The organism is Desulfovibrio sp. TomC (assembly GCF_000801335.2).
GTDB lineage: Bacteria > Desulfobacterota > Desulfovibrionia > Desulfovibrionales > Desulfovibrionaceae > Solidesulfovibrio.
The window spans coordinates 57672-237232 of record NZ_JSEH01000006.1; the positions used below are offsets into that span (position 1 = coordinate 57672).

Below are 179561 nucleotides of genomic sequence, written 5' to 3' on the forward strand. Positions count from 1 at the left end.
GAACTGTCGGTCAAGTCCGAGGGCGACAGCGATTTCCTGTCCCTGGAGGCCGTGGAGCGCGAACATATCGCCAAGGTGCTGGTCTGCTTCGCCAACAACCGCACGCTGGCCGCCACGGCCCTTGGCATCTCCCGAAAGACGCTCTACCGCAAAATTCGTGAATATAATCTGATGTGACGCACCGGCCGGGTCCGGCCCGGCCGGGTAAAAAAGCCACGTCGCCGCCAGCCCGGCCCGGTCCTCTGGGAACCGGCCGGGGCCAGTTCCGGCCAGCCGGGTCGTCCCATGTCGGCTGGCTACAATAAAATCCAATACTTCCAGTCGCTTCAAGCACCCAGCTGCCGTCGTCAAACCGCGTGTTACGCGGCCAGGCCGCATTCGCCTCCCCGGTATGTATCTTGCTGTTGGTCACGAAAACCCCCACGCCGGGTGTGACCGTCCCAACCGGGACAGTCCTCCCCTGGCGCGGCGACGATGCGCGGGCTTGCCTCCCCAAACGGACAGACCGCCCCGCTTCGCCCGACCAAAGGAGTACGTCATGGGAAGGCGAATCATCCAGCCCCTGCTGGCGGCGGCCGCCCTGGCCCTGGCCCTGCCCCTGGCCGCCAGGAGTGAAGAGCCAGCCGCCCGCTTTGTTGGCAGCGAAGTCTGCGCTCCCTGCCATGCCGCCCAGCACGAACGCTTCCTGCGCTATTCCAAAAAAGCCCATTCCTCCAAAAACCTGCGGCTTATGGCCAAGGGCCTCACCGACCAGGAACTGACCAGCTGCTATGGCTGCCACACCACCGGCTACGGCCGGCCGGGCGGTTTTACGAGCTTTGCGGCCACGCCGCAGTTGGCCGACGCCGGCTGCGAGGTCTGCCACGGCCCCGGATCGCTCCACGCCGCTTCGGGTGATCCGGCGGCCATCAAGGGCCGCCTCACCCTGGCCGACTGCGACCCCTGCCACAACGATTCCCGGGTCCGCTCCTTCGGCTATAAGCCCTTGCTCAATGCCGGCGCGCACTGACGCCCTGTCCCGAAACCGCCCACGGGCGCGTCGGGCCGGGGTTGCCAAGCCCTGCCGCGCCGCGCCGGAGAACCGCCATGGCTGTCCACCGCGTCCGATCCATCCGCGTCAAAGCCCTCGTCCTGGTCAGCCTGGTGGCTGCCGCCGCCCTGGCCGGGCTCTTTGCCGCCAACACCCTGTGGCAACGCGACATGACCCTGGCCCGCATCCGCCAGACCGGAGCCGGCGAGGCCGAACTGGTCAAGCTCATCGTCAGCGAACCGATGCTGATCGGCGACAACGCCGCCACCACAGCCCAGTTTCAGAAGATTGCCGCGGTCGGACAGCGGTTCAAGGCGTTTTTGACCGACTTTACCGGCCAGGTCACCTACGCCACCGACCCGGACAGCCTGCGCCGTCCCCTGGCCGCCTCCGCCCCGGGACCGGCCCTGGCCGCCATGCTCACCCGCGCCCTGGGACAAGCCGCAGACGGCGACGGCCTGGAAACGGCTCCTGACGGCACGGCCCGCTTTGCCACGGTCCGGGCCATCAAAAACGATCCCCAGTGCCACCATTGCCACGGCGCCTCCCGATCCATCCTCGGCGCGCTGGTCACCGTGGCCGACGTCAGCCCGGACATGGCCGCCCTGGCCGCCAACCAGCAGCGCACCGGCCTGCTCTCCCTGGCCGGGCTGGCCGTGCTGGTGGCCGGGCTGCTCCTTTTTATGAAACGCAGCATCATCGACCGGCTGGCCTTTCTGGCCGAGGCCAGCCAGCGCATGGCCACCGGTGACACCGCCCCCTGCCAGGCCGTGGCCAACCGCATCGCGGCCCGGCAACAGCGCGGGACCATGGATGAAATTTCCGTGCTCGGCTCGGCCCTGTGCACCCTGGTGGACAATCTGGGCCAGAAAATCGCCGAAGCCGACGAGAAAAGCCGCGAGGCGGCGGCCGAGGCCGACCGGGCCGGCGTCTGTCTGGCCGAGGCCGAAGCCGCCCGCGAGGCCGGGGCCCAGGCCCGGCATGAAGGCTCGGTCCAGGCCGCCCGCACCCTGGAAGGCGTGCTGGTCCATCTGGCCGAGGCCACCGACGCCCTGTCCGAAACCGTGGCCCAGGCCAGTTCCGGAGCCAGCGCCCAGAAGGATTCGGCCCAGGAAACAGCGGCCGCCATCAGCCAGATGAACGAAACCGTGCTTGACGTGGCCCGGACCGCCGCCGCCGCCGCCAAGACTTCGGCCGAGGCCAGGGACAAGGCCGACCAGGGGGCGGGCACCGTGCAGGAACTGGCCGGCTGCATTGACGGCGTGCAGCAGCTGGCCGAAGGCCTGCGCGGCGACATCATTGCCCTTGGCCGGGAAGCGCAAGGCATCGGCACCATCATCAACGTCATCTCGGACATCGCCGACCAGACCAATCTGCTGGCCTTAAACGCCGCCATCGAGGCGGCCCGGGCCGGCGATGCCGGGCGCGGCTTTGCCGTGGTGGCCGACGAGGTACGCAAGCTGGCCGAGAAGACCATGCTGGCCACCAAGGACGTGGAGCGGGCCATCACCGGCATCCAGGCCGGCACCCAGACCCATGTGGCCAGCGTGCAGGCCGCGGCGTCGGCCATCGAAAGCGCTTCGACGCTGGCCAGGCGCTCGGGCGAGGCGCTTTCCGGCATCGTGGACCTGGTCACCAAGGCCTCCCGGCAGGTGGCCAATATCGCCGCCTCCTGCGAAGACCAGTCGGCGGTCAGCGACGAGATCGGCCGGGCGGTCGACAGCATCAGCGCCATTTCCCAGGAAACGGCCCAGGCCATGGCCCAGGCCGACGCCGCCGTTGGCCGGTTGGCTGCCCAGGCCGAAAGCCTCAAGCAACTCACCGACGACATGCTGGCCCAGCCCGGCTGCCCGGCCCTGACCTGACCAGGCGGGCCTTTCCCTGCGGCCGGCGGTAGGCACGCCGCCGGCCGCCCCCTGCTCCGCGCCCCCTGCTCCGCGCCCCCTGCTCCGCGCCCCCTGCTCCGCGCCCCCTGCTCCGCGCCCTGACTGCCGGACCAGGCCAAGGTCGCCCGCCCGGAAAAGGAGATGCACTCCTTCCTAAAACGTGCTACGTTTGTCGTAATTTCCAGGCAATTTGCCCGCTATCCCAGGCAGGCCTTTTTCAGACGCAAAAGGGGTGACATTTTGACCCATTTTTTGCCGACGGCTAGCGCACTTTGTCTTTACGGCTGTAACATACAGCAACTATTACTATTTCTAAAAAGCTACCCGACCTGTCGCCCTTTTCTTCCTGCCGTGAATCCCCATCCCTGCCCACTGCCACAGCGGCCTGGGAAATCCCAAAAATACAACATACTGTTTTTAAACAATATTATTAAGTGGCCCGGTTCTTGCTCAATGGCCAGGGAACGCACTCGCGCCAGGCTGACTCCGGGAGGAAATACGGGCAGCCCAGCCGGGTGCAGGATACCCCCTTAATTTGTGAAAATAATCACAAATTCCAAAGGGGAAGGACAGGAACGTATAAGGCCCACGCCACTGCTACCGACCGGCACAAGGCCGCAGGTCTGCACGACGCGCCAAGGCCCAAGGTATTGGACCCTCAAAACCCACAAGGAGAGGTGCCTCCGTATGCAAACTTCAACTTGTCAAGCGATCGGTGAATGCCGGATGCCGGACCATGCCGTATTGCCGCAACCACTGTACCGGGAAGTCGTCCAGTTCATTGAGGCGCTTCCGCAGAAAGAAGGCCATCTGGTCACGGTGCTGCACAAAGCCCAAAGCGTCTTTGGCTATCTGCCCATCGAAGTGCAGCAGTTCGTCGCCGACCACATGGAAGTGCCCCTGGCCCAGGTCTACGGCGTCGTCAGTTTCTACACCTTTTTCACCATGGTCCCCAAGGGCAAGCATCCCATCTCCATCTGCATGGGCACGGCCTGCTTCGTCAAAGGCGCGGACAAGGTCGTCCATGCCTTCAAGGAGCAGCTCAAGATCGATATCGGCGACGTGACCCCTGATGGCAAGTTCTCCATCGACACCCTGCGTTGTGTCGGCGGCTGCGCCCTGGCCCCCATCGTCATGGTCGGCGAGAAGGTCTACGGCAACGTCACCCCCGGACAGGTCAAGAAGATCCTGGCCGATTTCTAACGGACCAGGCACGCGCATCCATCCATGCCCTGCCAGCCAAGGAGCGCCACATGAGCACCATCGCCACCCTCGATGCCCTGCGGGCCAAGCGCGAAGAGATTCTCGCCCGCCAGAAGGCTCGCCAGAACAAAGTCCTTATTAACGTATCCCTGGCCACCTGTTCCATCGCCGCCGGCGGCAAAGTCGCCATGGAGGCCATGCAGGACGAAGTGGCCCTAAACGGACTGACCAACGTGGAATTTATGCAGTCGGGCTGCATGACCTTCTGCTTCGCCGAGCCCACCGTGGAAATCACCCTGCCCGGGAAGGACCCGGTTGTTTTCGGCGGCGTGGACGAAGCCAAGGCCCGTGAGCTTGTCACCGAGTACGTCATGAAGGGCGAACCGGTCGAAGGCATCATCCCCGTCACCTACCAACGAGTGGTCCTGTAACGCCAATCGGGAGACGACACATGGCAGCGACGACGCAAATAAAGCAGCTTCGGATCGCCACCCGCAATTGCGGTTTCATCGATCCCGAAAGCCTCGACGATTATATCGCCCAGCGCGGCTACGAGGCCTTGGCCAAAGTCCTCACCATGACCCCGGCCGAGGTCGTGGAAGTCATCAAAACCGCCGGCCTGCGCGGCCGGGGCGGCGGCGGCTTCCCCACCGGCGTCAAATGGGGCATCGCGCTCTCCAACAAGGCCGACCAGAAATACATGGTCTGCAACGCCGACGAAGGCGATCCGGGCGCGTTCATGGACCGCGCCGTCCTGGAAGGCGACCCTCATTCCATCGTCGAGGCCATGGCCATTGGCGGCTACGCCATCGGGGCCACCCTGGGCGCGGTCTACATCCGGGCCGAATATCCCCTGGCCATCAAACGCCTGAGAAAGGCCATCGACGACGCCAGGGCCATGGGCCTTCTCGGCAAGAACATCTTTGGCTCGGGCTTTGATTTCGACATCGAGATCAAGTACGGGGCCGGCGCGTTCGTGTGCGGCGAAGAAACCGCGCTCATTCGCTCCATGGAAGGCCATCGCGGCGAACCCGTCAGCAAGCCGCCCTTCCCGGCCCAGTCCGGCTATTGGAAAAAGCCCACCATCGTCAACAACGTCGAGACCTTCGCCAATGTCCCGGCCATCATTTTAAAGGGCGCGGACTGGTTCTCGTCGATCGGCACCGCCACCTCCAAGGGCACCAAGGTGTTCGCCCTGGCCGGCAAGATCGTCAACGTGGGCCTCATCGAAGTGCCCATGGGCACCTCGCTGCGCGAAGTCATCTTCGACATCGGCGGCGGCTGCCCCGACGGCAAGGAATTCAAGGCCGTCCAGACCGGCGGTCCCTCCGGCGGCGCCCTGGCCCACAAAGACCTCGACGTGGCCATCGACTATGAGTCGCTTATTGCCCGCAAGTCCATGATGGGCTCCGGCGGCATGGTGGTCATGGACGAGGACGACTGCATGGTCTCGGTGGCCAAGTTCTTCCTCGACTTCACCATGGACGAGACCTGCGGCAAGTGCACCCCGTGCCGCATCGGCTCCAAGCGCCTGTTTGAAATACTCGACAAGATCACCAAGGGCCACGGCACCCAGGCCGATCTGTCCCGGATGAAGACCCTGTGCGAGTCCATCAAGGATACGGCCCTGTGCGGCCTGGGCCAGACCATGCCCAACCCCATCCTCTCCACCATGGACACCTTCGCCAACGAGTACGAAGCCCACGTCACCCAGAAAAAGTGCCCGGCCCATGTCTGCACGGCCATGCTGACCTACACCATTGATCCGGCCAAGTGCACCGGTTGCACCCTGTGCACCAAGGTCTGTCCGGTGGAATGCATCTCCGGCACGAAGAAGCAGCCGCACGTCATCGATGCCTCCAAGTGCATCAAGTGCGGCGCCTGCTACGACAAGTGCAAGTTTGACTCCGTCATCAAGCTGTAAGGCCGAAGGAGGTCTGCAATGTCCATGCTGACAGTAACTATAGACGGCAAAACAACCACCGTCCCGGCCGGCAGCACCATCTTGGATGCCGCCAAGAAGCTGGATGTCGATATTCCGACCCTGTGCTACCTGAACCTCGAAGACCTGCGGGTCAACAATAACGTCGCCTCCTGCCGCATCTGCGTGGTCGAGGTCGAAGGCCGCCGCAATCTGGCCCCGGCCTGCGCCACCCCGGCTGCCGACAAGATGGTGGTCAAGACCAACACCTTGCGCGTCTTAAACGCCCGCAAGACCGTCCTTGAGCTGCTGCTCTCCGACCACCCCAAGGACTGCCTCGTGTGCGCCAAATCCGGCGAATGCGAGCTGCAGACCCTGGCCGAGAAGTTCGGCATCCGCGAGTCCCCCTACGACGGCGGCGAAATGTCCCACTACCGCAAGGACGTCTCGGCCTCCATCATCCGCGACATGGACAAGTGCATCATGTGCCGCCGCTGCGAGACCATGTGCAACGACGTCCAGACCTGCGGCGTGCTCTCCGGCGTCAACCGCGGCTTCACCGCCGTGGTCGCCCCGGCCTTTGAAATGAATCTGGCCGACACCGTCTGCACCAACTGCGGCCAGTGCGTGGCCGTGTGTCCGGTCGGCGCGCTGGTCGAACACGACCACAGCTGGGCTGTCGTCGACGCCCTGGCCGATACCGACAAGGTGGTCATCGTCCAGACCGCCCCGGCTGTCCGGGCCGCCCTGGGCGAAGACCTCGGCATCGCCCCCGGCACCTCGGTCACCGGCAAGATGGCCGCAGCGCTTCGCCGCCTGGGCTTTGACCACATCTTCGACACCGACTTCGCCGCCGACCTCACCATCATGGAAGAAGGTTCGGAATTCCTCGACCGCCTGACCCGCCACTTAAACGGCGACCAGACGGCCAAGCTGCCCATCCTGACCTCCTGCTGCCCCGGCTGGGTCAAGTTCTTCGAGCACAACTTCCCCGATATGCTCGACGTGCCCTCCACCGCCAAGTCGCCGCAGCAGATGTTCGGGGCCATCGCCAAGAGCTACTACGCCGAACTGCTCGGCATCCCGCGCGAGAAGCTCGTGGTCGTCTCGGTCATGCCCTGTCTGGCCAAGAAGTACGAACGCGCCCGGCCGGAATTCTCCGTGGACGGCAACCCCGACGTGGATATCGTCATCTCCACCCGGGAACTGGCCCGCCTGATCAAGCGCATGAACATCGACTTCGCCGGCCTGCCCGACGAAGACTTCGACAATCCCCTGGGCGAGTCCACCGGCGCGGCCCCGATCTTCGGCGTCACCGGCGGCGTTATCGAAGCCGCCCTGCGCACCGCCTATGAACTGGCCACCGGCGAAACGCTCCAAAAGGTGGACTTCGAAGACGTGCGCGGCATGGAAGGCGTGAAGGTCGCCACCGTCCAGGTCGGTCCCCACGAACTGCGCATCGGCATCGCCCACGGCCTGGGCAACGCCAGAAAGCTCTTGAACCGCGTGCGTGAAGGCGAAGTGTTCCACGCCATCGAAGTCATGGCCTGCCCCGGCGGCTGCATCGGCGGCGGCGGACAGCCCTACCACCACGGCGATATCGAATTGCTGAAGCTCCGCACCAAGGTGCTCTACGAAGAAGACGCCGGCAAGCCGCTGCGTAAGTCGCACCAGAACCCGTACATCATCGAACTGTACGAAAAGTTCCTGGGCAAGCCGCTGTCCGAAAAATCGCACCACCTGCTGCACACCCACTACTTCAAGCGCCAGCGCCTGTAGTCGGTAAAGAAATAAAGCATTGGAGAGGCGCTGCCTCTCCAAACCTCTCCGCCGGGGGGGATGATCCCCCCCGGCCCCCCTCGATGGGGGGTGAGAAGGAACGAAGTACCGGATCATTGACCAAGCGCCCTGCTGCCACGGGACGCTCCCGCCTCCGCCGGAACGTCGGGGCCGCCTGCCAAAGCGGCCCCGGCCAACGGCCCTGCCTCCAGCGGGAGTCCGGGCAAAAGGCCATCGACGACCTTTCCACCCACTCCCTTCCGGGGGTCCGGGGGGGTGCCCCCCCGGCGGGTGCAGGGCAGAGCCCTGCCGGAGAGGTCCAGGAGTGGCGGAGCCTCTCCTGGTGATCTTTTACAGCGTTCGTGTTACCCAAGCCGCCGCAGCGGCGTTCAGGGGACGGATGGTCCGGCCCCCTGCTCGTCGCACTGGGTCGCCTATCGGGGAGTGTGCTCCATGCGACAGGAAACTGATGCCCTGGGAGTACGGTCACTCCCCGAGGGCGCCCTTTACGGCATTCATACAGCGCGCGCCGCTGAAAATTTCCCTGTTTCCGGCCAGCCGGTCGCCCCCGAGCTGATCCGGGCCTATGCCCTGGTCAAGGCTGCCTGCGCCCTGGCCAATCTGGACACCGGCCATCTCGACCCTGGCCGGGCCGAGGCCATCGTGGCCGCCTGCCGCGAAGTGGCCGAGGGCCGCCACGCCGACCAGTTCATCGTGGACGCCTTTCAGGGCGGAGCCGGCACCTCCACCAACATGAACCTCAACGAGGTGGTGGCCAACCGCGCCCTCGAACTGCTCGGCCGCGCCCCGGGCGACCACGGGTTTTGCTCGCCGCTGGACCACGTCAATCTCCACCAGTCCACCAACGACACCTATCCGACCGCCCTTCGCGTGGCCGCCTTGCAGCTGTTAAAAGAGCTGGAGGGAACCACGGCCCGGCTGCAAGAGGCCTTGCAGGCCAAGGAGGCCGAATTCGCCCAGGTGGTCAAGGTCGGGCGCACCGAACTGATGGACGCCGTGCCCATGACCCTCGGCATGACCTTTGGGGCCTATGCCGAGGCCGTCTCCCGCGACCGCTGGCGCATTTTCAAATGCCGCGAACGCATCAAACAGGTGCCGCTTGGCGGCACGGCCGTAGGCACGGGCCTTGGCGCGCCCCGGGCCTATATCTTCAAGGCGGCCGAACATCTGCGCCATCTGACCGGCCTGCCTGTCTCCCGGGCGGAAAATCTCGTGGACGCCACGGCCAATGCCGACGCCTTTGTGGAAGTCTCGGGCATCCTGTCGGCCTATGCCGCCAATCTGCTGAAAATCGCCTCGGATCTGCGCCTATTGGCCAGCGGCCCGGCCACGGGCCTCGGCGAGATCCGGCTGCCGGCCCTCCAGGCCGGATCGTCGATCATGCCCGGCAAGGTCAATCCGGTCATCCCCGAGTGCGTCGGCCAGACGGCCCTGCGGGTCATGGGCAACCACCAGACCGTGACGCTCACCGCCGGCCTGGGGCAGCTCGAAATCAACCAGTACATGCCGCTTCTCGCCCACAGCCTGCTCGAATCGCTCCACCTCCTGCGCGACGCCTCGACTGTCTTTGCCGACAAATGCATCACCGGCATCACGGCCGACGAGGGCCGCTGCCAGGAGCTGGTGGACAAGAGCCAGGCCCTGGCCACGGTGCTGGTGCCGGCCCTTGGCTACGACACCGTCTCCCGGCTCTTGGCCGCCTCCCGCCAGGCCGGCCGGACCCTGACCGCCCACATGGCCGCCACCGGCGTCCTGGCCGAAGCCGACGCCGCCGGACTGCTCACGCCCAAACGCATGCGGAAATTGGGGTTTGAGGAGGAGGATTACGAATGCCTCCGGCGGCCAGGAGAGGCTCTGCCTCTCCTGGACCTCTCCGCCGGGGGGGGCACCCCCCCGGACCCCCGGACAGATGCGATGGATGGAAAGGAGAAAAAGTGATGGAGATGGAGCGGGAAAAGCCTTGGGTGGCGGCGGGACTGGAAGAGGTCGGATTGCCCGGGCGCGTGGCCCGGTCGGATCGGCTGTTTTTCCACGCTGCCGTCTATTCCAACTTTGCCCGGGACCGGGCCATGGCCGACGCCCTGGAAGCGGCCCTTTGCCGCCCGGAGTTTGAGCGGCTCGATGTCGTGTCGCTTGATCCGGTGGCCCGGCCGCCTTACTGGGACGAGTTTCGGCAGGTGCTGCGCCAGGATATGACCGCCTCGGCCATGCAGCGCGAATTTTCCGTGTCCGCTTCCTTTCTCGACGCCCTGGCCTCGCGCCATCCCCACAAGGTGCGCCTGTTTGTCACCATCGCCCTGCCCCTGGTCCCGGTGCTGGTTCTAGGCGACGCCGTCATCGCCGGGCACTACGCCCATTCGCCGGTGGCCGCGCCGCTTGGGCTGTGGCTGGTCATCCCGACCGACGCCGGCCGGCTGCTGGAGTTGGCCGAGGAAGGCAGCCGGGGCGATGCCCTGGAGCCCGTGGACGCCGGGGCCTACCGGCTGGTCTGCGACTGCCTGGCCGCCCGGGCCGTATCCCGCCGTCTGGCCTAGAGTGTGCGAGAAGAGGAAGAAAAGAGTGCCTCCGGCGGCCAAAGGGCAGTGCCCTTTGGAAACCCACCTGGAGAGCGTGTGATTTGACCGGGTGCGCGGCCCAGTCGACGGACGGAAGCTGCGCAAGAAAAAAGGATGGTCGCTGTGCGACAGGCTGAAATCGCCCAATTGCTGGCCGGGGCTGATGATCCCGGACTATTTTCCGCAGCCGAGGCGCTCACCCGGGAAAATTTCGCCGGCAAGGTCTATCTGCGCGGGGTAGTGGAATTTTCCAACCACTGCCGCAACAACTGCCGCTACTGCGGCCTGCGCGCGGCCAACCAAAACGTCCACCGCTACCGCCTGGGCGTTCCCGACATCCTGGCCTGCGCCGCCCTGGCCCGGGAACTGTCCATCGGCACCATCGTGGTCCAGTCGGGCGACGACTTCAGCTACACGGCCGACGACATCGCCCAGGTCATTGTCGGGGCCAAGGCCGACTCGAACGTGGCCGTCACCCTGTCCCTGGGCGACCGGACCGAAGCCGAGCTGGCCCACTGGCGCAGCTGCGGCGCGGACCGCTATCTGCTTAAAATCGAGACCTTTGACGAGGCCCTCTACGCCCACTGCCGCCCGGGCCTGACCGTGGCCGACCGGCTGACCCGCCTGGCTGCCCTGCGCCGGGCCGGCTACGAGGTCGGTTCCGGGGTCATTACCGACCTGCCCGGCATGACGCCGGACATCCTGGCCGCCGATCTTTTGAAGCTGGCCGATCTCGACCTCGACATGATCGCCGTCGGTCCCTTCGTGCCCCATCCCGACACGCCCTTTGGCCGGGAGCGCCCCGGCTCGATCCTGACCGCCTTTCGGGCCATGGCCATCCTGCGCCTGCTGGCCCCCCTGGCCAACATCCCCTCCACGTCGGCCTTAAACGCCCTGCGCGACGGGGCCAGGGAACAGGGCCTGACCGTCGGAGCCAATGTCGTCATGCCCTCGCTCACCCCGGAAACCGTCAGCCCGGATTACGCCATCTATCCCGGCAAAAACGCCTTCCGGGCCGGCGCCCGGGAGCGGGTCGAAGCCGCCCGGGAAGCCGTCCGCCGCGTCGGACTGACGCCCTCCACCGCTGTCGGCGGTTCCAAAAGGAGACACCATGGCTGAGAACAATGCCGAAAAAGCCCCGCGCGGCGTGCGCCTTGTCATCACCTTTGTCGGCCGCCGCAACGCCGGCAAGTCTTCGCTCATTAACGCCGTCACCGGCCAGGACGTGGCCATCGTGTCCGATGTCGCCGGCACCACCACCGATCCCGTGGCCAAGGCCTACGAACTGTTGCCCCTTGGGCCGGTGACGCTCTACGACACGGCCGGGCTTGACGACACCGGCGAACTCGGGGCGCTGCGCATCGCCGCGACCAAGAAGGTGCTGTGGCGCACGGACATTGCCGTGGTGGTGGTGGATGCGGCCGCCGGCCTTGGCCAGGCGGAACGGGACATGATCGAGGACATCCGCCGGCTCGACATTGCCTTTCTCATTGTCTTTAACAAGACCGATCTGGCCGCCCCGGCGGCGGCCGATGCGGCCTGGTGCCGGGAGCACGGCATCCGCACGGTGTCGGCCAGCGCCGCCAGCGGCCAGGGGGCGATAGCGGTCAAGGAAGCGATCATGGCCCTGGCCCCGGCCGAGAACCTGCGCGAGCCGGTCCTTTGCGGCGATCTCTTTACCGAGGGCGACACGGTGGTGTGCGTCGTGCCCATTGATCTGGCCGCGCCCAAGGGCCGCCTCATCTTGCCGCAAGTCCAGGTCTTGCGCGAAATTCTTGACGGCGACGGCATTGCCGTCACGGTCAAGGACCGGGAACTGGAAGCGGCCCTGTCCAATCTGCGCCGGCCGCCGGCCCTGGTGGTCACCGATTCCCAGGTGATCCTCAAAGTCTCGGGCGACGTGCCCGACGCGGTGCCGCTGACCACTTTTTCCACGCTCTTTGCCCGCTACAAGGGCGATCTGCCGACCCTGGCCGCCGGGGCTGCGGCCATCGACCGCCTGCGCGACGGCGACACCGTGCTCATGGCCGAGGCCTGCTCCCACCATGCCCAGGCCGACGACATCGGCCGGGTGAAAATTCCCCGCTGGATTGCCCAGTACACGGGCCGGGACCTGCAATTTGAAATGTACACCGGCCATGATTTCCCGGACGATCTGGAGCGTTACGCTCTGGTCGTGCACTGCGGCTCGTGCATGCTCGGGCGCGTGGAAATGCTGCGGCGCATCCGCGAATGCGTGCGCCGGGGCGTGCCGGTGACCAACTACGGCGTGGCCATCTCCAAGGTCCAGGGCGTGCTTGACCGGGTACTGGCCCCGGTTCTGCGCTAGGCAAGAGAGAAAAAAAGAGTGCCTCCGGCGGCCAAAGGGCTGTGCCCTTTGGAAACCCACCTGGGGTTCGTCTTATTTGACCAGATCCGCAGGCAAGTCGACGGGCGGAAGTCGCGTAACAAAAAAAGGAAAAGGGATAAACGAGTGGTCTGCGCTCTTGGAAGAGGCAGTGTTGACGAGGCGACAAGCCCGTGGCAGGAATGCGGGATGGACCGGGAAGAAGTGATTCAGGCTGCGCTGCCGCTGTTGCAGCAAACAGATTTCGTCCTTCGGGCCGCACTGTTTGGTTCGTTCGCCCGCGCCCGGCAAACCAAAGCCAGCGATGTGGACGTCTTGGTGGATGTCCGGCCCGGGACAGGCCTTTTCGCCCTGGAGGAGTTGCGGCTGTCCCTGGAGCGCATTCTCGGCCGGCATGTGGATGTGGTCTCGCGCCAGGGGCTAAAGCCCCGCCTGCTGCAACACATCATGCCGGAACAGTTGATTTTCTATGAACAAAGATAGTCTGGTTCTTCTGGAAGAAAGGCTGGAGGCCGCCAGGGCCATCATTGAATATACGCAGCGATTGAACCAGGATGACTTCCTCGGCGACGCCCGCACAAAAGACGCCGTCTGTATGCGGCTTTTGACTCTTGGCGAATCGGCCGGGGTGCTGCTGCGCACCTTTCCCGATTTCGAGAGCCGCTTCCCAGACATTCCCTGGCGAGCCATGTCAGGGCTTCGCAATCATATCGCCCACGAATACTTCGGCTTGGATATTGCCATGGTCTGGGAAACAGCCACGGCGGATATCCCGGCCCTGTCCAGACAACTGGAGCGGCTGCTGCGCACGGTATCCTTGCCCGGCCCTGGCCCCTTCACACCGGAAAGATCAGGGTAAAACGCGCGCCGCCGGCATTTTCCGCCCGAACCTGACCCTGCAGCTGCCGGGTCAGGTTGGCCACAAGCTGCATCCCGAGACTCTCCGTGCCTTCGATGGAAAATCCCTCCGGCAACCCCTTGCCGTGGTCGCCAACCGTCACCCGGATCGTGTCGCCCTCCAGACGCGCCCCCACCTGCACCTCGCCGCTCTGGCCCGGCCCATAGGCATGTTTGATGGCATTGGTGATCAGTTCATTGAGCACCAGACCAAGCGGCGCAGCCTTTTCAATGGACACGAAAATCGGCTCCAGGCCCAATTTGCAGCAGACGCCGCCCCGTTGCCCGAGGCTGCTTTGGAGTTGTCCGGCCAGCCGGGTCACATAATCGGCCAGGTCGATGTGGCCGAAATCCCCGCTGCGGTAGAGTCCCTCGTGGACCAGGGCCATGGAGGCAATGCGGGTGCGGCTTTCCAGCAGCACCGCCCGGGCCTCGGCATTGGCCGTGACCTCGGCCTGGAGGAAAAACAGGCTGGAAATAACCTGCAAATTGTTCTTCACCCGATGGTGGACTTCCCGCAGGAGCAGTTCCTTGTCTTTGAGGGATTGGCGCAGGGCCTCCTCAGCCACCCGGCGCTCGGTGATGTCCTCGACCACGAACACAAAATAGTCCGGCCGGCCGGCATCATCGCGCACCAGGGACACGGTCAGGTTGACCTGGATCGACACCCCGTCCGGCCGGATACAGCGGCCTTGCCTGGCAAATGTTTCGAGCCGCCCGGCCAGACTTTCCTCGACCCGGGCTTCCACCGCCGCCATGTCTTCGGGGACGATGGCCTCGACCAGGGAATGGCCCAGGAGTTCCTGGCGGGAACAGCCAACCAATTGGCACAACCGGTCGTTGACCAGCAGCCACTGCCCATCCGTTGAAACATGGGCCATGCCCACGGCCGCCTGCTCAAAGGAAGAGCGGAACAGGCGTTCGTTTTTGACCAGCCCCTGGGCCATGTCGGCAAAGGCTCCTTCAAAGACGCACAGTTCGGCAAAGGCCCCGGAGTCGCCCGCCGCCGCGCTTGTACCCGCCGGCAGGCTGGCCGCAAACCGGGCCAACGGCTCTTCGACCTGCTGCCGCAAGGCCTTGCGCAACAGCACCCAGGCCAGCACAAACGCGCCGGCCATGAAGACGAACAGGACGGCGACCGTGTACAGGGCCGGGGCCACCAGCTCAGACACCGGCACTGTCGGCAACACAAACCAGCCGCAATCGTCCACCACTCCCACCGTGCCGAGCCAGAACCGCCCCCTGGCCCGATAGACCAGATGGTGTTTGCCGGCCTTGGCCGCCGCAAAAAGCGGCGTATCGCCAATATTGGCCTGTTCGGCCACCAACCGGGCTTCGGGATGGATAATGAGATTGCCGTAGGCGTCGCAGGCCAGAATGTACCCGCCGGCCAAGGGAGCCAATTGGGTCAGGCGGTCGCCCAGCCCGGCCAGATCGAGTTCACCGGCCAGGATGCCGCCCGTGGCTGTCCGCACCCCGATAGAAACCACCAGCCGGCCGTCTATGGGCGAGGGTTGGGGTCGTGACAACAGGAGGCGGCCGTTTTGCTGGTTGTCGAAATCGATGGGGAAAACCGCCCCCTGCAACCCCGACGGCACGGCCTGGGCCACGGTGCCGTCGGCTGTAATCCACAGCAGCCGGCGAAACGACGGCGAAACCGCCAGCAGATCGGACAACAACCCGGGCCGGACCGGTTCCCCATCCGGAGACGCCCGCCCGACAAAGGTTTCCAGGGTGTGAAAGGCCTCGTCGAGCGAGGTTGCGACGAAGGTGGCCAGGGTTGCGGCCAGCCGGGTGTTGTCCCGTTCCAAGGTCCGCCACTGCATGAAGATCATGGCCGCAGCCATAAGCGACAGCAAGGCCAGCCCCGGAGCCACCAGACGGACAAGCAGACTGCGGCTGACAATGCGGCTGACCGGCGAGGGGCGCATAGGGCTTATTCTCCGGCCACGGCCGTAAAGCGGCCGTCTTTTATGGTGACAAGAAAGGTATTGCGGGTCACGTCGCCATTGGCGTCCAGGGCAAAGGGGCTGGTGATTCCGGGTTGCGGACCGGTTGCGGCCAGGGCCTCGGCCAGCCCCTTGGCCCGCCCGCCGGTGCGCTTGAGGGCCGCGGCCAGTACGGCCACGGCCTCATAGGCGTAGGCAGCGGCAAAATTGGCCGGGCTGCCGAAGCGTTCCTGGTAACGCCGGATAAAATCCTGAAATTCTGGCCGATTATTGTCCTCAGTATAGCTGGCGGCAAAGACGATGCCGTCAACGCTTCGGCCGCCAATGGCCAGGATCTCGCGGGTGTACGGCCACGTGGGACACAGGATTGGCAGCCGGGTGTTTCGGGCGGTCATGGTCTGGGCCAGGGCGGCCACGTCCCGGGCCGAGGCCGTGACCACGAGGGCTGTTGCGCCGCTGGCGGCCGCCTGATCCAGCAGCGCTCCCCAGTCGGTCCCCTGGCTCGAGGAAAACGGATAGCGGCAGACCGTTTCGCCGTTGGCTTCTCTATAAGCCTGCTCAAAGGCGGCCTGAAAGCTGTCGGTGTAGGAAGCATTGTCCGTGTCCCCGGCCAGACAGACCCGGGACAGACCGTGCCGGGCGGCGTACCGGCCAAGGGCCACGCCCCAGGCTGTGTTGTCAGGGATCACCCGAAAAAAATTGTCTTTTATGCCGGAGAGGTTCGGAGTGGCCGTGGTTGGCGAAATCATGATTCCGCCAGCAGCGGCCACCGTCGGCAGGGCGGCCAGGGTCTGGGAGCTCGTCATGTGGCCGATGATGGCCACGACGCCGGCTTTGAGCAGGGCCGCGTCGGCATCGACGGCGCTTTGCGGCGTGTCGTCGTCGTCGCGGGCCAGCAGCCGAAGCGGCCGCCCGGCCACGCCGCCCCGGGCATTGATGTCTTCCACGGCCAGAGTGGCTCCGTTACGGCCCTGGACGCCGAGATCGGCGTGATCGCCCATGAGCTGGCCGGAAAACCCAATAAGGACGGGGTCCTCACCGACACATCCCGGTACGAGCCCAGCCCAGCACAGCAGAAGGAGGAGCAAACCCTTCACGGAACCCCCATTTACGGCCGCGCACGCCATTGACCGCCGCTGTCTCTTGAAAAATATCAATTCGATTCGTATGACAACAAATCGGCAACTGCAATGCCCTGGCCCCCACTTCTTGCCACAACCGCCGCCCTCCCGTACCGTGGCCCCATGGAACGACCGACACTGACGCTTAAAAACAACGAGGAACGCCGCCTGCGCGCCGGACACCTGTGGGTGTTCAGCAACGAGGTGGATACGAAAAAAACACCGCTGACCGCCTTCACTCCGGGGCAGGAGGCCGTGGTCACCGCCTCGCGCGGCCGCCCCATCGGCGTGGCCACGGTCAACCCCGGGTCGCTCATCAGCGCCCGGATCATGGACCAGGACCCCGAGGTGCGCCTGGACGCCGACTTTTTCCGCGCCCGGCTGCGCGAAGCCCTGGCCATCCGCAGCCGGCTCTACTCCACGCCGCACTATCGCCTGCTCTTTTCCGAAGGCGACCATGTGCCCGGGCTGATTCTCGACCGCTACGGCGACGTCATCGTGGGGCAGCTCAACACGGCCGGCATGGACAGCCGCAAGGAACTGCTCCTGGAAACGATTGTGGCCGAGCTGGCCCCGTCAACCGTTATCTGGCGAAACGACAGCCCCACGCGCGACTTCGAGGGCCTGCCCCGGGTCGTGGAAGTGGCCTACGGCACGGCCCCGGAGAACCTTGAGGTCAATGAGGACGGGGCGCTTTTTGCCGTGCCGGCCCTGGGCGGCCAAAAAACCGGCTGGTTTTACGACATGCGGGAAAACCGCTCGCGGCTGTGCCGGCTGGTGGGCGGGCGCACGGTGTTGGACCTTTTCGCCTATGCCGGGGCCTTTTCCGTGCGCGCGGCCCTGGCCGGGGCGGCTGCCGTGACCAGCCTGGACTCCTCGGAAACGGCTTGTTCCATGGCCGCCGACAATGCGGCCCGAAACGGCGTGGCCGAACGGGTCGAGGTGGTGCGGGCCGATGCCGCCGCCTTCCTGGAGGAGTGCGCCGCTGCCGGACGCACCTTTGACGTGGTGAGCCTGGACCCGCCGGCCCTGGTCAAACGCAAGAAGGACCTGGAAGCCGGGCTCAAGGTCTATGAGCGGCTCAACCGGCTGGCCATGGACGTCCTGGCCGAGGACGGACTGCTTCTCACCTGTTCGTGCTCCCAGCACGTGGACGCCTACGAACTGCGCCGGGCGGCCCTGCGGGCGGCCATGGCCCGGGGACGGCGCGGCCAGATTCTCGACCAGGGACGCCAAGGCCCGGACCACCCGGCCCATCCGGCCATGGCCGAGACAGACTACCTCAAGTCGTTTCTTATGCGATTGGTGCAGCAGTAAAGAAAACGGCCCGCAGCGGTTGCCGCGGGCCATGGTACGGTCTATACGGAAAGCATGGGAAACTCGTCTTCCCTGTCGTCCCCTAACCGGAGGCAACACCCATGCTTTCCTGGACCATCGCCTTCCTGGTTATCGCCCTGTTGTCCGGCGTTCTCGGTTTCACCGGCATCGCCCGCACCGCCACCGGCATCGCCAAAATCCTGTTTTACATCTTCCTGATCCTGTTCGCCCTGTCGCTGCTTGGCCGTTTGTTGTAAGGCCGCGTTTTCCGCCTTGCTGCTTCCCCCCTGTCAGGGAGGGTCCGGGAGGGGCTACCCCCCTCCCGGCCACCGGAGCAACGGTGGTTCTCGTCAAGGTCAAACGCCGCATGGTACGGCCTCGCCTCTTTTCCCAACTTCTCTTGCCGAACATCCGCCCGCCGATTTGGCAGCGTACCCGGTCAAATCAAATGAAGCCCAGGTGGAATTCCAATGGGCGCTGCCCTTTGGCCGCCGGAGGCCTCTCCTGCCTTTTCTTCCAGCCCCGCCCCCTGGATCAGGCCGGGTCCTGGCCTGCGCCAGGCCCGCCGTCCGGGCCGGCATCGGGCCAGCTCTCGACCGGGGCCTCGACCTTGACTTCAGGCGTGGACGCTTTCCAGATGGCCCGCAGCACGGCAGGAACGCCAAGTCCGGTCAGGGCCGACATGAAGTACACCTTCTGGCCCGAAGCAGCGGCAACAGCCCGGCGTTCGGCCAGTTCTTCGGGCGAAAGCAGGTCGATCTTGTTGATCACGCGGATCTGCGGCCGCAGGGCCAGGGCCGGATCAAACTGGCGCAGTTCCTCGTCCACCACGTCAAAGGCCTCGAAAATGCCCTCGGGCGAGGCGTCTTCGGCCGAGACCAGATGGAGCAGCACCCGGGTTCGCTCGACGTGGCGCAAAAAGCGGTGCCCCAGGCCCTGGCCCAGGTGCGCCCCTTCGATCAGGCCCGGAATGTCGGCCAGGACCAGCCGCCGCACGCCGTCGTCGTGGTCGATGACGCCCAGGTTGGGGGTGAGCGTGGTGAAGGGATAGGGCGCGATTTTCGGCTTGGCCCGGGACACGGCGGCAATAAACGTCGATTTGCCGGCATTGGGCAGACCGATGATGCCGACGTCGGCCAAGACCTTGAGGACCAGACGCACGCGGCGTTCCTCGCCGGGTTCGCCGGGCTGGGCAAAGCGCGGGGTGCGCATGGTGGACGAGGCAAAGTGCAGATTACCCTTGCCGCCGCGCCCGCCGTGGCAGGCCACGAAGGTCTGGCCCGGCTCGACCAGATCGGCCAGGAGCCTCAGCTGCTGCGGGGCCGCCTTGGAAGCCGCTTCCAGCAGCGCCGCCTCGGCGGCGGCATCGGCTTCGGGGTCGGTCTCCTCGGCCTCAGGGTCGGCCTCGTCCGCCAGCTCGGCATCTTCCGCCAGATCGGCCTCATCCGCCAGCTCTCCGTCGTCAGGGAGATCGGCCTCGTCAGCCAGTTCCGCCCCGTCCGCGTCGTCGTCCCCGGCCAGGACCGCTTCCAGGCCGGCCGACTCGGCCGCGGCAATATCGGCGACCCGGGCCGGCCCATCGCTGCCCAGGGGCGGCAGCTCGTAGAGCTCGGTGCCCACCGGCACGTCGATATACAAGTCCTCGGCCGCCTTGCCGCATTTCTGGCGGCCCATGCCGCCCTGGCCGTTTTTGGCCTCGTAAATCCGTTTGAGGCGCAGGTCGTACAGGGTCACCAGATCGGGATTGGCCCGAAAGATAAGGTCGCCGCCGTCGCCGCCGTCGCCGCCGTCCGGGCCGCCCCGGGGGATGAACTTTTCGCGTCGAAACGACACCGCGCCACGCCCGCCCTTGCCAGAGCGGACGACAATCCACGCTTCATCAACAAAACGCATGAAACCTCCGTATAATCAGGGACGCCGCCTGACCAGCCGATCTTTCCGACCAGCCGGCAGATGCTTGTCCCCCAGGCGCAATTCGTTGTCAGCCCTCGCAATGAAGGAAGAGTGGCCTTCGCCGGCGCACGTTTTGGCGAGACCTGGACCCAGGAGCGTGGGGGTCAGGTCACGCGGCCCGACCAAGCGCTTTGGGTCCATATGCTGCTGTAAATAACGCATGGCGCGGGGTTTCTCCAGGGGCTTTCGGCGCAAAAAAATGGGGGGCCCCGAAAGAGCCCCCGCGCAGGAGATGAAGGAGAGGTCAAAATGATAGGGAGGTATCATTCTGCTCTGCACTTTAAATCCAAGTTTCATGCCAGGATGGCTTGTCTGGAGACTAAAAATTTATCCTTATCTTTCGATAGGATAGCAAGCGCTTCAAATCGGTCGCCCGAAACCAGACCGCGTCTCGTCCAGTATTACGGTAAAACAGGAAGAAAGTACGAAAAAAACGCTCGCGTCTGGCCATTTCTCCGGGCGGGCGCTGCTTCTACGGGATTGTCCGGGGATTGCCAAGAAGAGAAGTCCGGCCGCTCCCCATTTGCCGCCCTCCTCTTTGTCCAGAGGCGGCCAGGCCGACGCCGGGCGCCCAAAAGCAGCTCGTGGCCCGGCCAAAAGCGCGAAACCGCCGGCTGGTCCAGCCGAAAGCTTACGGCCGGGTCGCCAGCCCGTACTTGCGAAACAGATCGTAGAGCCGCGACGGCGACAGGCCGCTTATGGCCGCAGCCCGGGTGACGTTGCCCCGGCTAACCCGCAACAGATCGGTCAGATAGTCTCGCTCCACGGTTTCCAGGGCCTGCCGGCGGTAGGCTTTCCAGGGAGCCAGGCTCCGGCCGCCCGTTTCGACCAACCCGGGTTCAAACGCCTCGGGCGACTCGCCCACTCCGGCCGCCCGCAAGACCTGAAGGCGTATTTCGTCGGGCAAATGCTTGGGATAGAGCACCGGCTCGTTTCGGTACTGGAGCAGCACCCGCTCCATGGTGCCAAACAGATCGCGCACGTTGCCGGGCCAGGAATAGGCGGCCAGGGCCTGGAAGAACTCCTCGGCAAAACCCTTGGTCGGCAGGCCGTAGCGTTCGCACAGCCGGTTCATATAGTGGCTGGCCAGGGCCTTTATGTCTTCGGGCCGCTCGCGCAGGGGAGGCAGGGTGATGACGATGGTGCGCAGCCGGTAGAGCAGATCCTCGCGGAAGGAGCCGATGCCGGCCATGACCGACAGATCGCGGTTGGTGGCGGCCACCAGCCGGAAATCACTGGACAGTTCGTGCTTGGACCCGACCGGCCGGAACCGGCCGTCCTGGAGCACGCGCAAAAAGGTCTTCTGGATGCCGGGCGAGAGTTCGCCGATTTCATCGAGAAAAAGGGTGCCGCCGTCGGCCAGCTTGAACAGCCCGTCGCGGTCGCGGTCGGCCCCGGTAAAGGCCCCTTTGACGTGGCCGAAAAGCACGCTCTCAACCAGGGTCTCGGGCAGGGCGGCGCAGTCCACCACCACGAAATTGCTGTGGGACCGGGCGGAGTTGACATGTATGGCCCGGGCAAAGAGTTCCTTGCCCGTGCCGGTCTCGCCGGTAATGAGCACCGAGGCGTCGGAATCGGCCGCCTGGGCCACCAGATCGAGGCAGGCTTCCATGGCCGGGCCGCCGCCGACAATGGCCTCGCGCTTGAGCACCGCCCGCGGCCGCCGGGCCGCCTTTTGCGCCCGGTATTCCAGGGCGCGGGTGAGTGGCAGGGTGACGCGGTTGGGGGTCAGCGGTTTTTGGATATAGTCCCAGGCCCCGGACTTGATGGCCAACGCCGCCCCTTCCGGGTCTTCCTGGCCGGTGATGATGATGACTTCCGGGCACTCCGGCGCAGCCTTGATCTCCTCCATCAGGTCCAGGCCATAGCCGTCGGGCAGGCGCAAATCGAGGAACACCACGTCCACCCGGTCGCGGCCAAGCGCCAGACGCCCTTCTTCCATGGACCCGGCCCAGATGAGCATATGCCCAAGCCGGCGCATGAGGCTGCCAAAGGTCTCGCGCAGGATGGCGTCGTCGTCGATGAGGAGAATGTGGGCCATGATTTCGTCTTTTCGCTGCTGCTTCCTGCGTTGCGGCCGCCAGACCTGACGGTGGGGCCGCGATCCGGCTGGATCGCGGCCCCACCTTTCGGGGGTCCGGGGGCATGATGCCCCCGGCGGGGTTCGGGGCAGCGCCCCGATCTTCTCCTACTCTTCCTTTTTCTTCCCTTCGGCCACGACCTTTTCGGCAATGGGCGGCGGGCATTCCTCGTAGTGGCCAAAGGCCATGGTAAAGGCTCCCTGGCCGCCGGTCATGGAACTGAGGGTCTTGGCGTATTCCTGCATCTCGGCCATGGGCACATGGGCCTGGATCTCCGTGATGCCGCCGGTCGAATCCGACCCCAGCACCTTGCCGCGCCGGCTGGACAGGTCGCCGATGATGTCGCCCATGTATTCGTCCGGGCAGCTCACCGACACCAGCACGATGGGTTCGAGCAGGGAAATCTTGAGCTTCTCGCAGGCCGCCTTGAAGCCGACGGACCCGGCGATCTTGAAGGCCATTTCCGAGGAATCGACGGTGTGAAACGACCCGTCGTAGAGCGTGACCCGGAAATCGACCAGGGGATAGCCGGCCAGGAAGCCGCGCACCGAGGATTCCTGCACGCCCTTGTCCACGGCCGGGATGTACTGGCGCGGAATGGCCCCGCCGACAATGGCGTCCACGAACTCGTAACCGGAGCCGCGCGGCAACCCTTCCATGCGAATCCAGCAGTCGCCGAACTGGCCGCGGCCGCCGGTCTGCTTCTTGTGGCGGCCCTGGACCTCGACCTTGCCCTTGACCGTCTCGCGGTAGGGGATTTTCGGGGCCTTGAGCACCGGCGACACCTTGTAGCGCCGCCGGGCTTTTTCCACCGCCGTCTCCAGGTGGGTCTGGCCCATGCCGGAAATAAGGATGTCGCCGGTTTCCTCGTCGCGGGTGATCGACAAGGTGATGTCCTCGTCCAGGAGCTTGGACATGGCCGCAAAGACCTTGTCCTCATCCCCCTTCTCGGCCGGGGCCAGGGCGTAGGAGATCATGGGCGGCGGCAGCACCGGGGCCGGGACGACCACCGGTTTTTTGGGGTCGCACAGGGTGTGGCCGGTGGCGGTGTCCTTGAGCTTGGCCAGGGCAATGACCGAACCCGGGCCGGCCGGTTCCTTGGAGATGGCCGCCTCCTTGCCGAGCGGCAAAAGGATCTGGCCGGCGCGTTCGGACGAACCGGTGGTCGGATTGAACAATTCCAGGTTGGTGGTCACGGTGCCGGACAGCACGCGCACGATGGAGAGTTGGCCGGCAAAGGGATCAAAGAGCGTCTTGACCACAAAGGCGACCACCGGGCCGGTCTCGGAGGCGGTCAGTTCCCCGCCTTCGATGGCGATGGTCTTGCCGCCGGCGGCCGATTCCAGGGGGCCGGGCAGATAGTTCTGGATGGCGGCCAGCAGGCGGTCGCCGGCCATGCCCTTGAGCGCCGAACCGCAGCACACCGGGCAAAGCGCCCCGGACAGCGTGGCCGCATGCACGGCGGCCAGCAGCTCCTCAACGGGAATCGCCTCGCCTTCGAGGTAGCGTTCCATGAGCTGTTCATCGGAAACGCACACTTCCTCGATCATGGTCTCATGCAGGGTCTCGACCTCGTCGGCCATATCGTCAGGGATGGGACCTTCGGTCACGCCGCCCTTGTCGTCGAAGAAATAGGCCTTGCCTTCCAGGACGTTGACCACGCCCTTGAAGGACTCTTTCGCGCCGATGGGCAGATTCTGAATAAAGGTCTTGGCCCCGAGCTTTTCCCGGATGCCGGTCAAGGCCAGGTCGAAATCGGCCCGGTCGCGGTCCATTTTATTGATAAAAAAGATGGTGGGCAGGCCGAGCTTGGCCACTTCGCCCCAGAGCTTTTTGGTCAGCGGCTTGACGCCGTCCACGGCGTCGACCACAAAGACCACGCCGTCCACGGCCCGCAGCAGATAGGGCAGATCCCCGTTGAAGCTGCCGTCGCCGGGGATGTCCAGAAGAAAATGCCGATTTTTGTTGTACTGGAAGGTGGCCAGGCCGGGCTGGGTGCTGCCCCGGCGCTTGATTTCCTCAGGCTCGTAATCAAGCGCGGTGGTGCCTTCTTCGATTTTGCCCAGGCGGGCCACGGCTCCGGTCGTAAACAGGAGCATTTCGGCCACTGAGGTCTTCCCGCATCCGCCGTGGCCGATCAGGGCGTAGGTGCGTTGGCTGGCGAGGTTATCCGACATTCCCTTCTCCCTTGTGCTAGGCGTTGTCACGTGGTCCAAACGCCGTGGGCGTTTTTCCTGTACCGTATCGCAAGCCGCCTGGGCGGCTGGGTGACGAAGCGAACCGAGCGAGAGATCGGCGCGGAAATCCGGGCATTTTCAGGCCCTTGGCTTTTCCACGAGTTTGAGCATATTGGATGAGGCGTCACCCCTTGTCAAGACGACAACGTCTTGGAATCACGAACTCTCCGGGAAAACCGTAAGAAAAACGACACCGTGCAGCCACTCTTTCTCCACCCGCGCGATCTCGACATCGCCGCCCCCCACCTGTTTTGGGCCGCTCCCCCGGACGAATCCCTGCTTACGTCCCTGGCCACTCTGGGCCAGACCACCCCGGCCCTGGTGGTGGAAACGGGCGGCCGGCCCATCCTGGCCGCCGGGTCGCGCCGGGCCGCCGCCTTGCGGGAACGCCGGGGGAGCGTCCTTAGCGCCCTGGCCGTTTCCCTGGACGGGCCGCAGGACCCAGACGGGCCAGAGGCGGCAGACGGCCAGGACGCGGCCATCAGCCCGGCCGTGCGCCTGGGCCTTTTGTACCTGGCCTCCAACCTCGGCCGGACCGTCACCGACGCCATGGCCGTGGCCGCCGGGCGCTATTTCGCGGCCCAGGGTCCCATCGACGACGCCCTGCGCCTGGCCGGGCCGTATCTCTTTGCCCCGGACGACCGCCGGGGCCGGCTGCTGGCCCAGTGGCTGACCCTGCCGCCGGCCCTGGACGCCCTGCTCGCCTCGGGCCATGTGCCGCTCGGGTCGGCCGGGCTGCTGGCCGCCCTGCCGGGCGAGACGCTTGACGCCCTCATGCCGCTGCTCGCAGCCGTGCGCTGGTCCCGAGGCAGCCTTTCCGGGGCGCTCACCTGGATTGCCGAGGCGGCGCGGCTGGCCGGCTGCCCGGCCGGCGTCCTGTTGGCCCGGTCCGGCGCAACCGATCTCCTTGGCCGGGGACTGTCGCCCAATGACCTGACGGCCGGGGTCCTGGCCGCCCTGCGGCGGCTGCGCTATCCCCTGCTCACCACCCTGGAGGCCCGGTTTGCCGCGCTTTCCCGGGAACTGGCCCGGGGCAGCCGGGTCAAGGTCAAGCCGAGCCAGGGTTTTGAGTCCGACGCCGTGACCCTGGAGATCTCGGTCAAAAATCCGGCCGAGCTGGCCAAGGCCGCCGCCGATATGGCGGCCATGGCTTTTTCGCCTGTCTTGCCGCGGCTGTTGACCGTTGCCCACGAGGATGAGCCAGACGATGGGCCAGACGGCGGAGCCGGGGCGTGAGCGCGCCCCTGTGGGACATCACCGCCCTGGCCGTGGACGCGGCCGTGGCCGACACGGCCATGGCCGCCCGGGCCAAGGCCGCCCTGCCGGCGGCCCGGGTGACGACCCTGGCCCCGGGCGACGCCCTGCCCCTGGCCCCGGCTGGCGGCCGGGCGCTCCACATCAAGGCCCACCTGGGCCGGTTTTTGCGCCCCTGCCCGGCCACCCGGCACTACCGCTGCTGCGGCTACCAGATCATCCACATCGGCGAAAACTGCCCCATGGACTGCTCCTATTGCATCCTGCGGGCCTATTTCCGCGACCGCACCCTGACCGCCTTTGCCAATACCGGGGCCATGTTCGCCGAGCTGGCCGGGACTTTTGGCCGCGACCCCAGCCGGGTCTTCCGGGTGGGCACCGGCCAGTTTGCCGATTCCATGGCCCTGGAGCCGATCACCGGCCACACCCGGGAGCTGCTCGGCTTTTTGGCCGACTACGACAACGTCAGCCTGGAACTCAAATCCAAGACCGCCGACCTCTCCTGGATGGCGGCCAGCCCCCGGCCAAACCGGGTGCTGCCGTCGTGGTCGCTCAATGCCCCGGCCATCGTGGCCGGGGAGGAGCGCGACACCGCCCCCCTGGAAGCCCGGCTGGCCGCGGCCCGCGCCTGCGCCCGGGAGGGCTTCCGGGTGTGCCTGCATTTCGACCCCATCTGCCATTTTGCCGGCTGGGAGCGGGAGTACGGCCACATCATCGACATGATTTTCGACTATCTTTCCCCGCAGCAAATCGCCTATATGAGTCTGGGTTCGTTTCGCTGCCTGCCGGAACTGCCCGGGCGGCTTGTGGCCGAGGGCCGGGCACTGCCGGACTACATGCTCGGGGAATTCGCCGTGGGGGCTGACGGCAAAAAGCGGCTCTTGCGGCCGCTTCGGGTGCGACAATTCCGGTTTATGGCCGCCCGGCTGGCCGGTCATGGCTTTTCGCGGGGCCTGTATTTTTGTATGGAGTCGGACGAGGTGTGGCGGGCGGTTTTCGGCCGCACCCCCAGGGACCTGGGCGGACTGGCCGCCTATCTGCTGGACTGCGCCCGAAATCCCGGAGGTTAGCGGCCATGCTCGTGGACTACGCCGACACCTTGTCGCGCCTGGAAAAAGGCCTGGGACGGCACTATGCCCAATCGCCTTCCATTTTAAACGTGCCGGGCGTGTCCGTGGCGCTTAAAATCGATCCGTTTTACTATCTGGTTCTGCGGCCGGCTTTTTTCGAGCTGCTGGGCAAATGGGCGGCCGTGCCGCCGGCGCGGGTGGAGGAGACCCTGGCCCGCACCGGCAATCTGGTGCTTGGCCCGGGGCGCCAAGGCTATGACAAGCCGGTTTTGGTCTATGAGGAAGGGACGCGCACGGTGCTCAAACTGCCGGCCGAATTCGTGCCGGCGGAACTCATTGACCGGGCCGTTGTCCTGTACGGCAACGAACCGGGACCGCTGTCCGTCTCCGGGCTGCGTCTGGTCGCGGACCAGCGCGAGGCCCTGGCCGGGCACTTTGCCGGCGTGACCGAGCTGGCCGCCCTGGCCTTTGGCACGCCGCAGCAAGCCTGACGAAAATCCGCCTTCCCTTGACATGGGCGGCGGTTGGAGTCATGTGGGCAACATCGAGAACATATGGCCGTCGGCCATGGGGGGATATTTGTGAAACGTCTGCTTGCGATTCTGCCGATTCTGTGTCTGTTGCTTGCTTCCTGCTCCTCGACCATGAATTTCTTCGGGTTGGGCGGCGGCGAACCCAAACCCCAGGAGCCGACCATCGTTATGGTGGATTTCGGCATCTATGAAAACGGAGCGCTGGCGCTTTCCACCACCAGTGTCCCGCGCAAGCTCGGCTCCACCTTCGGCATGCGGTTTCGCACGCTCAAGCCCGAAGGCGGCTCCTCCAAGGTCAAAATCGTCACCGCCAGCCCGGGCCTGATCGATCCGAGCAAAAACGCCGTGGTCTTTACCACCGAGTCGGTGGAGACGATTGTCACGGGCAAGGAATACCACTGCACGTTCACCTTCCAGAAGGAATGGGAAATGGCCTCGGGCGACTGGACGCTCACAGCCATTGCCGAAGACGGCACGCAGGTCAAAAAGACCTTCCAGGTCTTCAACCCGCAGCCGTAACCCCTCCTCGCCACGAAGCTGTAAACGGCCGCGACCGGCAGGCGTAAGCGCCCCGGTCGCGGCTGTTTTGCGTGGAGCGGCCGTTTTGCGCGGGGCAACGGCTCGGATGCTGGCCGCAGGCGTGGCGGCCGAGAGCGGCGGGTTGGGTTCCCTTCCCGCGCTGTGCATTTGTGCCTAATCCAAGCTATACGCCGTTTTTATTGACAAAATTACGAACAGGCAACGAACAGGCCGCGTAGGCGTCGCTCCAGTCCTCAACGCTGGCCCGTCAAGGGCAAAGGGAAGGACCTGCCCGAAACCTCTTCGGGGTCTTGAGGGTGGCAGCGACCGAGGGTATTGTACCAATCCAACCGTGCTCCCGAGAGGCCGGGAATGTCGCTTGCCGGCCGGGGCTATCCTACCCTGGCAGTAGAGGAGTCCCCCCGTGGAGTTTGCGCACCACCGGGGGCATGATCGTTAAGGAGTCCGGGGGCTACTCGCCCCAACCGTTGGAGCAACACTGGTTCCCGTCAAGGGCACGCACGGGCTGTCCCGGCCTCGGTCTCTTTCCGCCTTTTCTTGCGCAACGCCCGCCCGCCGCCTTGACAGCGCACCCGGTCACATCAAACGCCCCCCCTTTGGGTTTCCAAAGGGCACTGCCCTTTGGCCGCCGGAGGCACTCTTCCCGCATCATTCCAACTCGCTACTTCTTCGGCTTGGCGGCCTGCAGCAATTCCCAATTGATGCCGAGCACGGCCGCGACTTTTTTAAGCGTCGCCGCCCGGGGCCGGGCATTCCGGGCCTCGAGCTGGGTCACGGCGGCCGCGACCACGGACAAGCGCCGGCCGAGTTCTTCCCGGGTGACGCCCAGGTGTTCGCGCCAGGCCCGGATGGGGGAATGCCCTTCCCGCAAGAGCCAGACCACTTCGCTTGGCACAGCCGGTGTTGCCGGCGCGTCCGGCCCACCGGCCGCCTTGTTTTCATTCTCGTCTGTCGTCATATCCGCTCCTTGGCAGGAGAAGGCCGCTGTGCCCGGTCCTGCCCCGCCTGTCTCTTGTCTCAGACGCATTTCGTCATGGTCCGTTGCCGGCGTCACAATCCGCCCAGGGCCTGCATGGCCTGGGCGGCCTGACCGAATTTATCCGGGTCCAGACAGATGACCCCGGAAAACGGGGTGTCCAACTCGTAGAGCAAAAAGATGTTGCCGATGACCATGGCCAGCAGCATGACCATGAAATAGCGGTCCGCCGGCCGGTGCCCGGTCTCAATGAAATAAAAGCCGCCGATGGTAAAGGCCACGCCCATGTAGATGATGATCCAGATGGGCGTATAGAGACTGCCGTCAATGAGCAGCAAACGCTCGTGGCGCAGTTTGTTGAGGTCGATCATGCGGGACAGCATCAAGGCGTAGATGGCGTGGCCGTGGCTGTCGGCCGGGGGCTCGACGCGGCCCATCTCGTTCCAGACGGCGTCATAGAGCGCCCCGGCCCCGTCAGTCGGTTCGCCGTCGCGCATGTGGTTCCAGCCCGGGTCCTGCACCGCCTCGACATAACGCAGCAGCGACTGGCGCAGGGCCTGGGTTCCCGGCAAAGACAGGGACAGGCGGTACTCCACCACGAGCAGGTCGGTTTCGTTGGTAATGGCCGAATCCGCGCCGTTGTAGGTCTGCCACAGCGACACCACGGCAAAGCCCAGAAAAAAGGTGTAGAGGGTGGTGAAATAGCCGAAATTGGTGCCGAACAGGTTGCGCTGTTCCAGGCTGAGCGAACAGGCCGCCCGCCGCCGGACGACGCCCAGCAGCAGAAAGGCTGCCGCCACCGCGATGATGACAATTCCCAGATAGCGCAGATCGCTGTACATGCCCATTCCCCCGGATTGGCCCGATTCCGGCGTTTGCCCCTGTGTTGCCGCCTTTGCTGTCCGGCGTCAACGGCGCAAAAAAAGCCGTCCGCCATTGGCGGACGGCGAAAAGCCGGGGCTGCGTCCGGCCAGCCTACTCCGGATGCGCCCAGGTGGCAGCCACGAAGGGCGTGAAACTGTCGTCGGCCTGCCGGTACAGGTCGAGCGCGTCCCCCTCGGGACCGGACCAGCGCACGGCCAGTTCGAGGCCCTGGGGACCACGAAAGGCAAAGAGCGGCCGGTAGGCGTCCAGGGAAAATTCGCCGCCGTCATCCAGCCGCCAGGTACCGCCCGGATCGGCGCTGCCCGGATACTCCAGATAGGCCGGCTGGCCCCCGGGCGCACTGTAGGCCAGGACCACCAGCTCGTCGCGGCCGTGCGGGGCAAAGCGGGCCAGGGACAGCCGGCCGCCATCGGAGAGCGTGGCCACCTCGCGGCACCAGACGATCTCCCGCCCGGTACGCTGCAACAGCCCCTGGCGCGCCGCATCGTCGCAGGCCCTGTCTCCGGTTGCCGGCGTCACGGCCAGTACGTCGCGCTCGGCCAGGAAGGCCTCGGTGGCCACCAGCACGTCGCTGCCCGGTTCCATGCCCTGGCTGGCGGCAAAGACCGCCCCGGGCGTGCCGGCGAACCGGCCGGCGTCGGCTCCGGCATCGGCCCCATGCTGGGCCCCGGCATAGGTCAGATCGACCACCCGGCCGGGCACGGCCACGGCCTTGCGAAATCCCTTCATGCCCCGGGCCAGGGCCGTTTCCACCGGCACCAGCACTTGCCGGCCCGGCAGATCGGCATAGCCGAAGGCGCTGCCGGACAGCACCTGGTTGGCCTGCGGATCATCGGCGTGGTAATTGGCCTGGGCCATGGCGATCATTGTCAGGGTCAGGACCAGAACCGCTATGCCGCACGCAGCCCGCCAGGAAAGCCCCTGGCCGGACGTTGCCGCCTCACTCATGTCGTCTTTCTCCTGCGCAGTAAAAATCCATCAACGCGTCGTCACCGCTGCCGGTTTGGGAGTCCCCAGACCTCGGCCACGGCCGACGACACGGCCGCAATAAGCCGATCCGCCGCCCTCTCCCGACGGTAGACCAGCGCGAGTCCAAGCGTCATTCCCGCTTCGCGCCACAGGCAGACCTCGCCGGCCGCCCGGGCATCCAGGGCATCGTCGCGGCGCAAGAGGGTCAGCCCCACCCCGGCCGCCACGAGTGTTCGCAGCGTGGCGTCGTTGTCGCCCACCATGACCTTATTGAGCGGCAGGCCGCGGCAGGAAAACGACGCTTCAAGCAGATACTGGAACGGGCAGCGATCGGAAAACCAGACCCAGGGCAGCCCGGCCAGTTCGTCCCAGCCGGCCTCGCACACCCGCTCGGCCCAGGAGGTCGGCCCGACCACGGCCATGGGCACCTCTTCCAGGGGCACGGCCACCATGTCATGGCCCGGCTCGATGATGTTGTCGTAGACAAACCCGATATCGAGCTTGCCCAGGCGCATATTGTCGAGGATTCGCGGCGAACTGGAATTGACCAGATGCAGCTCCACCCCGGGATGCCGCCGGGTCATGACGGTCAAGAGCTCGGGCACACGCATCCGGACGGCTTCGTTGTTGAGGCCGATACGGACCACGCCGACGACGTCCTGGCGCAACGCCCCGGCCCGCTGCCGCACGGCCTCGACGCTCGAAAGGGCCGCCCGGGCCTCGCCGAGAAGCGCCCGGCCTTCGGCGGTCAGCCGCATTCCCTTGGGCGTGCGCGAAAAAAGGGCCACCCCAAGCTCGTCTTCCAGGCCGCGGATATGGGCGCTGACCGCCGGCAGGCTGGCGTTCAAGCGCTCGGCCGCCCGCGTCAGGTGCTCCTCCTCGGCCACAGCCACAAACGTGCGCAGGTGATAGTATTCCACAACGCCCCTCCGGCGTCGCCAGGGTCTTCAGCCAGGCAGAAGGGCCGCTTCAGACATTGCGATTGGATGGCAATGCCGGCGACGCGCTACAACCCGCCCATAGCTCCACTGGCCCTATGGCACAGCCCTGACCTGTCGTAAAGGCCGGGCCGGAAGAGAAAATGGAGGGAGAAATCATGCCTGAAGTCAAGAAAATCGTTGTGGCCGGCGTACTGGTTCTGGGCGTTTTGGCGGTCATCTTCCTGCAAACGCCGGCGGCCGGTCCGGCCTCGCCGGCTCCCCGGGGCGCGATGATACCGGCCCGGGCCGATCTGGCCGAGGCGGTCTTTGCCATGGTGCTGGAAAACGCCGCGAGCCAGGGGCTGGCCTTGTCCCAGCCGGTGACGCTGTGCGAGGCCTGTGTGGCCGCCCACCTGGGCCTGCCCGGCGAGGGCGTGCGGGAGCGCTGCGAGCGGGCCTGCGGGCTGCGGTAACAAGCTGAGATAATTATCTAAAATGCGCGAAAAGACTCTTCCTGTAATGAGGGTACGAAAAGAGCCAAGCCACTTTCTTTTCTTTACGGATTTGCACTAGATTTGAAATTTTATGAAAGGAAGTCAACCACTCGCCGGATGCCTGAAACTAAATGCTTAAAACTTGTCGACCGGGTGTTTTCAGGATCGAGCAAAAGTCCAATAGCTCTTGATCCTCCAACCTTTTGATACCGACCGCCTGTTAGTACATCCAATTCTTTTGATGGCGATAAGATGGTATCAGGCGCACGGAATTTTGCCTTTCCCTGCAGACGAACGAGTCCAGTCAGCCCAAGCCCCTTTTCAACGGCTTGTAAATCAGCAAGATAAAAACTCTCGAGTTCGCAGCAAGCAATTCGAATAAGGGCATCAGGCTTTCCTGCCTCTGAACAGAGGCTTTTGAATTCAGCTTTCAGAGCAATACAATCAGGATGCGAATCACGGTCTCGCATAACGACAAAAAAAGCATCCCTATTCTGATAGTATTTTATCTTTCTGACGAGTTGACGTTTCAGGTCTTGTTTCCCCTCAAAAGGGATGCACCTGCAGACAATTCCAGGAGGCACTATCCTTGGAAGCAAGCCTTCCAGCATTCCCTTGGCGGATTCCTCTTCTAACAAAAAGACCAATTCCCTCATTGCGGGTCGGCCCCTTCAAAAAACCCTTGTTTCCAGAGATAGCCCATGCTGTCGCCATCATTCATATAGGCAGCTATCTGTGGATCATCCTTTGCCCTCCGTAACTCTGCATACCCATCTTTTTTCACCAGCCAAAGAACTTCATCAAGCTCACAAGCATTCAAAAAATCTGGCGAATGCGTGGACACGATAACTTGCCCCCCCCGATTCGCATACAATCGAAATTCCTCAGCCAGTTCAGGCATAAGTTTTGGGTACAACTGGTTCTCGGGCTCTTCAACACAAAGCAGAGGGTGTGGCTTCGGGTCATAAAGCAAAACGAGGTAGGCGAACATTTTTATTGTTCCATCGGAAACATAACGATCGAGAAATGGCGTTTTGAATGATCCATCTTGAAAACGTAACGTAAGATAGCCATCGTCCAAAAGTTTCGGAGTTATATTTTGAACTCCTGGGACCCGGCGTGTCATCCCTAAAAGAATATTATCGAATACTTCTCGGTGCTGCTCGTACAGATAGAGAGCGACTCTGGGCAAATTGTCACCAGTCTCTGATAAATGCTCGGATTCGCCTGATGCTTCTTTGCGGCCACGTGCGGAATTAATGTGAAAATCAGAAACATGCCAAGCTTCCACAAGCCGGCGAAAAGCATTGGCAGCTTTAAACCTGTCAAATTGCCCCAACCCCTTAATCGCTAATATGTCTGGAGAATCAAGTTTCTGACTTTCTCTTTCCAAATCTTCATCCGGCTTATTAAAATCCTCTTCATTGCTAATTGCAAAACCTTCACCTTCTTTAAAATCTAGAAAATGAAATGGGGCACCATGTCTCCCTCGCTTGTAGCGAAGAATTTCTCTTTTAATAACCGGCCTTCCGTCTCGCTCGCAAATTTCAAGAAAATATGTAACAAGGCGATCAACTCCAACAATGTCCATTCGATACTGTATTTCAATCAATATTGTTTCATCAGGACCCGCACCACGACTAAGAACCTCCCTGAATCTTCCACGGCTATCAAGAGCCTTTCGGACATTGCCTTTTAATGCGTCATGCAAAAAACCAAAGACATCAAATAAGGTTGTTTTTCCTGAGCCGTTTGCGCCCACAACAACACAAAATCTCGGCAAATCCCGAATTGTAACGTCTTTAAAAATCTTAAAGTTTTTGAGGGTGATCGCTTCGATTTTCATTGAGATACCCACAATTCTGGGGTTGGGATTCTTTTGGATAAAGAATCCCACGCCTTGGTAGGCGGTCTGTAGCATATTGACTCTGTCACCAAGCAGGCCCGTTCCCCCATTTGAGGGGTCCGGGGGGATCATCCCCCCGGCCGCCGGAGGCTTCTTCTCTTTTCCCGTATCCCTATTCCTCGCCCTCGTCTTTCTTGCTGTCGGCGCTGCGCTTGTAGCGGCAGGTCTTGGCGGGGCAGCTGATCAGTTCGCCGTCGCGGGTCTTTTTGCGCACCAAAATCTTGGAATCGCACTGGGGGCACGGCTCGTTTATGGGCCAGTCCCAGACCGCGAAGTCGCACTGGGGATAGGCGTCGCAGGCGTAGAACACCTTGCCGCGCTTGGAGCTTTTCTCGACCAGCGTGCCGGAGCACCCTTCGCGGGGACAGGCCACGCCGGTGGACAGCGGCTTGGTGTATTTGCAGTCCGGCCAGCCGGTGCAGGCAATAAACCGGCTGCCGGTGCGGGATTTCTTGACCACCAGATCCTTGCCGCAGGTGGGGCAGGCCCCGACCGAGGCGATTTCCTCGGCCTTGCGCTCCCGGGGCATGACCGCGCCGTCGGCGGCCCGGTCGAACTCCTTGGTGTTCTTGCAGTCCGGATAGCCCGAGCAGCCCAAAAACTCGCCGGCCTTGCCAAAGCGGATGACCATGGGCTTGCCGCACAGTTCGCAGACGACGTCGGTTTCCTTGCCGGCCTTGACCTTGGCCATGTCTTTGCCGGCCTTGACCAGGGTGGGGTAGAAGTCCTCGGTAAAGTCCCTGAGCAACGTGACCCAGTCGGCCCGGCCCTCGGCCACGGCGTCAAGGGACGCTTCCATGCCGGCGGTGAAGCCCACGTCCATGATCTTGACGAAATGCTCGGCCAGGAGGTCGGACACGGTCTCGCCAAGCTCGGAGGGCACGAAGTGCTTTTCCTCCAGCCGGGCATACTCGCGGTCGATGAGCGTGGAGATGATGGCGGCATAGGTCGAAGGCCGGCCGATGCCCTTTTCTTCCAATTCACGCACGAGCGAGGCTTCGGAGTAGCGCGGCGGCGGCTGGGTGAACTTCTGCTCTTTTTTCAGCTCCAAGAGGGTCAGTTCCTGGTCTTTGACCAGCTTGGGCAGGGATTTGGCCTCATCGCCCACTTCCTGGCCGTACACCTTCAAATAGCCGGGGAAAATGAGGCGCTGGCCCTTGGCCTTGAAAATTCCGGGGCCGGCGGCAACGTCCACGGCCGTGTCCCAGAACCGCGCCTCGCTCATCTGGGAGGCGACAAAGCGTTCCCAGATGAGCTTGTAGAGCGTGAAAAGATCCTTGGGCAACAGCAGTTTGACGTCGGCCGGCGTCAGGGAGACGTCGATGGGCCGGATGGCTTCGTGGGCGTCCTGGGCCCCGGCCTTGGACTTGAAATGCCGCGCTTTTTCCGGATAGTAGTCCGGGCCAAGCGTCTCGGTGATAAATTCCTTGGCCGCGTCCCGGGCCTCGTCGGCAATGCGGGTCGAGTCGGTACGCATGTAGGTAATGAGGGCCACGGTGCCCTTCTCGCCGAGTTCCAGGCCCTCGTAGAGCTTCTGGGCCGCGCCCATGGTGCGCTTGGCGGAATAGCCCAGGCGCTGGTTGGCGGCCTGCTGCAGGGTCGAGGTGATAAAGGGCGGCGGCGGCGACTTCTTGCGTTCTTTCTCCGTCACGGACGCAACGACAAACGGCTGGCCGGCGATGGCCGCCTCGGCCTCGGCCGCAGCCTCGGCGCTGCCGATCTCGACTTTCTTGCCCTTGTACTTGGCCAGCTCCGCCTCAAATTCCGGCGGCGCGTCCCCGGCCAGCCTGGCCTTGAAATTCCAGTATTCCACCGGCACAAAGGCCCGACGCTCTTTTTCGCGGTCAACCACCAGCCGCAGGGCCACGGATTGGACCCGCCCGGCCGAGATGCCGCTTTTGACCTTCTGCCACAGGATGGGCGACACCTTGTAGCCGACCAACCGGTCGAGGATACGCCGCGCCTGTTGCGATAAAAAAAGCTTTTCGTTGATCTCGCGCGGATGGGAAATGGCTTCGCGCACAGCCTTGGCCGTGATCTCGTTAAACTGGATGCGGCATATAGGGACGTTCGCGTCCTTTAATATCTCGGCCACATGCCAGGCAATGGCTTCCCCTTCGCGGTCGGGGTCGGGTGCGAGATAGATCTTGGAGGCTGTGGCGGCTGCTTCCTTGAGCTTGGAAACAACTTTCTGCTTGCCTGGAATGATTTGATATTGCGGCGCGAAATCGTCTTTTTCATCTACCCCGAGTTTTTTGGAGGGCAGATCACGCACGTGACCAACCGAAGCTTCCACGGCATAGGCATTACCGAGGAACTTCTTGATGGTCTTTACCTTGGCCGGCGACTCGACGATGATAAGGTCCTTTCCCATGGCAGGCGTGCTATAGCCAGCCCCGGGGTACAAGGCAAGGGTTGCCGTTTGGCCCGCACCGGGATACTCCCCTACGAGGCTTTCCCATATGACTTTTTAATAATGATGAAATGCGGCCCACATCCTCGCCGCCTCGGAGCAATCTTTGGAAAACGTGCAGCGCTTCGGTCATGTGGTCATGCTCGGCCCCACCAATGCCGGCAAATCCACCCTGCTTAACCGCCTCATCGGCCAGAAAATTTCCATTGTCTCGCCCAAGCCGCAGACCACCCGCAACTCGATTAGCGGCATCATCACCCAGGGCGACATCCAGGCCGTGTTTCTCGATACCCCGGGCCTGCACCGCCAAAAGCGCGGCATCGCCCCGCTGCTCATGCGCTCGGCCTATGCCGCCCTGGCCCAGGCCGACGTGGTCATGCTCATGCTCGACGCGGCCCAGTATGCCCGGCGCATCGACGGGCTGGCCCCGGATCTCAAACCGGTCATCAAGGCCGTGGGCGACGGCCGGCTGCCGGTCCTGGTGGCCCTTAACAAAGTCGACGTGGTGCGCGAAAAGGCCCGGCTGCTGCCGGTGCTGGAGGCCATTGCCGAAGCCCTGCCCGCAGCCGAACTTTTTCCCATAAGCGCTCTGACCGGCGTTGGCGTGGACGAGTTGCTCAAGGCGCTCCTGTCGCACCTGCCCCAAGCGCCGCACCAGTACGACGCCGACGAAGTGTCCACCGCGCCCGTGCGCTTTCTGGCGGCCGAAGTCGTGCGCGAAAAACTCTTTTTGGCCCTGGGCGACGAACTGCCCTATTCCATGGCCGTGACCATCGAGGACTGGGACGAGAAATCCAAACCCGGGCTGGCCAAAATCCGCGCCGCCATCCATGTGGCCCGGGAAAGCCACAAGCCCATGGTCATCGGCAAGGGCGGCGAACGCTTGAAGGATGTGGGCCAAAAGGCCCGGGCCGACATCGAAGAAATGCTCGGCGTCAAAGTCTTTCTGGAACTCTGGGTCAAGGTGCGCCGGGACTGGGTCGACGACCCGTCCTTTCTCCGCGATCTCGGCCTTGGCCAGTAAGGCAAGAAGAAGGCCTCCGGCGGCCAAAGGGCAGTGCCCTTTGGAATCCCACCTGGGGTTCGTTTGATTTGACCGGGGCGCTGCCAAGTCGATAAACGAAAGTGAAGCGTGAAAAGACGTGGCTGCTTGCGGGGGTGATGGATTCGTGGATGAGAGAGCTTTCGAGCGACTGGCCTGGGTGAAAAAACGCATCGACGGGGCCTGCCGGGCGTGCGGCCGGGACCCGGCCGACGTCACGCTGGTTGCCGTATCGAAAAAACAGCCCCTGGCTGCCGTGGCCGAACTGGCCGGCTGCGGCCAGACGATTTTCGGAGAATCCTACATCCAGGAGGCCATGGCCAAAATCGAGGCCGCGCCGCCCGGGCTTTCCTGGCATTTCATCGGCCACCTGCAACGCAACAAGGCCAAGCTGGCCGTGGGCCTGTTTTCGCTCATCCACACCGTGGATAATCTGGAATTGGCTCGTATATTGCAAAAAAAAGCCGAGGCGTTAGACATCATCCAGGCCGTATGCATCCAGGTCAACGTCGCCGGCGAGGTCCAGAAGTCCGGCATCGATCCGGACGGACTGCCGGAACTGGCCGAGACCGTGGCCATGGCCCCCAATTTGTCCCTGGAAGGCCTGATGGTCATCCCCCCGGTCTTTGACGATCCGGTGCGGGCCAGACCGGCCTTTGCCCGCTTACGAGGCCTGCGCGAGCAATTACGCGCGCGTTTGACCCTGCCGCTGCCTGTGTTGTCCATGGGTATGAGCGGCGACATGGAAGCGGCCGTCATGGAAGGCGCGACCCACGTGCGGGTGGGCACCGACCTGTTCGGCCCAAGACATTGACCCCTGGAGACACGGATGGCTGACGTAGAAGAACCGGTTGAAGGCAAGAAGAAAAAATCCGGCCTGATCAAATATATCATCCTGGTGCTGTTGCTGCTGTTGCTCGGCGGCGGCGGCTATTTCGCCTACCTGAAATTTTTTGCGGCCAAACCGCCGGCAGCCGCCACGGCCGAAGGCGCCGCCCCGGCCGGAGAAGCGCCCAAGGCGGAAGCTGCACCCCACGAAGCCAAGCCTGAAGAGAAAAAGGCCGAAGGCGGCCACGGCGAGGCCAAGGGCGGCGAAGCCAAGGGCGGCCACGGCGGCAAGGACAAGGCTGCGTCCAACAACGTGCCCCTGCCCGCCTTTGTGGTCAATCTGGCCGACGCCAATGCCCGGCGCTACCTCAAGGTGGTGCTCGAGGTCGAGATGACGGGCAACCCGGAGCTGCTGGAAGGCAACCAGGCCAAAATCCGCGATGCCTTGCTGATGCTGCTGTCGTCCAAGACATCCCAGGATTTGAGCACCCTTGAAGGCAAGATCCTGTTGCGCAAGGAGATCGTGGACCGCCTCAACCAGGCCATCGGCCAACCCAAAGTGTCCCGGGTCTATTTCACGGATTTCGTCATCCAATAAGTAAGCAGCGCCCCGCGCGAGGTAGCCTCATGACTCCCGACGACATTGATCAGGACAAACTTGCCGCGGAATGGGCCGCCGCCCTGGATGACCAGGACGACAAGCCGGCATCGCAAAACGACATCGACGCCCTCTTCGACCAGCCTTCCGGCGGTGGCGGCGGCGGCGGCGGCGGAGACGACGCCCTGGCGGCCGAATGGGCCTCCGCCCTGGCCGACGAGGAAGAAACCTCGATCAAAAGCGAGCGCAATCAGGAAGCCCTGTCGCGTCAAAGCGCCAAGGCCAAGTTCAAGGATTTGACGCAGGAAGCCAAGGCCCAGCGGCCCGAGGCCATCCGCCGCGACTTGGACTTCATCCTGGACATCCCGCTTGACGTGTCGGCCGAACTGGGGCGCACCAAGCTTTTGATCAACGAACTGCTCCAGCTTGGCCAGGGTTCGGTCATCGAACTGAACAAACTGGCCGGCGAACCGCTGGAAATCTATGTCAACGGCAAGCTCGTGGCCCGGGGCGAGGCCGTTGTCATCAACGAAAAGTTCGGCGTGCGCTTAACCGACATCATAAGCCCCATCGAGCGGGTGAAACAGCTTGCCTGATCCGACTGGCGGGTCGTTTACCGCCACCGAGTACGGCCTGACCGGCGTGGCCCTCAAGATGGGGCTGACGCTGCTGATCATTTTGGCCTTTATTTTCGCTGCCTTCTGGCTGCTCAAACGCTACGGGCAAAAATTCGGCATTGGCCCGAAAGGCCGGGGCGGCAAGCTGCGCCTGCTCGACCACCTGCCGGTCGGACCGCGAAAGAGCATTGTGGTGGTTCGTTTCTTGAATAAAGATCTGGTGCTTGGAATCACCGAGCAATCCATTACGTTTCTGACCGAGACCGAGGTTGACGATGCTGCCGCAACCGATTTCGCCGACACCCTGGCCGCCAGAACCCAGGACCGGGATGCGCCGTAGCCGGGCCGGCTGGCTCGGGGGGCTGACCGCGCTGGCCCTTCTCCTCGTGCCGGCCCTGGTCCTGGCCCAGGATGCGCCGCAACTGACCCTGTCGCTGGCGGCCGGCCAGAATCAGCCCGAACACATTTCCACGCTGCTTGAAATCCTCTTCGCCCTGACCATCCTGTCGCTGGCCCCGTCGTTTATCCTGACGGTGACCTCGTTTACCCGGATCATCGTGGTGTTTTCGTTTCTGCGGCAGGCCATGGGCGTGCAGCAGGTGCCGCCGACCCAGATTCTGGCCAGTCTGGCCATCTTCATGACAGCCGTCATCATGTACCCGACCGGCAAGCAGATCAACGACAATGCCCTGCAACCCTATCTGGCCGAGCAGATCGGCTTTACCGAGGCCTTGCAGAAAGCCGAAATCCCCATGCGGGAGTTTTTGTTCAAGCACACCCGGGAAAAAGACCTGTCGGTCTTTTACACCATCACCAAGATGGAACGGCCCAAGGACAAAACCGAGGTCCCGACCACCATGCTGGCGGCCGGCTTCATGATCAGCGAACTCAAGACCGCGTTTACCATCGGCTTTCTCATCTACATCCCGTTTCTCATCCTCGACATGGTCATTTCCAGCATCCTGCTGGCCATGGGCATGATGATGCTGCCGCCGGCCACCATTGCCATGCCGTTTAAGCTGTTGTTGTTCGTTCTCGTGGATGGTTGGGGGCTGATCGTCGCCTCGTTGGTCAACTCGTTTTCAACCTGAGGAGGGGCTGGCCCATGACGACTGATATGGTTGTGGCCCTGGCGCGGCAAGCCATTGAACTGGCGCTCTTTCTGGCTATGCCCATGCTGGCGGTTAGCCTTGTGGTGGGCGTGTTCGTGTCGGTCTTGCAGGCGGCCACCCAGATTCAGGAAATGACCCTGACCTTTGTGCCCAAGATCCTGTCCATGTTCATTGCCCTGCTCATCGCCTTCCCCTGGATGATGGACAAGATGCTCAATTTCACCCGGGAGCTGTTCATGAACATCCCGATGTACCTGCGCTAACCCCTTCACAACTTCCCCATTGCAGGGGTCCGGGGGGATCATCCCCCCGGCCGCCGGAGGCATCTTTTGCCTTCACTTCTCCCCCTCTCGCGCCCTATTCGTTGTCGAAATACGCTGGCCGCGCCCGGGCAAAGGCCAAGGCGGCCTCGAAGGCCTCTGGCGTGTGCGGCTCGAAGGTGGCGGTGGGGGTCAGGTCGCGGGCGGCCAGACCGGCGAGGATGGCGTCAAAGGGAATCTCCCCCTGGCCGGGTCCCAGATGCTGGTCGAAAGTGCCGTCGTTGTCGTGGAGATGCAGGTGGAGCAGACAGGGGGCCAGGGCGTCGAGCCAGGCGTCGAGATTGCCGCGCGCCTTGCCCTCGGCAAAGCTGTACCAATGGCCCACGTCGAAGCAGGCCCCGACGCGCAAAGCGGCCTCTGGGGACAGTTTGCGGCGCAGGATGGCCACGGCCTCGGCCAGGGTGGCCGGGTCGGTCTCGAAGGTGTTTTCCAGGCACAGCGGCGCATGGTCGGGCCAGACCGAAAGCGCCTTGACCCAGGTATCGGCGGCACGCTCGGCCCAGTCGGCAAAGGAGCGGATGTAGAGGAAGCGGTTGTAGGCGGCGTGGCCGACCAGACGCCTGGGGGCGTACAGGGCGGCGATATCCAGGGCGCTGCGCAGCCGGTCGCAGCTGGCGGCCCGGATGCGGGCGTCGGCGCTGCCGGGCTGCAGATCGAAAAAGGGCAGGTGCACGGTGGCGGCCACGCCGGCATCGGCCAAACGCCGGGCGATCTCCCGGTGCCAGTCGGCGGTGGTGGCGTCCAGGAGCAGCGGATCGAGGCCGATTTCCACCGGCAGTCCGGTGGGGAGATGGCGGTCAAACAGCTCGGGATGGGCCTTGGCCACCCGGAGATTCAAATTGACGAAATAGCGGGGCATGGCGGGCCGGCTAGTCCTTTTGCAGCGGATAGACCTGGGCGAAGACCGGCTTGCCGGCCGAATCGACGATAATAAGGCGCAGGCCGTACATGTCGCGGGGTTCGGCCTTGGCCGGCAGGGACAGGCTGGTTGCGATCTGCTTGAAGCGCTGGATCTGGAAGGACAGCTCGTCCTTGTCGGCCCGAAGCGGCCAGACCGTGCCGTCGTTGCCCACAAGGGCCACTTCGACCTTGCCCGCCAATCCGGTCTGGGGGGTCACGTTGCTGAGGTCAAAGCCCAGATTCAGGCGGCGATTGTCGAATTTGAATTTGAGATTATCCACGCCGGCCTGATTGGCGTCCACCCGGGCCAGCACCTTGGACAGGTCCGGGCGCTCCTTGCCGGATTCGGCCGGACTCGTCGGGCTGGCCGGGCTGGTCGGAGCCGTATCCTTACGGGCTTCGACCCGGGGCTTCCACCAGCTGGGATTATCGGGATTATACGAGCCAAGGAGCGTTTCAAGCTCGGTGAGATCCTTGGAACGCAGGGTGCGTTCCAGGTTTTCCAGACGCAGGAGGCCCTCGCCGGCCGCGTCAATCTCCTGGCGTAGAGCGCCGGCCCGGTCGGTCAGCATCTTGTTGTCCTGATGCAGATGGTAGGCCACGGCCACGGCCGCGCCCAGGAGCAGCAAAAAGACGACAGGGGTGAACACGAGCAGACGCACAAGCCAGACAGGCAGGCGGTAGCGGCCAACGCTTGACGCATCACGCAAAATGAGGATGTCGATCCTGCCGCTTCCGGCCATTTACATACGGCTCCATTTTTCTTCGACAATGGAGAACCCATTTCCGGCCGGCGCGAGATACAGCGTCTTTTTCCCGCGATCCGCTCTGCCGTCGCGGCCCTCGTAGTCCTGGACGAGGGTGACCACATAGCCGCCGTTTCGCGGGGCTATGGTCACGTCGCTAAAGGCCACCTTGCGCGGGGCCTTGTCCTTCCAAAGATCAGCCTTCTGGCTGCGGATGGCCTCACGGCCGCGCCGGTCGCCCTGGACGGCCCCGTCGGCGTAGAATGAGGCGTATTCGGTAATCCGGCCGCGTTCCCAGGCCGACCGCCAGGACTCGACCATGGCGGCGACAGCGGCGTTGCGGTCGGCCTTGGCAGCCGGGGCCGCTTCAGCCGGACGCGCAGGAACCGGAGTCGGCTGGGCCGGAGACGGCAAAGCAGCCGCCGCCGGGGCTGGCGAAGCCGGTTGGGCCGGGGCGGACGCCGCCGCAATCGGCGCAGGCGCAGGCGACGCCGCGGCCAGGGCTGCAATCGGGGCGATCTCGGGCTTGTTCTTGGACCAGTGTTCCTTGGCAATGAGCAGATGGCCGCCGACAGCCGTCAATTCCAGAGTCTTAAAGCCCGTGCTCTCCTTGCCCGACCCCTTGCCCTGGTAGCGCATGGCGCACACCACGGTGTAGCCGTCGCCGTCAGCGGAAATCGCCACAACATCCATGGCCACACGGCCCGGCTCCCGGCCCTGCCACAGGCCGGATTTCTGGCGTCTGATGGCGTCTTTTCCCTTCAAATTCCCCTGGATGGCCCGGTCGGCGTAATGGGCCAGATAATTGTCGATATGCCCGCGTTCCCAGGCGCTTCTCCAGGCTTCCACCACGCCTTTGATTTCGCTGGCCCGATCAGCCGGCACCGGTTTGGCCGCCACGGCGACCGGAACCGGTTCCGGGGTCTTGGCCGGGGCGGTGGGCGCAACCGCCGCAGCAGCCGCAGGCGCAGTTGCAGTCGCGGCCGGCGCGGCAACCGACGGCACGGCCGGCACCGGAGCGGTCGGGGCAACCGGTGCAGCCTGGACAGCGACCTGGGCAGCCTGGGCCGGTGCAGCCGCAGCCGCAGGAACGGCCGGCGCTGCGGCAACCGGCGGGGCCGGGGGCGCGATCTGCATGGCGTCGGAGGCAAACGGCGAAACCCCGGGCTTGGCCGGGCCGGTCTGGGCCACTTCCAGGATGGCCTGGTCTTCAGGCGTGGGCTGGCGGCGCAGCGGCAGGGAGTGGAAGGCCTTCTGGGCCATCTTCTCCATGGCCGCCTGATGGGCGTCCACCAACAGCCGGCCCGGCCCTTCCTCTTCGCTGGGGGCATCGGGACGGGCGGTGGTGGTTTCGGCTTCATTGGCCAGGGCCACGGTCTTGGCCGCCTTGCCCTTCTCGGCCACGGTCAGCGGCGCTTCCTCGTATTCCATGCCGATGATGCGGAAACGGCCGTCCAGGCCGCGCTGCCAGTACAGGCGCTTGACGCCTTGGGAAATGAGCGTGGGCGAACGGTAGACCTGGACGAAATAGGTGACCCAGTAGTCGGGTCCGGGCAGGGCGCGGATGTCGGAAAGAGTCACCTGAATCCAGGGCAGCGACTTGAACAGGCGTTCCTTCTGGCCGCGAAAGGCGGCAAAAGGCTCACCTTCGGAAATGGCGAATTTTTCGGCGTCGTGGAAGCCGAAAAAGGCGTCGGAGCGGTCCTGCCAGGCCTTGGCCCAGCCTTGGGTGGCTTCCACCACTTCCCGGGCTTCGGCCTTGAGCCGGGCGGCGTCGCCTTCCAGGCGCAGTTCGTCGGCGATAATGACCGGCGTGCCCAGCGACAGTTCGCTGTCCAGACGGTGGAGATCGGGCGTATTGATGGCCACGCAGCCCTGGGTCTCGTAGGGGATGATGGCGTGGCCCCGGCCGTGAATCCAGATGCCGTGCCCGGTTTTGCGGCGCACCACATCGGCCGGGTTGGGGAAGTTGAGCGGAAAGGCCAGATCGCCGTAGAGCTCGTAATTGAGCCCCCCGGTCTTGCGCCGGGTGATGAAATAGACGCCTTCCGGGGTCCTCAGGTCGCCTTCCTTGCTCTTGTCGCCAAGCAACTGGCCGGTGGCGCAGGGGAGAAACTCGGCCACGCGCACCGGGCTTTGCCGCGACAGCAGAAAAAAGGACTGGGCCTTTTTATCCACGGCCACCGAACGTCTGGGAAACCACTCCGTGTCCACCACGTCCGCCGTCCATTCCCCTGCCGCCGGATGACCGGGCAGCAGCAGCAGGCAGGCAAGGACCAGGGCGTGGCCGAATCGTTTCATGCGGTCTCGCGTCAGGACGTCGGTTGCTGGTTGGCAGCGGAGAGCAGCGCTTCACGGGTGAAGACGGAGAGCAGCGGAAAGCCGCGCTTGGCCAGGGTTTCAGAACCGCCCTCGCCCCGATCCAGGACCGTGACCACGGCCCCGACCACCAGTCCGGCCGCTTCCACCCGGTCGATGACGGTCAAAAGCGTGCCGCCGGTGGTGACCACGTCTTCAAGCAGGGCCACCTTGTCGCCGGGCTTGAAGTTGGACAGGCCTTCCAGAAACTGGTTGGTGCCGTGCCCTTTGGAGGCCTTGCGCACGATAAAGGCCGGCATGGGGCGGCCGCGCAGCTGCGAGGCGATGGAGACCGCCGTGACCAGCGGATCGGCCCCGAGGGTCATGCCGCCGACGCCGACAATATCGGCCGGAAGCTGGTCAAACAGCAGGTTGCCGATGAGCCAGGCCCCTTCGGGGTGCAGCGCCGTCTGCTTGCAGTCGAAATAATAATCACTCTTGCGACCGGAAGTCAGCGTCACCTCGCCGGCGCGGTAGGACTTCTCAAGGAGCAGCCGGGCCAGACGGCCGCGCATGGCTCCGGCGTCCAGATCAAGGGAAGCACACGACATGAAAAACCCCGTTTCGCCCGTTTGGCTTTGGCATACAAAAGCCGGGCGTTTTTGGAAAGTGGTTCGTGATCGGCCGGGCTGGCCGCCTTCTGCCGGCGGGACCATTCGGCCTCGCGTTGCGTTTTCGAAACCAAACCCATTGATTTCGTCGCGCAGCCCTGAAATCTTTTTCCATCGGCAGCGACCATCCCCATGGCGGGATGCCTTGCCTGTCGGTCAAGGCCAAAATAGCCTTGCAACGTGCTGCCCGAGCCGGGATCCGGGGGTGATCATCCCCCGGCCGCCGGGGCAACAGCGGCTCCCGTCTGGCAAAAGCGGCGGCTGCCCAGTCTGCAACCGTCTGGATTGCCAATAAACTCCGCAATCCCTGGAAAAACTTCTCCCGGCGCAGGGGCCCGGGCAAGCTTGCACCGGACCGAGGAAATGTCTTTCCCCAGCTTCCGTCCAGGGGGGACGGCAACGCCGTCCCCCTTAAAACAGTCGGGGGGTCCGGGGGCCTCAGGCCCCCGGCCGCCGGAGGCATTCCCCCTCTTCCCTTCCCCTAACCAAACACCCGCTTAAAAATCAGGTCTTCGTGGGCCAGATAGTAGGCCGGGTCGAACAGGGCGTCGAGGGTGGCCGGCGACAGTTTGGCGGCGATGGCGGCATCGGCGCGAATGGCGTCGGGGAAGGAACTGCGGCCTTCCCAGCAGGCCATGGCCACCCGCTGCACCAGCACATAGGCTTCCTGGCGGTCCATGCCGGCCTCGATAAGGGCCAGGAGCACCCGCTGGGAATAAAACAACCCAAAGGAAGCCATGAGGTTGCGGGCCATGTTGTCCGGGTTGACCTTGAGATTTTTAAGCAGCGTGGTCAGCCGGGACAGGGTGTAGTCGGCCAGGATGGTGGAATCGGGCATGATGACCCGCTCAACCGAGGAGTGGGAGATGTCGCGTTCGTGCCAAAGCGGCATATTTTCCAGCGACGCCAGGGCATTGGTGCGAATGAGCCGGGAGAGGCCGCAGAGGTTCTCGGCGGAAATCGGATTTTTCTTGTGCGGCATGGCCGAGGAGCCTTTCTGGCCCTTGGCAAAGCCTTCCTCGGCTTCGAGCACTTCGGTGCGCTGGAGGTGGCGCAGTTCGGTGGAAAGCCGCTCCACGCCGCCGGCAATGAGAGCCAGACAGGTAAAGAAGGCGGCATGGCGGTCGCGCTGGATGATCTGGGTGGAGATGGGGTCCACTTCCAGGCCGAGAAGCCCCAGGGCAATGGCTTCGACCTGGGGATCGAGGTGGGCGTAGCCGCCGACGGCCCCGGAGATCTTGCCCACCCGCACGCCGGCCAGGGCAGCGACGAAACGCTCCCGGTGGCGGGAAAATTCAGCGTAAAAGGACGCCATCTTCATGCCAAAGCTCAGCGGCTCGGCGTGGATGCCGTGGGTGCGCCCGATCATGAGCTGGCCCTTAAAGCGCATGGCCAAGTCTTTGACGGCGGCGAGCAGTCCGTCGAGATCGGCCAGGATCAGGTCGCCGGCCCGGCCAAGGAGCAGCCCGTTGGCGGTATCGACGATATCCGACGAGGTGCAGCCGAGGTGAATGAACCGGGCCGAGGGGCCGACGCGCTCTTCCACCGCGGTTAAAAAGGCGATGACGTCGTGGCGGGTGACCTCTTCGATTTCAAGGATGCGGGCCACGTCGAAGCCGGCTTTTTCACGAATGACGGCCATGTCGGCGGCCGGAATGCGGCCAAGCTGCGTCCAGGCCTCGCACACGGCCACTTCGACCTCAAGCCAGGCGGCAAAGCGGCTTTCCAGGGACCACAGCGCGCCCATGGCCTTTCGGGTATAACGCTCGATCATGCGCCCTCCTTGGGCAGTGCCTCGTCATCGTCGTCGGGATCGGTTTCGGCGGCAAGCGGCACGGACGGGTCGCGGGCCAGTTGGGGAATGGGCACGGGAGTTCCCTTGACGGTATCGTTGCCGTCGCGCTTGAAGGATCCCGGCCGTCGCTTGACGTAATCGGTGGCGTAAAAGCCGGTGCCTTTGAGGGCAAAGGCGGAGAGGGAGACGATGCGCGGCGCGCCTGCGCCGCATTCGGGGCAGGCAGCCTCGGCTTCGTCGCCGCTGCGGCGCAGTTCCTCAAAAACCCGGCCGCAGGCGGGACACTGATACTCATACAAGGGCATATGGCCCTCCCGGAAAGTCGTGCGAAAAGCCGGGCAAGTCATCGCCTTGCCCGGTTTTCATCCATACCAGATACGTGTGCTGCATCAAAAAACCGACCACCGTACTGCCCGCCCGCCAAACCCAAGAGGTTTGTTTTTGGAAATAATTAAGTAATTTCAAATAATTACCCATCATTTCCAAAGCCTGTGGCTCTCGCCTGCGCGACACCGGAAACAGGTGGCGACGGTCGCGGTCAATGCTGTCCGGCCATTGGGAAGCCCCAAAGCCGCCAGCACTCAAAATCGAGAGAAACCGGAAGGCTTGAAACTACGCCTTCTTGGCGGCGGCAATGGCCTGGCGGACACGCTCTTTCAGGCGCTCCTTCCGGCGTTTGCGGCGACGATCCAGTTCCTTGTGACGCTCATGCTTTTTTTGCTTGGACATGGGGTATCCTCCTATCAGATGAAAGAACCCGATGCCGTAGCCCAAGGCGGGCTGTTTGTAAAGCTGCATTCCCTGGTCAGCCCGGCTGCCCGGACAGATTCACCAGATCGCCCATCACCTTCTTCATGGCCGTCATCTTGGTTCCCCAACGCGCCAGATAGTCCCGGTCAAGAACAAAGGCCACCCGGCCGTCGCCGCCCAGGCGGGGCACAAACCGGCGCTCCATGCAAAGAGGCCGGAGGCCGCCGCCGTAGAGCAGGCAATTCACCGTAAACGTCCCGGTATGATCCCTTTTGTGGTAGTCCTGGCGCGTCTGCTTGCGGGTCGTATAGGCGGCGATATTGGCGTCGTCGTGGCCGATATGGCTCCCCCAGGCAAAGTCCGGCACATAGGCCCGCAACAGGCCGGCCTGGTCCAGACGCCGCGACATGTCGCCGTCTTCGGGACCATAGGTGCCGTAATCCTCGCACCAGCAACCCATGGCCCGCCGCACCGCCGCAGTAAACAGCATGCAGCCTCCCGGCGAGGACCAGGGGTGGGAGGGCAGCAGCATGGCCGGACTGCCGTCGATGCTGGCCGGCAGATATTCTCCGGGCGTACGGTAAATGGGATAGGAAACGCAGCCGATACGGGGCGAGGCCGCGGCTATGGCCGCCATATCGGCCAGCCAGTCGGAGCGGGTGAAGACAATGTCGTTGTCCAGGCGCAGATAATATTCGGCCGCAACCAGGGACCAGCCCAGGTTGCAGGCCACGGCCGGCCCCATGTTGCGGGCCAGGGTCACGACGTTGTCCACGGTGCCCCGGGCCAGGGCCTCGGCCAGAAAGGCGGCCGTGCCGTCAGTGCTGGCGTTGTCCACAACCGTCAGGACATGGGGCCATCCGGCCAGGGCGCGCACGGCGGCCAGGGTGCGCCGGGTGCATTCCAGACGGTTAAAGGCCACCACCGTGACATTGACCCCGCCCGGCGGCGCTGCCGCAACAGGCGCATCCGGCGGGCGGGGGCCTTGATAGTCCATAGGGCGGCTCCAACAGGCGGATTATTCCGACGGGATGGCCTCCACCGGTTCGGTCAGCAGGAACTTGCCCTGCTCGATTTTTTCCTTGAGCTTCTCAGCCACTTCCAGGGACATGGTCAGGCTGGTCAGGGGCACGGCCTGGGTCTTTTTGCCGTTGACCAGGATTTCCCCGGTGCGGCACTCGGCATAGGTGACCAGTCCCAGCGACCGGCCGATGCCGTTGGGATAGTCGTGGCCGTAGTCCTTGATCGGCATCTGGATGTCGGCATCGGACACGCCGGTGAAAAAGGCCATATCCTCATTGAGGATCGGAATGGGGATGCCGATGCCCATGGCCAGGGACACGCCGTAGCCGAGAATGGACACGGCCCGGACATACCGGGCGTTCATGCCCTTGAGGTCGCCCTTGAGCATGAGGGTGCCGGAGGCGGAGATGGGGATGCCGCGTTCGTTGCGCTTGGGTTTGGGATCGTGCTGGGTGCCGGCCCCGATGACGTAGCCGGTGCCGCCGCCCATGAAAATGCGGGTGCCAAGGCCGATGGTCTTCAAATAGGGGTCGTTGAAAAGCGGCGACAGTTCGCCGGCGGTGGCGAAATTGGCGTTTCGCGCATTGGGCTTGAGCGGCCCCATATAGGTATAGATGATGCGGCTGGTGAGATTCACGGCCACATTGTAATTCTGATAGCAGTTGCGGGGATTGAAAAGCTGCGCATACTTGAGATCGGCCAGGGTGATGTCTTTTTCCAGCTCCCGGCGCGGATAGCAGTCCGTGCCGTAGGATTCGCAGAAAAGACGCACGGCCTTGCCGCGCAGCAGATCCTCGATCACATGGGCCCCGCCGTACTTGAACCGGCCCGGGTGGATCTTGTTGAGCGGATCTTCCTTGGGAAGTTCCGTGGCCCCGATATAGGCATCGACGGCCGCCAGGCCGGCATGGGCCGGCACATTGTTGAGCCGCACCTTCTGGGCCTTGAGCGTCGGCGGCTCCTGGCCGAAATTAAAGAGCATCCCCGAGGAGCACATGGGCGAGAAAGTACCCGTGGTTACCACGTCCACTTCCTTGGCCGCCCGGACCTTGCCCAACCGGCGCACGGTCTCGACCATTTCGGCGGCGGTCAAAACCACGGCCTTGCCCTTCTCGATCCGCCGATTGATTTCGGCAACAGTCTTTTTCACCTCGTGGGTCATGCCATCCCTCCCCTGTCCCGACGCATAGCGGCCGGCGGGGCCTTTTCTGGCCCATTTCAGCCAGCTTGGCAACCGGGCGTACCCCCCCCTTGGCTTCGGCTCCAAAATAGGCTAGGTTGGGCTTGTTCCGGCATCTTTGGCAAAAGACCGGGATGTCCAGCACAACATACCATTATGACTGAAAATATCGTTGCGGCCCGATGACGTCCGCGCCCCTTTCGGCATCCGGTGACGGCGTGCTAAAAAACGATTTTCGCCAACATCTGCTGCGCACCTGCCCCGAACAGGAACTGCGACGCTGGTTTGATCCCCTCGACATCACGACTGCCGAGGCCGACCGCTCTTTTTGCGTGGTTTTTCCCCATAGCTATTTTGCCGCCTGGTTTGACGCCTCGGTCAAGGAACTTTTCGAGCGCCAGCTGGCCCAGTACCTCGGACCCGGGCACACCCTGCGCTACCGGACCCGGGGCTGCCAGAACGCAGCCGGGGCCGGCGCGCCGCACCAGCCGACCGACGGGGCCGTGGTCACGGACTTTCCCTACGGCCACCGGTTCACCTTCGAAACCTTTCTGGCCAACGAGAAAAACACCTTTCCCCTGGCCCTGGCCCGGGAAGTGGCCCGCCAGACCGAGGTGCGCTACAATCCCTTTTTCGTTTGCGGCCCGTCAGGTTCGGGGAAAACCCATTTGCTGCGGGCCATGGCCAATGCCGTGGCCAAAGGCCAGTCCGGAATGAGCGTCTTTTTCGGCTCGGTGGCCGATATTCAGGGCCTCTACGCCGATCCCCGCCGGTCGCGTCCGGAAATCCGGGCCGATCTGGCCGGCCACGACTGGCTTTTTATCGACGAACTGACCGACATCGCCCGGGCTCCGGATATGGAACAGGAATTGATCGGCGTTTTCAACGCCTTTCACGACGCCGGCCGCCAGATGGTTTTTTCCAGCCGCGAGCGGGCCGCTTCCTGCGATTTTCTCGACCCCACCTTCCGCTCCCGCCTGGAATGGGGCCTTATGGTCCACCTCAAATCCCCGGACCTCTCGGTGCGCAGCCAGTTCGTCGAGCAGGTCAACAAGGACAAACGCCTGGGCCTGTCCCGGGAACAGACCCTGACCCTGGCCAGCCGGTTTGAGGGCTTCAGGCGCCTGGAAGGCGTGCTCCTGCGCATCGAGGCCTTTCGCCAGCACGTCGGCGGCGAACTCTCCGAAGCGGAGTTCTCGCGCCATATCCGGCTGTCCGAGGACAAGAAAGTCCCGGAACTGACCCCGGAGCGGGTGCTGGCCGTGTGCGCCGAGCATTTCGGCATCCCGGCCCGGGACATCACCGGCCCGGGCCGCAAAAAGGAACTGGTCTTTGCCAGGCAGGCGGCCATGGCCCTGTGCCGCACCCTTCTTGGCATCTCGTATCCGGCCCTGGGCAAGATTTTCGGCGGCAAGGACCACTCGACGGTCCTGTATTCGATCCGAAAATTCCAACAAATTCTGGATGATAACCAGGATACGAAACTTTTGTTCCGCCAATTGTCCAAAAAGTGTCGTCAGGGAGGCCCGGCATGAGCCTGAAGCCGGCCGCCTGTTCCCACCGCGCCTTGCCGGTCGCTTGCGGAATCGTTTTTTATCGCGTTATTTCAGGGCGTTGTCAGACAAACGAACGTAGCGACAGCCCCTACTACTCCTACAACTTTCAATCCTTCTTATCCTTGAAGACGAAAGGCGTCGCACCCCGCACGCCAAGGAGACGCCCATGCAACTGACGGTCTTTCGAAACGACATCATCGACGGACTGCAAAAATCCTCGAGCATCATCCCGGCCAAAACCGGAGCCGCCTTCCTGCGCACCATCTGGCTCGAAGCCGTGCCGGGAGCGCTTCGGATCCTGTCCACCGACTCGAGCCTGGAATTTACCGGCCACTATGCGGCCAAGGTCAGCCAGGAAGGACTGTGCGGCGTGCAGGGCAAAAGCTTTTTCGAGCTGGTCCGGAAACTGCCCCCGGGCGAGATCAGCCTGACCCTGGACGAGGCCTCGGGCAATCTGCTCATCAAGCAGGGATCGCGGCGCTACAAGCTGCCCGTGTCCGATCGCAACTGGTTCCAGCCCTTTTCGCCCTTTCCGGACGAGGGCGCGGTGACCTGGTCCGGCGACGTGCTCCAGGAGATCATCGAACGCGTGGCCTATTGCATCTCCGATGAAGACACCATGGAGGCCATGGCCTGCATGTATTTCAAGCCCGTGCCCAGTGAAGCCAAGATCGAGGTCTGCGGCCTAAACGGCCACCAGTTCTCCCTGGTGGGCTTTTTGGACGATGCCATCTCGGCCATGCTGCCGGCTGACGGCATTCTCATTCAGAAAAAGTACGTGGCCGAGCTCAAGCGCTGGCTGACCGCCGAGGAAGTGGAACTGGCCATGGGCCAGAAGCGGCTCTTTTTCCGGACCCAGAAACGCGACGAGGCCGCTCCCGAAGCCGCCCCCAGAATCGAGACCTTCAGCCTGCCGCTCAGTTTTTACCAGTACCCGGACTACAACGCCTTTGTCTCCAAGCTGGCCACCGAAGGCGTCTCCACCCTGACCATCGACCGCTCGGAGTGCATCGAGGCCCTGGAGCGGGTGGCCATTTTCAATACCGACAACAACCGCTGCGCCTATTTCCTGTTTGACGGGCCAGGCGAGTTGTCGCTCAAAAGCCAGGGCCAGGAAGCCGGCGAAGCCACGGAAACGCTCGAATGCGCCTTTACCGGGAGCCTGGACAAGGTGGCCTTCCCGACCAAAGACTTAACCGACATCCTGGGCCACTTTGAATCCCCCCGGGTCACCCTGACGCTGACCGGGGCCGAAGGCCCCTGCGGCATCGTCGGAGATGACGACAAGCAGTGTCTGGTCATCATCATGCCCATGAAAATCGTTGAAGAGACGTATTATAGCGAGGAAGACATCGCATGAGTCAGGATAAGACGCCCCAGTTGTACGACGCCAGTTCCATTACCGTTTTAGAGGGGCTTTCGGCCGTACGCAAACGCCCGGCCATGTATATCGGTTCCACGGACATCCGCGGCCTGCACCATCTCGTCTATGAAGTTGTGGACAACTCCATCGACGAATCCATGGCCGGCTACTGCGACCGCGTGAGCATCACCATTCATCTGGACAACTCGGTCACCGTCTCGGACAACGGCCGCGGCATCCCGGTGGACATGCACCCCAAGGAAGGCAAGCCGGCCGTCGAAGTGGTCATGACCGTGCTCCATGCCGGCGGCAAGTTCGACAACGACGCCTACAAGGTCTCCGGCGGCCTGCACGGTGTTGGCGTCTCGGTGGTCAACGCCCTGTCGGAATATCTCGAAGTGACCGTGCGTCGGGGCGGCAAGCGCCACCACATGCGCTTTGAGCGCGGCGCGCCGGTCACCCCGCTCACAGTCATCGGCGATGCCGAATCCACCGGCACCACCATTCGCTTTATGCCCGACGAGGAGATTTTCGAGACCAACCAGTTCAACCACGAGACCCTGGCCAAGCGGTTTGAGGAACTGGCCTATTTAAACCGCAAGCTCGAACTGGATTTCAAGGACGAACGGACCAACGAACGCACCACCTACCGGTTCGACGGCGGTCTCCACGAATTCGTGGCCGATCTCAATGCCGGCGAACAGACCATCCACGACATCATCGGCGGACTTGGCGAAGTGGACGGGCTGGTGGTGGATTTCGCCCTGCAGTACAACGCCAATTACAAAGAAGAAGTCCTGACCTTTGCCAACAACATCCGCACCCGGGAAGGCGGCACCCATCTGGCCGGATTCAAGACGGCGCTGACCCGGGCCATCAATACCTACATTGAAAAAGCCGACATCCCCAAGAAATTCAAACAGAAATTGACCGGCGACGATGTCCGCGAGGGCCTGACCGCCGTCATTTCCGTCAAGCTCCCCCAGCCCCAGTTCGAAGGCCAGACCAAGACCAAGCTTGGCAACTCCGAAGTGGCCGGACAGGTGGCCAAGATGGTCTTCGAGGCCATGAACGTCCACTTCGAGGAAAACCCCAAGGACGCCAAGGCCATTGTGGAAAAGGCCGTTGACGCCGCCCGGGCCCGCGAGGCCGCCCGCAAGGCCAAGGAGCTGGTGCGGCGCAAGGGCGCCCTGTCCGACCATTCCCTGCCCGGCAAGCTGGCTGACTGCCAGTCCAAGAAGCCCGAGGAGTCGGAACTGTTTATCGTCGAGGGCGACTCGGCCGGCGGCTCGGCCAAGCAGGGGCGCGACCCCCGCTTCCAGGCCATCTTGCCCCTTCGCGGCAAGATCCTGAATGTCGAGCGAACCCGAACGGATAAGATGCTTGGCAACAAGGAAATCCGAAATCTCATCACGGCCATCGGACCCACCCCGACCATGGGCGATGCCGAAAATGAGGAAAAAGACGCCGAGAACATGGCCCGGCTGCGCTACCACAAAATCGTCATCATGACCGATGCCGACGTGGACGGGGCGCACATCCGCACCCTGCTGCTCACGTTTTTCTATCGGCGCTACGAAAAACTCATCACCAGCGGCTATGTCTACATTGCCCAGCCGCCGCTCTATCGGGTCTTCAAGGGCGATTTCGAGCGGTTCATCAAGGACGAGGAAGAGCTTTCGAGCTTCCTTTTGGGACGCATCGGCGAGGACGTGGCCGTTGGTTCCGGCGAGATCACCTTTGCCGGCGAGACCCTGACCGCCCTGGTGGAGCGCATCCGTTTCCTGGAAGCCCGGGTCCATGAGGCGGCCAGCTACGGCCTGCCTGAAGACCTGATCCTGCCGCTATTAAGCCACCCGCGCCTGACCGCCTCGGACTTTGCCGGCATTGATCTGCCGGAAGGACTGGTCGCCCATCTGGGCCGCTGCAACTATAGTGTGAGTGTCGAGGCCGAGGAAACAGACGAGGAACGCCGGCTCTATGCCGTCTTTATTTCGCCCAACATGGCCCGCCACCGCATTGCCGTGGAGTTTTTTAGCTCCAAAATCTATCGCCGCGCCCATGAAACCTACGGCGAACTTTTGGCCGAATGTCCGGTGCTGCCCTTGACCATCACCCGCAAGGAAGAAGTCCGCGAAGTCAGCGGCTTTTTCGAACTCTACAAGACGCTTATGGACGATGCCCTAAAGGGCGTGAACATCCAGCGCTACAAGGGTCTGGGCGAAATGAACCCGGAGCAGCTGTGGGAAACCACCATGAACCCGGAAAAGCGCAGTTTCCTCCAGGTCAATATCGAGGATCTTGACGAGTGCGACACCATTTTCTCCCAGCTCATGGGCGAAAAGGTCGAGCATCGCAAGAACTTCATTGACCGAAACGCCCTGTCCATCAAGGAACTCGACATCTAAGGGCCACAAACGCGCCGCAACCGGCATATTGAAACCGAGCGGGTCCGGGGAACAGTCCCCCGGGGGCAGCACCGGCCTGGGAATACGCCTTCCGGCCGGACACCCGAAGACTCCCCGTTTGACTGGAGCATACTGTGAGCGATTCGATCCATATCGAGGAAGAGCTTAAGAAGTCCTATCTGGAATACTCCTTAAGCGTCATCATCGGCCGGGCCATCCCGGATGTGCGCGACGGACTCAAACCCGTGCACCGGCGCATTCTCTACGCCATGCACGACCTGTCCAACTCCTACAACCGGCCCTATAAAAAGTCCGCCCGCGTCGTCGGTGACGTCATCGGTAAATACCATCCCCACGGCGACCAGTCCGTGTACGATGCCCTGGTCCGCATGGCCCAGGATTTCTCCATGCGCGACGCCATTGTCGATGGCCAGGGCAACTTCGGCTCCATCGACGGCGACGCCGCAGCGGCCATGCGATACACCGAAGTGCGCATGTCGCGTCTGGCCGGCGAATTTCTGGCCGACATCGAAAAGGAAACCGTCGACTTCCGGCCCAACTACGACAACAGCCTGCAAGAGCCGGCCGTGCTGCCGACCAAGGTGCCAAACCTGCTCCTAAACGGCTCCTCGGGCATCGCCGTCGGCATGGCCACCAACATTCCGCCGCACAACCTGGGCGAGCTGTGCGACGGCCTGCTCCATCTGCTCGACGCCCCCCATTGTCCGGTCACCGACATCATCGGTCTGGTCAAAGGCCCGGACTTTCCCACGGCCGCCTCCATCTACGGCGGCAAGGGACTCATCGAGGCCTACACCACCGGCCGCGGCAGCATCAAAATCCGGGGCCGGGCCGAGGTTGAAGAGCGCAAAAAAGACTATGTCTCGGTGGTCATCCGCGAGATTCCCTATGCGCTCAACAAGTCTTCGCTGGTGGAAAAGATTGCGGCCCTTATTAACGACGGCCGCATCGAGGGCGTGTCCGACCTGCGCGACGAATCCGACCGCAAAGGCATCCGCATTGTCCTTGATCTCAAAAAAGGCACCATTCCGGACATTGTCATCAATGCCCTATACAAATACACTCCGCTGGAAACCTCCTTTGGCATCAACATGCTGGTCGTGGCCGACAACCGCCCGGCCCTTTTAAATATCAAGCAGATGCTTGAGCACTTCCTGACCCACCGTCGGGACGTCATTTTGCGGCGCACCAAGTTCGATTTGCGCAAGTCCGAGGAGCGGGCCCATATTCTCGAAGGCCTGCGCATCGCGCTGGACAACATCGACGAGGTCGTGGCCATCATCCGGGCCTCGAAAAACGCCGTGGAAGCCCGGGAACGGCTCATGGAACGCTTTGCCCTGTCCGAGCGCCAGTCCCAGGCCATCCTGGACATGCGCCTGCAGCGCCTGACCAACCTGGAGCGGCAAAAGCTCATTGACGAGTACAACGAGCTCATCAAGCTCATCGAATACCTGCGCTCGATCCTGGAAAACGACGAGGTCCTGCGCGGCGTCATCCGCGACGAGATCACCGAGATCCAAACCCGGTACGCCACGCCGCGAAAGACCGAAATCCTCGAAGACCTGGAAGGCATCAACATCCTCGATCTCATTCCCGACGAGGACGTGGTCATCACCCTGTCGCGGCGCGGGTATATCAAGCGCACCCGCATCGACAACTACCAGCAGCAAAAGCGCGGCGGCAAAGGCATTGCCGGCCTGTCCACCTCGGGAGACGACTTTGTCCAGTCCTTTTGCGCCACCACCAACCACCAGCAGCTTTTGCTGTTTACCAACCTTGGCCGCATGTTCATGCTGCCGGTGCACCAGATTCCCGAAGGCCAGCGTACGGCCAAGGGAGCGCATATCGCCAACCTGCTCCCCATGGACAAGGAAGAATTCGTGGCCACGGCCCTGGCCATCCGCGAGTTCTCCGAGGAACGCTATTTCCTCTTTGTCACCCGCAAGGGCATGGTCAAGCGCACCTGCACCGACCTCTACAAGAACTGCCGCTCGACCGGCATCATTGCCGTGGGTCTCAAGGAAAATGACGAGCTCTTGACGGTCAAGGAGATCGACGACGACACCGAAGTCCTGCTGGCCACCCAGCAAGGCCTGTCCAACCGCTTCCACATAAGCGGCGTGCGACCGACCGGCCGCGGCGCGGCCGGCGTCAAGGGCATTGCCCTCAAGGGCCAGGACCGGGTGGCCGCCGGCGTTGTGGTCACCGGGGAGAGCCGCTCCGAAGTGCTCACCATTTCGGCCAACGGCTACGGGAAACGCACCTCCATTGATCACTATCCCCTGCGCAATCGCGGTGGTTCCGGTGTGATCAACATGCGGGTGACCCCCAAGACCGGACAGGTCATTGGCGCGGTCATGGTCTCTGACGGCGACGAGATGCTCCTTTTGACCTCGGCCAACAAGATCATCCGCCTTTCGGTCAACGGCATTTCCACGGTGGGCCGGGCCACCCAGGGCGTCATGCTGGTGCGCATGGATGAAAACGACATGGTGGCCGGATTCGATCTGGTCGACCCCAGTGAACTCGAACGGTGCCCTGTTTCCGACGAATAGGCCGGGTGCTGCTGTCTGCCTGCCTGGCCTGTCTGCTGACAGGTCTGGCAGGCTGCGGCGCCCCTGCGCCCGATTCCGAGGCCCAGATCCTGGAAACAGCCCGCCGGGCCTTTCTGGACAGCCAGTTTCTGCGCGCCGAAACCGCCTACCAGGCCTATCTCCAGAGCTTTCCCCAGGGTACTTCCCGTCTTGAAGCCTGGAAACGGCTGGCCGACATCGACCTCGATGTCCGGGAATCGCCGGACAAGGCCGCAGCCCTTCTTGAGGCTGCGGTGCTGGAATACGCCGCCCAACCCGCTATTGCCGCCGATCTGTTGACCACCGCGGCCGAGCTCCGTTTTTCCCGCAAGGACTATCCCAAGGCCTTGGTCCTTTGCCAGGCCGTGCTGGACATGCCAAACGCCCCGCAAGCCAAGGTTCTCGCCTGTTATCTGCTGGCCGCCCGGATTGATCTGGCCCAGCACAATGACAAAGAGGCTTTGGGCCGATACGATGCCTGCCGCAAGACCTTCCTGCCGCAGGACAGCACAGCCCAATGCGCCCTGGCCCAGGCCGAACTGCTCGGCCGCCTGGAGCGTCCTGCCCAAGCGGAATCGCTTTTGCAGACAGTCTTTCAAACGGCAACAATTGCCCCGGCCCTGCGTGCCCAGGCCGGCTTTGCCCTGGGACAACTCTATGAAGGCCGCCAGGACAAGGCGGCAGCCCGGACAGTGTACGAAGCGGTGCGGCCGCTGCACCCCAATCCCTTGGTCGTGGACAAACGACTCGAATCCCTTCAAAATTGATTTGCGCCCACATCGCGCGCCAGAGACAACTTTATTGCCAGGGGAAATTGACGACGTTTGCACCCCCCTGATACCTTTGACCATCCTCAGTCTGGATTGGAAGCACATGGTCTTGGATTTGTTTCGAAAAGCAAAATCCTCCAAAGAGGATGAACAGGGCCGTCGGCGAACCGCCGCCGTCCTTGATCTGGCCCTGACCCAGCGGTCCAAGATCCACGTGCAGTTCGACGCCAAAGACAGCAATCTGACCGGGGTCACGGCCACGGTCATGGCTGTCAACGACGCCGGGCTGGTGTTGGAACTGGGTGGCGTGGCCAACCTCAAGGACCGTTTTCTGGGCCGGTCCATCACCTGCTTTTTTCGTATTGTAGAGCGCGAAGACCGGCACCGGGAAATATTTTATAATTTTTCCACCGATATTCTGCGTATCCGCAATTATGCCGATCGCCCTCCCCAGATTGCCGTGGCCTTTCCGGCGGCCCTAAACGGGGCGCAACGGCGAAAAAGCCTGCGCATGCGACCGGATTTCCAACAATTTTCCCATATCGCCATCTGGAAATACGAGGCCAGCGGCTTCGACATGGCTAAGCCGACCGTGGCCCACAGCCATTTTAAATCCGGTCAGGCCCAGGTCGACAATATTTCGGCCGGCGGCTTGCGGTTTCGCGTCAAACGCCAGCATGTCAAGGACAGCGCCCTGGAACCCAAAAAGGGCGACCGCTTCATTCTTTTTTTCACCTTTGAGGACAAAGTCCCAAAATTGCGGGAAGAATATTGGCTGGTGGCCAAGGTCAACAATATCCAGCCTGACCCGGTCACCGGGGAAATAGCCCTGGGCCTGGAATTTGTGGCCAACGGCGTGCGCCAGGAATCCGGCAAGGTCGAATGGTCCAAGATCGAAGACAACGTCATCGACGACATGGCCCAGCGCATCTACCTGTGGCATGTTTCCCTCTACCGCGACCGGGGTCTGGCCTGACCGCCAAACCCGGCCCCTCACCCGGCCTTGGCCGAGGAAGACCGACATGCAGACCAGTCATCTCGATTTTACCGGCTACAGCGGCCGACGCATCCATCTTGGCGTCACCGGTTCGGTGGCCGCCTATAAGGCTCTGGCCCTCGTGCGCCGCCTGCTCGCCACCGGGGCCGGCGTCGGCGTGACCCTGACCGAGGCGGCCCGGCAATTCGTCACCCCGCTCTCCTTTGAGGCCCTGGGGGCCGATCCGGTCTATACCGCCCTTTTCAATCACGATGCCGCCAATTTTGCCCATCTGGCCCCGGCCCAGTCGGCCGATCTTTTTGCCGTTGTGCCGGCCACGGCCAACACCCTGGCCAAGATGGCCCACGGGCTGGCCGATGACCTCCTGTCCTGCCAGGCCCTGGCCTTTGCCGGACCGCTGGTCTGCGCGCCGGCCATGAATCCCCGGTTGTGGCAGGCTGCGGCCACCCAGTCCAACTGGCGCACGCTCCTTGAGCGCGGCGTCATCGGCATTGCCCCGGAGTGCGGCTCCATGGCCTGCGGCGAGTCCGGCCAGGGGCGTCTGGCCGCGGACGAGGCCATTTTCGCCGCCCTGCTGCGGGCCATTACCCCCCAGGACATGGCCGGCAAACGGGTCCTGGTCAGTCTTGGCCCGACCCGCGAATATTTCGATGCCGCCCGTTTTTGGTCCAATCCCTCCACCGGGCGCATGGGAGCCTGCGTGGCCATGGCTGCCTGGTTGCGCGGGGCCTCGGTCACCGTGGTGTCCGGCCCGGTTTCCTGGTGGTTCCCGGAGGATGTGCGGGTCTTGCCGGTGGTCAGCGCCGCCCAGATGTACGAGGCCTGTCTCGACGCCTGGACCGGATCGGACTATGGCGTGATGGCGGCGGCGGTGGCTGATTTTTCGCCAAAACCCCATCCCGGCGGCGGCAAATTCAAAAAAGACGCTGCCGAGGCCGGCCCCCCCCTGGAATTTCTCCCCACCCGTGATATCCTGGCGGCAATGGGCGGCGTCAAAACCCCTGGCCAATACCTGATCGGCTTTTGCGCCGAGACCGAGAATCTGGGCGAAAACGCCCGGGGCAAGTTGACCCGCAAAAACTGCGACGCCATCATTGCCAACCCGATTGGGCGCAGCGACACGGGCTTTGCCAGTCCCTCCAACGAGGCCCTGGCCCTGGACGCCGAGGGTCGCCAGGAAACCTGGGGCAACATCCCCAAAACCGAAATGGCCATGAAAATATGGGACTTCTCGATTCGCTCCTAGAGGTGCCCGAACGCCTGCGCGTCTGGCAGATGGCCGGCGTGCGCCATTTCTACATCGACCCGGATGCTGCTTTTTCTGATGCTTCGCCGGCCCAGGAGCCGGCTGTCCCGGAAGAACCCGATAGGGCCATGGGTCTGCCTTCCGCAGTGGACATGCCCCCCCAGGAGGCCACGGCCCAAGTTGCGGCAACGACCCTGTCTGCGGCCGTGGACGCTGCGGCAGCGACCCTGACCGAAGCCGCACTGTCTGTTGCCCCGGCCGCTCCCTCGCCTTCGCTTCCCGAGGATCCGTCGCAGTGGCCCGATCCCTGGCCGGCCCTTTATGCCAAGGCCCCGGCCCGGCCACGGCTGGTCATCACCTACAGCGAACTGGGGTTTGACCTCACCGGCCAGGCCGATCCCCGGCGCGGCGGGCTGTGGCGCACCCTGCTTCGCGACCTGGATTTGGCCGGCAAAAATGCCGTGGCATTCTGGCCCTTTGCCCTGCCTACGCACACACTATTGACAGACTTCCCGGAGCACTTCGCAGCCGGCATCAGGCGAATGGCCCCGGCGGTGCTGGCCGTCTTCGGCCCCCTGCCCCCGGCAGTGGCTCTGGCGCTTGACCAGATCGGACAGCCGATGCCCGTAATCGAACGGCTTCCCCATCCCGAAACCCTGCTTGCAAGCGACCCGGAGGCATGGAACCATGTCTGTACGACGCTTTCACCCTTTGCCTAAGTTCTGCTGCCGCTTCTTTTTTCTTGTTCTCGCAACACTTCTGCTGGCCGGGCAAGCCCAGGCGACGACAGTTCTCGAAGCCCGGCTGGCTGCGGCCATCAGCCCGGCCCAGGCCGACATGCTGGATAACGCCCTGCGCGCCGCTTCCGGCAAACACGCCGACCTCCTGCTCCTCACCCTCGACACCCCGGGCGGCAGCATCGAAGTCATGCGGCGCATGGTCGGCTCCATCCTAAACGCCACGGTGCCAGTGGTGGTCTATGTGGCCCCAGGCGGGGCGCGGGCGGCCTCGGCCGGCGTCTTTCTGGCGGCGGCGGCCGATGTGGCCGTCATGGCCCCCCAGACCACCATCGGCGCGGCCTCGCCCATTGCCCCGGGCGGCGAGGATTTGCCCAAGACGGCTGACAAGAAAGTCCGAAACGACCTGCAAAGTCTGGTGCGCGGGCTGGCCGACAAACACGGCCGCAACGTCAACTGGTACAAGCGCTCGGTGGAAGAGGCCGCCAGCCTGACCGCCGCCGAGGCCGTGGCCGAACGGGTGGTGGACTTTATTGCCGTGGATGCGCGCGACCTGCTTGTCCAGCTGGGCAAGCGCGGCCTGCCGACCGCTGCCGGGCTGGTCCGCTTCGACGGCCAGAGCGCCGGTATCGAGGCCTACGACCCCGGTCCCTGGTATAGTCTGCTTTCCTGGCTGCTCGACCCCCAGATCGCCTATGTGCTGCTGCTTATTGGCGTGGCCGGCGTCTTTTTCGAGCTGATCACCCCTGGGGCCATTTTGCCCGGCGTGGTCGGCGGCCTGGCCCTTATTTTGGCCCTGTACGCCCTGTCGGTCCTGCCGACCAACGCAGCCGGCCTGCTGCTCTTGCTCGGAGCCGGCGTGCTGTTTCTGCTGGAACTGCATATCACCAGTTTTGGCCTGCTGAGCCTGTCTGGCGTGGCGGCCCTTCTTTTCGGGTCCCTGCTGCTGTTTCGCCTGGACGGCCAGACCGCCCTGCCGCTGCGCCTTATCCTGCCCACCGTGGCTGGCGTCTCGGCCTTGCTGCTCGGGGCTGGCTGGCTGTTGGCCAAAGCCCAACGGCAAAAGCCCAGGTCCGGGGTTGAAGCGCTCATCGGGCAAACGGCTCTGGTGCGCCGCTGGGAAGGCGACGCCGGGAAGGTGTTTGTACACGGGGAGATCTGGAACGCCCGGTTTTTCTCCAAGCAGCGTCCGGCTTCCCCCCTGGTTGCGGGCCAGGACGTGCGCATAGAAGCGGTCCAGGATTTCGTGTTGCTCGTAGCCGCCAACCCGTCGCCTCCAGGCGACGACCGGCAAGCGTAACCGCTTTTGCCAGGAGGTTTCCATGTTCGGTTTCATTCCGCTCATTGTCATCGTGGTCTTTTTGTTAATGGCCTCCCTGCGGGTGCTCAATGAATACGAGCGCGGGGTGGTTTTTCGCCTCGGCCGGATCATCGGGGCCAAGGGACCGGGATTGATCCTGCTTTTTCCGATCATCGACCGCATGACCAAGGTGTCGCTGCGCACCTTTGCCCTGGACGTGCCGCACCAGGACGTCATCACCAAGGACAACGTCAGCATCAAGGTCAATGCCGTGGTTTATTTCCGGGTGGCCGAGCCGATCAAGGCCATTTTGGAGGTGGAGGACTACATGTACGCCACCTCCCAGATTTGCCAGACCACGTTGCGCAGTGTCTGCGGCGGGGTGGAGCTCGACGAGATCCTGGCCCACCGCGACAAGGTCAATGAACAGGTGCAGACCATCCTCGATACCCACACCGGGCCTTGGGGCATCAAGGTGGCCAATGTGGAACTCAAATATATCGACCTGCCCCAGGAGATGCAGCGGGCCATGGCCAAACAGGCCGAAGCCGAGCGCGAACGCCGGGCCAAGATCATCAATGCCGAGGGAGAATTCCAGGCCTCAGCCAGACTTGCCGAAGCGGCCGAGATCATAAGCGCCCGTCCCGAAGCCATGCAGCTGCGCTACCTGCAAACCATCCGGGAGATGGCCTCGGAAAGTCAGGCCACGACAATTTTGCCCATCCCACTTGATTTTATCCGCTCTTTTTTTCATGGTCCGAGCCACGCCGCAGTGGCGACCGCATATGGCCAGTCCGCGGTCCCTTCGGCTAAGGCCCGGGACGTGCAACGCAATGACGACCCGGCATCACCCGGAGCAGTGGAGGCGTCCCGGAACGACGCATAGCGTCGCTCCTTCCCGAGCAGGCCATACCGGCCTTCGGGTCCGATTTACCGCTACCCAAAGGAATCATGAATATCCTTGTCACCGGCGCCGCCGGATTCATCGGCTTCCATCTGTGTCGCCGTTTCTTGTCCATGGGTTTTACCGTTACCGGACTGGACAACCTCAACCCCTATTATTCCGTGGCCCTCAAAAAGGACCGCATCGCCTTGCTCTCGGCGGACGCCAAGTTTCGGTTCGTCCAGGAGGACATGGTTGATCGGGCCGCCATGGACCGGCTCTTCGACGCCGGGGGCTTTAACTATGTGGTCAATCTGGCGGCCCAGGCCGGCGTGCGCCACAGCTTAAGCCACCCCGAAGACTATATAAATGCCAATATCATTGGCTATTTCAATATCTTGGAGAACTGCCGGCAGCACAAGGTGGACCATTTCGTCTTTGCCTCGTCCAGTTCGGTCTACGGACTCAACACCAAGATGCCTTTTTCGGTCCACGACAACGTGGACCACCCGATAAGCCTCTATGCCGCCTCAAAAAAGTCCAACGAGTTGATGGCCCATTCCTACAGCTATCTGTTCGGGCTTCCCTGCACCGGACTGCGCTTTTTTACCGTCTACGGTCCTTGGGGCCGGCCGGACATGGCCCTGTTCCTGTTTGCCAAGGCCATCATGGAAGGCAACCCGATCCAGGTCTTCAACCACGGCCAGATGGAGCGCGATTTCACCTACATTGACGACATCGTCGAAGGTGTAGTGCGGGTGACGCAAAACATTGCCGCGCCCAATCCGGCCTGGAATCCGGCTTCGCCTGATCCGAGCAGCAGTGTTGCGCCGTATCGCCTCTACAACATTGGCAACAACAACAGCGTCACTTTGCTTGAGTTCATAGAAGCCATCGAAGAGGCCTTGGGCAAGCAGGCTGTGAAAGAGTTTTTGCCCCTGCAACCGGGCGATGTTCCAGCCACCTGTGCCAACATTGACGACCTGATCAATGCCGTCGGCTTCAAGCCCGCAACGGACATCAAGACCGGGATTGCCAATTTTATTGCCTGGTATCGTGAGTATTATCATCAATAGGATTGACAGGAGTGGGAGGGTCCTCTAATCGGGCCTTTTAGGAAAAATCTGTAACCCGCCTCAAGGACGGACTGCGGTAATGGAATTCAAGACCACGAAACGTGATCTCGAAGAGGTTTTTGCCACCCTTCAGAGTCAGGTTGAAGACGCTGCCCTGCCAGATGAGGCGTTGGTGAATCGTCTGGCCCGTCTCGCCCGCAAACTGCACCAGATGGCCGACGAGGCCTGGATGGACGAGGCGGAGGATTTTTCCCACCTCGCCGGGCAGTTGCTCAATGCTGTTAAAAAGAACGATGTGGAAGGGTGTGTGATGATTATGGAATCACTCCGTGACGCCCAGACCTTTTGCCATCGGACCTTTCGCGATTAAGCCGCTGTCCCCCTGTTTCACGTGAAACATCGGGAGAGGCGCGTCTCGACCGTTGCGGGACGTATCCGGCCAAGGAGATGCGTCATGGCTCGTGTCATCGTGATCGCCAACCAGAAAGGCGGCGTGGGCAAAACCACGACAGCCGTTAATCTGGCCGCTTCACTGGCGGTGATGGAAAAAAAAACCCTGCTGATCGACTGTGATCCCCAGGCCAACGCCAGCAGCGGCCTGTCCATCTATCAGGACCAGATCACCGAAAATCTCTACTCGGTCCTGTTTGATCCCCAAAACGCCCGCAAGGCCTTTGTCGGCACGGAACTGCCGTTTTTGACCGTGCTGCCCTCAGCCCCGGATCTGGTGGCCGCCGATATCGAATTGGTGGGCAAGCCGGGTCGGGAATTTTATCTGCGCACTCTGATTGAAGGGGTCGCTGACGAGTTCGACTACATCCTGCTCGATTGTCCGCCCTCGCTCGGGCTGGTGACGCTCAACGCCTTGTGCGCGGCCACGGAAATGCTCGTGCCGCTCCAGTGCGAGTACTACGCCCTGGAAGGCATTGCCCAGTTGCTGCGGACCTACGATCAGGTGCGCAAACGCCTCAACCCCAGGCTCAAGCTCCTTGGCGTGGTCCTGACCATGTACGACGGCCGCAACAAGCTCAATCGCCACGTCAAACGGGAAGTCTGGAAATGCTTCCCCAAGCTCTATTTCCAGACGCTCATTCCCCGCAATATTCGTCTGTCCGAAGCCCCGAGCTACGGCAAGCCCGTGCTCACCCACGACGTCAAATCGCGCGGGGCCGAAGCCTATCTGTCCCTGGCCCAGGAAGTCGTGCGGCGGCAGACAGCGGCCTGATCGGTTGCTGCCCGGCCCGCGTCTTTCCCAAGGCTCGGCACCTTTCCCCCCGCACCATCAAAAAAGCCGCCGGCATCACTGCCGGCGGCTTTTTTGTCGGTGCAGGGGGAGATCAGCCCTTGTCAATGTAGGGCTTGCACTCGACGGTCAGATGCTTTTTGAAATGCTTCTTGAGCACCAGGGCCTTGCAGGCGGCGCATTGGAAGGTTACCAATCCACCGAGGTTGGCGTTTCGCAGGCGAAAAACCCGCGGCTCGTCGGCCCGCCAATCCTCGGTCTTGGCGCCGCAACAGTCGCAGTGCACGTCGTAGGCCGGGGGATAGGTGAAATCCCAATAGGCCAAAAGCGTTTCCCACTCGGCGATAGGTTCGGGCCGCTCCTCGGGTTCGGGCCGACAGGCCGGATCGAGAACATAGAGCGCTCGCAGCAGCTCCGGCAGCACGGCCTCGTGGCACTTGGCCCACAGTTCGGGGCTGATACGCACGCCGCGCGGCGTGCCGGCGGCGTCAAAGAGTTCCAGGAAATGGGGCGAAATGGGCGGCACGGATGGCTCCTTGGCTGGCGGCGGACACGACCGGATGGATCGCGGCGGCCATTGAAAAAGAATCGAAACAGGGTAACCCTCAAGACGGAAGCGCCACGGGCGTCGTCCGAAAACTACGATAAGAAGGAATGCATCCATGGCGCAAGCCCAAAAAGGATTGGGCCGGGGGCTTGAGGCCCTGCTCGGCGGTTTTGGGGAAGAGCGGGAGACCGACAACGCCGTCCTGGTCCTGCCCCTGGAGGGCGTCCGGGCCAATCCCGACCAACCCCGGCGCGCGTTTTCCGACGAGGCCTTGGCCGAACTGGCGGATTCCATCCGCGAGCAGGGGTTGCTGCAGCCGGTGTTGGTGCGACCGGTTTCGGGACACGGCCCGGCCAGCTACGAAATCGTGGCCGGCGAGCGGCGCTGGCGGGCCGCCCGGCTGGCCGGGTTGACGGAAATTCCGGTGCTGGTGCGCCAGGTGGATGAGGAAACCGGCTTTGCCCTGGCCCTGGTGGAGAACCTCCAGCGCGAAGACTTAAATCCCATGGAAGAGGCGGCCGGCTACCAACAGTTGGTCAACCGCTACGGCCTGAGTCAGGACGCCGTCGCCAAAAAAGTCGGCAAAAGTCGCTCCGCCGTGGCCAACGCCCTGCGGCTCAACGCCCTGTCCGAACCCATCCGGACCGATCTGGCCGAAGGCCGGCTGACGGCCGGCCATGCCCGGGCCTTGCTGGCCTTGCCCGAGGGCGATTTGCGCGAGGCCCTGTGGCGGCGCATCGTTGACGACGGACTCAGCGTCCGCGAGGCCGAGGCGGCTGCCGGCTATGCCAAGGCCCACGGCTGCCTGCCCGAGGCCGGGGCCGGGCCGGCGGCGGAAAACAGCCGCAAACCCGCAGCCAAACCGGCCGTGGACGGCCGTCTGGTCAGTCTCGAAGCCCTGCTGACCGAACGGGCCGGGGTGCTGGTCAAAACCGCCGGCACGGCCGAACACGGCCGATTGACCTTCCACTTCAGTTCCCGCCGCGAACTGGAGGGGCTGCTTGAGCGCTTCAATCTCCAGCCGGCCGCTCTGGGAGACGAGGTGTGAATGCCGCTTCGGACCTGCCCCGTTTGGCCGACGCCCTGACCCGGGCGGCCAAACGGCCCATCGTGGTCGTGGGCGACAGCATGCTCGACCACTATCTCATGGGCGAGGTGAGCCGTATTTCCCCGGAAGCGCCTGTACCGGTGGTGCGGGTGGGCAGCGAGCGCCATCTGGCCGGCGGGGCCGGCAACGTGGCCCGCAACATCGCTGCCCTGGGCGGGAAACCGGTTTTGGTGTCGGCCACGGGCGATGACGACGCCGGGAGTATGTTGGCTGCGCTTCTGGAGCACGAAGGCATCGAGGCTTTGCTCGTGCGCGACCGCACCAGGCCGACCACCATCAAGACGCGCATCATCGCCCAGAACCAGCAGGTGGTGCGGGTGGACCGCGAATCCGACGCCCAACTCTCCGATCGGGCGCGCCAGGGCCTGATCGACGGCTTGACCGGGCTGGTGCGCCAGGCCGGGGTGGTGGTGGTCTCGGACTATGCCAAGGGCGTCATTGGTCGCGAGCTCATGGACGCCCTGCGCCTGGCCATGGCTGATCTCGACCCCAAGCCCCTGGTGTTGGTTGATCCCAAACCAGCCAATGCCGCCTGCTACGGCGGGGTCGATCTGCTGACGCCAAACCTCAAGGAAACCCTGGAGATGGCCGGCCCCCGGGGGCTGGTCCGGGAATCGGGACCGCGCGGCGTGCTGCGGGCCGGGCTGGCCCTTTTCAAGTCCGTGCGCTGCAAACATCTGTGCGTGACGCTTGGACCGGATGGCATCGCGCTTTTTCGCACGCCCTCGGATGTGACGCATATTCCCACGGCCGCACGGCGCGTCTATGACGTCACCGGGGCCGGCGATTCGGTCATGGCCGCCCTGGCTTGCGGTCTGGCTGGCGGGCTTGATCTGCTCGACGCCTGTATCCTTTCCAATTATTGTGCCGGTATCGCCGTCTCCCAGGTGGGCGCCGTGGCGGTCGCGCGGCAGGAGCTGACGGCCGTGCTGGCGCGCGCGACGCCCCCGACCATGGAACGCTGGCTCTAGCTGGCGCAACTCCCAACGCAAGGCTGGAGCCGATTTTGACCAGTACCCCATCGGAAGCAAGCCAGAGCTGGACGCTGACGGCTGGCGATTCACCGGGACAGGTGATCCTGAGCGGCGAAATTGATTTCGCCTCGGCCCCGGCCGTGCGCGCGCGCCTGTTGGCGGCCATGGACTGCGACGCCAAGGAAATCGTGCTGCATCTGGCCGATCTGGCCTATATCGACAGCTCCGGGCTGGCCCTTTTCATTGAGGCCCGCAAACTGTTGGCCGAATCCGGGCGCACCATTCGTATTGCCGACATCTCGGGGCAGGTCCGCAAACTGTTTCGGCTGACTCAACTCGGCGAACTGTTCGGCCTGCCTGAGTAACGGCTTTCGGCGCACGACAGGGCAATGGGCAGGAAGCAAAACGAACTGGGCGCGTTGGTCGGGCTGGTGTCCGGCTTGCTGCGCTGCGGCGCGGCCGCGGTCAATCCCCTGCGCCGGTCCAAAACCTACCTCCGTTCCCGTACCGTCAGCCACCTCGCCTGGGTGGGGGCTGATTCCCTGGGCATCGTCAGCATCATCGCCGCCTGCGTGGGCATCATCCTGGCCTTGCAGGCCGCCATCCAGTTGGAAAAAGTCGGGGCCATGAGCTATGTGGCCAATCTGGTGGGCTTTTCCCTGGTCACCGAGCTCGGCCCGCTCCTCACCTGCCTGATCCTGTCCGGCCGGGCCGGGGCCGCGTTTACCGCGGAAATCGCCACCATGCAGATCAACGAGGAAATCGACGCCTTAAACGTCATGGGCATCGAGCCGGTGCGCTTTCTGGTGTGGCCCAAATTCGTGGCCATGGCCGTCATGGCCCCGCTGCTCACCTTGTGGGCCGACGCCGTGGGCATCACGGCCGGCGGGGTGTTCGCCTCCCTGGCCCTGGGGCTTTCGGGCAAGGTCTACTTCGAACAGACCGCGTATTTTCTCGGCTTTCGCGACCTGCTTTCCGGCCTGGTCAAAAGCGCCGGATTTGGGGTGGCCATCACGGTCATTTCCTGCTGGCAGGGTTTTTTGGCCCGGGAAGGCGCGGCGGACGTTGGCCGGCGCACCACCAGCGCCGTGGTCCAGTCCATCTTCGTCATGATTCTTTTGGATTTGTTTTTTACCGCGCTCAATTATATCTTCCGCTAAACGAGGAGACTTTGCGTGGCTGGCCGTCTGGAATCCCCTGCAATTGCGCTTTCCGACGTCAGTGTCGGCTACGGCGACCGGGTGGTGCTCTCGGGAGTGACCACGGTGCTGCCTGGCGGCCAGGTGAGCGTCATACTCGGCGGTTCGGGCTGCGGCAAATCCACCCTGCTTCGCAACATTATCGGCCTCGTCCCCATCAAGTCCGGGCGCATCGTGCTGGGCGGGCGGGACATGGAACACCTGTCCCCGGCCGACCGGCTCGACACCAGACGGCGCATGGGGGTGCTTTTTCAGGATGGGGCACTGCTCGGGTCCCTGCGTCTGGGCGAGAACATCGCCCTGCCCCTGCGCGAGCATACGGAACTGTCCAATTCGCTTATCGAGGAAATCGTCCATATGAAGCTCAAACTGGTCGGCTTGGACGACTTCATGGACTACTACCCCAGCGAACTGTCCGGCGGGATGCGCAAACGGGCCGGACTGGCCCGGGCCATGGCCCTGGACCCGGCCGTGCTGCTGTGCGACGAGCCGACGTCGGGACTTGATCCGATCACCGCCGCCGACATGGACCAGCTCATTCTCGAACTGCGGGCCACCTTTGACATGACCATCGTGGTCGTCTCCCATGACCTGGAAAGCCTCGCGGCCATTGCCGACCATGTCGTGGTCTTAAGCGCCGGCAAGATGTTGTTTGAAGGTCCGTTGCCAAAGCTTGCGACCTGCGACGACCCGTTCATCAAACAGTTTCTGGCCCGCCAACCCAGCCGCGAAAGTCGCATTCTTGGCCAGGATTGGGCCGCCATGAACGAGAAACGGCGTGCGTCTCTCGCCGGGAGGCCCTGATATGCTCTCTGCCAAAGCCAGCCGTTCGGAATATATCAAGGCCGCCGTGACCCTGGCCCTGGGACTGTGCATCCTGGGCGGGTTCATGGTGGTGCTCGGCGGCAACTGGTTTTGGGTCAAGTACGACATGTACGACATCCGGTTCACCTCCATCAAGGACCTGAACCGGGGCCGGCCGGTCAAATACGCCGGCCTGGATGTCGGGCGGGTCGAGGACATCAGCCTGGATATTCACGACCCCCGCTCCATCCTGGTGAAAATCGCCATCAAACAAGGCTTTCCGCTCTTTGCCGGCACCGTGGCCCGCATCGCCCAGAAGGGGCTGGTGGGGGATTATTATGTTCTGCTGGAACTGCGCGGCCAGCCCGGGGACAAACTCGTCCCGGGCGGGACCATTCCGGCCATCGTCACCATGGACATGCAGGAACTGGCGGCCAAGGCCGGCGAACTGCTGGATGACATCCGTCCGAAAATTAACGAGATCGCCGAAAACATCGCCAACCTGTTTACGCCGGAAAATACCGAATCCCTGAAAAAAGCCCTGGAAGGGACGCCGAAACTGGTGGAAGACCTGCGGCTGGCCGCGGGCGACTTCCGCCGCAATTGGGAGTCTTTGTCCACCAAGGGCGGCAAGGCGGCCGAAACCCTGGATGCGTCGCTCAGGCGCATGGACAAGGCCGTAACCACTGTCGAAGCCGAACTGACCAAGACCCTGGGCACGTTTCGCACCCAGGCCACCGGCGTTGGCGGCCTGGTCGCCGACGTGCGCCAGGGCTTTAACTACGATCAGGAACAGCTCGAGGACATCCTCAAGAACCTCAACCGTACGAGCCGGGAAGTCCGGGAACTCGCCGCAAGGCTGCGGGAGCGTCCCTGGGAACTCATCCGGCCGCCATCAGGACCAGCAAAATGAGCACGCTTCGTCTTTTCGCCCGCATGGCCCTGTGCGGCCTTTTCGCCGCCGCCCTGTCCGGTTGCTTCGGCAAACCGCCCCCGGAGCAGCGCTATTTGCGCGTGGCCATGGAATCGACCCCCTGCCCTGGAGCCGCCAGCCAGCAGCATCGCCTGCCGCTTGGCTTCAAGCCGCTCAAGTCGCTGGAAAATCTGGACCGGACCGCCGTCATGACCGCCCAGAATCAGGTGTTGACGGCAAGCCTGCAGTATTATTGGGAAGGCGCGCCCCAGGACGTGGTCGGCGGCATCCTGCGCCAGGGCATAGAATGCCAATCCACGGCGTTAACGCCGGTGGATTACCAGCCGCGCGTCGAGCACGATGCCGTGCTCACCGGCGAACTCACGGCCTTTAATGTCGATTACACCGACGGCGGCCGGTTCGTGGTCTCCCTGCACCTCGACCTGTGGACCAAGAACATGGGCGCCCGCATCTCCACCGGCGATTTTAACGCCTACGCCCCCCTGCCCGACTTCCAGGGCGATACCATTGCCAAGGCGGCCACCGATGCCCTGGGCCGGGTCACTCCCAAAGTCGTCGACTGGCTGGACCAGGGCATGCCCAAGCTGCAAAAGGCCCTGGAACATAAATAACCGCGAGGGACGGCCATGTTCGCCTTTACCTGGATTGCCGAACGCCGGATCGAGGAAGCCATGCGCCGGGGGGAATTTGAGAACCTGGAAAACCAGGGTCGCCGGATCGAATACGAGGACGATTCCATGGTTCCGGCCGACTTGCGCATGGCCTACAAGATTTTGAAGAACGCCGGGTATCTGCCGCCGGAGCTGCTGGAAGAAAAAGAGATCATCACTGCCGCCGAACTGCTGGCCGCCGCAACCGACGAGCAGGAACGTTACCGGCAGATGCAAAAGCTCAATCTCCTCGTCGCCAAGGCCAATGCCCGTCGCCGCAGTCCGCTCACTTTGGAAAAAGACGCGGCCTACTACCAGAAGGTGGTGGAACGGATATCGGTCAGGAAGCCGGGGAACGAGCCAGAATCCCGTTAAGGAGCAGGGTGCAGGCCGTTTGGCCCAACTGGGTCGTCTCCCCCTCGGTTTCGCCGCCCGGCGCAAGCCGGCCCGAAATACGCAACTCCGTCAGTCCGTGGACCATGGCCCAGGCGGCCATGGCCATGGACGCGACAGGTCCCTCCCGAAAAATCCCCGCTTCCTGGCCCCTGGTCAGGCTGGCCGCCAGGGCGTCATAGGCGGCGCTTTCGGATTCAGCCAGTTCCGGCTGCCCGCCAACGCCCGGCCGCTCTTGTCCGAACATCAGCCGGTACATGGCCGGATGGGCTTGGCCCAGGGCGATATAGCGCCGGCTGGCTTCCAGAAACCGGGCCTCATGGGCATCGGGGTATAGGTCCATGGTGGCGACAAGGCTCTGGGCCAGTCGACTAAAACCCCGGGCGGCCAAGGCGGCCAGGAGGTCGGCCTTGTCGGCAAAATGCCGATACGGGGCGCTGTGGCTGACCCCGATTTCCCGGGCCAGGGCGCGCAGGCTCAGGCCCTCGACGCCGACCGTTTCCAGCAGCCGTTCCCCGGCTGTAAGCAGTTCCTGACGCAAATTTCCGTGATGATAGGGGGCTGGCGACATAATGGATCCTTTGGTCGAGTGGTGGGGTGAGAGCAGCAAACAATGTTGACGCTGTCTACATAAAGTTTTCCCCGATGTTTCCATTGGCAACATTGGCAGCCGGGAGAGAAACGCAATGGCGGCAACGTGGTTGGTGCTCGATGCCCTGGGCGGGGAAGGAGGCGGCCGGGCCGCCATTGGTCTGGCGGTGCGGCAACAGGCAGCGCTGGTGGGGGTGCGCCTGGACGTGGCCTGTCTGCCGGAAACAGACGTCGCGCCCTGCCGGGGCTGGTTTGGCTGTGCTGCCTCCAAAGGGGCCACGGTTCACCTGGTGCATCTGGCCAGGATGTCCGGCGATGCCGAGGCCTTGGTTGAACTGGCGGACCAGCGGGACAGGGTGGACGGCGTGTGTCTGACCTACCCGCTCTACGCCGACCAGTTGCCCGGCCAGGTGCTTGAGGTCCTGGCCTGGCTGGCCGAACGGAGAAGGGAAATCCCGCCGGCCAAACCGCAACGTTTCTTTGCCGTGGCCAATTGCGGTTTCCCCGAAGCGGTCGATAACGATGGTTCCCTGGAGATGTGCCGGCTCTTTGCCGCTGAGGCGGGCTTCGCCTGGATGGGCGGTTGCGCCGTTGGCGGCGGCGGCCTGTACGAGGGGCGGGCGCTGGCGTCGCTGGGCTGGCTGGGACGCCGGGCGCGCACGGCGCTGGCGTAAAAGACCGCGCTGCTCCTGGCCCTGGAACAGCCTGATATCGCGGAAACAAAGACCATTGCGGTCCCCTGCCCGCTGCCTGCCCGGGCGTATCTGTTCATGGCCGATTGGGGCTGGAAAAAGGCTTTGCGCCGGCACAAAGGCGTAATTGACGGGTCTGCCCGGCCTGACGCACGCGGGGCGTTGTAAGAGGCCGGCGGCCGGGGACGAAGCCAGGAGGCAAGGAGATGCCTCCGGCGGCCAAAGGGGTGACCCCTTTGGAATCCCGACCGAAGGCAAGGGGTGATCCCTTGAAACTTGTTCCGTTGCCGGTGGCCGCAGGCGACGTTCCCCCAGTCCGTCGGGGCATCAGCCGCCTTTTCCTGCCGCCTGTTCCCTTCTATTGGTCTGACAGTGCATAATAAAATTTCCGTTCCTCCAAAGACAGCGGCAAATCATTGTCCGCAGCCAGAATGACGTAAGCCTTGCGCAGCAGCGGCTCCACGCGCTCCATGGCCGCCAATCGTCTGGTTGGCGCGCCGCTGGCGGCCAGCTCTACCGCAGTATCCAGAATCTGTCTGGCCCGGCTGACCACGGTATGGCGGGCCAGGGTCTTGCGTTTGGCGTTTGCGGCCATGGCCGCCAGCCGCTCGGGGTGGGCCAGGGCGGCCCGGGCCACGGCTGCGGCATGGCCGGCGTCGCCCCGGCGGTAGGTCAGCAGATCTTCACCGGGCGTGAAGAGGTCGCTAAGTCCGTTGGAGGTGTCTTCGGTCAGCAGACAGGCCCCGCAGGCCATGGCCTGGAAGAGGCGGTAATTGAGTTCCCCGGCAGCGCTTTGATTGAGCACGATCTGGCTGCGGGAAAAGATGGGCACGTAGCGCCCAGAGGTGGCAAAAAGGGGCGCATTTGCCCGGAAAGCGTCCAGGAAGGGTTTGCGCTGCGGGTTGGCCGGGCTTTGCAGCGTGCCGACAAAGGAGACCGGAATATCGCGGGAGACCTCCTGGTCGCGGTCGTAGGAGGCATCGCAGAAAAGCGGCATCCAGCGGGCCGGCCGATTGGTCGGGGAGGCGGCAAAAAGGGGGAGATAATCTTTCTGGGCCACGAAAAGCGTATCAAAGGCGGCACTGTAGGGAATGTGCCAGGGATTCATGTACTGGTCCACGGAAAAGCCGATGACCACCGAAGGCAGGGTATGGAATCCGAAGACCCAGGGCAGCTGGCAGGCGTCGCTCCACAAGATGAGGTCCGGGATCAGGGCTTTGGCGCGCAGCAGATCAAGGAATCGCATACAGGACAGGGGTTCGGTCAGGTGGACGTCGCAGTCCGGGGTGGTGCCGATGGAGAGCACGTCGTGGCCGAGTTTGCGAAAGGTGGCGACAAAGCCGGGGTGATGCAGGGTGACGATGCGCATGGCTGTTCCGGTTGGTTGCTCCTGTAACAAGGCGACACTGCCGGGCCGGCCTTGCCAGCCGGCCGGTGATTGTGGAAAACTAGTCGTTCCGGCGGCAGACCGGACAACCATCCCCCAAGGACACCGTCATGCGCAGTTCGCTTTTCAAATCCGGGCTGGAAAAAGCCCCGCATCGTTCATTGCTCTACGCTCTTGGCCTGACAAAAGAGGAAATGGAACGGCCGCTTATCGGCGTGGTCAATTCAGCCAACGAGGTCGTCCCCGGCCACATCCATTTGAACACCATTGCCGAAGCGGTCAAGGCCGGCATCCGTATGGCCGGCGGCACGCCCATGACCTTCCCGGTCATCGGCGTGTGCGATGGCCTGGCCATGAACCATGCCGGCATGCATTTTTCCCTGGTCAGCCGTGAGATCATCGCCGATTCCATCGAAATCATGGCCTCGGCCCATCCCTTTGACGCGCTGGTGTGCATTCCCAACTGCGACAAGGTGGTGCCGGGCATGCTCATGGCCATGCTGCGGCTCAACATCCCCTCGATCATCATAAGCGGCGGTCCCATGCTGGCCGGCACCACCGATGACGGCCAGTGCGACCTGATCGACGTGTTCGAGGCCGTGGGCAAGTTCAAGCGCGGCTCCATCGACGCGGACAAGCTCGACGAACTGGAGCAGAACGCCTGTCCCGGCTGCGGCTCGTGCTCGGGTATGTTCACGGCCAACTCCATGAACTGCCTGTCCGAGTCGGTCGGCCTGGGACTTCCCGGCAACGGCACCATCCCGGCGGTCACGGCCAAGCGGGTGCGTCTGGCCAAGACGGCCGGCATGCGGGTCATGGATCTCTTGGCCAAAAACATCCGGCCGCGCGACATCGTGACCGAAAAGAGCATTGAAAACGCCGTGACCATGGACATGGCCCTTGGCTGTTCCACCAACACGGTGCTGCATCTGCCGGCGGTCTTTGCCGAGGCCGGCTTGCCGCTGACGCTGGACATCTTCGACGCCATCTCGCGCAAGACCCCCAATCTGTGCAAGCTCTCGCCGGCCGGCAAGCATTATCTCGACGATCTGGAGCGGGCCGGCGGCATCCCGGCCGTCATGTCCGAGTTGGCCGCCCGGGGCCTTTTGCACCTCGACGTCCTGACCGCCACCGGCAAGACGCTGGGGGAAAACCTGACCGACCTTAAGGCGCGGGTGCGCAATTTCGACGTCATCCGGGCCAAGGAGCCCTATGCCAACGAGGGCGGCATCGCCATATTGCGCGGCAGCCTGGCCCCGGACGGGGCGGTGGTCAAACAGTCGGCCGTGGCCCCGGCCATGATGCGCCACGCCGGCCCGGCCCGGGTGTTTGACGATGAGGAAGCGGCCAACGTGGCCATCCTTGGCGGCCGGATCAATCCCGGCGACGTGGTGGTCATCCGCTACGAAGGCCCGCAAGGCGGGCCGGGCATGCGCGAAATGCTCTCCCCCACCTCCAACATCATGGGCATGGGCCTGGGCGAGTCGGTCGCGCTCATTACCGACGGCCGGTTTAGCGGCGGCACGCGCGGCGCGGCCATCGGCCATGTCTCGCCCGAGGCGGCCGACGGCGGTCCCATCGGGCTTGTCCGCGAGGGCGACCGCATCGAGATCGACATTCCGGCCCGCAAACTCGACGTGTGCGTGGACGCGGCCGAACTGGAAGCCCGCCGGGCCACCCTTGTGCATCCCGAAAAGGTCATCGAATCGCCACTGCTGCGTCGGTATGCTTCGTTGGTCAAATCAGCGGCCCAGGGCGCGGTGTACAAGGACCCCCGGGGACGATAGGATCAGGCAGCGGCCGGGAGCGAGAAACCTGGTTTGCAACGCAATCGGAGGGGGCCGGCCGGCCGGGGGACGCCATCCCGGACCGGTCGGCCCGTACGCAGCATGTGGGACAAGGAAACGGCCCGACGCTACGACGCCTGGTTTCAGACCCGGGCCGGCGCGTTTGCCCTCAAGCGGGAAATCCGCCTGTTGGAGCGCATGACGGCGGCCTGGCCCCGGCGCGGCCAGCGGCTGCTGGAAATCGGCTGCGGCACCGGCGTGTTTCTCGACGTGCTGCACCAGAGCGGTTTTGACGTCACTGGCCTTGACGCCTCGCCCGACATGCTCGAACAGGCCCGGGGCCGCCTGGGCAACCGGGCCGATCTGCACCTGGGCGACGCCGGGCACCTGCCCTTTGACGACAAGCACTACGATTTCGCCGTGCTGTTGACCGTACTGGAATTTTGTCCCGATCCGGCCTTGGTGCTGCGCGAGGCGGCCCGGGTGGCCCGTAAGGCCGTGCTGGTCGGGTTTTTGAACCGTTGTTCGCTCTACGGCCTGTCCTCGAAGCTCTGGCCCGGGACCACGGGCAAGCTGTTGCGAAACGCCTGCTGGTTCACCCCCTGGGGGCTGACCGGGCTGGTGCGCCAGAGCCTGGGGCCGCGACCCATGCGCCTGGGCTCGGTGCTTGTCGGGCCGAAGTCCACCTGGCGCGAGTCGCCGCCGTGGCGACAGCTCAATTCGCTCATGCTGCCTGTGCCGGTTGGGGCGGTGTGCGCCTGCGCCGTCAATCTGACGCGCGAACCGGTGGTGACGCCGCTGCCGGCCTTTGGGGCCAAGGCCTGCCCGGGGTAGATTCGGCCTTTTGACATTGGCGCTGCAGTCATCTAGGGTATTGCCTCTTTTTCAACGACGCCATCCCGCGTCCATCCCGGCGGATTCCATGGAAAAAATACAGAAAATCAAAGGCTTTGCCGATCTCTTTCCGCCTGACTCGACCGTGTTCTCGTTTATCGAGGCCACCGCCCGAAACGTCTTTTCCCGCTACGGCTACAAAGAACTGCGCGTTCCGGTCCTGGAACGCACCGAACTCTTTTGCCGTTCCATCGGCGAGGAAACCGACGTCGTCCAGAAGGAAATGTACACCTTCCCGGACCGCAAAGGCCGCTCGCTCACCCTGCGCCCCGAAGCCACGGCCGGGGTCATGCGGGCCTTGGTCGAAGAAGGCCGGGCCACCGACGGGCTGGCCAAATATTTCGCCTACGGGCCGATGTTTCGCTACGAACGGCCGCAAAAAGGCCGCATGCGCCAGTTCCACCAGATCGACGTCGAAGCCGTCGGCTCCCCGGACGCGCTGCTCGACGCCGAAGTGCTGCTCATGCTCGATCAGTACCTGCGGGCGCTTGGCCTGACCAACCTGACCATCGAACTCAATTCGCTGGGCTGCCGCGAATGCCGGCCGATTTTTCTCGACACCCTGCGCGAGTTTTTAAAGGGCATGCACAAGGAACACCTGTGCGAAGACTGCATGCGCCGAAAACTGACCAACCCGCTGCGCGTGCTCGACTGCAAGGTGCCGTCCTGCAAGGAATATACGGCCGATGCCCCGAAAATCACCGACCACCTCTGCCCGGACTGCGCCGACCACTTCGCCGTGGTGCGCCGCATTCTCGACGGGGCCGGGCTGGCCTATACGCTCAATCCCCGGCTGGTGCGCGGCCTGGATTACTACGTGCGCACCACCTTTGAGATCGTCTCCGGCGACATCGGCTCCCAGTCGTCGGTTGCCGGCGGCGGCCGCTACGACGGGCTGGTCCACTCCATCGGCGGCCCGGACGTCCCTGGCGTCGGCTTTGCCTGCGGCATGGAACGCCTGGCCCTTATAATCGACAAGGTGGCCGAACCCGCGCCTGATTTCGCCCTGGTCATCCTCGACGCCGCCGGCCTGGAGCGCGGCTTGCTCCTGGCCCAGGAACTGCGCGCCGCCGGCTTCGCCGGCGAAGCGCCCTACGCCGCCAAGAGCGCCAAAAGCCAGATGCGCGCGGCCGACAAGTCCAAAGCCGCCTTCTGTCTGGTGCTCGGCCCGGACGAATTGGCTGCCGGCACGGTCGTGGTCAAGAATATGCGGGCCGGCGGCCAGGAAACCATCAGCCAGGATCTCCTCGCCGCCCACCTGCGCGCCCGCCTGGAAGAGGGCGAACCGGAAGCATAAGACAGAGGGAAGAAAATCGGGGCGCTGCCCCGAGCCCTGCCGGGGCGCTGCCCCGGACCCCGCCGGGACGCTGTCCCGGACCCTGCCAGGGCGTTGCCCTGGACCCACCGGGGGGGTCACCCCCCCGGACCCCCGAAAGGGGGTAAGGGGGAATTGGAACGGGGGTGGGGCTGGGAAAAGAGCGCTTTGGCGCGACCCAGGCGGCCACGTATAACGGCGAGACGGCGCACGAACGTGCGTCACCACGATAAAAGTTTTTGAAAAGGGGCGTGGGGAAAAACTTTTTCCAAAAAGTTTTTCCCCACATGCTTGAAAAAAGGATCACACCACATGAGCGAGACCCTGGCCCTCGATATTCTGGGCGATTGGCGGCGCAGCCACGATTGCGGCGCGCTCACGGCTTCCGATGTCGGCAGCGAAGTCTGCCTGATGGGCTGGGCCCAGTTCCGCCGCGACCACGGCGGCCTTATTTTCATCGACCTGCGCGACCGGGGCGGTCTCACCCAGATCGTTTTTTGCCCCGAGGGCAGCGAAGACGCCCTGGAACGCGCCCATGTGCTGCGCACCGAGTTCGTGCTGGCCGTCAAAGGCCGGGTCCGCGCCCGGCCCGAGGGCATGGCCAATGCCGCCATGGCCACCGGAGCCATCGAGGTCGAGGTGGTGGAATTCAAGCTCTTAAATACCGCCGTCACCCCGCCCTTTCCCATCGAGGACCGCATCGATGCTTCGGAGATGCTCAGGCTCAAATACCGCTATCTTGATCTGCGTCGGCCAAAGCTCGCCGCCAACTTTCTGCTGCGACACCGGGCCGTGCAAAGCATCCGCCGCTACCTCGACGAACTGGGCTTTCTCGAAGTCGAGACCCCGGTCCTGACCAAGTCCACCCCCGAGGGCGCGCGCGATTTTCTGGTCCCCAGCCGGGTCAACAACGGGTCGTTTTACGCCCTGCCCCAGTCGCCCCAGCTTTTCAAGCAGCTGCTCATGATGTCCGGCTTTGACCGCTACTATCAGGTGGTCAAGTGCTTCCGCGACGAGGACCTGCGCGCCGACCGCCAGCCCGAATTCACCCAGGTCGATATCGAGATGAGCTTTGTCGACGAAGAGCAGGTCATGGGCATGGCCGAGACCATGGTCAAGACCATGTTCCGCGAGGCCGCCGACATTGCCCTGCCCGAGGTCTTCCCGCGCATGCCCTTTGCCGAGGCCATCCGCGACTACGGCCTGGACAAGCCCGACATCCGCTTTGGCCTGAAACTTGTGGACGTAACGCCCATCGTGCGCGGCTCCGGCTTCCAGGTCTTTGCCAAGGCCGAGCTGGTCAAGGGCATCCGCGTCCCCGGCGGTGGGGCGCTCTCGCGCAAGGAGATCGACGACCTGACCGAATTCGTCAAGATCTACGGGGCCAAGGGCCTGGCCTGGATCAAGATCAAGGAAGACGAATGGCAGTCGCCCTTTGCCAAGTTCTTAAGCGACGAGGAGCGCCAGGGCCTGACCGAGGCCTTCGGCCTTGAAGTCGGCGACATCGTCTTTTTCCAGGCCGGCGGGGCCGACATGGTCAACAACGCCCTGGGCTATCTGCGCCTCCAGCTCGGCGAACGCTTCAACCTGATCCCCGAAGGGAGCTTCGCCCCGGTCTGGATCACCGACTTCCCGCTCCTGGAGTACGATCCCGAGGCCAAGCGCTGGGTGGCCCGCCACCATCCCTTCACCTCGCCCCAGCCCGGCCAGATGGGCACCATCGAGTCCGCCCCGGGCGAAGCCCTGGCCCGGGCCTACGATCTGGTCTTAAACGGCAGCGAGATCGGCGGCGGCTCCATCCGCATCCATGACCGCGAAAGCCAGCGGGCCATGTTCGCCGTGCTTGGCATCGACGCCGAAGAGGCCGAGGAGAAGTTCGGCTTCCTGCTGCGCGCCCTGGAATACGGCGCGCCGCCCCATGGCGGCATTGCCTTTGGCCTGGACCGCCTTATCATGATCCTGGCCGGGGCCAAATCCATCCGCGACGTCATCGCCTTCCCCAAGACCCAGAAGGCCTTGTGCCCGCTCACCGAAGCCCCGGGCGAAGTCTCTGCCAACCAGTTGCGTGAGCTTGGCATCAAACTGCGGACACGCGAGAAGGATAAGGAATAAGCCTGCCGCTATGCCCCTTGAAATACTGAAATATCCGCATCCCGTCCTGGCCCGCAAGGCTGCGCCGATCCCTGCCGTCACCCCGGAAATCCGGGAGTTGGCGGCAGGCATGGCCGAAGCCATGTACGCCAACCAGGGCGTTGGTCTGGCCGCGCCGCAAGTGGGCGCGTCCATCCGCATGGTCGTGATTGATCTGTCCGGGCCGGACAAGCGCGAGGCGCTCATGACCCTGGTCAATCCCGTCATCACCGCCGCCTCGGGCGAGCAGGAGGACGAGGAAGGCTGCCTGTCCGTGCGCAATTATCGCACGATTGTGCGCCGGGCCGCCAACGTCACGGTCGAGGCCCAGGACCTTGAGGGCCAGCCCCTGGTCATCGAGGCCGACGAACTGCTGGCCGTGTGCCTGCAGCATGAGATAGACCACCTTGACGGCGTGCTTTTTATCGACCGCATCAGCCGGCTCAAACGCGCCATGTACGACAAGCGGGTGAAACGATGGACAGCAGAGACGACGGACCAGACAAACTCGTAGCCGTGTTCATGGGCACGCCCGAGTTCGCCGCCACCGTGCTCGAGCATGTGTTGGCCAGCGAGGACGTCACTGTGGCCGCCGTCTACACCCAGCCCGACCGGCCGTGCGGCCGGGGCAAGAAATGCCTGCTTGGACCGGTCAAAAAGCTGGCCCTGGAAAAGGGCTTGCCCGTCCATCAGCCCGAGACGTTCAAGGACCCAGCCGAGGTGGCCGCCCTGGCGGCCTATAAGCCCGACGTGCTGCTGGTGGCCGCCTACGGCATGATTTTGCCCCAGGCCGTGCTGGATGTGCCGACCAGGATGCCGCTCAACGTCCACGCCTCGCTGTTGCCGGCCTGGCGCGGCGCGGCCCCCATCGAGCGCTCCATCGCCGCCGGCGAGACCCTTACCGGCGTGACCATCATGCGCATGGCCCTGGCCCTGGATGCCGGACCCATGGTCATGCAGCGCACCCTGGGCATCGGCGTGAACGACACGGCCGGGGTGCTGCGGGCCGAGCTGGCCGATCTGGGCGGCCGGCTGCTCACCCACTGTCTCATGCGGCTGCGCATGGGCTCGGTGCCGCTCATTGACCAGGACCCGGCCCGGGTCACCTACGCCAAAAAGATCGACAAGGCCGAGGCGCTGATCGACTGGACAAAGCCGGCGGCCGAAGTCCACAATCTGATCCGGGCCATGACCCCAAACCCCGGGGCGTTTTTTTTCTGGAAGCCGTCGGCCGACAAGCCGGCCCTGCGCATCATTGCCCAGCCCGGCAAGGTAGGCTGTCCCCTGCCGCCCGGGGCCAAACCCGGCGACATCCTGGGCCTTATGGACTGCCATATCGGCATTGCCTGCGCCGATGCGGTCTATCTCGTCCCGGCCGTGATCCCGGCCGGCAAGCGGCCCATGAACGGGCAGGCCTTTTCCTGCGGCTATCTGGGCAAGTGCGACGAAGACGCCATGGCCGTGTGCGGACCGCCGGACGGGCTGTCCTAACGCGGTTGCAGGAGCAACGTGGAACGCAGCGAACCTTCGCGAAAGCGCCTTTTTATTGGCCTCTTGTGCGGCACCGGACTGGCCGTCTGCGCGCTTTTGATTTTCGTGTGGGCCGTGCCCTCCATCGGGCTGGCCAACATCCATCCCCTGGCTCCCCTGGTGCTCGGGCTGGTCTCGGCTGCGGCCATTGTCCTGGTCCTGTGGGCCACGCTCGGGCTGGCCGCCAGCGTGGCCCTTGGCCGGCCGTTTCTCGGGTCCGACCATTTGCGCGGGGTCATGGCCCGGGTGTTTTTGCCGCTCATGACCATTTTCGCCCGGCTCTTTCACATCTCCAAAAGCCGGGTGCGCTCCTCGTTTATCAAGGTCAACAATGAAATGGTGGCGGCCCGGGCCGGACGCTATGAGGCCGGGCAGGTGCTGGTGCTGTTGCCCCATTGCCTGCAATCGAGCCGCTGCAAGCACCGTCTCACCTACGACATCAACAACTGCAAACGCTGCGGCGAGTGCCCGGTGGACGGGCTGATCGCCCTGTCTGAGGCGTATGGCGTCCATATCGCCATTGCCACCGGCGGCACCATCGCCCGGCGCATCGTGGTCCAGAAACGGCCCAGGCTCATTGTGGCCGTGGCCTGCGAACGCGATCTGACCAGCGGCATTCAGGACACGTATCCCATTCCGGTTTTCGGCGTCTTAAACGACCGGCCAAACGGTCCCTGCCTGGACACCCAGGTGGCTCTGCCCCATCTGGAGGCTGCTCTGCGCTTTTTTCTCACTGGCGGCGAGGCCCGCGAACCTGTGTTCGGTCCCTTTCCCGGGCTGGCCCGCTTCACCCCGGCCGGCGGTGCCCGATGAATACCCCGACGCCCCCGACCCCGGCCGCGCCGCCTCCGGCCCGCCGCATCGCCCTGGCTGTTCTTGGCCGGGTGCTGCCCGGTCCCAAATCGGGCCTTGGCCAGGATGTGCAGGCCGCCCTGGACGCCGGGCTGGCCGATTCCACCCTGGACCCCCGGGACCGGGGCCTGGCCACCGAGCTGGTCTACGGCTATCTGCGCCTGTGCGGCCGCATTGATTTCATCCTCTCGGGGTTTTTAAAAAATCCCGAGGCCGTGCCCCTGCCCGTGCGCCGCATCCTGGGCCTGGCCACCTACGAGATTCTCTACTGCGGCAAGGTGCCGGTCTACGCTTCGGTCGATTGGGCCGTTTCGGCCGTGCGCCGGGCCGCCGGCAAGGGCCTGTCCGGCATGGCCAACGCCGTGCTGCGCCGGGTGGCGGCCGATCCCCAGGCCTTTGACGATCCGGCCTTTTACCGCCGCGATCGCCCAAGCGAGGCCGTCTATCTCAGCCGGGGCTTTTCCTGTCCGGAATGGATCGTGGAGCTGTGGCTGCGGGCCTACGGGCCTGAGGCCACCCGGGCCTATCTGGCCGCCCAGGCCGAACCGGCTCCGCTGGGGCTTCGCATCAACCGGGCCAGACCCGGGGCCCGGGCCCTTTTTGACGCCCTGGCCGCCCTGCCCGGGGCCTTGTGGGCGGATTATCCCACCCTGGCCGTGCCCACGGGCACGGATTTCACCCCGGCCGGGGTGAGCCTGCCCGACGCCCTGGCCGCCGGCGACCTGTCGCGCCAGTCGGCGGCCGCCCAGCGCATCCTCTACGAACTGGGGCTTCCCGACTGGCCGGAACCGATTTTCGACGCCTGCGCCGGGCGCGGGGGCAAGACCCTGCTGTTGGCCGAGGCCGGCAAGCGGGTCTATGCCGCCGACATGCACGCTGTGCGGCTGGCCGGCCTGCCCCGGGAGGCCGCCCGCCTGGGCCTGCCGCCGGTTGCCGCCTTTCGCGCCTCGGCCACGAAGATGCCGCTGGCTTCGCCGCCCGGGACGATTTTGCTCGACGCCCCCTGCTCCGGCCTGGGCGTGCTCTCGCGCCGGCCCGACTCGAAATGGCGGCGCAATCCCGAGGACATCGCGGGGCTGACCCGGCTGCAAGGCGCCATGCTGGAGTCGGCCTACGCCGCCCTGGCCCCGGGCGGCCGCATTGTCTACATCACCTGCACGGTCAATCCGGCGGAAAACGAGAAGGCCGTGGACCGCCTGGGCAGCCGCCATCGCGATCTGGTCCTCGAAGCCGAAATCCCGGCCGATCCGGAAACCATGCTCGGCGAGACCTTTTACGGCGTGGTGCTGCGCAAACCGGCCTGACCGCGTCTCCCCTCCCCTGCTCCTGGGCCTTGCTAACGCAAGGCCCGGATCGTTTAAAACAGGTTGCCTTGGCGGCTGTAGGCTGATTACAGTCTTTTTAGATGCCCCGGCCGCTTGGGTTGGTCTTGCTTTGCGTCCCATCACCGGAAAGTGCGCCGACGCGGCCTGCTCACAAGGTTTTCATACAGTGAAGGAGGGGTGATGAAACGGATCATTGCTTTTGGCGTTTCGCTGGCCGTCGTCCTGGCCTTGTTGGCGGCCAGCGTTTCCGCCGGCCCCATCGTGCCGGTTGGCGCGGCCATTGGCGCAGACAAACAGGGAAACAGCATCTACCGGGTCCGCGCCAATGGCATTGAAATTGCCTACAAGTTGATTGGCCAGGGTGATCCCCTGGTCATGCTCATGGGCCTTGGCGGCACCATGGAGCGTTGGCCGGAAGCTGTCGTCGCTCTCTTGTCCAAGCAGTATCAGCTGATTCTGCTGGATAATCGGGGCATGGGCCTGACCACCGTCAATGACGAGACATTCAGCTACAAACTGTTTGCGGATGATGTTGTCGGATTGCTCGATGCGCTTGGAGTGGCCAAGGCCAATGTGCTGGGCTTTTCACTCGGCAGTACCATGACGCAGGAATTGTTGTATGCATATCCACAGCGCGTCAATAAAGCAGTCATCTACGCCACGTCCGTCGATGGAAGCCGTGTCGCCAAGGTCCTGGGCGGTTTGAAAATTACCGATCCCATCATTTTGCGCTATTTGGAAGCGACGTCCCGGTGGAAAACGCCGATGGAGAAACTGCCGGGTATCACCAATCCGGTCCTGTTTCTTGTGGGCACGGCCGACGCCGTTGTCGGTCCGGAAAGCTCCAAGCTCCTGGCCGCAGCGTTGCCCGGGGCGTGGCTGGTGCAATTTACCAACGCGACCCACGAGCTGATGTTTGAAGCGCCAACAGCGTTTGCCCAAACGGTTCTGGCTTTTTTAACCATTGATGCGACGATATCGCCGCCGGCGGCCACAACAAATGCCAGCCCCAGTGGGCACCAGGAGCAACCATGATCGACTGCGCACCCACGACAACCGACACGGGTCCGACGCTCTTTTCACCCTTGACCGTGCGCGGGGTCACCCTGCGAAACCGCATCGGCGTCTCCCCCATGTGCCAGTATTGCTGCACGGACGGGTTGGCCGACGCGTGGCATCTGGTCCACCTGGGCAGCCGGGCGGTTGGCGGGGCCGGGCTGGTCATGGCCGAGGCCACGGCTGTGACGCCCGAAGGCCGCATCTCCCCGGCCGATCTGGGCCTGTGGAGCGAGGCCCACGCCGCCGCCCTGGCCCCGGTCGCCGCCTTTATCCGCCGCATGGGGGCCGTGCCCGGCATCCAGCTGGCCCATGCCGGGCGCAAGGCCAGCTGCCTGCCGCCCTGGGACGGCGGGGCCAGGATCGTGGACCGGCAAGACGGGGCCTGGGATGTCCTGGCCCCGAGCGCCATCCCGTTTTCCGAGGGCGAGCCGCTGCCCATAGCCCTGGACGCGGCCGGCATCGACGCCGTCAAAGAGGCCTTTGTCGCGGCCGCCCACCGGGCCGTGGCTGCCGGCTTTGCCGTCATCGAGCTGCACGCCGCCCACGGCTACCTGCTGCACCAGTTTCTCTCGCCCTTAAGCAACCACCGGGACGACGCCTACGGCGGCAGCCTGGAAAACCGGATGCGTCTGCCCCTGGAGATCATCGCCGCCCTGCGGGCCGTGATCCCTGGGGCCATGCCGCTTTTGGTCCGTATCTCGGCCACCGACTGGATGGAAGGCGGCTGGGACCTGGAGCAATCCGTGTGTTTCGCCCGGGAAATGGGCAAGCTCGGCGTCGATCTCGTCGATGTCAGTTCCGGCGCTCTGGTGCCCCACGCCCGCATTCCGGTGGCTCCCGGCTACCAGGTGCCCTTTGCCGCCGCCATCCGGGAGCAGGCCGGGATACGCACCAGCGCCGTCGGACTCATCACCGAACCAGCCCAGGCCGAGGCCATCGTGGCCACGGGACAAGCCGATATGGTGCTTCTGGCCCGGGAAATGCTCCGCTCGCCCTACTGGCCCATCCAGGCGGCGGCGGCCCTGGGCTGTGAGCAGCCCTGGCCGCAGCAGTACGGCTACGCCGTCAAACGACGCTGACGCGGCCTGGCCGCTAGATCGGCCGCACCGCCACTTCGGTCGCGCCGGCGAGGCCTTCGCGGTCGGCGGCGATGGTGATGAGGCCGTCGGCCATGAGCAGCGTTTTGAGCAGCCCGGACTTGCCGAGCACGGGATGGGCCAGGGGCAGCGCGCCGGGGCGCTCTTCCAGGCGCACGCGCACGTGGTCTTCGCGGCCCTGCTTGGAGGCGATGTTGCGGGACAGGACGGCCGGGAAGGTGCGCGGGGTGCGGGTGAAGGCGGCCGGGTCGCCGGCCAGATGGGCCAGGAGCGGCAGGGCAAAGATGAGGAGCACGATCTGGGCCGAGGTGACCTGTCCGGGCAGGCCGATGACCGGTTTGCCGCCAAGCGAGGCCAGGATGGTCGGTTTGCCGGGACTGATGGCCACGCCGTGGGCCAGGATGTCCGCGCCGAGGTTTCGCAGGGCATCGAGGGTGAAATCGCGCGCGCCCACCGAGCTGCCGCCGGAGAGCAGCGTCAGGTCGTGGCTGGCGGCCGCAGTAGCCAGGGCGGCCTGGATGCCGGCCAGATCGTCGGGGACCAGGGGGAAGGCGGCGGGGGCGGCCCCGGCCTGACGCAGCATGGCGGCCAGGGTGTGGCTGTTGACGTCGCGGATCTGGCCGGGCAACGGCGTGGCCTCGGCCGGGACCAGTTCGTCGCCGGTGGAAAGTAAGGCCACGGCGGGAATTTTGCCGACCGTTGCCCGGGTAATGCCGAGCGCCGCCAGCAGGCCGATCTCCTGGGGACGCAGCACGGTCCCCCTGGCCAGCACCTGCTGGCCGGCGGCGGCGTCTTCGGCCGCCAGCATGATGTTGTCGCCCGGGGCCACGGACCGGCGCATTTCGATGGCTCCGGCTCCCATGTCCTCGGTGTATTCGACCATGACCACGGCATCGGCTCCGGCCGGCAGGAACGCGCCGGTCACGATGCGGGCGCAGTGGCCGGCGGGGAGCGGTTTGTCCGGGATGACGCCGATGGGGATGTCCATGGCCAGATCGAGGTAGCCGGGGTTGGATTCGGTTGTGCCGAAGACCTCGGCGGCCCGCACGGCGTAACCGTCCATGGCGGCGCGGCTGGCCGCGGGCAGGTCCTCGGCGGCCACGATGTCGGTGGCCAGGATACGGCTGCAAGCGGCATCAAGACTGACGGTTTCGCTGGCCAGGGGAGCAAACGTCCGCAGCAGATCGCGGAATTCGGCCGTGGACACGGCCCGGAAAAAACCTTCGCGCATGGGGTGGCTATCCTTTGGACGGGTTGGAGACGAGCAGGTTTCGGGCAATGGCGGCCGCACCATAGAGGCCCACATTTTCATCGCGCACCAGCCGCACCGGGATGCGCTCCAAAAACGCGGCGTAGGTGGGCGAGGCGTGAAACTCCCGGGCGAATTCGGGATGGGCGACGAGGAGCGGATTTTTCGCGGCCACGCCGCCGCTTATAAACACCCCGCCGGCCGCCAGCACGGTCAGGGCAAAATCGCGGGCGGCCCGGCCGTAGAAACGGGCAAAAAAGGCGGTTGTCGGGCTGTCGGCGACGAGTTGGCGGCTGATCTGGGCCGGGGTCAGGTCCTCGCCGGTCACAAACCGGTGGAGGTGGGCCAGGCCCGAGCCGGACAGGACGCTGTCGCCGCGCACGTAGGCTTCGCCCGTGGCCCGGGCCAGGTAATCGGCAAAGGCGGTTTCCTCTGGCCCGAAAAAAGGGGCGGCGGTCTGGCCGGCTTCCGAAGGCAGGGCCAGACTGGTCCCGTCGGCCAGGGGGATCAGGGCGGCATGGCCAAGGCCGGTGCCGGCTCCGATGACGGCCTGAATCCGGGCCGGGTCCATCGCGCCCGGCAGGATCATGTCGGCGCTGTCGCCAAGCAGGCGGCAACCGTGGGCCTGGGCCAGGAAATCATTGACGCAGGCGGTGCATTCCAGGCCGTGGGTCCGCTCCAGATCGGCCAGATCGAGGCTCCAGGCGATATTGGCAAAATGCACCGTGCGTCCGACCATGGCTCCGGGCACGGCAAAGGCGGCGGCCTGGACCTGGCCGAGGGGCAGATCAAATCCGGCTGCCGGCAGGGCGTCCAGGAGTTCGAGGAACGAGCCGGCCGCCTGGGTGGAAAGGCGGATCTGCCGGTCAAGCGTCAGTGCGCCGTCCGGGGCCAGGGTGAAATGTCCGAAACGGCTGGTTGTACCGCCAATGTCGGCGGCCAGGATGTGCCGCAGCAAAGGCGTAGCCGGCTGGGACATGGCTGACTCCTTGAAAGCGAGAACGGTTTGAGGCAGGTATCTGCACGCGCCAATAGCCAGTGTAGCCGGGGCGCACAAGGAAACGCAAGCATGGCCGATGTCGCCGCCGCAGCCCTGGCCGGGGCAACCCTGGGCCTTTCCGCCGGTTTGGCCCCAGGGCCGCTGCTCACGCTCGTCTTGTCCCAGACCCTGGCCCATGGCCCGCGCGAGGGCGTCAAAGTGGCCCTGGCCCCGATCCTGACCGACGCGCCCATCATCCTGGCCGCCTGGCTGGTGCTGTCGCGTTTTGCCGGCACGCCGGGCATTCTGGGCGTTGTGGCCCTGGCCGGGGCGCTGCTCCTTTGCCGCTACGGCTGGGACTGCTTCAAGGCCCCGCCGCCAAACGCCGGCGACCCGCACACCGCCCCGCGCTCGATCCTGCGCGGCGTGGCCGCCAATTTCGCCAACCCGCACCCGTATCTGTTCTGGGCCGCGGTCGGCGTGCCGTTTCTCCTGGACACGGCCGCGTCCGGCGTCGTTCCCGTGGTTGTCTTCCTGACCGTGTTTTACGGATGCATCGTCGGAGCCAAAGTGGCGGCGGCGCTGTTGGCCGGCCGATTCCGGCAATTCCTGTCCAGCCGGGCCTACCGCCTGTTCATGGCCGGCCTTGGGCTGTCGCTGTTTTTTTTCGCCTACGGCTTTGCCCGCCAGGGCTTTTCCCTGCTCGCCGGGGCCTGATCGGGCGTTGTCCTTTGGCAAAATCGCCCGTATATCATGGCTGACGGCGCAGCCGTGCGCCGCTTCCTATCCCAGACAAGGAGTCTCCATGGCCGCGCCCTTTACCATCGGCCTTATCCAGATGGCCCCGGAAAAAACCGTGGCCGCCTCGCTTGAAAAGGCCGCCGGCCGCATCGAAGCCGCCGCCAAGGCCGGGGCCAATGTGGTCTGTCTGCCCGAACTGTTCGCCACGCCGTATTTCTGCCGCACCCAGGACCACGACGCCTTCGATCTGGCCGAACCCATCCCCGGCCCCACCACCACGGCCATGGCCGAAGCGGCCAAGGCGGCCGGCGTGGTGGTCGTGGCGCCGCTGTTTGAGCGGCGCGGCCCCGGCTGCTACCAGAATTCCCTGGCCGTGCTCGACCCGGACGGCAGCCAGGCCGGGGTCTACCGCAAAATGCACATTCCCCACGATCCGGGCTTTGAAGAGAAATTCTACTTCGCCCCGGGCGACCTGGGGTTTAAGACCTTTGCCACGCCCTTTGGCCCCATCGGCACGCTGATCTGCTGGGACCAGTGGTTCCCGGAAGCGGCCCGGGCCACGGCCCTTCTTGGCGCATCGGTCATCTTCTACCCCACGGCCATCGGCTGGCATCCCAGCGAAAAGGCCGAATACGGCGAACGCCAGCGCGATTCCTGGATCACCATCCAACGCAGCCACGCCATCGCCAACGGTCTCTACGTGGCCGCCGTCAACCGGGTGGGCACCGAAGGCTCGGGCGAAGGCTACGGCGAAACCCTGGAATTCTGGGGCTCCTCCTTCGTGGCCGACCCGTCCGGCCAGATCGTGGTCCAGGCCGGCATCACGGCCGAAGATATCCTGTTGGCCGAGATCAACCCCCAGACCATCGAAACCACCCGCCGCCACTGGCCCTTTTTGCGCGACCGCCGTATCGACGCGTACGGTGGTTTAGGCAAGCTGTACGGGGAGTAAGAGAGAAAGAGAGGAAAATCGGGGCGCTGCCCCGAACCCCGCCGGGGGGATCATCCCCCCGGACCCCCGGAAATGAGAATTTTAACGGGGGTAAATGGCATCGCAACACCCATCCCCGTTAAAAGTTTTTGGGGAAAGAGGGGGGCGCGGGGGGAGGAAACCCCTTTTTCCAAAAAGGGGTTTCCTCCCCCCGCATTCTCCCCCACACAACCGGAGGTCGCCGTGAGACGCAATATCTATCTGCGCACGATTCCTATTGAAGAAGCGCTGTCGCGGGTGATGGCCGAGCTTGATCGGGAGACGCTGGTGGGCGTGGAGCGCATCGGGGCCGAGCGCTCGGCCGGGCGCATCACGGCCGAGCCGGTCATGGCCCTGTACTCCTCGCCCACCTACCACAGCGCGGCCATGGACGGCATTGCCGTGCGCGCCGCCGAGACCTTTGCCGCCCGGGAAGGATCGCCGGTCCGGCTGGTTCAGGGCGAGAATTTCGTCTTCGTCAACACCGGCCATGCCATGCCGGCCTCCTATGACGCCGTGATCATGATCGAAAACGTGGTCATGGACGGCGAGGCGGCCACCATCGAGTCGCCGGTGGCCCCGTTTGCCCATGTCCGGCGCATCGGCGAGGACATTGTGGCCACGGAGATGATTTTGCCGGGCCATCGCCGCATTTCGCCCTACGATGTGGGGGCGCTGTTGTCGTGCGGGGCGTATGACGTTTCAGTTTACGAACAAATCCGCATCCGGGTCATCCCCACCGGCGATGAGGTCATGGATTTCACCACCCGCCCTGCTCCCGGGCCGGGCCAGGTGGTGGAGAGCAATTCCATGCTGCTGTGCGCCCTGGCCGACGAATGGGGCTTTGCCTGCCACCGGGTGCCGCCGGTGCCCGATGATCCCGAAGCCCTGGCCCAGGCGGTCAAAGAGGGTCTGGAATCGGACGCCCACATCGTGGTGACCGTGGCCGGGTCTTCGGCCGGCAGCAAGGATTTCGCCCGGGCCACCATGGAACGCTTCGGCCAGGTGCTGGTCCACGGCGTGGCTGCCATGCCGGGCAAGCCGTCGCTTCTGGGCGTGGCCAAGGGCGGCAAGCTGCTCGTTGGCGCACCGGGCTATCCGGTCAGCGCGGTGGTGTGTTTCGAGCGGCTGCTCTATCCCCTGGCCTGCTGGCTGACGCGCTCCGAGCCTCGTCGCCGTCAGACGGTGACGACGTCTCTGGCCCGCAGCGTCCCTTCGCGCCTGGGCATGGTGGATTTCGTGCGTCTGGCCGTGGGCCAGGTGGGAGATCGCTATGTGGCCCTGCCCCTGTCGCGTGGAGCGGGCAGCATCTCCACCATGACCAAGGCCCAGGCCGTGACCCAGCTGCCGGCCGAGGCCGAAGGCCTGGAGGCCGGAGCCGAGGTCACGGCCGAACTGCTCGTGGACGCCGGCGAACTGGAACGCACGCTGGTGTGCGTGGGCAGCCACGACAACACGCTGGACATCCTGGCCGATCTGCTCATGCGCCGGCTGCCCTCGATCCGGCTGGCTTCAAGCCATGTGGGCAGCATGGGCGGGCTTATCGCCCTGCGAAACGACGCGGCCATGATCGCCGGTTCCCACCTTTTTGACCCGGCCACCGGCGATTACAATTTCCCGTTCCTCACCAAGTACCTCTCCGGCCTGGACGTCACCGTCATCAATCTGGCCATCCGCCAGCAGGGCCTGATCGTGGCCCCGGGCAATCCGCTGGGCATTGCCGGCGTGGCCGATCTGGCCGACGGCGCGGTGCGCTATTTAAACCGCCAGCGCGGAGCCGGAACCCGGATACTGTTTGATTACCATCTGGCCCAGGCCGGCATCGAACCGGGCCGGGTGTCGGGCTACGACCGCGAGGAGCACACCCACATGGCCGTTGCCGTCAACATCCACACCGGAGCGGCCGACTGCGGCCTGGGCGTCTATGCCGCCGCCAAGGCCTTGGGCCTGGACTTCGTGCCGCTGGCCCGGGAACGCTACGATCTGGTTGTGCCCACGGCCTATCTGGACGATCCCAAGATCCGGGCGGTGTTCGAGGTGGTGGACAGTGCCGCCTTCAAGACCCGGGTCCATGAGCTTGGCGGTTACGAAACGGACTGGACCGGCCGGGTGATGCAGCCGGGCATGGGGTTGCCGGGCGGGAAGTGAGGTCTGGCCGGGGCGAATCCGTCCCGTGTGTGGTTGAATCCATTGGTTGTGAAGCGATGAGGGCTGCATGGACTGGAAACTGTTAGCAACGACGTTTGCCACGATTTTCGTGGCCGAGCTTGGCGACAAGACGCAGCTGGCCTGCATCTTGACCGCCGCCGACTCCAGGAACCCCTGGGTGGTGTTTGCCGGTTCTTCGCTGGCCCTGGTCGCCACGTCGCTTTTGGGCGTGATCTTCGCCCAGTTCATCTGTAATTTCGTGTCGCCTGACATCATCAAGAAGGTCGCTGCCGTGGCCTTCGTGGTCATGGGCGTGCTGATTTATTTCGACAAACTGTAGGAGTTCCCATGGCCGGCGAGCGCCTTTCCTTTGATCTGCGCCAGATGTGCTGAGGCCTGGGGCTGGAGATAGGTTGGTATCTCCGACTTTCCCGGGCCGGCGAACTGGAATTTCTGGTGCCCCCCAAGGCCAGGGCGGTGCTTGAGGATCAGTTGGCCACGGTTTCGGGCTGGTTGCTCACTGTGGCCCAGGAGGACGGGCATCTGCGCGCGCTTTTTTGCCGTGCCGCTCCCCAGGGCTGACCCAGCCGCGCTGAGGGCGGGGCGCTAGCCCGGAAGCTGGACAATTTAAGGGAATTGGTATTGAGGATAGGGATGAGAATCCCTCTCCAGGCGCTTTGGACGCGGCTCACAGGCGGGTCCATCACCACGATACTGGTCGGCGTCGTGCTCCTGGCGGCTCTGCCGGCCATGACGGCCATCGTCTGGACCAGCTTCGACGCCCGCAGCCGGGCCAAAGCCGAGGCCATCTACCAGCTCTCCATCGTCTCCCACAGCCTGGCCGTGGCCCAGCGCACCATTACCGCCCAGGCCATCAACCTGCTTGGCGTCCTGGCCGCCGCCGAACCGGTCAGAAGCCAGGACCGGCCGGCGGCAAGCGTCCTTTTTGCCTCCATCCTGCGCGAGCATTCGGAACTTTCCAATCTGTTTATGACCAATGCCGCCGGTCGCGTCACGGCTTCGGGCCTGCGGTCGTTTCTGGACATCGATCTTTCCGACCGCAAATATTTCCAGGATGTGGCGGCGACCAACGCCCCGAGCGTGGGCGATTTCATCCTGGGCCGTTCGAGCGGCAAGCCCATCATGGTCTTCGCCGTGCCGTTGCACGACGCCGACGGCGCCATGTCCGGCGTGCTTGGCCTGTCCTATTATCTCGACGGCTACGAACGGATGCTGCAAGGCTTGGTGATGCCCCCCCATGCCCGGGTCACCCTGCTCGACTACCAGGGGCGGCGCATGATCGCCTCTCCGGCCAACCCCGCCTACCCTCTGGGGCAACAGGCCCACCCTCCGGCCTGGGCCAGAATGCGCGACAGCGCGGCAGACGAGGGGGTTTTCATCGGCTCGCGGCCGACCGGCCAGGAAGCCATCTTCAGTTTTATCCGTCTGCGTCTGGCCCCAGACCAACCGCCCTACCTCACCATCGTGATCACCAGCGCCCTCTTTGAAGCCTATGCCAACGCCGACGCCTTGCTCTCCCGGGGACTGGCCCTGGCCGGTCTGGCCACGTTGCTGGCCCTGGTCATTGCCCGGTTGGCCGGACAGGCCGCCATCGGACGCGGCCTCGCCGCCCTGGGCGCTGCGGCTGCCCGGTTGGCCGGCGGCGACCTGTCGACCAGGGTCGACTCCTCCCTCGGAGCCCTGGAACTGGGGCAACTTGGCCGCAACTTCAATGCCATGGCCGACACCATTGAGATCAGGGAACAGCAACTGGCCCAGGCCGCCAGGGCCTTGGACAAGGTGCGCAACCAGTTAAGCAATATCCTCGAATCAATGCCCTCAGCCATCATCGGCGTGGACGCCGCCGGCCGCGTCAGCCATTTCAACGCCCAGGCCGTGGCCCTGTTCGCCCGAACCCGCGAAGCCGTCATCGGCAGCGACGCCGCAACCGCCGTGCCCTTTCTTGCCGAGCATAGGCGCACCATGGAAGCCGCCCTGCGGGAACGCCGCAGCATGGTCCTCGAACGCATGCCCCTGTGCCACAATGGCGACTGCGACCTCGTCACCATGCTGTTTTATCCGCTGGTGGCCAATGGCGTCGACGGCGTGGTTATCCGCATCGACGACATCACCGAACGCGAACGGCTGCGCGAACTCATGATCCAGACCGAAAAAATGATGAGCGTCGGCGGGCTGGCCGCCGGCATGGCCCATGAGATCAATAATCCGCTGGGCAGCATCCTCCAGGCCGCCCAGGTCGTGGAAATGCAGCTCGATCCGGCCATCCCGGCCAATCAGGCGGCCGCTGCCCAGGCCGGGATTACGGTTGAAGCCGTGCGCGCCTATCTGGAGGCCCGCAAGGTGCTTAAGTTCATTGCCGGCATCCGTGAGGCCGGGGTGCGCGCCGCCGGCATTGTGGCCAGTATGCTGGAATTTTCCCGGCAAAGCGATTCACGCCAGGCCCCGGCTGACGTCCGGACCATGGTGGACAAAAGCCTGGCCCTGGCCGAAAGTGACTATGATCTTAAAAAGAAATATGATTTCAGACATATAACCATAGTTCGCGACTATCCGGAACATCCGGTCGAGGTCGTCTGCGCGGCCACGGAAATCGAGCAGGTGCTGCTCAATCTCCTCAAGAATGCCGCCCATGCCCTGGCCGCGACCACCGACCCGACCCGGAAACCGACCATCACCGTCGGCATCCGTCCCCTGCCCGAGGCCGTGGAAATCACGGTGGCCGACAATGGTCCCGGCATGGACGAAGCCGTGCGGGCCAGAATCTTCGAGCCGTTTTACACCACCAAGCCCCAGGGCGAAGGCACGGGCCTGGGCCTGTCGGTGTCCTACTTCATCATTGTCAACAACCACGGCGGGGCCATTCGCATGGATTCCACTCCGGGCCAGGGAGCCGTCTGCACCGTCACCCTGCCCTGTTTGCCGCGCCCACCCCGAGGAGGAACGGCATGACGCCAGACCAACCTGTCGTGCTGGTCCTTGACGACGAGGAGCTGCTGCGCGAAAGCCTGTCTCTTTTCCTGGAAAACGAAGGCTTTATCGTATTTCAGGCGGTAAGCGCGGAAAACGCCCTGGCCTTGCTGCCCGGCCTGTCCTGCCAGGCCGTCGTGGTGGACATCCGCCTGCCCGGCCTGTCCGGCCTGCAATTTATTGAAAAAGCCCATGGCCTGTGGCCCCGGCTCAAATTTCTCATCTACACCGGCTCGCCCGGCGTTTTCCTCAGCCCGGAGGTCCTGGCGGCCGGCGTCACACCGGATTTCCTCTTTACCAAACCGGCCGCGGATCTCTCATACCTGGCCCAAGCCCTGCGCCGACTGCTCGCCGTTCCGTGAGGTTGATTATGCCCGAAACGAGGCCAGCCACCATTTTGACCATGGATGATGCCGAGATCCTGCGCGAAGCCATGGCCATGTACCTGGAGAGCCACGGCTACCGGGTGCTCCAGGCGGCAGACGGCCGGGAGGGACTGGCCCTTTTTGCCGCCGAACACCCGGATCTGGTGCTTATCGACCTGCGCATGCCGGTCATGGACGGCCTGGAGGTCCTGGCCAGCCTGCGCGAATCGGCCCCGGACGTTCCCGCCATCGTCGTCTCCGGCACAGGCCTGTTGCAGGACGCCCTGCAGGCCATCCGGTTGGGAGCCTGGGATTTTATCACCAAACCCCTGCCCGACATGGCCGTCCTCCTCCACGCCGTTCGTAAAGCTCTGGAACGCGCCCGGCTTCTGGCCGAAAACGCCCGCTACCAACAGGGGCTGGAAGAGGAAATCCGGCGGCGCACAAAGGACCTGGAAACGGCCGGCAGACGACTTGAGGAGCAAAACCTGTTTCTCAAGACCCTGATTGAATCCATCCCCAACCCGATTTTCTACAAAGACGCCGAAGGTCGGCTCATGGGCGTCAACGAGAGTTTCTGCCGGCTGGTGGGACGCGGCCGCGACGAACTGGCCGGTCGCAGGCCCGAGGAGGTCTTTCCCGACGATCAGACCGGGCTGTTCGGCTCCATCGACCTCGAAAGCCTGTCGCCGCGGGCAGCCTTCAGCCATGAAGCGGCCTTTGTCGATGCCGCCGGCCAGCCCCGCCATCTGGTCGTTGGCAAGTCGGCCTACCCCGACGCCGCCGGCCGTCCGGCCGGGCTGGTCGGCGTCATAAACGACCTGACCGCCCACAAGCGGCTGGAAGACCGGTTGCGCCAAAGCGAGGCCCGCTACCGCCTGCTCGTCGACACCCTGCCCACCGGCATTGTCGAGCTGGACAAAAACGGCATGTTCCGCTTTGCCAACCCCTCCTTCGACGCCATCTTCGGCTACGGCCCGCGCCAGCTTCTGGGCACCAATATATGCGGCCTGGCCGCCGACGAACTCGGCAAAAACCGTATCCGCAACCTGCTGCAGCCAGGGGAACCGGGCAGTCCGGCCAAGGGGATCTGCAACATCAAGAGCAAGACCCGGGACGGCCGCATCCTGGACGTGCGCATTGACTGGAGTGAAACCACTGCCGTTCATGATACCGGGACGGCCCCGGCACAGCGGACCGGTTTTATCGCCGCCATCACCGACATCACCGACCTGGAACGGGCCAAGGACGTGGTGCAGCGTTCCCTGGACGAAAAACAGGTGCTATTGGCCGAAATCCACCACCGGGTCAAAAACAACCTGCAAATCATCCTGGGGTTTATCAACATCCAGGCCGAAGAAGCAGCCAGCGACGGCGAACGCGACCGCTTCGCCCGCCTGGAGACGCGCATCCGCTCCATGGCGCTTATTCACCAGCAACTCTACAAGCACGGCGATCTCTCCACCATCGACATGGCCGAATACGCCCAGACCCTGACCCAGTCCCTGGCCTCGATTTTCCGCCACACCATGGCCACTGTCGCCGTGACCTGCGATTGCCAGACCTTCCATCTCCATCTCGACAAGGCCGTGCCCTGCGGCCTGCTCCTAAACGAATGCATCACCAACGCCTGCAAGCACGCCTTCCTCCCGGGCCAGCCCGGCCAACTCACCGTGCGCATGCGCCTGACTGACGGCCAGGCTACAATCCTGGTGGCCGATTCCGGCCGAGGACTGCCCCCGGAATTCGATCTGGAAACGACCCAATCCATGGGCATGACGCTCATCAAGGAACTGACCCGCCAGTTGGCCGGCGAACTTCACTTCGCCACGGGTCCGGGGCTGCGCGTGGAAGTGCGCTTCGCCACGGCCTAGACTTCCAATCCGGCCGCCCTGCGCCTGATTGCCGACCGCAGGGCTTCGTTCGCCCTGCCCCGGCGCATCCCTGGCCCGGCCGGTTTTCCATCGTCCGCCGCCTTTGCCCCCGCCCCGGCGACGTGGTAAGCCAAGCCATCCCATCCACCCGCCGAACGGGAGGCATTATGACCTTGGAATGGACCAGACACGACGACAGCACCCACTACATCAATCTCGGCAAAGCCCTGCTTGTGGCCGTCGTCCATGAAAAAATGGGCGCGCCAGGCTGGAAGATCACCGTGGGCAAGCGTTCGCTCAAAGACAAGATCCCCACCCTTGAAGACGCCAAGCGCGTGGCCATCGCCTTTGCCCAGCGCGTGCTCAAGGACGTTATAACCGACCTCGACGCCCTGGCCCCGGCCGCTCCGGCTGCCCCGGCCGCGCCCAAGGAGCCGTCATGATCGACCGCGCCGCCGCCCTGGCCCTGGTCAAGGCCCAGAACCCCAACCCGGGCCTGCTCGCCCATGGGCGCCAGACCGAGGCCGTCATGCGCGCCCTGGCCGCCCGCCTGGGCCAGGACCCCGAACTATGGGGCGTAACCGGCCTGCTCCACGATCTGGACTACCCGGCCACCGCCGCCACCCCCGAACGCCACGGCCTGGCCCTTCGCGACCACCTCCCCGCAAACGCCCTGCCGGCCGAGGCCCTGGACGCCATCGCCGCCCACAACGACGAATACACCGGCCACGCCCCGACCACCGCCTTTGACTTCGCCCTGCGTGCCGCCGAATCCGTCACCGGCATCATCAGCGCCGCCGCCCTGGTGCGGCCCGACAAGATGCAGGGCATGGCCGCCAAAAGCATCAAAAAGAAGATGAAGGACAAGGCCTTTGCCGCCAACGTCCGCCGGGCCAATATCCTCGAATGCGACAAGGCCGGCCTGCCGCTCGACGAATTCCTCACCCTGGCCATTGCCGCCATTGCCGACGTGGCCGCCGAAACCGGACTGGCCTAGACGCCCGCCCCATGGCCCGGACCGTTCTCCTCGGCGCACTGGCAGCGCTCTTTTTCAGCTCGACCTTCATCCTCAACCGGGCCATGAGCCTGGAAGGCGGCCACTGGCTCTGGGCCGCCAGCCTGCGCTACGCCTTTATGCTGCCGGTTTTGCTCCTGTGGACGTTGGCCGCCGGCGGTCCCAAAGCCGTGGCCGACGCCCTGCGCCTGTTCCTGCGAAACCCCCTGTTCTGGACCCTGGCCGGCTCCATCGGCTTTGGCGTCTTCTACGCCGGCGTCACCCTGGCCGCCGCCTACTCTCCCGGCTGGGTCACCGCCACCACCTGGCAGGCCACCATCCTGGCCACCCCGCTGGTGCTCGCCCTGCTCGGCCGGCGCGTGCCCAAAAAAGGGCTCGCCTTCACCGCCGCCATCTTTGCCGGCATCGTCATGGTCAACTACGAACAGGCCAGCGCCTCTGCCAGCGTCGGCAACCTCTGGGGCGTGGCCGCCGTCCTCGTCGCCGCCCTCGCCTATCCGCTGGGCAACCAGCTCGTCTGGGAAGCCCGCCACGGCGGCAAAGGACGCATCCCGCGCATCGACCAGCCCTGCCTCGATGCCGGACGCACCCCCACCCTGCTCCTGACCATCGGCTCCATCCCCTTCTGGCTCATCCTCATCGCCGTCATCCAGCCGCCGCCACCCAGCCACGGACAAATCACCCAGACCGCCCTGGTGGCCCTTTTCTCCGGCGTCATCGCCACCACACTCTTCCTGCGCGCCCGCAGTCGGGCCAAAAACGCCTACGAACTGGCCGCCACCGACGCCACCCAGGCCCTGGAAGTCGTCTTCTGCCTGCTCGGCGAAACCCTGCTCCTGGCCGCACCCTGGCCCGGTCCCCTGGGACTGGCCGGCATTACCCTTGCCGTCGTCGGCCTTGTCCTCTACGTCTGCCGACAGGTGTAGCAGCAGCTTGCTGCTGCTGGGGCTTTGCCCCAGACCCCACCAGGGCAGCGCCCTGGACCCACCAGGGCGCTGCCCTGGACCCGCCGGGGCGCTGCCCTGGACCCGCCGGGGGGATCATCCCCCCGGACCCCCGGATAGGGTGGGTGGGAAGGCGGGAAGCGGGTTGGAGGCGTGGTCGGGTGCGGGAACGTCCCAAGATGGGGTTGGAATGAGGGGCGATGCTGCCGCCGCTGGCGCGGCTGGCTCATCGCCCCCCATTCCAACCCCAACCGGCCCTCGGCCCCGAAGACGGGGCCGGCAGGTTCGAGGAAGAACGACCGGACAGGGTTGTCAGGTGCATGAAATAGTATTTTATTCCGGTCTGTTGACAGGTATTCTTGTAAATTATTGCCGTGGGGCCACAATGGTTCGGCGTCCTGCCTGACAGGCAAAACGGCTGGCTTTCCCCCTTTAAAAAGTTTTTGGGGAGGGTGGGGGTCTGGGGGAGGGAACCCCTTTTTTCCAAAAAGGGGTTCCCTCCCCCAGGTCTTCCTCTCCTCGCATCGCCCTCAGGAGTGCATATGACCGTACAATGGCCTGCGGAATTCGAGAAACAGACGGCGGTGTGGTTGGCTTGGCCGGGCAATGCCTCGGACTGGCCGGGCCGGTTTGCGCCGATTGCCTGGGTCTATGGCGAGATGGTGCGCAAGCTGACCGGGGCTGGCGAACGGGTGCGGCTGCTGGTGCGCGACGGGAAGCAGGAAGCGGCCGCCAAGCGGGTGCTGGCGTCCGTGGGGGCGGATACGGCGTTGGTGGAGTGGTTCACGGCTCCCATGGACCGGGGCTGGACCCGGGATTTCATGCCGTTTTTCGTGCGCCGGGCCGGGCAGATTGTGGCCGTCGATTTCGGGTTCACGGGCTGGGCCAAGTATCCGGACCATTTGCTCGATGACGCGGTCGGGCCGGCGGTGTGCCGGGAGCTGGGCCTTCCGGTCGTGCCGGCGATGCATGACGGCCGGCGGGTGGTCTTGGAGGGCGGCGGCATGGACGGCAACGGCCGGGGCGACGTGCTGACCACCGAGGAATGCCTGCTTGATCCCCTGGTCCAGGTGCGCAATCCCGGCTTTGGCCGGGCTGAGTACGAAGCGGTGTTCCGGGACTATCTGGGGACGCAGAACGTCATTTGGTTGGGCAAGGGCATTGCCGGCGACGACACTCATGGCCATGTGGACGATCTGTGCCGGTTCGTCGACCCGCAGACGGTGGTGTTGTGCCGGGAAGACGATCCGGCCGACGCCAATTATGCGCTGTTGGCCGAGAACCGGGAACGGTTGGAAGGCGTGCGGTTGGCCGATGGCGGCAGTTTGCAGGTGATCGACCTGCCCATGCCCCGGGCGCTGGTCTTTCGGGGCCAGCGGCTGCCGGCCAGTTACGCCAATTTTCTCATTGCCGACCGGGCGGTGCTGGTCCCGACCTTCAACGACGCCCGGGACCGGCTGGCCCTGGGCATTTTGGCCGAAGCCTTTCCGGGCCGCGAGGTGGTGGGCATTTCAGCCGTGGATCTGGTCTGGGGCCTGGGCACCATCCACTGTCTGAGCCACGAAGAACCGGCCGCCTGACCCGCCAGCGTCTCTTGAAAAACGTCCCGTTACAGGGGGCCGGGGGCCTCTCCCCCGGCCCCATCCCGTTATTTCCTGCACAACTTCCGCTCACCTGCTTGGCAGCGTACCCGGGCAAACCAACCGTCCCCCAAGTGGGTTTCCAAAGGGCACTGCCCTTTGGCCGCCGGAGGCACTCTTTCTCTTCTCCTAGAAAAACAGCCTCCTATCGACCACGTCCAGGCTGTGGGCGAGAAATGGTCCGTTGAGGAGTTGGGGTTTGTTGTAGAGGAAGGGCGACCCGTCCAGGGCGGTCATGGTCCCGCCGGCTCCGAGCACGATGGCGTGGCCGGCGGCGGTGTCCCATTCCGAAGTGGGTCCCAGGCGCGGATAGAGGTGGCAGGCCCCTTCGGCCAGGGCGCAGAATTTCAGCGCGCTGCCCCGGCTGATGCAGCGCAGGCCGGGGAAGCGTTCCAGGTAGGCGGCCAGTCCAGGCGAGGGATGGGAGCGGCTGGCCACGGCGATAAGCGGCTCGTCCGGGGCCGGACGGCGCACCCGGATGGCCTCGGACGGGCCGTCGGCCACGCGACGGGTGCTCGGGATGTCCGGGCCGCCGGCGTAGAGCGTGTCGGCCACCGGGGCGTGGATGACGCCGAAGACCGGCCGGCCGTGTTCGACCAGGGCGATATTGACGCAGAATTCACCGTTTTTGTGGAGAAATTCCTTGGTTCCGTCCAGGGGATCGACCACGAAGCACCGGGAATACCGCTGACGGACGGCGTAGGGGGCATTGGCGGTTTCCTCGCCCACCACCGGGATGTCGGGGAAGAGCTGGGCCAGCCCGGCCAGGATGATCTCGTTTGACCGGGTGTCGGCGGTGGTCAGCGGGGTCTGGTCATCTTTCATTTCCACGGCAACGCTGCCGTGGTAGAGTTCCAGGACCGCGTGTCCGGCCAGACGGGCCAGCCCCATGAGAGCGGTGCGGTCAAGTTCGCGCATGTGTTTCTTCCTTTACGGGCAAGTATCGGTGGGGCTTCGGATTTTGTCAAAATGCCGGCGGTTGCTTTTCCCCTGGCGCGCAGCTATGAAATGGGCACTTTTCCACGTCCAATCGGAGGAATACTTGTGAGCGAGTCCGTGCGGGTACTGCTGGTGGATGACGAAGAAAGCTATGTGGAAACGCTGCGCAAGCGTCTGATGCGTCGGGGGCTGGAGGTCGGCATGGCCCATAGTGGCGAACAGGCCTTGGAATCGTTGGCAGCCAACCCTGTGGACGTGGTGCTGCTGGACGTCAAAATGCCCGGCATGGACGGCATGGAGACGCTTTCGCGCATCAAACAGGCCCATCCCCGGACCGAGGTCATCATGCTCACCGGCCATGCCAACGTGGATGTGGCCATTCGCGGCATGGAGCAGGGGGCCTTTGACTATCTCATGAAGCCGGCGGAAATGGACGACCTGTACTACAAAATCCAGGACGCCCATAAAAAGATCCTGTTGGCCGGGAAAAGTTAGCGCGGCCCAGGGGAGGGCGGAGATGGAGGACACGGTCCGCAAATCACGTTCGGTGCTCATTGTCGAGGACGATACCCTTTCGGCCCGGGTGGCGGAGAAGATACTCGGACGTCTGGGCTATACCGTGCTCGATGTCATCGAGACCGGCGAGGCAGCCGTGGATGCGGCCAGGAGCCTCGGTCCCGACGTGGTGCTCATGGACATCAATCTGGCCGGTCCCATGGACGGCGTGACCGCAGCCAAGGGCATTATCGACAGTCTGGGCGTGCCGGTCATTTTTTTAACCGCCACCGTGGACCATGACATCATGGACCGGGTGGCCGGCACCGGCGCGGCCGGCTACATCCAAAAGCCCGTCAAACTGCTTGATCTCAAAGCCAATCTGGAAATGGCCATCACCCGCCGCAGTCGGCAGCAGCCCTGCGCCACGGACGCGGCCGTGAACTTGTACAAAGCCATTTTGGCCGCTGTGCTGACCGCCTGCGACCGGCCCTTGGCAGTGGCCGATCCCCACGGCCGCATTCTTTTGGCCCATCCCGACGAGCATCTGGCCGGCATGCCCTTTGCCGAGGCCTTTCCGGCCGAGCCGCCCCTGCCCGGGCCGGCCGATGTCCCGCTGGCCACTGGCGGCGCGTCGCTGGGCTGGCTGCGCCTGCTTTCCTGAGCCTTCCCGACGTCTTCCCACACCCCCTGGCCACCAGCCGGGCAACGCCCGCAGTCACAGCAAACTCCCCCAGGAGGGGATTCCAAAGGGACTCAGTCCCTTTGGCCGCCGGAGGCTCCCCCCCTCAAAACGCCTCGGCCACGGCCATGCCGGTTGCCGGGGGCGGCTGGCGCACGGGCCGGTCGGCCAGCCGGGCGGTGTGGGCGGCGTGGCGTTCGATATTGGCGGCGTAGTAGACGGCCACCTGCAAGGCGTGGCCGGTCCGGGTCACGGTGACCAGGCCTTTGTCCCTGGCCCAGGCCGAACCGTCCCGGCCCATGGGCGAGGGCGGGCCGAAGCGGTCGCTTAGGTGTTTGGCGAGGGTGGCGCCGTAGCCTTCGGCATTGTCGGAAAAGCGCAGATTGAGGGTTAAAAGGCCGCCGCCGACTTCGGAGAACACGGCAGCGCCGGAAATGGGGGCGGCTCCCTTGCCGGTGTCCTTGCCGGCGGGCTTCTCCTGGGTGCGGGTAAAGGCATAGGTGGCCAGCTGTCCGGGCAGAGCCTGGGCGGCGGCGCAGCAATCCCGGCCGAGATCGCGGATGTAGGCGGCCACGGCTTCCTTGTCGCCGGCCGGAGCGGTCAGGGGATAGGCGAAGTTGCAGGACTGGCCCTGGCCGCGGGTCACGCGAAAGCGTTTGTTGGCCAGCTTGTCGGCCAGGGACTGGGGTGTTTCCCGGTCGCTCAGATCGTAGAAGGAAAAACCCGTTTGGGCGTCGGCGTCGGCGGAAAATCGGGCCTGACGGCTGACCGGCGCGCGCAGGGCGTAGCCGGGTGTGTGGCCGGGCGGCGTCTCCCGGGCCAGGACGGCCCTGGCGGCCTCGGAAAGCCGGGGAGGGCGCTTTTGCAGTTGTTCGTAGCAAAAGGCTCCGGCAGTCAGGACAAAGGCCAGGACGGTAATCCCCGAAGCGAGCAGGTATTTAAGCAATCCCAGCCGGTCCAGGGTCTCAATGACGGACACTCGTTTGCGGCATGCCATGACGGCCTCCCAGGCGACGCACGGAAAAACCGCCGCCAGCATCCTATCGGACGGCGGCGGCCGGGCATTAGGGCGGGCCTGGAAGGGGGTTATTCGCTTTCGATGCAGTCGTGGGGACAAAAGGCCATGGCCCGCTCCACGTCTTCCACAGGCGCTTCCGTGAGCAGAAGCACGGGCTTTTCGCTGACCTCGTCCATGGCAAACAATTCCGGGGCCATGGCGGCGCACGCGCCGCAGCCGTTGCAGCATACCGGATTGACAGAGTAGCCGGTCAGGATCGTCTCCATGCGCCTTCCTCGGTTTTGGTGGCGGGTAGAACCTTTTCCATCTATGCTTCCCAATCATGTTGTCAACAAATCGACCGGACGAAAGACGCCATGCATTGCAATAAATGCGGCAGCGACAATCCCGACGACCGACGGGTCTGCGCCCTGTGCGGCCACAAGCTCCAGTCCGGCCGGGGCGGGGGCGAGGATGGCGACGGCGACGGCGTCGAGGCCCCGATCTCCGGGACCGGCTCGCCGGGGCAGTTGCCCCGGCCGACCGATCAGGCTGACGGGAGCCGGCCGGGTACGCCGGACTCCCGCACGGGCCATCCGGAAGTCGCCTCCGGGTCCGAAACCCAGCGGCAAAACTCCCGGCTCCTGGATTTCCAGGGCTGGACCAGTCCGTTGCGCGGCCTTGGCCCGTACGTCGAGGCCTGTCTGTATGCCGGCGTTCTGGCCGTGGCCGTGACCGCCTGCCTGCTGACCGGGGTCCTGTGGCCGCTCTATCCGCTGCTGGCCCTTCTGGCCGCGGCGGCCTGGCTGCGCCGGTTATAGCCCGCCGTTCGCCGGCACCCTGACGCCCCGGAGAAGGGTCTTGCCATATTTTCTACGAATGATGTAGTGTTTGCTTGACCTCACAGCCCCCCTTGGAGAGCGCCATGGATCTGATTCGCGCCGGCATCCTGCTTGTGGCAGTCCTTTTCCTCTTCCCGGCCGCCCCGGTCCGGGCCGGGGCGACTCCAGGCATCTTCACGGCCGCGCCAGCAGCCTCCGAGACCCAGTCCAAGGCCGTCCCGGCCCCGGGAAAAACCCTGCCGGCGCTGCGAAGCCGCACCGTGCTTGTCGATCAGGCCGCTCTGTTCCCGGCGGCAGCCGACGGCCGCAAGGCCGCCGTGCCCGATGCCGCGCTGACGCTCAATCTGTTTGACGACGTGACCATCGCCATGACGCCCCGGGAGTCCGAGCGGGCAGGCACGGCCGGGACCACGGTGCTCGTTGGCGACAACGACGCAGCCAGCGGCGGCCAGACGCGCTTTGCCAATACGGCCGGCACGCTGTACGGCATCGTGCGCACCAGCGGGAATCTGCTCTACGAAATCACGCCGACCGGGAGCGGGGAGGGAACCTACGTCATCCGGGAGATCGACCAGGGAAGCTATCCTGACGAAGAGGAAAAGCTGCCGCCCGATGCCGGCCCGGCCGCGTCCGATGCCGCAGGCGCTTCGGGCGGCGCTGCGGTTGCCGGCGACGACGGCTCGATCATCGACGTCATGGTGCTCTACACGCCCTCGGCCCGGGCCGCGGCCGGCGGCGAGGCGGCCATGCAGGCGCGCATTGCCCTGGCCTTCAGTGAAACCAACCAGGGGTATGCCCAAAGCGGCGTCATCCAACGCTTCCGGCTGGTCCATGCCCAGGAAGTGGCCTACGTGGAGGATACCGGGAGTTCCGGCTTCGACATCGCCCTGGGCAACCTCCAGAATCCATCCGACGGCGTCATCGACAACATCCACGCCCTGCGCAACCAGTATGGAGCCGACATCGTGTCGCTGCTCATCAACAACGGATGGTACTGCGGCCTGGGCTATCTCATGACCTCGACGAGTTCGAACTTTGCAGCCAACGCCTTCAACGTCGTGGATTATTCCTGCGCCACCGGCTATTATTCCTTTGCCCACGAATGCGGCCACAACCAGGGAGCGCACCACGACCGGGCCAATGCCGGCGGCTCGATCCTGTACAGCTACGCCTACGGTTTCCAGCAGACCGCCGCCTCGCCGGCTTTTCGCACCATCATGGCCTATAACTGCAGTCCGTCCTGCACCCGGGTCAATTACTGGTCCAACCCGGAAGTCAGCTACAAGGGCTACCCCACCGGCGTGCTGTATACTGCGGGCAATGCGGCGGATAATCGCCGGACACTCAACAATACCCGCACCATCGCGGCCAACTGGCGGCAGGCGATCAGGCAGGCCGTAGGGGTTGTGCCCCCGACCAGCCTGCTGCTTCAGGGCCAGTAGCCGTCCACGGCCCAGGCCGCAAAATACGGGCGCGCAACCGCAACAAGCGGTTGCGCGCCCGTATGGCGTTTGGGGCAGCAGCCAGTCGGCCGGACCCGCCGGCTATTCTCCCAGCGGGGCAATATTCCAGATGTTTGCGGCGTATTCCAGGACCGCCCGGTCGCTGGAAAAATACCCCATGGCGGCGGTGTTGCGGATTGAGGCCGCGGTCCAGGCTTCCGGATCGAGGTAGAGGGCACTCACCGCATCCTGGGCCTCGATGCAGGACCGGTAGTCGGCCGTGACCAGATAATAGTCGCCGTTATGAAGCAGGTTGTCGAGAATCGGCTGGAACAGGTCCGGTTCCTTGGGCGCGAAATACCCTCGGCCGATCATGTCCAGGGCCTCGGCCAGTTCGGCGTCGGCGGCGACCCGGCGGTTGGGGTCATACCCGGCAGCCCGGGTAGCCTCCACTTCCGGGGCGGTCAGGCCGAAAATAAAGATGTTCTCCCGGCCGACCGCCTCCATGATCTCGACATTGGCCCCGTCGAGCGTCCCAATGGTCAGCGCGCCGTTTAAGGCGAACTTCATGTTGCCCGTGCCCGAGGCCTCCATGCCGGCGGTGGAGATCTGCTGGGACAGGTCGGCGGCCGGAATGACCTTTTCGGCCTGGGACACGCAGTAGTTGGGCAAAAAGACCACCCGCAGGCGGCTTCGGATGGCGTCGTCGGCGTTGACCGTCTCGGCCACGGCGGTAATGAGCCGGATGATGCGCTTGGCCATGAAATAGCCGGGCGCGGCCTTGCCGCCGATCAGCACCGTGCGCGGCGGCACGGACAGGTCCGGGTTGCGGCGCAGGCGGTTATAGAGCGTCACGATGTGCAGGACGTTTAAGAACTGGCGCTTGTACTCGTGCATCCGCTTGACCTGGACGTCAAAGAGCGTGTCCGGGTTGATGCCGATGCCGGATTTGCGCAGGACATAGCGGGCCAGGCGTTTTTTGTTCTCGCGCTTGGCCAAGCGCCAGGCGGCGCGGAAATCGGCGTCCTCGGCCAGGGGCAGGAGCCGGGCCAGCTGGTCGAGGTCGGTCACCCAGTCCGGGCCGATGTGTTCGGTGATGAGCTTGGAAAGGGCCGGATTGGCCTGATTGAGCCAGCGCCTGGGCGTTATGCCGTTGGTGACGTTGGTGAATTTGCCGGGATACAAGGCGTCGAAGTCCGGAAAAACCTTTTCGCGCAGGATGTCGGAGTGGAGCTTGGCCACGCCGTTGACCTTGTGGCTGCCGACGATGGCCAGATGGGCCATGCGCACCCGGTGGCTTCCCCGGTCGATGATGGCCATACGGGCCAGCTTGCCGCCGTCGCCCGGATAGGCGGCGGCCACCTCTTCGAGAAAACGGCGGTCGATTTCGGCGATGATCTCCAGATGGCGCGGCAACACCCGGCCCAGCAGGTCGGCCGACCAGGTTTCCAGGGCTTCGGGCAGCACGGTGTGGTTGGTATAGGCAAAGGTGCGGCGGCAGATGTCCCAGGACTCGTCCCAGCCCATGAACTCCTCGTCAACCAGGATGCGCATGAGTTCGGCCACGGCAATGGTGGGGTGGGTGTCGTTGAGCTGGATGGCCACCTGATCGGGAAAATCCGCAAAGGACGGGCCGGATTTCTTGTGGCGGCGGATGATGTCGCGCAGCGTGGCGGCCACCAGGAAATACTGCTGGCGAAGGCGCAATTCCTTGCCCTGGATGGGTTCGTCGTTGGGGTAGAGCACCTTGGAGATGTTTTCCGACAGGATCTTGGACTGCATGGCTCCCAGGAAATCGCCCTGGTTGAAGTCGCGCAAGGAAAAGCCGGTGGACGAGGTGGCCGCCCACAGGCGCATGTTGGTGACGTGGCGGCCGCCGTGGGCCGGAATCAGGATGTCGCAGGGCATGGCCATGACCGTGTCGGCGTCCACCCACCGGTAGCGCAGCGCCCCCTTGGAGTCGGTATAGGCCTCGCTGCGGCCGAAAAAGCGCACCTCATAGAGATGTTCCACCCGGTTGATCACCCAGGGGCTGCCGTGGCGACGCCAGTTGTCGGCTTCCTCCTCCTGCCAGCCGTCCACGATGCGTTGGTGGAACAGGCCGTAGTCATAGAGAATGCCATAGCCGTAGCCCGGGATGCGCAGGGTTGCGACGGAGTCCATGTAGCAGGAGGCCAGCCGCCCCAGGCCGCCGTTGCCAAGGCCGGCGTCGCGTTCCTCCTCGGCCAGATCATCCAGGGAATAGCCGAGTTTGGTCGCCGCCTCGCGACAGCCGTCTTCCATGCCCATGTTGGTGATGTAATTCATGAGAAAGCGGCCGGGCAGGAATTCCATGGACAGGTAATAGACCCGTTTGGACATGGAGTCGTAATACGACTTCTGGGTGGCCAGCCACATCTTGATCAGCCGGTCGCGGATGGCATAGGCCAGCCCGCTGTAATAGCGAAAGGGATCGGGCGGGTAGAGGTCGTTGCCGAGAATGGAGAGAATGTGGCGGCGAATGTCTTCGCCAAGGCTGGCGATATCGTGGAAATCCTCGACGCTTGGCTGGCGCATGCTGGTCCCCCGGTGTGGTGGTGGTCGGGTGAGACTTCTTGCCATGCTCTACGGAAGAGGGGGCGCGCTGTCAAAGCGGCCGGGCGCAACAAAGGCCGGGAACCGATAGCGGCGGTCGGTTCCCGGCCTGTCCCGGACGCCCGCGTGGGACGGGTTGTGTCCGATGCTGGGGAGCGGGGTGCCTAGGCCGCTTCCCGGAGGCGGTAGTTGCGCAGGGCGATGCGCAGCGCCGCCACACACCAATTGTCGCAGCCGAGCTTTTCAATGACGCGGGTCATGAGCGGCTGAAAATCTTCGCTGGACACCGTCTGGGCGTCCATGGTGTTCATGCCCTTGATGGTGGCGATGAGTGCGGCCATGCATTCGCGGCTGTAGCCGCAGCTTTCCACCGTACCGCCGGCGTCGACGATGATGTCGTTCTCAATAAGCAGCTGCATCTTGACGGCGCGTCCGCAGGCGGAACATTCGCTTGTGCCTTCAACAGTGAAGTGTTCCAGGGGCTTAACGGAGAGACGGGTCTTGGTGGTGGTGGTGGTGGTGGCGGTCATGGCGGTCTCCTTTATAAAAAATGTGCAGTTGATTTGCAGTGTATCGCGCGCTCTTGCCTCTCTTTAAGCAATGGCCGTGCCATTTTTTTAACATACTCATTTCATTGACGAATAAAATAAAACATCAGATGAATCACCTGCTCCACTGCGGGGTGTTGCAATTTGGCATCATCTTTTTTTGTCTGATTTGGAGTAAAGCAAACGAAATCGGCAACTTGGCAGAAATGCAACATGTTGCACCTTTGCCACGAGTTGCGCTATTGCAGCAGGGAAATCCCGGTCGCTTGGGAAAATTGTGACAAACCAGTGCGTGAAAGGGGTCAGTTTTGAGAAAAAAGGTACAATCCCCCCTCGACCCCGTGGCCGGACACCTCGACGCCATCCTCGACAGCATCGAGGACGGCGTGTTCATTGCCGACCGCGACGGCTACGCCCTCAAGGCCAATGCCGCCTACGAACAGCTCACCGGCATGAGCAAGTCTGAACTCATCGGTAAGAACGTCGAGGAACTCAAAAAAGAGGGCCTGTTCAACATCGCCCCCATCACCCCGGAAATCGTGGCCACGGGCCGCCCGGCCTCCTCCATCCAGGTCACCCGGGACAACCGGTCCATGACCATCGACGGCAAGCCCATCCGCGACCCGGACGGCAAGGTCAGCCTGGTCGTGCTCTATGCCCGCGACATCACGCTCATGGCCCGGATGCGCGAGCGCATCTCCCGCCAGCAGGAGCTGATCGAGACCTATCAGCACCAGATGGATTTCTTTATCCGCGAGGGCGGCGGCATTACGAGCTTTATTGCCGAGAATTCGGCCATGAAGCGCCTCATGGACCTTTTGCGGCGCATCGCCGCCACCGACGCCGTGGCCCTGGTCCTGGGCGAGACCGGCGTTGGCAAGGAGCTTTTTGCCCGCATGATCCACGAGGCCAGCCCCCGGCGGGAGAAGCCCTTTGTCAAAGTGGACTGCGCCTCGATCCCGGAGAACCTGATCGAGGCCGAACTGTTCGGCTACGCCCCCGGGGCCTTCACCGGCGCCCATCCCAAGGGCCGGGTGGGCTTTTTCGAGATGGCCGACGGCGGCACCATCTTTCTCGACGAAATCGGCGAGATGCCGCTTGGGCTGCAATCCAAGCTCCTGCGCGTGCTCCAGGACCGGGAACTGACCCCGGTCGGGTCCAGCAAGTGCCGAAAGACCAACGTGCGGGTCATTGCCGCCACCAACCGCAATCTCGAAGCCGAAGCCCGGGTGGGCACCTTTCGCAGCGACCTTTTTTTCCGGTTGCGGGTGGCTGTCTTGGAGATTCCGCCGCTGCGCGACCGGCCCGACGACATCCTGCCCCTGGCCCGGATGTTTTTGCAGCGTTTCGGTTCGCGCTACCGCAAGCGCACCACCTTGTCGCTCGAATCCGAACGCATTCTGGCCCACTACAACTGGCCGGGCAACGTGCGCGAACTGGAAAATCTCATCGAGGGCCTGGTCATCACCTGCGACTCCGGCTGCATCGAATCCGACGATCTGCCGACGGCCATGCGGGTGACGGAATGCCTGCTGTCCGCTGCCGAAGCCGCTGCCCAGCAACCGGCTCTGTCCCTGGCCGCAAGCGCCCCGGCGGCCATCGAGCCGGACTGGGAGCGACCCTATAAGGACGTGATTTCGACCTTCGAGCGGGACTATCTCGAAGGAGCCATCAGCCATTTCGGTTCGATCGGCGAGGCGGCCAAGCGCCTGGGCCTGGACCGCACGACCATTTTCCGCAAGCTCAAGCGCGCCGCCGGGGAGTAGGGGCGGCCTGCGGAGGCCCGCCTGTTCCCCGGCGACGCCGGCCGCGCGGCCGGGTCGCAAGGCAGGCGGGCGGACGGCGTCGCTTGAAGCCGCCCAGGCTGCGCCGCCTCGGGCCGGCAGTCCTGCCGGCCCGACCAACGGCAGTGCGCCTGACAGGACTGCCGGCCAAATGTCCTTGCGGCCCGCCTCGTCCGCAATCGACCACTCCTGCCGGCCCGCACCCTCCAAAAAACAAAAAAAGGGCCGGGAACAAGTCCCGGCCCTTTCACTGGCGTTATGACGCCTGGAAAGCTTTTGGCCTACCAGCGACGGTCGCCGCGACCACCGCCGCCGCCACCGGAGCGGGGCTTGTCTTCGGCTTCGTTGACCTTCAGGTTACGACCGCCGAACTCCTGGCCGTCCATGCCGGCAATAGCGGCACGAGCGCCTTCCTCGTCCATCTCGACGAAGCCGAAGCCGCGCAGGCGGCCGGTTTCGCGGTCAGTGATGAGGTTGACGCTGATGACTTCACCGTAGGTGGAAAACTGGGTGCGGATATCGTCTTCGGTGGAATTGAACGAAAGGTTACCGACGTAGAGTTTCTTGGACATGGGGCTCTAGCTCCTGTTTTTGGCACTTATTTTCGTATCAATTGGAGCTGCACATCAGAAAAGCCCAAGATCCAAAAAATCAATGCTCGTTTGAATGACTCGACAGGAGACAGATACGCCCATTTGCCGGGATGTAAAGGGCGGGCCGGCTAAAATATTTTTTCCAGGCCATTATTTCATCTATGGCCTTTACGAACAGCCTTTTTCTTTGGTTTTAGAGAGTCCCTGCCAAATAATAAAGACGAATGAAATCCAGCTGACAGCCGCAACGTGACCCTTTTCAGGGCCGGTCGCCGGGCGGCGGTATTGCCGGGCTGGGCCTGGAGGGGGGGCGGCGGCGGGCCAGGGAGAACCGAAAGCGTCGCGTAGCCGTCGGACAGCCCGTCTGGAGCCGGCCCGGCCCGACCCAGGCCGGCCCGGACTGGCCCGGACTGGACCGGCGATAGCCGGACCGGACAGCCAAACGAACGTCTCCACGCCAAACTGGCCCGGCTCGGCCCGGGCTGGACCGGCGACAGGGCGGCGGGGCGGCAAGCCATCCCCGCCGGCTTGACGGCCACCGGCAAAACCGGGCAATTGGCTGTGAAACGGCCACTTTTTGTGACCCCGGCGTCGCGCCTGTCGCGTTGCCGATCATCTTTCCCTGCCTACGGAGCCTGCCGCCCATGAAAGATATCCCGCGCTTTCTGGCTGGTTTTAAAAATTTCCAGCGCACCTATTTCTGCGACGGCAGCACCTTTTTTACCGATCTCAAACAAGGGCAGACCCCCAAGGTACTGGTCGTCGCCTGCTCGGATTCCCGGGTGGACCCGGCCATCCTGACCGGCTGCGAACCCGGCGACATGTTCGTGGTGCGCAACGTCGCCAACCTCGTGCCGCCGTATGAAACCTCGCCCGGCAACCACGGCGTCAGCGCCGCCGTGGAATATGCCGTCAAGATGCTGGCCGTGGAGCACATCATCGTCCTTGGCCACTCTTGTTGCGGCGGCATCCAGGCGCTGATGCACCCCCAAACCGCCGAACTTGGCGAATTCATCGCCCCCTGGGTCAGCATTGCCGAGCCGGCCCTGCGCGAGGTCAACGCCAAGCTCGTGGGCAAAAACATCGCCCTGCGCCAGCATGCCTGCGAACAGGCCGCCGTGCTCGTTTCCCTGGAAAACCTGCTGACCTTCCCCTGGGTCTTTGACCGGGTCATGCGCGGCGAGGTCCATCTGCACGGCTGGTACTTCGACCTGCAAAAGGGCGAACTGCTCAGTTATCTGCCCGAAACCGGCACCTTTGAGCCGCTGGTGGCCCGTTGTGAAACCGACGACCCGGCCTGAGACGACAACCGAAACGGGGCCGCGCCCAGGCAAGCCCCGCCCCTGCCAGCCCAGTCCGGGCTGCCCACTGAAAAGGTCCGTATCATGTCCCTGACCATGCCGCCCGAATCCAACACCGCCATCTCCCTGAGGACTGTGTTCCAGGACCGCCTCGCCCTGATTTTCCTGCTCCTCTATGTCTGCCTCGGGCTGTATCATCTCGGCGTGCCCTCGCTGTGGATGGATGAAGTCCTGGTCCCCATGACCGCCGCCCATTCCAATGAATTCATCCTCAATCAGAGCAAATACATCGAGGTCCATCCCCCGCTGTTTTATTTTATCACCAAATTGGCGCTGCTTGTTGGCAGCGACGACTTCACCGTGCGCCTTTTTTCCGTGCTGTGCGGCCTGGGGACCTGCATTGTCGGGTTTGCCGCCTGCTGCCTCGTCCTGCCCCGGCCCCAGGCCAGAGCCGCCCTGCTTTTCCTGATCGCCAACAGCCAGTTTCTGTTTCTGGCCCGAACAGCCCGCCCCTATGCCTTTATGGTCCTGCTTTTTTCCCTGATCCTGTACCTGTATCTTCAATACTTCGAATCCAAGAAACCGGATATGGTCCGCGTGGCCCTGCTTGGCGGCCTGCTTGGACTGGCCTTTGCCACGGTCTACACCTCCATTTTTCTCATTGCCGCCGTCGTCGGGTCCATGGCCCTGGTCGGAACGCAGCGCCGCAAATCCGGCAATCTCGCCGCCGTGGTCCTGCTCAGCCTGGTTGCCGGCCTGTTCCTGTACTTCTTCTATGAGGCCTTCATTTCCAAATCCAGAGTCAGCCAAGCCTATCTCGACGCCGGCATGGACTACGCCACCATTAGCGCCATCTACGTCAACGCGATCTTTGATAATATCTTTTATTTCAACAATCTGCCCGCCAGGATAGGTCTGGGGGCATTGACCGCCTGGGGCCTGTGGCTGCTGCGCGGCAACCGGCCGTTTTGCATCCTCACCCTGGCGTTGCTCCTTGTCCCCTACGCCCAGCTCATCGTCACCAAGAGCGCCCTCAACTTCTGGGGCCGCCACATTGCGTTCCTGATGCTTCCCATGGCCATGGCCCAGGCAGCCGCCGCGGCCCGGCTCTTTGGCCGGTTCGGGACAACCGCCCCGGTCCTGGCTGCCGCTACCCTGAGCCTCCTGACCCTGGCCGGCTACCACCACAAGTATTTTGCCGTAGACAGCTACGACGTGGAGGTCATCGGCGACAATTACAAAAGCATCGCCGCCCATCTGGCCGAGACCGCCGTCCCCGGGGAGGCCCTCAACTACACCGGCGAATACCTGGAAAAATGCACCAACTGGTATGTGAACCGCCTGCTGCCGGCGGCAGCCCGCATGAACAATCCCCAGGCCGATGCACCGGTTGCCAGCGTCATCGTGGCCAAGGAGTACCTCTACCTTGGCGGGGACAAGGCCGGCTTTCGACAGCGCTTCGGTCCCTTCGATACCGAGGAGCAGTACCGCTCCGTCACCATCTATCGCCGCCACGTGGCCAAAACCGGACCTGTGGCCATGAACGGTCCCCTTTTCAGACAAGATTTCACCTTTGACTACACCCGGCTCTATGCCGAGGCCGCCGCCGTCTCCAACGTCAACGTGGCCTTCTCGGCCCGGGGTTTTGCCGTCCTCCCCACCCGGCCGGACACGCCGGGCACCTGCGACTACGTGTTCACCAACCCGGCCGGGCATACCCATTTCGGCGTGGTCCTCGACTACAGGAGCGCCGGCTGGGGCAACGTGGTGGCCGTTGATGTGCGCTACGACGACGAACCCTTCACCACGGTATTCACTACCGGCGGCATGGACCCCCGACGCCAAGCCATTGTCCCCTTTCACCGTGATGCGCCCTTTGCCACCATGACCGTACGCCTGCGTCTGGTGAGCCACGACAGCCTGCCCGACACCCCGGGCAGCGGCCTGCGTACCGTGACCCTGGAAGGCTTCACCGTTATTGCAGCCGACGACGAGGCCAGCGTGACCCGTAAATACGGCCCGGCCGCTTACAATACCTACTTGCTGGACAACTACGAGACCGTCCGCTTTCCAGCCACAAGCGGCATCGAACAGGAGCTTGTCTTTGATCCCGAGGTGGTGGCCTGCCGCCATCCCGACGACGTCGAGGACAAACGGGCGCAAGTCTGCGCCTTGATCCCCGGCCAGACCGCCGGCCATATCGACATCCGTTACCGCGCTCCCCATAACGATGCCGTGTTTTTGCCCCGCGTCTCCGGCGAGACCACATCGCTTGTCGCTGCCGTGCTGGACGCGAACGGCGTTGAATCAGGATTTTTCACCATGCATGGCATCTCCAACACCAGCTGGTCGCCCGTGGCCGCCCAGTTCCGGCTGCCTCTACCGGCCCTGACGGGCGCCGTGCGCGTCAAACTTCAAGGAGGAGCCCAGCTGTGGACCGTGGACGGCAAGGCCCTGTTTCGGAACAGATGAGCGCGTCCCTTGCCGCTCTGGTCTCTCCTCGGCTAGTATGGCGGCCATCATGAAACGCGCCCTGGCCACCCTGGTTGTCGGCGACCGCTGCCGCCACGACTTCGCCGACCGCGCCGCCCCGTCCTTTCGGGCCTATGCCAAGGCCCATGGGCTGTCCCTGGTGGTGCTCGACCGGCTTATCGACCCCTCCCCCCAGGGGACAAGCCGCAGCCCGGCCTGGCAGAAATGCCTCCTTTTTCACCATCCCAAGCTGCGCGCCTGCGACCAGGTGCTGTGGCTCGACGCCGACATCGTCATCCATCCGGACGCCCCGGACGTCTTTGACGGCCTGCCGCCCGGGACCCTTGGCGCAGTGGAGCAGTTTTCCAGCCCAAGCCGCGAGGCTTACGCCGCCGCCCTGGAGAAAACCCGACGCCACCTGGCCCGAAACGGCCTGAGCGCCCCGGACGACAGCACGCCCGAGGCCTTTTACCGCCACTACGGCTACAGCGACGGCCCCGACGCCGTCGTCCAGACCGGAGTCATGGTCCTGACCCCCGAGGCCCACGCGCCGGCCATGGCCGCCGCCTACGCCGAGAACCGCCGGCCCGACAGCCGGGACATGCTCTTTGAGATGCGTCCGCTGTCCTACCATCTGCTGCGCGCCGGCCCGGTGCGCTGGCTTTCCCCGCGTTTTAACACCCTGTGGGCTACGGCCCTTTGCAATCATTACCCTTTTCTCATGGACCCGGCCTTTCTGGCCGCCGGCCGGGACCGGCCCGACCTCCTGGCCCGGCTCAAGGCCGCCTGTCTCCAAACCGTCTTTGACGACGCCTATTTCCTGCACTTTGCCGGGGTTGGCCAGGATATGCGCTATCTTCTGCCGCCCCAAATACTGTAGACAATCCGACCGGAGTGATGGCATGCCGCGTCCCGAACACTGGGGACTCCGGGAGCGCCAGCGGCATCTGCCGTGGACAACCCAAGCGTGTGCGAGGGCCAACCAATCGTTTTGCAACTTCTCCCTTGGCAGGGCAGGGGGCTTCGCTTCCCCGGCCGCCGGAGGCAATCATGCGTCCATCGTGGATTTTTCTGGTCGTGGCCGGACTGTTTGAAGTCGGTTGGCCGGTTGGCCTCAAGCTGGCCCAGACGCCCGGTCGCGGCTTGGTCGGCAGCCTTGTGGCCATCGTCTGCATGGCGGCCAGCGGCCTGCTGTTGTATCTGGCCCAGCGCGACATTCCCATGGGCACGGCCTATGCGGTCTGGACCGGCATCGGCGCGGCCGGAGCCTTCGTCGTGGGCCTTGCGCTCTATGGCGATCCGGCCAACCTGCCCCGCATTTTGGGCGTCGGTCTGATTGTGGCCGGCGTGGTAACCCTCAAGCTCTCCCACTAGACTCTCTCTGCTCCAAGGAGCAGCGCCGCTCTGTTGCCGCTTGAGGGGCTGCGGTGCTTCTGGGAGATCTGACTGCTTTGCATCCAGGCGGCCTCCCGGCTGCTGGTCTGCCCGCACACGTCGGACAGCCGACCCTGCACCGGGCATCACGCGCTGCCGCTGCCGGGGGGGGGCATTTATGCTTTTCTTAGCTCGTGGCGGCGATCCGTACAGGGGCCAGTCTGGATGGCGATAAGATCGACGGCGGCGAGATTGAATATCAAAGATCAATTATTGACCATCGTTTTCCCGGGTGCTATTTTTTAATCCCTCGAATTTATTGTTGCCGATCAAGGCAGGCCTGATACAGTGTCAGTGCAGTATGCTCGATTGCGAAATCCGAAAAGACATCCCCGGGGGCCTTGCTATGCGTATTGGAATTACCAGTAAAATAATCATCATGATTGTTTCATCTGTAGTCATATCGTGTCTGGCCATTCTGTATGCGGGCAGGGTCGCCTTTGAATCCGGTTTTTCCAAAGAATATGAAGAGAATATAAGATCTTTCTACAATGTCGGCGCGGCTCGCATTGAAGCCCAGCGGGCACAGTACGGGCAATTGGCCCGGGGGCAGGCCGTACGACCCAACGTCATAAACGGCGTGGCCGGAGCCGACAAAGACCTGCTGCAAAAGCTCGGACAGGACTTGGTAGGGGTCGGACAGGCCGGCTTTGTCCTGTTTACCGACGCCGCCGGCACAGTGCTGGCCACGGCCGGCGACGTCTCCGAACTGGAAGCGGTGGTTCGGGCCAGGGCGGCAGACACGGCCGCCGGGCGGGACAGCGAAGGTTTTGCCGCTGTCTCCGGCAGCCGACTGCCGCTTCTGGCCAGCGCGCCGGTGCGCAAAGACGGCAAGGTGGTGGGCGGCGTGTTGGTCGGCGCGGATCTGGCCGCCAAACACACGCTGGTCGACAGTCTCAAAGCCATGCTTGGGGCCGAGGCCACCCTTTTTTCCGGCTCGACGCGGGTTTCTTCCACGATTGTCAGCGGCCAGACCCGGGTCGTCGGCACCAGCATGACCGACCAGGAAATCGTCTCCACGGTTCTTGGCCAGGGCAAGCCGGTTTTCAAGCACCTCACCCTCTTTGACGCACCCTATATCGCCGCCTACTGGCCGCTTTTTGACGCCGCCGGCAAGCCCATGGGCATTGCCTTCGTCGGCAAGGACATGAACGCGCTGACCGTGGCCCTGGGCGCGGTCAACCGCAACGCCGCCCTGTGCGCCCTGAGCACTATTCTGATCCTGGGCCTGCTGGGCTATCTGGTCTCCAAGGCCTTTAGCCGCCCCATCCTGGCCCTGGCTGATTTTTCCGGGGTCGTGGCCGCCGGGCGGCTCTCGGAGAAACTGACCGTGTCCAGCCGTGACGAGGTGGGCGATCTGGCCGACTCCCTGCGCCGCATGGTGGCCACGCTGATCGAAAAGATCACCGAGGCCGAGGCCGCCACCGAGAGCGCCCGGCAGGAGTCCGAACGGGCCACGGCAGCCATGGAGGCTGCCGAAGAAGCCAAACGCCAGGGCGAAATGGCCCGACGCGAAGGCATCCTGCACGCAGTGGCCCGGCTTGGCTCGGTGGTGACCGGGATCAACGAGGCGGCGGGTTCGCTTCGCGCCCAGATCGAGCAGTCGCAAAACGGCTCGGAAATCCAGTCGCGTCGGGTAGCCGAAACCGCCACGGCCATGGAAGAGATGAACGCCACGGTCCTGGAAGTGGCCCAGAACGCCTCCCAGGCCGCAACCACGTCCGACGGGGCCAAGAAGCAGGCCGAGCGCGGAGCCGCCATTGTTGCCGAGGCCGTGGCCCGCATTGACGCCGTGCGCGCCCAGGCGCTGACGCTCAAGACCGGCATGGGCACGCTTGGGGAGCAGGCCACCGGGATCGGGGCCGTCATCGGGGTGATCAGCGATATCGCCGACCAGACCAATCTGCTGGCCCTCAATGCCGCCATCGAGGCAGCCCGGGCCGGCGAGGCCGGGCGCGGTTTTGCCGTGGTGGCCGACGAGGTGCGCAAACTGGCTGAAAAGACCATGACCGCCACCCGCGAGGTCAGCGACGCCATCCACGGCATCCAGCAGGGCACGGCCGTCAATATCGGCAACGTCGAGCAGGCCGTGACCGGCATTGCCGAGGCCACGGCCAAGTCCCGGGAATCGGGCGAATCCCTGGGCGAGATCGTGGGCCTGGTCGATTCTGCCTCGGATCAGGTGCGGGCCATTGCCACGGCCACGGAAGAGCAGTCGTCGGCGACCGAGGAAATCAGCCGGTCCATTGAAGAGATCAACGTCATCTCGGCGGAAACGAGCCGGTCCATGAACGAGGCGGCCCGGGCCGTGGCCGATCTGGACGGCGAAGCCGCCGCCTTGCAGGAACTCATCCTCACCATGGAACGCGAGGCCAGCGACACGGCCAGCGGTCCCAAGGCCCTTGGCCGATAGGACGCAACGGACGGAGCGGGAGCTGGGAGCTGGCCGGGGTGGACCTTGGGTTCACTCTCGGGAGAATCCGGCGCTTAAGGAAGAGACTGGCGCGGGACGAACCGCTTTTATTGGGCAGCCCCGCGTGAGCGCGTCGTTGGCGCGACGCCCCGTTCCCCCCTTTGAAAGGTTTTTGGGGAAGGAGGGGGCGTGGGGGAGGGAACCCCTTTTTTTCAAAAAAGGGTTCCCTCCCCCACATTCCGGAGCTTTTTCCCCTAAAAGGGATTCACTTCCTGGTTGCGGGTGTAGACTTGGTAGCCGATGTTGGCTCCCAGGCGCAGGCCAACGCCCATGCGGATGGGGGCCAGGGTGATGTCTCCGGAGCGTTGGTAGTTCATGCCGAAGCCGCCCAGGATATAGGCGCTGCCGTCCACGCCGGGGAAGCGTTGGAAGATCTGCTCCGGCCGGGTCATGCCGTAGACCAGGGTGAAGACCTTGCCGGCGTTGACCCCGAGATCGAATCCCACCGACGGGCTTTGCCAGTAGACCGGCAAAGGCGGGTAGCCTTTGAGGTGCAGGGTCCCGACGCCGTAGCGCAGACCGACGATCAGGGCGCCGCCGCCCTCGTTGCCCTTGATAAAGCCCGTGGGCTGGCCAAGATCGTGAAACGGCCGGGCCACCATTTCCGCCAGACCGCGCGAGCCGCTCTCAAAAAATCCCATGACTTCCCGGTTGACTTCGTCGCGGTTGTAGCTGCCGGGCTTGGTCACGGGCGGCGGTGGCGGCGGCGGCGTGCCGACGGCCTGGCCGTTTATAGGCGTACCACCGCCAGGGGGCGGCATCTGCGCGTTCGGCGGCGGCGGGCTGCCGGCCGGGGGCGGGGCATACTGGGGAGCCGCCTGGGCCGGCTGACCATACTGCGGCGCAGCCTGGGCCGGCTGGCCGTATTGGGGGGCCGCCGGCGCGGGCTGGGCGTATTGGGGAGCCGCCTGGGCGGGCTGACCATACTGCGGCGCAGCCTGGGCCGGTTGGCCGCTTTGGGGCGCGGGCTGGGCGTATTGGGGCGCATTTTGGGTGCCGACGCTGGTTGGCGCGGGCGGCGTTGGCTGCTGGGCCGGCGTCGGCTGGTTTTGGGGGGCGGGGTCGGAAAGGGAGCGTTCCTTGAGGGTCTGGGCGTGGCTGGTCGGGACGGCGCTAAGGACGCACCAGCCGGCCAGGGCAGTCACGGCGACGAGGCGTTTCATGGCTGACCTCCGGTCACAGTCGGGACGTTGCAGGGGAGCCGGTCGCGGATGTGGGGCAGCATGGCGGCCACAATCCCCTCGCGCCCGGCATCGGTGTTGTGGACGCCGTCGGCGGTGTAGGCCGGTGCGGTTCGGTCGCACAAGGCGTTTCGCAGGTTGACGAAATAGGGTTTGCCGGCCAGGGCCTTTTCCAGGGCGGCGTAGACGATGTTGAAGTTGTCGCGCACGTGGGGAAAGGTTTTACGGCCGAGAATGGTTTGCTGCTCGCTGGCTGCTACAGTCGCGTTCACGTCCTTGCTGGTTTCAACCCAGTAGACCGGTTGCAGGAAAAGCAGGAACTTCGCATCGTAGCAGGCGCTTAAGCGTTCGGCAAAATCGTAGCGGGCCACGGCCTGGGCGACAAAGGCGGCCAGTTCCGGGGAATCGGGATCGAGCGGGGTGGCCGTGTACAGGAATTTTTGCAGCAGCTCCCGGGTAAACGAGGCAAAGTAGGCGGCGTTGACCGGCTTCAAGAGGCCGATGCCGGATTTATAATAGCTTTCGATCACGCCCTGGGCGCGTTCCTTGCCTTCGTGGGCGTACGGGTCCTTTTGCACGGCAAAATAGTTGGCGTCATTGGCCCCATCGTAAAAGACGACCAGATTGGGCTTGATGATAAATTCCAGAAACTGCTTTTGCAGGTACTTGATTTCCAGAAGCGAATTGAAAGAATTGACGCCGAAGTTGAGGCAGTTAAAGGCGCAGGGTTTGTCCCGCTCGTTTAAGGCCTTGGCCACGAGGCTTGGGATGGAGCGTTCGTAGGGCGCTGAACTGGCCCGCATGGTGGAGCCGCCGAAAAACCAGATGGTGCGGGAGAGTTCCGGGTGGAAATTGATCACTTCGCAGTTGGCCGTGGGCCATATGCCGTTTTCCATGAGAAACAGCGTATAGGGGTCGTAGACGGCCTTGGGGCCTTCGCGCAGACTGCCGTAGATGATCCAGTTGCTGGTGGTGATGACGGCAAACGACAGCACTTCCACCGCCACAACGGTGAAGAAGATCCATTTGATCGTTCGGGCGGCCAGGGAGAAAAAACGCTTCACGAAGTCACACCTCGGGGCATAGGGCCGGCCTATTTGGGGATTTTAAGGGCCACGCCTTCCGGCACCCGGACGGCTGTGGGTGCGCCGCGAAGTCTGGCCGGGGCGTCCGGAGCCATGTCGAGGACGACCCGGAACTTGTCGGGGTGCTTGCCCACCCGGATTTGGCGGATGAAGGCATCGCCGGTGGAACTCGACAGCGGGCCGTTATAGTTCCAGGAACCGGCGATATCCAGGACCAGGCGCGGCGGATCGGTGTAAAACATCCGCTCGAAGCTGGCCGGGCTTTTATTGGTCTGGATGGTGAGCACGTATTCGCCGGGGTGTTCCTCGGCAACCACCCGGATGACGTTGCCGGCGTTGGCCACGGGTTTGGCGTCCGGTTTGGTTGCCGATTGGGCGGCGGCGGGAGCGGGTTTTGCCGCTTCGGCCTTGGCTTTGGCGGCGGCCTTGGCAGCGGCCTTGGCCTCGGCTTTGGTCTGGGGCTTTTCTTTGGTCTCGGCCTTGGCCGGCGCAGCCGGTTTGGCCGGGGCCACGGCAGCGTCGCTGCCCGGGGCCGGGGCGGCCTGGGGTTCGGGCAGGGCGGCGGCTTCCGGGCCGTCTGCCGGCGCGGGCGGGATGGCGGCCGGGACAGGCGCGGCCGGAACCGGAGCCTTGGGATCGGCCTTGGCCGGGCCGGCCTTGGCGTTGCCGGGTTTGCCGGCCGGGGCGGTATCGGTGGCCAGTTCCGCGAACATTTTTTCCAGGGTGTCGTCCCCGGCCACGGGCGGCTGCGACGCTTTGGCCGGCGTTGCGGGGGCCAAAGCGGGCGCGGTTGCGACCGGAGCGGGAGCCGGGGTGGCCGGGGCAGGAACCGGGGTGGCCGGGGCCGGGGACGGCGTGGCCGCGGCCACGGCCGCCGGGGGGGCGGTCAGGGGCAGGGCGGCCGGCGTCGGTTCCGGGCTGGCGGCTGTGGGGGCCGGCGGGATGTCCGCAGCCGGCGTCTTGGCGCCGCCGCCGAAAAGGTGGGGTTTCTTGAGCACGGCAAGTCCCAGTACCACGGTGACGGCCAGGGCGACCGCCCCTGCAATGATCATTTTGTCGCCGCGTGTCAGCGCCATGCCTTTCCCCCTTTTGCGGAGCTGCCGATATCGGTGCAGCATCGGGCCGGACGCTACCCGAGCTTGTCGATTCCCTCAAGGGGAAGCCTGCGGCTTTGGCGCGTTGACAGGCCGGCCGTTTATCGTATTTCGTTAAAAAAACAGGAGGCCGGGATGCAAAGCAAGGTTCGTTCGGTGCGGGTTCCGCCGGAAATCGAGACCATCGACCTGCCCGGGCTGATCAAGGAGTGCGCCCGGCACCTGCGGGATCTGGAGTCGGCCTCGCTGCTCAAGACCCAGGGCAACGGCGAGGCGGCCGAGGCCTTGCTGCGGGCGCGCCAGGCCGATCTGGGCCGCCGGGTGGGCCGGCTTGTCTGGGAAGCGGGCAAGCGGGCTCAGGAACCCAAGTGAGTGCGCCCGTCATCCCTTGCCGAATGCCGGGGCCGGCAGTACATGTCCGGCCATCCGATTTGTGGAGGCCGTCCCGTATGCCCCGTCTTGCCTGCTTCTTGGTGTTGTGTTGTCTCGCCGTCCCGCTGCCGGCCCGGGCCGGGGTCACCCTGGTGGGCGATACCTGCCGCCAGATTTTTGATAATCCCCGGGCCGAGACCATCGCCTGCCAGACCGGGTTTCGCCTCGATGCGGCCGGCCGGGGCCGGCTGGCAAGCAATTCCTTCGGCCTCGTTTCCGATCTGGCCTGTTCGGCGGTCATAAGCGCCCGGCGTTCCGAGGTAATTGCCAAGGTCCGGGCCAGGGGCGACGTGGCCCTGCCGGCGCAGGAGGTGCGTTGCAACCTCGTCTCGGGCGGCGAACCCGTGCCCGTGGCCTTCCATCTGGCCCCGGTCGTGCGCCTCAACCCAGCCGGCCAGGCCGTGGACGCCCGCCTGGGCATCCGCGACCTGACCGGCATCCCGGAACCCCTGGCCACGGCCGTGGCCGAATTTCTCAACAACGACGCCGGGCTGCGCCAGAATCTGGTGGCCGCTGCCAACGAGATCATCCCCAACCTGCCCAAGCGGTAGGGGAGGCTTCCGGCCCGCGTTCCTGTCTGCGGCATGAAGGTTTCGGCCCGGGACGGCGTCAGGGCCGCCACGCGGCTTTTCCCTGACCGGGGCTTATACGAAGCGTCCGGCGTTGTAGCTGCTGCGCACCAGCGGGGCGCAGTGCATGCGGGGGATGCCGAGGGAGAGGCCGTAGGCGGCCCAGGAGTCGAATTCCTCGGGCGTGACGTAGCGGTGGATGGGGGCGTGGCGGGCCGAGGGGGCCAGATATTGTCCGATGGTGACGATATCGCAGCCAACGGCGGCGAGATCGGCGAGCACGCGACGGATCTGGCTTGGCGTTTCGCCAAGGCCGAGCATGAGGCCGCTTTTGGTCAGGCTGCCGGAGTCGGATTTTTTGGCTCGTTTGAGCAGCGCAAGGCTCCTGGCGTAGCCGGCCTGGGGGCGGACGGCGGCATAGAGTTCCGGCGCGGTCTCCAGGTTGTGGTTCAGTACGTCCGGTCGGGCGTCGAGAACGATCTGCAGGCTGTCCGGGTCGCCGCCGAAATCCGGGATGAGCACTTCCAGGGTTGCGTTTGCCAGCGAGCGGCGCAGGGCCATGAGCACCGAGGCGAAATGGCCTGCCCCGCCGTCCGCAAGGTCGTCGCGGCTGACCGAGGTGACGACCACATGTCCAAGGCCAAGGCGCGTTGCGGCTTGGGCCACGCGGCCGGGTTCATCCGGATCAACCGGTTCCGGGGTCCCGGGGCGAATGTTGCAAAAGGCGCAGTTGCGGGTGCAGACCCGGCCGAGGATAAGAAAAGCGGCCACGCCGCAGGCGTAGCATTCCATGCGATTGGGGCAGTTCGCTCCGTCGCAGACGGTGTTGAGGCCCAGGTCGCGCAACAGGCTTTTGGTGCGGACAAAGGCCGGCCCCTGGGGCAGCGGCCGTCTAAGCCAGTTCGGCTTTCTGGCCGAAGACGCTTGCAAAGGAGGCGACAAGGGTTCGTTTGACATCATGGATCAGGTCGCTCTCGGTCGGGTAGTGGGCGGCCGCCGCCGGCATTTCCAGCCAGAGGGACGTGGGGGCCACGCCTTGCAGGCCGCAGGGGGTTATGAGCGAAAAGACTGCAAGATCCCGGCCGACGTTCAGGGCCAGCCCGTGGGACGTGACATACTTTTTGACGGCCAGTCCGATGCTGGCGATCTTGCGTCCGGCGACGAACACCCCGGGGCGGCCCGGTTGGCGCTCGCCGCTTACGCCATAGCCCGCCAGGGTCGCGATGACAACGGCTTCCAGGTCGGCGAACAGGCCGCGCAGACCGCCCCTGGCCGGCGCTATCTTGAAAATAGGATAGGCCACGACTTGTCCCGGGAAATGGCAGGTGATGTTGCCGCCCCGGCTGGCCTCGGCCAGGGCAACGCCGCGCCCGGCGAGTGAGGCGGGCGCGACGAGCAGGTTTTCCCGGCCGCCGTGGCGTCCCAGGGTGATGACCGGGTCGTGTTCAACCAGAAACAGCCGGTCAGGCCCGCCTGCCAGACGTTCGGCCACAGCCTGCTCCTGGACCCGCCAGGCCTCGTCAAAAGCCATACGGCCCAGATCGGTCACGATCATGTTTTTTCCCTCCGACTGCCCTTTTGGCGCGGCACTGCAGGCATTCCCCCGCCTGTGACAGCGATGGCCGGCCAGCGGCGCGTAAAAAAAGGCTGCGAGCGCCATGCCCGCAGCCTTTTTGCTTCCAGCCCGGCAACCGCCGGAACTAGATGACCTTATTGAGGGCGTACTCGATGATGCCCTCGGCGCCCAGGTCGTGGAGCTTGGGGATCAGATCGCGCACGGTGCCTTCGGCCACCACGATTTCAACCGACAGCCAGTCCTTGTTGTACAGGCCGGCCACGGTCGGGGCGGTCAGGCTCGGGAGCAGGGCCATGATGGCCGGCATCTTCTCTTCAGGCACGTTCATCTTGAGGCCGACAAGGCCCTCGGCCCGCAGCGCGCCCTGCAGCATCATATTCAGGATCTCGATCTTGCGGCGCTTAAACGGAATTTCCCAGGCCTTCTTGTTGGCAATAAGCTGGGTGTTGGTCGACAGCAGGTCGGAGATGATGCGCAGGCCGTGGGCCTTGATCGTGGTGCCGGTCTCGGTCACTTCCACGATGGCGTCGGCCAGGCCTTCGACCACCTTGGCTTCGGTTGCGCCCCAGGAGAATTCGACTTCCACCGGGATGCCCGCGCCGGCAAAATACTGTTTGGTGAAATTGACCAGCTCGGTGGCGATCTTTTTCCCGGCCAGATCCTCGGGGCGCTTGTACGGCGAATCGGCGGCCACGGCCAACACCCAGCGGGCCGGGCGGTTGCTCACCTTGGAGTAAACCAGATCATCGACCAGGACGACGTCGGACTCGTTTTCCAGAATCCAGTCCTTGCCGGTCAGGCCGCAGTCCAGCGTGCCGGACTCGACGTAGCGCGACATTTCCTGGGCGCGGCACATGGAGCAGGTGATCTCCGGATCGTTTATTTCCGGGAAATAGTTGCGGTGGTGCATCCGGATCTTCCACCCGGACTTTTCGAAAAGCGCCATGGTGGCGTCCTGGAGGGAGCCTTTGGGGATGCCGAGTTTGAGCATGTTCTCGCTGGCCATTATTTGTAGACCTCCTTGGGGTCGAAGACTTTCGGGGAACAGGTACGTTCGCCGTCGTTGGTTACTTCCGTAAAAAAGCAGGACTTGTAGCCTTCGTGGCAGGCCGCGCCGCCAATCTGCTCGACCAGCACCAGGATGGTGTCGGCGTCGCAGTCCAGGCGTATGGATTGCACCTTTTGGACATGGCCGGAGGTGCCGCCCTTATGCCAGATTTTCTGCCGGCTGCGGCTGAAGTAATGGACTTCGCCGGTCGCCAGGGTTTTGTCGTAGGCTTCTTCGTTCATGTAGGCGAGCATAAGCACTTCGCCGCTGCACGCTTCCTGGGCGATGGCGGGGACGAGGCCGCCGCATTTCGCAAAATCGGGTCGTTTCATCTTCGCTCCTAACCTTAAGAACAGCTTCCAACGAAATTGATTTTGAATGCCAAGCGGGAAACGAAGTACGGTGACAAAAAAACTACTTCGGTATCTACGTTCCCAAGTTCAGACCAAGTAGTTCCGTTGTGTAAAGAAAGGGGAATATTAAACTCCACAATTTCTTCTGGCAATATTAAGTCTGGAAGTTCAAAGTAGATGATGTGGGTGTTTTGATTGTGACTTGTCAAAAATCTTCTTCCCTGCGACTCCCCTCTTCTGTAGATACTCTTAGGGACTACTAATCCAAGTTTGCAAAAATCTTTACAAAGTGGTTCACTTCCAGTATTGCTCAGAGATACCTTCAGGCTAACTCCGAATAAATTCGAAGTCGACTTTATTGTAGTGTCTATTGTTGTACCATCATGAATTTTTATCCCATTGAGAAAGAAAGACACTCCGCTTGAATAGCTACATTGTCTGGTCACCTTTGCGCTTACGAGATGTTCAACTAATTTTGTCAATTTTGATTTCAGTTGGACTATGCTATCATTGTATACAATATGATTAAAGTGTTTTAGATCAAATGGGATATCATTGGCGTTATTTGTAAGAGCAACAACTGTTTTGTTTAATGCATGTGCATAGCCAACTTCATAAAAAACATTAGGATTCTTGCCACTCATATCTGCAATAATAATGTCCGCCTTCGATATTTCTTTGTAAATTTTTGACAGCATGTCCTCTACGAAAAGCTGTTCATCTAATCTTTCACAGTGTGTTCCTGCATCCTTGCAAGCCGCCTGAATCCCAAGCTGATACACATCATCAAACTCAGGGTCAAACGGCATGAGCACGAAGACGAACGGTTTTGGGGCGGTCGATTCCATGTGGTAGGCTTTCTCTTCTCAGAAAAATAAAAATTACTTGGTTCTCTGGTCTTTCTGCTTCGCACTGCCAACAGTATCCACACCTGAAATAACCCCAATCCGTTCTTCCCGAACCCGCTCAACTAAACTTTCCACGTCGCCAACCGTCACACCCGCCAAGAGAAGCACGCTGTCTTTCACGACAAGCCCTTCCCCGCAGCCTCTACGGCCATTTTCAAAGAACATCGTTTGGTCGCGTGGACGCCGCACCATGGGGACACCCTCTTGCGTTCGTCCTTCTCGCTTTATTACGAAAAAGGAGCGTTAGCTTACCCAAACGACAAACAAGTGACAAGCGCCTCGTCGCCGGCCGAATTTTATGCGCCGGCTTCCCCCATTGCATGGGTCCGGGGAATCATCCTCCCGCGCCGGAGCAACGGTGGTTCCCGTCAAGCATCAGTTTCGGCCGTCCCGGTCCACAGCCGATCGAGTTGTCCGTCACCGCCAAGAATCTTCAAAAATTTCTCCCATCAAGGGGGTCCGGGGGGGATTATCCCCCTCGGCCGCCGGAGGCCTCTTCTCTTCTTTTCTCTTACCTTCCCTCACTCTCTCCCTCACTTTCTCCCTCGCACTCCGCCCGCAACTGGCCGCAGGCCGCCGCGATGTCCGCGCCCTTGCTCTTGCGCAGCGTTGCCGTCAGCCCTTTGGCCTTCACAATCTCCTGAAAAGCCAGCACCCGCTCCATGTCCGGCGGCCCGTAGGGCAACCCGGGCGTGGCGTTGTACACAATCAGGTTCACCTTGGCCTTGACCCGTGAAAGCAGCCGCACCAGCTCCCGGGCGTCCGCGTCCGAATCATTGACCCCGGCCAGGAGCAGATATTCAAAGGTCAGCCGTTCCCGGGGCTTGAGCGGATACTGGGCCAGCAAATCCATCAACTTGCCAAGCTCCAGCTTGGCCGCGCCGGGCATGATCTTCTCGCGCTGGGCCTGGGTCGGCGCATGCAGCGATATGGCCAGCGAACACAGGCCCGTGCGGCCCATGTCCAGCAGATGGCGCGCCACGCCGGCCGTCGAAACCGTGATGCGCCGGCCGGAAAAATCCAACCCCTGGGGATGATGCAACGCTTCCAAGGTCTGCAAAAGATTGTCGTAATTCAAAAGCGGCTCGCCCATGCCCATGAAAACCAGATTGCGCAGCGCCAGCTCCGCCCCCCGCTCGACCAGATAGTCCCTGGCCACCAACACCTGCCCAAGCATCTCCCCGGAGGTCATGTTGCGGCGAAACCCCAGCATCCCCGTGGCGCAAAAGCCGCACCCCATGGCGCAGCCCACCTGGGTCGAGAGGCAGGCCGTGAAATGATCCTTCTCCGGAATGAGCACGCACTCCACCCGCTCGCCGTCCGCCAGCTCCAGCAAAAACTTCACTGTGCCGTCGCGGCTCGCCCGTACCTCGGCCACCTTCGGCCAGCCAATCACCGCCACCTCGGCCAGCCGCAGCCGCAAGACCTTGGAGACGTCGGTCATGGCCGCTATCTCGCGGCAACGCTTCTGCCACAGCCACTGCCAGACCTGCCTGGCCCGGTACGGCGGCTCGCCCAGCGAAACGATCAGCGCTTCGAGTTCGTGGAAGGTCAGCTCGGTCAGGTTGGTCATGGGCGCTGTGGTCGTTGTGGGCGTGGTGGGCGTGGTCATGTCGTTGGTACCTGTGTGGGAGTGGCGATGCAGTGCGATGCAAAGCGAATCGGGGCGTTGCCCCGAGCCCCACCGGGGGGATGATCCCCCCGGACCCCTCGACGGGATTGCGGGCGGATGGTCGGCCGGTCGGGCGGGCAGGAGACTGCTGCTGCGGCGGCGGCGGACGTCCGACGTTGGGTCTGCACTGCGGCCCGGCGGCGCAATCCGCTGCGCGGCTTCCACCGCCGGGCCGCAGTGCAGACCCAAGGTGCGCCAGCGGCGAAGCGCCGCAGTTCAAGCAAAAACAGGAGGCGGTTGGGACCACATGTGTGACCGGGAAGACGGTCACTTTTTTGTTTGGGGTGGGCTGGGGTTGGCTGCAAAGCCAGCCAACCCCAGCCCACCCCAAACAGGAAAGGGGTCCGGGGGGCTTAGCCCCCCGGTGGGGCCGGGGCAAAGCCCCGATCCTGTCCCTTCTTACTCCATCAACTAATGCAATTCCTGCTTGGCCCAGTATTTCTTGACGAACAGCTCGGCGTCTTCGCGGCTGGAAACGTCGCCGGCGATCTGGGCCTTGAGCAGCGCTTCACGGATCAGTCCCACGGCCGGGCCGGGCTTGAGGCCGAGCAGCTGCATGATCTGCGCGCCGTTTAAGAGCGGTTCGAGCATTTCCTCGGGCGTATCGGTCCGCTCGAGCATTTTCATATTGTGGTTGAACTCTTTGTAGGTCCCGTTGACCGATTTGATATCGGCCCGGGCCATTTCGATCAGGCGCGGGTACTGGTCCAGCGCCTTGAAGCGGCGGATGCCCCGGTCGGTGAGCATGAAGTGGAAGTGCATGTGCCCGCGCACGAGGTTGCACACCAGATCGATTTCGTCGGGCGGAAAGCTCAAACGCGAGAGAATCTTGCGGGCGACCTTGGCTCCGACCTGATGGTGCTGGTAAAAGTGCAGTTCTCCGGCGGCGTACTGGGCGGTGTGCAGCTTGCCCACGTCGTGGAACAGGCAGGCCAGGGTGCCGTACCAGTCGTAGGGCAGTTCTTCGGGATAGTGGCGCATGACGGCCAGGGTCTGCTCAAAGAGCGTATATTCCACGCCGTCTTCGGTCTTGATCTTGATGCGGGCCAGGGTGGCCACTTCCGGCAGAAACCAGTGCAGGATCATGGTGTCGTAGAGGAGCTCCACGAAGTCGGCCATGTTTTCGGCTTCGACCCTGCGCCATTCGTCCATGACGTCCTTGACCGAAACGTAGTCGAGGATGCGCCGCGAGGCCCGCAGGATGGCCATCAGGGTATTGGCTTCCACCGGGATGTTGTAGTTGGCGGAAAAGCGCAGCGCCCGAACGGCCCGCAGATAGTTCTGGCGGATGGCTTCGTCCGGGATGCCGACCAGGCGCACTTCGCCGCTGGACAGGTCGGCGAACCCGCCGTGGTCGTCCATCTGGTGCGGCAGATGGGGGCAGGCCTGATGGGCCGGGAGCAGGCCCTTGTCGTTGAGGCGCACAATGAGCCGGCTGGTGAGCATGGCCACGGACTCCTCGGGATGGGAGGCGTCGGCGGTATCGGCCGGATAGAAATAGAGCATGGTGTCGCCGTGGCGAAAACGGGCGAAGGCCCCTTCCGCGGCGTAGACCTCGGTTTCAGGGAAAATCTTTTGCAGGTCGGCCAGGGTCGCGTCGGTGGCCACATCCAGCTCGGGCGAGGCCGGGTCCTGGGCTTTTTCCTGCAACGCGGCGTTGATGACGTAGGCATCGTAGCCGTTTCGCATGATGGTCTTGCAGATGGCAGTGGCGTCCTTGAAGGGTTGCGCCATGGGGTAAAACCTCCGGATACGGCGTTTGGTGTCGGGGGTTGGAGTGGAAATCAGGCTCCGGGCCGGGCCAGTTCGTGGACGACGTGGCCGCCGACAACGGTGAGCATCACCCGGCCGGTCAGGGACTGGCCGAGAAGCGGCGTGTTCTTGCCCTTGGAGCGCAGGCTTTCGGTGGTGACGACCCAGGATTCTTCCGGGTCGAAGAGACAGAAATCGGCCGGATCGCCGGTGGCGAAGCGGCAATGGGGCAGCTTGAAAATCTCGGCCGGCCGCCAGGCGAAGCGCAGGGCGATGTCCTCGGCGGTCAGTTTGCCCAGGCGCACCAGTTCCCACAGGCTGGCCAGGGCGGTATCGAGGCCGGTGATGCCGTTTTTGGCGTCCTCGAAGGGCGTTTCCTTTTCGTGGGCGGCGTGGGGGGCGTGGTCCGTGGCCAGGATGTCGATGACCCCTTCGCGCAGGGCCTGCATGAGCGCCAGACGGTCGTCGTCGGTGCGCAGCGGCGGGTTGACCTTGGCCATGGTGTCGTAGCCGAAAAGGGCGGCGTCGGTCATGAGCAGGTAATGCGGGCAGGTTTCGGCCGTGACCGGCGCGCCCCGGCGCTTGGCGTCGGCAATGAGCTCCACGGCCCGGCGGCAGCTGACGTGGGCCAGATGCACCGGGGCATGCAAGTATTCGGCGAGCAGGATGTCGCGGGCCACTTGCAGGGCCTCGGCCACGTCGGGCTGGCCGCGAAGCCCGAGCCGGGCGCTCATGACGCCTTCGTTGGCGCCGGAGCCTTTGGCCATATACGGGTCTTCGCAGTGGTCGATGACCGGGGCCAGATCAGCGGCGTATTCCAGGGCGTGGCGAAACAGTTCCGTGTCGGCCACGGGTTCGCCGTCGTTGGAAAAGGCCACGCAGCCGGCGGCCAAGAGTTCTTCCATGGGGGCGAGCTGTTTGCCGGCCAGGCCAAGGGTCAGCGCCCCCACCGGGAAGAGACGCGGGCCGTTTGGCCAGCTGTCGGCGGCCCGGCGCAGCATGAGCTTGGTCACCGAGGCGTTGTCGTTGACCGGCGTGGTGTTGGCCATGCACATGATATTGGAAAACCCGCCCCCGGCAGCGGCGGACAGGCCCGAGGCAATATCTTCCTTCCACTCCTGGCCGGGTTCGCGCAGATGGGTGTGGGCGTCGGTCATGGCCGGCATGAGGAGCAGGCCCCGGCCGGGGATGACCCGGGCCTCGGGAAACACGGCGGCCGGGTCGTGGGGGACAAGCTCCAGCACGCGGCCTTGGGCGCAGCAAAGGGTCCAGAAGCCGTCACGGCCGGGGACTTCGACGTTGGCGACGACGAGATCCGGGAGCGTCATGCGGTTTCCCCTTTTTCCTTGCGGGTGATGTGGAGATATAAAAGGGCCATGCGCACGGCCACGCCCGAGGCCACCTGATCGAGAATGAGCGAATTGCCGGCATCGGCCAGATCCGAGGCGATTTCCACGCCCCGGTTGATGGGTCCGGGGTGCATGACCTTGACCTCGGGCGCGGCCAGGGCCAGCCGGTCCTTGGTCAGGCAGAAGCGGCGGGCGTATTCGCGCAGTTCCGGGAGCAGCCCCGCTTCCTGGCGTTCCAGTTGCAGGCGCAGGCACATGACGGCATCGGCCCCGGCCAGGGCCGGTTCCAGCTCGTAATAGACCTTGGCCCCCAGGGCCTGGGTGTCTTTGGGCAAGAGGGTGCGCGGGGCGCACAGGCGCACGGTGACGCCGAGCATGGTTAACAGGCGGATATTGGACCGGGCCACCCGGGAATGGGCGATGTCGCCAAGGATCACGACGGTCTTGCCGACCAGTTCGTCGCCCCAGACTTCGCGCAGGGTGAAAAGATCGAGCAGGGCCTGGGTGGGGTGGGCGTGCCAGCCGTCGCCGGCGTTGATGACCGCGCACGACACCCGCCGGGCCACGAAATCGGCTGCGCCGGAGGCCGAGTGGCGCATGACGATGGCGTCGGGGTTCATGGCCTGAAGGGTCAGCACCGTATCCTTGAGCGTCTCGCCCTTTTGCAGGGAGCTGCCGGACTTGGCCAGACCGAAGGTATCGGCGGACAGGCGCTTGCCGGCGATGTCAAAGGACGTTTTGGTGCGGGTGCTTGGTTCGGCGAAAAAAAGGACAACGCTTTTGCCCTTGAGGGTCGGCACCTTCTTGACGGGCCGGGAGTTGATTTCCCGGAAGGAGGCGGCGGTGCGCATGACCACGTCCACGTCTTCCCGGGAAAGCTGTGACACGTCGAGAAGATCCTTGTGGGGCCAGTTCATGAAGCATCCTCGGAAGAGAATTTTTGCCGCGCACCCAGGCGCGTAAGCCGAACGATATTTTCATAAGCCCCGGGCGGCGTCAATGCAGGGCCGTCCGGTTCTTTGCGGCCGGCCGGCCGCCGCCGGCCCTGGTGCGGCATTCTCCCGGCACAGGGGGAGGGCACGAACGTGAAGGCCTCGGATCGTGCCGTCCTTGTCCCCTGCAAAGGGCCGTCCCCGGATGTTGCGGCCCGGCGTCGCCGCTGCTTCCATTTTTGCGGAAAGGTGGGCAACACTCCGGAATAGTGCGGTTTTTTAAAAATACGAGCGTATCTTTAAAGGGAGGCCGCCCTAGCGCCGGGGTTTGGGGATAGCCTTGGCTGCGCGCGCGGCGGCCTTTTCATAGGCCAGGGAACACCAGATGAAGCCCTGGACGTCGATCAGGTCGGCCGGGGCCAGCAAGGCCCGTTCGCCTAGCTGCTTGGCCAGATAGGCGGTAAACCCGAGCATGCGCTGGTAGCCGGCCCAGCTCGGCCGCGCCTGATAGCCGATGTCGAAGCCGCAGGCCTGGGCCGCCCGCTGGAAGATGGTCGGCTTGATGAAGATATGCTGGGCCGGATCGAGGAGGAACAGATAATAGGTGGCCGTGGTCCAGCGGCAGGCATCGAGCTTCTCAAGGGTCTCGACAAAGGCCGTAAAGCGCGGGCCAAGCTCGCCCTCGCCGTAGAGCAGGATATCGAGCGCCTTGGCGAACTGTTCTTTCTGCTCGTCCCCTTTTTTCAGCCCGTCGGCCAGGGCCGTCTTCTCGTTGGGGAAGATGAGGCTGGTTTTGGTGAGCAGTTTCTTGGCCAGGGTGCAGACGGCGTCGTAGTCGCCGGCCCGCAGCAACGTTTCCAGGGTCGCGCAGCCCAGGGTGTCGTGGAGCTGTTTGGAGGCTTCGATTTTGCCGGCCCGCTCGTGGGAGACGTAGCGCTCGTCGTTAAATCCGCCGGGGAACATTTTCAGGAATCCGGCCTCGAGATTCGGGAAGGAGACGGTTCCGTCAATGGCCCGGTTGAGATCCATCTTGGTCAACACCGGATGGCCCACCGGAGCCTCGGCCGGAACCAGGAAGTCGCGTTGCATTTTCTTGTCGCCTTCGAACTCGAAAAAAACGCGGACAGCGCCGCTTTCCAGCAGTTCGATCACTTTCCCAAGACCCCAGCCGGGGAGCTTTGCATGGGTGACATAGTCACCGTCTTTGATGATCGTCGCAGTCAAGATTTATCCTCCTCGATGTCCAAGCCTCTATCGTCCCATTGCGCTGAGAGGAGGGTCGCATTTTTTCGGACCTCGGTGTGTTTGGAGGTCCATAAGGGCATCGAAATCGGACGGTCGGACTTCGATGCGGCGTATCATTAGGGCAAACGGGCCATGGCCCGGTCCAAATGGTCGGTCCAGACGGCGGCAAACGGGGCCTGTTCGAGCAGGCCGGCCTGGCTGGCCCGGCAGGCGATGCCAGCGGCTTCCAGGCGGCCAAGCCAGGAATCGGGCCGGTTTCCGGCCAGATCAGAACAGGCGTGGGCTCCGGCCACGGTGAAAAACGGCATGAGCCAGGCCTTGGCAATGCCCCGGCCGGCCAGGGCGTCGCGGATATGGCCGATGTCCAGGCAGGGCGCGCCGCGTTCTCGGGGCATCGTACCGAAATATACGCGCGCGTCCAGACGGGTGAGCCGCTCCCGAAGCGTTTCGTAGAAGCCGGCCCCGGGCGGCGGCGCGCCGTGGCCCATCAAAATGACGGCTTCATCCGGATCGCGCCCGGGCGGCAGGCAGGCCATCACCGCCCCGGCCACCCGGTCCACATCGCCCAGATCGGCCAGCAGCGGCGCGCCGACCGACAGGGCGGCTTTGCCGCCGCCGGCTTCGAGCCAGCGGCCAAGCCCGGCCAGCAGCTCGTGATATTCCTCGCCCGGCACCACATGCAGCGACTGCACCGCCACCCGGGTGACGCCGGCCGCCAGCATGGCCCCAAGGACATCCGCCGCCTGTTTCGCCCCGCCGTAGGCGGCGGCATTGCCGTGCTTGCGCCCGACGGTGCGGGCGATGGCCACGGCCGCGTCAGGATAGCGCGCGGCCACGGCCTGTCGAAAATCGGCCAGGGCTTCCATGGCTCCGGGATGGCGGGAGCCGTGGGCGGCCAGGATGATGCCGCGCGAGGCCTTCATGGGCGCGAGTCCAGGGAGGCGGCCAGTCCGGCCAGGGCGGCGATGGCGGTCGGGCCGGCGATGAGCGCCAGCCAGAGCCAGAGCGGCGGCGCGGACAGGTCGATCCAAAGCGGCGCGGCTCCAAGTTCCCTGGCCAGGGACGACCAGATGCCGGCCAGGGCGGCCACGGCCAGCCCCGAACCGATAAGGCCGGTTGCGGCCGCGCCAGAGACCAGCGGCAGGCGGATGGTCCATTCCGTGGCCCCGACCAGCCGCATGATATCGAGTTCCTCGCGCCGGCGCAGCAGGCTTAGGCGCACGGTGTTGCCGACCACCAGCCCGACGAGCAGGGCCAGCACCGCCCCAAGCGGCAAAACGGCCCGGGAGCCGAGCAGCCCGAGCGAACGGGCCGCATCCACGGCGGCCGGATTGTAACGCACCTCGGCCACGCCATCGACGCCGGCCAGCCGCAGGTAGCTTTCCCGGGCAAAGGTTTCGTCCTCGGCCGGCAGGGCAAACCCCAGGAGCATGGTGTAGGGCAGGGGATTGTCCGCCCCGGGCAGGGCCGGTTCGGCCGTGCTGCCGAGGCTGCCGCGCATGACGGCCAGGGCGGCCTCGGGCGTAAAGCTCTTGGCCTCGATGACGCCGGGCAGGGCGCGCATCCAGTCCATCTGCCGGGCGACCAGGGCCGCGTCGGCCCCTTTTTGCCAGTAGACCTGGAACCGGATGACCCCCTGGCCCCGGGCAAAGGCTCCGTCGAGGCCCACCACGGCCAGCGCGATCACGCCGCAGACAAAGACCGTGGCAGCCACGCCGCCGATGGTGGCGGCCGAGGCCAGGGGCCGACGCAGGATCTCGGCCAGGCCGGAGACGAGCAGACCCAGGCTCATCGGCCGGCCTCCGGGACAGCGTCCGGGCTGACGGCCTGGCCCGCGTCGAATCCGCCCGGGGCCTGTTCCCCGCCGCCGAGAGTGACCACCAGGGCGTCCGGCGCAGCGGCCACCAGGGCATGGTTGTGGGTGGCCATGAGGATGGCCGTGCCATGGGCGCTAAATTGCCGCAAAATATCGAGCAGGCGAAGCGACAGTTCCCAATCCAGGTTGCCGGTCGGCTCATCGGCCAGCATGAGCCGCGGCCCGGCCACCACGGCCCGGGCAATGGCGACGCGCTGCTGTTCGCCGCCGGCCAGCTCGGCGCAGGGACGGTTGGCCAGCTCCGTCAGGCGCAGGGCGGTCAGGGCCTGGCGCACCCGGTGCTCGATGCGCGCCTTGGGCGTGCCGCGAACGATCAGCGGCAGGGCCACGTTGTCCACCACGGTCCGGTCGGGCAGGATCTTGAAGTCCTGAAAGACGACCGACACGTCGCGGCGCAACTGGTAGAGCCGGGACGGGCGAAGGGTCGCCAGATCATGGCCGGCCACCACGGCCTGCCCGGCCTGCAAGGGCAGGCTGCCGTGGAGGATGCGCAGCAAGGTGGTCTTGCCGGAGCCGGATGGGCCGGTCAAAAAGGCGAAGCCGCCTTTTTCCAGGGAAAAGGACAGATCGGCGAGCACCGGGCGGGCGCCGAAGCGGTGGGACAGGCCCCGGACCTCGATCATGGGCGCGACTCTCCGTTCCCCAACAGCCGCCGGGCCATTTCCGCTCCGGCTTCGCCGCCGCCGGCCATGCGGGAAAGCTCGGCGGCAATATCGTCGCCGGTCAGGCGCAGGCAGCGGGTGTTGGTCTGGCCGTCTTCCACGGTCTTTTGCACCTGGAAGTGGCGGTCGGCCAGACTGGCCAGCTGGGGCCAGTGGCTGATCAGGAGGATCTGGGACGTGCCGGACAGTTTTTTGACGTAGCTGCCCACGCTGGCCAGGGTCAGGCCGCCGATGCCGGCGTCGATCTCATCGAAAATCAGGGTCGGGCCGCCGGGCTCGGCCGAAAGCGACATGAGGGCCAACAGAAACCGGGAGAGTTCGCCGCCCGAGGCGATCTTGTCCAGGGGCTGGGGCGGCTGGCCGGGATTGGGCCGCCACAGGATGCGGGCTTTTTCCTCGGTGAGCGCCGGCAAATCGCAGGCGATGGGCGTGTAGGCGGTCGTCTCGGCAAAGTCGAAAATGACCCGCACGTCCTCGGAAAACCCCAGGCCGCGCAGGATGTCTTCCAGGGCGGCGGCCAGCGTGCCGGCAGCGGTTCGCCGGGCGGCTCCGAGTTTGGCCAGCACTGCGGCCAGGGCGGCGACGCCGGCGGCTTCATCCCGGGCCAGGGCCTTGCGTTTGAGGCCACAGTCGTCGAGAAAATCGAGGTTTTCCTTGATGTCGCGGCCCAGGTCCACAATCTCGGCCAGGGTCCGTTTCAGTTTGCGGCGCAGGGTGGCCAACTCGAACAGGCGCTTTTCAATGGCCTCGGCGTCATCGTCGTCGGCCCGGGACGGCTTGCGGCGAAGGCGCAGGCTGACATCCTTAAGCTGGTGGCGAAAGCCGGCCACGGCCTCGGCATCGGCCAGGAAATCGGGATAAATCGCGCCGGCATGGAGCAGTTCCCGGTGGAGATCGGCCAGGGTGTCGAGCAGCCGTGGCTGGCGTTCGATGCACTCCAGCGACCGGTCCAGGGCCTCGGCTGCCTTGCGCGACTCATTCAAGGCGGCCCGGCGGGAAATGAGGTCGTCCTCTTCGCCGGGCATGGGGTTCACCTTGGCGATCTCGGCGTGCTGGAATTCCAGGAACTGGCGTTTTTCTTCCAGGGCGGCGGCCTTGGCGTCGAGGTCGCGGATGGCGGCGGCAATGTCGGCCAGTCCCCGGGCCAGGCGGTTTTTTTCGGCCAGCAGGGCCGGGTCGGGCAGAAAATCGTCCAGCAGGGCGGCCTGGAAAGCGGGCTGCAACAGGCGTCCCTGGCCGTGCTGGGAGACATGCAGGAGGAGCTTTGGCCGAAGCGCCGCCAGGGTGTCGCGGGAGGCGAGCGCGTCGCCCACGTACACGCGGCTGCGCCCGGTATCGGCGGCCAGCTCCCGGCGAAGGATCAGCTCTTCGCCGTCCAGCACAAACAGCGCCTCGACCACGGCCTTGTCGCAGCCAACGCGCACCAGATCGGTGTGCATCTTTTCGCCGGTCAGGAAATTGACCGCCGAAATAATGAAACTTTTGCCCGCGCCGGTCTCGCCGGAGAGCACATTGAGGCCCGGGCCGAATTCCAGCTCCAGGTCGTCAATGAGGGCCAGATTCTTGATGCGCAGTATTTCGATCATGGTCGTCTCGCCTATTGCCGCAGCCTGGGGTCCAGGATGTCGCGCAGGCTTTCGCCGATGAGATTGTAGCCGAGCACAGTGCACAAAATGGCCAGCCCGGGGAAAATCGACAGCCACGGGGCCACTTCCAGCACTTCCTTGCCTTCCATGAGCATGTTGCCCCAGCTTGGGGTCGGCGGCTGGACGCCAAGGCCGAGAAAGCTCAGCGAGGATTCGGTCAGGATGGCCCCGGCCACGCCAAGGGTGGCCGAAACCAGCACCGGCGCGGCCGCATTGGGCAGGATGTGGTACAAGAGAATCCCGGGCGCGCCCATGCCCGAGACCCGGGCGGCCAGGACGAAATCGCGCGAACGAAGAGCCAGCGTCTCGGCCCGCACCAGTCGGGCCACGCCCATCCAGGAGGTCAGGCCAATGACGGCCATGATGTTGGTCAGCGACGGGGTGAGAAAGGCAATGACGGCCAGGATCAGGAAAAACGAGGGGAAGCACAGCATGACGTCCACGCCGCGCATGATGCCCTCGTCGACCAACCCGCCGAAATAGCCGGCGCAAAGGCCCAGAAACAGGCCGATGGCCACGGAAATGCCCACCGCCACAAAGCCCACCCACAACGACACCCGGCCGCCGTAGAGGAGCCGGGAAAACACGTCGCGGCCCAGGGCGTCGGTGCCAAGCAGGTGCGCCCCGCCAGGCGGGGTCAGGATGGCGTTGACGTCCAGGGCCAACGGATCAAAGGGCGCGAAATAGGGGGCCAGCAGCGCGGCCACAGACACCGAACCGACGATGAACAGCCCGGCGGCAAGCAGGCCGCCCCCCGGCAGGAACCGGCGCAGAAACCGGGCCGGATTAAGCATCGTTTCGCCCTCCGAGCCGGATGCGCGGATCGGCCAGGGCATAGCCGGCGTCGGCCAGCAGGTTGCCGGCCAGGGTGAGCACCGCGCCAAGGACCAGATTGCCCATAATCAGCGGATAATCGCGGGACATGACCGACTGGTAGAAAAGCTGGCCCAGGCCCGGCAGGGCGAAAATGGACTCGATGATGACCGAACCGCCGATCAACCCCGGCACGGACAGGCCCAGGATGGTGATGACCGGGAGCAGGGCGTTTCGCAGCGCGTGTTTGTAAATGACCGCGAACTCGGACAGCCCCTTGGAGCGGGCCGTTAAGATATAGTCCTGGCGCAGCACTTCGAGCATGGCCGAGCGCATGAACCGGGACATGCCGGCCAGCGACCCGAAGGTGTAGATGAAAATGGGCAGGGTCAGGTGCCGGGCCAGATCCACGGCCTTGCCGAGCCCGTCGAGCCGGGCGAAATCCATGGAGGTCAGGCCCGAGATGGGCAGCCAGCCAAGCGAGACGCCGAAAAGCAGCATGAGGAGCAAGGCCAGCCAGAAGCCGGGCATGGCAAAGCCAATAAAGACGAAGATGGTGGCGGCGCGGTCGAAAAGCCCGCCCTGGCGTTTGGCCGAGGCCACGCCGATGGGGATGGCGATGGCCAGGGTGAGCAACAGCGAGACGATGTTCATGGAAAAGGTCAGCGGCAGGCGTTCCTTGATCTTGTCCCAGACCGGGCGGTGGTCGCCGGAGAGGGAATTGCCGAAATCAAAGCGCACGAGTTTGCCAAGCCAGTCGACGTATTGGACATGCAGCGGCCGGTTGAGGCCGTAGAGGGTTTCGAGACGGGCGCGGGTTTCGGCCGTGGCCTGGGGGTTGAGCGTGGTCTGCATGTCGGTTGGCGAGCCGGGCGCGAGATGAATGACGGCAAAGCTCACGCAGGTGATGCCGAAGAAGACAATGGCGACCCAGAGGGTTTTGAGCAGCAGACGTTTGGCCAGGGCGAGCACGTTTTTGGGCACTCCTTGCAGGGTGGCGCAGGGCGCGCGATCACAGGGTTGATATGTACGGGAAACGGGGCTGGAAGGAAAGGGCGGCAAAAAAAAGTGCCCGGGCCGAAATTTCCGATTGACTTTTCCCGGGCCAAGCGTAGAAACGGACCTCGCTGCGGGGCTGTAGCTCAGTTGGGAGAGCGCTTGAATGGCATTCAAGAGGTCGTGGGTTCGATTCCCTCCAGCTCCACCAAGAAGAATGCCAAGGGGTTACCGAGAAATCGGTGACCCCTTTTTCTTTTACGGGGCCGCCACAAGCGCCAACACTAGGGTGTGGCGGATGTGTTCAAGGGTTAACCAGTAGCCTGTTCACAATTGTTAAATTACTATCGTCAACTGCAGCTGAATGAGACCGAATGGAGTACTTTCCATGGGCGACGAAACTTTTTTTAATCATCCGTACGCTGAAAGGCAGCTTGTAGTTTTTGTTGATGATAATAAGTTCCCGAATAAGGATACTTTCACGTGGAAGGATGCTTGGCAGTATACACTTAAGATGACTGATTCGGCATTTGTCGCAAAAATTCTTGTAGATGCAATCAAAGAACTGCGGGGGAGGGGCGCAAATATTTTAACCCTTCCAAGGAGCCGATATGTCGATTTTATCTTGCCACCTGGGCATCCAAGGAATAATTTAGTTTATGCAGGACATCCTGCTGTGGCAAAAAAATATATCCCAATAGCTGATTTTCATCGTTTAATATTTGAGCATAAATTTGCAGAAGCGGTAGATCTGTTGATGTGTTTGGGTGCAAAGAAAATAGAAGTTGAACATATAGCAGGTTGGGGAAGGGAGTTTTCTGGAAAACTGTCAGTTGGTTTGCAAGGAAAATCAGCTGGAGGTGAAGCAGGGGGACATGGGAAGAGTCAATCCTCTATTCTTTACTCTGCAGAGTTTGAAGGAAGAGAGACTCCATTGCTGCCACAAAATATGGTTTGGTTTTCTTACGAGTCGACGTGGCAAAATATTGCGAAAGGAAGGATTAATTTCGGAATGAAAAACTTTTCACTTTCTCTCCAGTATAATGAGGACTATGGAATTAATGCTTCTTTAAGCTCAATTATACAAGGTGGTGGTTTGGATGCCGGCGGTAAATTTGAGAACCATGTCGCCACAACCTGGCAAATAAATGGAACATTTTAGCGGAGCATTCAAAAGGTCGTGGGTTCGATTCCCTCCAGCTCCACCACGAAGCATGCCAAGGGGTTACCGAGAAATCGGTGACCCCTTTTTCTTTTGAAAAAAACACCAGCGCCAACACTAGCTGCTGGGACAGCTTTTCAGGATCAGGTTCTCGATCTGTAGACGGGAAGGCAGGTCGATATAGTTGAGAGGCTCGTCCCAGACATAGAGATGGGCTTCCTGACAAAGACTTGCCGCCAACAGAGCCTTTTCCTTTTGCCCTGAACTGAACAGCGCCACTGGAGAAAATTCTCCCCTCTCGCTCTCTCCAACTACGGCTCCCAAATCGGCGGAGCATTGATGAAGGCACGGAGCGCCTCGACGAAGGCGCGGACCTTGGCGCTCGGCAGGGGCACCGAACGGAGTAGATAGATGCCCGATGGGCGTGCGTTCCATGGCTCGCCGGCAAGCGGAATCCGGGTAAGCACGCCGGCCTTGATATCGGGGCCAACGACCCAGGTGGGCAGGAATGTCACGCCCATGCCGGCAATGGCAGCCCCGCGCAGCGCCTCGAAGTCATCGGATCGAAAGGCTACCGGATCGTTTGAAACCTCAGCCGCCGGACGACCGAGCACGTCACTCCAGCCCAAAAGATCAGCGCGGTGCAACTTGTCCAGCAGCCGGTGACCTGCAAGTTCCGCGACGTCGCTCGGCACGCCTTTTCGCCCGAGATAGGCTGGACTTGCCGCCAGCACCCGGTTCAGAGGGGCCAGCTTGGCGGCGATCAACGTACTGTCTGGCAACTCCCCCATGCGGATAACCACGTCGAGCCTTTCAAGCACCGGGTCGCCCAGCTTCTCATTCAGGTCGAGTTCAACCTTAAGCGATGGATACTCCGCCTGCAGTTTCGCGAGAACCGGCAGGACATAGCGCTTGCCGAACGTCGGGAAGCAGGCGACGCGCAGCGTACCGGCGACCAAACCATGGAAAGCGGAGACCTCGGCATGGGCGTCGGCGAGGTCGTCGAGAAGCCGCTTCGCCCGTTCGAATAAACTTTGCCCTGCATCCGTCATGGTGAGGGAGCGAGTGGACCGGATGAGGAGAGGAACGCCGAGTTCCTGTTCGAGCGTGTTGATTTGCCGGACAATGGCTGAGGGCGTCACCGCCCGATCCCTCGCCGCGGCGGAAAAGCTCCCAGCCCTGACCACGTCGACGAACACAGCCAGATAGTCGGCGAAATGAGGTGCCTTCATCTTTGCGTTCCCGGCAAAGCTGTTTGCAGGAGACTGCGCCTTCTCTCCGGTCGTGGCAAAACTTATATCCTCATCATCACGGTTCGGGCATGTTCGAAAGGCAGCCCGAGCGCCAATGAAAAGGAGGATTCACCATGAAGATACTCGACGATCTCATCTTGTCCCAGTCCGCGTTCACCGCGGAAATTGACGTCCCGATCGAAAAGATCGACATCGCCGACTGGCTGTTCAACTTGCCCGAGGCTGAGTACCAGCGCTGCTGTTCACCGGATCATATTGCAGCGGGCGTGACAACCACCGACGACGGCCGCCGCATGTCCATCAATGTCGAAATGATCGGCACGGGCCTCGTTGTCCAGCATTATGTCGCCGATGAAGCGACACCCGCCTACTGCCGCATGAACTCCATCTCTGACGTCTTCACTGCCGCCGGACGAACCCAGGTCAACGTGGTCTGGGAACTGATCGCCGAAGGCATCGATGGCGGGCGCACCCGCTACACCAACCGCGTCACATCCCACCCGACCGACGCCTTCATGAGCTTCCTGGCCGAACATGGCCAGACCTTCGATCAGGCGGCCGAGGCTCGCCAAGCGGCAGGCGGCGACCACAACCGTCGCGAAACTCCTCTGTATGCAGCGAGCATAGGGCGCAAGGCCTTGGCCGGCAAGGGAGGCGTCCAATGAAAGCGATTGTGTTCGACCGGTTCGGCAAGGCGGAGGTCCTCCGTCTTGCCGAAGTCCCGAAGCCCGAGATGCGCCCTGGCGATCTTTTGGTAAAAGTGAAGGCCGCCGGCGTGAATCGCGCCGACTTGCTCCAGCGCGAAGGCTACTACGGTACGCAAAGCTACGGCGAGAGCGACCTGCTTGGCCTGGAACTCGCTGGCGAGATCGTCGCCGTGGGAAAAGAGGTCACAGGTTTTTGCCCGGGAGAGAGGGTGATGGCCATCGTCGGGGGTGGCGCCTATGCCGAATTCGCTCGGGTGGACCATGGAATGGCGGTCCATGTTCCGGAGCGCCTTGACGATGTCGCAGCGGGTGCGGTGATGGAATCCTTCGTCACCGCCTGGGAGGCGGTGGCGCACCTCGGAGCCGTAACGCAGGGAAGCACGGTTCTTGTCCATGCGGCGGCCGGGGGTGTCGGCTCCGCCGCAGTTGAAATTGCCCATGCCCTCGGGAGCAGGGTCTTCGCCACCGCCTCGGGATCGCGCCGTTCGGACGTGGGAGCTCTCGGAGCCGATCAAGTGTTCGACTATCGCAGCGAAGACTTCAAGACAGGCGTCCTCGACGCAACACATGGGAAGGGCGTCGATGTGGTCATCGACTTCGTCGGCGGAGATTACCTGGCCCGGAACCTCGCCAGCCTGACGCCCGGTGGTCGTCTCATTCAGGTTGGCCTTATGAGCGGCGAGGACGACGCGACCATCCCGCTTGGGCTCGTTCTCCACAACCACCTCCATCTGATTGGAACGGTCATGAAGTCCCGCAACGCCGAGGAGAAACGAGCGATGATTCATCGCTTCGCCATGGGCGCACTCCCGATGTTTGTCGATGGCAGGCTGCATCCGGTGGTGGGAAGAACATTCCCGCTTGCCGACGCAGCCGGGGCCCACCGATTCATGGAGGCCGGCGGCGGTTTCGGGAAGATTGTACTGACCGTACCGGCTTAACTCCCACAGGGAACTCTCCCCCTCATGGACTATTGGGTTTGGGTGCGTCCCCTGAGAAAATCTTGCCACAAGAGGCAGCTATCGAATTGCCATCAATCTGTGGTCAGCCCCTTTTCCAACATCACCTGATCAATGGTGGTATGCAATTCGGTCATGTCCACAGGCTTGGAAACATAGCCGTTCATTCCGGCCAATAGGAATTTTTCCTTATCGCCGGCCATCGCATAGGCGGTCATGGCAATGATGGGAGTGCCTGTTTTCTCAGGCCCGGCCCTTCCCTCGCGAATGGCCCTGGTGGCTGCCACACCATCTACGACAGGCATTTGCACGTCCATAAGGATCAGGTCGAAGTCCTGTTCCGCCACGCGGGCAAGCACTTCCTGGCCATCCATAGCTGTTGTCACCGCATGGCCTGCTTTTTCAAGCATGCGTTTGCCGGCCATCAGGCTTACGACCTCGTCTTCGGCAAAAAGTATGCGCAGGGAGTGGGCTTGTCGCATTGCGAAAACCGGCTTTGCTGGCGTTGCCTGGTCGCGCGGCAGGTCCGGGAGTTTGAAGGGGAGCGAACAATAGATCGTCGTTCCTACGCCGATGGTGCTCTCGAGGGCAAGTTCGCCGTCCATCATGCGGACCAGTTTGCGAACGATCGAGAGGCCAAGTCCGGCCCCTTGAAATCGCCGGGTGTAGGATCCTTCCGCCTGGGTAAATGGTTCGAAGATGATTCGTTGCAGATCCTCTGTGATGCCAATTCCGGTATCCTGCACGACAAAAAGCGCACGGAATCGTCGTGTGTGAGAACCCAGTGGCATGACGTGAACGCCCACCTTGCCGGTGTCGGTAAACTTGATCGCGTTGCCAACCAGATTAAAGAGTATTTGCTGCAGCCGGGACTTGTCTCCGATAAGTCGGAGCGGCATGCCGGCGTCGATGCGAAAATCCAGTGTTAGGCCTTTCTCTTTCACCTCCAAAGCGAAAAGATCGCTGGTAGCTTCTAGTTGGCTCGAAATGTCAAACTCTTCTTCCAATAGAGTCAGTTGTCCTGCCTCAATCCTGGAAAGATCCAGTATATCGGACAACAAGTGTGTGAGACGTTTAGACGATTTGACCGCGCCAGCGAGGTATTCCTGCTGCGTGTCATCCAGGGAAGTGGTTTGCATGAGTTGGAGCATGCCTATGATGCCATTGAGCGGCGTACGTATTTCGTGGCTCATATTGGCAAGGAATTCCGATTTGGCGCGAGAAGCTCTTTCCGCATGGTCCCGAGCCGTCCGTAGCGCTTCCTCGGTTTGCTTGCGCTCCGTGACATCCCGAAAAACGCCGAGGATCAACTCCTGACCCTGGAAATCGAAGCTATTACTAAATACTTCTGCCATTCTGACTTCGCCGGCCGCAGTTAATAGTTCTACGTCTGATTGTTTGTTTTGTGAGGCCACGGCTTGTTTGAAGTTTTCGGTGAAGCCTTCTCTCGTGGGCGTCGTCATTGGATGCAAAGTCCATTGCGGCAGACCAAGAAGTTGGCCACGGTTGCGGCCAAAGAACCTTTCAGCCGCTTCGTTGCACTCTACGAGGATGCCGGTCTTTCGGTCGGCCACGAGAACCGGATCGCTTATGGAAGAGAAAAGGGCGCGATAACGTTCCTCATTGGCCCTTAGCGCCTCGGTGCGGCGGGCAACTTCTTGCTCTAGATTTTTGTATAAGTAGGCGTTGCGTAAAATCAATGCTAAAATAGGCGACAAGCGATCCAATGTGCTGATAATCGAGCCTATCCCGTTATTATCCATAACCCCGAGCAGAAATATGACTCCGATGTGCGTTCCGCCGTGCCGCAGAGGAACCACAACAGCGTCGCCCACGCCGAGACCTTTTGCAATGCCAAGGCCACTTTTGTCGGGCAATTCTTCTAGAGTAAGGTAGACGACGGTTTCTATTGTCTGGCTGAGCTTGATAAGGTCTTGTATCTCCGTTTTGAGGGCAATATCCTGGCGACGCTCTGGGCAAATGGTACGTACCTTGTGTTCAGGCTTCCCGATAAAATGGGAGTATTCCACGATGACCACGGTGCGAATCGCGAGAATCTCCCGAATTTGGCTGGCAATGTATTCACAGCAACGGCCAGGTGAATCGGCGAGAGCCATGATGTTTGTCACCAAGTCCGTAAAAAGCAACGCGAAGGCGCTCTGGTCGGAAATGTTGTCAGGCATAATGGTCCAACCTTTCCAAGCCGTTGAGAATGGCAGCCTTGAGCTGGTCAAGTCCGGGATGCATGACCGTAACAGGCATGTCGAAAAAGGCCTCTATGTCCGCCAAAGTCTCGTAGGGCGTCTCGGTGAGGCCTGTATCGAGATAGACAAGGCGTTTGTGCATCTCATGCATGAATTCCCGGGCCAGATCCTGACTTTCCAGGCCAAGCTCCCGCCGGAAGACCTCCTCCCACCGCCCTGTCCACTCCGGCATGAAGAAGAATGCGCTTTCACGCCGCAGCCGGCGGTAGGCGTCATGGCCGAGAATGATGTCGCAGCAGTTGAGTCCGGGCACCTTCCTGACTTGGGGCAGCTTCGCCAAATCACCCATGTGCGGACAGCAGTCTCCGTAAACCAGCAAGAGGGGGCGCGCTGCGGTCCGGGTTACGCGGTGAAGCATTGTATCGAGCCTGTGGGGATGCATGTGCAGCATGGAGTCCAGGAATTTCAGGCTGCACCGGTCCGTTACGATCCGGCCAAGCTGCAGGATTTCCTGGCGAAAAATGCTACAGCTGACGAGCAGCGTCTTCTGGGCAGACCCGCTCATGGTCACTCCTGGCCTGCGTCCAGAACGGCCGCGACAACGGCTTTGATCGTCTCAGGCGGCGTGCTCCATGGGATGTCGGCGCTGCTGGTGCAAAAAATGGAACGCGGGTCGCAGGCCAAGGCCGACATGATCTTCCGCGTCCGCACGTAGGCTTCCGCTGGCGAGAGGCCTGGAAGATGGGGGCCGCTCAGGTTGCCGAGAAGCACCGGGCCTTCCCCGACGGCGGCCCGGGCTTGGGCAAAGCTGTCGCGGTGGTCCAGGGCGAATCCCACCACGTTTGGCAGGTCCCGGACCAGCCCCAGGTGCGAAACCAAGGGATTGCCGCCGTGGTGGAACACAATGGGGCCGGGGACGCGCGAAAAGGCCCTGGCAAGGGCTGGAATCACGTATTCGCCCACCAGCTTCGGAGTGAGGAGTTGCGGATTGGCGAACATGACCGGGATGACCACGAAGCTGGCCCCTGCCTCAAAAAAGGACGTGGCCAGCGCGACGAAGTGGTCGCTGGCCAGACGGAACAATTCGTCCCTTTTGTCGGCGTCGAAAAGGAGGGCTTCGATCCATTCGCCAATGGAGACGAGCAGGGCGGGCAGATCCATGGGCGCGGTCAGTAAGGCGGCTATCGGTTTGTCGCCCCCGAACTCGTGCGCCAGGAGCCGTGTTGCTTCGACGAGGTAGCGCAGGCCGGGGTCATCGGTCACGCTCGGAGCATGCAGGGCTGCCAGATCAGACAGCCCCTTGCAGGCGGGGCGGATGACGTTTGGCGGCGCGGTGTCGAACTGTTTCAGGGTGCAGCCGAACGCCCTGGCCTCAAGGGGGAGGGCAAAAGGCGTAAAAAGAATATCCGGGTCCGCGAGTTCCACCACGGCGCGCTGCCCGGCCAGGTATTTTTCTGGCGATGCGTAATATTCCGATAAGGGGCAATTCGTGAGCTTCGCTCCATACAAACTGAGGACCAGGGAGAAGGCGCGGCGGTCTACGGGGTCCCCCTTCACCGTCGAAAAAACACGCTCAAGGGAGTTCATGACACCCCTCGAACGCCAGCGATCTTGCCCACAGCGTATCGAAAAGGCCCGGGGCTTGGATGGCGTTTTGGCACGTGCCGTCGCCCCCCAGGGCTGACGCCAGCTCGGGCCTGAGGTTGATGACCGCGCCGCCAACGGCGAGCTGCACTCGTCCTGTTAAGCCCCGCCTGTCGAGTTCCTGGCGCACGAAGCGAATATTTTCCGCCGTCGTCAGCATCATGGCCGAAACGCCGATGACGCGGGCGCTTACCTCCTCCGCCTTGTCCACAAACTGCGCCGGGAGCACATCATTGCCCAGGTCCACGACCTTCCAGCCGGCCGCGGCGAGGAAAACCGCCACCATCTTTCTGCCCAAGGCATGATAATCATCCTCGATGTTGCCGATAACGACTGGACCCTTTGGAGATTTTTCCGGAGGTGGCGATGACTGCGCCATCTTGACCAAAATATCCTCAGCCACTTTACCGGCCACATATCCTTGTGCCAGGGACAACCGATCCTTGGCCCAGCGCTCGCCTATCTCCAAAAGCACGGGTTCCAATATTTCACGCACGGCATGGCTGAAGCCTCTGGCGATGCCTTGGATGGTCAGTAGCTCCACAGCCTGGTCCCGCTGGGCCTCAATGATGTGGTCAAATAATTGTGCTCGAAGAGCCTGGGTGTCCTGAGACATGGCGCACCTCGCGAGATGTTGCCGGCCGACCGGGCTTGTCGGTACAGATAACCCTTCCGGCACGAGAAACCAACACCGGAGTCCTCACGACGGCGTCACGAGGGTGATTGGCAGCGACAAACCGGTTTTGACTGTTTGGACCGGTCTCGCCAACATGTCCTTTGACAGGCGCGCCACAGACGTGTTGGCTTTCCGTTGGCGGTATGTTGGCTGATGCGCCACAGACCTACTGGGGACTGTTGGCTGGAGCCAACAAAGACTCCGTGGCTTCCCGGATTTAATATAAAAAATATAATATTTTAAATACGTTATGTTTTCTGTTGGCAGGGCATTCAGGAGCGCTCATGACGAGTCGTTAGTCCTATCAGATGCTTAAAAAAGACGCGTTTTCGGACGGTTGATGCTCTATTCAAGCGATCCTTCGCCCACCCTCGACCTCTTGACGCTCGCCCAGGAATGGGTCCGTCCGGGGGAAAGCTGTAATAAATCGTTGAGTGGTGGAAATATCTGCATGGCGCAGAATTTCTTTACTGACGAAAGATTCGAGAATCAAAAATCTTCAACAGATCTTGATGACAATTTTTCCCTTGGAATGTCCCTGGGCGAGGTACGAAAGCGCATCATTTGCCTGCTCGAACGGAAACACCGTATCAATCACGGGCTGGATGCGCTCCGCTGCGAGGAGCTTGCCGATTTCGGCAAGTTGATCGCCCTCGGGACGCACGAAGAGAAATTGGTAGGTGACTTCTTTCTTTCTCGCAAGACGCATGATCTTGCGGCTCATCATGCCGAAGACGAACGTCAGAAAGAAGTTTTGTCGTCGAGCACGAGCGAATGCTGCGTCCAGCGGCCCGACGAGAGAGACGATTCGGCCTCCAGGCTTAAGGATATCGATGGATTTTTCAATCGCGTCGCCCCTGACGGTGCCCAGCACGACGTCGTAGCCACGCAGCGTTTTCTCGAATGCTTGCTTCTTGTAGTCGACAATCTCGTCCGCGCCAAGGCGACGTACCAGTTCGACGTTGCCCGTGCTGGTGGTCGTTCCCACGACGGCGCCGAGGTGCTTTGCCAACTGGATCGCAAACGTGCCAATGCCGCCGGACCCTGCCGGGATGAACACCTTCTGACCGGCCTTGAGATTGGCACGTTCCTTCAGCGCTTGCCACGAGGTGAGTCCGACCATCGGGATTGATGCGGCTTGCACGAAGTCCAGATTTTTCGGCTTCAGCGCGGCAACGCTCTCGGGCACTACCGCGAATTCCGCGATCACACCCGTACCCAGGTCGAAGAGGTTGGCGAAGACGGCATCGCCTGGCTTGAAGCGCGTCACGCGACTGCCGATTGTTGTGACCACACCGGCCAGATCGCTTCCCAGCGTGGCGGGAAGCTGGAAATGGAGAACTGGCTTGAACTTCCCCGTCGGTATCATGTTGTCGATCGGGTTCACGCCGGCAGCGTGGACTTGCACCAGCAATTCGTTGGCCTTCAGCGCAGGCTGGGGAATGTTGGCGAACCCAATGTCGGGCGACTTGCCATAGCGTTTGAAAGTGAGTGCTTTCATTGTTTGAGTTTTCATCTGTGGCCTTTCGTTTTTATGCGGGGTGTTAACGAGAAATTCCCTGTTGGCTGCCGCCGCGACGGAGGATTTTCAAGGTGCCGCCAGTGCACATCTGACGGCCCGGAGTGCCGCGTCAATTTCAAGTATGGGACAACGATCTGTTTGTGGCACGCCCTAGGCAAAGCACCGGCCAAAAGCCTTGAACAACTTCATCGGCCCTTTGACGCGGATTTTTCTGAAGATGATTTCCTTTATTATTGACGTTTCCTTGTGCAGCACCCGCAACCATATTTTCGCATCAGCGTTCACCCGTACGTCCGGGACGCCGGCGTGGCCTCGTTGCACGCTGATCGTTTTGTCCTTGATGATCACTGTCGCTTCGATCTGCTCTATTCCACTGAACGAAAAATGGTAGGTTGCGGCAAGCCCTGCCGAGCTGTGCCGTTGGAAGGCGCGCGGCATGGATTCGAGAAAGGCGGCCACGGACGGCACCCTGATGCCGTTGCCCACCCGCTGTACCTTCTTGTGCGGGAATGTCCGCAGAACATGGCTTTCAGCGTCGGAGCCAGGGAGGACGTAGACCGTCTCCGTCTTTTGTTGGAGCGGCTTCACCACATCCTCGATGAATTTCTTCTTGTCTACAAGATACTGCGGGATCACCTCATCGCCCGCAGGGCAGACGGCCATACAATAAACCGACTTGTAGCACGGCCCACAGGCGAGGCTCTGCCAGCGCGAAACAGTTTCGGCATCGCTTACTTTTCCCCTGTAATCGACGGCGCTTTTACTGTCCGCGATATTTTCAACCCAGTCCGTGAACCCGCCTATCAGTTCCCGATAGGTATGCGTCAGGCAGTTTATGGCGTTGAACACCCCGTCCCGACCTATGGCTCCCGTGGGACAAGCAGCCGCGCAGAGCTTGCAATCAAGACAAGGGTTGTAATCCAGGGGACTGCTGTACTCGTCCACCTCGGCATCGATAAGCACGGTACTCAGCAGAACAAAACTCCCAAAGACCGGGTGAATGACATTCCGGTGCAGGCCCATCATCCCGAGCCCGGCCGCAACGGCCACGGGCTTGTGCGACACCACGTGCATCTTTCCCAGCCATTGGTCCGTTTCCATCGGAAACCCGACTGCCGGCGTCACGGCCCGGATGCCTTTCCGCTCAAGGGCCGATGCCAATGCCTGGGCAGCGTGGTTCAGCCGCTCCTCTGTCTTCTGCAGTTCGAGACTTGCTATGGAGCGGGCAGGACTTCGCAAGTTCTCCCGGTTGATCCGCCCCACAAAACTGACGAGGGATTTTGTCCATGGGAACAGCGCGAGAATGTCCTCCTTCTCCCCGGCTAACGATGGCCGGTCGATTTCAACAATGCCAACATCGTCCGCGCCGCAGGCCAGGCACATCTCGCGCAGATCAACGGCGCTCAATCTTGGAATGGGAGCCTGAACCGTGTTTGATGCCTTTCGCTCTTGATAGCGTTTTACTGCCGGATGATCGTTCTGGTTCGCCATGCAATCCTCCTAGCGCTTGATTTGGCTGAGCTGCTTTTCGAAATCGGTCGGATCGAAATAGTCGCGCCAGACGGTGATCATGCCGTTCTCGATGGTGAGCGTCCCCATGACCGGCAGCGTGATGGTGCCGCCGCTGCTGTGATAGAAGATATCGACTCGTTCGCTGAGCACGATATTCCCTGCGGCGGCAATATTGACGATCTTGAATTCGGCTCTGAAATCGTTGCCAAACCCGAAATCGACGTGGAATTTGCGGACACCATCACGCCCGATGATGGTCGGAAATGGGATATTGTCGTAGAGCACATCCTCGGTGAGCATGGTCAGGGCGTCTTCCATGCGATCGTCGCTCCAGAGCCCGTAGAAGGTTTCAGCGATTTCAATCGGGGTTTTGGACATAGCGTGTCTCCTTAGGCGGAATGAAAGGGAAAAATCGTGGAGCCGTCCGCTGCGGCAATCCGCTCCCATACGATCAGGACGGAAGTTCCCGGCGAAAATCTAATCCTTTCCTGGGCGACGGATGCGAAAAATCATCGCATAGAGGGCTGGGGTAAACAGCAACGTCAGCACTGTTGCCACAAACAGTCCGCCCATGATGGCAACGGCCATAGGCCCCCAGAAAACGTTGCGCGTCAGGGGGATCATGGCCAGGATGGCCGCAAGGGCAGTCAGCACCACGGGGCGGGCCCGCCGAATGGTGGCGTCAATGACGGCTTCCCAAGCCGGGTGTCCCTCCTGCCTGTCGAGCGAGATCTGGTCCACGAGGATGACGCTGTTGCGCATGATCATGCCGGCAAGCGCGAGGACGCCGAGCAAGGCGACGAAACCGAAGGGTTGGTGAAAGACCAACAATGCGCCAACCGCGCCGATCAAGCCCAAAGGAGCTGTGGCCAGAACCAGGAAGAGGCTCGGGAAGCTTTGCAACTGGAACATCAACAACAAAAGCATGATGCCGGTCATAAGCGGGAGGAGGACGACAATGGAATGATTGGCCTTGCTGCTTTCCTCCTGGGCTCCGCCAATTTCGATCCGGTAGTCGGGCGGCAATGTTTGTTCGATGGGTTTGAGCTTGGGAAGAATTTCCATGGTGACATCCGGAGCCTGCACTCCCGCAATGACTTCCGCCCGGGCCGTGATGGTCAGGTCACGGCTTTGCCGCCATAAGATAGGTTCCTCATAGACGTACTGGATCTTGGCTACCTGGGAGAGCTGGATGGGCTGTCCGTTGCGGGCGCTGATCGTCAGATCGGCCAGGAGCTCCGGGCGCAACCGTTCTTCGGGGACGGCCCGGGCCACAACATTGACCAGCTCGATGCCGTCGCGGACCTGGGTGATGGTTACGCCGGACAGCAGCATCTGCAGCGCTTCGGCGATATCCTGGGGGGTCAGGCCAAGAACCCTGGTCCGATCCTGGTCCACCACCAGCCGGATCGCCCTGGCCTGTTCGTTCCAATCCAGATTGACGTCGTAGGTCTTCTTGTTCTCGCGCATGACTGCGCGGACTTGGTAGGCTATTTCCCGCACCTTGAGCGCGTCGGGGCCGATAATCCGGAATTGGACCGGGAATCCGACTGGCGGCCCAAGCGCCAACGTCGTCAAACGCACCCTGGCTTGAGGAAGGCCGCCTTGGGCAACGAAGGCGTCAATGCGGGCTTTCACCCGATCACGGGCTGCGGCGTCGGCCGTATTGAGGACAACGATGCCGTAGCTCGTCTTCGGCAATTCCGGGGCCATGGCCAGAAACCAGCGCGGCGCGCCAGAGCCGATGTAGCTCGTGAAGGTTTTGATCTCGGAATCGGTCCGGAGAAATGCTTCCATCGTTTCCACGGCCTGGGCCGTGGTTTTAAAGGCTGACCCTTCCGGCAAGCGGACTTCGACCAGCAGTTCCGGCCGGGAAGAAGATGGAAAGAACTGTCGCGACACGAACGCCGAACCGAAGATCGCCAGACCGAAGAGCAAAAGAGTTGCGCCGACGACTGTCTTGCGGTGCTCCACACACCACGTGACCAGGCGACGAAGCCGGCGATAGACCGGTTTTTCATAAATGGCATGGGCGTCGTGGTGACCTGCCTTATGAAAATCCGGCAGCAGTTTGTAGCCAAGGTACGGGGTGAAAATCACGGCCACGAACCAGGAGGCCACCAGGGCGATCATCACGACCCAGAAGATGCCGCCCGCATATTCGCCTGAGACGGATTTGGCCAAGCCAACGGGCAGAAAACCCGCTGCCGTCACCAACGTACCGGTCAGCATGGGAAAGGCCGTGGCATTCCAGGCAAACGTCGCGGCCTTGATCCGATCGAATCCTTGCTCCATTTTCACCACCATCATCTCCACGGAAATGATGGCATCGTCCACCAGGAGTCCCAGGGCAATGATAAGCGCGCCAAGGGATATCCGTTCCAGGCTCATGCCCAGCGCGTTCATGATCACCATGACCATGGCCAGCACAAGCGGCACGGCCAGGGCCACAACGACGCCCGTACGCCAGCCCAGCGACAGGAAGCTCACGGCCAGCACGATAACCAAGGCCTCCACAAAGGACTGGACGAATTCCTTCACGGATTCTTCAACCACTTTCGGTTGATCGGCCACCCGACTGATCTCAAAGCCCAACGGCAGATTTTCCTTGATACGCGTCATGGCCGCGTCCAAATTCTGCCCGAACTCCTGGATGTTGGCTCCCTTGGCCATGACCACGCCCAAGGCGATGCCAGGTTTGCCTTCATTGCGGACGGTAAAGGTCGGCGGATCCTGCGGTCCGCGTCGCAGTGCGGCGATGTCCCCCAGCCGAAATACCTTGCCGTTGCTTTGGACAGGCACTTCCGCCAACGCTTCGGTCCCCTTGAGGGCGCCGTCCACGCGCAGGTAGATCGTGTCGGCAGCCGTCTCCATGTCGCCGGACGGCGTCACGATATTTTGCTTGGCGATCGAGTTAAAGACCGTCTGGGCCGTAATTCCCAGCGTCGCCAGCTTGGCATGGTTGAGTTCCACGAAGATGCACTCGGCCTGTTCGCCGTAAAACCGCACTTTAGTCACGGCTGGCACGTGAAGCAGCGTCTGCCGAATGCGTTCGGCCTCATCCTTCAGTTCACGCTGCGTAAGGTCCTGGCCGGTGAGGACATAGAGCAGCGAGTCCACATCGCCAAACTCGTCATTGAAAAACGGACCGAGAACCCCGGCAGGAAGGTTGAGCTTGATATCACCCACGCGTTTGCGGACTTGATAAAAGCACTCCTTCACTTGGGACGGTGGCATGGAATCCACGAGGTTGAGCTGCATGACCACGCTTCCCGGCCGGGAGTAGGTTTTCACCTTGTCGAAGTAAGGAACCTCCTGGAGTTTTTTCTCGATGGGATCAGCCACCAGACGCTGCATCTCATCGGCCGTGGCTCCGGGCCACAGCGCGCTGATGATCATGATTTTTACGGTGAAATCGGGATCCTCGGCCCTGCCGAGTTGCAGATAGGACGATATGCCCGACAGGGAGACGAGAAGAATGAGAAACAAGGTGAGCGGGCGGTGGGTGACGGCCCACTCGGACAGGTTGAAGCCTTTCACCGGACGTCTCCCTGCGGCGCATCGGCAAGCCGAACACGCATGCCCTCGTCGAGTTTCTGGACGCCGGAAGTGACAATGATATCGCCGTTGGCAAGTTGGCCGTGCACAAAGGCGTCACGTTCCGAGTAGCGGTCCACCGTGACCGACCGGAATTTGAGCTCTCCGCTTTGGGGGTCCACGCTCCAGATGCCTGGGCCTTTCCCCTGGTTGAACATGGCGCTGGCCGGAATGCGGGCGGTCTGGAGGCTGGCTGGTTCGGAGAGATGGAGCGTCGCCGTCATGCCGAGCCGCACGGAGGAGTCCGCGTCCGGCAGGGCATACCGCACGGCATAGGTTCTGGTGGCAGGATCGGCGGACGGAGATATTTCCCGCAGTGTCGCCCGGTAACGGACGTCACTGTTCGACCAAAGCGACGTTTCCGCTGGTTTCTCCTTGATGTCCTGGATATTTCTTTCAGGTATATCCACCAGCACTTCCAACGCGCCCTTGCGGGCCACGGTGACGACGCTTTGTCCCTGGGATACCACCTGCCCGGCCTCGGCGCTCACCTTCGTGACCACGCCGTCGTTGCTGGAGACCAACCGGGCATACCCGAGTTGACTTGTCGCCAGTTTGAGCGAGCGGTCCGCTTTCTCCAGACGCGCCCGGGCTTCCTCGGCTGACAAATGCTTGAGATCGTATTCGGACTGGCTCACCACGTTTTTGGACAACAGGGTGGCATAGCGTCGTTCCTCGGTGATCGCCTGGTCCTTGTTGGATACTGCCGCATTGCGTTCAGCTTGAGCGCTTTCCATCGAGAGCCGGAGGTCTTTCTCGTCGAGAGTCGCCAGAATCTGACCTTCACGAACATGGTCCCCAACATCCACCGAGCGTTTTTCGATGCGCCCGCCCACCCGGAAAGATTCCTGGGTCTCGTGGCGGGCCACAATGACGCCAGGATAGGAGCGGTTAGCCGCGCCCATATCCAGGCTGATCCGCATGGTCTTTACGACGGGATGGATCGGTGGGCTCGATTTTGCTTCCTGACACCCGGAGAGAAGAAGGCATAAGGCTGTTGCAAGAAGCAATGCATGGCCAAAGAACATCGGGTGTCTTGGGTGGAAGTTATTTGCGTGGATAAGCATGGTTGATCATGTCCCTACTGTTATGTCTTCAAACGGATCGACTCGATGGCATGCGGCTTTCAGTCTTCTGGTACAGAAACGGAAAAGCCTCAGGGCGACCAGATTCATGCGTTCATCATGCGAGAAAAAACAGCCTGATGCAGCCAGCGTGGCGTTGCCCATACAAAGCAAACGATAGCCTTGTTGGCCCAGCCCGGCACGACGCTTTTGCGTCCGGATTCGAGCGCGCGGATACCGGCGCGCACGACGGGCGCCGGCTGCATCATCAGGAGCTTCAAGCCGGGCGTGATCTTCTGTTTGGCCGCTGCGGCGAATCCGGTGTCCGACATGCCGGGGCAAAGCGTCGTCACGGTGATTCCATGCGGTTTGAGTTCGCGATGCAGGGCTTCGCCCAAGCGCAAGACGTAGGCCTTGGCAGCCGAATAGACCGCGAAGTTCTCCATGCCCAGGTAGGCCAGCAGACTGGAGACGAGCAGGATCTTCCCTCGTCCCCGTCTCCGCATGTCTTGGGCAAAGACATGGGTGACGGCAGTCAGACTCGCGATATCAAGCTGCACCATGGCCAGGGCCGCATCCAGGGTGACATCCAGAAACGGGCCTTGCAGTCCATGACCAGCGTTGTTTATCAGGATATCGATGCCAATTCCCTGGCCGGCGAGCTTTTGCTGCAAGTCGAGGACGGCGTTGACGGTGGAAAGATCGACCTGCACAACAACGACGGCGATGTGGTACTGCTGTCGGAGTGCGGAAGCGAGAGTTTCAAGCCTGTCCAGCCGGCGGGCTACAAGGACCAGGGAATGGCCTTGCGCGGCATATTGACGGGCGAATTCCTCGCCGAAACCGCTTGATGCGCCTGTGATGAGCACCCATGAATCGGTTGCGGCCTTGATTTCGTTCATCCGGGTTTCCTTGGTATGCGGCGTACGGTGCGTGTTCGGATTGGAAAGGGGACCGGGCCTGAGCCGGCAGATTGGTCCAGGCCCGGCCGGTTTCGATCAATCGATCCAGGTGACGTCGGCCTGCCCGATGTGGGGCGGCGTCTGGTGAAAGCGCTCGGCCGGAAGTCCAAGCATCAGGGCGCCAACGACTCCGGTCCCTTCGGGCAGGTGCAAAGCCTGCTGCAAGGGGGCGTGCGCGCCGGCAGCTTTTATGAAAATACCCGCCCAGCAGGTGCCTATGCCCCGGGCCGTGGCGATGAGGTCAAGCATCGTCGCGGCGATGGCTCCGTCCGTCCAAGGCATCAGGTCTTCCATGGGCGAGACGCAATAGGCGACGTGCGGCGCGCCATGCAAAACGAGGTCGCCACCGGCGTTGAAGGCATCCATGGCGGTCGGCAGATACCCCACTTGGCTTATCCAGGCGGCGGTCAACCCGGCCAAATGCCTGGTGGCTTCGTAGGTGCGCGTCACATGCCAGGCGATATGGTTCATGTTCTTCGTCGTTGGCGCGTACCGCGCGACCTGAAAGATTTCGTCCAAGGTTTCCTGGGGCAACGGTGTCCTCTTGAATTTGCGTATGGAGCGCCGGTTGCGGATCAGGGCGTCGAGGGCTTCCGGCGTCGCCTGTCCCGGTTGCACCGCGAGAAAATCATTTGGCGGGAGTTTGGCATGCTCCAAGGCGGCGGTTGGGCAGACAGCCACGCAGTGCCCACAGTTGATACAGTTTTTTTCGCTTTCCGGACTGGTGATTGGATATCCTTCGGCGTCGGTGGTCAGGACCGCGAAAGGGCAGGTTGCAACACAAAATCCATCCCGCTTACAGCGTGTCCTATCGACGGTGATATTAGCCATGCTATTCTCCTTCTGGGGATCGTTACACTGTTTTGTTGCACGCTATGGTTCGCTCAAGACGCACCGGCAGATCCGTGGCTCTGAGCTGCTTCGGGCCGACGGTCGGGGATTTGTCTGGAGAGGGCTGATACGATTCGCATTACGAACCATGATTCACTCCTGGCATGAGTGGTTTGCGCCCGGCGGAACTTTGCCGGGCCGCTTTGCCATGGCGACGACGGCCGCGAACCAGACGGGGATGGCGGAGAAAAGGTCGCCAGAGGTCTCGTCCGGACCGCGCGTCGGGTTAGCGACACTGCATTCAAACAACGATCGCCCCTCCCCGGTTGGTGTCCACAAACAGATATTCAGGATGAGGCAGCACTTCCAATAGACCGGTCTACGTAATGCTTGTTAAAAAAAGAGTTGCGGTTTTTATCTCTGAGCCAGGAATACATTGAAATATAAATGGATAAAATGCCGTAACGGTTCTGGTGACTTTTTGATTTTTGAGCGAAGCACTGCTCCTTGAAATGATGCAATCATGTTTTCGGCGAGCATTGCAACGTCTATATATGCGGGGATTGAGCTGTCGTTCTGTGCCTGAATAAGCACATCAGAGACGCGTTTCTCCCAAAGTTGTAGTGATAGTTCAAGGCGTTGCCGGACACTTTCGTATTGATCGGACATCTCCTGGCCTAAGTTGCCAAGGAGGCAGCCCTTGTAGCATCCACTTTCTTCAAATGTGGCAATGATGGTTTCGAAACTTTTTTTGACACGCTCAAGCGCTGGTAAAGACGCATCGTTAAGAATAGGGGAGAGCACTGCACTCCTGCTCGCAACAAATTTGTCGATAACCGCCAGAGAAAATTCTTCTTTGCTTGAGAAAAAGTTGTAAAATGAACCCTTTGGAATCTTTGCTTCCTTCAGAATCGCCTCAACGCCGGTGCCATTGAACCCTCTGCTCCATACGAGATCGAGTCCAACCTGGAGGAGGGTCTCTTTGCTGTGAATGCGTTTCATGGCTGAGCAATTAGACCGGTCGTTCTAAAAAGTCAACATCTATTTCGTCGCTTGGTCCCGGCTATTCGATGCGACTTTGCGCGGCAGTGGCTCCATGCTGGCGGCCTCGCGAAATCGAAGCTATTCCGATTGTTTATGCATATGTTCTGTCAGATAGTGGCCGACAGGATAGCCATAGGGCTGTTGGCAGGCGAGCGACAGAGGTTTTGGCTGCCCCTGCCCGGGAAAGTGCCGCAAGAACTGGCCGAGTAAGGCACCGTTAGCGATGGATCTGCAGGCATCATGGGCAAAAAACCTCGCTTATTTACTGCAAATTAACAAAAAATTAATTTTTCAGCTGCGAAATGCTTACGAAACCTTTTATCAATTAATGACAGATAATTAGTTGTTGTTTCGTCAGAAAACGTAAACCAGTAAGAATCCAATTCCACGGTAAACGTCGAAGAGCCAAGAAGCCCAGGTCCTGCCGTAAAACTCGGAATACTGCTGCTTCAACCCTCGGAAAAGTCCAAAAAAACCAAATTCAAAGACCTAAAAGAATTGTGCAACCGTCTCCCTGAGCAGTTGCCGAGAAGGCCGTTGGTGCGTATATGGCGTTGTGAGTAGGTACTGCTTTGAAGCTTATAGCGTTAGGAAAGAAAGGGGCGGGCATGGATACAGCAAGAGTCGAGGCAATACATAAGCAAACTGTCCGCGAGACCATGCAGGAAAACGCCAAGCTCTGCGTCGCGTTCATGGTGATGAACATGTTGGCCGCGACGATCGCCAGTTATGGCCTTTTCGCCAACAGTCCGGCCGTCATTATCGGAGCCATGATCATTGCCATGTTGCTCGGGCCGATCACGGGCGTCTCGTTGGCCCTCGTCGACAGCGACATGAAGGCGTTGTTTCGAGGTATAGGCACGCTCCTCGTAGGCGCTGCCGGCGTCATTGCCACGGCATACACTATTGGCTCAATTCATATCGATGTGCCTATTACGGCGGAAATACTCGGACGGACCCATCCGAATTTCGCGGACCTCATGATCGCCCTGGCCGGTGGGGCGGCCGGCGCGTATGCCTCGGTTTCGCCCCGGCTCAGCGTCGCCTTTGTCGGCGTGGCCATCGCCACGGCGCTGGTGCCGCCCCTTTGCGCCGCGAGCATCCTCCTGGCGCGCGGCCAACACCAATTGGCGTTTGGCGCGTTCTTGCTGACTTTCACCAACATCGTCGCCATCCAGTTCGCCTCGTCCGTGGTGCTTTTTGTCACCGGCTTTCGTAAAGTGACCGAAACCAAGGGCCTGTCCTTTTTGCAGTTCCTGAAGTTCAACTTGGTCAGCATCGCCATCCTGGCCATCCTGGCCGTGGTCCTTACCAACAGCATGCACGAAGTGCTCTCCAAGAAAATCTACGAAGCCAACGTCCGCAGCGTGCTGGAGCAGGAATGCGCCACCGCGGACGGTTGTTATCTGGCGGACATCCGTTTTGGCCCACGTTGGAAGCAGGAAAACGTCATTTCCGCCGTTGTTCGGGGGCCGCAGCCGCCGACGCCGGAGCGCATCGCGGCCATTGAAAAGAAGCTGCCCGCCCATCCCAAGGGCCTGCCTGTGGAGCTTCGGGCGCGGTATGTGCCAACAACGACGATCAACCGGGACGGCGTCCTTTACGAGAACATCCAGGAGGGCGACGGGAATCCATGACCGGTTGGCGGCCCGGCCAGGTTCTGGAGTTGACCCGATCTCGTGGACAGCGAATCCTTTGAGAAGGAGAGGTTCACGATGTCGAAACGCCCCCTGTACAGGCCCGTCGCGGGGCATTCGTTTTCGGTGGTTAGCCAGGACGTACAGCGTCGTGGTTGCCGCTATCGGCCCGGGGATACGGCAGAAACCATGGTGAAACGGACGGACAAGGCTCTTTATGAGGCCGCAGACTGGCCGCGATCCTGCCGCTCTGGAACGCGGACCGGCCTGTCGCGCCCAAAAAATGTTGGCAGGCGCGCCATAGACGTGTTGGCTGTCCGTTGGCGGTCTGTTGGCTGATGCGCCTCAGACCTACTGGTGGCTGTTGGCTGGAGCCGACAAAGGCGCTGTGCCTCCCCGGATTTTATGCAAAAAAATACAATATTTTAAATATGTTATGCTTTTCTGTTGGCATGGCATTCAAGAGATCGCGGGGTCGATTCCCTCCAGCTCCACCAGAAAGCATGCACGGGGTTCGGTGATAAGCCTAACCCCTTTTTCTTTTGGACCCGCCAACACTACGCCACCTGGTTTTGTTGGTTCCCCTGTATGAGCGTCACAAGGGTTCGCAGAAGCGAGCCGGCTTGAGCACCCGGAAAAGGGGGCTTGTTTTTTTTCAAGAGGTCGCCCCCACCTCTCCGTCTCTTTCGCTCTTGTCAGAATTTTTCTTCAATTTTACGAATAGTTGCAAAAAAAGAAACCATGGGCGCTTGTGGAATTTTCAAGCGATCTCCCCCGTTTTGGATTTTTGGACATTTTGGGTACAGCCTCAGTAAAAAATCGGAAGCAGGGAGTCGATCACTGCCCCGGTCCTCGTCGCCGGCGCCGAAGGCTGACCCTGATACAGTGTTTGCCGCAGGAACTCGGCGAGGAAGCCATGGGGGACGGGATAGTACCGGGTCGGTTGATCTTCCTGGGCCGGCTCCGTCCCTTTTCTGACGTTCCTGGCATCGCAGGGTGTCTGCTGGGGATTCCCTGCCGATCTGCTTCTTGCCCTTGAGTGTTTTTTGTGGGATTATTTCAAGGTTAGAAAAAGGCTGACCTGTAGAGTTGAGGCGGGATTGTCGCTATGGCAGCATGAACAATTTATCTACCAGGAGAACAAGGTATGAAGCTCAAAGTTGCTATTGCGTTCTGTTTTTCATTGATCCTGACTGCATCATTGGCTTTGGCTGGCGGGAAAGTTCCTTCGCTGATCGGGAAATGGAATGTCGAGTCGTCAGGCGGTATGATGCTCAATGCTGAAAAGGAAGGGAAAGAAACCCATTGGACTGTTGGGCAGAGGGTTTTGAAAGGGCAAATTGACATTTCCAGTCAGGAAGATCGCTTTGTGACGGGGACGTACACGTCTGCCCGTGGATCAGAGAAGTTTATCGCCATGATCACTCCTGACGGAAAATATATGTACGCCTCCGATACCGATGGTTTTTTTGATTGCAAGATTGCGAACAAGGATACCCTTGAAATCGTCTACCGGCATGTGAAGGCATCGGACAGCGTTGTCGCCATTGGGGTGGCGAAACGCCAGAAGTAGTCACCATGGCACGATTCTCCTCAGTTTATTGGATATGCTGGGGTTACCCCTGATCCGGGTGGCCCCTTTATGATTTCAGTTGGATACGCTGCAAACAGGGAAACACGGCTCCGGGATCGTCGCTTAACGGACGGACACCCTTCGTGGGGCAGGATCTCACGGTCGCTTCCTCGGCGGATGTGGCCCCTTTGGCTGGCACATGCGGCTAACGAGATGGAAACATACTGGGCCTGGAGCAAAATCGGACACGACTCCCGCCTCGCAGCCCCGATAAACGTGACAAACAGCTCCTTGCAAGAATGACGCAGCGGTCTCGAATCGTTGCGTTGCGCTGGGTCAATGCATTTCAAGATGGCAGACTGCCGTACTCGGCTTAAAATGTAATGATGTCGAGTGTATAGCCAGCGTCGTGACTGCTTTGGGCGAAGAAACGTCCTGCCTGCGTCTGGCCGCGCACCGACAAGACAGGCTACTTCCTGTTGCCGTAACGGTATACAGAAAGACGTATTGGTTTTGAAAGTTCCTCTCTGCAATCAACAGCAGGCATGTGACCTGAAAACCGACATGTTGCCGCCATTGTCTTCGGCTTTACATACTATATCTGTGCGATGCAGGCGTCGCTGGCTCGAATTGACCGGATAGAGGAGCCTGGACAATCTCCCTTGGATCGGGATACGTCCCAGCGAGTTGCCTGCTCCACCAGCTAGCGGGCGCGAAGGACGCTCTTGATGGGAAACCATCCCCCGGAGAAAGACGCCGCCGGCACGTTTACCCGTCAAGGGTTCACCGTCATGGTCAAGCCGGCCGGACCGGATTGTAACCTGACCTGCTCCTACTGCTTTTATCGAACCAAACGACGGCTTTTCAAAGACCCACACCCGCGCATGGGCCGGCGTGTGGTTGAACGCTTCATAAAAAGCTATCTCGAACTCCATCCCGGGCCGGATGTTCCCTTTGCCTGGCAGGGTGGCGAGCCGCTTCTGGCCGGCCTTCCCTTCTTTGAACAGGTCGTGCGCCTGGCGCGTCGCCACACGCCGGCAGGCAAGCGGGCCTGCCAGGCCGTACAGACCAATGCCACCTTGATCGATCGTGATTTTGCGCGGTTTTTTGCCCAAAACGCATTCCTGGTCGGCGTGAGTCTCGACGGACCCGCTGCATGTCACGACGCCTACCGCCGTCGCGCCGGCCAGCCGACCCATGCAGAGGTCATGGCCGGTCTGACGCGCTTGCGGGAGCACGGCGTCGCCTACAACATCCTGTGCGCGGTCCACGCCGCCAACCAGGAGCATCCCGAGGACGTCTACCGTTTTTTGCGCGACGCGGCCGGGGCCACGTTCATCCAGTTCATTCCCATCGTCGCCGACGGCGCAGGGAGCCTGTGCTCGGCCAGCGTCACCCCGGCTGCGTTCGGTTCTTTCCTGTCGCGGGTGTGGGATGTCTGGCGACGTGAGGATGTCGGCCGGGTATACGTCGGCCATTTCGACGCCGCCCTGGCCGCCCATCTGGGCCAGTCCGGGGCAATTTGCGCCATGGCCCGGGACTGCGGCCGAGCCCTGGTGCTCGAGCACGACGGCAGCCTGTATGCCTGCGATCATTTCGTGGACGAAACCAATTATCTGGGCAGCCTGGCCCGGCAATCCCTGTCCGAACTGCTGGCCAGTCCGGTCCTGGCGGCCTTCGGCGCGGTCAAGGCCGCGACGCTTCCTGCCCTCTGCCGGCAATGCCCCGATCTTTTCGCCTGCGGCGGCGGCTGCCCCAAGGATCGCCTGCAGGTAGCCCCCCCGGGAGCCTTGACCGCGCCGTACCTGTGCCAGGGCTTCAAGGGCTTTTTTCGCCATGCCGGCCCGGAACTGGCTGCCATGGCCGACGTCATCCGGCGACAACCAGCCTTTCGACGCGTGACGGACGAATCCGCTGCAAGGAGAAACGCACCATGACAGACCATGCCATGCCAACCGTCACCCGACGCGAGTTTCTCAAGGGCTCGGCCCAAGTCCTGACACTGGGCGTCGTGGCCTCGGCCCTGCCCGGACTGCCCGCCATGGCCGGTGGCCCGGCCCAGGCAAAGGCCGCCGCGCTCCCGGCCAGACCCAACCTGCTCATCCTGATCAGCGACCAGGAGCGCTATCCCCGGAACTGGCCCGACGGCTGGGCCGAGGCCAACCTCAACAAGGCGCGAGCGCGCCTTCTGGCCAACGGCCTGGATTTCTCCCGGGCCTTTTGCAGCGCCTCCATGTGCTCGCCCAGCCGGGGCAGCCTGTTTACCGGGCTCTATCCCGCCCAGCATGGCGTGACCATGACCCTGGCCGAAGGCGGCGTCGAGACCACCCTTTCCCCGGATCTGCGCAACCTAGCCCACCTGCTCGTCGAGGCCGGCTACGACGTGCAGTTGCGGGGAAAATGGCATCTGTCCAAAGGGGCCGACGGCGGCACGCCCACGAGCGACGATTTGGCGCAATTCGGTTTCCAGGGGTGGGTTCCCACGGATGTGGCCGAAGCCCTCGACGTGAACACGCTGGCGGGCGGGTGCCCAGACATGGACGCGCCCATCGTGGAGCAGGCCGTGACCTATCTCCAGACCATGACCCCGGGAAAAACCCAGGCCAAACCTTTTTGCCTGGTCGTTTCCCTGGGCAATCCCCACGACATCCTGGCCTATCCCGGACTGTGGGACCAGGAAAGCTGCACGGACAACTGCTACAAGAATACGGCCAACCTCGATATGGGCATCGGTGTGCCGGACTCGCACGATGCAGACGACCTCTCGCTCAAACCCGTTGTCCAGAAGCAGGCGCTGAAACTCTACGCCAGCGGGCTGGGCACCCTCGTCTTGCCTCAAGAACAGCTCAACTACGTTAATTTTTACGGATACCTGCAAACGGTCATTGATGCTCAGTTCAATACGATCCTGCAAACCCTCGCGAATCAGGGCCTGACCGAATCCACGGTCGTGGTGCGCACCACCGACCACGGTGAACTGGGCCTGGCCCATGGCGGCCTGCGCCAAAAGATGTTCAATGTCTACGAGGAATGCGTCAACATCCCGTTGATTTTTTCCAATCCGCTTCTGTTTCCGGCCGCCCGGCAAACCACGGCCTACGCCACACTGATAGACATGGTTCCCACCCTGTCCAGCCTGTGCGGCATTCCCAAATGGAAGTGGTCGTACCTGCCGGGCAAGGACTTGACGCCTGTCCTTACGGGCGCCGCGTCCCAGGTCCAGGACACCATCCTCTTCACGTTCGACGACGAATACGCCGGGCAGATCTCCGCGCCTCCCTTCATTACCGAGCCGTGTCACATCCGTTGCATCATCCACAAGGACGCCGACGGAGAATGGAAATACGCCCGCTACTATGACCCTGCCGGAGTCGCGGCCGAAACGTACGAAATGTACTGCCTGCGGGATGGAACGGGAAACGCGGTCGATCCGGATGAACTGGACAACGTGGCCAACAGCGGCAGCCCCAACTATGCGCAATACGCAGCCAAGCGGCAGGAGCTGGCCCAACTTTTGGCCGTAGTCGAGGCAACGCGCCTCGCCCCGGTCACGCCGCCAGGGCCGCCCCAGCCCCAGCTCGATCTGCTCTTGCTCAACAGTTGAACAACGGGACACGGAGGGGTTTCTGTCCGCATGTATCAGTAAATTCTTAAGTATTCAAACATGACGCCTTCATCGCATACAGCAATGATCGCCCGAGGTTGTCAGGCATGGCACATCGCGGGGGCGCTCCATGAGCCAGCAGCATCAGCCGCCTTTCTCCACCCCGCCAGCCATCAAGTCGGCCGGCTCTTGCTGCTCATGGATGGTAAAATGCCCCGGGAAGCGTTGCAGGATTGACTTCATTTGCAAGACCGGTGGGCCAAACCATGGCATAAGCGCGCCGATAGAGCCGTTGGCAGGTTGGCCACAGACGCGTTGGCTGTCTGTAAAAAGCGGGCCGCCTCTTCCGAGACGGCCCGCTCAATTTTTTCCATTCCAGGGGTCCGGGGGGATGATCCCCCCGGCGGGGTCTCAGGGGCAGCGCCCCTGATTCTCTTTTATTCCCAACTACACCAACGGCGTGTTCGCCACGATGCTCCAGACGCCGCAGGGGCAGGCGTTGCCGCAGAAGCCGCAGCCGATGCACTTGTCCGGGTCCGACACCATGGCGAATTCCTTGCCTTCCTTCTGCTGCCGCGAAATCGCCCCAACCGGGCAGATCGTTTCGCACAGGCCGCAGTCGCGACACGCCCCGCAGGACGAGCACTGGCTGGCGCAGCTGGTCAGGTCGTTAAACTCCATGACGCGCGGGTCAAAGTATTCGAGCTTGGCCCGCTTGTAGTCGATCATCTGGCGGGTGTCCTCGCACGGCCGTTTGCCGGTGAGGATTTCGTCAATGGCCCGGGCAGCGTCGCGGCCCATGCCGATGGCCTGGGTGAGCAGGCCGGGTTTGACGATGTCGCCGATGGCGAACACCTTGGGATTGGTGGTCTGGTAGATGGGGCTGACCTTCACATGGCCGCGCTCGGTGGCAATGGTGTCGCCGAGGAACTCGATGTCCGGCACGTCGCCAACGGACAGGATCACGGTGTCGGCCGGGACGAGTTCCCCGGACTGGAGCATGACCCCTTCGGCCGTGATCTCCTTGGTGAAGCAGGGATACTTGAAGACCGCGCCAACGGCTTCGGCGTCGTGGCGTTCCTTGCCAAAGGCGGCGGGCTTTTGGATGTCGATGAGCGTAATGGATTCGGCTCCGAAGCGGGCGGCCTCGGTGGCCACGTCGCAGCCGACGTTGCCGGCCCCGATGATGACCACGCGCTTGCCGACCTTGGCCGTGCCCTTTTTGGCGGCCTTTAAGAAGGTCAGGGCCGGGGTGGCCAGCTCCTTGCCGGGGACCGGCAGGATGCGGGGCTTGTTGGCTCCGATGGCCAGCACCACGTAGTCGAAGTCGGTGACGATCTGGGCGAACTCGTCGGCGGAAATCGTCTTTTGCAGCTGGATGTGCGGCAAAATCTCCCGGGCTCGGGCGATTTCGGCCTCCAGCACCTCGGAGGGGATGCGGCTGGACGGAATGGCGGCCGTGATCTTGCCGCCAAGCTTTTCCGACGGATCGTAGATGATGGCCTCGTGGCCGGCCAACCGCAGCTGCCAGGCCACGGACATGCCGGCCGGACCGCCGCCGATGACGGCCACGCGCTTGCCGGACAGTTCCGGGAGCTTGGGCATCTTGCCGGCCTTGGCGTTGGCCTTGCCGAGCAGGGCCGTATCAAGGGGCTTCAGGTTGCCGACATTGCGGGTGCAGCCCTGCATGCACAGGTTGGGGCACAGATAGCCGCAGATGGTGGCCGGGAAGGGCGTGTAGGCCAGGGCCAGATCCATGGCCTCGTCCATAAGGCCGTCGCGCACGAGCTGCCAGCGCTCCTGCACCGGGATGCCGGTGGGGCAGCTGGCCTGACAGGGGGACAGATATTTCTTGTTTTCCCAGACCGGCACGAAGCGGCGCAGTTCGCCGCTGACGATCAGGCCGACAGGGGTCCGGTCGGAATCGTCGAGATCGCCGATCAGGCCGCCGCGACCGAGTTCGGCATCCCAGACGTTGGCCCGGAAATCGCTGATGGCCCGGCGCACTTTGCCGGTCTTTTCGTACGGGCTGCGGGCCAGAATAAGCTGCCAGTCGTCGCGCCCGGCCAGGGAATCAAACAGTTCCGGCTGGCCGATGGCGGCCAGGAACTTGCTCAGATTTTCAGTCAGCCAGGCATAGGCGGCGTCGTCAACGGGCACGAGCTTGGCGTCGGCCAGGGAGAAGCCCTTGTACGGCCCGCGGAAGAAGATGCGTCCGCCGACCATGCCGACGCAGGGGCGATAGCCGAGCACGTTGTCCGGGTTTTGCGGATTGTGGCCGCAGACAACAGCCGTGCCGCCGGCCATGAACTCGGCGAAATAGTCGCCCACGCTGCCGAGAACGAACAGCTCCGGGGCGTCGTATTTCGGGTTCTGCTTGGTCATGGTCATGCCGCGCGAACCGATGTTGCCGGCGATCATGACCTTGCCCTGGGCCATGGCGTTGCAGGCCCCGTTGCCGGCGTTGCCGCGCACCACGATCTCGGCCCCGGCGTTGAGCCAGCCGATGTCGTCGGAGACCGAGCCTTCAATGAGGATCTTGGTGCCGGGGAAGCCCATGGACCCGGTGCGCTGGCCCGGCGAGCCGGTGATGCGCAGGGTGACGGGTTCGCTGCGCGAAACCCACAAACGCCCGCCAATGCCGTGCTGGCCGGAGGCTTCGACAGTGAGATCGCGCGCGCCCTGGGTCACGGCCTGCTGGATGTGCTCTTCCAGAAGACGCGATTCGACCCGGTGGCCGTTAACAATGCCGTGTATGGTGACGGTCTGGTGTGCCATGTCTTGCTGCCTTGGTGCGTAGGGGTATGACGCCCGGGTTAGACCACGTATTTGATCTTGAGCCGCTCGGCCACGTGGTAGTCGCTGATGCCCAGACCGTCGGACATGCCGATGGGGAGCGAGGTGGAGCGACCCAGCGGGGCGACGATCTTGCGCAGTTCGGTGTCGAAGGACAGGAAGACGTCAACCAGACGCTCGGCCACCTTTTCGGGATCGAGCCGGCGGTACACGCGCGGGTCCTGGGAGGTGATGCCCTTGGGGCACACGCCGATGTTGCAGACGTTGCAGCGGTCGTGCTCGGAACCCACGCACCCGGCCGCGGACTGCATGATGTACTTGCCGGACTGCACGGCGCTGGCGCCGAGCATGATCAGGGCGGCGGCGTTGGCGGCCAGATTGCCGTTTTTGCCGATGCCGCCGCCGGCCATGAGCGGAATCTCGTTCTGCTTGCCGGAGATGACCAAGTTTTCGTAGCAGTCGCGCAGGTTGGTGGCGATGGGGTGGCCCATGTGGTTCATGGAGACGTTGTAGGCCGCGCCGGTGCCGCCGTCCTCGCCGTCGATGGCCAGGCCCGCGGCGTAGGGGTTGCGCACGAGGTTGTTGAGCACTGCCGTCGCGGTCGTGGTGCCGGAGATCTTGGGGTAGACCGGGACGCGAAATCCCCAGGCCATGGACATGGACTGGATCATCTTGGCCACGGATTCCTCAATGGAATACTGGGTCTGGTGGGTCGGCGGGCTTGGCAGGGACACGCCCTGGGGCACGCCGCGGATGGCGGCGATGAGCTTGTTGACCTTGTACCACATGAGCAGGCCGCCGTCGCCGGGCTTGGCTCCCTGGCCGTACTTGATCTCGATGGCGCAGGGGTCTTCCTTCATGTCGGGCAGGGCTTTGATGATTTCATCCCAGCCGAAGTAGCCCGAGGCGACTTGCAGGATCATGTACTTGAGAAAGCGCGAGCGGAGCAGGCGCGGCGGACAGCCGCCTTCGCCGGTGCACATGCGCACCGGCATGCCCATCTCCTCGTTGAGATAGGTCACGCCCATGACGAGGCCTTCCCACATGTTGGGGGAGAGCGCGCCAAAGGACATGGAGCCGATCATCAGCGGATAGATTTCGCGCACCGCCGGCACCCAGGCATTGTCCGCCAGGGCGGCGAGGCCTTCCTCGGGGGGCTGGATGCGGCCGAGAAGCGTACGCAGCTCGAACTCGTGGCGGCCGGCGTCCAGGGCCGGGTCGGTGAGCATGGAGATGCGGATGAATTTGATCTGGTCGAGCAGGCTGCCGCCGTCGTTTCGCCGCCCGCCCCGGGTGCGGGCCGCGCCGCCCCGGTTGTTGTGGAACTTGAGCGTCGTTGCTTCCGGACGGAGTCTGGGAGCAATGGAGTTATTGGGGCAGACCATGTTGCACATGGCGCAGCCGATGCAGCGGTAGGCCGGATCGGTGCGCTGGCGGATGCCATGGTAAATGGCATAGGAATTGGTGGGCTTTTTGGCCAAAGCCGGGGTGGCCTCGACGGTCCGCTTGCGATGGACGCCAAGTTCGATGGCGTTTACCGGACACACCGCCGTGCAGCGCCCGCACAGGGTGCAGGTGTTCTTGTCCCACTCAATCTGCCAGGGCAGGTCGTTGACGCTTAGTGTGGACGGGGTAATGACTGCAGCTGATTGCATATGGTGACCTCTTGGCATTCGGGGCGCACGATGGCTGTATCCAGGTGCATGGGTTGAAAATCGGCGTACTGGTCGCGGTCGGGGATGGCCGCGTCGAGGCCGCAGATTTCCGAAGAGAAGGCAAAGATGCCGGGCTTGCCGCCGACCACGCCGGGCCGCAGCTTCTTGCGGTCCTGGACCATGAACATGGTCTTGTCGGGCAGGCAGCCGATGACGCAGTTGGGACCGTCGATGATGAGCTTGCGGCAGGTCTGCTTGATGCGGGCCAACAGCGCCCGGTCGGCGTGCCCTTCCATTTCGCTATCGGACAGCGGCGTGATGACGTGCTTGTAGTATTCGATGCCAAGCTGCAGCCGGTTGATCGTATAATGCATGATATGGGCGAAGACTTCGGAATCGGACTGATAGCCCATGTAGCCGGGGAACCCGCGCGAGAGCAGGTATTCCCGGATGGGCACAAAGGCCGTGTTTTCGCCGTTGGTCATGGTGCATACGCCCTGCAGGAAAAACGGATGGCAGGCGTAGAGATTGATGGCGTAGTTGGTGTTCTGCCGGCCCTGGGCCAGGATGCGGCGGCAGTCGAGTTCCGGGCGGGCAAGGCCCAGGTATTCGCCGATGGCCATGGGGTCGCCGACTTCCTTGACCATGACGGTGTCGGGCCAGAAGGAGAAGACGCGGATGGCCTCGGAGTCCTCGCCCATGCGGCGCAGTTCCACGCGCATGAGCATGTAGACCAGTTCGCGCTCGGCCTGCGGTTTGGCCTTGAGGTCGGCCGGGGCCTCGTAGGCCCGGGCCAGGTAGGTGCCCCGGATGGGGGTGCCAAGCGGCGCCTTGGTCTGGGGGATCAGCTCCAGGGTGTAGCGGGTGACGAAGCCGCGTTCGCCCATGAAGGCGTCAACGCGGTTTAAGCCTTCGTCGGTAAAAATTCCGGAGAGGATGGGTGCGTCCTTCATTTCACCGAAGGGGCCGCCAAGGTCGGAGAGGAACAGGCCAACGCCTGATCCGTCGTGCCCTTCCTTCATGACGTTAAGCGCCTCGATGGCGCGCATGGGGGACACTGGGTCCCGGCTGCTGAGGGCGAATAAGCGGCACATGGTCTACTCCGAATGATCGAATTCTCATTAAGGGGGGTTTTTTCATAGTTACAAAATGGACTACCGTAAAGCACAAAATCAAATTCGGTGGCTCAGGGGCACAAAAATGAGCAAATACAGGCGGTAGCGAGGGAGGTTCTCGGCTGCTTGCCAAGGCGTTTTCGCCGGTTTTGGCAAGGTGGCGGTGTGCCTGTCGGACAGGACCAGCCGGATGTTCGGTTTTGGCGACGTTTCGTCGGCGCCGGCGGCAGGGGAGGCTGGGAGCATCGTTCGTTTGGCCGTGCCCGACTTCTCAAATAGGACTTTCGGCCGGGTGGTCAAGCCGCCCGGCAACTTTTTTTGCGTACCGGCCTGTGCCGAATAATCTTCGGAGGAAGGTCAGCGACCGGGCTGGCGGGCCGAAGCATCGGCATCCCGGCCGGGAACGGCAGGACGGGCGGCCCGACCCGGCAGACGCCGGGGCGGACCGTCCGCCAGATTCGATCAGTCGGCCGGAGCGGCCAGGATCTCGGCGGCCGGGAACGGCTTGGCCAGCAGGCCATAGCGGGCGGCCACGTCGATGATGCCGGTCAGGGCGGCCGGAGCCAGGGTTTCGGGAAAGCGCGGCAGCACGATGTTGGCGGCCAGTTCCGGGGCCAGCTTGGTGCGCTGGCTCAACATGGTCCGGGCCTGGTTCGGATGGGCGGCAATAAAGGCCGAGGCCTTGGTCACGGCCCGCAAAAAGGCCGCCGCTTCGGTTGGATGGGCCTTGAGCCAGGCCTTTTTGGCGAACCAGCCGCCGATAAGATAGGGGCTGCCGAAGGCGGCATGGGGCGAGGGATCGAGCACCTTGGCCGCGCCGCGCGATACGGCGTCGGTGACAAACGGTTCCAGGACCAGCGCCGCCTGGACCGAACCTTTGCCCAGGGCGGAAACCATGTCCGGGAAGGGCACTTCCACCAGCCGGATGGCGTCCGGGGCGATGCCGGCCTTCTCGGCCAGGGCGCGCATGGCCGCCTCATTGATGTTGCCAAGGGTGTTTATGGCCACGGTCTTGCCGGCCAGATCCGCCACCGAAGCGATTTTGGCATCGGCCGCGACCAGCAGGGCGTGGACGTCGTTGCTGCCGGCCACTCCCTCGGCTCCGGGAGCCAGAAAGGCAAAGTCAAAGCCCTTGGCGTGGGCCAGGATGATGGACACGGTGTTGGACCAGCCGATGGCCAGCTCGCCGCCTTCCACGGCCGGAGCGATGACCGCCCCGCCTTTCATGGCCAAACCGGTTGCGGCCAGCCCTTCGGCAGCAAAATAGCCCAGGTCCTCGGCCACGTAATATTGCAGGCAGTCGCCTACCGGGATGTAGCCGATTTTGATGGCGGTCGGATCGGCGGCCAGGGCGGCAGTGGCCGCCAGCAAGGACAGGAGCAGGGCGCAGCAGGCGCAGGCAGTGGCTTTCATAGGGCCTCCCGTGGCGTGTGTCGCACCACTTTGACACAAATCCGGGTTTGGCGGAATCGAAAATGGCGGCATCCCTGCAAACATTGTTCCCCCCTTCCCCCGACTGTTGGTCTGGGTAGTCAGACCGGTCAAGCCCGTTGTGTCGGTTGCAGCGTGATGCTGCTCCGTAGACAGCAGGTGTATTTTATTATACACCACAGGACTCTTTTGCCATGGTGCAACTCGTCGCAATGCTAACGATTGTTTGCGGCAAACGGCTGGGAACGCGCGGCCCGTTATAAAGCAGAAGGAGATGGATATGAGGTCTATTCTCTGTAGTGTAGCGACTGTTGTTTTAAGTATTTTCGCTGTCCAAGCTTTGGCGCAAAACACGGAACTTCAATATAGCCTCAAACGTTTCTATTATAGCGATGCAAAACGAACGCTTGACTACGATTTTTCGGCAGGAACACAGGAGGCATTGTCGTGCTGTACGGGAGTTGATCAACTGTTGGTTCCCGGAAGCGCTCAAACTGGTACCAATCAGCTCGCATTTGCCCTCAACATGAACCATGAGCACTTCACTCTGGACACCAGTGCCCAGGCCCTGGTGCTCAAGGGGACCATGGAAACCGTCCAGGGCTGCACGAGCATGGCCTGTTCCGCCTCAGGGGCAATGGAATACACCGACGGCATTTTCGAAATCACCGATGCCCTGCCCCGGGCCACGACAGCCTTTTTCCATGCCGTGCGCCTGTCCGATTTCAAGGCCTTTTCCTCGGAGAAATACAACGCCTTCACTTACGGCTTCCAGGGCAACAACCTGACCAGCGGCGGCAGCTACCCCCAGGCCAGGATCACGGCCAAATGGATCAAGGGGTTCTATTGCGGCCGGCTGTTTGCCGGCGAACTGGTGTTGGAAAATACCGTCTACAACAACTCCAGCGTGTTGTGGCAGTACAAGGTGGCCAACGGCGGCGGACAGTCCGTGTCCGGCCTGACCGACCCGACCACGGCCGTGGTCGACTTGGCCATTGAGGGCGTGGAAGGCGGGGCTAGGGTCAATTTCTATTACCGCACCGGCGGGACGCAGTCCGGCATGGACAAGGCCAGCGGCGGCTGGACCCTCTACGCCAGCTACGACAACGCGGCCCTGCCGTTTTACGGCTATCCGGTCAATAAGGGCCTGCTGACGCTGTCCGCCTCGGATCTGGCCTATCCCCCCACCGTGCCCACGGACAATCCCATCAACAGCGCCCAGTCCATCGCGGTGACGGAGTATTCCACCGAGTCGGCTTCAGCCGGGGACCTGTCGCGCGACTACCGCGTCATCAATTTTGAGCCGGCCAGCAACGTCAAACGCATCGTCTACACCTGCACGTCCGGGGCGTTGACCGCCATCCGGGCCGCTTTTTCCGGCCTGGACAAGAGTCCGTCCCAGCTCAACATCGTCAAGTTGCGGCCAAACGGCCAATCCCGGCCGTTTAAGACCTACCGCACGACGTTTAGCGGCGTGGATTCCGGCGATTGGGCCATTGCCGAGGCCTGGGGAACCAATAATTTCGTCCCTGCCGGCCAGTCCATGATCGCCGGGGCGCAGTACTATCTCTATCTCTTTATCCGGGACAACGATCCGGACTACGATCTGAATATGACGGCAGGGATTATCGAGGACCCGGCTGTGCTTGGCATCGGCACCCCAGGCCTCCGTGCGCCCGCAGGGGGGCCAACCATGCTGCTGCTTGAGGGGGCGCAGTAGCCGGGATTCAGTCCCGGCCGCCCTTCCAGCCGGCGTGCCAGCGCAAAAGCCGCGCCAGCGCCCGTTCCAGGCCGGTATTGAGGCAAAGCCCCCACAGGCCGATCATGGCCACGCCGGCGTACATCTCGGGGATGGCGAAGGTGCGCTGCATGCGCAGGATGTAATGGCCGATGCCGCTTGTGGCCCCGACCATCTCCGAGAGCACGGCCACAATAAGGGCCATGGGCAGGGCTGAGCGGAACCCGGCCGCCACGCTCGGGCCGGCCGCCGGCAGGATGACCCCGAAGAGCAGGTCGCGCCGGGTCAGGCCGTAAGCGCCGGCGGTCAGGCGAAAGCCCGGATCGACGCCGCGCGCCCCGTCCACCGCCCCGACCAGGATGGGGAAGGAACAAGCAAAAACGATCACCGCCAGTTTCATGCCCGTGCCGATGCCAAGCAGCAGCATGGCCGCCGGAATGACGGCCGGCGGCGGCACCGGGCGCAGCAGCTCGACCGTTGGGGTCAAAAGGGCCGAAAGCCGGCGCGAGACGCCCATGGCCAGCCCGAGCGGCCCCATGACGGCCAGGGCAATCAAGAGGCCGGCCACAGCCCGAAGCACCGTGGAGAGGGCTTGCTCCGGCAGCAGGCCCGAGACGGTCAGGTCCCAAAACGTCGCGGCAATGGTCGAAACCGGCGGGAAATAGAGCCGCGAGACGAGGCCGGACCGCGACAGCGTCTCCCAGGCCCCGGCCAGGGCGCAAAATACGAGCAGTCCGGACAGGCGTTTCATCGCCGCCCTTCCTCGGGCGTCCAGGCCAACACCCGCCGCCGCAGGGCCACAAAAGCGGCATTGAGCCCGGCTCCCAACAATCCGACCGCCACGATGCCGGCGTACATGCGCTGCGGCCGCCCGGCCAACGACGACTCCAGAATAAACGAGCCAAGCCCGTTTGGCGCAGCGGCCATCTCCGTGGTCACGGCCACGGCCACAGCCACGGCCAGCCCCGTGCGCAGCCCGGCCATGACGTGGGGCAAGGCCGCCGGAGCCCGGACAAAGACAATGCGCTCAAACCGCCCAAGGCCGTACACCCGGGCCGTGTCGCGAAGTTCCGTCCCGGCCGCGCCCGCGCCGGCCAGGGCCGCCACATAGGCCGGCCAGGCACAGGCAAAGCCGGCCACGGCCACGCACAAGCCAAAGCCCAGGCCCAGAAACAAAATGCCAATGGGAACAAGGGCCACCGATGGCATGGGGCGCAAAAATTCCACCGTCGTCCGCATGGCCCGGCCAAAACCCGGGAACACGCCGCAGGCAAACCCCAACAGCACGCCGCAACACCCGCCCACGGCAAAACCGGCCACAGCCCGGCCCGCCGTCAGCCCGACCTGGCCCACAAGCTCCCCAGAGGCCAGCAACCGGCCAAGCTCCGCCGCCACCGCCGAAACCGGCGGCACGGCGTCCGGCGGGAGGATGGCGCAGCGGGAGAGGGCTTCCCAGAGGAGGAGGAGGGCGATGAGGAGGAGGATGCCTCCGGCGGCCGGGGGGGCTGATCCCCCCCGGCCCCCCTCGATGGGGAGGGGGGGATTACTGGGCGGAGCGGCCATGGCGTCGTGGTTCGAGGTTGCACCCGAAAGGCGTTGCGGTCTTGTTGTAGATGGTCGAAGCGTTAGGCAACGACACAGAACCACGTGCCCCATGGCGGGGGTCCGGGGGGATCATCCCCCCGGTGGGGAGGGTTCGGGAGGGGCAACGCCCCTCCTGACTCTTCGTCTTCCCCTGCCACTTACACACGGCGCAGCAACGCATGGATGGCCTTTCGGGCGTCGAGGAAGCGCCGGTCTTCGCGGCTGGCGATCTGGTCCCGGGGGTGGGGCAGGTCGATGGGCAGCACCGCCGCCACCCTGGCCGGCGGCGGGGTGAGCACCACCACCGTGTCGGAGAGGTACACGGCCTCGTCGATGTCGTGGGTGACGAACAGCACGGTCTTGCCCTGATCCCGGGCCACGCCGGCCAGCAAATCTTCCAGGTCCTCGCGGGTCTGGGCGTCCACCGAGGCAAAAGGCTCGTCGAGGAGCAAAATATCGGCCCCATAGGCCAGCCCCCGGGCCAGGGCGGCGCGCTGCTGCATGCCGCCGGAGAGCTGCCAGGGGTAATGCCCGGCGAAATCGGCCAGTCCGACCGAGCGCAAGGCCTGCCGGGCGATGGCGATTTTTTCGGCTTTGCTTCCGGGGCGGCGGCGCAGCACGAAACGGATGTTGCCGAGGATGGTGAACCAGGGAAAAAGCGAGGCCGCGGCGTTCTGGAAAATAAGGGCCATCTCCGGCGGCGGCGCGACAATCTCCCGCCCCTCCAGGGTCACTCGGCCCGAAGTCGGGCGCATGAGGCCGCACACGCACTGCAACAGCGTAGACTTGCCGCAGCCCGACGGCCCGACCAGCGAGACAAAGGCCCCCTTGGGCACGGCAAAGCTCACGCCGTCCAGGGCGCACAGGGTCGGTGAGCCGTTTTGGCCGTAGGATTTGGTCAGCCCCTCAATGGTCAGCATTTCGCCAGTATGCCGTAAACGATGTGAAAATGTAAGATGGAAGAGGATGAAGAGGATGAAGAGAAAGGCATGCCTCCGGCGGCCGGGAGGGGGTAACCCCCTCCCGGACCCTCCC

General features: G+C 63.2%; 163 protein-coding genes and 1 tRNA gene (1 of these 164 only partly in view). 92 read left to right on the top strand and 72 right to left on the bottom strand.

What is annotated here, in order from left to right:
- The 13 genes from NY78_RS07145 to NY78_RS07205 all read left to right on the top strand — a co-directional run.
- Positions 1–177, top strand: partial view of a sigma-54-dependent transcriptional regulator gene (locus tag NY78_RS07145; protein ID WP_043633656.1) — the 3' portion only. It extends 1152 nt beyond the left edge of the window; only the last 177 of its 1329 coding nucleotides appear in the window; the start codon falls outside the window, past its left edge; it ends in the stop codon at positions 175–177.
- A gap of 361 nt (positions 178–538) precedes the next feature.
- The gene (locus NY78_RS07150; RefSeq protein ID WP_043633659.1) at positions 539–1009 is read left to right on the top strand and encodes a cytochrome c family protein; all 471 of its coding nucleotides are present in this window, start codon (positions 539–541) and stop codon (positions 1007–1009) included.
- 77 nt (positions 1010–1086) lie between these two features.
- Positions 1087–2895, top strand: coding sequence for a methyl-accepting chemotaxis protein (locus NY78_RS07155; protein ID WP_043633662.1), 1809 nt, complete (start codon positions 1087–1089; stop codon positions 2893–2895).
- Positions 2896–3603: 708 nt separating this feature from the next.
- A complete protein-coding gene (gene hndA / locus NY78_RS07160; protein ID WP_043633664.1) occupies positions 3604–4119 on the top strand; it encodes an NADP-reducing hydrogenase subunit HndA in 516 nt (171 codons plus the stop codon).
- Positions 4120–4169: 50 nt separating this feature from the next.
- A complete protein-coding gene (locus NY78_RS07165; RefSeq protein WP_043633668.1) occupies positions 4170–4550 on the top strand; it encodes a (2Fe-2S) ferredoxin domain-containing protein in 381 nt (126 codons plus the stop codon).
- A gap of 20 nt (positions 4551–4570) precedes the next feature.
- Positions 4571–6043: an NADH-ubiquinone oxidoreductase-F iron-sulfur binding region domain-containing protein gene (locus NY78_RS07170; protein ID WP_043633670.1), complete on the top strand. Its 1473-nt coding sequence runs from the start codon at positions 4571–4573 to the stop codon at positions 6041–6043.
- Between the two features lie 18 nt (positions 6044–6061).
- Positions 6062–7819: an NADH-dependent [FeFe] hydrogenase, group A6 gene (locus NY78_RS07175; protein ID WP_043633673.1), complete on the top strand. Its 1758-nt coding sequence runs from the start codon at positions 6062–6064 to the stop codon at positions 7817–7819.
- A 453-nt stretch (positions 7820–8272) separates the two neighbouring features.
- A complete protein-coding gene (locus NY78_RS07180) occupies positions 8273–9778 on the top strand; it encodes an aspartate ammonia-lyase (protein ID WP_043633676.1) in 1506 nt (501 codons plus the stop codon).
- Positions 9778–10374: a hypothetical protein gene (locus tag NY78_RS07185; RefSeq protein WP_047960074.1), complete on the top strand. Its 597-nt coding sequence runs from the start codon at positions 9778–9780 to the stop codon at positions 10372–10374. The genes NY78_RS07180 and NY78_RS07185 overlap by 1 nt, the downstream gene beginning before the upstream one ends.
- A 144-nt stretch (positions 10375–10518) precedes the next feature.
- On the top strand, positions 10519–11514 hold the full coding sequence (hydE, locus tag NY78_RS07190) for a [FeFe] hydrogenase H-cluster radical SAM maturase HydE (RefSeq protein WP_043633678.1): 996 nt from the start codon (positions 10519–10521) through the stop codon (positions 11512–11514).
- Positions 11507–12724 carry a [FeFe] hydrogenase H-cluster maturation GTPase HydF gene (gene hydF, locus NY78_RS07195; protein WP_043633679.1) on the top strand — a complete coding sequence of 406 codons (1218 nt, stop codon included), beginning with the start codon at positions 11507–11509 and terminating at the stop codon, positions 12722–12724. The genes hydE and hydF overlap by 8 nt, the downstream gene beginning before the upstream one ends.
- 207 nt (positions 12725–12931) lie before the next feature.
- Positions 12932–13225: a nucleotidyltransferase family protein gene (locus tag NY78_RS07200; RefSeq protein ID WP_043633680.1), complete on the top strand. Its 294-nt coding sequence runs from the start codon at positions 12932–12934 to the stop codon at positions 13223–13225.
- Positions 13212–13601, top strand: a complete 390-nt coding sequence (locus NY78_RS07205) for a HepT-like ribonuclease domain-containing protein (RefSeq protein WP_047960075.1) — start codon at positions 13212–13214, stop codon at positions 13599–13601. The genes NY78_RS07200 and NY78_RS07205 overlap by 14 nt, the downstream gene beginning before the upstream one ends.
- Here the strand turns inward: NY78_RS07205 and NY78_RS07210 are convergent.
- Both NY78_RS07210 and NY78_RS07215 read right to left on the bottom strand, forming a co-directional pair.
- The gene (locus NY78_RS07210) at positions 13579–15570 is read right to left on the bottom strand and encodes a sensor histidine kinase (RefSeq protein WP_043633682.1); all 1992 of its coding nucleotides are present in this window, start codon (positions 15568–15570) and stop codon (positions 13579–13581) included. The two genes, NY78_RS07205 and NY78_RS07210, sit on opposite strands and share 23 nt — an antisense overlap.
- 5 nt (positions 15571–15575) lie before the next feature.
- Positions 15576–16715: an ABC transporter substrate-binding protein gene (locus NY78_RS07215; protein WP_269430866.1), complete on the bottom strand. Its 1140-nt coding sequence runs from the start codon at positions 16713–16715 to the stop codon at positions 15576–15578.
- A 117-nt stretch (positions 16716–16832) separates the two neighbouring features.
- On the opposite strand from NY78_RS07215, the gene NY78_RS07220 reads away from it, so the two are divergent.
- Both NY78_RS07220 and NY78_RS23565 read left to right on the top strand, forming a co-directional pair.
- Positions 16833–18026 carry a class I SAM-dependent rRNA methyltransferase gene (locus tag NY78_RS07220; protein WP_043633686.1) on the top strand — a complete coding sequence of 398 codons (1194 nt, stop codon included), beginning with the start codon at positions 16833–16835 and terminating at the stop codon, positions 18024–18026.
- 101 nt (positions 18027–18127) lie between these two features.
- Positions 18128–18283 carry a DUF1328 domain-containing protein gene (locus NY78_RS23565; protein WP_043633688.1) on the top strand — a complete coding sequence of 52 codons (156 nt, stop codon included), beginning with the start codon at positions 18128–18130 and terminating at the stop codon, positions 18281–18283.
- 277 nt (positions 18284–18560) lie between these two features.
- Here NY78_RS23565 and cgtA read toward each other — a convergent pair whose 3' ends face one another.
- The 3 genes from cgtA to NY78_RS07245 form a co-directional block, all read right to left on the bottom strand.
- On the bottom strand, positions 18561–19919 hold the full coding sequence (gene cgtA / locus NY78_RS07230; RefSeq protein WP_043633690.1) for an Obg family GTPase CgtA: 1359 nt from the start codon (positions 19917–19919) through the stop codon (positions 18561–18563).
- Positions 19920–20610: 691 nt separating this feature from the next.
- On the bottom strand, positions 20611–22020 hold the full coding sequence (locus tag NY78_RS07240) for a sigma-54-dependent transcriptional regulator (protein WP_043633694.1): 1410 nt from the start codon (positions 22018–22020) through the stop codon (positions 20611–20613).
- 147 nt (positions 22021–22167) lie between these two features.
- Positions 22168–24237: an elongation factor G gene (locus NY78_RS07245; protein ID WP_043633696.1), complete on the bottom strand. Its 2070-nt coding sequence runs from the start codon at positions 24235–24237 to the stop codon at positions 22168–22170.
- Between the two features lie 210 nt (positions 24238–24447).
- Here NY78_RS07245 and NY78_RS07250 point away from each other — a divergent pair, with 210 nt between their 5' ends.
- The 4 genes from NY78_RS07250 (at position 24448) to NY78_RS07265 (ending at position 27673) form a co-directional block, all read left to right on the top strand.
- Positions 24448–25533, top strand: coding sequence for a chromosome partitioning protein ParB (locus NY78_RS07250; protein WP_231583826.1), 1086 nt, complete (start codon positions 24448–24450; stop codon positions 25531–25533).
- Entirely contained in the window at positions 25530–26621 is a 1092-nt protein-coding gene (locus tag NY78_RS07255; protein ID WP_043633700.1) for a spore photoproduct lyase family protein, read from the top strand. Before NY78_RS07250 ends, NY78_RS07255 begins: the two co-directional genes overlap by 4 nt.
- A gap of 5 nt (positions 26622–26626) precedes the next feature.
- Positions 26627–27112: a hypothetical protein gene (locus tag NY78_RS07260; protein WP_043633703.1), complete on the top strand. Its 486-nt coding sequence runs from the start codon at positions 26627–26629 to the stop codon at positions 27110–27112.
- Positions 27113–27202: 90 nt separating this feature from the next.
- Entirely contained in the window at positions 27203–27673 is a 471-nt protein-coding gene (locus NY78_RS07265) for a DUF3859 domain-containing protein (RefSeq protein ID WP_043634058.1), read from the top strand.
- A 682-nt stretch (positions 27674–28355) separates the two neighbouring features.
- Here the strand turns inward: NY78_RS07265 and NY78_RS07270 are convergent.
- The 4 genes from NY78_RS07270 to NY78_RS07285 all read right to left on the bottom strand — a co-directional run bounded on the left by NY78_RS07270 (position 28356) and on the right by NY78_RS07285 (position 31444).
- Positions 28356–28652: a helix-turn-helix domain-containing protein gene (locus tag NY78_RS07270; RefSeq protein WP_043633706.1), complete on the bottom strand. Its 297-nt coding sequence runs from the start codon at positions 28650–28652 to the stop codon at positions 28356–28358.
- A 92-nt stretch (positions 28653–28744) separates the two neighbouring features.
- Positions 28745–29512: a bestrophin-like domain gene (locus NY78_RS07275; protein WP_043634061.1), complete on the bottom strand. Its 768-nt coding sequence runs from the start codon at positions 29510–29512 to the stop codon at positions 28745–28747.
- A 133-nt stretch (positions 29513–29645) separates the two neighbouring features.
- The gene (locus tag NY78_RS07280) at positions 29646–30503 is read right to left on the bottom strand and encodes a hypothetical protein (RefSeq protein ID WP_043633709.1); all 858 of its coding nucleotides are present in this window, start codon (positions 30501–30503) and stop codon (positions 29646–29648) included.
- A gap of 41 nt (positions 30504–30544) precedes the next feature.
- On the bottom strand, positions 30545–31444 hold the full coding sequence (locus NY78_RS07285; RefSeq protein WP_043633711.1) for a LysR family transcriptional regulator: 900 nt from the start codon (positions 31442–31444) through the stop codon (positions 30545–30547).
- 176 nt (positions 31445–31620) lie between these two features.
- On the opposite strand from NY78_RS07285, the gene NY78_RS07290 reads away from it, so the two are divergent.
- The gene (locus NY78_RS07290; RefSeq protein WP_043634064.1) at positions 31621–31917 is read left to right on the top strand and encodes a hypothetical protein; all 297 of its coding nucleotides are present in this window, start codon (positions 31621–31623) and stop codon (positions 31915–31917) included.
- A 110-nt stretch (positions 31918–32027) separates the two neighbouring features.
- On the opposite strand, the gene NY78_RS23570 is transcribed toward NY78_RS07290, so the two are convergent.
- The 3 genes from NY78_RS23570 to topA all read right to left on the bottom strand — a co-directional run bounded on the left by NY78_RS23570 (position 32028) and on the right by topA (position 36218).
- Positions 32028–32594: a DUF4276 family protein gene (locus tag NY78_RS23570; RefSeq protein ID WP_082139916.1), complete on the bottom strand. Its 567-nt coding sequence runs from the start codon at positions 32592–32594 to the stop codon at positions 32028–32030.
- On the bottom strand, positions 32591–33859 hold the full coding sequence (locus tag NY78_RS07295) for an AAA family ATPase (RefSeq protein ID WP_231583829.1): 1269 nt from the start codon (positions 33857–33859) through the stop codon (positions 32591–32593). The genes NY78_RS23570 and NY78_RS07295 overlap by 4 nt, the downstream gene beginning before the upstream one ends.
- A 97-nt stretch (positions 33860–33956) precedes the next feature.
- Positions 33957–36218 (bottom strand): type I DNA topoisomerase, encoded by a 2262-nt coding sequence (gene topA, locus NY78_RS07300; protein WP_043633714.1) that lies wholly within the window; start codon positions 36216–36218, stop codon positions 33957–33959.
- 145 nt (positions 36219–36363) lie between these two features.
- On the opposite strand from topA, the gene era reads away from it, so the two are divergent.
- From era to fliQ, 7 genes are all read left to right on the top strand, one after another.
- Positions 36364–37281 (top strand): GTPase Era, encoded by a 918-nt coding sequence (gene era / locus NY78_RS07305; RefSeq protein WP_043633716.1) that lies wholly within the window; start codon positions 36364–36366, stop codon positions 37279–37281.
- A 145-nt stretch (positions 37282–37426) separates the two neighbouring features.
- Complete coding sequence (locus tag NY78_RS07310; protein ID WP_043633719.1) at positions 37427–38113, top strand: YggS family pyridoxal phosphate-dependent enzyme; 687 nt, start codon at positions 37427–37429, stop codon at positions 38111–38113.
- Positions 38114–38128: 15 nt separating this feature from the next.
- Complete coding sequence (locus NY78_RS07315) at positions 38129–38725, top strand: flagellar basal body-associated FliL family protein (RefSeq protein ID WP_043633722.1); 597 nt, start codon at positions 38129–38131, stop codon at positions 38723–38725.
- 29 nt (positions 38726–38754) lie between these two features.
- The gene (gene fliN / locus NY78_RS07320) at positions 38755–39321 is read left to right on the top strand and encodes a flagellar motor switch protein FliN (protein ID WP_043633724.1); all 567 of its coding nucleotides are present in this window, start codon (positions 38755–38757) and stop codon (positions 39319–39321) included.
- Entirely contained in the window at positions 39314–39682 is a 369-nt protein-coding gene (gene fliO / locus NY78_RS07325; protein WP_043633728.1) for a flagellar biosynthetic protein FliO, read from the top strand. The genes fliN and fliO overlap by 8 nt, the downstream gene beginning before the upstream one ends.
- Positions 39672–40433 carry a flagellar type III secretion system pore protein FliP gene (gene fliP, locus NY78_RS07330; protein ID WP_231583832.1) on the top strand — a complete coding sequence of 254 codons (762 nt, stop codon included), beginning with the start codon at positions 39672–39674 and terminating at the stop codon, positions 40431–40433. Before fliO ends, fliP begins: the two co-directional genes overlap by 11 nt.
- A gap of 14 nt (positions 40434–40447) precedes the next feature.
- The gene (gene fliQ / locus NY78_RS07335; RefSeq protein ID WP_043633731.1) at positions 40448–40717 is read left to right on the top strand and encodes a flagellar biosynthesis protein FliQ; all 270 of its coding nucleotides are present in this window, start codon (positions 40448–40450) and stop codon (positions 40715–40717) included.
- Positions 40718–40811: 94 nt separating this feature from the next.
- Here fliQ and NY78_RS07340 read toward each other — a convergent pair whose 3' ends face one another.
- The 8 genes from NY78_RS07340 to NY78_RS07375 form a co-directional block, all read right to left on the bottom strand.
- A complete protein-coding gene (locus tag NY78_RS07340) occupies positions 40812–41633 on the bottom strand; it encodes a sugar phosphate isomerase/epimerase family protein (RefSeq protein ID WP_043633733.1) in 822 nt (273 codons plus the stop codon).
- 10 nt (positions 41634–41643) lie between these two features.
- Positions 41644–42417 (bottom strand): hypothetical protein, encoded by a 774-nt coding sequence (locus NY78_RS07345; RefSeq protein WP_043633736.1) that lies wholly within the window; start codon positions 42415–42417, stop codon positions 41644–41646.
- Positions 42418–44721 (bottom strand): L,D-transpeptidase Cds6 family protein, encoded by a 2304-nt coding sequence (locus NY78_RS07350; protein ID WP_043633739.1) that lies wholly within the window; start codon positions 44719–44721, stop codon positions 42418–42420.
- Positions 44722–44732: 11 nt separating this feature from the next.
- Complete coding sequence (gene pyrE, locus NY78_RS07355; RefSeq protein ID WP_043633742.1) at positions 44733–45329, bottom strand: orotate phosphoribosyltransferase; 597 nt, start codon at positions 45327–45329, stop codon at positions 44733–44735.
- Between the two features lie 541 nt (positions 45330–45870).
- The gene (gene purB / locus NY78_RS07360) at positions 45871–47163 is read right to left on the bottom strand and encodes an adenylosuccinate lyase (RefSeq protein WP_043633745.1); all 1293 of its coding nucleotides are present in this window, start codon (positions 47161–47163) and stop codon (positions 45871–45873) included.
- Positions 47160–47489 carry an FmdB family zinc ribbon protein gene (locus NY78_RS07365; RefSeq protein ID WP_043633748.1) on the bottom strand — a complete coding sequence of 110 codons (330 nt, stop codon included), beginning with the start codon at positions 47487–47489 and terminating at the stop codon, positions 47160–47162. Before NY78_RS07365 ends, purB begins: the two co-directional genes overlap by 4 nt.
- Positions 47490–47989: 500 nt before the next feature.
- The gene (locus NY78_RS07370) at positions 47990–48931 is read right to left on the bottom strand and encodes a glycosyltransferase (protein WP_043633751.1); all 942 of its coding nucleotides are present in this window, start codon (positions 48929–48931) and stop codon (positions 47990–47992) included.
- 21 nt (positions 48932–48952) lie between these two features.
- Positions 48953–50119 (bottom strand): homocysteine biosynthesis protein, encoded by a 1167-nt coding sequence (locus NY78_RS07375; protein WP_043633754.1) that lies wholly within the window; start codon positions 50117–50119, stop codon positions 48953–48955.
- Between the two features lie 200 nt (positions 50120–50319).
- On the opposite strand from NY78_RS07375, the gene NY78_RS07380 reads away from it, so the two are divergent.
- From NY78_RS07380 to NY78_RS07440, 13 genes are all read left to right on the top strand, one after another.
- Complete coding sequence (locus tag NY78_RS07380) at positions 50320–51672, top strand: DnaA/Hda family protein (RefSeq protein WP_043633756.1); 1353 nt, start codon at positions 50320–50322, stop codon at positions 51670–51672.
- Between the two features lie 187 nt (positions 51673–51859).
- A complete protein-coding gene (dnaN, locus tag NY78_RS07385; RefSeq protein ID WP_043633758.1) occupies positions 51860–53053 on the top strand; it encodes a DNA polymerase III subunit beta in 1194 nt (397 codons plus the stop codon).
- Positions 53050–55464 (top strand): DNA topoisomerase (ATP-hydrolyzing) subunit B, encoded by a 2415-nt coding sequence (gyrB, locus tag NY78_RS07390; RefSeq protein WP_043633759.1) that lies wholly within the window; start codon positions 53050–53052, stop codon positions 55462–55464. The genes dnaN and gyrB overlap by 4 nt, the downstream gene beginning before the upstream one ends.
- 134 nt (positions 55465–55598) lie before the next feature.
- Positions 55599–58040 (top strand): DNA gyrase subunit A, encoded by a 2442-nt coding sequence (gene gyrA / locus NY78_RS07395; RefSeq protein WP_197084215.1) that lies wholly within the window; start codon positions 55599–55601, stop codon positions 58038–58040.
- 5 nt (positions 58041–58045) lie between these two features.
- Positions 58046–58825, top strand: a complete 780-nt coding sequence (locus NY78_RS07400; RefSeq protein WP_231583835.1) for a hypothetical protein — start codon at positions 58046–58048, stop codon at positions 58823–58825.
- A 106-nt stretch (positions 58826–58931) separates the two neighbouring features.
- Positions 58932–59804: a PilZ domain-containing protein gene (locus tag NY78_RS07405; protein WP_043633764.1), complete on the top strand. Its 873-nt coding sequence runs from the start codon at positions 58932–58934 to the stop codon at positions 59802–59804.
- A gap of 46 nt (positions 59805–59850) precedes the next feature.
- Positions 59851–61071, top strand: a complete 1221-nt coding sequence (gene coaBC / locus NY78_RS07410; RefSeq protein ID WP_043633767.1) for a bifunctional phosphopantothenoylcysteine decarboxylase/phosphopantothenate--cysteine ligase CoaBC — start codon at positions 59851–59853, stop codon at positions 61069–61071.
- Positions 61047–61790 (top strand): hypothetical protein, encoded by a 744-nt coding sequence (locus NY78_RS07415; RefSeq protein WP_043633770.1) that lies wholly within the window; start codon positions 61047–61049, stop codon positions 61788–61790. Before coaBC ends, NY78_RS07415 begins: the two co-directional genes overlap by 25 nt.
- Complete coding sequence (locus NY78_RS07420) at positions 61759–63108, top strand: NfeD family protein (protein WP_043633773.1); 1350 nt, start codon at positions 61759–61761, stop codon at positions 63106–63108. Before NY78_RS07415 ends, NY78_RS07420 begins: the two co-directional genes overlap by 32 nt.
- 22 nt (positions 63109–63130) lie before the next feature.
- Positions 63131–63994, top strand: coding sequence for a slipin family protein (locus NY78_RS07425; RefSeq protein ID WP_043633776.1), 864 nt, complete (start codon positions 63131–63133; stop codon positions 63992–63994).
- Between the two features lie 65 nt (positions 63995–64059).
- Positions 64060–65067, top strand: a complete 1008-nt coding sequence (locus tag NY78_RS07430; protein ID WP_043633779.1) for an NAD-dependent epimerase — start codon at positions 64060–64062, stop codon at positions 65065–65067.
- Between the two features lie 79 nt (positions 65068–65146).
- The gene (locus tag NY78_RS07435; RefSeq protein ID WP_043633782.1) at positions 65147–65437 is read left to right on the top strand and encodes a GAK system XXXCH domain-containing protein; all 291 of its coding nucleotides are present in this window, start codon (positions 65147–65149) and stop codon (positions 65435–65437) included.
- An 84-nt stretch (positions 65438–65521) separates the two neighbouring features.
- Positions 65522–66292, top strand: coding sequence for a ParA family protein (locus NY78_RS07440; RefSeq protein WP_043633785.1), 771 nt, complete (start codon positions 65522–65524; stop codon positions 66290–66292).
- A 112-nt stretch (positions 66293–66404) separates the two neighbouring features.
- Here the strand turns inward: NY78_RS07440 and NY78_RS07445 are convergent, their stop codons facing one another.
- Positions 66405–66836: a hypothetical protein gene (locus NY78_RS07445; protein ID WP_043633788.1), complete on the bottom strand. Its 432-nt coding sequence runs from the start codon at positions 66834–66836 to the stop codon at positions 66405–66407.
- Between the two features lie 136 nt (positions 66837–66972).
- On the opposite strand from NY78_RS07445, the gene NY78_RS07450 reads away from it, so the two are divergent.
- From NY78_RS07450 to NY78_RS07485, 8 genes are read left to right on the top strand one after another with little or no spacing between them, the layout of a single operon-like run.
- Entirely contained in the window at positions 66973–67905 is a 933-nt protein-coding gene (locus tag NY78_RS07450; RefSeq protein WP_043633791.1) for a ParB/RepB/Spo0J family partition protein, read from the top strand.
- Positions 67902–68936, top strand: a complete 1035-nt coding sequence (locus tag NY78_RS07455; RefSeq protein ID WP_043633794.1) for a bifunctional heptose 7-phosphate kinase/heptose 1-phosphate adenyltransferase — start codon at positions 67902–67904, stop codon at positions 68934–68936. Before NY78_RS07450 ends, NY78_RS07455 begins: the two co-directional genes overlap by 4 nt.
- Positions 68937–68971: 35 nt before the next feature.
- Positions 68972–69304: an STAS domain-containing protein gene (locus NY78_RS07460; RefSeq protein WP_043633796.1), complete on the top strand. Its 333-nt coding sequence runs from the start codon at positions 68972–68974 to the stop codon at positions 69302–69304.
- A 24-nt stretch (positions 69305–69328) separates the two neighbouring features.
- Positions 69329–70099 carry an ABC transporter permease gene (locus NY78_RS07465; protein ID WP_043633799.1) on the top strand — a complete coding sequence of 257 codons (771 nt, stop codon included), beginning with the start codon at positions 69329–69331 and terminating at the stop codon, positions 70097–70099.
- Positions 70100–70114: 15 nt separating this feature from the next.
- Positions 70115–70942, top strand: a complete 828-nt coding sequence (locus tag NY78_RS07470; protein WP_043633802.1) for an ABC transporter ATP-binding protein — start codon at positions 70115–70117, stop codon at positions 70940–70942.
- A gap of 1 nt (position 70943) precedes the next feature.
- Positions 70944–71855, top strand: a complete 912-nt coding sequence (locus tag NY78_RS07475) for an MlaD family protein (RefSeq protein ID WP_043633805.1) — start codon at positions 70944–70946, stop codon at positions 71853–71855.
- On the top strand, positions 71852–72487 hold the full coding sequence (locus NY78_RS07480; protein WP_043633808.1) for an ABC transporter: 636 nt from the start codon (positions 71852–71854) through the stop codon (positions 72485–72487). Before NY78_RS07475 ends, NY78_RS07480 begins: the two co-directional genes overlap by 4 nt.
- 15 nt (positions 72488–72502) lie before the next feature.
- A complete protein-coding gene (locus NY78_RS07485; RefSeq protein WP_043633811.1) occupies positions 72503–72901 on the top strand; it encodes a DnaJ family domain-containing protein in 399 nt (132 codons plus the stop codon).
- Here the strand turns inward: NY78_RS07485 and NY78_RS07490 are convergent.
- The gene (locus NY78_RS07490) at positions 72867–73490 is read right to left on the bottom strand and encodes a TetR/AcrR family transcriptional regulator (RefSeq protein ID WP_043633814.1); all 624 of its coding nucleotides are present in this window, start codon (positions 73488–73490) and stop codon (positions 72867–72869) included. The two genes, NY78_RS07485 and NY78_RS07490, sit on opposite strands and share 35 nt — an antisense overlap.
- A 115-nt stretch (positions 73491–73605) precedes the next feature.
- On the opposite strand from NY78_RS07490, the gene NY78_RS23025 reads away from it, so the two are divergent.
- Positions 73606–74184: a hypothetical protein gene (locus tag NY78_RS23025; RefSeq protein ID WP_053062153.1), complete on the top strand. Its 579-nt coding sequence runs from the start codon at positions 73606–73608 to the stop codon at positions 74182–74184.
- A 376-nt stretch (positions 74185–74560) separates the two neighbouring features.
- Here NY78_RS23025 and NY78_RS07500 read toward each other — a convergent pair whose 3' ends face one another.
- The gene (locus NY78_RS07500; RefSeq protein ID WP_043633817.1) at positions 74561–75571 is read right to left on the bottom strand and encodes a glycosyltransferase family protein; all 1011 of its coding nucleotides are present in this window, start codon (positions 75569–75571) and stop codon (positions 74561–74563) included.
- A 128-nt stretch (positions 75572–75699) separates the two neighbouring features.
- On the opposite strand from NY78_RS07500, the gene ilvD reads away from it, so the two are divergent.
- The 10 genes from ilvD to NY78_RS07550 all read left to right on the top strand — a co-directional run bounded on the left by ilvD (position 75700) and on the right by NY78_RS07550 (position 87560).
- Positions 75700–77376 carry a dihydroxy-acid dehydratase gene (gene ilvD / locus NY78_RS07505; RefSeq protein WP_043633819.1) on the top strand — a complete coding sequence of 559 codons (1677 nt, stop codon included), beginning with the start codon at positions 75700–75702 and terminating at the stop codon, positions 77374–77376.
- A 102-nt stretch (positions 77377–77478) separates the two neighbouring features.
- Positions 77479–78210 carry a class I SAM-dependent methyltransferase gene (locus tag NY78_RS07510; protein WP_043633821.1) on the top strand — a complete coding sequence of 244 codons (732 nt, stop codon included), beginning with the start codon at positions 77479–77481 and terminating at the stop codon, positions 78208–78210.
- 88 nt (positions 78211–78298) lie between these two features.
- Positions 78299–79567, top strand: a complete 1269-nt coding sequence (gene hisS / locus NY78_RS07515) for a histidine--tRNA ligase (RefSeq protein WP_043633825.1) — start codon at positions 78299–78301, stop codon at positions 79565–79567.
- Positions 79568–79897: 330 nt separating this feature from the next.
- The gene (gene aspS / locus NY78_RS07520; protein WP_043633828.1) at positions 79898–81697 is read left to right on the top strand and encodes an aspartate--tRNA ligase; all 1800 of its coding nucleotides are present in this window, start codon (positions 79898–79900) and stop codon (positions 81695–81697) included.
- Between the two features lie 10 nt (positions 81698–81707).
- On the top strand, positions 81708–82229 hold the full coding sequence (def, locus tag NY78_RS07525; protein ID WP_043633831.1) for a peptide deformylase: 522 nt from the start codon (positions 81708–81710) through the stop codon (positions 82227–82229).
- A gap of 8 nt (positions 82230–82237) precedes the next feature.
- Positions 82238–83206, top strand: coding sequence for a methionyl-tRNA formyltransferase (fmt, locus tag NY78_RS07530; protein WP_043634075.1), 969 nt, complete (start codon positions 82238–82240; stop codon positions 83204–83206).
- Between the two features lie 18 nt (positions 83207–83224).
- Complete coding sequence (locus NY78_RS07535) at positions 83225–84058, top strand: DUF116 domain-containing protein (RefSeq protein WP_043633834.1); 834 nt, start codon at positions 83225–83227, stop codon at positions 84056–84058.
- A complete protein-coding gene (locus tag NY78_RS07540) occupies positions 84055–85401 on the top strand; it encodes a transcription antitermination factor NusB (protein WP_043633837.1) in 1347 nt (448 codons plus the stop codon). The genes NY78_RS07535 and NY78_RS07540 overlap by 4 nt, the downstream gene beginning before the upstream one ends.
- Before the next feature lie 201 nt (positions 85402–85602).
- Entirely contained in the window at positions 85603–86457 is an 855-nt protein-coding gene (locus NY78_RS07545; protein ID WP_043633839.1) for an alpha/beta fold hydrolase, read from the top strand.
- Positions 86454–87560 carry an NADH:flavin oxidoreductase/NADH oxidase gene (locus tag NY78_RS07550; RefSeq protein ID WP_047960076.1) on the top strand — a complete coding sequence of 369 codons (1107 nt, stop codon included), beginning with the start codon at positions 86454–86456 and terminating at the stop codon, positions 87558–87560. Before NY78_RS07545 ends, NY78_RS07550 begins: the two co-directional genes overlap by 4 nt.
- Before the next feature lie 13 nt (positions 87561–87573).
- Here NY78_RS07550 and NY78_RS07555 read toward each other — a convergent pair whose 3' ends face one another.
- Positions 87574–88809, bottom strand: coding sequence for a molybdopterin molybdotransferase MoeA (locus NY78_RS07555; RefSeq protein WP_043633844.1), 1236 nt, complete (start codon positions 88807–88809; stop codon positions 87574–87576).
- Positions 88810–88816: 7 nt separating this feature from the next.
- A complete protein-coding gene (locus NY78_RS07560) occupies positions 88817–89806 on the bottom strand; it encodes a glucokinase (RefSeq protein WP_043633846.1) in 990 nt (329 codons plus the stop codon).
- Positions 89807–89896: 90 nt separating this feature from the next.
- On the opposite strand from NY78_RS07560, the gene NY78_RS07565 reads away from it, so the two are divergent.
- The 12 genes from NY78_RS07565 (at position 89897) to NY78_RS07625 (ending at position 102431) form a co-directional block, all read left to right on the top strand.
- Entirely contained in the window at positions 89897–90523 is a 627-nt protein-coding gene (locus NY78_RS07565; RefSeq protein ID WP_043633848.1) for a LysE family translocator, read from the top strand.
- Positions 90524–90611: 88 nt separating this feature from the next.
- The gene (locus NY78_RS07570; protein ID WP_043633851.1) at positions 90612–91499 is read left to right on the top strand and encodes a carbon-nitrogen hydrolase; all 888 of its coding nucleotides are present in this window, start codon (positions 90612–90614) and stop codon (positions 91497–91499) included.
- A gap of 222 nt (positions 91500–91721) precedes the next feature.
- Positions 91722–93665, top strand: coding sequence for a molybdopterin biosynthesis protein (locus NY78_RS07575; RefSeq protein WP_043633854.1), 1944 nt, complete (start codon positions 91722–91724; stop codon positions 93663–93665).
- A gap of 67 nt (positions 93666–93732) precedes the next feature.
- On the top strand, positions 93733–94005 hold the full coding sequence (locus tag NY78_RS07580) for a TMEM165/GDT1 family protein (RefSeq protein ID WP_043633858.1): 273 nt from the start codon (positions 93733–93735) through the stop codon (positions 94003–94005).
- Positions 94006–94121: 116 nt separating this feature from the next.
- Positions 94122–94247, top strand: a complete 126-nt coding sequence (locus tag NY78_RS25745) for a hypothetical protein (protein WP_269430867.1) — start codon at positions 94122–94124, stop codon at positions 94245–94247.
- Positions 94248–94319: 72 nt separating this feature from the next.
- Positions 94320–96635: an ATP-binding protein gene (locus NY78_RS07590; RefSeq protein ID WP_047960077.1), complete on the top strand. Its 2316-nt coding sequence runs from the start codon at positions 94320–94322 to the stop codon at positions 96633–96635.
- Positions 96632–97015, top strand: coding sequence for a response regulator (locus NY78_RS07595; RefSeq protein WP_043633866.1), 384 nt, complete (start codon positions 96632–96634; stop codon positions 97013–97015). Before NY78_RS07590 ends, NY78_RS07595 begins: the two co-directional genes overlap by 4 nt.
- A gap of 8 nt (positions 97016–97023) precedes the next feature.
- Positions 97024–98892, top strand: a complete 1869-nt coding sequence (locus NY78_RS23575) for a PAS domain S-box protein (protein ID WP_082139917.1) — start codon at positions 97024–97026, stop codon at positions 98890–98892.
- Between the two features lie 167 nt (positions 98893–99059).
- Entirely contained in the window at positions 99060–99335 is a 276-nt protein-coding gene (locus NY78_RS07610; protein ID WP_043633868.1) for a hypothetical protein, read from the top strand.
- The gene (locus NY78_RS07615) at positions 99332–99889 is read left to right on the top strand and encodes an HD domain-containing protein (protein WP_043633871.1); all 558 of its coding nucleotides are present in this window, start codon (positions 99332–99334) and stop codon (positions 99887–99889) included. The genes NY78_RS07610 and NY78_RS07615 overlap by 4 nt, the downstream gene beginning before the upstream one ends.
- 11 nt (positions 99890–99900) lie before the next feature.
- Positions 99901–100833, top strand: a complete 933-nt coding sequence (locus NY78_RS07620; protein ID WP_043633874.1) for a DMT family transporter — start codon at positions 99901–99903, stop codon at positions 100831–100833.
- A gap of 560 nt (positions 100834–101393) precedes the next feature.
- Positions 101394–102431 carry an agmatine deiminase family protein gene (locus NY78_RS07625; RefSeq protein WP_043633877.1) on the top strand — a complete coding sequence of 346 codons (1038 nt, stop codon included), beginning with the start codon at positions 101394–101396 and terminating at the stop codon, positions 102429–102431.
- Between the two features lie 189 nt (positions 102432–102620).
- Here NY78_RS07625 and cysQ read toward each other — a convergent pair whose 3' ends face one another.
- Positions 102621–103409, bottom strand: a complete 789-nt coding sequence (gene cysQ / locus NY78_RS07630) for a 3'(2'),5'-bisphosphate nucleotidase CysQ (RefSeq protein ID WP_043633880.1) — start codon at positions 103407–103409, stop codon at positions 102621–102623.
- Between the two features lie 126 nt (positions 103410–103535).
- On the opposite strand from cysQ, the gene NY78_RS07635 reads away from it, so the two are divergent.
- Together NY78_RS07635 and NY78_RS07640 are read left to right on the top strand one after the other, a co-directional pair.
- Positions 103536–103925, top strand: a complete 390-nt coding sequence (locus NY78_RS07635; RefSeq protein ID WP_043633882.1) for a response regulator — start codon at positions 103536–103538, stop codon at positions 103923–103925.
- A gap of 22 nt (positions 103926–103947) precedes the next feature.
- A complete protein-coding gene (locus tag NY78_RS07640; protein WP_043633885.1) occupies positions 103948–104589 on the top strand; it encodes a response regulator in 642 nt (213 codons plus the stop codon).
- A 124-nt stretch (positions 104590–104713) separates the two neighbouring features.
- Here NY78_RS07640 and NY78_RS07645 read toward each other — a convergent pair whose 3' ends face one another.
- Both NY78_RS07645 and NY78_RS07650 read right to left on the bottom strand, forming a co-directional pair.
- Positions 104714–105604, bottom strand: coding sequence for a hypothetical protein (locus tag NY78_RS07645; protein ID WP_043634084.1), 891 nt, complete (start codon positions 105602–105604; stop codon positions 104714–104716).
- Between the two features lie 89 nt (positions 105605–105693).
- Positions 105694–105891, bottom strand: a complete 198-nt coding sequence (locus tag NY78_RS07650) for a ferredoxin (RefSeq protein ID WP_043633888.1) — start codon at positions 105889–105891, stop codon at positions 105694–105696.
- A 90-nt stretch (positions 105892–105981) separates the two neighbouring features.
- Between NY78_RS07650 and NY78_RS07655 the strand changes: the two genes are divergently transcribed.
- Positions 105982–106425, top strand: coding sequence for a zinc ribbon domain-containing protein (locus tag NY78_RS07655; protein ID WP_043633891.1), 444 nt, complete (start codon positions 105982–105984; stop codon positions 106423–106425).
- 104 nt (positions 106426–106529) lie between these two features.
- Positions 106530–107888, top strand: coding sequence for a M12 family metallo-peptidase (locus tag NY78_RS07660; RefSeq protein ID WP_053062154.1), 1359 nt, complete (start codon positions 106530–106532; stop codon positions 107886–107888).
- 102 nt (positions 107889–107990) lie between these two features.
- Here NY78_RS07660 and NY78_RS07665 read toward each other — a convergent pair whose 3' ends face one another.
- Positions 107991–110444, bottom strand: a complete 2454-nt coding sequence (locus tag NY78_RS07665; protein WP_043633894.1) for a glycogen/starch/alpha-glucan phosphorylase — start codon at positions 110442–110444, stop codon at positions 107991–107993.
- A gap of 182 nt (positions 110445–110626) precedes the next feature.
- Positions 110627–110992 carry an iron-sulfur cluster assembly scaffold protein gene (locus NY78_RS07670; protein WP_043633897.1) on the bottom strand — a complete coding sequence of 122 codons (366 nt, stop codon included), beginning with the start codon at positions 110990–110992 and terminating at the stop codon, positions 110627–110629.
- Positions 110993–111318: 326 nt separating this feature from the next.
- Here NY78_RS07670 and NY78_RS07675 point away from each other — a divergent pair, with 326 nt between their 5' ends.
- Positions 111319–112776 (top strand): sigma-54 interaction domain-containing protein, encoded by a 1458-nt coding sequence (locus NY78_RS07675; protein WP_047960078.1) that lies wholly within the window; start codon positions 111319–111321, stop codon positions 112774–112776.
- Between the two features lie 299 nt (positions 112777–113075).
- Here the strand turns inward: NY78_RS07675 and NY78_RS07680 are convergent, their stop codons facing one another.
- Positions 113076–113366 (bottom strand): RNA recognition motif domain-containing protein, encoded by a 291-nt coding sequence (locus tag NY78_RS07680; protein WP_043633901.1) that lies wholly within the window; start codon positions 113364–113366, stop codon positions 113076–113078.
- 665 nt (positions 113367–114031) lie between these two features.
- Between NY78_RS07680 and NY78_RS07685 the strand changes: the two genes are divergently transcribed.
- The 5 genes from NY78_RS07685 (at position 114032) to NY78_RS07705 (ending at position 121007) form a co-directional block, all read left to right on the top strand.
- Entirely contained in the window at positions 114032–114688 is a 657-nt protein-coding gene (locus NY78_RS07685; RefSeq protein WP_043633903.1) for a carbonic anhydrase, read from the top strand.
- Positions 114689–114772: 84 nt separating this feature from the next.
- Positions 114773–117160 carry a glycosyltransferase family 39 protein gene (locus NY78_RS07690; RefSeq protein WP_043633906.1) on the top strand — a complete coding sequence of 796 codons (2388 nt, stop codon included), beginning with the start codon at positions 114773–114775 and terminating at the stop codon, positions 117158–117160.
- Positions 117161–117209: 49 nt separating this feature from the next.
- A complete protein-coding gene (locus tag NY78_RS07695) occupies positions 117210–118040 on the top strand; it encodes a hypothetical protein (protein WP_043633909.1) in 831 nt (276 codons plus the stop codon).
- Between the two features lie 170 nt (positions 118041–118210).
- A complete protein-coding gene (locus NY78_RS07700) occupies positions 118211–118534 on the top strand; it encodes a DMT family transporter (protein WP_043633912.1) in 324 nt (107 codons plus the stop codon).
- Positions 118535–118973: 439 nt separating this feature from the next.
- Positions 118974–121007, top strand: coding sequence for a methyl-accepting chemotaxis protein (locus NY78_RS07705; RefSeq protein ID WP_231583837.1), 2034 nt, complete (start codon positions 118974–118976; stop codon positions 121005–121007).
- A 254-nt stretch (positions 121008–121261) separates the two neighbouring features.
- On the opposite strand, the gene NY78_RS25750 is transcribed toward NY78_RS07705, so the two are convergent.
- From NY78_RS25750 to NY78_RS07720, 3 genes are read right to left on the bottom strand one after another with little or no spacing between them, the layout of a single operon-like run.
- Positions 121262–122230, bottom strand: a complete 969-nt coding sequence (locus NY78_RS25750) for an EipA family protein (protein ID WP_043633914.1) — start codon at positions 122228–122230, stop codon at positions 121262–121264.
- Positions 122227–123312: an SGNH/GDSL hydrolase family protein gene (locus tag NY78_RS07715; protein ID WP_043633917.1), complete on the bottom strand. Its 1086-nt coding sequence runs from the start codon at positions 123310–123312 to the stop codon at positions 122227–122229. The genes NY78_RS25750 and NY78_RS07715 overlap by 4 nt, the downstream gene beginning before the upstream one ends.
- 29 nt (positions 123313–123341) lie before the next feature.
- Positions 123342–124409 carry an AMIN domain-containing protein gene (locus NY78_RS07720; protein WP_043633920.1) on the bottom strand — a complete coding sequence of 356 codons (1068 nt, stop codon included), beginning with the start codon at positions 124407–124409 and terminating at the stop codon, positions 123342–123344.
- 153 nt (positions 124410–124562) lie between these two features.
- Between NY78_RS07720 and NY78_RS07725 the strand changes: the two genes are divergently transcribed.
- Together NY78_RS07725 and NY78_RS07730 are read left to right on the top strand one after the other, a co-directional pair.
- Positions 124563–124799, top strand: a complete 237-nt coding sequence (locus tag NY78_RS07725; protein ID WP_043633923.1) for a hypothetical protein — start codon at positions 124563–124565, stop codon at positions 124797–124799.
- Positions 124800–124876: 77 nt separating this feature from the next.
- A complete protein-coding gene (locus NY78_RS07730; protein ID WP_043633926.1) occupies positions 124877–125410 on the top strand; it encodes a hypothetical protein in 534 nt (177 codons plus the stop codon).
- Between the two features lie 93 nt (positions 125411–125503).
- Here NY78_RS07730 and lipA read toward each other — a convergent pair whose 3' ends face one another.
- The 17 genes from lipA to NY78_RS07810 form a co-directional block, all read right to left on the bottom strand.
- Positions 125504–126385, bottom strand: a complete 882-nt coding sequence (gene lipA, locus NY78_RS07735; protein WP_047960079.1) for a lipoyl synthase — start codon at positions 126383–126385, stop codon at positions 125504–125506.
- Entirely contained in the window at positions 126321–126983 is a 663-nt protein-coding gene (gene lipB, locus NY78_RS07740; protein WP_043633932.1) for a lipoyl(octanoyl) transferase LipB, read from the bottom strand. The genes lipA and lipB overlap by 65 nt, the downstream gene beginning before the upstream one ends.
- Before the next feature lie 145 nt (positions 126984–127128).
- On the bottom strand, positions 127129–128010 hold the full coding sequence (hisG, locus tag NY78_RS07745; RefSeq protein ID WP_043633934.1) for an ATP phosphoribosyltransferase: 882 nt from the start codon (positions 128008–128010) through the stop codon (positions 127129–127131).
- Positions 128010–128384, bottom strand: coding sequence for a phosphoribosyl-AMP cyclohydrolase (gene hisI / locus NY78_RS07750; protein WP_043633937.1), 375 nt, complete (start codon positions 128382–128384; stop codon positions 128010–128012). Before hisI ends, hisG begins: the two co-directional genes overlap by 1 nt.
- A 14-nt stretch (positions 128385–128398) precedes the next feature.
- Positions 128399–129253 (bottom strand): hypothetical protein, encoded by an 855-nt coding sequence (locus NY78_RS24590; protein ID WP_156180884.1) that lies wholly within the window; start codon positions 129251–129253, stop codon positions 128399–128401.
- A 33-nt stretch (positions 129254–129286) separates the two neighbouring features.
- The gene (locus tag NY78_RS07755; protein ID WP_043633940.1) at positions 129287–129505 is read right to left on the bottom strand and encodes a hypothetical protein; all 219 of its coding nucleotides are present in this window, start codon (positions 129503–129505) and stop codon (positions 129287–129289) included.
- A gap of 319 nt (positions 129506–129824) precedes the next feature.
- Positions 129825–130886, bottom strand: a complete 1062-nt coding sequence (rlmN, locus tag NY78_RS07760; RefSeq protein WP_043633943.1) for a 23S rRNA (adenine(2503)-C(2))-methyltransferase RlmN — start codon at positions 130884–130886, stop codon at positions 129825–129827.
- A 510-nt stretch (positions 130887–131396) separates the two neighbouring features.
- A complete protein-coding gene (locus NY78_RS07765) occupies positions 131397–132719 on the bottom strand; it encodes an HD domain-containing protein (RefSeq protein ID WP_043633946.1) in 1323 nt (440 codons plus the stop codon).
- 50 nt (positions 132720–132769) lie between these two features.
- A complete protein-coding gene (pyrC, locus tag NY78_RS07770) occupies positions 132770–134065 on the bottom strand; it encodes a dihydroorotase (RefSeq protein WP_043633949.1) in 1296 nt (431 codons plus the stop codon).
- Positions 134062–135003 carry an aspartate carbamoyltransferase catalytic subunit gene (locus NY78_RS07775; protein WP_043633952.1) on the bottom strand — a complete coding sequence of 314 codons (942 nt, stop codon included), beginning with the start codon at positions 135001–135003 and terminating at the stop codon, positions 134062–134064. The genes pyrC and NY78_RS07775 overlap by 4 nt, the downstream gene beginning before the upstream one ends.
- 330 nt (positions 135004–135333) lie before the next feature.
- Positions 135334–136242 (bottom strand): DUF3553 domain-containing protein, encoded by a 909-nt coding sequence (locus NY78_RS07780; RefSeq protein ID WP_043633955.1) that lies wholly within the window; start codon positions 136240–136242, stop codon positions 135334–135336.
- Positions 136243–136379: 137 nt separating this feature from the next.
- The gene (locus NY78_RS07785) at positions 136380–137186 is read right to left on the bottom strand and encodes a sirohydrochlorin cobaltochelatase (RefSeq protein ID WP_043633957.1); all 807 of its coding nucleotides are present in this window, start codon (positions 137184–137186) and stop codon (positions 136380–136382) included.
- Positions 137183–138055: a cell division protein FtsX gene (locus NY78_RS07790; protein WP_043633960.1), complete on the bottom strand. Its 873-nt coding sequence runs from the start codon at positions 138053–138055 to the stop codon at positions 137183–137185. The genes NY78_RS07785 and NY78_RS07790 overlap by 4 nt, the downstream gene beginning before the upstream one ends.
- A complete protein-coding gene (locus NY78_RS07795; protein ID WP_043633962.1) occupies positions 138052–138762 on the bottom strand; it encodes a cell division ATP-binding protein FtsE in 711 nt (236 codons plus the stop codon). Before NY78_RS07795 ends, NY78_RS07790 begins: the two co-directional genes overlap by 4 nt.
- A complete protein-coding gene (locus tag NY78_RS07800; protein ID WP_043633964.1) occupies positions 138759–140387 on the bottom strand; it encodes a DNA repair protein RecN in 1629 nt (542 codons plus the stop codon). The genes NY78_RS07795 and NY78_RS07800 overlap by 4 nt, the downstream gene beginning before the upstream one ends.
- Positions 140388–140398: 11 nt before the next feature.
- Positions 140399–141241, bottom strand: coding sequence for an ABC transporter permease (locus tag NY78_RS07805; RefSeq protein ID WP_043633965.1), 843 nt, complete (start codon positions 141239–141241; stop codon positions 140399–140401).
- A complete protein-coding gene (locus NY78_RS07810; protein WP_043633967.1) occupies positions 141234–142232 on the bottom strand; it encodes an ABC transporter permease in 999 nt (332 codons plus the stop codon). The genes NY78_RS07805 and NY78_RS07810 overlap by 8 nt, the downstream gene beginning before the upstream one ends.
- Positions 142233–142391: 159 nt before the next feature.
- Here NY78_RS07810 and NY78_RS07815 point away from each other — a divergent pair.
- Both NY78_RS07815 and NY78_RS24595 read left to right on the top strand, forming a co-directional pair.
- Positions 142392–142467, top strand: a tRNA-Ala gene (locus tag NY78_RS07815).
- Between the two features lie 177 nt (positions 142468–142644).
- Positions 142645–143418 (top strand): hypothetical protein, encoded by a 774-nt coding sequence (locus NY78_RS24595; RefSeq protein WP_156180886.1) that lies wholly within the window; start codon positions 142645–142647, stop codon positions 143416–143418.
- A 117-nt stretch (positions 143419–143535) separates the two neighbouring features.
- On the opposite strand, the gene NY78_RS23580 is transcribed toward NY78_RS24595, so the two are convergent.
- Together NY78_RS23580 and NY78_RS07820 are read right to left on the bottom strand one after the other, a co-directional pair.
- Entirely contained in the window at positions 143536–143697 is a 162-nt protein-coding gene (locus NY78_RS23580) for a hypothetical protein (protein ID WP_231583841.1), read from the bottom strand.
- A 32-nt stretch (positions 143698–143729) separates the two neighbouring features.
- On the bottom strand, positions 143730–144650 hold the full coding sequence (locus NY78_RS07820; protein WP_043633969.1) for a LysR family transcriptional regulator: 921 nt from the start codon (positions 144648–144650) through the stop codon (positions 143730–143732).
- Positions 144651–144784: 134 nt separating this feature from the next.
- Here NY78_RS07820 and NY78_RS07825 point away from each other — a divergent pair, with 134 nt between their 5' ends.
- The gene (locus NY78_RS07825) at positions 144785–145336 is read left to right on the top strand and encodes a hypothetical protein (RefSeq protein ID WP_043633971.1); all 552 of its coding nucleotides are present in this window, start codon (positions 144785–144787) and stop codon (positions 145334–145336) included.
- Positions 145333–146319, top strand: coding sequence for an NAD(P)H-quinone oxidoreductase (locus tag NY78_RS07830; RefSeq protein ID WP_043633973.1), 987 nt, complete (start codon positions 145333–145335; stop codon positions 146317–146319). Before NY78_RS07825 ends, NY78_RS07830 begins: the two co-directional genes overlap by 4 nt.
- A 92-nt stretch (positions 146320–146411) precedes the next feature.
- Here NY78_RS07830 and NY78_RS23035 read toward each other — a convergent pair whose 3' ends face one another.
- The 12 genes from NY78_RS23035 to NY78_RS07890 form a co-directional block, all read right to left on the bottom strand.
- Entirely contained in the window at positions 146412–148520 is a 2109-nt protein-coding gene (locus NY78_RS23035; protein ID WP_053062155.1) for a PAS domain-containing hybrid sensor histidine kinase/response regulator, read from the bottom strand.
- The gene (locus NY78_RS07840) at positions 148513–149106 is read right to left on the bottom strand and encodes a DUF1638 domain-containing protein (RefSeq protein ID WP_043633976.1); all 594 of its coding nucleotides are present in this window, start codon (positions 149104–149106) and stop codon (positions 148513–148515) included. Before NY78_RS07840 ends, NY78_RS23035 begins: the two co-directional genes overlap by 8 nt.
- Before the next feature lie 2 nt (positions 149107–149108).
- A complete protein-coding gene (locus NY78_RS07845; RefSeq protein WP_043633979.1) occupies positions 149109–150128 on the bottom strand; it encodes a uroporphyrinogen decarboxylase family protein in 1020 nt (339 codons plus the stop codon).
- Positions 150115–150801, bottom strand: coding sequence for a cobalamin B12-binding domain-containing protein (locus NY78_RS07850; protein ID WP_043633982.1), 687 nt, complete (start codon positions 150799–150801; stop codon positions 150115–150117). Before NY78_RS07850 ends, NY78_RS07845 begins: the two co-directional genes overlap by 14 nt.
- A 559-nt stretch (positions 150802–151360) precedes the next feature.
- Positions 151361–152362, bottom strand: a complete 1002-nt coding sequence (locus tag NY78_RS07855; protein ID WP_043634098.1) for an NADP-dependent oxidoreductase — start codon at positions 152360–152362, stop codon at positions 151361–151363.
- 171 nt (positions 152363–152533) lie between these two features.
- Positions 152534–153874 (bottom strand): SCP2 sterol-binding domain-containing protein, encoded by a 1341-nt coding sequence (locus tag NY78_RS07860; protein ID WP_043633984.1) that lies wholly within the window; start codon positions 153872–153874, stop codon positions 152534–152536.
- A 9-nt stretch (positions 153875–153883) separates the two neighbouring features.
- Positions 153884–154273, bottom strand: a complete 390-nt coding sequence (locus tag NY78_RS07865) for a limonene-1,2-epoxide hydrolase family protein (protein ID WP_043633987.1) — start codon at positions 154271–154273, stop codon at positions 153884–153886.
- Between the two features lie 99 nt (positions 154274–154372).
- Positions 154373–157435, bottom strand: coding sequence for an efflux RND transporter permease subunit (locus NY78_RS07870; RefSeq protein ID WP_043633990.1), 3063 nt, complete (start codon positions 157433–157435; stop codon positions 154373–154375).
- Positions 157432–158415: an efflux RND transporter periplasmic adaptor subunit gene (locus NY78_RS07875; protein WP_231583839.1), complete on the bottom strand. Its 984-nt coding sequence runs from the start codon at positions 158413–158415 to the stop codon at positions 157432–157434. Before NY78_RS07875 ends, NY78_RS07870 begins: the two co-directional genes overlap by 4 nt.
- 248 nt (positions 158416–158663) lie before the next feature.
- Entirely contained in the window at positions 158664–159458 is a 795-nt protein-coding gene (locus NY78_RS07880; RefSeq protein WP_043633997.1) for an SDR family NAD(P)-dependent oxidoreductase, read from the bottom strand.
- A 96-nt stretch (positions 159459–159554) separates the two neighbouring features.
- Complete coding sequence (locus NY78_RS07885; RefSeq protein WP_043633999.1) at positions 159555–160349, bottom strand: nitroreductase family protein; 795 nt, start codon at positions 160347–160349, stop codon at positions 159555–159557.
- Positions 160350–160763: 414 nt separating this feature from the next.
- A complete protein-coding gene (locus NY78_RS07890; protein WP_043634002.1) occupies positions 160764–161351 on the bottom strand; it encodes a TetR/AcrR family transcriptional regulator in 588 nt (195 codons plus the stop codon).
- Between the two features lie 650 nt (positions 161352–162001).
- Here NY78_RS07890 and NY78_RS07895 point away from each other — a divergent pair.
- The 4 genes from NY78_RS07895 to NY78_RS07910 all read left to right on the top strand — a co-directional run bounded on the left by NY78_RS07895 (position 162002) and on the right by NY78_RS07910 (position 168207).
- Entirely contained in the window at positions 162002–163030 is a 1029-nt protein-coding gene (locus NY78_RS07895; RefSeq protein WP_043634004.1) for a TIGR00341 family protein, read from the top strand.
- Positions 163031–164177: 1147 nt separating this feature from the next.
- The gene (locus NY78_RS07900) at positions 164178–164603 is read left to right on the top strand and encodes a hypothetical protein (protein WP_043634007.1); all 426 of its coding nucleotides are present in this window, start codon (positions 164178–164180) and stop codon (positions 164601–164603) included.
- A gap of 728 nt (positions 164604–165331) precedes the next feature.
- Entirely contained in the window at positions 165332–166540 is a 1209-nt protein-coding gene (locus NY78_RS07905) for an anaerobic sulfatase maturase (RefSeq protein ID WP_053062158.1), read from the top strand.
- On the top strand, positions 166537–168207 hold the full coding sequence (locus NY78_RS07910) for a sulfatase-like hydrolase/transferase (RefSeq protein ID WP_047960080.1): 1671 nt from the start codon (positions 166537–166539) through the stop codon (positions 168205–168207). The genes NY78_RS07905 and NY78_RS07910 overlap by 4 nt, the downstream gene beginning before the upstream one ends.
- Before the next feature lie 447 nt (positions 168208–168654).
- Here NY78_RS07910 and NY78_RS07915 read toward each other — a convergent pair whose 3' ends face one another.
- From NY78_RS07915 to NY78_RS07930, 4 genes are all read right to left on the bottom strand, one after another.
- Complete coding sequence (locus NY78_RS07915; RefSeq protein ID WP_043634010.1) at positions 168655–170985, bottom strand: FAD-dependent oxidoreductase; 2331 nt, start codon at positions 170983–170985, stop codon at positions 168655–168657.
- Positions 170986–171023: 38 nt separating this feature from the next.
- Positions 171024–172658 (bottom strand): glutamate synthase-related protein, encoded by a 1635-nt coding sequence (locus NY78_RS07920; protein ID WP_043634013.1) that lies wholly within the window; start codon positions 172656–172658, stop codon positions 171024–171026.
- Complete coding sequence (locus NY78_RS07925) at positions 172622–173752, bottom strand: glutamate synthase (RefSeq protein WP_043634015.1); 1131 nt, start codon at positions 173750–173752, stop codon at positions 172622–172624. The genes NY78_RS07920 and NY78_RS07925 overlap by 37 nt, the downstream gene beginning before the upstream one ends.
- A 483-nt stretch (positions 173753–174235) precedes the next feature.
- Positions 174236–175186, bottom strand: a complete 951-nt coding sequence (locus NY78_RS07930) for an ABC transporter substrate-binding protein (RefSeq protein WP_043634018.1) — start codon at positions 175184–175186, stop codon at positions 174236–174238.
- A 544-nt stretch (positions 175187–175730) separates the two neighbouring features.
- On the opposite strand from NY78_RS07930, the gene NY78_RS07935 reads away from it, so the two are divergent.
- The gene (locus tag NY78_RS07935; RefSeq protein ID WP_043634019.1) at positions 175731–176924 is read left to right on the top strand and encodes a hypothetical protein; all 1194 of its coding nucleotides are present in this window, start codon (positions 175731–175733) and stop codon (positions 176922–176924) included.
- A gap of 7 nt (positions 176925–176931) precedes the next feature.
- Here NY78_RS07935 and NY78_RS07940 read toward each other — a convergent pair whose 3' ends face one another.
- The 3 genes from NY78_RS07940 to NY78_RS07950 all read right to left on the bottom strand — a co-directional run bounded on the left by NY78_RS07940 (position 176932) and on the right by NY78_RS07950 (position 179446).
- Positions 176932–177693: an ABC transporter permease gene (locus NY78_RS07940; protein ID WP_043634022.1), complete on the bottom strand. Its 762-nt coding sequence runs from the start codon at positions 177691–177693 to the stop codon at positions 176932–176934.
- A complete protein-coding gene (locus NY78_RS07945; protein WP_156180887.1) occupies positions 177690–178505 on the bottom strand; it encodes an ABC transporter permease in 816 nt (271 codons plus the stop codon). The genes NY78_RS07940 and NY78_RS07945 overlap by 4 nt, the downstream gene beginning before the upstream one ends.
- A 179-nt stretch (positions 178506–178684) precedes the next feature.
- Positions 178685–179446, bottom strand: coding sequence for an ABC transporter ATP-binding protein (locus NY78_RS07950; protein WP_043634025.1), 762 nt, complete (start codon positions 179444–179446; stop codon positions 178685–178687).
- Between the last annotated feature and the right edge of the window lie 115 nt (positions 179447–179561).

Bases quoted from the DNA above. Each gene is read 5' to 3' on its own strand.
- NY78_RS07150 (WP_043633659.1), top strand. From the start codon at position 539: ATGGGAAGGCGAATCATCCAGCCCCTGCTGGCGGCGGCCGCCCTGGCC.
- NY78_RS07155 (WP_043633662.1), top strand. From the start codon at position 1,087: ATGGCTGTCCACCGCGTCCGATCCATCCGCGTCAAAGCCCTCGTCCTG.
- hndA (WP_043633664.1), top strand. From the start codon at position 3,604: ATGCAAACTTCAACTTGTCAAGCGATCGGTGAATGCCGGATGCCGGAC.
- NY78_RS07165 (WP_043633668.1), top strand. From the start codon at position 4,170: ATGAGCACCATCGCCACCCTCGATGCCCTGCGGGCCAAGCGCGAAGAG.
- NY78_RS07170 (WP_043633670.1), top strand. From the start codon at position 4,571: ATGGCAGCGACGACGCAAATAAAGCAGCTTCGGATCGCCACCCGCAAT.
- NY78_RS07175 (WP_043633673.1), top strand. From the start codon at position 6,062: ATGTCCATGCTGACAGTAACTATAGACGGCAAAACAACCACCGTCCCG.
- NY78_RS07180 (WP_043633676.1), top strand. From the start codon at position 8,273: ATGCGACAGGAAACTGATGCCCTGGGAGTACGGTCACTCCCCGAGGGC.
- NY78_RS07185 (WP_047960074.1), top strand. From the start codon at position 9,778: ATGGAGATGGAGCGGGAAAAGCCTTGGGTGGCGGCGGGACTGGAAGAG.
- hydF (WP_043633679.1), top strand. From the start codon at position 11,507: ATGGCTGAGAACAATGCCGAAAAAGCCCCGCGCGGCGTGCGCCTTGTC.
- NY78_RS07200 (WP_043633680.1), top strand. From the start codon at position 12,932: ATGGACCGGGAAGAAGTGATTCAGGCTGCGCTGCCGCTGTTGCAGCAA.
- NY78_RS07205 (WP_047960075.1), top strand. From the start codon at position 13,212: ATGAACAAAGATAGTCTGGTTCTTCTGGAAGAAAGGCTGGAGGCCGCC.
- NY78_RS07210 (WP_043633682.1), bottom strand. From the start codon at position 15,570: ATGCGCCCCTCGCCGGTCAGCCGCATTGTCAGCCGCAGTCTGCTTGTC.
- NY78_RS07215 (WP_269430866.1), bottom strand. From the start codon at position 16,715: ATGGCGTGCGCGGCCGTAAATGGGGGTTCCGTGAAGGGTTTGCTCCTC.
- NY78_RS07220 (WP_043633686.1), top strand. From the start codon at position 16,833: ATGGAACGACCGACACTGACGCTTAAAAACAACGAGGAACGCCGCCTG.
- NY78_RS23565 (WP_043633688.1), top strand. From the start codon at position 18,128: ATGCTTTCCTGGACCATCGCCTTCCTGGTTATCGCCCTGTTGTCCGGC.
- cgtA (WP_043633690.1), bottom strand. From the start codon at position 19,919: ATGCGTTTTGTTGATGAAGCGTGGATTGTCGTCCGCTCTGGCAAGGGC.
- NY78_RS07240 (WP_043633694.1), bottom strand. From the start codon at position 22,020: ATGGCCCACATTCTCCTCATCGACGACGACGCCATCCTGCGCGAGACC.
- NY78_RS07245 (WP_043633696.1), bottom strand. From the start codon at position 24,237: ATGTCGGATAACCTCGCCAGCCAACGCACCTACGCCCTGATCGGCCAC.
- NY78_RS07260 (WP_043633703.1), top strand. From the start codon at position 26,627: ATGCTCGTGGACTACGCCGACACCTTGTCGCGCCTGGAAAAAGGCCTG.
- NY78_RS07270 (WP_043633706.1), bottom strand. From the start codon at position 28,652: ATGACGACAGACGAGAATGAAAACAAGGCGGCCGGTGGGCCGGACGCG.
- NY78_RS07275 (WP_043634061.1), bottom strand. From the start codon at position 29,512: ATGTACAGCGATCTGCGCTATCTGGGAATTGTCATCATCGCGGTGGCG.
- NY78_RS07280 (WP_043633709.1), bottom strand. From the start codon at position 30,503: ATGAGTGAGGCGGCAACGTCCGGCCAGGGGCTTTCCTGGCGGGCTGCG.
- NY78_RS07290 (WP_043634064.1), top strand. From the start codon at position 31,621: ATGCCTGAAGTCAAGAAAATCGTTGTGGCCGGCGTACTGGTTCTGGGC.
- NY78_RS23570 (WP_082139916.1), bottom strand. From the start codon at position 32,594: ATGAGGGAATTGGTCTTTTTGTTAGAAGAGGAATCCGCCAAGGGAATG.
- NY78_RS07295 (WP_231583829.1), bottom strand. From the start codon at position 33,859: ATGCTACAGACCGCCTACCAAGGCGTGGGATTCTTTATCCAAAAGAAT.
- topA (WP_043633714.1), bottom strand. From the start codon at position 36,218: ATGGGAAAGGACCTTATCATCGTCGAGTCGCCGGCCAAGGTAAAGACC.
- NY78_RS07315 (WP_043633722.1), top strand. From the start codon at position 38,129: ATGGCTGACGTAGAAGAACCGGTTGAAGGCAAGAAGAAAAAATCCGGC.
- fliN (WP_043633724.1), top strand. From the start codon at position 38,755: ATGACTCCCGACGACATTGATCAGGACAAACTTGCCGCGGAATGGGCC.
- fliP (WP_231583832.1), top strand. From the start codon at position 39,672: ATGCGCCGTAGCCGGGCCGGCTGGCTCGGGGGGCTGACCGCGCTGGCC.
- fliQ (WP_043633731.1), top strand. From the start codon at position 40,448: ATGACGACTGATATGGTTGTGGCCCTGGCGCGGCAAGCCATTGAACTG.
- NY78_RS07340 (WP_043633733.1), bottom strand. From the start codon at position 41,633: ATGCCCCGCTATTTCGTCAATTTGAATCTCCGGGTGGCCAAGGCCCAT.
- NY78_RS07345 (WP_043633736.1), bottom strand. From the start codon at position 42,417: ATGGCCGGAAGCGGCAGGATCGACATCCTCATTTTGCGTGATGCGTCA.
- NY78_RS07350 (WP_043633739.1), bottom strand. From the start codon at position 44,721: ATGAAACGATTCGGCCACGCCCTGGTCCTTGCCTGCCTGCTGCTGCTG.
- pyrE (WP_043633742.1), bottom strand. From the start codon at position 45,329: ATGTCGTGTGCTTCCCTTGATCTGGACGCCGGAGCCATGCGCGGCCGT.
- purB (WP_043633745.1), bottom strand. From the start codon at position 47,163: ATGATCGAGCGTTATACCCGAAAGGCCATGGGCGCGCTGTGGTCCCTG.
- NY78_RS07365 (WP_043633748.1), bottom strand. From the start codon at position 47,489: ATGCCCTTGTATGAGTATCAGTGTCCCGCCTGCGGCCGGGTTTTTGAG.
- NY78_RS07370 (WP_043633751.1), bottom strand. From the start codon at position 48,931: ATGGACTATCAAGGCCCCCGCCCGCCGGATGCGCCTGTTGCGGCAGCG.
- NY78_RS07375 (WP_043633754.1), bottom strand. From the start codon at position 50,119: ATGACCCACGAGGTGAAAAAGACTGTTGCCGAAATCAATCGGCGGATC.
- NY78_RS07380 (WP_043633756.1), top strand. From the start codon at position 50,320: ATGACGTCCGCGCCCCTTTCGGCATCCGGTGACGGCGTGCTAAAAAAC.
- dnaN (WP_043633758.1), top strand. From the start codon at position 51,860: ATGCAACTGACGGTCTTTCGAAACGACATCATCGACGGACTGCAAAAA.
- gyrB (WP_043633759.1), top strand. From the start codon at position 53,050: ATGAGTCAGGATAAGACGCCCCAGTTGTACGACGCCAGTTCCATTACC.
- NY78_RS07405 (WP_043633764.1), top strand. From the start codon at position 58,932: ATGGTCTTGGATTTGTTTCGAAAAGCAAAATCCTCCAAAGAGGATGAA.
- coaBC (WP_043633767.1), top strand. From the start codon at position 59,851: ATGCAGACCAGTCATCTCGATTTTACCGGCTACAGCGGCCGACGCATC.
- NY78_RS07415 (WP_043633770.1), top strand. From the start codon at position 61,047: ATGGGACTTCTCGATTCGCTCCTAGAGGTGCCCGAACGCCTGCGCGTC.
- NY78_RS07420 (WP_043633773.1), top strand. From the start codon at position 61,759: ATGTCTGTACGACGCTTTCACCCTTTGCCTAAGTTCTGCTGCCGCTTC.
- NY78_RS07425 (WP_043633776.1), top strand. From the start codon at position 63,131: ATGTTCGGTTTCATTCCGCTCATTGTCATCGTGGTCTTTTTGTTAATG.
- NY78_RS07430 (WP_043633779.1), top strand. From the start codon at position 64,060: ATGAATATCCTTGTCACCGGCGCCGCCGGATTCATCGGCTTCCATCTG.
- NY78_RS07435 (WP_043633782.1), top strand. From the start codon at position 65,147: ATGGAATTCAAGACCACGAAACGTGATCTCGAAGAGGTTTTTGCCACC.
- NY78_RS07440 (WP_043633785.1), top strand. From the start codon at position 65,522: ATGGCTCGTGTCATCGTGATCGCCAACCAGAAAGGCGGCGTGGGCAAA.
- NY78_RS07450 (WP_043633791.1), top strand. From the start codon at position 66,973: ATGGCGCAAGCCCAAAAAGGATTGGGCCGGGGGCTTGAGGCCCTGCTC.
- NY78_RS07465 (WP_043633799.1), top strand. From the start codon at position 69,329: ATGGGCAGGAAGCAAAACGAACTGGGCGCGTTGGTCGGGCTGGTGTCC.
- NY78_RS07475 (WP_043633805.1), top strand. From the start codon at position 70,944: ATGCTCTCTGCCAAAGCCAGCCGTTCGGAATATATCAAGGCCGCCGTG.
- NY78_RS07480 (WP_043633808.1), top strand. From the start codon at position 71,852: ATGAGCACGCTTCGTCTTTTCGCCCGCATGGCCCTGTGCGGCCTTTTC.
- NY78_RS07485 (WP_043633811.1), top strand. From the start codon at position 72,503: ATGTTCGCCTTTACCTGGATTGCCGAACGCCGGATCGAGGAAGCCATG.
- NY78_RS07490 (WP_043633814.1), bottom strand. From the start codon at position 73,490: ATGTCGCCAGCCCCCTATCATCACGGAAATTTGCGTCAGGAACTGCTT.
- NY78_RS23025 (WP_053062153.1), top strand. From the start codon at position 73,606: ATGGCGGCAACGTGGTTGGTGCTCGATGCCCTGGGCGGGGAAGGAGGC.
- NY78_RS07500 (WP_043633817.1), bottom strand. From the start codon at position 75,571: ATGCGCATCGTCACCCTGCATCACCCCGGCTTTGTCGCCACCTTTCGC.
- ilvD (WP_043633819.1), top strand. From the start codon at position 75,700: ATGCGCAGTTCGCTTTTCAAATCCGGGCTGGAAAAAGCCCCGCATCGT.
- NY78_RS07510 (WP_043633821.1), top strand. From the start codon at position 77,479: ATGTGGGACAAGGAAACGGCCCGACGCTACGACGCCTGGTTTCAGACC.
- hisS (WP_043633825.1), top strand. From the start codon at position 78,299: ATGGAAAAAATACAGAAAATCAAAGGCTTTGCCGATCTCTTTCCGCCT.
- aspS (WP_043633828.1), top strand. From the start codon at position 79,898: ATGAGCGAGACCCTGGCCCTCGATATTCTGGGCGATTGGCGGCGCAGC.
- def (WP_043633831.1), top strand. From the start codon at position 81,708: ATGCCCCTTGAAATACTGAAATATCCGCATCCCGTCCTGGCCCGCAAG.
- fmt (WP_043634075.1), top strand. From the start codon at position 82,238: ATGGGCACGCCCGAGTTCGCCGCCACCGTGCTCGAGCATGTGTTGGCC.
- NY78_RS07540 (WP_043633837.1), top strand. From the start codon at position 84,055: ATGAATACCCCGACGCCCCCGACCCCGGCCGCGCCGCCTCCGGCCCGC.
- NY78_RS07545 (WP_043633839.1), top strand. From the start codon at position 85,603: ATGAAACGGATCATTGCTTTTGGCGTTTCGCTGGCCGTCGTCCTGGCC.
- NY78_RS07550 (WP_047960076.1), top strand. From the start codon at position 86,454: ATGATCGACTGCGCACCCACGACAACCGACACGGGTCCGACGCTCTTT.
- NY78_RS07555 (WP_043633844.1), bottom strand. From the start codon at position 88,809: ATGCGCGAAGGTTTTTTCCGGGCCGTGTCCACGGCCGAATTCCGCGAT.
- NY78_RS07560 (WP_043633846.1), bottom strand. From the start codon at position 89,806: ATGTCCCAGCCGGCTACGCCTTTGCTGCGGCACATCCTGGCCGCCGAC.
- NY78_RS07565 (WP_043633848.1), top strand. From the start codon at position 89,897: ATGGCCGATGTCGCCGCCGCAGCCCTGGCCGGGGCAACCCTGGGCCTT.
- NY78_RS07570 (WP_043633851.1), top strand. From the start codon at position 90,612: ATGGCCGCGCCCTTTACCATCGGCCTTATCCAGATGGCCCCGGAAAAA.
- NY78_RS07580 (WP_043633858.1), top strand. From the start codon at position 93,733: ATGGACTGGAAACTGTTAGCAACGACGTTTGCCACGATTTTCGTGGCC.
- NY78_RS07590 (WP_047960077.1), top strand. From the start codon at position 94,320: ATGAGAATCCCTCTCCAGGCGCTTTGGACGCGGCTCACAGGCGGGTCC.
- NY78_RS07595 (WP_043633866.1), top strand. From the start codon at position 96,632: ATGACGCCAGACCAACCTGTCGTGCTGGTCCTTGACGACGAGGAGCTG.
- NY78_RS23575 (WP_082139917.1), top strand. From the start codon at position 97,024: ATGCCCGAAACGAGGCCAGCCACCATTTTGACCATGGATGATGCCGAG.
- NY78_RS07610 (WP_043633868.1), top strand. From the start codon at position 99,060: ATGACCTTGGAATGGACCAGACACGACGACAGCACCCACTACATCAAT.
- NY78_RS07615 (WP_043633871.1), top strand. From the start codon at position 99,332: ATGATCGACCGCGCCGCCGCCCTGGCCCTGGTCAAGGCCCAGAACCCC.
- NY78_RS07620 (WP_043633874.1), top strand. From the start codon at position 99,901: ATGGCCCGGACCGTTCTCCTCGGCGCACTGGCAGCGCTCTTTTTCAGC.
- NY78_RS07625 (WP_043633877.1), top strand. From the start codon at position 101,394: ATGACCGTACAATGGCCTGCGGAATTCGAGAAACAGACGGCGGTGTGG.
- cysQ (WP_043633880.1), bottom strand. From the start codon at position 103,409: ATGCGCGAACTTGACCGCACCGCTCTCATGGGGCTGGCCCGTCTGGCC.
- NY78_RS07640 (WP_043633885.1), top strand. From the start codon at position 103,948: ATGGAGGACACGGTCCGCAAATCACGTTCGGTGCTCATTGTCGAGGAC.
- NY78_RS07645 (WP_043634084.1), bottom strand. From the start codon at position 105,604: ATGGCATGCCGCAAACGAGTGTCCGTCATTGAGACCCTGGACCGGCTG.
- NY78_RS07650 (WP_043633888.1), bottom strand. From the start codon at position 105,891: ATGGAGACGATCCTGACCGGCTACTCTGTCAATCCGGTATGCTGCAAC.
- NY78_RS07655 (WP_043633891.1), top strand. From the start codon at position 105,982: ATGCATTGCAATAAATGCGGCAGCGACAATCCCGACGACCGACGGGTC.
- NY78_RS07660 (WP_053062154.1), top strand. From the start codon at position 106,530: ATGGATCTGATTCGCGCCGGCATCCTGCTTGTGGCAGTCCTTTTCCTC.
- NY78_RS07665 (WP_043633894.1), bottom strand. From the start codon at position 110,444: ATGCGCCAGCCAAGCGTCGAGGATTTCCACGATATCGCCAGCCTTGGC.
- NY78_RS07670 (WP_043633897.1), bottom strand. From the start codon at position 110,992: ATGACCGCCACCACCACCACCACCACCAAGACCCGTCTCTCCGTTAAG.
- NY78_RS07680 (WP_043633901.1), bottom strand. From the start codon at position 113,366: ATGTCCAAGAAACTCTACGTCGGTAACCTTTCGTTCAATTCCACCGAA.
- NY78_RS07685 (WP_043633903.1), top strand. From the start codon at position 114,032: ATGAAAGATATCCCGCGCTTTCTGGCTGGTTTTAAAAATTTCCAGCGC.
- NY78_RS07690 (WP_043633906.1), top strand. From the start codon at position 114,773: ATGTCCCTGACCATGCCGCCCGAATCCAACACCGCCATCTCCCTGAGG.
- NY78_RS07695 (WP_043633909.1), top strand. From the start codon at position 117,210: ATGAAACGCGCCCTGGCCACCCTGGTTGTCGGCGACCGCTGCCGCCAC.
- NY78_RS07700 (WP_043633912.1), top strand. From the start codon at position 118,211: ATGCGTCCATCGTGGATTTTTCTGGTCGTGGCCGGACTGTTTGAAGTC.
- NY78_RS07705 (WP_231583837.1), top strand. From the start codon at position 118,974: ATGATTGTTTCATCTGTAGTCATATCGTGTCTGGCCATTCTGTATGCG.
- NY78_RS25750 (WP_043633914.1), bottom strand. From the start codon at position 122,230: ATGAAACGCCTCGTCGCCGTGACTGCCCTGGCCGGCTGGTGCGTCCTT.
- NY78_RS07720 (WP_043633920.1), bottom strand. From the start codon at position 124,409: ATGGCGCTGACACGCGGCGACAAAATGATCATTGCAGGGGCGGTCGCC.
- NY78_RS07725 (WP_043633923.1), top strand. From the start codon at position 124,563: ATGCAAAGCAAGGTTCGTTCGGTGCGGGTTCCGCCGGAAATCGAGACC.
- NY78_RS07730 (WP_043633926.1), top strand. From the start codon at position 124,877: ATGCCCCGTCTTGCCTGCTTCTTGGTGTTGTGTTGTCTCGCCGTCCCG.
- lipA (WP_047960079.1), bottom strand. From the start codon at position 126,385: ATGTCAAACGAACCCTTGTCGCCTCCTTTGCAAGCGTCTTCGGCCAGA.
- lipB (WP_043633932.1), bottom strand. From the start codon at position 126,983: ATGATCGTGACCGATCTGGGCCGTATGGCTTTTGACGAGGCCTGGCGG.
- hisG (WP_043633934.1), bottom strand. From the start codon at position 128,010: ATGGCCAGCGAGAACATGCTCAAACTCGGCATCCCCAAAGGCTCCCTC.
- hisI (WP_043633937.1), bottom strand. From the start codon at position 128,384: ATGAAACGACCCGATTTTGCGAAATGCGGCGGCCTCGTCCCCGCCATC.
- NY78_RS24590 (WP_156180884.1), bottom strand. From the start codon at position 129,253: ATGGAATCGACCGCCCCAAAACCGTTCGTCTTCGTGCTCATGCCGTTT.
- NY78_RS07755 (WP_043633940.1), bottom strand. From the start codon at position 129,505: ATGGTGCGGCGTCCACGCGACCAAACGATGTTCTTTGAAAATGGCCGT.
- rlmN (WP_043633943.1), bottom strand. From the start codon at position 130,886: ATGACCAACCTGACCGAGCTGACCTTCCACGAACTCGAAGCGCTGATC.
- NY78_RS07765 (WP_043633946.1), bottom strand. From the start codon at position 132,719: ATGGCGCAACCCTTCAAGGACGCCACTGCCATCTGCAAGACCATCATG.
- pyrC (WP_043633949.1), bottom strand. From the start codon at position 134,065: ATGACGCTCCCGGATCTCGTCGTCGCCAACGTCGAAGTCCCCGGCCGT.
- NY78_RS07775 (WP_043633952.1), bottom strand. From the start codon at position 135,003: ATGAACTGGCCCCACAAGGATCTTCTCGACGTGTCACAGCTTTCCCGG.
- NY78_RS07785 (WP_043633957.1), bottom strand. From the start codon at position 137,186: ATGAAGGCCTCGCGCGGCATCATCCTGGCCGCCCACGGCTCCCGCCAT.
- NY78_RS07790 (WP_043633960.1), bottom strand. From the start codon at position 138,055: ATGAGCCTGGGTCTGCTCGTCTCCGGCCTGGCCGAGATCCTGCGTCGG.
- NY78_RS07795 (WP_043633962.1), bottom strand. From the start codon at position 138,762: ATGATCGAGGTCCGGGGCCTGTCCCACCGCTTCGGCGCCCGCCCGGTG.
- NY78_RS07800 (WP_043633964.1), bottom strand. From the start codon at position 140,387: ATGATCGAAATACTGCGCATCAAGAATCTGGCCCTCATTGACGACCTG.
- NY78_RS07805 (WP_043633965.1), bottom strand. From the start codon at position 141,241: ATGCTTAATCCGGCCCGGTTTCTGCGCCGGTTCCTGCCGGGGGGCGGC.
- NY78_RS24595 (WP_156180886.1), top strand. From the start codon at position 142,645: ATGGGCGACGAAACTTTTTTTAATCATCCGTACGCTGAAAGGCAGCTT.
- NY78_RS07820 (WP_043633969.1), bottom strand. From the start codon at position 144,650: ATGAAGGCACCTCATTTCGCCGACTATCTGGCTGTGTTCGTCGACGTG.
- NY78_RS07825 (WP_043633971.1), top strand. From the start codon at position 144,785: ATGAAGATACTCGACGATCTCATCTTGTCCCAGTCCGCGTTCACCGCG.
- NY78_RS07830 (WP_043633973.1), top strand. From the start codon at position 145,333: ATGAAAGCGATTGTGTTCGACCGGTTCGGCAAGGCGGAGGTCCTCCGT.
- NY78_RS23035 (WP_053062155.1), bottom strand. From the start codon at position 148,520: ATGCCTGACAACATTTCCGACCAGAGCGCCTTCGCGTTGCTTTTTACG.
- NY78_RS07840 (WP_043633976.1), bottom strand. From the start codon at position 149,106: ATGAGCGGGTCTGCCCAGAAGACGCTGCTCGTCAGCTGTAGCATTTTT.
- NY78_RS07845 (WP_043633979.1), bottom strand. From the start codon at position 150,128: ATGAACTCCCTTGAGCGTGTTTTTTCGACGGTGAAGGGGGACCCCGTA.
- NY78_RS07850 (WP_043633982.1), bottom strand. From the start codon at position 150,801: ATGTCTCAGGACACCCAGGCTCTTCGAGCACAATTATTTGACCACATC.
- NY78_RS07855 (WP_043634098.1), bottom strand. From the start codon at position 152,362: ATGAAAGCACTCACTTTCAAACGCTATGGCAAGTCGCCCGACATTGGG.
- NY78_RS07860 (WP_043633984.1), bottom strand. From the start codon at position 153,874: ATGGCGAACCAGAACGATCATCCGGCAGTAAAACGCTATCAAGAGCGA.
- NY78_RS07865 (WP_043633987.1), bottom strand. From the start codon at position 154,273: ATGTCCAAAACCCCGATTGAAATCGCTGAAACCTTCTACGGGCTCTGG.
- NY78_RS07875 (WP_231583839.1), bottom strand. From the start codon at position 158,415: ATGCGGATCAGCCTGGATATGGGCGCGGCTAACCGCTCCTATCCTGGC.
- NY78_RS07880 (WP_043633997.1), bottom strand. From the start codon at position 159,458: ATGAACGAAATCAAGGCCGCAACCGATTCATGGGTGCTCATCACAGGC.
- NY78_RS07885 (WP_043633999.1), bottom strand. From the start codon at position 160,349: ATGGCTAATATCACCGTCGATAGGACACGCTGTAAGCGGGATGGATTT.
- NY78_RS07890 (WP_043634002.1), bottom strand. From the start codon at position 161,351: ATGAAACGCATTCACAGCAAAGAGACCCTCCTCCAGGTTGGACTCGAT.
- NY78_RS07895 (WP_043634004.1), top strand. From the start codon at position 162,002: ATGGATACAGCAAGAGTCGAGGCAATACATAAGCAAACTGTCCGCGAG.
- NY78_RS07900 (WP_043634007.1), top strand. From the start codon at position 164,178: ATGAAGCTCAAAGTTGCTATTGCGTTCTGTTTTTCATTGATCCTGACT.
- NY78_RS07905 (WP_053062158.1), top strand. From the start codon at position 165,332: ATGGGAAACCATCCCCCGGAGAAAGACGCCGCCGGCACGTTTACCCGT.
- NY78_RS07910 (WP_047960080.1), top strand. From the start codon at position 166,537: ATGACAGACCATGCCATGCCAACCGTCACCCGACGCGAGTTTCTCAAG.
- NY78_RS07915 (WP_043634010.1), bottom strand. From the start codon at position 170,985: ATGGCACACCAGACCGTCACCATACACGGCATTGTTAACGGCCACCGG.
- NY78_RS07920 (WP_043634013.1), bottom strand. From the start codon at position 172,658: ATGCAATCAGCTGCAGTCATTACCCCGTCCACACTAAGCGTCAACGAC.
- NY78_RS07925 (WP_043634015.1), bottom strand. From the start codon at position 173,752: ATGTGCCGCTTATTCGCCCTCAGCAGCCGGGACCCAGTGTCCCCCATG.
- NY78_RS07930 (WP_043634018.1), bottom strand. From the start codon at position 175,186: ATGAAAGCCACTGCCTGCGCCTGCTGCGCCCTGCTCCTGTCCTTGCTG.
- NY78_RS07935 (WP_043634019.1), top strand. From the start codon at position 175,731: ATGAACCATGAGCACTTCACTCTGGACACCAGTGCCCAGGCCCTGGTG.
- NY78_RS07940 (WP_043634022.1), bottom strand. From the start codon at position 177,693: ATGAAACGCCTGTCCGGACTGCTCGTATTTTGCGCCCTGGCCGGGGCC.
- NY78_RS07945 (WP_156180887.1), bottom strand. From the start codon at position 178,505: ATGGCCGCTCCGCCCAGTAATCCCCCCCTCCCCATCGAGGGGGGCCGG.
- NY78_RS07950 (WP_043634025.1), bottom strand. From the start codon at position 179,446: ATGCTGACCATTGAGGGGCTGACCAAATCCTACGGCCAAAACGGCTCA.